At 66.4% G+C, this 230143-nt stretch carries 182 protein-coding genes, 1 tRNA gene, 2 pseudogenes and 1 riboswitch; of the genes and pseudogenes, 104 read left to right on the plus strand and 81 right to left on the minus strand.

Annotation, left to right across the window (positions count from 1 at the left end; all coding sequences use genetic code 11):
- Positions 1–51: 51 nt before the first annotated feature.
- Together HNP46_RS06625 and HNP46_RS06630 are read right to left on the minus strand one after the other, a co-directional pair.
- Positions 52–327, minus strand: a pseudogene (locus tag HNP46_RS06625) (response regulator); the annotation flags it as partial.
- 151 nt (positions 328–478) lie between these two features.
- On the minus strand, positions 479–955 hold the full coding sequence (locus HNP46_RS06630) for an A24 family peptidase (RefSeq protein ID WP_184587022.1): 477 nt from the start codon (positions 953–955) through the stop codon (positions 479–481).
- Positions 956–1229: 274 nt separating this feature from the next.
- Here HNP46_RS06630 and HNP46_RS06635 point away from each other — a divergent pair, with 274 nt between their 5' ends.
- Both HNP46_RS06635 and HNP46_RS06640 read left to right on the plus strand, forming a co-directional pair.
- Positions 1230–1697: a TadE/TadG family type IV pilus assembly protein gene (locus HNP46_RS06635; protein ID WP_184587024.1), complete on the plus strand. Its 468-nt coding sequence runs from the start codon at positions 1230–1232 to the stop codon at positions 1695–1697.
- A gap of 8 nt (positions 1698–1705) precedes the next feature.
- A complete protein-coding gene (locus HNP46_RS06640; RefSeq protein WP_184587026.1) occupies positions 1706–4495 on the plus strand; it encodes a PAS domain-containing sensor histidine kinase in 2790 nt (929 codons plus the stop codon).
- 64 nt (positions 4496–4559) lie between these two features.
- Here HNP46_RS06640 and HNP46_RS06645 read toward each other — a convergent pair whose 3' ends face one another.
- The 3 genes from HNP46_RS06645 to HNP46_RS06655 form a co-directional block, all read right to left on the minus strand.
- Complete coding sequence (locus HNP46_RS06645; RefSeq protein ID WP_184587028.1) at positions 4560–6032, minus strand: inorganic phosphate transporter; 1473 nt, start codon at positions 6030–6032, stop codon at positions 4560–4562.
- A gap of 283 nt (positions 6033–6315) precedes the next feature.
- Positions 6316–6531, minus strand: coding sequence for a hypothetical protein (locus HNP46_RS06650; protein ID WP_184587030.1), 216 nt, complete (start codon positions 6529–6531; stop codon positions 6316–6318).
- Between the two features lie 203 nt (positions 6532–6734).
- A complete protein-coding gene (locus HNP46_RS06655; RefSeq protein WP_184587032.1) occupies positions 6735–7805 on the minus strand; it encodes a sigma-54 interaction domain-containing protein in 1071 nt (356 codons plus the stop codon).
- 224 nt (positions 7806–8029) lie between these two features.
- Here HNP46_RS06655 and HNP46_RS06660 point away from each other — a divergent pair, with 224 nt between their 5' ends.
- Positions 8030–8338, plus strand: a complete 309-nt coding sequence (locus tag HNP46_RS06660) for a PsiF family protein (RefSeq protein WP_184587040.1) — start codon at positions 8030–8032, stop codon at positions 8336–8338.
- 181 nt (positions 8339–8519) lie between these two features.
- On the opposite strand, the gene HNP46_RS35780 is transcribed toward HNP46_RS06660, so the two are convergent.
- The 3 genes from HNP46_RS35780 to dmeF form a co-directional block, all read right to left on the minus strand.
- On the minus strand, positions 8520–8654 hold the full coding sequence (locus tag HNP46_RS35780) for a hypothetical protein (protein WP_017519380.1): 135 nt from the start codon (positions 8652–8654) through the stop codon (positions 8520–8522).
- 78 nt (positions 8655–8732) lie between these two features.
- The gene (locus tag HNP46_RS06665; protein ID WP_184587042.1) at positions 8733–9662 is read right to left on the minus strand and encodes a pseudouridine synthase; all 930 of its coding nucleotides are present in this window, start codon (positions 9660–9662) and stop codon (positions 8733–8735) included.
- Between the two features lie 98 nt (positions 9663–9760).
- On the minus strand, positions 9761–10714 hold the full coding sequence (gene dmeF, locus HNP46_RS06670; RefSeq protein ID WP_184587050.1) for a CDF family Co(II)/Ni(II) efflux transporter DmeF: 954 nt from the start codon (positions 10712–10714) through the stop codon (positions 9761–9763).
- Between the two features lie 60 nt (positions 10715–10774).
- Here dmeF and HNP46_RS06675 point away from each other — a divergent pair, with 60 nt between their 5' ends.
- Complete coding sequence (locus HNP46_RS06675; protein ID WP_184587051.1) at positions 10775–11050, plus strand: metal/formaldehyde-sensitive transcriptional repressor; 276 nt, start codon at positions 10775–10777, stop codon at positions 11048–11050.
- Positions 11051–11119: 69 nt separating this feature from the next.
- Here HNP46_RS06675 and HNP46_RS06680 read toward each other — a convergent pair whose 3' ends face one another.
- Positions 11120–11350 (minus strand): DUF2789 domain-containing protein, encoded by a 231-nt coding sequence (locus HNP46_RS06680; protein ID WP_184587053.1) that lies wholly within the window; start codon positions 11348–11350, stop codon positions 11120–11122.
- A gap of 167 nt (positions 11351–11517) precedes the next feature.
- Here HNP46_RS06680 and HNP46_RS06685 point away from each other — a divergent pair, with 167 nt between their 5' ends.
- Positions 11518–12720 (plus strand): MFS transporter, encoded by a 1203-nt coding sequence (locus HNP46_RS06685; protein ID WP_184587055.1) that lies wholly within the window; start codon positions 11518–11520, stop codon positions 12718–12720.
- A 94-nt stretch (positions 12721–12814) separates the two neighbouring features.
- Here the strand turns inward: HNP46_RS06685 and HNP46_RS06690 are convergent, their stop codons facing one another.
- Positions 12815–13432 carry a glutathione S-transferase family protein gene (locus HNP46_RS06690; RefSeq protein WP_184587057.1) on the minus strand — a complete coding sequence of 206 codons (618 nt, stop codon included), beginning with the start codon at positions 13430–13432 and terminating at the stop codon, positions 12815–12817.
- Positions 13433–13559: 127 nt separating this feature from the next.
- Between HNP46_RS06690 and HNP46_RS06695 the strand changes: the two genes are divergently transcribed.
- Positions 13560–14450 carry a LysR substrate-binding domain-containing protein gene (locus tag HNP46_RS06695; RefSeq protein ID WP_184587060.1) on the plus strand — a complete coding sequence of 297 codons (891 nt, stop codon included), beginning with the start codon at positions 13560–13562 and terminating at the stop codon, positions 14448–14450.
- A gap of 117 nt (positions 14451–14567) precedes the next feature.
- On the opposite strand, the gene ppk2 is transcribed toward HNP46_RS06695, so the two are convergent.
- The gene (ppk2, locus tag HNP46_RS06700; protein WP_184587062.1) at positions 14568–15386 is read right to left on the minus strand and encodes a polyphosphate kinase 2; all 819 of its coding nucleotides are present in this window, start codon (positions 15384–15386) and stop codon (positions 14568–14570) included.
- Positions 15387–15617: 231 nt separating this feature from the next.
- Between ppk2 and HNP46_RS06705 the strand changes: the two genes are divergently transcribed.
- The 10 genes from HNP46_RS06705 (at position 15618) to HNP46_RS06750 (ending at position 34648) form a co-directional block, all read left to right on the plus strand.
- Positions 15618–16472, plus strand: a complete 855-nt coding sequence (locus HNP46_RS06705) for a VirK/YbjX family protein (protein WP_184587065.1) — start codon at positions 15618–15620, stop codon at positions 16470–16472.
- 88 nt (positions 16473–16560) lie between these two features.
- Positions 16561–20028 carry an exodeoxyribonuclease V subunit gamma gene (gene recC, locus HNP46_RS06710; RefSeq protein ID WP_184587067.1) on the plus strand — a complete coding sequence of 1156 codons (3468 nt, stop codon included), beginning with the start codon at positions 16561–16563 and terminating at the stop codon, positions 20026–20028.
- Positions 20025–23726, plus strand: a complete 3702-nt coding sequence (gene recB, locus HNP46_RS06715; RefSeq protein ID WP_184587069.1) for an exodeoxyribonuclease V subunit beta — start codon at positions 20025–20027, stop codon at positions 23724–23726. Before recC ends, recB begins: the two co-directional genes overlap by 4 nt.
- Positions 23723–25750 carry an exodeoxyribonuclease V subunit alpha gene (gene recD / locus HNP46_RS06720; RefSeq protein ID WP_184587071.1) on the plus strand — a complete coding sequence of 676 codons (2028 nt, stop codon included), beginning with the start codon at positions 23723–23725 and terminating at the stop codon, positions 25748–25750. Before recB ends, recD begins: the two co-directional genes overlap by 4 nt.
- 71 nt (positions 25751–25821) lie before the next feature.
- Complete coding sequence (locus HNP46_RS06725) at positions 25822–26079, plus strand: type II toxin-antitoxin system Phd/YefM family antitoxin (RefSeq protein WP_184587073.1); 258 nt, start codon at positions 25822–25824, stop codon at positions 26077–26079.
- 1 nt (position 26080) lies between these two features.
- Positions 26081–26362, plus strand: coding sequence for a type II toxin-antitoxin system RelE family toxin (locus HNP46_RS06730; protein WP_184587580.1), 282 nt, complete (start codon positions 26081–26083; stop codon positions 26360–26362).
- A gap of 111 nt (positions 26363–26473) precedes the next feature.
- Positions 26474–29320, plus strand: coding sequence for an ATP-binding protein (locus tag HNP46_RS06735; RefSeq protein WP_184587075.1), 2847 nt, complete (start codon positions 26474–26476; stop codon positions 29318–29320).
- Entirely contained in the window at positions 29299–30495 is a 1197-nt protein-coding gene (locus HNP46_RS06740) for an EAL domain-containing response regulator (protein ID WP_184587077.1), read from the plus strand. The genes HNP46_RS06735 and HNP46_RS06740 overlap by 22 nt, the downstream gene beginning before the upstream one ends.
- A gap of 163 nt (positions 30496–30658) precedes the next feature.
- Positions 30659–33904 carry a hybrid sensor histidine kinase/response regulator gene (locus HNP46_RS06745; RefSeq protein WP_184587080.1) on the plus strand — a complete coding sequence of 1082 codons (3246 nt, stop codon included), beginning with the start codon at positions 30659–30661 and terminating at the stop codon, positions 33902–33904.
- A gap of 93 nt (positions 33905–33997) precedes the next feature.
- Positions 33998–34648 (plus strand): response regulator, encoded by a 651-nt coding sequence (locus HNP46_RS06750; protein ID WP_184587081.1) that lies wholly within the window; start codon positions 33998–34000, stop codon positions 34646–34648.
- Between the two features lie 1599 nt (positions 34649–36247).
- On the opposite strand, the gene HNP46_RS06755 is transcribed toward HNP46_RS06750, so the two are convergent.
- The 5 genes from HNP46_RS06755 to HNP46_RS06775 all read right to left on the minus strand — a co-directional run bounded on the left by HNP46_RS06755 (position 36248) and on the right by HNP46_RS06775 (position 42253).
- Positions 36248–36967 (minus strand): fimbrial biogenesis chaperone, encoded by a 720-nt coding sequence (locus HNP46_RS06755; protein WP_184587083.1) that lies wholly within the window; start codon positions 36965–36967, stop codon positions 36248–36250.
- Positions 36957–38303 (minus strand): fimbrial protein, encoded by a 1347-nt coding sequence (locus HNP46_RS06760; protein WP_184587085.1) that lies wholly within the window; start codon positions 38301–38303, stop codon positions 36957–36959. The genes HNP46_RS06755 and HNP46_RS06760 overlap by 11 nt, the downstream gene beginning before the upstream one ends.
- Entirely contained in the window at positions 38300–40897 is a 2598-nt protein-coding gene (locus HNP46_RS06765) for a fimbria/pilus outer membrane usher protein (RefSeq protein WP_184587087.1), read from the minus strand. The genes HNP46_RS06760 and HNP46_RS06765 overlap by 4 nt, the downstream gene beginning before the upstream one ends.
- Complete coding sequence (locus HNP46_RS06770; protein WP_184587089.1) at positions 40881–41633, minus strand: fimbrial biogenesis chaperone; 753 nt, start codon at positions 41631–41633, stop codon at positions 40881–40883. Before HNP46_RS06770 ends, HNP46_RS06765 begins: the two co-directional genes overlap by 17 nt.
- A gap of 95 nt (positions 41634–41728) precedes the next feature.
- Positions 41729–42253, minus strand: coding sequence for a fimbrial protein (locus tag HNP46_RS06775; RefSeq protein ID WP_260403103.1), 525 nt, complete (start codon positions 42251–42253; stop codon positions 41729–41731).
- Positions 42254–42570: 317 nt separating this feature from the next.
- Between HNP46_RS06775 and HNP46_RS06780 the strand changes: the two genes are divergently transcribed.
- The 14 genes from HNP46_RS06780 (at position 42571) to HNP46_RS06845 (ending at position 63908) form a co-directional block, all read left to right on the plus strand.
- The gene (locus HNP46_RS06780; protein ID WP_184587093.1) at positions 42571–43116 is read left to right on the plus strand and encodes a fimbrial protein; all 546 of its coding nucleotides are present in this window, start codon (positions 42571–42573) and stop codon (positions 43114–43116) included.
- A gap of 47 nt (positions 43117–43163) precedes the next feature.
- A complete protein-coding gene (locus HNP46_RS06785; RefSeq protein WP_184587095.1) occupies positions 43164–43901 on the plus strand; it encodes a fimbrial biogenesis chaperone in 738 nt (245 codons plus the stop codon).
- A gap of 58 nt (positions 43902–43959) precedes the next feature.
- A complete protein-coding gene (locus HNP46_RS06790; RefSeq protein ID WP_184587097.1) occupies positions 43960–46560 on the plus strand; it encodes a fimbria/pilus outer membrane usher protein in 2601 nt (866 codons plus the stop codon).
- A 16-nt stretch (positions 46561–46576) separates the two neighbouring features.
- A complete protein-coding gene (locus tag HNP46_RS06795) occupies positions 46577–47590 on the plus strand; it encodes a fimbrial protein (RefSeq protein WP_184587099.1) in 1014 nt (337 codons plus the stop codon).
- A 192-nt stretch (positions 47591–47782) separates the two neighbouring features.
- Entirely contained in the window at positions 47783–48151 is a 369-nt protein-coding gene (locus tag HNP46_RS06800; RefSeq protein ID WP_184587101.1) for a YciI family protein, read from the plus strand.
- A 27-nt stretch (positions 48152–48178) separates the two neighbouring features.
- On the plus strand, positions 48179–48709 hold the full coding sequence (locus HNP46_RS06805) for an SRPBCC family protein (protein WP_184587103.1): 531 nt from the start codon (positions 48179–48181) through the stop codon (positions 48707–48709).
- Positions 48710–48922: 213 nt separating this feature from the next.
- Positions 48923–49684 (plus strand): DUF899 domain-containing protein, encoded by a 762-nt coding sequence (locus HNP46_RS06810; protein ID WP_409372412.1) that lies wholly within the window; start codon positions 48923–48925, stop codon positions 49682–49684.
- A gap of 32 nt (positions 49685–49716) precedes the next feature.
- The gene (locus tag HNP46_RS06815) at positions 49717–50157 is read left to right on the plus strand and encodes a YybH family protein (protein WP_184587107.1); all 441 of its coding nucleotides are present in this window, start codon (positions 49717–49719) and stop codon (positions 50155–50157) included.
- Between the two features lie 395 nt (positions 50158–50552).
- Positions 50553–51818, plus strand: a complete 1266-nt coding sequence (locus HNP46_RS06820; protein ID WP_184587110.1) for an RNA polymerase sigma factor — start codon at positions 50553–50555, stop codon at positions 51816–51818.
- A 242-nt stretch (positions 51819–52060) separates the two neighbouring features.
- Positions 52061–58153, plus strand: coding sequence for a type I polyketide synthase (locus HNP46_RS36040; protein WP_184587112.1), 6093 nt, complete (start codon positions 52061–52063; stop codon positions 58151–58153).
- 24 nt (positions 58154–58177) lie between these two features.
- On the plus strand, positions 58178–59467 hold the full coding sequence (locus tag HNP46_RS06830) for an aminotransferase class I/II-fold pyridoxal phosphate-dependent enzyme (RefSeq protein WP_184587114.1): 1290 nt from the start codon (positions 58178–58180) through the stop codon (positions 59465–59467).
- Positions 59468–59501: 34 nt separating this feature from the next.
- A complete protein-coding gene (locus tag HNP46_RS06835; protein WP_184587116.1) occupies positions 59502–60302 on the plus strand; it encodes an outer membrane lipoprotein-sorting protein in 801 nt (266 codons plus the stop codon).
- Positions 60299–61507 (plus strand): hypothetical protein, encoded by a 1209-nt coding sequence (locus tag HNP46_RS06840; protein WP_184587118.1) that lies wholly within the window; start codon positions 60299–60301, stop codon positions 61505–61507. Before HNP46_RS06835 ends, HNP46_RS06840 begins: the two co-directional genes overlap by 4 nt.
- Positions 61508–61523: 16 nt before the next feature.
- Positions 61524–63908: an efflux RND transporter permease subunit gene (locus tag HNP46_RS06845; protein ID WP_184587120.1), complete on the plus strand. Its 2385-nt coding sequence runs from the start codon at positions 61524–61526 to the stop codon at positions 63906–63908.
- A 66-nt stretch (positions 63909–63974) separates the two neighbouring features.
- Here HNP46_RS06845 and HNP46_RS06850 read toward each other — a convergent pair whose 3' ends face one another.
- The 5 genes from HNP46_RS06850 to HNP46_RS06870 all read right to left on the minus strand — a co-directional run bounded on the left by HNP46_RS06850 (position 63975) and on the right by HNP46_RS06870 (position 70167).
- Entirely contained in the window at positions 63975–64748 is a 774-nt protein-coding gene (locus HNP46_RS06850; protein ID WP_184587122.1) for an SDR family NAD(P)-dependent oxidoreductase, read from the minus strand.
- A 318-nt stretch (positions 64749–65066) separates the two neighbouring features.
- The gene (locus tag HNP46_RS06855) at positions 65067–65870 is read right to left on the minus strand and encodes a gamma-glutamyl-gamma-aminobutyrate hydrolase family protein (RefSeq protein ID WP_184587124.1); all 804 of its coding nucleotides are present in this window, start codon (positions 65868–65870) and stop codon (positions 65067–65069) included.
- Between the two features lie 385 nt (positions 65871–66255).
- On the minus strand, positions 66256–67926 hold the full coding sequence (locus HNP46_RS06860) for a sensor domain-containing diguanylate cyclase (protein WP_184587126.1): 1671 nt from the start codon (positions 67924–67926) through the stop codon (positions 66256–66258).
- Positions 67927–68115: 189 nt separating this feature from the next.
- Positions 68116–68460, minus strand: a complete 345-nt coding sequence (locus HNP46_RS06865; protein WP_184587128.1) for a hypothetical protein — start codon at positions 68458–68460, stop codon at positions 68116–68118.
- 378 nt (positions 68461–68838) lie between these two features.
- A complete protein-coding gene (locus HNP46_RS06870; RefSeq protein WP_184587130.1) occupies positions 68839–70167 on the minus strand; it encodes an OprD family porin in 1329 nt (442 codons plus the stop codon).
- 451 nt (positions 70168–70618) lie between these two features.
- Here HNP46_RS06870 and HNP46_RS06875 point away from each other — a divergent pair, with 451 nt between their 5' ends.
- The 5 genes from HNP46_RS06875 (at position 70619) to HNP46_RS06895 (ending at position 74225) form a co-directional block, all read left to right on the plus strand.
- Positions 70619–70996 carry a RidA family protein gene (locus tag HNP46_RS06875; RefSeq protein WP_184587132.1) on the plus strand — a complete coding sequence of 126 codons (378 nt, stop codon included), beginning with the start codon at positions 70619–70621 and terminating at the stop codon, positions 70994–70996.
- A 521-nt stretch (positions 70997–71517) separates the two neighbouring features.
- Positions 71518–72117: a hypothetical protein gene (locus tag HNP46_RS06880; protein WP_184587134.1), complete on the plus strand. Its 600-nt coding sequence runs from the start codon at positions 71518–71520 to the stop codon at positions 72115–72117.
- 61 nt (positions 72118–72178) lie between these two features.
- Complete coding sequence (locus HNP46_RS06885; RefSeq protein ID WP_184587136.1) at positions 72179–73024, plus strand: DUF692 domain-containing protein; 846 nt, start codon at positions 72179–72181, stop codon at positions 73022–73024.
- Complete coding sequence (locus HNP46_RS06890) at positions 73017–73790, plus strand: DNA-binding domain-containing protein (protein ID WP_184587138.1); 774 nt, start codon at positions 73017–73019, stop codon at positions 73788–73790. The genes HNP46_RS06885 and HNP46_RS06890 overlap by 8 nt, the downstream gene beginning before the upstream one ends.
- Before the next feature lie 12 nt (positions 73791–73802).
- Entirely contained in the window at positions 73803–74225 is a 423-nt protein-coding gene (locus HNP46_RS06895; protein ID WP_184587140.1) for an organic hydroperoxide resistance protein, read from the plus strand.
- Between the two features lie 98 nt (positions 74226–74323).
- On the opposite strand, the gene HNP46_RS06900 is transcribed toward HNP46_RS06895, so the two are convergent.
- Positions 74324–75745, minus strand: coding sequence for a PLP-dependent aminotransferase family protein (locus HNP46_RS06900; RefSeq protein ID WP_184587142.1), 1422 nt, complete (start codon positions 75743–75745; stop codon positions 74324–74326).
- Positions 75746–75827: 82 nt separating this feature from the next.
- On the opposite strand from HNP46_RS06900, the gene HNP46_RS06905 reads away from it, so the two are divergent.
- The 4 genes and pseudogenes from HNP46_RS06905 (at position 75828) to HNP46_RS06920 (ending at position 80617) form a co-directional block, all read left to right on the plus strand.
- Positions 75828–76772: a DMT family transporter gene (locus tag HNP46_RS06905; RefSeq protein WP_184587144.1), complete on the plus strand. Its 945-nt coding sequence runs from the start codon at positions 75828–75830 to the stop codon at positions 76770–76772.
- Positions 76773–76776: 4 nt separating this feature from the next.
- A pseudogene (gene moeB, locus HNP46_RS06910) lies at positions 76777–78666 on the plus strand (molybdopterin-synthase adenylyltransferase MoeB).
- 9 nt (positions 78667–78675) lie between these two features.
- Positions 78676–79590 carry a PLP-dependent cysteine synthase family protein gene (locus HNP46_RS06915; RefSeq protein ID WP_184587146.1) on the plus strand — a complete coding sequence of 305 codons (915 nt, stop codon included), beginning with the start codon at positions 78676–78678 and terminating at the stop codon, positions 79588–79590.
- A 19-nt stretch (positions 79591–79609) separates the two neighbouring features.
- Positions 79610–80617, plus strand: coding sequence for a serine O-acetyltransferase (locus HNP46_RS06920; protein ID WP_184587148.1), 1008 nt, complete (start codon positions 79610–79612; stop codon positions 80615–80617).
- Between the two features lie 12 nt (positions 80618–80629).
- Here the strand turns inward: HNP46_RS06920 and HNP46_RS06925 are convergent, their stop codons facing one another.
- From HNP46_RS06925 to HNP46_RS06940, 4 genes are all read right to left on the minus strand, one after another.
- On the minus strand, positions 80630–81121 hold the full coding sequence (locus tag HNP46_RS06925; protein ID WP_409372413.1) for a DoxX family protein: 492 nt from the start codon (positions 81119–81121) through the stop codon (positions 80630–80632).
- 90 nt (positions 81122–81211) lie between these two features.
- Positions 81212–81850, minus strand: coding sequence for a ferric reductase-like transmembrane domain-containing protein (locus HNP46_RS06930; protein ID WP_184587152.1), 639 nt, complete (start codon positions 81848–81850; stop codon positions 81212–81214).
- Between the two features lie 136 nt (positions 81851–81986).
- Positions 81987–83297 carry an ATP-binding protein gene (locus HNP46_RS06935; RefSeq protein ID WP_184587154.1) on the minus strand — a complete coding sequence of 437 codons (1311 nt, stop codon included), beginning with the start codon at positions 83295–83297 and terminating at the stop codon, positions 81987–81989.
- On the minus strand, positions 83294–84034 hold the full coding sequence (locus tag HNP46_RS06940) for a response regulator (protein WP_184587156.1): 741 nt from the start codon (positions 84032–84034) through the stop codon (positions 83294–83296). Before HNP46_RS06940 ends, HNP46_RS06935 begins: the two co-directional genes overlap by 4 nt.
- Before the next feature lie 225 nt (positions 84035–84259).
- Between HNP46_RS06940 and HNP46_RS06945 the strand changes: the two genes are divergently transcribed.
- Positions 84260–84532: a DUF2790 domain-containing protein gene (locus HNP46_RS06945; RefSeq protein ID WP_184587158.1), complete on the plus strand. Its 273-nt coding sequence runs from the start codon at positions 84260–84262 to the stop codon at positions 84530–84532.
- A gap of 83 nt (positions 84533–84615) precedes the next feature.
- Positions 84616–85833 carry a cytochrome c biogenesis protein DipZ gene (locus HNP46_RS06950; protein WP_184587160.1) on the plus strand — a complete coding sequence of 406 codons (1218 nt, stop codon included), beginning with the start codon at positions 84616–84618 and terminating at the stop codon, positions 85831–85833.
- A gap of 44 nt (positions 85834–85877) precedes the next feature.
- On the opposite strand, the gene HNP46_RS06955 is transcribed toward HNP46_RS06950, so the two are convergent.
- From HNP46_RS06955 to HNP46_RS06975, 5 genes are all read right to left on the minus strand, one after another.
- Positions 85878–86279 carry a helix-turn-helix domain-containing protein gene (locus tag HNP46_RS06955; protein ID WP_184587162.1) on the minus strand — a complete coding sequence of 134 codons (402 nt, stop codon included), beginning with the start codon at positions 86277–86279 and terminating at the stop codon, positions 85878–85880.
- Positions 86280–86286: 7 nt separating this feature from the next.
- The gene (locus HNP46_RS06960) at positions 86287–86571 is read right to left on the minus strand and encodes a type II toxin-antitoxin system HigB family toxin (protein WP_184587164.1); all 285 of its coding nucleotides are present in this window, start codon (positions 86569–86571) and stop codon (positions 86287–86289) included.
- A 274-nt stretch (positions 86572–86845) separates the two neighbouring features.
- The gene (locus tag HNP46_RS06965) at positions 86846–88696 is read right to left on the minus strand and encodes a sensor domain-containing diguanylate cyclase (protein ID WP_184587166.1); all 1851 of its coding nucleotides are present in this window, start codon (positions 88694–88696) and stop codon (positions 86846–86848) included.
- Positions 88697–88811: 115 nt separating this feature from the next.
- Positions 88812–88885, minus strand: a tRNA-Gly gene (locus HNP46_RS06970).
- 151 nt (positions 88886–89036) lie between these two features.
- Positions 89037–89930, minus strand: a complete 894-nt coding sequence (locus HNP46_RS06975; protein ID WP_184587582.1) for an alpha/beta fold hydrolase — start codon at positions 89928–89930, stop codon at positions 89037–89039.
- Between the two features lie 499 nt (positions 89931–90429).
- Between HNP46_RS06975 and HNP46_RS06980 the strand changes: the two genes are divergently transcribed.
- Both HNP46_RS06980 and HNP46_RS06985 read left to right on the plus strand, forming a co-directional pair.
- A complete protein-coding gene (locus tag HNP46_RS06980; protein ID WP_184587168.1) occupies positions 90430–91266 on the plus strand; it encodes a substrate-binding periplasmic protein in 837 nt (278 codons plus the stop codon).
- Between the two features lie 2 nt (positions 91267–91268).
- A complete protein-coding gene (locus HNP46_RS06985; protein WP_184587170.1) occupies positions 91269–94142 on the plus strand; it encodes an HD domain-containing phosphohydrolase in 2874 nt (957 codons plus the stop codon).
- 77 nt (positions 94143–94219) lie between these two features.
- Here the strand turns inward: HNP46_RS06985 and HNP46_RS06990 are convergent, their stop codons facing one another.
- The 6 genes from HNP46_RS06990 to HNP46_RS07015 form a co-directional block, all read right to left on the minus strand.
- On the minus strand, positions 94220–94966 hold the full coding sequence (locus HNP46_RS06990) for a murein L,D-transpeptidase catalytic domain family protein (RefSeq protein WP_184587172.1): 747 nt from the start codon (positions 94964–94966) through the stop codon (positions 94220–94222).
- A 374-nt stretch (positions 94967–95340) separates the two neighbouring features.
- Positions 95341–96393 carry a L,D-transpeptidase gene (locus HNP46_RS06995; protein WP_184587174.1) on the minus strand — a complete coding sequence of 351 codons (1053 nt, stop codon included), beginning with the start codon at positions 96391–96393 and terminating at the stop codon, positions 95341–95343.
- A gap of 250 nt (positions 96394–96643) precedes the next feature.
- The gene (locus HNP46_RS07000; RefSeq protein WP_184587175.1) at positions 96644–97342 is read right to left on the minus strand and encodes a pseudouridine synthase; all 699 of its coding nucleotides are present in this window, start codon (positions 97340–97342) and stop codon (positions 96644–96646) included.
- A complete protein-coding gene (locus tag HNP46_RS07005; RefSeq protein ID WP_184587177.1) occupies positions 97342–97569 on the minus strand; it encodes a cysteine-rich CWC family protein in 228 nt (75 codons plus the stop codon). Before HNP46_RS07005 ends, HNP46_RS07000 begins: the two co-directional genes overlap by 1 nt.
- 96 nt (positions 97570–97665) lie before the next feature.
- Positions 97666–98502 (minus strand): DUF4824 family protein, encoded by an 837-nt coding sequence (locus tag HNP46_RS07010; protein WP_184587179.1) that lies wholly within the window; start codon positions 98500–98502, stop codon positions 97666–97668.
- Positions 98499–99575 (minus strand): DUF2157 domain-containing protein, encoded by a 1077-nt coding sequence (locus HNP46_RS07015; protein WP_184587181.1) that lies wholly within the window; start codon positions 99573–99575, stop codon positions 98499–98501. The genes HNP46_RS07010 and HNP46_RS07015 overlap by 4 nt, the downstream gene beginning before the upstream one ends.
- Before the next feature lie 233 nt (positions 99576–99808).
- On the opposite strand from HNP46_RS07015, the gene HNP46_RS07020 reads away from it, so the two are divergent.
- Both HNP46_RS07020 and HNP46_RS07025 read left to right on the plus strand, forming a co-directional pair.
- Positions 99809–100066 (plus strand): DUF1145 domain-containing protein, encoded by a 258-nt coding sequence (locus HNP46_RS07020; RefSeq protein ID WP_184587183.1) that lies wholly within the window; start codon positions 99809–99811, stop codon positions 100064–100066.
- Positions 100067–100189: 123 nt separating this feature from the next.
- Positions 100190–100351, plus strand: a complete 162-nt coding sequence (locus HNP46_RS07025; RefSeq protein WP_184587185.1) for a hypothetical protein — start codon at positions 100190–100192, stop codon at positions 100349–100351.
- Positions 100352–100521: 170 nt separating this feature from the next.
- On the opposite strand, the gene HNP46_RS07030 is transcribed toward HNP46_RS07025, so the two are convergent.
- Positions 100522–101442, minus strand: coding sequence for a LysR family transcriptional regulator (locus HNP46_RS07030; protein WP_184587187.1), 921 nt, complete (start codon positions 101440–101442; stop codon positions 100522–100524).
- Positions 101443–101539: 97 nt separating this feature from the next.
- Between HNP46_RS07030 and HNP46_RS07035 the strand changes: the two genes are divergently transcribed.
- The 3 genes from HNP46_RS07035 to lapD all read left to right on the plus strand — a co-directional run bounded on the left by HNP46_RS07035 (position 101540) and on the right by lapD (position 106391).
- On the plus strand, positions 101540–103513 hold the full coding sequence (locus HNP46_RS07035; protein WP_184587189.1) for an alkyl/aryl-sulfatase: 1974 nt from the start codon (positions 101540–101542) through the stop codon (positions 103511–103513).
- A gap of 190 nt (positions 103514–103703) precedes the next feature.
- Positions 103704–104387: a cysteine protease LapG gene (gene lapG, locus HNP46_RS07040; RefSeq protein WP_184587190.1), complete on the plus strand. Its 684-nt coding sequence runs from the start codon at positions 103704–103706 to the stop codon at positions 104385–104387.
- 60 nt (positions 104388–104447) lie between these two features.
- A complete protein-coding gene (gene lapD / locus HNP46_RS07045) occupies positions 104448–106391 on the plus strand; it encodes a cyclic di-GMP receptor LapD (protein ID WP_184587192.1) in 1944 nt (647 codons plus the stop codon).
- 1698 nt (positions 106392–108089) lie between these two features.
- Here lapD and HNP46_RS07050 read toward each other — a convergent pair.
- Positions 108090–108419 carry a tryptophan synthase subunit beta gene (locus tag HNP46_RS07050; protein WP_184587194.1) on the minus strand — a complete coding sequence of 110 codons (330 nt, stop codon included), beginning with the start codon at positions 108417–108419 and terminating at the stop codon, positions 108090–108092.
- Positions 108420–108535: 116 nt separating this feature from the next.
- Positions 108536–124426, minus strand: a complete 15891-nt coding sequence (locus HNP46_RS07055; protein WP_184587197.1) for a retention module-containing protein — start codon at positions 124424–124426, stop codon at positions 108536–108538.
- A gap of 337 nt (positions 124427–124763) precedes the next feature.
- On the opposite strand from HNP46_RS07055, the gene HNP46_RS07060 reads away from it, so the two are divergent.
- The 4 genes from HNP46_RS07060 (at position 124764) to HNP46_RS07075 (ending at position 130484) form a co-directional block, all read left to right on the plus strand.
- Positions 124764–126116, plus strand: coding sequence for a TolC family outer membrane protein (locus tag HNP46_RS07060; protein ID WP_184587199.1), 1353 nt, complete (start codon positions 124764–124766; stop codon positions 126114–126116).
- A gap of 33 nt (positions 126117–126149) precedes the next feature.
- Positions 126150–128306 (plus strand): type I secretion system permease/ATPase, encoded by a 2157-nt coding sequence (locus HNP46_RS07065; protein ID WP_184587201.1) that lies wholly within the window; start codon positions 126150–126152, stop codon positions 128304–128306.
- On the plus strand, positions 128296–129666 hold the full coding sequence (locus HNP46_RS07070; protein ID WP_409372407.1) for an HlyD family type I secretion periplasmic adaptor subunit: 1371 nt from the start codon (positions 128296–128298) through the stop codon (positions 129664–129666). Before HNP46_RS07065 ends, HNP46_RS07070 begins: the two co-directional genes overlap by 11 nt.
- A gap of 272 nt (positions 129667–129938) precedes the next feature.
- Positions 129939–130484, plus strand: a complete 546-nt coding sequence (locus HNP46_RS07075) for a hypothetical protein (protein ID WP_184587203.1) — start codon at positions 129939–129941, stop codon at positions 130482–130484.
- Between the two features lie 39 nt (positions 130485–130523).
- On the opposite strand, the gene HNP46_RS07080 is transcribed toward HNP46_RS07075, so the two are convergent.
- The 5 genes from HNP46_RS07080 to HNP46_RS07100 form a co-directional block, all read right to left on the minus strand.
- Positions 130524–131165, minus strand: a complete 642-nt coding sequence (locus HNP46_RS07080; RefSeq protein ID WP_184587205.1) for an NAD(P)-dependent oxidoreductase — start codon at positions 131163–131165, stop codon at positions 130524–130526.
- Between the two features lie 125 nt (positions 131166–131290).
- Positions 131291–132175, minus strand: a complete 885-nt coding sequence (gene mmsB, locus HNP46_RS07085; protein WP_184587207.1) for a 3-hydroxyisobutyrate dehydrogenase — start codon at positions 132173–132175, stop codon at positions 131291–131293.
- A 136-nt stretch (positions 132176–132311) separates the two neighbouring features.
- Positions 132312–133415 carry an enoyl-CoA hydratase/isomerase family protein gene (locus HNP46_RS07090; RefSeq protein ID WP_184587210.1) on the minus strand — a complete coding sequence of 368 codons (1104 nt, stop codon included), beginning with the start codon at positions 133413–133415 and terminating at the stop codon, positions 132312–132314.
- 10 nt (positions 133416–133425) lie between these two features.
- Entirely contained in the window at positions 133426–134244 is an 819-nt protein-coding gene (locus HNP46_RS07095) for an enoyl-CoA hydratase (RefSeq protein WP_184587212.1), read from the minus strand.
- A gap of 289 nt (positions 134245–134533) precedes the next feature.
- Positions 134534–135697, minus strand: coding sequence for an isobutyryl-CoA dehydrogenase (locus tag HNP46_RS07100; RefSeq protein WP_184587214.1), 1164 nt, complete (start codon positions 135695–135697; stop codon positions 134534–134536).
- 150 nt (positions 135698–135847) lie between these two features.
- Between HNP46_RS07100 and HNP46_RS07105 the strand changes: the two genes are divergently transcribed.
- From HNP46_RS07105 to HNP46_RS07120, 4 genes are all read left to right on the plus strand, one after another.
- Positions 135848–136726 carry an AraC family transcriptional regulator gene (locus HNP46_RS07105; RefSeq protein ID WP_184587216.1) on the plus strand — a complete coding sequence of 293 codons (879 nt, stop codon included), beginning with the start codon at positions 135848–135850 and terminating at the stop codon, positions 136724–136726.
- Positions 136727–136828: 102 nt separating this feature from the next.
- Positions 136829–137395, plus strand: a complete 567-nt coding sequence (locus HNP46_RS07110) for a hypothetical protein (protein ID WP_184587218.1) — start codon at positions 136829–136831, stop codon at positions 137393–137395.
- 54 nt (positions 137396–137449) lie between these two features.
- Positions 137450–138142, plus strand: a complete 693-nt coding sequence (gene ung / locus HNP46_RS07115; protein WP_184587220.1) for a uracil-DNA glycosylase — start codon at positions 137450–137452, stop codon at positions 138140–138142.
- Between the two features lie 5 nt (positions 138143–138147).
- On the plus strand, positions 138148–138519 hold the full coding sequence (locus tag HNP46_RS07120; RefSeq protein ID WP_184587222.1) for a hypothetical protein: 372 nt from the start codon (positions 138148–138150) through the stop codon (positions 138517–138519).
- Positions 138520–138596: 77 nt separating this feature from the next.
- On the opposite strand, the gene HNP46_RS07125 is transcribed toward HNP46_RS07120, so the two are convergent.
- Genes HNP46_RS07125 through HNP46_RS07140 form a run of 4 tightly spaced genes read right to left on the minus strand, consistent with a single transcriptional unit; the run spans position 138597 to position 142941 of the window.
- Entirely contained in the window at positions 138597–140117 is a 1521-nt protein-coding gene (locus HNP46_RS07125; protein ID WP_184587224.1) for a tripartite tricarboxylate transporter permease, read from the minus strand.
- A gap of 10 nt (positions 140118–140127) precedes the next feature.
- Positions 140128–140595: a tripartite tricarboxylate transporter TctB family protein gene (locus HNP46_RS07130; RefSeq protein WP_184587226.1), complete on the minus strand. Its 468-nt coding sequence runs from the start codon at positions 140593–140595 to the stop codon at positions 140128–140130.
- 49 nt (positions 140596–140644) lie between these two features.
- The gene (locus HNP46_RS07135) at positions 140645–141622 is read right to left on the minus strand and encodes a Bug family tripartite tricarboxylate transporter substrate binding protein (protein ID WP_184587229.1); all 978 of its coding nucleotides are present in this window, start codon (positions 141620–141622) and stop codon (positions 140645–140647) included.
- 29 nt (positions 141623–141651) lie between these two features.
- Positions 141652–142941 carry an OprD family porin gene (locus HNP46_RS07140; RefSeq protein WP_184587230.1) on the minus strand — a complete coding sequence of 430 codons (1290 nt, stop codon included), beginning with the start codon at positions 142939–142941 and terminating at the stop codon, positions 141652–141654.
- 287 nt (positions 142942–143228) lie between these two features.
- Between HNP46_RS07140 and HNP46_RS07145 the strand changes: the two genes are divergently transcribed.
- A complete protein-coding gene (locus tag HNP46_RS07145; RefSeq protein WP_184587232.1) occupies positions 143229–143900 on the plus strand; it encodes a response regulator in 672 nt (223 codons plus the stop codon).
- The gene (locus HNP46_RS07150; RefSeq protein ID WP_184587234.1) at positions 143893–145299 is read left to right on the plus strand and encodes a sensor histidine kinase; all 1407 of its coding nucleotides are present in this window, start codon (positions 143893–143895) and stop codon (positions 145297–145299) included. Before HNP46_RS07145 ends, HNP46_RS07150 begins: the two co-directional genes overlap by 8 nt.
- Positions 145300–145557: 258 nt before the next feature.
- Here HNP46_RS07150 and HNP46_RS07155 read toward each other — a convergent pair whose 3' ends face one another.
- Positions 145558–146394 (minus strand): HDOD domain-containing protein, encoded by an 837-nt coding sequence (locus HNP46_RS07155; protein ID WP_184587236.1) that lies wholly within the window; start codon positions 146392–146394, stop codon positions 145558–145560.
- Between the two features lie 46 nt (positions 146395–146440).
- On the minus strand, positions 146441–147376 hold the full coding sequence (locus tag HNP46_RS07160) for a YgfZ/GcvT domain-containing protein (protein WP_184587238.1): 936 nt from the start codon (positions 147374–147376) through the stop codon (positions 146441–146443).
- Between the two features lie 156 nt (positions 147377–147532).
- Between HNP46_RS07160 and HNP46_RS07165 the strand changes: the two genes are divergently transcribed.
- Both HNP46_RS07165 and HNP46_RS07170 read left to right on the plus strand, forming a co-directional pair.
- Positions 147533–147787, plus strand: a complete 255-nt coding sequence (locus tag HNP46_RS07165; protein WP_017516651.1) for a succinate dehydrogenase assembly factor 2 — start codon at positions 147533–147535, stop codon at positions 147785–147787.
- Positions 147771–148223, plus strand: a complete 453-nt coding sequence (locus tag HNP46_RS07170; RefSeq protein ID WP_184587240.1) for a protein YgfX — start codon at positions 147771–147773, stop codon at positions 148221–148223. The genes HNP46_RS07165 and HNP46_RS07170 overlap by 17 nt, the downstream gene beginning before the upstream one ends.
- On the opposite strand, the gene nadB is transcribed toward HNP46_RS07170, so the two are convergent.
- The gene (nadB, locus tag HNP46_RS07175) at positions 148192–149808 is read right to left on the minus strand and encodes an L-aspartate oxidase (RefSeq protein WP_184587242.1); all 1617 of its coding nucleotides are present in this window, start codon (positions 149806–149808) and stop codon (positions 148192–148194) included. The two genes, HNP46_RS07170 and nadB, sit on opposite strands and share 32 nt — an antisense overlap.
- A gap of 460 nt (positions 149809–150268) precedes the next feature.
- On the opposite strand from nadB, the gene rpoE reads away from it, so the two are divergent.
- The 12 genes from rpoE (at position 150269) to pdxJ (ending at position 160867) form a co-directional block, all read left to right on the plus strand.
- Positions 150269–150853: an RNA polymerase sigma factor RpoE gene (gene rpoE, locus HNP46_RS07180; protein ID WP_184587244.1), complete on the plus strand. Its 585-nt coding sequence runs from the start codon at positions 150269–150271 to the stop codon at positions 150851–150853.
- A 31-nt stretch (positions 150854–150884) separates the two neighbouring features.
- Entirely contained in the window at positions 150885–151469 is a 585-nt protein-coding gene (locus HNP46_RS07185; protein ID WP_184587246.1) for a sigma-E factor negative regulatory protein, read from the plus strand.
- Positions 151470–151490: 21 nt separating this feature from the next.
- Positions 151491–152435: a MucB/RseB C-terminal domain-containing protein gene (locus HNP46_RS07190; RefSeq protein ID WP_184587249.1), complete on the plus strand. Its 945-nt coding sequence runs from the start codon at positions 151491–151493 to the stop codon at positions 152433–152435.
- Positions 152436–152525: 90 nt separating this feature from the next.
- A complete protein-coding gene (locus HNP46_RS07195; RefSeq protein ID WP_260403104.1) occupies positions 152526–152918 on the plus strand; it encodes a SoxR reducing system RseC family protein in 393 nt (130 codons plus the stop codon).
- Positions 152919–152954: 36 nt separating this feature from the next.
- The gene (locus HNP46_RS07200; protein WP_184587251.1) at positions 152955–154385 is read left to right on the plus strand and encodes a DegQ family serine endoprotease; all 1431 of its coding nucleotides are present in this window, start codon (positions 152955–152957) and stop codon (positions 154383–154385) included.
- Positions 154386–154532: 147 nt separating this feature from the next.
- Positions 154533–156332, plus strand: coding sequence for a translation elongation factor 4 (gene lepA, locus HNP46_RS07205; RefSeq protein WP_045210230.1), 1800 nt, complete (start codon positions 154533–154535; stop codon positions 156330–156332).
- A gap of 5 nt (positions 156333–156337) precedes the next feature.
- A complete protein-coding gene (lepB, locus tag HNP46_RS07210; protein WP_184587253.1) occupies positions 156338–157192 on the plus strand; it encodes a signal peptidase I in 855 nt (284 codons plus the stop codon).
- Positions 157193–157337: 145 nt separating this feature from the next.
- A complete protein-coding gene (locus HNP46_RS07215; RefSeq protein ID WP_184587255.1) occupies positions 157338–157715 on the plus strand; it encodes a DUF4845 domain-containing protein in 378 nt (125 codons plus the stop codon).
- Complete coding sequence (gene rnc / locus HNP46_RS07220) at positions 157712–158404, plus strand: ribonuclease III (protein WP_024765542.1); 693 nt, start codon at positions 157712–157714, stop codon at positions 158402–158404. The genes HNP46_RS07215 and rnc overlap by 4 nt, the downstream gene beginning before the upstream one ends.
- Complete coding sequence (gene era, locus HNP46_RS07225; protein WP_138212455.1) at positions 158397–159338, plus strand: GTPase Era; 942 nt, start codon at positions 158397–158399, stop codon at positions 159336–159338. The genes rnc and era overlap by 8 nt, the downstream gene beginning before the upstream one ends.
- Before the next feature lie 88 nt (positions 159339–159426).
- Positions 159427–160131, plus strand: coding sequence for a DNA repair protein RecO (gene recO / locus HNP46_RS07230; protein WP_184587257.1), 705 nt, complete (start codon positions 159427–159429; stop codon positions 160129–160131).
- Entirely contained in the window at positions 160124–160867 is a 744-nt protein-coding gene (pdxJ, locus tag HNP46_RS07235) for a pyridoxine 5'-phosphate synthase (protein ID WP_184587260.1), read from the plus strand. The genes recO and pdxJ overlap by 8 nt, the downstream gene beginning before the upstream one ends.
- Before the next feature lie 241 nt (positions 160868–161108).
- Here pdxJ and cmoB read toward each other — a convergent pair whose 3' ends face one another.
- The 9 genes from cmoB to HNP46_RS07280 all read right to left on the minus strand — a co-directional run bounded on the left by cmoB (position 161109) and on the right by HNP46_RS07280 (position 170165).
- Positions 161109–162077: a tRNA 5-methoxyuridine(34)/uridine 5-oxyacetic acid(34) synthase CmoB gene (gene cmoB / locus HNP46_RS07240; RefSeq protein ID WP_184587262.1), complete on the minus strand. Its 969-nt coding sequence runs from the start codon at positions 162075–162077 to the stop codon at positions 161109–161111.
- Positions 162074–162814 (minus strand): carboxy-S-adenosyl-L-methionine synthase CmoA, encoded by a 741-nt coding sequence (gene cmoA / locus HNP46_RS07245; RefSeq protein WP_184587264.1) that lies wholly within the window; start codon positions 162812–162814, stop codon positions 162074–162076. The genes cmoB and cmoA overlap by 4 nt, the downstream gene beginning before the upstream one ends.
- 113 nt (positions 162815–162927) lie before the next feature.
- Entirely contained in the window at positions 162928–163500 is a 573-nt protein-coding gene (locus tag HNP46_RS07250) for a hypothetical protein (RefSeq protein ID WP_184587266.1), read from the minus strand.
- 87 nt (positions 163501–163587) lie between these two features.
- The gene (locus HNP46_RS07255) at positions 163588–164334 is read right to left on the minus strand and encodes a substrate-binding periplasmic protein (protein WP_184587268.1); all 747 of its coding nucleotides are present in this window, start codon (positions 164332–164334) and stop codon (positions 163588–163590) included.
- Position 164335: 1 nt separating this feature from the next.
- Positions 164336–165010 (minus strand): lysoplasmalogenase, encoded by a 675-nt coding sequence (locus HNP46_RS07260; protein ID WP_184587270.1) that lies wholly within the window; start codon positions 165008–165010, stop codon positions 164336–164338.
- A 108-nt stretch (positions 165011–165118) separates the two neighbouring features.
- A complete protein-coding gene (locus tag HNP46_RS07265) occupies positions 165119–165514 on the minus strand; it encodes a protease inhibitor I42 family protein (protein ID WP_184587272.1) in 396 nt (131 codons plus the stop codon).
- Between the two features lie 663 nt (positions 165515–166177).
- Positions 166178–166330: a hypothetical protein gene (locus HNP46_RS07270; RefSeq protein ID WP_184587274.1), complete on the minus strand. Its 153-nt coding sequence runs from the start codon at positions 166328–166330 to the stop codon at positions 166178–166180.
- Between the two features lie 507 nt (positions 166331–166837).
- Positions 166838–169237, minus strand: a complete 2400-nt coding sequence (lon, locus tag HNP46_RS07275; RefSeq protein WP_184587276.1) for an endopeptidase La — start codon at positions 169235–169237, stop codon at positions 166838–166840.
- Between the two features lie 133 nt (positions 169238–169370).
- Positions 169371–170165, minus strand: coding sequence for an AraC family transcriptional regulator (locus HNP46_RS07280; protein WP_184587278.1), 795 nt, complete (start codon positions 170163–170165; stop codon positions 169371–169373).
- 84 nt (positions 170166–170249) lie between these two features.
- On the opposite strand from HNP46_RS07280, the gene HNP46_RS07285 reads away from it, so the two are divergent.
- On the plus strand, positions 170250–171113 hold the full coding sequence (locus tag HNP46_RS07285; RefSeq protein WP_184587281.1) for an ATP-binding protein: 864 nt from the start codon (positions 170250–170252) through the stop codon (positions 171111–171113).
- A 19-nt stretch (positions 171114–171132) separates the two neighbouring features.
- Here the strand turns inward: HNP46_RS07285 and HNP46_RS07290 are convergent, their stop codons facing one another.
- Complete coding sequence (locus HNP46_RS07290) at positions 171133–173175, minus strand: TonB-dependent receptor (protein WP_184587283.1); 2043 nt, start codon at positions 173173–173175, stop codon at positions 171133–171135.
- 249 nt (positions 173176–173424) lie between these two features.
- Between HNP46_RS07290 and HNP46_RS07295 the strand changes: the two genes are divergently transcribed.
- Positions 173425–174174, plus strand: a complete 750-nt coding sequence (locus HNP46_RS07295; RefSeq protein WP_184587285.1) for an AraC family transcriptional regulator — start codon at positions 173425–173427, stop codon at positions 174172–174174.
- Between the two features lie 787 nt (positions 174175–174961).
- Positions 174962–176479: a sodium/proline symporter PutP gene (gene putP / locus HNP46_RS07300; RefSeq protein WP_184587287.1), complete on the plus strand. Its 1518-nt coding sequence runs from the start codon at positions 174962–174964 to the stop codon at positions 176477–176479.
- Positions 176480–176798: 319 nt separating this feature from the next.
- Here putP and HNP46_RS07305 read toward each other — a convergent pair whose 3' ends face one another.
- Entirely contained in the window at positions 176799–178001 is a 1203-nt protein-coding gene (locus tag HNP46_RS07305; RefSeq protein WP_184587289.1) for a sugar transporter, read from the minus strand.
- Positions 178002–178161: 160 nt separating this feature from the next.
- Complete coding sequence (locus tag HNP46_RS07310; RefSeq protein ID WP_184587291.1) at positions 178162–179076, minus strand: LysR substrate-binding domain-containing protein; 915 nt, start codon at positions 179074–179076, stop codon at positions 178162–178164.
- Positions 179077–179215: 139 nt separating this feature from the next.
- Here HNP46_RS07310 and HNP46_RS07315 point away from each other — a divergent pair, with 139 nt between their 5' ends.
- Genes HNP46_RS07315 through HNP46_RS07325 form a run of 3 tightly spaced genes read left to right on the plus strand, consistent with a single transcriptional unit; the run spans position 179216 to position 180424 of the window.
- The gene (locus HNP46_RS07315; RefSeq protein ID WP_184587292.1) at positions 179216–179854 is read left to right on the plus strand and encodes an FMN-dependent NADH-azoreductase; all 639 of its coding nucleotides are present in this window, start codon (positions 179216–179218) and stop codon (positions 179852–179854) included.
- Positions 179854–180162, plus strand: a complete 309-nt coding sequence (locus tag HNP46_RS07320) for a DMT family transporter (RefSeq protein ID WP_184587294.1) — start codon at positions 179854–179856, stop codon at positions 180160–180162. Before HNP46_RS07315 ends, HNP46_RS07320 begins: the two co-directional genes overlap by 1 nt.
- Before the next feature lie 40 nt (positions 180163–180202).
- A complete protein-coding gene (locus tag HNP46_RS07325) occupies positions 180203–180424 on the plus strand; it encodes a VF530 family DNA-binding protein (RefSeq protein ID WP_184587296.1) in 222 nt (73 codons plus the stop codon).
- A 615-nt stretch (positions 180425–181039) separates the two neighbouring features.
- Here HNP46_RS07325 and HNP46_RS07330 read toward each other — a convergent pair.
- Positions 181040–184156, minus strand: coding sequence for a transglycosylase domain-containing protein (locus HNP46_RS07330; protein WP_184587298.1), 3117 nt, complete (start codon positions 184154–184156; stop codon positions 181040–181042).
- Between the two features lie 231 nt (positions 184157–184387).
- On the opposite strand from HNP46_RS07330, the gene HNP46_RS07335 reads away from it, so the two are divergent.
- The 3 genes from HNP46_RS07335 (at position 184388) to HNP46_RS07345 (ending at position 187267) form a co-directional block, all read left to right on the plus strand.
- A complete protein-coding gene (locus tag HNP46_RS07335) occupies positions 184388–184633 on the plus strand; it encodes a hypothetical protein (protein WP_184587300.1) in 246 nt (81 codons plus the stop codon).
- A gap of 250 nt (positions 184634–184883) precedes the next feature.
- Positions 184884–185561 (plus strand): class I SAM-dependent methyltransferase, encoded by a 678-nt coding sequence (locus tag HNP46_RS07340; protein WP_184587302.1) that lies wholly within the window; start codon positions 184884–184886, stop codon positions 185559–185561.
- A gap of 326 nt (positions 185562–185887) precedes the next feature.
- Entirely contained in the window at positions 185888–187267 is a 1380-nt protein-coding gene (locus tag HNP46_RS07345) for an amino acid permease (protein WP_184587304.1), read from the plus strand.
- A 61-nt stretch (positions 187268–187328) separates the two neighbouring features.
- Here HNP46_RS07345 and HNP46_RS07350 read toward each other — a convergent pair whose 3' ends face one another.
- The 4 genes from HNP46_RS07350 to HNP46_RS07365 form a co-directional block, all read right to left on the minus strand.
- On the minus strand, positions 187329–187703 hold the full coding sequence (locus tag HNP46_RS07350; protein ID WP_184587306.1) for a 5-carboxymethyl-2-hydroxymuconate Delta-isomerase: 375 nt from the start codon (positions 187701–187703) through the stop codon (positions 187329–187331).
- Between the two features lie 711 nt (positions 187704–188414).
- Positions 188415–190325, minus strand: coding sequence for a M48 family metallopeptidase (locus HNP46_RS07355; RefSeq protein ID WP_184587308.1), 1911 nt, complete (start codon positions 190323–190325; stop codon positions 188415–188417).
- Positions 190326–190346: 21 nt separating this feature from the next.
- On the minus strand, positions 190347–190943 hold the full coding sequence (locus tag HNP46_RS07360; RefSeq protein ID WP_184587310.1) for a LemA family protein: 597 nt from the start codon (positions 190941–190943) through the stop codon (positions 190347–190349).
- Between the two features lie 190 nt (positions 190944–191133).
- A complete protein-coding gene (locus tag HNP46_RS07365) occupies positions 191134–191682 on the minus strand; it encodes a cysteine hydrolase family protein (RefSeq protein WP_184587312.1) in 549 nt (182 codons plus the stop codon).
- A gap of 111 nt (positions 191683–191793) precedes the next feature.
- Between HNP46_RS07365 and HNP46_RS07370 the strand changes: the two genes are divergently transcribed.
- A complete protein-coding gene (locus tag HNP46_RS07370) occupies positions 191794–192792 on the plus strand; it encodes a GlxA family transcriptional regulator (RefSeq protein WP_184587314.1) in 999 nt (332 codons plus the stop codon).
- Here the strand turns inward: HNP46_RS07370 and HNP46_RS07375 are convergent, their stop codons facing one another.
- Positions 192793–193161 (minus strand): cupin domain-containing protein, encoded by a 369-nt coding sequence (locus tag HNP46_RS07375; RefSeq protein WP_184587317.1) that lies wholly within the window; start codon positions 193159–193161, stop codon positions 192793–192795.
- Between the two features lie 172 nt (positions 193162–193333).
- On the opposite strand from HNP46_RS07375, the gene HNP46_RS07380 reads away from it, so the two are divergent.
- The 11 genes from HNP46_RS07380 (at position 193334) to HNP46_RS07430 (ending at position 202617) form a co-directional block, all read left to right on the plus strand.
- A complete protein-coding gene (locus tag HNP46_RS07380) occupies positions 193334–193762 on the plus strand; it encodes a VOC family protein (RefSeq protein WP_184587319.1) in 429 nt (142 codons plus the stop codon).
- A gap of 72 nt (positions 193763–193834) precedes the next feature.
- Positions 193835–194041: riboswitch (cobalamin riboswitch) on the plus strand.
- Between the two features lie 172 nt (positions 194042–194213).
- Entirely contained in the window at positions 194214–196091 is a 1878-nt protein-coding gene (locus tag HNP46_RS07385; protein WP_260403110.1) for a TonB-dependent receptor plug domain-containing protein, read from the plus strand.
- Positions 196091–196792 carry a (2Fe-2S) ferredoxin domain-containing protein gene (locus HNP46_RS07390; RefSeq protein ID WP_184587323.1) on the plus strand — a complete coding sequence of 234 codons (702 nt, stop codon included), beginning with the start codon at positions 196091–196093 and terminating at the stop codon, positions 196790–196792. Before HNP46_RS07385 ends, HNP46_RS07390 begins: the two co-directional genes overlap by 1 nt.
- A gap of 91 nt (positions 196793–196883) precedes the next feature.
- A complete protein-coding gene (locus HNP46_RS07395; protein WP_260403105.1) occupies positions 196884–197819 on the plus strand; it encodes an ABC transporter substrate-binding protein in 936 nt (311 codons plus the stop codon).
- 92 nt (positions 197820–197911) lie between these two features.
- Positions 197912–199006, plus strand: coding sequence for a D-alanine--D-alanine ligase (ddlA, locus tag HNP46_RS07400; RefSeq protein WP_184587324.1), 1095 nt, complete (start codon positions 197912–197914; stop codon positions 199004–199006).
- Between the two features lie 102 nt (positions 199007–199108).
- The gene (locus tag HNP46_RS07405; protein WP_184587326.1) at positions 199109–199933 is read left to right on the plus strand and encodes an aldo/keto reductase; all 825 of its coding nucleotides are present in this window, start codon (positions 199109–199111) and stop codon (positions 199931–199933) included.
- A gap of 91 nt (positions 199934–200024) precedes the next feature.
- Entirely contained in the window at positions 200025–200396 is a 372-nt protein-coding gene (locus HNP46_RS07410) for a nuclear transport factor 2 family protein (RefSeq protein WP_184587328.1), read from the plus strand.
- Between the two features lies 1 nt (position 200397).
- A complete protein-coding gene (locus tag HNP46_RS07415; RefSeq protein ID WP_184587330.1) occupies positions 200398–201213 on the plus strand; it encodes a class I SAM-dependent methyltransferase in 816 nt (271 codons plus the stop codon).
- A gap of 65 nt (positions 201214–201278) precedes the next feature.
- Entirely contained in the window at positions 201279–201734 is a 456-nt protein-coding gene (locus HNP46_RS07420; RefSeq protein ID WP_184587332.1) for a DUF3237 domain-containing protein, read from the plus strand.
- 69 nt (positions 201735–201803) lie between these two features.
- Positions 201804–202232 (plus strand): thiol-disulfide oxidoreductase DCC family protein, encoded by a 429-nt coding sequence (locus HNP46_RS07425; protein ID WP_184587334.1) that lies wholly within the window; start codon positions 201804–201806, stop codon positions 202230–202232.
- Entirely contained in the window at positions 202225–202617 is a 393-nt protein-coding gene (locus HNP46_RS07430) for a DoxX-like family protein (RefSeq protein WP_184587336.1), read from the plus strand. The genes HNP46_RS07425 and HNP46_RS07430 overlap by 8 nt, the downstream gene beginning before the upstream one ends.
- Here HNP46_RS07430 and HNP46_RS07435 read toward each other — a convergent pair.
- Both HNP46_RS07435 and HNP46_RS07440 read right to left on the minus strand, forming a co-directional pair.
- Positions 202614–203357, minus strand: a complete 744-nt coding sequence (locus HNP46_RS07435; protein ID WP_184587338.1) for a TorF family putative porin — start codon at positions 203355–203357, stop codon at positions 202614–202616. The genes HNP46_RS07430 and HNP46_RS07435 overlap by 4 nt on opposite strands.
- Positions 203358–203509: 152 nt before the next feature.
- Complete coding sequence (locus HNP46_RS07440; RefSeq protein ID WP_184587340.1) at positions 203510–205267, minus strand: amidohydrolase; 1758 nt, start codon at positions 205265–205267, stop codon at positions 203510–203512.
- A gap of 118 nt (positions 205268–205385) precedes the next feature.
- On the opposite strand from HNP46_RS07440, the gene HNP46_RS07445 reads away from it, so the two are divergent.
- A complete protein-coding gene (locus HNP46_RS07445; RefSeq protein WP_184587588.1) occupies positions 205386–206294 on the plus strand; it encodes a LysR family transcriptional regulator in 909 nt (302 codons plus the stop codon).
- Positions 206295–206298: 4 nt separating this feature from the next.
- Here the strand turns inward: HNP46_RS07445 and HNP46_RS07450 are convergent, their stop codons facing one another.
- The 3 genes from HNP46_RS07450 to HNP46_RS07460 form a co-directional block, all read right to left on the minus strand.
- On the minus strand, positions 206299–207837 hold the full coding sequence (locus HNP46_RS07450; protein ID WP_184587342.1) for a GGDEF domain-containing protein: 1539 nt from the start codon (positions 207835–207837) through the stop codon (positions 206299–206301).
- A gap of 67 nt (positions 207838–207904) precedes the next feature.
- Positions 207905–208537, minus strand: coding sequence for a LysE family translocator (locus HNP46_RS07455; protein ID WP_184587344.1), 633 nt, complete (start codon positions 208535–208537; stop codon positions 207905–207907).
- A gap of 52 nt (positions 208538–208589) precedes the next feature.
- A complete protein-coding gene (locus tag HNP46_RS07460; RefSeq protein ID WP_184587345.1) occupies positions 208590–209426 on the minus strand; it encodes an AraC family transcriptional regulator in 837 nt (278 codons plus the stop codon).
- A 202-nt stretch (positions 209427–209628) separates the two neighbouring features.
- On the opposite strand from HNP46_RS07460, the gene hemN reads away from it, so the two are divergent.
- On the plus strand, positions 209629–211026 hold the full coding sequence (gene hemN, locus HNP46_RS07465; RefSeq protein ID WP_184587590.1) for an oxygen-independent coproporphyrinogen III oxidase: 1398 nt from the start codon (positions 209629–209631) through the stop codon (positions 211024–211026).
- A gap of 51 nt (positions 211027–211077) precedes the next feature.
- Here the strand turns inward: hemN and HNP46_RS07470 are convergent, their stop codons facing one another.
- Together HNP46_RS07470 and HNP46_RS07475 are read right to left on the minus strand one after the other, a co-directional pair.
- On the minus strand, positions 211078–212688 hold the full coding sequence (locus tag HNP46_RS07470; protein ID WP_184587347.1) for an FMN-binding glutamate synthase family protein: 1611 nt from the start codon (positions 212686–212688) through the stop codon (positions 211078–211080).
- A gap of 611 nt (positions 212689–213299) precedes the next feature.
- Entirely contained in the window at positions 213300–214679 is a 1380-nt protein-coding gene (locus HNP46_RS07475; RefSeq protein ID WP_184587349.1) for an L-serine ammonia-lyase, read from the minus strand.
- Positions 214680–214879: 200 nt separating this feature from the next.
- Here HNP46_RS07475 and HNP46_RS07480 point away from each other — a divergent pair, with 200 nt between their 5' ends.
- Entirely contained in the window at positions 214880–216106 is a 1227-nt protein-coding gene (locus HNP46_RS07480) for an acyltransferase family protein (RefSeq protein WP_184587352.1), read from the plus strand.
- Positions 216107–216129: 23 nt separating this feature from the next.
- On the opposite strand, the gene HNP46_RS07485 is transcribed toward HNP46_RS07480, so the two are convergent.
- Complete coding sequence (locus tag HNP46_RS07485; protein ID WP_184587354.1) at positions 216130–216912, minus strand: helix-turn-helix transcriptional regulator; 783 nt, start codon at positions 216910–216912, stop codon at positions 216130–216132.
- Between the two features lie 151 nt (positions 216913–217063).
- Between HNP46_RS07485 and HNP46_RS07490 the strand changes: the two genes are divergently transcribed.
- The 3 genes from HNP46_RS07490 (at position 217064) to HNP46_RS07500 (ending at position 220089) form a co-directional block, all read left to right on the plus strand.
- Positions 217064–217882, plus strand: a complete 819-nt coding sequence (locus tag HNP46_RS07490) for a carbon-nitrogen hydrolase family protein (RefSeq protein WP_184587356.1) — start codon at positions 217064–217066, stop codon at positions 217880–217882.
- 174 nt (positions 217883–218056) lie between these two features.
- Positions 218057–219379, plus strand: a complete 1323-nt coding sequence (locus HNP46_RS07495; RefSeq protein ID WP_184587358.1) for an APC family permease — start codon at positions 218057–218059, stop codon at positions 219377–219379.
- Positions 219380–219435: 56 nt separating this feature from the next.
- A complete protein-coding gene (locus HNP46_RS07500; RefSeq protein WP_184587360.1) occupies positions 219436–220089 on the plus strand; it encodes a glutathione S-transferase family protein in 654 nt (217 codons plus the stop codon).
- 540 nt (positions 220090–220629) lie between these two features.
- On the opposite strand, the gene metR is transcribed toward HNP46_RS07500, so the two are convergent.
- Together metR and HNP46_RS07510 are read right to left on the minus strand one after the other, a co-directional pair.
- Entirely contained in the window at positions 220630–221550 is a 921-nt protein-coding gene (gene metR / locus HNP46_RS07505) for a transcriptional regulator MetR (protein ID WP_184587362.1), read from the minus strand.
- 109 nt (positions 221551–221659) lie between these two features.
- Complete coding sequence (locus HNP46_RS07510) at positions 221660–222103, minus strand: CopD family copper resistance protein (protein ID WP_184587364.1); 444 nt, start codon at positions 222101–222103, stop codon at positions 221660–221662.
- Positions 222104–222297: 194 nt separating this feature from the next.
- On the opposite strand from HNP46_RS07510, the gene HNP46_RS07515 reads away from it, so the two are divergent.
- On the plus strand, positions 222298–223293 hold the full coding sequence (locus HNP46_RS07515) for an alpha/beta fold hydrolase (protein ID WP_184587366.1): 996 nt from the start codon (positions 222298–222300) through the stop codon (positions 223291–223293).
- Positions 223294–223496: 203 nt separating this feature from the next.
- Here the strand turns inward: HNP46_RS07515 and HNP46_RS07520 are convergent, their stop codons facing one another.
- Positions 223497–224411, minus strand: a complete 915-nt coding sequence (locus HNP46_RS07520; protein WP_184587368.1) for a LysR substrate-binding domain-containing protein — start codon at positions 224409–224411, stop codon at positions 223497–223499.
- 99 nt (positions 224412–224510) lie between these two features.
- On the opposite strand from HNP46_RS07520, the gene HNP46_RS07525 reads away from it, so the two are divergent.
- The 4 genes from HNP46_RS07525 (at position 224511) to HNP46_RS07540 (ending at position 229866) form a co-directional block, all read left to right on the plus strand.
- Positions 224511–225596, plus strand: a complete 1086-nt coding sequence (locus HNP46_RS07525; protein ID WP_184587370.1) for a tartrate dehydrogenase — start codon at positions 224511–224513, stop codon at positions 225594–225596.
- Positions 225597–225839: 243 nt separating this feature from the next.
- Positions 225840–227477, plus strand: a complete 1638-nt coding sequence (locus HNP46_RS07530) for a BCCT family transporter (RefSeq protein ID WP_311771798.1) — start codon at positions 225840–225842, stop codon at positions 227475–227477.
- Between the two features lie 156 nt (positions 227478–227633).
- On the plus strand, positions 227634–228755 hold the full coding sequence (locus HNP46_RS07535; protein ID WP_184587372.1) for an aromatic ring-hydroxylating oxygenase subunit alpha: 1122 nt from the start codon (positions 227634–227636) through the stop codon (positions 228753–228755).
- 151 nt (positions 228756–228906) lie between these two features.
- Positions 228907–229866 carry a PDR/VanB family oxidoreductase gene (locus HNP46_RS07540; RefSeq protein WP_184587374.1) on the plus strand — a complete coding sequence of 320 codons (960 nt, stop codon included), beginning with the start codon at positions 228907–228909 and terminating at the stop codon, positions 229864–229866.
- The last annotated feature ends 277 nt before the right edge of the window (positions 229867–230143 follow it).

Genomic DNA, 230143 nt, shown 5'->3' on the forward strand with positions numbered 1-230143 from the left:
TCGAGGACTATGAAGCCCTGCTGCCCTGGATCCTCAACGCGACTGAGTAACTGCGCCTACTCGCATCGCAAGGACGTCGTCAATCAAGCGCTTACCCTCCTTCAGCGCCTCGACCACGCGGATGCCGTTGTCTCGGCCCAGGCCGAGGTCGCAGACCACCAGGCCGATCGAGGTGTCGTCGCGAAACTTCTGCAGGGCACTGTCCTTGCTGTCGCTCACCAGGCAGCGATAGCCGCTGTTCTCCAGCAGCTCGGCAAGCTCGGCGGTGACCTGGGGCTCGTCGTCGATGACCAGCACGCTGAAACGACGATTGGCCGTTTTGTCCATGACTGTACGCTCCTTAAGAATTACTTTTATCCATTGTTTTTATCGGCCGGGCATTCAATTACCGAATACCGGCGCATCCTCCCTGTGACGGGTGGTATTAACCCTTAGCATATAGTCGTTAAGTCTGGATGATGCCAATGGTCACTGTCATTTACTGGATAAACGACATATACGTCAGAAGACCGGCGAATAGTGCAAAGATAAACGGAAATGACTTGAATTTTGACGGTTGCAGTTTCGCTAATTGCGAATTGCAATTAGCCGGTAACTTGTCCGAATCAATCAAAAGTTTGCTAGCGAGCATCAGTGCCAGGCAGACGAAGCTGCCCAGGGCCAGGGTGTACAGCAGCGTCTGCGGATCGCTGGCCAGCCCCAGTGCCGCCAGTGCCTTGACATCGGCTGCGCCGAGCTTGCCAAGGCCGTAACCCGGCACGCTGAGTAACAGTCCCAATACAAAGGCGCCCAGGGCCAGGGCGGGATCGGCGCCGCTCAGGCTGTGGCCCTGGACGATCAGGTAGAGGGCGGCGGCCAGGGCGCCGCCGAGGGTCACCCAGTTGCTTACGCGCAGGCGGGTCAGATCCTGGTAGGCGCCGATGGCGAACCAGCCGAGCAGGCAGAAACTGATCACTGAGAAAGTCCTTATTCCGTCGCCGCTGCAATCCAGTATGCCAGCTTAATTGCGGGTGTTTTCCCGCTTCGATTGGGTAGTTGCAATTCGGGTCAATAGTCTTTGGTGGTGGCGCGAAGTGTTATTCCGAGTGGCCATGCGACGAATTTAAAAGAAGCGCCTAGTATTGCTCAACAGCGGTATTCAGCCGACGGCGGACATCTTCATTTATCCCGCGCGGCGCCGATAAGTTGAACGATCATTCAAGTGGGAAGTGGGTCGAGGAGTATTACGCATGGAAGGAATCGGAGGACTTGGCAGGCAGCGCGGTGCGGTCGCGATCGAGTTCGCTGGCGTCTTCGTGCTGTTCTTCGCGGTGCTCTATGGGTTGCTCGGCTACTGCGTGCCGCTGCTGATGCTGCAGGCGTTCAACGATGCCGCTGCCGCCGGGGCGCGGGTCGCCGTGTCGGTGAACCCCAGTGCCGGCAACTATTCCGCGGCCTTGAGCAGCGCGGTCACCACCGCCGTCAACCAGCGCCTGAGCTGGATGCCCGCTGCCTGGCGCAACGGCTGCTACAGCGGCCAGTACCTGGGCACGCCCACCACGGAGACGGTCAACAACCGCACTTACACGCGGGTGAACGTGTGCGTGAACTATCCCTACTCGACGTCACCCATCGTGCCGCTGCTGACGCTGCCGGGCATAGGCACGGTTCCCCAGCTGCCCGCGGTCCTCACGGGCCAGGCCAGCGTGCTGCTCTGAGGCGCACGATGTTCGACTTCCTGCGCTCGCGTCCTGCACTGCACGAGGCTCCCGCGGATGCCGCGGCGCCTTCCCGTCCGCTGGCCGCCCGCCGCCGGCCGGCGCTGCCGCCGGAGGCTGCGCCGGCGGTCGATGTCACCGCTCATTGGGATCTGTGGCTGGAACTGGATAGCCGCGACCGGGTGATCGCTCGCGGCGGGCACCTGGTGCATCGCCTGCTGGTGCCGATGACCGGTTCCGGCGAGTTGCCGCAGCTGGCGGACTATCTCGACCGCCGCGCCCCCGGTGGCACGCCGCTGACCGTCCTGCGCGGTGGCGAGCGGCTCGACCTGGTGCTGCGCAGCACCGGCGACCTGCCGCTGGTGTGCCGCTTCCAGGCGCTGTTGCAGGCCGAGGAGCACTGCCTGCTGCTGGGCACCGATATCTCCGACCTCAACTGGCAGGCCGACAGCCAGCAGCACAAGCTGCAGTGCCTGAACCTCAGCAAGCTGTTGCTCGGGCGCCTGCGCCACAGCTCGCAGCGCCGCCTCGGCGAAGCGGTGGGGGAGGTGCTGGAGGCCTTCTGCAGCAATTTCCACATGCGCAGCATGGCGCTGCTGCTGGAAGGTCCCGACTCGCAACTGCGGGTTTTCGCCTGCCATGTGCCGCCGGGCTGCGACAGTCTGCTGCGCGAAGGCCTGGTGTTGCCCGACGGCGAACTGCGAGGGGCCAGCGGCGCGTGCCTGCTGAACGTCGACGAGGGCCGCTCGGAACTGCTCGAAGCGCTCTGCAGCGACCGTCTCTACCTGGTTCCCGCCCCCGTGCGCGGCGGGCGCCTGGCCGGCCTGCTGGCGGAGCCCGCGGAGCAAGCGCCGCCCTGGCCGGGGCCGTCGCCCAGCGACTGGCAGTACCTGGCGGAAATCCTCGCCAACCTGGTGCATGAGCGCGCCGAGCTGTACAGCCTGCGCGACAGCAGCCGGCGTCTGAGCCTGCTGCAGGACATGGTTGGTGGCGGCTGGTGGCGCCTGCAGGTAGACGCGGGGGTATTCGAGTTGTCGCCGGCAGTGGCTGTCAGCCTGGGCTTGCCGGAGGGGCAGTTGCAGCTGGCGCTGGCCGATCTGCTGGCGCGGCTGCACCCGGCCGATGCCGACGAACTGAGCCTGCGCCTGCGCAACGTGCAGCCGGGTGGGCGATTGGTCCAGGACATGCGTCTGCGCGTCGCCGACACCACACAGACCCGCCGTTGGCTGCGCTTGCAGGGGCGCATGCAGGCGCGGGCCGGCGACCATCTGATGGACGGCGTGCTGCTCGACATCAGCGAGGGCAAGCAGCAGGAAGAGCAGGCCCTGGCCGCCCACGCGCGGCTGCGCAACCTGATCGACAGCGCCCCGGTAGTCATCTACGTGCAGCGGGTGGAGGAGGGCCGGCTGATTCCGGAGTTCTACAGCGAAAGCGCCGGCAACCTGCTCGGCCTCGACCTGCAGGGCCAGAGTTGGCAGGCGCTGGCCGAACGGGTCCACCCGGAAGACCTGGAAGCCTTCCTCGACCGTGGCCGCGAGTTGCTGCGCGAAGGGCGCGTACGCACGGAATACCGCCTGCGCGACAGCGCCGGCGAGTGGCACTGGCTGTACGACGAAGCCAAGCTGCTGCGCGATATCCAGGGCATTCCGCAGGAGGCCGTCGGGCTCTGGCTGGACGTCACCGAGCAGCGCCTGGCCGCGCAGCAGATCGCCGAGAGCGAGGAGCGCTACCGGGTGCTGGTGGAGGATTCGCCGGCGCTGATCTGCCGCTATGACCCCAGCCTGCAGCTGACCTTCATCAACCACACCTTCGCCCAGGTGCTGGGCGAGCCGGTGGAGGCGCTGCTTGGCCGACGCCTCGACGAATGGCTGTCGGAACAGGACTGCAGCGCCCTGCGCGCGCGCCTCGCCGGGGGCGCGCGGAGTCGGGTGGACGACTCCTGGGAACTGCGCTTCTGCCTGTCCGGCCAGCGCAACCTCTGGCTGATCTGGTCGGACCGCGCGGTGCTCGACGCCGATGGCCGCCTGCTGGAGATCCAGGCGGTGGGCCGTGACAACACCGCGGTGCGCCACGCCCAGCAGCAACTGGCCCAGGGCGCCAAGATGGCCAGCCTGGGCGAGATGGTCAGCGGCATGGCCCACGAGATGAAGCAGCCGCTGCACGTCATGCGCATGTCGCTGTACAACGCGCGGCAGAAGCTCGGCGAGCCGGAGTACCTGAAGGAGAAGCTCGACCGCGCCGACGCGCAGATCGACCGGCTGTCGCGGGTCATCAGCCACATGGGGGTGTTCAGCCGCAAGTCGGAACTGGAGCCGTCGCCCTTCGATCCCTACGACGCCTGCGAGGGCGCCCTGGCCCTGCTCGGCGAGAGCCTGACCCAGCAGGGCATCACCCTGGAAACCGCTGCGCCACTGCAGCGCGTGGTGGTGCGCGGCTACGCCGACCAGCTTGAGCAGGTACTGATCAACCTGCTGGCCAATGCCCGCGACGCGCTGCTCGGACGGGATAACGAAGGCGCCCGCTGGGTCGGTGTGTCGCAGGAGGATTGCATCGAGTCGGAGTGGGTGGAGCTGCACGTGCGCGACAACGCCGGTGGTATCGACCGCGAGCTGATGGAACGCATCTTCGAGCCGTTCTTCACCACCAAGCCCATCGGCAAGGGTACCGGGCTGGGCCTGTCGGTGAGCCACGACCTGATCCGCAACATGGGTGGCAGCCTGTCGGTGGACAACTTCAAGGGCGGCGCGCGCTTCGTCATCCGCCTGCCGCGCCAGGTAGTCCTCGTCGAAGAAGACTGATGGCGGAGGCCGGAAAAGAAAAACGCCTGCGGATGCAGGCGTTTTTCGTGGTGCGGGCTGGCGGTCAGCCGACGAAGCGCGAGGACAGCCAGAACAGCCCGGCGGCCAGGGCGATCGACACCGGCAGGGTCAGGATCCAGGCCATGATGATGTTGCGCACCGTGCTGCCCTGCAGGCCGCTGCGGTTGGCCACCATGGTGCCCGCCACACCCGAGGACAGGACGTGTGTCGTGGACACAGGCAGGCTGTAGATGTTGGCCATGCCGATGGCGGCGGTGGCGGTGAGCTGGGCGGCAATGCCCTGGGCGTAGGTCATGCCCTGCTTGCCGATCTTCTCGCCGACGGTGAGCACCACGCGCTTCCAGCCGACCATGGTGCCGATGCCCAGGGCCAGGGCCACCGCGATGATTACCCAGAAGGGCGCGTATTCGGTGGTGCTGGTGAGGTCCTTGCGCAGCTTCTCCAGGTCCGCCTTCTCGCGCGACGGCAGGTCGGAGAGCTTGCCGACCTTCTTCGCGGTGTCGTCCAGGCACAGCAGGTAGCGACGCACCTGCACGCGTTCGTCGTCGTTCAGGTCGTTGTAGCTGGAGACGCCATGCAGGTCCTTGAGCAGGCCCTTAAGGGTCGCTTCGGTCTGCTTCGGCTCGCAGCGGTACAGGTCCGGCATGTCCGCGTCATCGGCCTTGCCCAGGGCGAGCATTTCGCCGAGGGAGTCGGAATGGCGGTTGTAGAACTGCTGCAGGTGGATGGCGGCGTCGCGGGTGCGCTCGATCTGGTAGGTGGTGCTGTTCAGGTCGAGGACGAACTTGGCCGGGACGATACCGATCAGCACCAGCATGATCAGGCCGATGCCCTTCTGGCCGTCGTTGGAGCCGTGCACGAAGCTCACGGTCATGGCCGAGATCACCAGCACCAGGCGGTTCCAGAACGGCGGGTGCTTCTTCTCGTCGACGTCGCGGCGGGTCTCCGGGGTCTTGTGCATCTTCGACAGCGGGTACAGCCACTTCAGGCCGATCAGCAGGGCGCCGGCGATGATGAAGCCGGCCAGCGGCGAGAAGATCAGCGACAGGCCGATATCGATGGCCTTGCCCCAGTTGATCCCGTCGGCCAGCGGCACGTCGTTGATCAGCGCATTGGCCAGGCCCACGCCGAGGATCGAACCGATCAGGGTGTGCGAGCTGGAAGCGGGAATACCGAAGTACCAGGTGCCCAGGTTCCAGGTGATGGCCGCGGCGAGCAGCGAGAACACCATCGCCAGGCCGTGGCCGGTGTTCACGTTGATCAGCAGTTCCACCGGCAGCAGGTGGACGATCGCATAGGCGACGCCAACGCCCCCCAGCAGCACGCCGAGGAAGTTGAAGATGCCGGAGAGGATCACCGCGCGGTACGGCGACATGGCCTTGGTGTAGATCACCGTGGCCACCGCGTTGGCAGTGTCGTGGAAGCCGTTGATGAACTCGAACGCGAGGACGAACGCGAGTGCCAGCACCAGGCTGATACCCACCCAGAGATCGAGTCCGCTGAAGAGATCGAACATGAAGATTCTATGACCGGTCGGAGACGGGGCGGCGATTATGCCAGAAGCTTGGAGCACCGTATTCAGCCTGAAACGGTTTCTCCAAAATGCGCGACGCCTCGTCGCACGGCGCTTTCAGGCAGGGTGGAAAAAGTTTGCAATGCTTCCACGCCGGGCTGCCGGCCCGTCGGATGAGTGTTTGCAGGCGCTCCGGCTGGCTCCCCCACGGAACCTCGCCTGCCGCGTCCTCCTGGCTGCCCGGATGCTTTGGGCAACGATGTGTCGGACGGGGCCGTACCTGCGTTTATAGGGAAGCGGTGTCCTGATCCTTTTTCAGTCGTTCTTCTTCGATTCTTGCCAGTTCCCGGTCGAAGGCCTTGTCCTGCACGCTGGGGCGCTTGCGCCAGGGCTTCTTCTCGGGTTCGGGCTGGGCGGCGTAAAGGGTCACTTCGCCGCCCTGTTCATCCTTGTAGCGTTGCTCCTGGCGCTCCAGTTCCGCGCGCAGTTCGTCTTTGGTCACGATCTGTCCTGATGACTTGAGGCAATGGGCTGTTCGTTGGCGTGCGACGTCCCGCCTGGACGTCACCCTGGCAGTGTAGACGCTGAGCCTTGCAACGCCGGGGCAGCCGGAAAACGGCGCGGATTATAACCTTTGCCGGGGGGGAATCGCGCGAGGACTGCCGACGGACGGCGCCAGCCCAGCAGCGGCGCGGGGGGAAGACCTCAGCCGGTGCGGCCGAGGTTGAGTTCGCCGATCTTCTCCAGGCGCGCACGCACGATATTGCGGCTGATGCCCAGCAGACGGCCGGTCTGCAGCTGGTTGCCATGGCAGAAGTGATAGGCGGTGCGGAACAGCACTTCCTCGATGTGCTCGTAGAGGTCCGGCCGGTTGCTTTCGAACAGTTCCAGCAGCGCCTGCTCCAGGGTCGCCTCGACGCGCGGCGCGAGGGCGTGGCCTTCGTGGCGCAGCGAGTCGTGGCGCGGCGCTGATGGCAGCTCGGCCAGCTGCAGGTCGCCCGGCTGCACCTGCTGGTTGCGGCACACCAGCAGGGCGTGGTGGATGGCGTTCTCCAGCTCGCGGATATTGCCCGGCCAACTGTGGCCCAGCAGCTTGCGCTCGGCTTCGGCGGAGAGCGATGCGCGGTTGTAGCCCAGGCGCTGGCAGTGCTCCTCGAGGAAGAACTCGGCCAGCGGCAGGATATCGCCGGGGCGTTCGCGCAGCGGCGGCAGGCGGATGGTGGCGACGTGCAGGCGGTAGAACAGGTCTTCGCGGAAGTGCCCGGCCACCACGGCATCGGCCAGGTTGACGTTGGTCGCGGCGACCACCCGCACGTTGATCGGTACCGGCGTGCGCGAGCCCAGGCGCACCACTTCGCGTTCCTGCAGCACGCGCAGCAGTTTCACCTGCATGTTCAACGGCAGGTCGCCGATCTCGTCGAGGAACAGGGTGCCGCCGTTGGCCGACTCGAACCAGCCGGCCTTGCTGCTGGTGGCGCCGGTGTAGGCGCCTTTCTCGTGGCCGAACAGCTCGCTTTCCACCAGCGTCTCGGAGAACGCACCGCAGTTCACCGCGACGAAGGGGGCGCTGCTGCGCCGGCTGAGCTTGTGGATATGTCGCGCCACCAGCTCCTTGCCGGTGCCGGTCTCGCCGATGATCAGCGCATTGGCTTCGCTGGGCGCGAGGCGTTCGATGCGGTTGAGCAGTTCCTGCGAGCGCGGGTCCTTGAACACCAGCACCGTGGCGCGGACCGACTTGGTTTGCTCGCGGGCATTGGGGAGGGTCAACAGCGACATGGCAGGTTCCTGGCGTACCGAATGGGTGGCAGCGCCATACTGCGGCATTTTTGTTATTTCAAAAAATTATCAATTAGAATTTGTATATAACTTTTAATCTTTCATTCGCCGCGATGACGCTCACGGCGGGCGCTGGAAGTATTGGTGCGTCACAGCAAAGCCCTCGCCAACAGCGGGCTGCGAGCTACGCTCAGAGTGGCAATTCCATCCTGGGAGACCACTCCATGACCATCGTTAGGATTCCGCTGCTGGCTCTGGCCCTGCTGTTCTCGGTACAGGGCTTCGCCGCCACCGCCGCGCAGACCGCGCAGCAGGAAAAGATGAAGAGCTGCAACGCCGACGCCACCACCAAGGCGCTCAAGGGTGACGAACGCAAGGCGTACATGAGCACCTGCCTGAAGGCTGGCGGCGGCGACAGCAAGGCGATGACGCCACAGCAGGCGAAGATGAAGAGCTGCAACGCCGACGCCACCACCAAGGCGCTCAAGGGCGATGAACGCAAGGCGTTCATGAGCACCTGTCTGAAGAAGTGACGCTGGGCGCGGCAGGGCCGCGCGGGACACGAAAAAGGGCAGCCGAGGCTGCCCTTTTTCATGGAGTCTGTTTCACCGGCCCGGCATCACAGGCCAGAGAACACCAGCCAGGCCGTGGCCAGGGCGTAGAGGACGATCACCGCATCCATGCGTAGAGCAGGCGGGAGTCGCCGCACCAGGTTCATTTCTTGGCCACCGCGGACCAGAAGCCCTGGGCATTGCGGAAGGGCTGGCGGGCCATCTGTTCGGGGCGGGTGATGCCATCGGCGCGCAGCGCATTGACGAGGGCGGAAAAGGACTTGGCGCTGTAGCTCATGGTCGGCTCCGGGTGCTTTCTCTCCTTGGGGTGGAGCTATGAAAACACCCGGGCCACTATCGACGGAAATGGATCGGCTTAAGGGTGACCATCGATGAAATTGATGGAAGGCCAGGTCAGTTCCAGCTGGCTTTCGAAGCGCCGTGCTTCACCGGTGATCGGGTCGCGGAACTCCAGGCGGCGCGCCAGCAGCTTCAGCGGCCGGGCGTAATCCTCCGGCGGGCGCTGGTCCCGGGGCGGCAGGATCGGGTAGAGCGGATCGAAGCATAGCGCCGCGCCCAGGCCCGACATGTGCACGCGCAACTGGTGGCGCTTGCCGCTGACTGGATGCAGCCCATAGCGCCAGAGATCGCCACGCCGCTCCAGCACCTCGATGTGCGTTTCGCTGTTGGGCGTACCGTCCACTTCCTGCATGCGGATGAACGGATCGCCCTCGACCATCCGCGAGCGATGGACCCGCGGGAATTCCAGTTGCGGCAGCGCCGGGGCGATCGCCTCGTACAGTTTGTCGATGCGCCGCTCGCGGAACAGCGCCTGGTAGGCGTCGCGGTTGCTCGGGTTGGCGGAGAACAGCACCAGCCCGGCAGTGAGCCGGTCGATGCGGTGCAGCGGCACCAGCAGCGGATTGTCCAGGCGCCTGGCGAGGCGGGCGAGCAGGGTTTCCTCGACGTACTGGCCGGCGGGCATCACAGGCAGGAAATGCGGCTTGTCGGCCACCACCAGGTGTTCGTCGGCATACAGGATGCTTTCCTGGAAGGGGATCGGCGTTTCCTGCGGCACCTCGCGGAAGTAGTGGATGCGCAGCGCTTCGCGGTAGGGATGTTCGGGGCCGATGGGCTGGCCGTCGCTGTCCAGCACCTTGCCGCGCGCCATGCGGTCCAGCCAGGTGTCACGGCTGATCGCCGGAAAACGTGCACACAGGCAGTCCAGCACGGTCGCCCAGGGGCCGGCTGGCAGGTGCAGGGTGCTGGCGCGTTGCTGGGCGGCGGAGAAGCGGGAGCTGGACATGCGGGCGGGCAATCGGTTTCGACGGGCTGTGCATTAGGCCGCAGCGGCGCGGCGGCCGTCAAAGCCGCCACGACTTCGGGTCGCGCCGCCGGCAGGATTCAGGCGGGGGCCTGGTTGATCTCCACCGTGATGTGCGCCAGTTCCTCGTGCACCTGCAGGCGCTGGCGCACCAGGTCGGGCGTCAGGCCGCCATCGCTGGCCAGGCTGAGGATGCAGGCGTAGCGCGATTTGCCCACGCGCCACAGGTGCAGGTCAGTGATGCGTGCAGGGACCGGCAGTTCGGCGACCACTTCGCGAATCTCCTCGACCACCGGGTCGTTCATCTCCGCGTCGAGCAGCACCCGGCCGCTCTGCCTGAGCAGGCCGACCGACCAGACGGCCACCAGCACGGCGCCGACGATGCCCATCAACGGATCGAGCCAGGCGGCGCCCCAGATCAGGCCGCCGATCAGGGCGATGATCGCGGCGACCGAGGTGGCGGCATCGGCGAGCACGTGCAGGTAGGCGGCGCGCAGGTTCAGGTCATGGCCGTGGTCGTGGTGATGGTCATGTCCGTGGTGATGATCGTGGCCGTGCCCATGGTCGTGATGGTGGTGTTCGCCGCGCAGCAGCCAGGCGCAGGCGAGGTTCACCAGTAGGCCGAGGACGGCGATGGCAATCGCCTGCTGGTAGTGGATGGGCGATGGAGCGAGCAGCCGCGCCACGGACTCGAACAGCATCAGCGCCGCCACGCCCAGCAGCAGGATGGCGCTGGTGTAACTGGCCAGTACCTCGATCTTGAAAGTGCCGAAGGCGAAGCGCGCGTCGCCCTTGAAGCGCCGCGCCGCCACGTAGGCGAAGAACGCCAGGCCCAGTGCCAGGGCGTGGGAGCTCATGTGCCAGCCATCGGCGAGCAGCGCCATGGAGTTGAAGATCCAGCCGCCGGCGATCTCCACCAGCATCATCACCACGGTCAGCAGCGCGGCGCGCAGGGTGTTGCGTTCGGCCAGGGGGTTGCCTTCGTGGAACTGGTGGTCGTGGCGGCCGTCTTGCGGGTGGGTGGCGTGCTGCATGATGATGGTCCACAGAGTCGATATAGATACTATACCCCAGTATACCTTTGGAGTTTTGCCGTGGGACATACCATCAAGGACCAGAAGAAGCTGCTGACCCGGGTGCGGCGCATCAAGGGCCAGAGCGAGGCGCTGGAACGGGCGCTGGAGGCCGGCAGCGAATGCGCGGCGATCCTGCAGCAGATCGCCGCCATCCGCGGGGCGGTGAATGGCCTGATGGCCGAGGTGCTCGAAGGCCATCTGCGCGACCACCTGGGCGCCGAGGACCGTACCGCTGTGCAGCGCCACGAGGACCTGGAGCAGGTCATGGGCGTGCTGCGCTCTTATCTGAAATAGAACGGCAGCGGGCGCCTTGAAGTAGGGCAACTGCAGGCGCTTTGAAGTGGAGCAGCTGCTGGAACTCGATCAGTTGGACAGGCGCACTGCCAGCTCGTCGGCTTCCTCGGTCCAGTCCGAATCCTGCTGCAGCGCCTCGCGCAGGAACTGCGCCTGGGCCTTGTTCCAGAATGGCGCCTCCGGCAGCTTCTGGCCCTCGACGAGGCGATGGCTGCCGAGGAAGGCGTCGATGTCCTTGCGCCCGTCGGGCAGGCCGAGTTGCTTGAACAGGGCGCTCAGGCTGTGCTGGCTGGTATCCATGACGATCTCCTGGGTTGACTGGGAATGTGCCGCCGCGGCGCGGCCTGGGAACAACTATAGGAGCCCCTGGCGGCGCGCAAGGTTCGGATTGGCAAGTCGGGCGGAAATCGATAGCCTGCTTTCAATCTACCTGCCCTTCGTGCTGCCACCCACCGTCAGGCCCGTCCATGAGCTCGTCCGAGCAGCGAACCGCCGCCGTCACCCTGCGCATCCTCGCCACCGTCCTCTTCACCTTCGTCCTGTTCCTGAGCATCGGCCTGCTGCTGCCGGTGCTGCCCGGTTTCGTCCACGAGGGGCTGGGCTACTCCACCGTGGTCGCCGGCGGGGTGATCGGCCTGCAATACATCGCCACCCTCGTCTCGCGTCCGCTGGCCGGCTACCTGACCGATACCCATGGCGCCAAGCGCGCGGTGCTGCAGGGCCTGGCCGTGCTGGGCGGCGGTGGCGTACTGGTGCTGGCCTCCACCAGCCTGGAAGCGCTGCCCTGGATGAGCCTGATCCTGCTGCTCGCCAGCCGCTTGCTGTTCGGCCTGGCCCAGGGGTTGCTGGGGATCGGCACGGCGAGTTGGGGCATTGCCCTGGTCGGCACGCAGAACACCGCGAAGGTGATTTCCTGGAATGGCATCGTCAGCTACGGCGGTATCGCCATCGGTGCGCCGCTGGGCGTCATGATGTCGGCGTCGATCGGCCTGTGGAGCCTGGGCGTGAGCATCCTCGCACTGACTCTGCTGGGCTGGCTGGCCGCCCGTGGACGAGACGAGGTGCCGACCATCGCCGGCACGCGCATGGCTTTCCACGCGGTGCTCGGCCGCGTGCTGCCTTACGGCCTGTGCGTGATGCTCGGCTCCATCGGCTTCGGCACCTTGGCGACTTTCATCACCCTCTATTACGGCAGCCAGGGCTGGGCCAATCCGGCCTGGTGCCTGACTGCCTTCGGCGTCTGCTTCGTCGGTGCACGACTGATCTTCTCCGGCATGGTCAACCGCTTCGGCGGCTTTGCCGTGGCGGTGGTCTGCCTGGGCGTGGAGGTGTTCGGCCTGCTGCTGCTGTGGCAGGCACCGGGACCGGGCTTCGCCCTGCTGGGCGCGGCGTTGACCGGTTGCGGCCTGTCGCTGGTCTATCCCTCGCTGGGCGTCGAGGCGGTGCTGCGCATCCCGGCCAGCAGCCGCAGCGCCGGGCTGGGGGCCTACGCGCTGTTCTTCGACCTGGCGATGGGCATTGCCGGCCCGCTCATGGGCCTGGTCGCCGCGCGTAATGGCTATGCGTCGATCTTCCTGGTGGCAGCGGGGCTGGCCCTGTGCGGCTTCCTTATCTGCTTCGGCCTGCTGCGCTTCACCCGCCAGCAGCACGAGGAGCTGCCCAAGGACTGAACCCCAAGGGTGCGTGGGAGCGGACTCCGTCCGCGACAGGTCTCGGGCGCGCCGGGAATCCATCGCGGACGCAGTCCGCTCCTACGCCAGGGTCTTACACGGGCGGGAAAGCCTGGAACGCTTCCAGCGCCTCGGCCTGTTCCGCCCAATCACGCACCGCCGGATAGCTGTCCGCCGGGATGTCTTCCGAGTGCAGCAACTGCACGAAGGTCCAGGCCACGGCGATGCTCAGGCCGGCCTGGTCCAGCGGCGCGCCGGGGTCCAGCGACATCCCGCGCAGCTCGCTTTCCAGCTGTGCGAGGGCGGCGTGCAGTTGCTGGTCGACGCGTTCCTGCCAACTGGCGAGCTGCCTGTCCTGCGGCCGCTGCTGCTCGTAGTAGCGCTGCACCGCCTTTTCCATCACCGCCAGGGCCAGGCCCAGCAGGCGCGTGGCATGCAGCCGCGCGGCGGGCTCGGTGGGCATCAGGCTGCGCCCGGCCAGGTGTTCCAGGCAATCGATGATCAATGTGGAATCCATCAGCACCTGGCCGTCGCCCATGACCAGCGTTGGCGCCTTCACCACCGGATTGATGCCGCGGAATTCCTCGTAGGTGCGGAATACCGACAGCGACTGGTGGCTGAACTCGATGCCGAGCAGGCGCAGGGTGATGGCGACGCGGCGCACGTAGGGCGAGTCGAGCATGCCGATCAGGTGCGGAAGCTTCTGTTGCATGGGCACATCCTGTTAGTGGAAATTGCAGCCTGGTTGCGCGACTGTGCGCGCGTTGGCCATGAATCTAGCGGCTTTGGTCGCTGGGAAATAGCGACGATTAATGACCGTTCCGGTTAGGAAAACTTACATGAGCGCAGTGCCGCCGCTTTCCGCCCTGCGCAGTTTCGAAGCCGTTGCCCGGCTTGGCAGCGTGACCCTCGCTGCCAGCGAACTGCATGTCACCCACTCGGCCGTCAGCCAGCAGATACGCCAGCTGGAAAGCCTGCTCGGAGTCACCTTGCTGCAGCGCGAGGGCCGCGGCCTGCGTCTGAGCGAGGAAGGGCGGCTCTACGCCCTGCAGGTACGCGGCGCCCTGCGCGACATCGCCGAGGCGACCCGCCTGGCCAAGGCGCGTCCGGGCGAGGACGAACTGGTGGTGGCGGTTACCCCGGCCTTCGGCCAGAAGTGGCTGCTGCCGCGCCTGCCGGGCTTTCGCGCGACTTATCCACAGTACCGCCTGCGCCTGCTGGCCAGCCTGGAGGTGATGGACCTGCGCCAGGGGCTGGCGGACGTCGCGGTGCGCATCGGCCAGGGCCACTGGGAAGGGCTGGCCCAGGAGCGTCTGTTCGAGGACGAGGTGGTGGTCGTTGCCGCGCCGGATTTCAATGGCGGCCAGCTGCCCCGCAGCCCGGCGGAGATCCTTCGCTGCCCGCGCATCACCGGCTTCGAATCCTGGCTGGACTGGTGCCAGGCCGCTGGCGTGGCGGTGCCGCAGGAGCCGGCGGAGTTCGTGGTCAACGATTCCAACCTGAGCATCGAAGCGGTGCGCCTGGGACAGGGCATCGGCCTGGAACGCCGCAGCCTGGTGGCGGGTGCGCTGGCAAGCGGGGAACTGGTGGCGCTAAGCGACCTGCGCGTGCCCTACGGCTTCCCCTACTGGCTGGTGTGGCCCGAGCGCGAGGCGACCCAGGCCAAGGTCGCGGCGTTCGCCGGATGGCTGGCAGGCGAGGTCGAAAGCTACCTGCGAACTATCGTCTGAGGCGGGCAACACGTAGGAGCGGACTCCGTCCGCGATAGCTCCGCGTCGCACCGGAAACCATCGCGGACACAGTCCGCTCCTACACAGCAGGCCGGCAGAACGAGGGCCCTTGCGGCCTCAGAAAGGCTCGTCGACGTAGTGGAACGGATAGTCCGGGCTCTTGTACTTGCCGATCCTGCCGCGCTTGGGCAGCTTCACTTCCTCGCGCGGCAGCGACTTGTACGGCACGTGCTTGAGGATGTGGCTGATGACGTTCAGGCGCACGCGCTTCTTGTCCTCCGAGCGCGCGACGAACCAGGGCGCCCAGGGCGAGTCGGTGGCTGCGAACATCAGGTCGCGGGCGCGGGTGTAGTCATCCCAGCGGGTGTAGGACTTCACGTCCATGGGCGACAGCTTCCAGATCTTCCGGCCGTCAGTGATGCGGTCCTCCAGGCGGCGCGCCTGCTCCTGCGGGCTGACTTCCAGCCAGTACTTGAGCAGGACGATCCCCGACTCGGTGAGCATGCGCTCGAACAGCGGGGTGACGGCGAGGAACTTGTCCGCCTGCTCCTCGGTGCAGAAGCCCATGACCCGCTCGACGCCGGCGCGGTTGTACCAGCTGCGGTCGAAGATCACCACTTCGCCGGCCGAGGGCAGGTGCTTGACGTAGCGCTGGGCGTAGAGCTGGGATTTCTCCCGCTCGGTGGGCGCGGGCAGCGCCACCACGCGAAATACCCGCGGGCTGACCCGCTCGGTGATGGCCTTGATGGTGCCGCCCTTGCCGGCCCCATCGCGGCCCTCGAAGATGATGCAGACCTTCAGACCCTTGTGCACCACCCACTCCTGCAGCTTGACCAGCTCCACCGAGAGCTGGCGCAGGTGCTCCTCGTAGTCCTTGTTCTTCATCTTCACGGCCTGTTCGGGGGCCGGGTTCTTTGCCTTGCTCTTCTTGCCCATCACGTCCTCCTTGGGACACGCATCGTGGCATTGAGCATAGCGGCTGGCGGCGATCGAGCCGGTTCGAACATCCCGCGCGAAGGCGAGATCAGATTGTTCGCCTTGCCGCTTCTTGGCATTCCTACATCCTCGCCGTGAAAACCGCAGCAAAGTCGCTGAGCTCGACGTTCCTTAAGCCAGCCGCAAGGCACTCCGAGCACTCTACCGCCGTCATTTCGCCGCGAGCTCGCCATGCACCTGCGCTCCCTTCGCAACTCCATCCAGAAGGTGGTGGCACTGGCCACTGCTCCCCATCTGCACTGGCAATGGGCGCGCCAACGCCAGCGGCATCCGTTGCTGGATGTCTCCTACAAGGGCCAGACGATCTCTGCTCGGCGACACCGCAAGACCTATCTCTGTCGGCACTGGAACATCGCTCGCCGCCTGCGTGCGCTGCACGAGCACTATCAGCGGCTGGAGCAGTTGCCTCCGGCCTGGGCGGAGCGCCTGTTCGGCCTGCGGAGCATCGCCTTGTGCGATGTGGAGCTGAAGGGCGGCGGGCAGTTGCACCTGTCCCTGGAACCCTCGGAGTTCGCCAAGGAGGGCGAGTTGGGCGTGTTCCTGCGCGATGCGCTGGGAGAGCGCCTGTACTCGCTGAGCTTCTGCCTGGGCAAGGATTGCATCCTGATCGGCGGCCTGCAGGGGCCACGCCCCAGCGTGGCGGAAGGCACGGTCAAATGGCTGGGCAAGGAGATGCATGGCCTGCGTCCGAAGAACCTGCTGATCTCCGCGCTCTACGAGTTGTCCCGCTGCCTGGGTGGTGCTTCGATCCTGGGCATCAGCGACGCGGCACACAGTTGCTCGGACAAGCTGCGCTCCAGCTACGACAGTTTCTGGCTGGAACTGCACGGCGTGCCCTACGAGCACTGCTGGTATCGCCTGCCCGAGCTCGAGGCCGAACGCGACATCGCCGAGGTGAAGAGCCAGCGGCGCAGCGAGTTCCGACGTCGCGAGGCGCTGCGTGACCACGCCGTGGCCGAAATCCGCCGGGCCTGGGGCCTGGCGCTGGCTGCCGAGGTTCCGGCGAGCGGGCTGGCCCTGGCGTAAAAAGCTATCCCGTTCGGTCCTGTTTTGGTGAAATGCCCGTCATCCCCGGCGGGCGCTTCCAGTTGCCCGCTCCGCACCAGGAGACACGATGAGCGAGCAGCGACTGACCCCCGGCCTGATGGTGATCCACGGCAACCATCCGGAAGCGCTGCGCGACCTGCTGGTGCAATGGATGAGCCTGCACCCGCTGGCGCCGCTGGAAAATGAGGTCATCCTGGTGCAGAGCAACGGCATCGCCCAGTGGCTGAAGCTGGCGCTGGGGCGCGATGTGGAGGAGGGCGGCTGCGGCGTCACCGCAGCGCTGGACGTGCAACTGCCGGCGCAATTCCTCTGGCGCGCCTATCGCGGCGCGCTGGGCCGCGATGAAATCCCCGAGGTCTCGGTGCTCGACAAGGGCCCGCTGACCTGGCGCCTGATGCGCCTGCTGCCGAGCCTGCTGGAGCAGGACGAATTCGCCACCCTGCAACGCTTCCTCGCCGATGACGCCGACCTGCGCAAGCGCCACCAGCTGGCCGAGCGCCTGGCCGACCTGTTCGACCAGTACCAGGTCTACCGCGCCGACTGGCTGGAGGACTGGAGTCGTGGTGTCGACCAGTTGCGCCTGGCCAACGGCAGCGTGAAGGCACTGGATGCCGACAACCGCTGGCAGGCCGCGCTGTGGCGCGCGCTGCTTGAGGATGTCGGCGCCGAAGGCCTGGCCACCAGCCGTGCCGGCGTGCACGGGCGCTTCATCCAGAAGCTGAAGACGGCCGAGCAGCCCCTGCCGGGATTGCCGCGCCGGGTCGTGGTGTTCGGCATCTCCGCCATGCCGGCGCAGACGGTGGAGGCCCTCGCGGTGCTGGCGCGCCACGCCCAGGTGCTGCTCTGCGTGCACAACCCCTGTCGCCACCACTGGGCCGACATCGTTGCCGACAAGGACCTGCTGCGCCACGAGTACCGCCGCCAGCGCCGCCGCGCCGGCACCCCGGAACTGCTCAGCGACGACCAGCAGCACCAGTACGCCCAGCCGCTGCTGGCCGCCTGGGGCAAGCAGGGGCGCGACTACATCAACCTGCTCGACCAGTACGACGACCCGGAAAGCTACCGCGCGCGCCTGGGCGCAGTGGCCAACGGACGCATCGACCTGTTCAGCGAGGTGACGCCCAGCAGCCTGCTCGGCCAGCTGCAGGACGATATCCTCGAACTGCGGCCGATCAACGAGACCCGCGAACACTGGCCGGCAGTCGACCCGCAGACCGATGACTCGCTGCGCTTCCATGTCGCCCACAGCGCCCAGCGCGAAGTGGAAATCCTCCACGACCAGCTGCTGGCGCGCTTCGACGCCGACCCGACGCTGCGCCCGCGCGACGTCATCGTCATGGTCCCGGACATCAACCCCTACGCGCCGCACATCGAGGCCGTGTTCGGCCAGTTGCCGCGCGACGACAAGCGCTTCATCCCCTACACCCTGGCCGACCAGGGCCAGCGCGGCCGCGAGCCGCTGCTGGTGGCGCTGGAGCACCTGCTGCGGCTGCCCGACAGTCGCTTCGCGGTGAGCGAAATCCTCGACTTGCTGGACGTCGCCGCCGTGCGGAAGCGTTTCGGCCTGGCCGACGCCGACCTGCCGCTGCTGCGCCGCTGGATCGACGGCGCCGGCGTGCGCTGGGGCCTCGACGGCCAGCAGCGCGAACGCCTCGGCCTGCCCGCCGCCGCTGAAGCCAACAGCTGGCGCTTCGGCCTGCGGCGCATGCTGCTGGGCTTCGCGGTGGGCGAGGGCGACGCCTTCCAGGGCATCCAGCCCTACGCGGAAATCGGCGGACTCGACGCCGCCGCCCTCGGCCCGCTGGCCGGGCTGCTCGGCGCGTTGGAAAAGGCCTGCGAGCTGCTCGCCGAGGACGCCGATCCGGCGACCTGGGTGCAGCGCCTGCGCACCTTATTGGAGGACTTCTTCCAGGTCACCGACGACCACGACGAACTGCTCCGCCAGCAACTGCTGAACCTGCTCGAAGGCTGGCTGGAAACCTGTGGCCACGCCGGCTTCAGCGATCCGTTGCCGCTCTCGGTGGTACGCGAGGCCTGGCTCAGCGGCCTGGATGCCGGTGGCCTGAACCAGCGCTTCCTGGCCGGCGCGGTGAGCTTCTGCACGTTGATGCCGATGCGCGCGATTCCCTTCCAGCTGGTCTGCCTGCTGGGCATGAACGACGGCGACTACCCGCGTCCGCAATCGCCGCTGGACTTCGACCTGATGCGCAACGACTACCGCCCTGGCGACCGTTCGCGCCGCGAGGACGACCGCTACCTGCTGCTCGAAGCGCTGCTCTCGGCGCGGCGCCAGCTCTATGTCAGCTGGGTCGGGCGGAGCATCCGCGACAACAGCGAGCGTCCGCCGTCGGTGCTGGTCGGCCAATTGCGCGACCACCTCGCCGCCGGCTGGCATAGCGCCGACGGTGGCGACCTGTTGCACGGCCTGACCCTGGAGCACCCGCTGCAGCCCTTCAGCCGTGCCTACTTCGAAACGCCTGGCGACCAGGGGATCGACGGCCTCTACACCTATGCCCGCGAGTGGCGTGACGTGCACCGCGAGCAGGACGGCGAGACCAACGAAGCAGCGTTGCCGCCACCGGTGCTCGATGCGCCCATCGGCCTGCGCGTGCTCTCGGACTTCCTCGCCAACCCGGTCGGCGCCTTCTTCCTGCAGCGCCTCAAGGTGCGTTTCGGCGAAGAACAACTGATCGGCCAGGACGAGGAACCGTTCGAGCTGAACGGCCTGGACGTCTGGCAATTGCAGTTCGAACTCTGCGAGCGCCTGCGCCCCTGGGTTGAACAGCATTGGCAGGACGAGCAACTGGCCGCGCAACTGAGCGCCCAGGTCGAGCGCCTGCGCCGCGAAGGCCGGCTGCCGCTGGCGGCCTTCGGCGACTTCTCCGCCCAGGCGCTGGTGGCGCCGTTGCACGATCTGCTGGCGCGCTACCGCGAACAGCTGGAGCACTGGGCTCAGGTGGAAGACGAACAGCGCGAACTCAACCATGAGCACGCCGGCATCGAACTGGCCGATTGGCTCGGCGGCCTGCGCCGCAACGCCGACGGCCAGCTCGCCAGCCTGCAGCTGGTCAGCGGCAAGCTGCACGAAGGCAAGGGCTACAAATGGCATGGACTGGTGCGCCCGTGGGTGCGCCACCTCGCGCTGCAACTGTGCGGCGAGCCGGTGACCAGCGTGCTGGTCGGCCTCACCGGCACGCTCGAATTCCCGCCATTGCCGGCGCAGGAAGCCCGCGCGGAACTGAATGCATTGCTGGAGGCGTGGTTCCAGGGCATGAGTCGCCCGCTGCCGGTGGCCTGCAAGGCGGCGTTCGCCTGGCTGGCCGCCGGTGAGGACGAAGACCGCGCCGCCCGCGAAGCTGCCAAGCGCTATGACGGCGGCTTCAACCTGAGCGGCGAGGCGGCGTCGTCGGCGGCGCTGGCGCGGGTCTATCCGGACTTCGCCACGCTCAATGCCAGCGAGGAATTCGCTGCCTGGGCGGAAAAGCTCTACGGGCCATTGTTCGCGATCCTGCAGCGCAAGGAGGCCGAACAATGAGCGCCGCCGCCTTTACTTCACAAGAGCTCAATCCACTCGACTTCCCCCTGTACGGCAGCCGGCTGATCGAGGCCAGCGCGGGCACCGGAAAGACCTTCACCATCGCCTTGCTCTACGTTCGCCTGGTGCTCGATCACGGCGGCGAGCAGGCCGCATTCGGCCGACCGCTGAGCCCGCCGGAAATCCTCGTGGTGACCTTCACCGAAGCCGCGACCCAGGAGCTGCGCGAGCGTATCCGCGCGCGCCTGGGCGAGGCTGCGCGCTGCTTCGCCGAGCCCGAGCAGAAGCACGACGGCCTGCTGGTCAGGCTGCGCGACAGCTATGCGCCCGAGCGCTGGCCCGGCTGCGCGCGCCTGCTGCGCCTGGCCGCCGAATGGATGGACGAGGCCGCCGTCTCGACCATCCACAGCTGGTGCTACCGCATGCTGCGCGAGCACGCCTTCGACAGCGGCAGCCTGTTCACCCAGGACCTCGCCGCCGACCAGAGCGAGCTGCTCGCCGAAGCCGTGCGCGATTACTGGCGGCGCAATTTCTACCCGCTGGGTGTGGCGGCGGCCAACGCCGTGCGCCATTGCTACGCCGGCCCCGAAGCGCTGGCCCGCGCCCTGCAACCGCTGCTGGCGGCGCAGGAGGCCGGCTTCCGCTACGCCGACCAGCCGCTGACGGCTCCGGCCTCGCTGGCCGATCTGCTGGAAGCCACCGGCCAGTTCTACGACGAGCTCGCCGCCACCGAAAGCCGTGCCCGCGAAGCCTGGGCAGCGGACCGCGAGGGCGTCGCTGAACTGCTGCGAAACCTGCGCGGCGACCTCAATGGCAACAGCTACCGCGGCAAGGATGACGACGCGGTGTTCGCCGGCTGGATCGAAGCGCTGGATGCCTGGAGCGAAGGCGCCGATGCACCGGACAACCTCGCCAGGTTCGGCCAGACGCGGATCAAGGTGAAGGCCAAGGCCGTGGTGCCTGAGCACCCCGCCTTGCAGGCCATCGACGCCTGGGTCGAGCGCGCCGAAGGGCGCCCGGACATCGCCCCGCAACTGTTGCTGCACGCCCTGGGCGAAGTGCGGCACAACCTCGAAGTCGAGAAACAGAAGCGCGCCGAACTGGGCTTCGACGACCTGCTGGTGCGCCTCGACCGCGCCCTCGCTGGCAGCGGCGGCGAGCGCCTGGCCGAGCGCATCCGTGAGCAGTTCCCGATTGCGCTGATCGACGAATTCCAGGACACCGACCCGCTGCAGTACCGCATCTTCGAGCGCGTCTACCGGATCGGCGAGAACCCACGCAGCCTCGGTCTGTTCATGATCGGCGACCCCAAGCAGGCGATCTACGCCTTCCGTGGCGCCGACATCCACACCTACCTGCGCGCCCGTGCCGCCACCGCCGGGCGGCACTACACCCTGGGCACCAACTACCGCTCGACGCTGGCGATGGTCAACGCGGCCAACCGCTGCTTCCTCTTCGCCGAAAGCCATCCGCGGGCGGCGTTCCGCTTCGCCGTGGAGGGCCAGGACAACCCGGTGCCGTTCCTCGAAGTCGGGGCGCGCGGCCGTGATGAAAGGCTGCTGCTGGAAGGCGCCGAAGCGCCGGCCATGACCTTCTGGCAACTGGACAACGACGGTCAGGTCTGCGGCTCCACCTTGTATCGCCAGGAGATGGCCGCGCGCAGCGCCACGGCCATCCAGCGCTGGCTGAGCTCCGCGCAGAGCGGCTTCCGTGATGCCGATGGTGAATGGCGCGCGTTGCGTCCGGCTGACATCGCCATCCTCGTCCGTGGCCGCAGCGAAGCCGAGGCGATTCGCGGCGAGCTGGCCAGGCGTCGGTTGGCCAGCGTCTACCTCTCCGACCGCGATTCGGTGTTCGACAGCCCCGAAGCGGTCGACCTGCTGCACTGGCTGCGCGCCTGCGCCGACCCCGGTGACGATGGCGCGCTGCGCATCGCCCTGGCCACCCGCAGCCTGGCGCTGGACTGGGCAACCCTGGAACGGCTGAACCAGGACGAGCGCTTCTGGGAAGCCATGCTGCTGCGCTTCCGCGACTACCGCGTGCTCTGGCAGCAGCAGGGCGTGCTGCCGATGCTGCGCCGCCTGCTTGCCGACTTCGCGCTGCCGGCGCGCCTGCTGCGCGAGACCGACGGCGAACGCAGCCTGACCAACCTGCTGCACCTGGCCGAATGGCTGCAGCGCGAGGCCGTGGAAGTGGACGGCGAGCACGCGCTGCTGCGGGTGCTGGCCGAACAGCTGGAGAGCCCGTCCAGCGAGGAAATCCTCCGCCTGGAAAGCGACGCCGACCTGATCAAGGTGGTGACCATCCACAAATCCAAGGGCCTGGAATACCCGCTGGTATTGCTGCCGTTCATCTGCACCTGGCGCGAGCTCGACGGCAAGAGCGGCACGCCGCCGAGCTTCCAGTCCGGCGAGGCGCGAGTGGTGGAATTGTCCCGCGACAAGGAGCTGGCCAAGGCGGCTTTCCAGCTGGCCAACGACGAGCGCCTGAGCGAGGACATGCGTTTGCTCTACGTGGCCCTGACCCGCGCGCGCCATGCCGTGTGGCTGGGCGTGGCGCCGCTGGTGATGAGCAACAGCAAGAACCCCGAGCTGCACAAGGGCGCCATGGGCTACCTGCTCGGTGGCGGTAACGCACTGAGCGTTGAAGATGTCAGCGCCCGACTGGGTGAGTTGCAGGCCGGCCAGGCGGAAATCGCCCTGGAGCCGGCGCCGGAAGTCGGCACGGAAGTCTTCGTCGGCGTACCGGCCGGCGAGCTGGGCGCCGCCCGCGAGCCGCGCCGCCGGGTGGCGGAAAAATGGTGGATCGCCAGTTACTCCGCGCTGGCCAGTCTGGCGTCTGCGGGGGCCAGCGAAGACGACAGCGTAGTCGCCCCGGCGCCGGCTGCCGACGAACCCATCAGTGCCGGCGAAGACCTGCTGCGTGAAAGCAGCCTGGAGGAGCATCGCGAGCTGGATGTCGTTCCTGCACCCTTCAGCCTGCACGCCTTCCCCCGTGGCGCGAACCCCGGCAGCTTCCTCCATGGCTTGCTGGAGTGGGCCGCCGACGAAGGCTTCAACGCCGACGAAGAAGCGTTGCGCGACCAGATCGCCCGGCGCTGCGCCGTGCGCGGCTGGGAAGAGTGGATCGAGCCGCTCACCGGCTGGCTCGGCCAGTACCAGCGCACGCCGTTCCGCGTGCCCGGTGGCGCGCCGGTCAGCCTCGCCGGGCTGACGACTTTCCAGAAGGAAATGGAATTCTGGTTCTCCACCCGCCAGGTCGACACCCAGCGCCTCGACGCCGCGGTGATCCGCCATACCCTCGGTGGCTTGGCGCGACCGACGCTGCAGGCGAACCTGCTCAACGGCATGCTCAAGGGCTTCATCGACCTGGTGTTCGAACACGAAGGCCGCTACTACGTGGCCGACTACAAGTCCAACTGGCTGGGCGCCGACGACGAGGCCTACACCGAGGCCGCGCTGCGCGAGGCGCTGCTGGAGCACCGCTACGACCTGCAGTACGCGCTCTACCTGTTCGCCCTGCACCGTTTGCTGCAGGCGCGCCTGCCCGACTATGACTACGACCGCCACATCGGAGGCGCGATGTACCTGTTCCTGCGCGGCAGTTCCTCGGCGACCCAGGGCATGTACCTGGAGCGCCCGCCGAAAGCGCTGATGGATGAGCTGGACCGCCTGTTCCGCGCGGAGGTGCCGGCATGAACAGCGCCGCGCAAATGCTCGAACTGCTCGGTCGCTGGGCCGAGCGCGGCTGGCTGCGCGAGCTGGATCGCGCCTTTGCGATCTTCCTCGTCGAACGCGCGGCGGATGCGCATCCGCTGCTGATCCTCGCCGCCGCCCTGGCCAGTCACCAGCTCGGGCGCGGGCATGTCTGCCTCGATCTGCAAGCGACCCTGGCCGACAGCCGTTTTGCCCTGTCCCTGCCGCCCGAAGGCGACTCGGCCAAGGACGCGCCGGAGCTGCCCGGCGTGCTGCTGGACGGCTTCGATCTCGATGCCTGGCGCGCTGTGCTGGACGATCCGCGCCTGGTCGGCGACGGCCCTGGTGATACGCCGCTGGTGCTGTCCGGCCGCCGTCTCTATCTGCGTCGTTACTGGCAGTACGAGCGGGAAGTACGGGCCGGTATCGACCAGCGTCTGCAACAGGGCGACGCCCTGCGGGCGGCGTTGCCGGCTGCGCAACTGCGCCAGGCGCTGGACGCGCTGTTCCCCAAGCAGCCTGGCGCACCAGCGGACTGGCAGAAGCTCGCCTGCGCGCTGGTCGCCGGCAACGCGTTCGGCATCGTCACCGGCGGGCCGGGCACCGGCAAGACCACCACGGTGGTCAAGCTGCTGGCCCTGCTGCAGAGCCTGGCGCTGGGGGAGGGCGGCCGGCCGTTGCGCATCCGTCTCGCCGCACCCACCGGCAAGGCGGCCGCGCGTCTGAACGAGTCCATCGCTGGCGCCGTGCAGCGTCTGCAACTCGACGGCCTGCCCAATGGCGAAGCGGTGCGCAGCGAGATTCCCACCGAGGTCACCACGCTGCACCGCCTGCTCGGCAGCCGGCCGGACAGCCGCCAGTTCCGTCACCACGCCGGCAACCCGCTGGCGCTGGAGCTGCTGGTGGTGGACGAAGCCTCGATGGTCGACCTGGAAATGATGGCCGCGCTGCTTGCCGCGCTGCCGCCGCGCGCGCGGCTGATCCTGCTCGGCGACAAGGACCAGCTGGCCTCGGTGGAAGCCGGCGCCGTGCTCGGCGAGCTGTGCAGCCGTGCCCGCGAAGGCCATTACCGGCCGGCCACCCGCGACTGGCTGGAAGCCGTCACCGGCGAATCGATTGACGCCACGTTGCTGGACAACTCCGGCAGCGACCTCGACCAGGCCGTGGCCATGCTTCGTCACAGCCACCGCTTCAGCGCCGACAGCGGCATCGGCCAGTTGGCCGAGGCGGTCAACGCCGGGGATATCCCGGCCCTGCGCCAGGTGTGGAAGGCGCAGCACGAGGACCTCGCCCGCATCGCCGTGGATGCCCAGGAAACCCGCAGCCTGCGTGACCTGGTGATAGACGGTGGGCGCGGCGGCGACTTGTTCGGGCCGGTCGGTTACGCCCATTACCTGCGCGTGGTCAGCGGCTCGCGCCCGGCGGAAAACGCCGACCAGGCCGCGCTGGATGGCTGGGCGAGGAAGGTGCTCGAAGCCCACGGTCAGTTCCAGCTGCTCTGTGCCTTGCGTCGCGGGCCCTGGGGTGTGGAAGGGCTGAACACGCTGATCGGCGAACTGCTGCAGCGTGAAGGGCTGATTTCCACGGCGAGCGGCTGGTTCGCCGGCCGCCCGGTGCTGGTCACCCGCAACGACTATGGCCTGGGCCTGATGAACGGCGATATCGGCATCACCCTGGCGCTGCCGCAACAGGCCGACGACGGCTCGGTGCGCTGGGTGGCGCGCGTGGCCTTCCCGGCGGGCGATGGCAGCGACGCCATCCGCTGGATCCTGCCCAGCCGCCTGCAGGCGGTGGAAACGGTATTCGCCATGACTGTGCACAAGTCCCAGGGCTCGGAATTCACCCACGCCGCACTGCTGCTGCCCGACAGCCTCAACCCCATCCTCACCCGAGAGCTGGTCTACACCGGCATCACCCGCGCGCGGAAATGGTTCACTCTGGCCAGCGCCGGGCGCGGCTGGCAGGTGCTGGAAGCGGCGACGGAGCGAAGGGTGCAGCGGGCGAGCGGGTTGCTGGACCTTTCCTGATGTGACGAGAAATGCTTGATTAAGTGCTTTTAAAAGCACTTAATCAGGTGTCTTTGTGCTGGGAGAAGACTGTGCCCCATTCCATGCTGGCGGATGTCACCGCCTCCATCACCGAATTGAAGAAGGACCCCATGGGTACCGTTGCAGCCGGTATGGGGCACGCGGTGGCCATCCTCAATCGCAATGAGCCGGTGTTCTATGCCGTGCCGGCCGAGGAGTACGAGCGCATGCTGGATCTGCTCGACGACCTGCAGCTGGGCCGGATCGCCGAGCAGCGCAAGGATGAACCGACAGTGGAAGTCACCCTCGATGAGCTCCGCCACCTCTGATTTGCTGTACCGCCTGGCCTTCAATCAGTCTGCGCTCAAGGAATGGAAGAAGCTCAAGGGACCGGTGAAGGAGCAATTCATTCGTAAGCTGGATGAGCGCCTGCGCAATCCTCATGTGCCCTCGGCGCGGCTCCACGGTCCGATCAATCGCTACAAGATCAAGCTGGCTTCTGCCGGGTACCGGCTGGTCTACGAAGTGTTCGACGACAAGGTGGTGGTGCTGGTCATCGCTGTTGGCAAGCGTGAGGGCGGCGCGGTCTACGAATCAGCAAGGAAACGCTGAGGGGGCTCACCGGTTTTTGTGGGAGAAAATAGTACAAGTCTCCCATGTCCTTGCCGGCTTTTTAGATTTGTCTGATGTCCGCCTCGCCGGCTTTCCGCCAGGCTGGCGGCCATGAAATTGAAGCAGTTCCTCAGACCCCAGGACCCGTCCTTCTCGACTCCCAAGGCGGCCCGGAAGCTCCTGCGTCTGCTGGCCTGGGTGGTCATCGCGTGCCTGTTCTTCACCCTCAGCCTGTTCCTAGCCGCGAGCCTGAACAGCGAAGTGTCGCAACTGCGCCGGCAGATGAACGCGGCCATGTACGAAGCCCAGGATTACCTCGGCCAGCGCGAGTCGCTGCTCGAGCACATCAGCCGCGGCGTCACCTGGAAGGCCCGCGAGCCGGTAGTGCAGTGGCGCCAGCTGAACGTGCCGGTGCCGCCCCACGAGCAGGTCTACGTCACCCTTGGTGAGCCGGGGTCGAGCTGGAGCCTGGCGCTGTCCGGGCGTGATCTGGCGGAGATGGAAGCCAAGCGGCTGAACCTGATCTATGTCTCCACCGCGCCGGATCGCTCGGTCACCCGGCTGTACGGGGCGCCGGCGCTCAACGCCGTGGTGCCGCCCTCGGTGCTCGAGGCGCTGGGCAAGCCGGGCACCCCCAGGGAAAAGCAGCAGGTGCGCTGGCTGGCCGACCCCACCGACCCGCAGGCGCGGCAGTACCTGTTCACCCGCGTGACCCGCGAGCAGGACAACGGCTGGCTCGGCCTGGAGCTGTTCGGCGCCGATCTCTCCGCGGCCTTCGGCGTCCCCGAGGCCGGGCGCTTCCTGCTGCTGGACCGCGAGCACCGGGCGATCCTCGGCAGCGCGGTGACGCCCCAGCTCGGCCTGCAGTTCAGCGACCTGTGGGAGGGCGACAACTTCGCCTTCAGCGGCCCCGGCCTGCTGCCCAGCCACCTGGCCCTGCTCAAGCACCTGGGCAGTTCCGACTGGTCGCTGATCTATTACTTCAACCTCTCCGACCTGCTCCTGCCGATGTGGCCCAGGTTGCTCGCCTCGCTGGTCTTCCTGGTCGGCTGTTCGCTGCTGGTCTGGGCCATGTGCCGGCGCATCAACCGCCGCCTGATCGGCCCGGCGCAGCATCGCCTCGATGCCCTGGTGGAGAACGAGAGCTTCTCCCGCGCGATGATCCAGACCGCGCCGGTGGCGCTCTGCGTGCTGCGGCGCAACGACGCCGAGGTCGTGCTGGAAAACCGCCTCGCCCAGCAGTGGCTGGGCAGCGGTGACGAACGCCGCTACTGGAGTCACGGCTGGCTGGAGCGCGGCTTCAGCAGCGGTGAAGAGGGTGGTTCGGAGGAGGTGGAGACCCACACCGGCCGGCACCTGTACCTGAGCTACACGCCCACCCGCTACAAGGGCGAGGAAGTGCTCTGCTGCGCCTTCAGCGACATCAGCGCGCGCAAGCAGACCGAGGCTGCGCTGGCCGAGGCCAAGCGCCTGTCCGATACCGCCAACCAGGCCAAGACGCTGTTCCTGGCGACCATGAGCCATGAGATCCGCACGCCGCTCTACGGCGTCCTCGGGACCCTCGAACTGCTCGGCCGCACGGCGCTGGACCACCAGCAGTCGGGCTACCTGCGGGCCATCCAGCGCTCCTCCTCGACCCTGCTGCAACTGATCAGCGACGTGCTCGACGTGTCGAAGATCGAGGTCGGCCAGCTGGGCCTGGAACCGGTGGAGTTCTCGCCGCTGGAGCTGACCCTGGACACGGTGCAGGCCTACGCCGCTGCCGCCCGTGCCAAGGGCCTGCAGATCTACGCCTGCTGCGACTCCGACATTCCCGGACGGATGCTTGGCGATGCCACGCGCATCCAGCAGATTCTCAACAACCTGCTGAGCAACGCGGTGAAGTTCACCGACAGCGGGCGCATCGTCCTGCGCGTGCGGGTCGAGTCGGCCGAAGGCGCGCAGTACCGCCTGAACTGGCAGGTGACCGACACCGGCATCGGCATCCCGCTGGACCAGCAGGACCACCTGTTCGACGCCTTCTACCAGGTCGCGGGCAATGCCCGCGTCGCCGGCGGTACCGGCCTCGGGCTGTCGATCTGCCAGCGCCTGACCGAGCTGATGCACGGCCAGTTGCGGGTAGTCAGCGATGTCGGCCTGGGCAGCAGCTTCACCCTGAGCCTGCCGCTGCAATGCTCGGCAACACCGGAGCCGCCGCAGCCGCCGCTCGACGACGCGATGGTCTGGGTCCATGCACCGACCCGCGAGCTGGCCGAGAGCCTGTGCAGCTGGGTCAGCCGCTGGGGAGCCCAGGCCCAGGTGGCGACGGCCGGGCAGGCGTTCGACGACGAGGCCGAGGGCGTGCTGGTCGACCTGCGCTTCAACCCCAACGACCGCAAGCCGCTGCCGGCCTGGAAAGGCTGCCGGGTGCTGGTGTCCGACCTGGGCGGCGAGCAGCCGCGGCAGGAAGGCTGCGACTGGCACGTCGGCCGCTACAGCCTCGATGGCCTGCGCCGCGCCCTGGCGGCCGCGCAGGGCTGTACCGGCACGGAAACGTCACGCCAGGCCGAAGCCCCGTCCGACAAGGCGCTGGGCCTGCGCGTGCTGCTGGTGGAGGACAACCCGATCAACCAGCTGATCCTGCGCGACCAGCTCGAAGCCCTCGGCTGCCTGGTCGAACTGGCCGCTGACGGCAAGCAGGCGCTGGGGCGCTGGCAGGGCGAGACCTTCGACGTGGTGCTCACCGACGTCAACATGCCCCACCTCAATGGCTACGAACTCACCCGGGCGCTGCGCCAGCGCGGCTACCGGGGGCCGATCATCGGCGCCACCGCCAATGCCATGCACGAAGAGAACGAACGCTGCCTCGCCGCCGGCATGAACCTGTGCCTGCACAAGCCGGTGGACCTGCGCACCCTGCGCCAATGCCTGACCAGCCTGCCCATGGAGGCGCCGACATGCGACACCAGCGAATCCTGATCGTCGAGGACCAGCCGTTCCAGCGCGAGTACCTGCTCAACCTGTTCCGCGAGCAGGGCGTGCAGCACCTGCGCGCGGCCGAGGATGGTGCCGAGGCGCTGCGCTGGCTGGAGCTGGAGCCATTCGACCTGGTGGTCAGCGACCTGATGATGCCGGGGCTGGACGGCGTCCAGCTGATCCAGCGGCTGGCCACGCTGCGGCAGCCGCCGCTGCTGGCCATCATGACCTCGGCACCGCGCCGGCTGATGGGCAGCGCCTGCATGGTGGCGCGGGCGCACGGCATCACGGTGCTCGACCAGATCGCCAAGCCGGCCCGTGCGCCGGCCATCCGCCGCCTGCTGGAGAAGCTCGTCTCGCGCCTGGAGCGCGAGGAGCGTCGCAGCCAGCCGGCGCTTCCCGCGCCCACCCGCGAGGAGCTGCAGCAGGCGCTGGCGCAGGGGCAGCTGCGCGCCTGGTTCCAGCCCAAGGCGTCGCTCATCGATGGCCGCATCGTCGCCGCCGAGGCGCTGGTGCGCTGGGAACACCCGCAGCACGGCATCCTGCGACCGAACAGCTTCATGACCCAGTTGAGCGCGGCCGGGCTCGACGAGGCGCTGCTCTGGGCGATGCTCGGCCAGGCGCTGCAGGCCCAGGCGGAGTGGGTGCAGATGGGCTTGCGCCTGTCGGTGGCGGTGAACCTGCCCACCCACCTGCTCGACGACCCGGAACTGCCCGATCGCCTGGCGGCTTTCGTCGCCGCCCGTGGCGGAGTGCCGGCGCACATCGTCTTCGAACTGCTGGAGTGCAGCAGCACGGCGACTCCGGCCAACTACTACGCCGGCACGTGCCGCCTGCGGATGAAGGGCTTCGGCCTGGCGCAGGACGATTTCGGCCAGGGCTACAGCTCGCTGTACAATCTGGTCTCGACACCCTTCACGGAACTGAAGATCGATCGCGCGCTGGTCCATGGCTGCGTGGACGACGAAGGGCTGTCCGCGGCGCTGGAGAGCATCGTCAAGCTGGGCCGGCAACTGGGACTGGAAGTGATCGCCGAAGGGGTCGAGCATCCCGACGAGCTGGCGCTGCTGCGTCGCCTGCGCTGCGACTGCGCGCAGGGCTACCTGATTTCCGAGCCGGTGCCCGCGGCGGTTCTCACCCGTCTGCTGCAGCAGGAGCGTGCGGCCATTGCCCATTGATCTGAGGCAGGCACAGTGAAATTGCACGGGTGATCGTCGGCTCGCCGAGGGCCGATGGTTCGCCGAATGCCGTGCGCGCATCTACAGTCTGCTGGTATCGCCGGCCCGGCGCCCTGCGCGGGGCCCTGAGCCGCCCTTGCCGTGATTTCCGGATACCTTGTGCATGAATGAACCCGACAACGGTTCGATCCGCAAACTGGCCAGCACTTCGCTGCGCCTGAACGTCGTGCTGCTATGTGCCGTTTCCCTCGCCCTGCTGCTGGTGGGCGCCTGTTACTGGGCGCTCGGCCGGGTGGTGCAGGAGGAGCGCGACAAGATGCACTTCCATTTCAGCCGCTTGATCGGCGATATCCACGAGCACGAAGCCTTCCTCCACCGCATCGCCCAGCAGAGCGACGAGTCGACCCAGCGCCAGGACCAGGATGTCATCCCGCTGCAGCGGCGCCTGCTGGTACGCGAGCAGGGCATGGAGATCCACGAGGGGCGCGAGTTCTCCTTTGCCATGCCGTTCACCCTGGCGCAGCAGCAGGGCAGCCGGCAGGACAAGCCTGGGCCGTTCTCCTTCGGGGTGATGCTGGCGAACTTCTACAGCAGCTACTGGAGCACTTCGGCCTATCCCTCGCCGCAGGTGCTGGTGCTCGATCTGCGCGGCCCCACCAGCCTGGCGGTGCCCTCCATCGGCAACTTCCGCGGGCAGCGCCCGCTGACCCGCCAGAGCTACCTGCCGGTCGTCGAGCGGATACGCCTGGCGCTGGAAGTCTGCCAGCCCGAGCGCGGCGACCACCAGGTCCACTGGGCCCAGGCGCACGCCTACAGCGGTGGCCAGGGTCGCGAGCTGCTGGCGTATGTCGGCGCGCCCTTGCCGGACAAGCTGTGGTGGGACTCGGACCTGGATCGCCAGGTGGTCGCCGTGTCGCTGCTGGACCTGGAGCGGATCAACGATTTCGAGCAGATCCTCGAGCGTCCGGTGTTCGACGAACTGGAACTGATCTCGCCCCGCGGCGATGTACTGATCGACTCCGTCGGTACCGCCGGCGACTACGACGATGGCCTGAACATCGGCGCCCAGGGCCTGGTGTTCAAGGTGCGCAGCGCCGCCGACGGCGGCTGGGTGGCGCTCTACCGGCTGAGCTACCAGAGCTTCTTCCGCTACGCCAAGCTGCAGTTCCTCGGTGGCCTGGCGCTGCTGTTGGGTAGCCTGGCCGGCGGCTGGTTCGCCATCCGCTGGTACTCGCGGCGGGTGATCCGCCCGGCCCGTCAGGCCCACCTGGAGATCGTCGAAAGCGACGCCTTCAGCCGCGCGGTGATCCAGACCGCCCCCGTGGCGCTCTGCGTCCTGCGCCACCAGAGCCATCAGGTAGTGATGATGAACCGCCTGGCGGAGCTCTGGCTGGGCGATGCCGAGGCGATCGCGCGCCTGAGCCGCGACTGGGAGCCCCTGTTGCGCGAAGGTGAAGGCGCTGGCCAGGGCAGTTCGGAGGTGGTCTTCGAAGTCGAGGGGCGGGTGCTGCACGCCGGCTTCGCGCCGACCCGCTACCACGGCGAGAACGTCGTGCTGTGCGCCTTCAACGACATCAGCGCGCACCGCCAGGCCCAGCAGATGCTGGCCGAGGCGAAGCTGTCGGCCGACGCCGCCAGCGAAGCCAAGTCGGTGTTCCTCGCCACCATGAGCCACGAAATCCGCACGCCGCTGTACGGCGTGCTGGGGACCCTGGAACTGCTCGGCCTGACCGACCTGAGCCGGCAGCAGCGCGATTACCTCGACACCATCCAGCGCTCTTCCTCAACCCTGCTGCAACTGATCAGCGACATCCTCGACGTGTCGAAGATCGAGGCCGGGCAGATGGCCCTGGAGGCGGTGGCGTTCAATCCCCTGGAGCTGGCCGAGGACGCCGTCGCCAGCTACGCCGGGGTGGCCGAAGGCAAGGAGCTGCAGCTCTACACCTGCATCGATGCGGACGTTCCCGGCCTGGTGCGCGGCGACGCCGCGCGCATCCGGCAGATTCTCAACAACCTGCTGAGCAATGCACTGAAGTTCACCGACCTGGGCCGGGTAGTCCTGCGCCTGCGCAGGGTCGCCACCGAGTCGGGCGCGATGGCCCTGCAGTGGCAGGTGACCGATACCGGCATCGGCATGTCCGACGCCCAGCAGAAGCGCCTGTTCGAGCCGTTCTACCAGGCCCATGGCCATGAACACACGGTCAGCGGCACCGGGCTGGGGCTGTCGATCTGCGCGCGCCTGAGCGAACTGATGGGCGGGCAGCTGCGGGTGGTGAGCGAGACCGGGCTGGGCAGCAGCTTCACCTTCACCCTGGCGCTGCCGGTCCTCGACGCGGCGCAACCGCCGGTGGACGGCCTGCGCCTGCGCCACGATCCGATCTACGTCCGCGCGCCGGTCCGGGAACTGGCGCAGAGCCTGGCTGCCTGGGTCGAAACCTGGGGCGGCGAGGCCATCGTGCAGGACGACCTGCCGGCGTCGACGCCGCCCGGCGCGGTGCTGCTCGACCTGCTCGGCGACGGCCACGGCGAGCCGCTGTGGAGCGGCCCGCAGGTCTGCGCCCTGGCCAGGTCCGGCCTGCCGCCGCAGGCGATGCCGCGGGGCTGGCAGGCCAGCCTCTATCACCTGGCCGGAATCGCCCAGGCGCTGCAGCTGGCGCAGCAGGGCGGCAGTGGCGAGCAGCACCAGCCGCCGCGCGCGGCGCGGCTGGGCAAGCTGGGGCTGCGGGTGCTGGTGGCTGAGGACAATCCGATCAACCAGGCGCTGCTCAAGGAACAGCTGGAAGAGCTGGGCTGCCGCGTCACCCTCACCGGCAACGGCCGGGAGGCGCTGCAACGCTGGGCGCCCGGCGCCTTCGATGCGCTGCTCACCGACGTCAACATGCCGGTGATGAATGGCTACGAGCTGGTCGGCGAGCTGCGCCGCCACGACAGCTGGCTGCCGATCATCGGCGTCACCGCCAACGCCCTGCGCGAGGAAGGCGAGCGCTGCATGGCGGTGGGCATGAATGCCTGGCTGGTCAAGCCGATGAGCCTGCGCACCCTGCACGACGGGCTGCTCAGGGTCTGCGGCCACCTGGCCGCGGCGACTGCGGAAAGCGAAGGGCAAGGCGCCGTCGCGGCGACGGACGACACTATCCAGGTATCGCCGAAGATGCGCGAGCTGTTCATCCGCACCATGCACCAGGACATGCAGGGGGTGCGCGATGCGCTGCAGGAAGATGATCTCGCCACCGTCCGCCAGCAGGTGCATCGTCTGCGTGGCGCACTGGCGGTGGTGCAGGCCCATGGCCTGAGCGATGCTTGTGGCGCCGTCGAGGAAGCCCTGATCGCCCAGCCTTCGGGGCCGGAACTCAGTGCGGCGGTGAACGCCCTGCTTGGACGGATCGAGGCGGCGCTGAGCGGCCTCTGAGCGCCGGCCCGGCAACAGCAGCTACTCTAGATGAGTGGCCGAGCCCTGGTGGCCGGCCAATGATCGCAAACGTTGGGACTCAAGAAAGAACTCATGGAAAAAGTCAGAGTGGTACTAGCGGACGACCATCCCATCGTCCTGATGGGCGTACGCGAGGTGATCGATCGGGATGATCGCTTCGAAGTGGTGGGCGAGGCGCACAATTCCAGCGAGCTGGTGGCGCTGTATCGCGAGCAGCGCCCGGCCATCGTCATCACCGATTACAACATGCCCGGCGACCAGACCTATGGCGACGGGCTGAAGCTGATCGAGTACCTGCTGCGCAACTTCCCCGACACGCGCATCCTGATCCTCACCATGCTCTCCAATCCGCTGATCCTTTCCAGTCTCTACGACCTGGGCGTGTCCGGGGTGATCCTCAAGCATGGCGACCTCAACGAGATCCTGGTGGCGCTCAAGGCGCTGTCCCAGGACCGCATCTACCGCGGGCCGGGGATGCAGTCCAGCAGCAGTGTGCTGGCCAGCGGGGATGATGTGGAGGGGCGTATCGCCAGCCTGTCGGTGAAGGAGTACGAGGTGCTGCGCCACTTCGTTTCGGGGATGAGCGTGAGGGATATAGCGCTGCTGCTCAATCGCAGCGTGAAGACGGTCAGCGCGCAGAAGATTTCTGCCATGCGCAAGCTGGATGTGGAGACCGACCAGGCGTTGCTGACGTTCTGTGTGAAGGCCAATCTGTTTCAGTAGCCCAATCCTGTTGGTGCGGGCTTTGCCTGTGAGTCGACTGCAAGGCTGGCGTGTGTCCTTGCTCGAATGTTGATTTTTGGCTCGTTGCATTCTGGTCTGCTTGGGAAGAGGTTTTCCTGCGTCGCTTCGGTGTGCGCCCTGGCTTCTTGTTTCGCCCCTCGGCGAGTCACTTCTTCCAAACGCCGAAGAAGTAACCAAGAAGGCTTGCCCCTCCATCCGGTTTTTCGCCTAGGCGAAAAATTCCCTCGTTGAAGCGAAGTTTCAGGGGCACGCCGCGAAGGGCCATCCCTGGCCCATCGCGGCTCTCGCGGCATCCATGCCGCTCAACCCCTGAAACTCCGCTTCAACGAGGCCTCCTGAAAGGGGCGCTCCGGAGTGCTTTGGTGTTTCTCTGGAAGTCTCCAGGTGCCAAAACCAAAACCAAAACCAAAACCAAAACCAAAGCCAGAGCCGGGACCCCAATCGACACAGGGCGGCGGTGTTGCTCCCGTAGGAGCGGACCTTGTCCGCGAAATCCGGCGCGGAGGAATTCGTCCTCACCGGGAAATACCCAAGCCTTGCGCCCCGCGTAGGAGCGGACTCCGTCCGCGATGGTTCCGCCGCCGTAATGTCGGTGGGCATACCGGTAGGAGCGAGCTTGCTCGCGAACCCGCCCAGCGCTGGATTCCCCATGCGCCGGCCTTGCCGGCAGATCGCGGGCAGAGTCCGCTCCTACGGGTCGGCTCCGATGCATCCGGCGGCGTAGGAGCGGACTCCGTCCGCGATGGTTCCGCCGTCGTAACGGCGGTGGGCATACCGGTAGGAGCGAGCTTGCTCGCGAACCCGCCCAGCTCCGCATTCCCCTGCATGCACCGGCCTTGCCGGCAGATCGCGGACAGAGTCCGCTCCTACGGGTCGGCTCCGATGCATCCGGCGGCGTAGGAGCGGACTCCGTCCGCGATGGTTCCGCCGCCGTAACGGCGGTGGCATATCGGTAGGAGCGAGCTTGCTCGCGAACCCGCCCAGCGCCGGATTCCCCATGCGCCGGCCTTGCCGGCAGATCGCGGACAGAGTCCGCTCCTACGGGTCGGCTCCGATGCATCCGGCGGCGTAGGAGCGGACTCCGTCCGCGATGGTTCCGCCGTCGTAACGGCGGTGGGCATACCGGTAGGAGCGAGCTTGCTCGCGAACCCGCCCAGCTCCGCATTCCCCTGCATGCACCGGCCTTGCCGGCAGATCGCGGACAGAGTCCGCTCCTACGTAAAGTTCTTCGCGGGGACTGCCCTCTCCCTAACCCTCTCCCTGAAGGGAGAGGGGACTGGTTCGGTGCCGGCTGAAGCCACGACGTCAGCCGGCACGGATAGCTCCCTCTCCCTTCGGAGCGGGGCGCGCAGCCAGGGCGGGGGAGAGGGAAAATCCGAGGTACGAACGATCAGAAGAAGACAGTTGCCCCTACAGGTCGTCTCCGACGCATCCGGCAGCGTAGGAGCGGACCTTGTCCGCGAAATCCCGCGCGGAGGAATTCGTGCTCACCGGGAAATCTCCAGGCCCTGCGCCCCGCGTAGGAGCGGACTCCGTCCGCGATGGGCATCGTGGCCTTCGGTCCTGCCGGCAGGCGCCTCAGCGCAAAGGCGCCTCGCCCTGCTGGCTGTTGCCGCCGTCATCGATCCACAGGTAACGAACCTGGCTCGCGGCAGCGGGCAGGGGCTGGGAGGGCGTCAGCAGGCGCTGTGAAAAAGGCGCCAGCAGTTCGGCCGGCAACGGCGTGCCGGCTTCACCCTGGCGTACCTCGCCACCGGCGAGGGTGATGAAATAGGGCGTGGGATTCTCCACCTGCACCGCGTTGCCCTGGCGGCGGAACACCAGCTTGCGCGGCGCCTCTTCCGCGGCCTTGTTCAGCGCGCGAGGACGGTAGATGACCTTCATCTGCGTACGCAGGGTCACGGTCAGCCGCGACTGCCCTTCGGCCAGTGCATCACCGGGCTGCGGCGGGATTTCGTAGAGGTTCAGCCAGTACAGCGACTCGCGGTCGCCAGGGAGCTTTTCCCCGGTGTAGAGCAGGCGCAGGCTGCGCTGCTGGCCGGGGTTCAGGCGGAACACCGGGGGCAGCGGCATGATCGGCGCCTGGGCGCTCTGCGGGGCGGACTCCAGGTCGCCGTCGTCGATCCAGGTCTGCACGATCACCGGGTAGGTGTTCTGGTTCACCAGCTCCAGGGAGGCTTCGCGCTGGCCTTCGTCGAAGATCACCCGGGTGCGCTCGGCGGTGACGCCGGCGTGGGCAGTGGCGCCGGCCAGCAGCGCCAGGCCCAGCAGGGCTGAACGCAGGAGGTTACTGGACACGGATCACCACCTGCGCAGTGGCTTCCACGCGGCCCGGAGTGACGGTGGGCATGCTGCCCAGGCTGAGCTTCTCCAGGCGCGCGCGGAAGGTCTCGGTGTATTGCGCGATGCCGCTGACTTCGCTGGTCTTGTTCGAGGCGTTGCCGATGGCCGGGTACCAGCCGCGTGCCTCGGCATTGCTGCCCTTGGCTGAGTCCTCGTTGGCCAACAGGTTCATCGGGCTGTCGTTGCGCAGCAGGCGGATGCCTACGCCCTGGGCGATGCCGGGCTGGCCGTAGCGGTCCGAGACGAGATAGGACAGGCCGCCATTGGCGTTCACCAGTCCCAGACCCGAGGAGGCCGCCAGCGCGCCGGCGGAGACCTTGATGCCCAGCGCCGTGCCGTTGGCGGCGGTGCTGTTGATGACGCCGGTCTGGCATTTGAAATCGACCTGGAAGGGCATCTCGCGGCTCTGTCCGGCGTTGATCTCGCCAATGGAGATCGACGGGAACACCACGTGCGGCGTGACGTTGGTCACCGCGCAGGTGGGGTAGCGCTTGAGCGTGACATCGCCATACAGGCCGATAGCGCCCGGCCAGTTGTAGTGCCAGCCGTCGTAGTTGGCGTAGTGCACTTCGCCCACCCGCGGGTAGGCCAGGCCCGGCCCCTTGATGGCGATGTAGGCCGCCGGCTGGGTGTACAGATAGGCCTGCGAGGCGATGGTCGCGGAGTAGTAGCGCTGGCTTTCCAGCGGCGCGCGGAACAGTTCCGAGCGCACCGCGCTGAGGTTCTTCGCCTTGACCAGCTGGAAGCCACGCGAGTCCACGTCCAGCCCGGTGAGCACGCGCTCCTGCCAGATCGGCGTGAAGTACTGGCCGGTCTCCACGTGCGCCAGGCGCAGCAGCACGTTGGGCCAGGCCGTGCGGTAGGCGGCGGACAGGCCGATGCTGTTGCCCACCGTGTCGCCGCCGTTGTACCAGCCGCTGTAGAGGTCGTCGGCGTTGGTGGAGAACATCTCGTACACCGCATCGCTGGCGGCGCAACGGAAGAACACCCGCTCCGGGTCATAGCCGGCAGCGGCGCCGTACTGGGTGAGCGGCGCCACGGAGCTGGCGATCAGGGTGCCGTCGGGCTGGAAGCTGGCGTCGCTGACGTTGATCACGCTGGGCAGCCCCAGCGGGCCGTTGCAGGTGTCGCAGGCACCGGCCCAGTCGGCAGCGGTGCCTTCGCCGGGGCGGATCTGGTAGGTCAGGGTGGTGCTGGCGCTGCCGACGCTGGTGACCTTGTAGCAGGTAGCCCAGGCGCTCGGCGCCAGCAGCAGAGCCGCTACGGGAAGCAGTCGCAGGAGAGGGTTCATGTGGCCTCCGGGAGTGGCGTGCAGGTCCCTTGCAGGCGGATCAGGACCTGATCGCGTTCGGCGCCCTTGAGGTCGTATGGCAATTGGCAGGTGTCTTCGGCGCGCTCGCCCCACTGCACGCGCAGCTGACCTTGCTCGCCTTCGGCGCGGGCGTAGACCTGCCCGCCCTGGCCGACCATGCCGATGTTCACGCCCTGGCTGTCGAGCACGTCGGCGCCCAGCGGCAGCGGTTCGCCATCGGGCAGTTTCGCCTGGATCAGCAGCGGGTGGCCGGTGAGGGTCTTGAACTCGACGCGTACGGCGGCGCCGGCGTAGGGCGCGATCTTGCGTTCGGTCTCCACCAGCTCGGCGTTCTCGTCGATGCCTTGCGGGTCGAGGCTGATGGGGTTGTAGCGATACGGCGAGAGCGACGGCACCACGGCATAGCCGTTGCTGTCCACCCGCGCGCCCTGGCCGCCGCGCACGCCGGCGCCGCTGGCGCCCTTGGCTTCCACCAGGGCGAAGGTGTCGCCGACGTAAGGACCCAGGGTCACGCCGCCGCTGTGCAGCACCGCCGCGCCGCGCACGCCGCCGTTGACCTGGCGGTAGCTGGAGCTTTCGGCGTAGCCGGCGTTGAGCGTGGCGATGGCGGTCTGCTTCTGCAGGCTGCCGTTGAGGTCGGTGCCCTGGCCTTCGCTGTCGCGGCCGGCGGAGACCGCGTAGCTCAGCGTGCGGTCTTCGCCCAGAGTGCCGTTGAGGCCGGTCTGGTAGGTGCTGCCGCTGGTGTCGCCGGAGCGGCGGGTGGCCATGGCGCTGAGGTTCGGCGCACGGCTGCTGGAGCCCAGCGGCATGGAGAGGCTCAGGGTCAGGGTGTTGTTGCGGTTGCTGCCGTTCTGCAGGTTCTGCTGCGGCGGCAGCGACGGGTCGTAGTTGTCGTTGACGTCGCGGTACCAGGTGGTCTGCTGGCGCGAGTACGCCAGGTTGTAGCTGAGCTGGCGCCAGGTGTTGGAGTAGCCGACCTGCAGCTGGGTGTCGCGGCTCTTGCCGTCGTAGTAGTCGCTGGTGGAGCCGGACAGGTAGAGGTTGCCGTACTCGCCCAGGCCTTGGTTGACCAGCAGGGTGAACTGGTTGCGCTGCTTGTAGCTGCTCGAATCCCAGCTCTCGCCGTGGTCGCGGGCATCGCGGGCGGACAGGGCATCGCCGAGGTCGCGGTAGCCCTCGGTGGAGTAGCGGTAGCCGGCCAGGGTCAGGGTGGTCTGGGTCGGCTGGAAGGTGCGGCTGTAGTTCAGGCCGACGCGCCAGCCCTGCTTGCGCTGGTCGTTCTCCACGGTGGCGCTGGAGAAGGTGGTGTTCATCCCGAACGCGCCGTAGGGCGTGGCCAGCACGCCGCCGCCCAGCACCGCGAGGTAGTCCTCGGCGACGCGGGCGCCGAGGTTGGCCGTCAGCGCGTTGGTCAGGCCGCGCTGGTAGGTGAAGTCGCCGAACAGGTCGTCGCCGTTGCCGTACTGGCGCGCCTGGCCGACCGTGGCGCTGTAGCGCGACAGGCCCGGGCGCATGGATTCGGGTACGGCGGAGAAGGGCACGGAGAAGCGCGAGACGCTGCCGTCGGCCTCGATCACCTGCACGTCCAGGTCGCCGTCGTAGGCGGTGCCGTAGAGGTCGTCGATGACGAAGGGGCCGGGCGCCACGGTGCTCTCGTGGATCTTCTTGCCGTTCTGGCTGATCACCACGCGGGCGTTGGTGTTCGCGGTACCGCGCACCTGCGGCGCGTACTGGCGCTGCGAGTCGGGCAGCATGCGGTCGTCGGTGGCCAGGCGCACGCCACGGTAGCCCATGCTGCCGAACAGGTTGCCCTCGGTGTAGCTCTCGCCCAGGGTCAGCTCGCTGCGCAGGTCGGGGACTGCGCGCTGGGCGTAGGTGCGGATGCTGTTCCAGTCGCTGCGGGTGTTCCCGGCGTAGCTGGAATAGGTGTAGTTGGACTGGTGACGCAGGCGCCACAGGCCCAGGTTGACGCCGCCGTTGAGGCCCAGGTAGCCGTAGTCGGAATGGCCGCCGCTACCGGAACCCTCGAAAGTCGAGCGGTACAGGTTGGCGTCGTAGTTGACGAAGCCCATGGTCGTGCCGGCGTCCCACTCGTCGGGGCTGACGTAGCCGCGCGGCTTGATGTCCAGCAGCGCCTGGGGCACGCCGAGGTCCAGGCGCAGGCGCGCGGTGTCGAAGGTCCAGGTGGCGTTGGGCAGGCGGTCGCCGAGGAAGTGGCAGATGCCCTGGTCGTCCTTGCCGGCCAGCGGGTCGGGGCGTGCGCCCAGGCTCTGGCGCAGGAAGCGTTCGCTGAAGCAGGGCTCGGCGCGCTCGCCGCGCTGGCGGAATTCCACCTCGGCACGGGTGGCGTACTGGCCGTTGAGGTACAGGTCGACGTGGTAGCTGCCGGCATCCACCTGGTCGGCGCGGTTGAAGCGCTCCAGGCTGCCGCCAGCCAGGCCCGAGCCCATCAGCAGGCTGTCGTCGAAGCGATAGTCCGCGTCACCGTTGGCCAGCCCGGCCATGATCAGCGCGAGGCTGCCAAGGGCGAGGGGGGCCAGCGGTCCACGGCGGAACTCAACGCGACAGATCATGGCGAATGTCCATTCGCGCGCCGTAGTCGTTGATCAGCTGGGCGGACAGTGCCGCCGTGCCGGCCGGCAGCGCCGAAGGCGACTGGGCGCGCCACTGCACCTGGCCCATGGGCGGCACCATGTCCGCCTGCAGCTTCCACTGGCGCTGGCCGACGCTGAGCGTCGCGCCGCCGAAGGAGGCGTGGTAGCCGGTGGGGTTTTCCACCTTCACGCTCCAGTTGCTGCCGTTCTGTACCAGCGAGAAGCGCAGTTTCTCCGACAGTTGTTCCGGGCTGCCGGCGATGCCGGCCGGGCGATAGAACAGCTTCAGGCGATTGCGCAGCATCAGCAGCATCTGGTTCTGGTCCGCCTTGGCGGCGTTGCGCGGCGGAATCTGCAGCACGTTGAGGTGGAACAGCGATTCGCGGTCCTGGGGCAGGCCGGAGCCGGTGTAGAGGATGCGCAGGGTCTGGCCGCTGCCGGGCGCCATGCGCGACACGGCCGGGTTGACCAGGAAGGGCGCCTTGGCGGTGTCCGGCGTCGAGGCCGGATCGTTGACGTCGATCCAGGCCTGGACCACGTTGGGGAAGGTGTCCTTGTTGGTCAGCTGCACGGTCTTCTCCCGCGACTCACCCGGATAGATGACACGGGTGCCGGTGATCACCACGCTGGCCTGGGTGAGCGGGGTGGCGAGAGTGGCCAGCAGGGCGAGCGCGAGCGTCGCCGCGCGAAGCGGGCGCAGTGGGAGTGCAGTCATCGGAATCACCTTCGCTGCCGGACCGCGCGGGGCGTGGGTACCCCAGGGCAGTGCGACGAAGTTCAAAGGCGGCACCTTGCGGTGCCGCGGGGGCATTACTCGTAACGCAGCGTGTAGGTCACCGAACCCAGTACCGGACCGGGGGGCACGGTGGCGTCTTCGGAGACGTACTGCACGGCGTAGTCATAGCTGGTGCTGGTCTGACCATCGGCGAGGACGATGTCGCCGGCCTCTACCGCTGCACCGCCGGCCAGGTTCACCGGAGTGCCGGCCGGAGCGTCGAGCAGCTGCAGCGCAACACCGGTGGCGCCGCTGGCGGCGGTGTTGGTCAGGTTGCCGGCGGAGGTGGCGTTGGTGGCCTGGAACAGCGTGGTGAAGTGCTCGTCACCCGACGGCGCAGCGCAGCCGGTGAGATGCAGGGTGAAACTGGTTTCACCGGCGGTCTGGCCGACGGTGCCGTTCAGGGCGCTGACCGGGACGCTGTCGAGGATCACGGTCGGGTCGGTATTGCCATCGACCACCGCCGAGCAGGTCTGGTCAGTGACTTCCCCGCTGAAGTTGATGGTGTTGGCAGCGAAAGCAAGGCCCGGCACAGCGAAGGCGGCTGCGCGAAGTTTCATTTCCATAGCTCCTCAGGTTGGCGATTAGTCGCTGTGCATAGAGTGCTATGGCGAGAGTGGTGAGTATTTGAGACGAATCCTAAAGAGTTCTGACTTGTACGAAATTACAAGGGGCTGATTCTTGGATTTTGTCTGGATTCTTCTGGTTTGACTGTTGATTGATACTCGTCAGATTCCCTCCCGGACGATCGGGCGGCAAGGTCCGCCCTGCTTGAGCAGTCCCCGGCGTCATCGAGGCGCCAGGAGTTGGGCAAATGGACAGCGGCCGGCCCCACGGCCGTACCCAATTGATCGTTTCGCAAAAGGAAGAGCAATCCATGAAATCCAGACTGCACGCCACGCTGATCGGCCTGGCCACTGCCGGCCTGTGTGCCCAGGCCTTTGCCGCGGCTCCGCAGACCGGTGTGATCAACATCACCGGCAAGGTCACCGAAACCAGCTGCGTGCTCGACTCCAGCAACCCCAACATCAACGTGAAGCTGCCGACCGTCGACAAGGACCTGCTGGCCGCTGCACAGAGCAGCACCGGCCGCACCGGTTTCGCCATCAAGGTGAGCGGCTGCGCCGACGGCGTGAAGGTCTCCGCCGCCTTCGTCCCGGACAGCCACGTCGATGCCTACGGCAACCTGCGGAACTCCGCTGCCAGTGGCGCCACCGGCGTGCAGGTGCAACTGCTCGACAAGAACCACGCGACGATCAACATCAACACCGACGACGCTACCTCGCAGCTGGCTCGTGCGGTCACCGTCAACGGTTCGAACCCGGTCACCCTGCAGTACTTCGCCCAGTACTACTCCCAGGCCGGCAGCGCCGGCGCCGGTAACGTCGCCGCAATGGCGAACTACCAGCTGACCTACGAGTGATCCACCAGGCCCGGGGCATCTGCCCCGGGCCGCAAGAGGACTATGTGATGTCGGCTGTTCCCTCTCACTGGCTGTTGTCCGCGTTCGCTGGCGTGTTGCTGGGCGCGTTCAGCCTGGCCGGCGCCCAGGCGGGCGTCATGATCGACGGGACCCGCATTGTCTACCCCGCGAAGGAACGCGAAGTCACCGTGAAACTCACCAACAAGGGTCCGACCCCTGTGCTGATGCAGGTCTGGGTCGACCGTGGCAATGCCCAGGGCAAACCGCAGGAGGCCGACGCGCCATTCCTGCTCACACCACCGATCTTCCGTCTCGATCCGCAGAAAGGGCAGAGCGTGCGCCTGGCCTTCACCGGCGAGAGCCTGCCGCAGGATCGCGAGAGCCTGTTCTGGTTCAACGCCCTGGAAATCCCGCCGATGCCCCAGGACGCCAGCGCCAACCTGATGCAGATCGCCGTGCGCTCGCGGCTGAAGCTGTTCTACCGTCCCAGCGGGCTTTCCGGCGACCTGCCCAGCGCCATCGAACAGGTGCGCTGGAGCGTGCAGAAGCAGGGCACGGGCTATGTGCTACGCGGAGACAACGCCAGCCCCTACCACCTGTCCTTCAGTGCGCTGACGCTGCAGCAGGGTGGCCGCAGCCACGACACCGGCGGCGGCATGATCGCGCCGCAGAGCCACCACGAGTTTCCCCTGCCCGGTTTCGCCGGCGGCAGCGGTGGAAAGCTGCGCTATCGCTGGATGAGCGATTTCGGCGCCTCGGCCGAGCAGGAAGCCGCTCTGCGCTGAGCTTCGACGCAGCGTGCCCCGGCGCACGCCTCCCCCGATCCGGCTGTAGGGATAGACCATGCCCCCAACGAATCGCACGCCGCGGATATCCGCCGGCGGATCGCCGCCTGTCCAGCGTCTGCTGCTGGTGGCCGTAGGTACTGGTTTCATCGGTACCGGCCTGGCTGCTGCCGCCCAGGCCGCGGCCGAGAGTAACCTGCAAGCCTCGTTCAACCCGGAGTTCCTGCAAGGCCCGGCGGGCCGGCAGGTGGACGTCAGCCGCTTCGAACACGGCAACCCGGTGGCGCCGGGCAGCTACCGGCTGGATGTCTACGTCAACCAGAACTGGATCGGTCGCCAGGAAGTGCGCGTGCGCGATGGCCAGCCGCCGAGCTACTGCTTCGCCCGCAAGCAGCTCGCCAGCCTGGGGGTGGACAGCCTACAGCTGCCGGCCGCGCCGGCCGGCAGCGAGGTCGATGAGGACTGCATCGACCTCGTGCAGCGCATCCCCAATGCCCGTGCCGACCTGGACCTGGCCGGCCTGCGCCTGGACCTGAGCATTCCCCAGGCCTACCTGAGCCGCGTGGTCCGAGGCTACGTCGACCCGCAGGATTGGGATCGCGGCGTCACCGCGGCCTTCGTCGACTACAACGCCAACGCCTACCGCAACCAGGGCGGCGGCCAGGACAACAGCCAGTTCTACACCGGCCTCAACGCCGGGGCCAACCTGGGCGACTGGCGCCTGCGCCACAACGGCAGCTACAGCCGCAGCAGCGGCAACGGCCCGAGCAGCAGCCACTACGACGCCGTGAGCAGCTATGCCCAGCGCGACCTCACCGGGCTGAAGTCGCAGCTGACCCTGGGCGAGTACTTCACGCCTTCGGAGCTGTTCGACAGCGTGCCCTTCACCGGCGCCCAGCTGGCTTCCGACGAGCGCATGCTGCCCGACTCCCAGCGCGGCTTTGCCCCGGCCATCCGCGGCACCGCCGAAAGCAACGCGCGGGTCACCGTGCGCCAAGGCGGCAACGTGCTCTACGAAACCAGCGTGGCGCCGGGGCCCTTCGTCATCGACGATCTGTACAACACCGGCTACTCGGGCGACCTGGACGTGACGGTGACCGAGGCCGACGGCCGTACGCGCCGCTTCACCGTGCCCTTCGCCTCGGTGGCGCAACTGCTGCGCCCCGGCACCTCGCGCTACAGCGTCAGCGCCGGCCGGTACCGCGACGAGCGTCTCGCCGACGAGCCGCACTTCGTCCAGGGCACCTACCAGCGCGGCATCTCCAACAGCTGGACCGGCTACACCGGCGGCATCATCGCCGACCGCTACCTGGCGCTGCAGGGCGGCCTGGCCCTGAGCACGCCGGTGGGCGCCGTCGCTTTCGACGCCACCCATTCGCGGGCCTCCGGCCTGGACGCGCGCGACGGCCTGGACAGCAACTCCAGCGGCCAGAGTTACCGGCTCAGCTACAGCAAGCTGCTGGAAAGCACCCGCACCAACTTCGTGGTGGCCGCGTATCGCTTCTCCAGCGAGGGCTACCTGAGCTTCGGCGACTACGCCCAGGCCCAGGATGCCAGCGCAACCGCGCCGTACCGCCAGCGCAACCGCGTGCAGGTCAACATCAACCAGCCGCTGGCCGACGGCTACGGCGGCCTGTTCCTCAGCGGCTCATCGCAGAACTACTGGCAGAACGGCAAGTCCAGCGACACCAGCTACCAGGCCGGATACTCCAACAGCTACCGCTGGGGCAGCCTGAGCCTGTCGGCCAGCCGCACGCGCACGGACCGCGGCGAGGCCGATACCCAGTACCTGCTCAGCCTGTCGCTGCCGCTGGGCCGTTCCAGCCACGCGCCGTACCTGAGCAGCTCCACCAGCTGGTCGGACAAGGGCGATGCGAGCAGCCAGCTGGGGGTTTCCGGCTCCCTGGGCGAATTCAACGAATTCAGCTACGGCGTCTACGGTTCGCGCTCGCGAACCGATGGCGACAGCAGCAGCGCTGGCGGCGCCAATGCGCAATATCGCGCGGCGGCCAGCAACCTCTCCGCCAGCTACAGCGAAGGTGATGGCTTCCGTCAGGTCGGCCTGGGGTTGTCGGGCAGCGTGGTCGCGCATCCGGGCGGCGTCACCTTCAGCCAGGCCCAGGGCGAGACCCGCGCCATCGTCGAAGCCAAGGGCGCCGAGGGGGCGCGGCTGCTCAACAGCAGCGGCGCGAAGGTGGATGGCAGTGGCTACGGCGTGGTGTCGAGCCTGATGCCGTACCGGCAGAACGAAGTGGCGCTGGACCCCAAGGGCACCGCCGAGGACATCGAGCTGCAGCTCACCTCGCAGAACGTCGCGCCGCGCTTCGGCGCCGTGGTGATGCTCGAGTACCCCACGCTCACCGGCGAGCCGGTGCTGCTGACCCTGCGCGACGAGCGTGGCGAGGCGCTGCCGGTGGGCGCCGAAGTACTCGATGCCCAGGGCAACACGCTGACGCTGGTGGGGCAGGGCAGTCGCGTGTTCATCCGTGCCGCCGAACGCGCGGGCGAGCTGACCGTGCGCTGGGGTGAGGGCGCGGACCGCCAGTGCCGCGTCCGCTACCAGCTGCCGCCAGTGGCCGAGAAGACCCCGTCCGCGTTCACCAGGGCCGAGGCGCTGTGCTCACGCAGCAGCGGCCCGACGCAGATCGCCGCCCGCTGACCGAGAGAGGCTACCCATGCGAATCCTGATCCTGCTCCTTGCCCTGTGCGGCGCGCCCTCGGCGCTGGCGGCGGTGTGCACCTTCCAGTCGGGCAGCGCCAGCGTGATGGCCTCCCTGGCGTTGCCGGCCACCCTGAGCGTGCCGCGCAATGCCGGCAACGGCACGGTCCTCTGGGACAGTGGCTGGAGGGCCTATGCCTCCACCAGCATCACCTGCAACTCCTCCGGCAACGTCAGGGGCAGCCATGCCGGCGGCATCGGCGCGGCGGTGCCCGGCTTCACCAGCAACGGCTTCCCCTCGGTGTTCCAGACCAGCGTTCCGGGCATCGGCATCTCGGTGTTCTGGTGCAACATGGGCACCGCCAGCTGCAACCCCGATCCGACCCGGATCACCCCCTTGCCCAGCCTCGCCTGGAACGTCTCGGCTACGCGGTACCCGCTGTCCAACAACTGGCGCGTACGGCTGATCAAGACCGCCGACATCGATGCCAGCGCCGGCCGGGTCAGCGTGGCCGGGCTGTCTTCCATCGCCTATGTCGACCTGGGCGTCGCCACCCTGACGCTCACCGGTGCCTCGCAGATCACTGGCCTGGGCTGCGAGGTGAATGCCGACAGCCGCAACATCGATGTGCGTCTGCCGGCCATCGACAAGGGTGATTTCGCCGACTCGCCCATCCCGCGGAACAACGACAAGGCCAGGGTGTTCCAGATCAACCTGCAGTGTGACAGCGGGGTGAAGGTCAGCTATCAGATCGATGCCGCGCGGGCCACCGGCGACGGCAACGTCCTGGCCAACGCCGGCGGTAGCGGGATGGCGACCGGGGTCGGCGTGGCCCTGTTCAAGGGCGGCCTGAGCAGCACCGCGCGCCTGCCGCTGGCGACCCGCGTCCTGCAGCTCAATACCGCTTCGGACCATCTGCCGGTGAGCATCCCGCTGACCGCCCGCTACTACCGCACCGCCGGCAGCGCGGCGGCGATGGGCGCAGGACTGGTGTCCACCACCGCGACCTTCACGCTCTTCTACGAATGAAAGTCGGGGCCGTCCGGCCCCGCCGTAGTTGCCGCCCGACGAGCGGCCCGCAGCCGCTTTCCAGAGCGGCCGGTGACCCTTGCGCAGGGTCGCCGCGCACCTTCCCGAAAGATTTTCGTCCCACCCTGTCGATTTCCCCGCGCGCGCTTCGACTATGAGGTAACTGCAGGCGCACCTTCCGGGGAGACGACCATGAAGTACCTCTGCCTGATCTACGTGGATGAACAGCGGCTCGCCAGCCTCTCCGCGGTCGAGTACCGCCGGCTGATGGACGAGTGCTTCGCCAACGACGAGCACCAGCGCCGCGCCGGCCGGGTGCTCGCCTCCGAAGCGCTGGAGACGGTGGAGACTGCCACCACCCTGCGCCATGGCGCAGCGGGGCTGGCGATCACCGACGGGCCCTTCGCCGAGACCCGCGAGTACCTGGGCGGCTTCGTGCTGATCGACGCCCGCGACCTCAACGAGGCGCTGCAGATCGCCGAGCGGATTCCCAGCGGTCGTTTGGGCGCTGTCGAGGTCCGTCCGGTGCGCGACTGGGATCGATACTTCGCCGGGCGCTGAGCCGGGCATCAACACAGGGAGATTGCGATGTTCAAGTGGATTGCATTGGTGGTGGTACTGGCCGTGGCGGTGGTCCTGGTGCTGGCGGCGAATCGGCCGGGCACCTTCCGCGTGGAGCGCACGCTGCGCATCCAGGCGCCGCCGGAAAAAATCCAGGGCTACATCGAGGATTTCCATCAGTGGCGGCAGTGGTCGCCCTTCGAGAAGCTCGACCCGGACATGCAGCGCACCTTCTCCGGCGCGCAGCAGGGTCGTGGCGCGGTGTACGCCTGGTCCGGCAACGGCAAGGCGGGCGCCGGGCGCATGGAAATCCTCGAGAGCGATCCAGGCAGCCGCACCACCATCGCCCTGGATTTCCTCAAGCCGTTCAAGGCCAGCAACACTGCCGAGTTCACCCTGGTGCCGCGCGACGGTGGCACCGAGGTGACCTGGGCGATGTTCGGCCCGGTGCCCTTCGTGGCGAAGATCATGCACCTGTTCTTCGACGTGGACCGCATGGTCGGCAAGGACTTCGAGGCGGGCCTGGCCAGCCTCAAGGTGCTCGCCGAGAAGGGCTGATCCCGCCGCAACCCGATGGAGGTGAGCCATGTGCCCTCTGTGCGTATCGACCTTGACGCTGGCAGTCACCAGCGTCCTTTCCGCCGGCGGCCTCAGCGCCTTTGCCGTCACCCGCCTGCGCGGCAAACGCCGCGTCCGGCCCCACGAGCAACGGGAAGCTTCCCGGGAGCGTGCGACATGAAACTGGCTGATAAAGATTCTTCATTTCCGCAGATGCCCCGTGTGGTCTCCCAGGCCGCCTGGCGGCAGGCGCGCATCCGCCTGCTGGAACAGGAGAAAGCCGCCACCCACGCCCGCGACGCGCTCAACGCCCAGCGCCGCGAGTTGCCGGTGGTGCGCATCGACAAGGATTACCGCTTCGAAGGCCCGCACGGCCCGCTGCGCCTGCTCGACCTGTTCGAAGGGCGGCCGCAGCTGATCGTCTACCACTTCATGTTCCACCGCGACACGGGCCTGGGCTGCGAAGGCTGCTCCTACCTGATTGACAACCTCGGCCGCCTGGAGCACCTGCACGCCCGTGGCACCACCTTCGCCATGGTGTCCCGCGCGCCGCTGGAAGAGATCGCCCCGTTCCGTGCGCGCATGGGCTGGCAGTTCCCCTGGTACTCCTCGTTCGGCAGCGACTTCAACTACGACTTCCACGTCAGCGTCGACGAATCCATCGCCCCGGTGGAATACAACTATCGTGACCAGGCGGAGCTGGAGCGCCTCGGCCAGGACTACCACGTGCGCGGCGAGCAGCCGGGCCTGAGCGTGTTCCTGCGCGACGGCGAGCAGATCTTCCACAGCTACTCGACCTATGGCCGCGGGCTGGAGGCGCCGCTGTTCACCTACCACCTGCTCGACCTCACCCCGCTGGGGCGCGGCGAAGGCTGGGGTGGCATGCCCGACTACCAGGGCAAGGGCATGAACTGGACGCGCTTCCATGACGAGTACGAGCAAACCCAGCCGCCGCATGGCTGCTGCGGCTCCTGATCCGACCCGATCTCCACGAGGAGGAAACCCTGATGACCGCTGCCGAAAACAACGCCGCCCACCGTGAACTGCATGCGCTGCTGGAGAGCTGGCTGAAATCCGTGCGCGCCTCCGACGTGGAGGGCATTACTCGCCACTACACCCGCGACATCCTCGCCTTCGATGCGGTGAAACAACTGCAGTTCAAGGGCGTCGAGGCCTATGCCAGCCATTGGCGCGACTGCACGCAGATGTGCAGGGAACCGACCTTCGAGATGCATCAGCTGAGTTTCGAAGCCGGCGCCGACACGGCCTTCGGACACTACCTGGCCTATTGCGGCGGCACCGACGACAAGGGCCAGCACAACGCCTCCTGGGTCCGCGTCACCGTCGGCCTGCGCCGCGAGGCGGGGCAGTGGAAGATCGCCCACGAGCACTTCTCCATCCCCTTCGATCCGGCGACCGGGCAGTTGCTGTTCGATGCCAAGCCTTGAAGCCTGGAGCCACGGCCTCCCCTCACCCTGACCCTCTCCCAGAGGGAGAGGGGACTGCTTGGGCGCAGGCTGGAACAATCCTTTCCGCCGGCTCGGACGGCCCCCTCTCCCTTTGGGAGAGGGCTGGGGTGAGGGCCACGCCCAACACCTGTCCCCCCCTCTTGCACGGAGCTTTCCTGTAGGAGCTGCACAACAGGTCAATCTTCGTCGGTGAGTGCGGATTCCGCCGCAATGGATTTCGCGGACAAGGTCCGCTCCTACGGGGAAAATTCGCGACACGACTTCGCGGCAACACCCCGCAACCATCCCGGCGTCTCGCCCGTCCGGTCACTTCCCGCCCCGGCAGAAATCCGGGCAGGATAGGCAGACCTCTCCACGCCAAGGACCTTCGGCCCATGCACGATTACGCCGCCCTGCCGCTGCGCGATGTGGTCGACGACATCTACCGCCGCGAATCGCGCCGGGTACTGGCCACGCTGATCCGTCTGCTGGGCGATTTCGACCTGGCCGAAGAAGCCCTGCATGAAGCCTTCGCCGCTGCCGTCGAGCAGTGGCGGCGCGACGGCCTGCCGGCCAATCCGCGTGCCTGGCTGGTGTCCGCCGGACGCTTCAAGGCCATCGACGGCCTGCGCCGGCGTTCGCGTTTCGACGCCTCCCTCACGCAGATCGCCCAGCAACTGGAAATCGACGCGCAATCCGTGGAAGAACAGGCCGACGAAAGCGTGGTGGACGACCGCCTGCGGCTGATCTTCACCTGCTGCCACCCGGCGTTGCCGGCGGATTCCCAGGTGCCGCTGACCCTGCGCGAAGTCTGCGACCTGAAGACCGAGGAAATCGCCCGCGCCTACCTCGCCACGCCCTCGACCATCGCCCAGCGCATCGTCCGCGCCAAGGCGAAGATCCGCGACGCACAGATTCCCTACCAGGTGCCGGCAGCCGCCGAGCTGCCCGAGCGTCTGGCCAGCGTGCTGCGGGTCATCTACCTGGTGTTCAACGAAGGCTATTCGGCGTCCGCCGGGGATTCGCTGACCCGCACCGACCTGTCCGCCGAAGCCATCCGCCTGGGCCGGCAACTGCTCGAACTGCTGCCTGAGGCCGAGGTGATGGGCCTGCTGGCGCTGATGCTGCTGCACGAGTCGCGGCGCGAGGCGCGCACCGCTGAGGATGGCGAGCTGGTGCTGCTGGAAGACCAGGACCGCTCGCGCTGGAACCGCCCGCTGATCGAGGAAGGCCGGCAACTGATCGATGCCGCGCTGGCGACCCGTCGCGTCGGCCCCTACACCCTGCAGGCGGCGATTTCCGCCGTGCATGCCGCCGCCCCGGACATGGCCAGCACCGACTGGACCGAGATCGTCGGCCTCTACGACCTGCTGCTGGCCCTGCAGCCATCGCCGGTCATCGAACTCAACCGCGCCGTCGCCCTGGCCATGCGCGACGGCCCGCAAGCGGGGCTGGCACAGGTGGAAGCGATCCTCGCGCGTGGCGAGCTGCTCGACTACCACCTGGCCCACGCCGCCCGAGCCGACTTCCATCGTCGCCTCGGGCAGCACCAGGCCGCTCGCGCGGCCTACGAGCGCGCCCTGGAACTGGCCCGGCTGGAGCCGGAGCGGCGCTTCCTGGAAGGGCGCCTGCAGAGCCTGGGTAGCGCTGATAAAGGCTGACGCCCGTTACGGTTCACCGCCGAGCTGAACGCGCGCCAGGACTTCTTTTTAGGTGATTTCGTACCGCGGCCGGCGAAATTTCCGGTGAACCTCCTCGCTACCATTCCGTGCTGCCTGCCGCGTGACTAGCACCGCTGTGGAAAGTGCCTTCGTGCAATCCGCAAAGTGCTCCTGCGTTCGCTTCACTCTTCCCGCAAGAAGGGAGAGAGAGCCTATCCCGTTACTCCATTCAGAGATTTCCCATGTACAAGGATGTTCAGCGCCTTTCCTGCTTACCAGGAGGCAAAGTCGCGATCATTGGCTCGGCCTGCCGTTTCCCCGGTCAGTCCGACTCCCCCGAGTTGTTCTTCGAGCAGTTGCTGGCCGGCCGCACCTGCGTCGGTCCGATTCCCGAAGCTCGCTGGGCCGTCGAGAAGTTCAGCAACACCCGCGAAGCCGCCGGCAAGTCCTACGTCACCCAGGGCCATTTCCTCGAAGGCTATGACTTCCGCACCTTCGATGCGGACTTCTTCCGTCTTTCCCCCCGTGAGGTCGAGTTCCTCGACCCGCAGCAGCGCCTGCTGCTGGAGCTGGCGTGGGAAGCCATGGAAAGCGCCGGGCTGGATGTCGAGGCCCTGGCCGGTTCGCGCACCGGAGTATTCGTCGGCGGCTTCACCGTCGACCACCTGCTGAACCAGTTCGGCGTCGGCGCGCGCGACGAGATCGGTTCGCACAGTGCCGCCGGCGCGACCCTGACCATGCTCTCGAACCGCATCTCCTACGCCTTCGACTTCTGCGGCCCGAGCCTGTCCATCGATACCGCGTGTTCCTCGTCGCTGGTGGCGCTGGCCCAGGGCGTAACCGCGATCGCTGCCGGGCAGTGCGAGATGGCGCTGATCGGCGGCGCCAACTTCATGCTGCGTCCCGAATACAGCATCGCCATGTCCAAGGGCCGCTTCCTGGCCAAGGACGGGCGCTCCAAGAGCTTCGACGCCCGCGCCGACGGTTATGGCCGTGGCGAAGGCGGCGGCATCGTGATCCTCAAGGACTACGCGGCGGCCCTGCGCGATGGCGATGACATCCTCGCCATCATCGAGGGTGCCGGCGTCAACCAGGACGGCCGCACCAGCGGCATCACCGTGCCCAACCCGCAGGCGCAGCGCGCGCTGATGGAAGACGTGCTGGCCGCCAGCGGTTGCTCGGCGGACGACGTCGACTACATCGAGGCCCACGGCACCGGCACCCCGGTCGGCGATCCCCGCGAAACCAGCGCCATCGCGCAGGTGTATGGGCGCGACGGGCACTGTGTGGTCGGCTCGGTGAAAGCCAACATCGGCCACCTCGAAGCGGCCGCTGGCGTGGCCAGCGTGATCAAGTCGCTGATGATGCTGCGGCATAACCAGGTGCCGCCGGTGGCAGCCCTGGAGCAGGTCAACCCGAACATTCCCGCCGAGGTCAGCCTACCCCGCGAGGTCCTGCCCCTGGGCGACCCGCAGCAGGTCCGGCGCATCGCCATCAACTCCTTCGGCTACGGCGGCACCAACGCCCACGCGATCCTCGCCTCGGCTCCAGCTGCAGCGACTCCGGCCGCCGCCGCGCAGGCCTCCGAGGGCGAGTGCTGGCTGCCGCTGTCGGCCCGCGACGGGCAGGCGCTGCGCGAGCGCGCCGGCCAGTTGGCGCAGTTCCTGGAAGGCGACTCCAGCGCCTGCCTGAACGATGTCCTGTTCACCCTGGGCCATCGCCGCACCCATCTGGATCACCGCCTGCTGGTTCGCGGGCACACCCGTTCCGAGCTGGCCCAGGCCCTGCGCCAGGCGGCCCAGGGCGAGGACAGCCCGGCGCTGGTGCAGGGACGTCGACCGTTCAACAGTGATGGCCGGGTGGCCTTCGTCTATACCGGCATGGGCCCGCAGTGGTGGGCCATGGGGCGCGAACTGCTGCGCGACAGCGCGGTGTTCCGCCAGACCCTGGAGCAGGCCGATGCAGCCTTCACCCGCATCGCCGGCTGGTCGATCCTGGAAGAAATGCAACGCGACGAGATGCACTCGCAGATCAAGCGTACCGAGTTCGCCCAGCCCGCCAACCTGATGATCCAGATGGGTCTGACGGCGATGCTCAAGGCCGAAGGTCTGGTCGCCGATGCGGTGATCGGCCACTCGGTGGGCGAAGTGGCTTCCGGCTGGGCGTCGGGCATGCTGTCGCTGGAAGACGCGCTGCTGGTCAGCCGCGAGCGCAGCCGCATCCAGGCCCTGACGGCCGGGACCGGCGGCATGCTGGCGCTCGGCCTTGCCGTGGAGGAAGCCGCCGAGCTGCTCGCGCCCTACGCTGAGCAGGTGTCGTTCGCCGCGATCAACTCGCCGGCGGCGGTCACCCTGGCGGGGGATCGTCCGGCGCTCGAACGCATCCGCCTGGAAGCCGAGGCCCGCGGCGTCTTCGCCCGCGCTCTCGACGTCGAAGTGCCCTACCACAGCCCGCTGATGGAGCCGCTCAAGCCGTTGCTGCGTGAAGCGCTGGCCACGCTGCAGCCGCAAGCGCCGCAGCTGGACCTGTACTCCACGGTCAGCGGCGGCAGGCTCGGCCAGGAAGCGGGTGCACGTCGCTTCGACGCCGAGTATTGGTGCGACAACGTGCGCAACCCGGTGTTCTTCGCCGATGCCATCGGCGCGATGGTCGACGACGGCTACTCGCTGTTCGTCGAAATCGGCCCGCACCCGGTGCTGCGCCGTTCGCTGGAAGAGATCGGCACGGCGCGCGGCGTCGAGCTGCGCACGGTCGCCACCCTGTGGATGAACAAGCCGGAGAGCCCGGCGATCGCCCGCGCCTGCGCCGACATCTACACCCAGGGCGGCCTCGTCGACTGGGCGCTGCGTACGCCGCAGGGCCGCCAGGTGGACCTGCCCGCCTACCCGTGGCAGCGCCAGCTGCTCTGGCGCGAGAGCCATGATCAGCTGCGTGACCGTCTGCAGGTGCAGAGCGCGCCGCTCAATGCCGATGGCGAGCCGGCCGATCTCAACCTGCAGCGCCTCAACTACCTGTTCGACCACGTGGTCGACGGCACGCCGCTGATGCCGGCGGCCGGCTTCCTCGAAGCACTGTGCGAGGAAGGCCGCCGCCTGTGGCCGACCAGCCAGGGCCTGAGCCTGCGTGAGGTACGCATCCACCAGCCGCTGATCCTCGACCACGCCCGCGCCCTGCGCCTGGGGGTGGAAGTCGACGCGATGAGCCAGCGCGCCCGCCTGTTCTCGCGCAGCAACAACGAGAGTGGCGCGCCGCTGCTGCATGCCGAGGCTTCGCTGTTCCCGGCGGCAGGCCTGGCGCTGGCGCCGCGACTGCCTGTGGTGGAGGGGGAGGCGGTCGATGTGCTCGATCTCTACGCCGGCCTGAGCCGCCGCTCGCTGCAATACGGGCCGGCGTTCCAGCCGATCCACGCGCTGCGCCGTGACCGTGGCGCCGGCCTGGCCGAAGCCCACCTGCAGCGCCCACGCACAGCCGGGGAGGCAGCTGGCGCTTATGTGCTGCACCCGTCGCTGCTCGACGGTTGCTTCCAGGTCGCCCTGACCCTGCTGTCCGAAACCGACGGCGCCTACCTGCCGGTCTCGATGCAGGCGCTGGACGTACAGGCATCCCTACCCGAAACCATCGTTTGCCGTGCGTCGCTGGCCAGCCGCAGCAGCGCGCAGATCGTCTGCGATTTCGAACTGCTCGATACCCAGGGCAACCTGCTGGTGCGCATCGACGGACTGCTGTGCCTCGCCTTGAACGGCGGCGTTCGCGGTGATACCTACCCGGCCGGCGATTACCAGCGCCAATGGCAGCCGCTGCCCGCCGAGCAGGCGCTGGCGGCACGGCCGCAACAGCTTCTGCTGGTCGCCGACCGCGCGGATGCGCTGGCCGAAACGCTGGTGGGCCTGGCGCGCAACCAGGGCCTGGCCGTGGAATTCTGCCAGTGGTCGCAGGTGGCGGAACACCCGTGCCTGGGCCAGGTGGACCGGGTCATCGGTCTGTCGCTTGCCGGCTGTGGCGGTGATGAAGACGTGACGGCCGAGCAGACGCTCGCGCACATGCTCGTCGCCGTCCAGGCGCTGGCAGCGCAAGGCCGTGCCATTCCCCTGCGCATGCTGACGCGGCATGCCCATGCCTTGCATGACAACGAGCCGGTAGTGCCGGCACAGACGGCCATCGCCGGCTTCATGCGGGTGGTGCGCAACGAGTGCGCCAACCTGCAGCAGACCTCCATCGATATTGCCGAGATGGGCGAGGCGGTGATCATCCCGGCGCTGGTTGCTGCGGTGTTCGACGAAGCCATGGCCGAGCGCTGGGTGGATGAGATCGCCCTGCGCGACGGCCAGCGCTACGGCGCACGGCTGATCGAAAGCGGCACGCTGCAATCCGCCGGGCAGGTCCAGGCGATGGCGAGCCTGCCGCTGGAGCTGCTGCGGCGCGGTAATGCCTACGAAGCGCGGATGATCGGTTCGGCGGCGCTGGCGGAGGATGCCTACGAAATCGAGGTCGAGCGCCTGGCCCTGGACATGGGCGGCGACGAGCAGCACCCGGTCGGGCTGGTGGGCACCGTCCTGCGTGCCGGGCGCCTGGCCAGTCGCTTTGCCGTGGGTGAGCGGGTCGTCGGCCTGGCGCCGCAGCGAATCGCCAGCGTGCTGCAGCTCAGCGAGCGCGAGGCGCTGCTGGAGCCGGCACCGAGCGGGCGGATTTCTCCGCTGGGGGTGACGGTCGAGGCACGGGTTGCCCAGCTGGCGCGCCACTGCGTCGCGCTACCCGGCTCACGCGCCATGGTCGTCCGTGGTCTGCTGGGCGATGCCCTGAGCCGCCGGCTGGAAGCGGCCGGTATGCAGGTTGAACGAGTCAGCGCCGACCTGGCGGACTGGTCGCGCGCAGCCGGCGACGGTGGCTTCCAGCTGATGGCCGGCCCTCTGCCGCAGTGGAGTCGCCTGACCGGCTTCTTCCCGCTGGCGGCGGGTGGCCAGTTGATCGACCTGGGCCGCGATCCGGCGCCGCTGGTGGTGCCGACCCGCTGCAAGGGTCTGCTACGACTATGCAGCAACCTGGACGAACTGCTTGGCGATGCGCAGTACCGGCAGGCGCTGTGGGAAACCCTCGCGCCGCTGCCCCAGGCACCTGTCTTCGGCTTTGCCGACCTGCTGGGCGAGGAAGGCCCGGCACTGGGCATGGCGGATTGGGTCGAGCTGGAAGTGCAGGGCGACCCGCGCCTGTTCCCGGCCATCGCGGCCGATCGGCCGTCGCTGCGCCATGACGGCGTCTACCTGCTCAGTGGCGGTTTCGGTGGCCTGGGTGGCGCCGTGGCGCGCTGGCTGGCAGAACACGGTGCCGGGCATATCGCCCTGATCGGCCGCCGCGGCGAAGCCACGCCGGGAGCCCGTGAACTGCTGGCCGAGCTGCACGACCTGGGCGCCGAGGCGACAGCCCTGGCGGTGGACGTGGCCGATGCCGGCGCGGTATCCGCGCTGGTCGCCGGGCTCCATCGGCCCGAGCGTCCGCTGTGTGGCATCTATCACGCCGCCGGCGTGCTCGAAGACCATCTGCTGGCGCAGATGACGCCGCAGCAGCTGCGCCAGGTGATGCAGCCCAAGGCGCAGGGCGCCTGGGCACTGCATCGCGCGGTGGAAGAGCAGGGCATCGAGCTGGAGCAGTTCGTGCTCTTCTCGTCGATCGCCAGCCTGGTGGGCAACAGCCGCCAGGGCAACTACTGCGCGGCCAACGGCTTCCTCGAAGGCCTGGCCGACGAGCGTCGGCGCCAGGGCAAGGCGGCCCTGTCCGTCAACTTCGGCGCCATCGCCGGGGTCGGCATGCTGGAAAGCGATGTGCGCATCGGCCAGCACCTGACCCAGATCGGCCTGCCGCCCCTGGCGGTGCCGATGGCCCTGCGCGGCCTGGGCCGTGCGCTGGTGCGTGGCCTGCGCCATGTGGCGATCTCCGAAGCGGCGGCCTGGGACCGCTGGGCTGCCTACGAAAGCGTCGGCGGCACCTGCGCCACCTTCGCCGAGCTGGTGGCGGCCTGCCGGGCCGCCCAGGGCCGTGACGGCTCGCTGGTGGAGCAGTTGCACGCGGCGTTGCGCGAGCTGCCGGAGAGCGAAGCACTGCCGATCCTGCGCGAGCTGATCAGCGCCGTGGTGGCCAGTGCGCTGAAGACCTCGCCGGAACGCCTGAGCAGTGACCAGACCTTCGATTCCCTGGGCATGGATTCGCTCATGTCCACCGAGATCAAGCTGCAGCTGGAACAGAAGCTGGGGGTGGTCTTCTCGGTGATGGAACTGATGGGCATCACCACCATTGCCAAGCTTGCCGAGCGCGCCTTGCTGCTCATCCAGACCTCCGCCTGAGCGTGAACCGATATGCCTAATTCAATGAAGAAACTCGAAGAGCTGCTCGGACGCGTGCGTTCGAGCGTCACCTGCTCGCGCCATGAGGCGGCTGCGGTCGCACAGAGCGCGCCGACGCTTGCCGACTACCCCGAGCATGCCCTGCTGCAGAGCATGCAGAGCCTGTATCGGCACGACGGCGAGCTGACCAATCCGTACTTCCAGGCGCGCAGCGGCGAGCTGAGCGGGTCGCTGGAAATCGGCGGCAGCCAGTACACCAGCTTCTCCCACTACAACTACCTGGGCCTGGCCCAGGACCCGCGCGTCAAGCAGGCGGTGCACGACGCCGTCGAATGCTACGGCACCCATGCCGGTGCGGCGCGCATGGTCGGTGGCGAGATCGAGCTGCATGCCCGCCTGGAAGCCGAGCTTGCCGAATTCACCGGTTTCGAGGCGACGGCGGTGTCCGTCGGCGGCTACAGCACCAACGTGGCCGCCATCGGCTACCTGCTCGATCAGCGCGACCTGATCATCCACGACGAGTACATGCACAACAGCGGCATCATGGGGGCGGTGTTGTCCGGGGCGCGTCGCCTGGCCTTCCCGCACAACGACATGGCGGCGCTGGAGCGCCTGCTGCGCGAGCATCGTTCCCACTACCGCCGCGCGCTGATCGTGGTGGAGGGGGCGTACAGCATGGACGGCGACCTGGTCGACCTGCCGCGCGTGGTGCAGCTCAAGCAGGCCCACGGTTGCTGGCTGATGGTCGACGAGGCGCATTCCTGCGGCACCGTCGGCGCCACCGGGCGCGGGGTCTGCGAGTACTTCGGCGTGGCCCCGGCGCAGATCGACCTGATGATGGGCACGCTGTCCAAGAGCTTTGCCAGCTGTGGTGGTTTCCTGGCCGGACGCCGCGAGCTGATCGACCTGCTGCGGCATTTCTGCCCCGGCCTGCTGCTCTACAGCACCGGCATCAGTCCGGCGAACACCGCCGCGGCCCTGGCCGCGCTGCGCCTGATGCGTGCCGAGCCGGAACGCGTCGCGCGCCTGCAGGCCAACGCGCGCTACTTCCGTGACCAGGCCATCGCCCGTGGCCTGGATTGCCGCACCGCAGTGCCGGGCGTCCCCATCGTGCCGCTGATGATCGACAACGACGGCGCGCTGAAGCTGATGTCGCGCCTCTACGAGAACGGCGTCATCGCCCACGCGGTGATGCACCCGGTGGTGCCGCGGGATGCCGCGCGCCTGCGTTGCTTCATCAGCGCGGACCACGACGAAAGCATGATCCGCCGGACCCTCGACCTGATCGTCGAGCAGCTCGCTGCCGGCCATTGAATCCCTCCCATTTTTCGCTGACCAGGAATTCCCCATGATCTTCACTCCCTGCTCCCGTGCGCTCGCCGCGGCTCTGCTCGGCTGCCTGAGTTTCGCCAGCCAGGCGGACGACAACCACCAGCGTGGCGAGGAAATCGCCCGCACCGTGGACAGCCATGACGCCGGCTTCGTCGACTATGTGGTCGACGGCAAGATGACCCTCAAGCGCCCCGGCGGCGCCACCGCCGAGCGCGTGTTCCAGATGAACACCCTGGAAGTCCGCAACGGCGGCGACAAGCGCATCGTGACCTTTTCCCAGCCGCGCGATCTGGCCGGCTTCGTCTCCCTGACCTTCGCCAACACCGCCGCTGCCGACGACCAGTGGATCTACCTGCCGGCCACCAAGCGCGTGAAGCGCCTGGCGGCCCGTGACAAGAGCGGTTCCTTCGCCGGCTCCGAGTTCTCCTACGAGGACATCTCCACCTGGGAGCTGGGCAACTACAGCTACGAATTCATCCAGGAAGAGTCCTGCGGTTCGCCCGCCACTACCTGCTACACCCTGGCCAACCTGCCCAGGTACGAGTACTCGGGCTATTCGAAGCTGGTCGAAACCATCGACCCGCGCATCTGGCAACCGGTGCGCATCGTCTACTCCGACAAGAGCGGCCGCGAGCTGAAGAAGCTGGAGTTCTTCGACTACCAGCAGTACGGCAGGCACTGGCGCCCCTCGCGCATCCTGATGACCAACCTGCGTGATGGCGCCGAGTCCGAGATTGTCTGGAGCAACTATCGCTTCGGCACGGGCCTGAAGGCCGCGGACATGACCGACAGCCGCCTGAGTTCCTGGTCGCGATGATCGGTCCCTCGAAACGGCCCTTCGTGCTGGGCTGTTCCGCGTTGCTGATGCTGCTCGTCCACGACACCGCGTACGCCGATGTACGCGCCGTCGTTGGCGCGCAGCTGAGCTTCTACCGGAAGTCACCGCAGTATCCGCAGCAGAGCGACAAGCGTCTGCAGGGGGCCTACAACGCCAAGCTCAGCGCCGGCGGCAAGACCGCGCAGGACCTGTTCTACGACCTGGAACTGTACGGCCGGCACAAGCCGCAGGCGGCCCACGCGAACACCGGCGACATCCGCCAGGCGACCCTGAGCCACAACGGCGAGCGGGTCGAAGTGACGGCCGGTGTACTGGCCGAGACCTGGGGAACCCTGGAGGCCTACAACCCGGTCGACGTGATCAACCAGCGCGACCAGGAAGAGGACTTCCGCGGCAAGGTCAAGCTCGGGCAGCCGGGCGCCAAGGCCACGGTGCGGCTGGATGACGACACCCAGCTGACCCTCTACGGCACCACCTATGCCCGCGAGCGACGCTATGCCGAAGGCGGCGAGCGCAACCAGCTGCTGCCGGTGGAAGTGCGCCACAGCAAGTTCGAGAACGGGCGCATGGCGCCCGAGCTGGCGGCGCGGCTGCAACATCGGGCCACGGAGAACCTCGACGTCGCTGCTTCCTACTTCGTCGGTCACTCCCGCGAACCGCTGCTGACGCCGGTGATCGGCGCCAGAGGGCTGGAAGGCCTGGATGCCTACTACGAGAAGATGCAGCAGGCCGCCTTCGAGGCGCAGTACGTGATCGGTGACAGCGTCCTCAAGGCCGAGGCGGCCCACCGCGCCGCCGAGTCCGATCAGTCCTGGGGCGGCGGCGTGGGCATGGAAACCACCTTCAGCAAGCTGCTGGGCAGCGTCGGCGACCTGACCACCTACCTGGAGCTGTATGGCGACAACCGATCCGACAAGGCGCCGCTCACCCCCCTGGATCATGACCTCTACGCCGGCCTGCGCTATGCGCTCAACGACCCGCGCGGAACCGTGATCGAGCTGCAGTTCACCCATGACCTGCGCTGGAAGTCCGAGCTGATCCAGCTCAACGCTTCCCAGCGAATCTTCGACGACTTCGTGATGACCTCGACCCTGCTGCTGCCGCAGCGCACCCAGGACGACCCGGCGCTCACCGGGCTGGCCCGCGATGCGCAACTGACCTTCGGCCTGAGCTGGTACCGTTGAGGCGAGAAACCGACCTATGACCATTTCCACTTCCGACCGCGCCGGCCATGGCCCGCGCAATCGGCGCGAAGCGCTGATGCGCGCCTACGCCGACTGGGTGACCGGAAACCCGTGGCGCACCGTGCTGCTGTCGCTGCTGCTGATGGCGGCACTGGCCTCGGGCCTGATGCACCTGACCTTCCGCAGCGACAACCGGGTCTTCTTCGGCGAAGACAACCCGGAGCTACAGACGCTCGACCATTTCGATGCGACCTATGGGCGCGATGACACCCTGCTGTTCGTGGTGACCGCGCGCGATGGCGACCTGTTCACCTCCGACCGGCTGAAGGCGATCAACGAACTGACCGATGCCGCCTGGAACCTGCCCGAAACCAAGCGGGTGGACTCGCCGACCAACTTCCAGCGCGCCCTGGCAGTGGGCGACGACATCAGCATCGACCAGCTGGCCCGCTCCGGCGATGTGCTCAGCGACGCCGACGCCCGTCGGCTGAAGGCAGAGACCGCGCTGGAACCGATGCTGATCGGCCGCCTGCTGTCTGCCGATGCGCGCACCGGCATGGTCGCGGTCAGCTTCCTCTTCGACCCCGCCCGCGTCTCCGACCAGACGCTGGACGCCATGGCCGCCGGCAAGGCGCTCAGCGAGAAGTTCAGCCGCGAACACCCTGACCTGCAGGTCGGGCTCTCCGGCTCGGTGGCCCTCGATGATGCCTTCGTCGAAGCCAGCACCTATGACTCCGTTGTGCTGCTGCCGGTGATGGTGGTCGTCCTGCTGGGCATCATCGCCATCTCGATCCGCTCCTTCGCCGGCGCGCTGGCGACCTTCTGCGTGGTGATCCTGGGCACCCTCAGCGCCCTGGGGACCTCGGCGCTGATGGGGATTCCGCTGTCCTCGCCGAGCGTGGCGGCGCCCAACATCATCCTCACCATCGCCTGCTGCGACTGCATCCACCTGTGCTCGGGCATGATGCGCCTGCGCCGCGAAGGACTGAGCCGCCGCGAGGCGGTGTCGGAGATCCTCATCGAGTGCGGCTGGCCGGTGACGCTGACCATGATCACCACCGCCATCGGCTTCCTGTCCATGGTCTTCAGCGCGGTACCGCCGTTCGCGCACCTGGGCGTCATCGTCGCCCTGGGCTCGGTGCTGGCCTGGTTCCTGACCATGACCTTCCTCCCGGCCCTGCTGTGCATCCTGCCCTGGAAGGGCCCGAAGAGCTCGATGCCGGCCGAGATGCTCAGCCTGCGTATCGCCGAGCTGGTCATGAAACGGCCGGGCAAGGTACTGGCCGCTGTCGTGGTGGTTGCCGTGGTGCTCTGCTCGCTGGCTTTCTCCAACACCCTCGACGATCGCTACGTGCGCTACTTCGACCAGAGCTTCGAGTTCCGCCAGGCGACCGACCGCCTCAACCAGGACCTGGGCGGTTTCTACACCCTGGAGTTCTCGCTGGACTCCGGCGAGGCCGACGGCATCACCCAGCCCGAATACCTGAGCGAGGTGAGTCACTTCGCCGACTGGTTGCGCCAGCAGCCGGGCGTGACCCACGTGCACGGCCTGCCGGACGTGATGATGACGGTGAACCGGGCGATGAACGGCGGTGGCCAGGACCAGTACCGCCTGCCGGATTCGCGCGACGTCACCGCGCAGTACCTGGCGCTCTACGAGATGTCGCTGCCCTTCGGCATGGACCTGAAGAACCAGCTGACCGCCGACAAGCGCTTCACCCGCCTGAGCGTCAGCCTGGGCGACGTTTCCACCGCGTCGATGGCCGATCTGCAGGTGCGTGCCGAGGATTGGGCGCGGCACAACGCGCCATTGCTCGCTTCCTCGGCGCAGGCCACCGGGACTTCGCTGCTGTTCGCCCATATCGGCAACCGCAATATCCAGGAGATGTACACCGGCATCTTCAGCGGCATCCTGGTGGTCTGGGTGATCTTCGCCCTGGCCTTCCGCTCGATCTCCCTGAGCTTCATCGGCACCATCGCCAATACCGTGCCGTCCCTGGCGACGCTGGGCGCCTGGGCACTGGTCAACGGCGAAGTGGGAATGGCGGTGGCGACCGTGGCTTCGGTCACCTTCGGGGTGATCGTCGACGACACCATCCACATGCTGTCGACCTACGCACGCCTGCGCCGGCACGAGAAGCTCTCACCGGAGGATGCCGTGCGCGGCGCCTTCCGCACGGTGGGGCCGGGGATGATCGCGATGACCCTGGCGCTCTCCTCGGGCTTCGCCTGCCTGACCTTCTCCGGGTTCCAGATCAACTCCTGGATGGGGCTGATGGCGTCGATGACCATCCTCATCGCGGTGCTCTTCGACCTGCTGTTCATTCCCGCCGTGCTGCTGGTGTTCGCCAACTGGCAGCGCGCGCGGGGCAAGGCCGACTGGGTCGAGGCGGCCCGCTGAGCGCCACGCCCACAGCAGGAACCCGCGTGTCCCTGGAGGAGCACGCGGGTTCATGCGTTGTGCGGCCTACAGGCTGCTCACCAGGTGCCCGCCGTCCACGGCGAGCACCGCGCCGGTCATGAAGGCGCCGGCTGCGCTGGCCAGCAGCAGGAAGGGGCCTTCCAGTTCTTGCAGCTGACCCAGGCGGCGCATCGGCACCGTGTCGCGGATGTAGGCCTGGCCCTTGTCGCTGTCGAAATAGGCGTCGTTCATTTCGGTCTTGAAATAGCCCGGGGCGATGGCGTTGACCCGCACGTCGAAGCGCGCCAGTTCCAGCGCCAGCGACTTGCTCAGCTGCACCACGCCGGCCTTGGCCGCGCAGTAATGGCTGTAGCCGGCGCCCACGCGCAGTCCGAGGATCGAGGCGATATTGATGATGCTGCCGCCGCGCCCGGCCTTGGCCAGACGCTGCGCGGCGCACTGGGCGACGCGCCAGACGCCATCGAGGTTGGTGGCGAGCATGCTGCGCCAGTCTTCCTCGCTGATCTCCAGGGCGCGCTGGCCGTTGCCGATGCCGGCGTTGTTGAGCACCACGTCGACCACGCCGAACTGCGCCTCGGCACTGTCGAAGGCGGCTTCGACGCTGGCGCGGTCGGTCACGTCCAGCGCCACGGCCAGGGCTTCGCCACCGTCGCCTCGAATGGCTTCGGCCAGCTGCGCCAGGCGCTCGGTACGCCTGGCCGCGAGCACCACGCGGGCGCCGGCACGGGCTGCCACGCGGGCCAGGTGCGCACCGATGCCGCTGGAAGCACCGGTGACCAGAACAGTCCTGCCGGAGAGGGAGAAGAGGTCGTTGCCCATGGCTGCACCTTGTTCGTCAGAGCGGAATCGCTGAGCGCCAAGGGTAGCCCGAGGCGCCCTCAGGGGCGTGCAGAGGACGCCATTCGCGTGGCTGATGACTGTGCCTGTACAGCATGGGTATCGCCCAGGCTCCAAACCATCCTGCGTTTGTGCTCCGACCTCACGGGGGAGTGAAACGTAGGATGGTGTGGAGCGAAGCGATACCCATCGATAAGCGCGACATGCCCGCGATTGCGTGCAATGTCGTCGAGACAGATGCAGGCCGGAAACGAAAAAGCCCGGCACAAGGCCGGGCTTTTTCATCACGCTCGAAGCGAATCAGGCAGCCAGTGCGCGGCTCTGCTTCTTCTTCACCTGGGCGCGGCAGGCATCGCCGAACGCCTGGAAGATCTTCACCGAGTCGGGGTTCTTCGCCGCCTGCCATTCCGGGTGCCACTGCACCGCGAAGAGGAAGGGCGAGAGGGTCGGGGCGTGGATGGCTTCGACCAGGCCGTCTTCGGCGTGGGCGATGGCTTCGATGCCCTTGCCCAGGTTCTTCAGGCCCTGGCCATGCAGCGAGTTGACGCGGATCTCGTCACCCAGCAGCTGCTGCAGCCAGCTGCCCGGAATCGGGCGAACGCCATGGACCTGGCTGTACTGCACCTCGACCGGGTCTTCGGGATTCTCGCGATGGTCATTGAAGCCGGGCTCGGCGTAGACCTTCTGGTAGATATCGCCGCCCAGGGCCACGTTGATTTCCTGCATGCCGCGGCACACGCCGAAGATCGGCAGGCCACGAGCGATGGCGGCCTTGATCAGCGGGATGTCGAAGTTGTCGCGGTCCTTGTCCTGGCCCTTGCCGGGAGTTTCGTTCTCCTGGCCATACAGGGTCGGATCGATGTTGCTGCCGGCGCCGGTGAGGTACACGCCGTCGGCCATGTCCAGGTACTGCTCGAGGTCTTCGATGCCGCAGCAGGTGGGAACCAGTACCGGCACGCAATCGGACTGTTCGACCAGGGGCACGATGTATTTGTGGGTCATTACCTGATAGTCGTGGCCTTTGCGCTCTTGGCTGCCCATGGACATCAGGACGACAGGTTTGCGGAGAGTCTGTTTCTTGTTGCCAATGTTGCTGTTGGACATATGTCACCTTTGGACGGGCTGCAGCCCATCGTTTTTGTGCAGGCGCGCAGCGGGAAAGGCGCGCTACCTGAGGTTCCGAGCACTGCCGGGAGCGCACAGAAGGCGATGATTCCCGGTCGAAACCTGTCTCACAGCCTGCCAGAGCCGTTAAATATGTCAAACGAAATCGCTGCGGGGCGTCAAAAATAATGGCCGAAAGACTGTCGGACAATATTTTCAATTCATTGATTTAAAAGTATTTTTCCTAATAGCTTGGACTGCTTAAAAGTCCATTATTTAAAACGATTGGCGTTTTTAGTGAAAAATTCTGCACATTTTTTCACGGATGCCGTGCAGGATTCACCACAAGCCCACCCGCGGCGCGCTCTGCTCCGCGGGTTTGCCCTCAATGGCACTCGATGCGGTTGCGGCCGTTCTGCTTGGCCCGGTACAGCGCGCTGTCGCTGCGCGACAGGGCGGCACCGGCATTGCCGTCGGCCGGCTCCAGGGTCGCCACGCCGATGCTGATGGTCAGCGGGATGCGCTGGCCGGCCTGCATCAGCGGCTGGTCGGCCAGTTGCTGCTGCAGGCGCTGGGCGAAGGTCTGCGCACTGGCGATGTCGGCATCGCCGAGCACCACGGCGAACTCCTCGCCGCCCATGCGCCCGGCAAAGTCGATGCGGCGGATGGCGCGCGCGAGGATGCCGGCGAAGTGGCGTAGCGCTTCGTCGCCGACGGCATGGCCCCAGCGGTCGTTGATCGACTTGAAGTGGTCGATGTCGCACATCAGGATCGCCGCGCTACGTTCGACGCAGCGCTGCACGCGGCCCAGCTCGGCCTCGATCAGGTGCATGAAGTGGCCGCGGTTGGGCAGTTGGGTGAGGTAATCGGTGGTGGCCAGCAGCTGCAGTTCGGCTTCGATGCGCTTGCGCTCGGTGATGTCGGTGATGAAGCCGTGCCAGATCAGGCTGTCATCCTCCAGGCGCTTGGGGTGTGCATTGCCCTGGCGCCAGAACACTCCGCGCTCGGGAATCACCACGCGGTATTCGTGGCGCCAGGGCTGCATGCGCGCGGCGGAGTTCTCCAGGGAGGCCAGGCACGCCGCCAGGTCCTCGGGGTGAATCACCTGGCGCAGGAAGCTGGAGTCGCCGCGCACCTGTTCCGGCCGCACGCCATAGATGTCCAGCACACCGGCGCTGACGTAAGGGAAGGTGCCGGTGCCGTCGGGCAGGCGGCGGAACTGGAAGACCATCCCGGGGATTTCGTTGGTCAGGTCGGTGAGCAGCTGCACGCTCTCGCGCAGCTGTTCGGCGACTTCGCGCAGGGCGGTGATGTCGGTGGTGGTGCCGAGCATGCGCAGGGCGTTGCCGGCGGCGTCGCGCTCAACCACCTTGCCGCGGCTGCAGACCCAGATGTAGTGGCCGTCCTTGTGCTGCAGGCGGTGCTCCACCTCGTAGGACTCGCTGCGACCCTCGAAGTGGTCGCGCATGGTCGCCTGCACGTAACCCAGGTCATCCGGGTGGACGCGGGTGTAGGCGTCCTCGATGCGCCCGCCGATCTCGTCGTCGGCATAGCCGAGCAGGGATTTCCAGGCGCTGGAGTAGTGAATTTCGCCGCTGGGTACGTGGCGGTCCCAGATGCCGGTGCCGCTGCCGGCCACCGCCAGGGTCAGCCGGCGTTCGTTTTCCCGGCGCGGTGCGCGCAGATGTTCGAACAGCGCTTCGCCCAGCTTGAGGACATCACGCAGCAGCGCCTGCTGGGTTTCGTCGAGCTGGCGTTCGTCAGGGGCCAGCAACAGCAGCCGGGCCTGGGGGAATCCTTCCTCGTCGTGCAGGGTCTCGCTGGCCAGCAGGAACAGGCTACGGCCCTGATGGCACAGGGGGCTGGCGGCGGCAGGCAGGGAGAGCAGGGTGGCCAGCGACAGCGCGCCGGCAGCGTCGATGCCGCTCTGGCCCAGCAGTTGGCCACGCAGATCGATGAGCAGGGCGACGCAATCGCCACCGGCATGGCGGGCGAGACGCAGCAGGCTGTCGTAGTGCCCGTACTCCTTCACCCCAGGTTCACTGGAAGTTCGCATCCGATAGCAGCTTCTTCAACGGAGGATGGGCGTGTTTCTCTACCCTGGGTCCGCGCCGGCATGCGGCAGGCGGACGCAGGTGGCTTTATGAAATCACGGGCGGGCGAGCCGCCACAATCTCTCCCTGCATCGGCGGCGACGAGCGTGCACCGGCAGCCGCCGCCCGGAGCAGGCGGCGGGCAGGCGCCGTCAGTTGATCAGTTGGTCGATCAGCACGGCGTTGGTGTAGATCAGGCTGCCATCGCTGGCCCGATGCCCGACCAGGTGGAACTGGCCACGGTGTTCGACGCCGCCCAGGTATACGCGGAACATGCAGTCGGCCAGCGGGCCGTAGCCTTCGGGCATCTGCAGCTCGAGGGTGTTGAGGTCGGCGTCGACCATCATTTCCCTCTGGTCGTTTTCCTGCAGGTACACCTCGGCCTGTTCCAGGTGCAGGCGGTCTGCATCGGTGAGGTTGAAGCGGATGTCTTCCAGCGGGGTGGGTTTCTGCTCGGCGGTGGTCTTGCACCAGCCTTCCAGCGTCATGGCGCTCATCTGGGGTGCCTCCTTCGCTGCGGACGGAAATGCCGCGTCGTCGAAGGGTTGGACCGGCGCGTTCGGCCAATCGATCAGTTTTTGTGCAGATCGCCTGCACGGATGAAACCGGGAGCATAAAAAAAGCCGCTCCAGGGGAGCGGCTCGAAGGACGTCGAAGGAGCAATCACATATCAACGTCAGGAGTTGCCTTCCGCAGGGAAAGTGCGGAAGCGGGAAGATGGCGTAATTCTAGAAAGTTGCCGCGATGGGATATACCGCCATTCCGGGAAGAGACTATCTGCATGGGCGTAATAATCTCATCCGGAGGTGGGGCAAACTTTCAGACGAATCCGAAAGTTGCCCCATTCGATTATTCAGCCGGATATCCGCGCTGAATCAGAGGATCGACAGCGGGTATTCGACGATCAGGCGCAGTTCGTTGTTGTCGGCTTCGCCCTGGTCGGCGTTGGCGCGGTGGAAGGCCTGGCGCATGCGCAGGGTCAGGTCCTTGGCCGGGCCGCCCTGGACCACGTACTTGGCTTCCAGGTCGGTCTCGTGGTGGCTGCCGTCGTCGCCGTACATCCCGGCGTAGGCGCCGTCGGCGTCGGCATGGCTGCCGTCGATGCCGGTACCGTTGATGTAACGGGCCATGAAGCTCAGGCCCGGCACGCCGTAGGTGTCCATCGCCAAGTCGTAGCGGACCTGCCAGGAGCGCTCGCCCGGACCGTTGAAGTCGGAGTACTGCACGGAGTTGGCGAGGAACACCGAGTCACCGGTGGCGCCGTCGCCGTCGTCGCCGAAGCCGACATAGTCGAACGGGGTGTCGCCGTGAACCTTCTGGTAGGCCAGGGTGACGGTGTGCGCCTGCAGGAAGGAGTAGGCGGCTGCCAGCGACCAGGTGGTGTTGCTGATCTCGCCGGCCTTGGCCTGACCTTCATCGTTGGTGCGGTAGATGTTGAAGTCGAAGGCCAGCGACTGGTCGTCGGCCACCGGCAGCACCCAGTTCAGGTTGCCGTAGTACTGGCGCCAGATGTCCTTGAACTCCGAGCCGTACAGCGAAAGGCTGAGGTTGTCGTTGATCGCGTACTTGCCGCCGAGGAAGTCGACGTCGCTGGTTTCCACGCCAGCGTAGGCCGCCCACAGGCCGCCATCGCGAGCGGTGGTGACCGGGCTGGTGCCGGAGGTGAAGTGGCCGGCTTCCAGGTCCAGGCCGTCGATCTCGCTGCTCAGCAGGTTGAAGCCCGAAGCGGTCTGCGGGATCAGGCGGGTGCCGCCGGCGGCGAACACCGGAGCGGTCGGCTGCATGTCGCCGAATTTCAGCTCGGTCTTGGAGATGCGCACCTTCAGCGCGCCGCCGGCCTTGCCGTAGTCGTCGTCCGGCTTGCCGTCGTTGCCCACCGGCAGGTTGCCGGTGCCCGCGCGGCCACGGCCGGCGTCGAGCTTGATGCCCAGATAGCCGAAGGCATCCACGCCGAAGCCGACGGTGCCCTGGGTGTAGCCGGAGGAGAAGTTGGCCAGGAAGCCCTGGGTCCAGTCGCGGTTGTCGCCCGCGCCGTTCTTGCCGTCATGGTCGTAGTACTGGTTGCGCAGCAGGACGTCGAGCTTGGCGTCCTCGACGAAGCCCTTGGCATCGGCCTGATCGGTGACAAAGGCTTCGGCGCTGGCGAACTGGCTGGCGGCGGCGGAAACAGCGAGCACGATGGCGCTGCGTTTGAGGTGCTTCATGGATATTGCCCCTAGAGTCTTGGAGGACCGGCTCGATTGAGGTGCGTGAGAGCCGGACGTTTTTATAGGCAGGCACAATGAATCCGGACATGGTTTGACCACGGCGGAAAGTCGCAGGAAGTTGCGTTGGCATTGTTGCAGTTAACTGGCTTTGAATTCCCCCGCGAATTGCTCCAGACGCGGAAGAGCCGACGTCATAATGCCCAAAGAGTTCGCCGTTTAAATAACGGATTATGAAAAGGTCTATGTCCCATATTGTAATAATCCGGACTTTCGGCGAGCGGATGAAAGTCGTTCGGAAGTTCTACCGATCAATGGGATATCACTGTTTCCGTGGGCTGCGGGCACGGTGACATGGCGCTCGTCGGCGCGATGCGGCTAAGCTGCGCGACCTGGCCGCCGCGCCCCATGCGGCGACCTGCCCCATTCACCGACAGCAGAGATTTGTCCAATGACGCCTACCTTCATCCCCGACGCGGATCCCGAATCCATCTCCTCCGACGTTGCCGGTTTCGGCGGCCTGCTGGTATCCACGCAGATCCCCACCCTGGAAGACGGCAGCCTGGAGCTGGGCGACATCACCGCCCAGAGCGAAGCCACCCTGCGCAGCCTGCAGGTCGCCCTGGAAAAGGCCGGCAGCGGCCTGGACCACGTGCTGCACCTGACCATCTACCTCACCCGCATGGCCGACCGCGCGGCGTTCAACGAGGTGTACTGCCGCTTCTTTGCCAAGCCTTACCCGGTGCGTGCTGCCGTGGGCATTTCCGAGCTGGCGGTGGAAGGCATGAAGGTGGAAGTCACCGCGATTGCGGCCAAGCGCGCGAGCTGATCGTCCCGCTTTTGTAGGATCGGGCCGCTTTGCGGCCCTTTTCTTTTGCCGCCGCTGCGCTCTACTCGTCATCGCCTCATGAATCCGACCCGCTCCTATCGGCTATATCTGCGCAGGGATCAGCCCTCACCCTAGCCCTCTCCCAAAGGGAGAGGGGACCGTTTGGTGCAGGATGAAGCCACAGCGTCAGCCGGGACGATCTGCTCCCTCTCCCTCTGGGAGAGGGCTGGGGTGAGGGACAGCGCCGGCACAGGTATCCCGGAAGTTGCTCCTACTGGTCCGGTCCAGGCCTGCTAACTCCTACCCGCCGAATGTATTCCTTTGTATCCACCGCTCCCTGAGCGGACACACGCATACAAAAGCCTCCAGACGCCGATACGCCCGCGATACATCGCTGCGGCGAAATAGCCCTACCCGAACGACACGGCGCCTGGGCAGGGAAACCTCCAGCGCAGCGTTCCAGGGAATCGCCCTTGCGGCATGACCGGCGCACTGAACGCCACAGCATCTGGAGATTCAAAATGTCCCGTCTCGCGAAAAACAATCTGCGCTCCAAATCCCAACTGGGCCTGCTCGCTGTCGCCCTGGCGGGTGGATTGAACCTGGCGTCCTCCGCCTTCGCCGTCGAGGCCCTGCCGCAGGGCTACCAGCTGGCTTCCGCCGCCAAGGCCGGGGAGGGCAAGTGTGGCGAGGGCAAGTGCGGGGCCAACGAAGCCAGGACCAAGGCCCAACAGGGCGAAGGCAAGTGTGGTGAAGGCAAGTGCGGTGCCAGCCAGGCCAAGGCCAAGGCGACCCAGGGCGAAGGTAAATGTGGCGAAGGCAAGTGCGGTGCCGACGGTGCCCAGGCCAAGGCCAGCGGCGGCGAGGGCAAATGCGGTGAAGGCAAATGCGGCGATGCTTCCTTCGCCAGGACCGACACCGACCATGACGGCCGCGTCTCCCGTGCCGAACTGCTGGCCGTGGCACCCAAGGCCGGTGCCGAGTTCGACGCCATCGATGCCAACCATGACGGCTACCTCTCCGAAGCCGAGGTCTACCAGTTCCGCAAGCACCAGTTCGATGCCAACGGCAAACCCTTCCCGACCGATCTGTACAGCAAGCTGAGCCAGGCCAGGAACTGAGCCGCGCCGCCGCCTCCCCGCGCCGGTGGCCGGGGAGGAAATCTCGCCCAAGGAGACCGCCATGCACCCTGCCATCCCCCTGCAAGGAGCCGGCCTCGGCCTGCGCCGCGCCATGCTGACCGACCTGTTGAACATGGACGACCACGCCGTGGACTTCCTCGAAGTCGCCCCGGACAACTGGATCGGCGTCGGCGGCACCTACGGCCAGGGGCTGGCACGCCTGGCCGAGCGCTTGCCGCTGTCCTGCCACGGCCTGTCGCTGTCCCTGGGCGGCCCGGAACCGCTGGACCATGTGTTCCTCGGCCAGGTCCGCGAATTCCTCGACCAGCACCAGGTGCCGCTGTTCAGCGAACACCTGAGTTACTGCTCCGACGAAGGTCACCTCTATGACCTGATTCCCATGCCCTTCACTGACGAGGCCGTGCACCACATCGCCGGCCGCATCCGTGAAGTGCAGGACGTCCTCGGCCGCCGTATCGCCGTGGAAAACATCTCCTACTACGCCGCGCCCTACCAGGCGCTGAGCGAGATCGACTTCCTCCGTGCCGTGCTCGACGAGGCCGATTGCGACCTGCTGCTGGACGTCAACAATCTCTACGTGAACGCCCACAATCACGGCTACGACGCAGCCGCTTTCCTCGCCCGTGTACCGGCCGGGCGCGTCGCCTGTCTGCATGTCGCCGGCCACTACGACGAAGCGCCGGACCTGAAGATCGACACCCATGGCGCCGCCGTGAAGAACGACGTCTGGAACCTGCTGGCCAGCGCCTACCAGCACCTGGGCACGGTGCCGACACTGCTGGAGCGCGACTTCAATATCCCGCCGCTGACCGAACTGCTCGGCGAGGTGGACGCCATCCGCGTCCTGCAAGCCGCTGCGTGCGTGAAGGAGCTGCGCCATGGCTGAGTCCCTGCGCGAACAGCAGCTGTGCATGACCCGCTACATCCGCGATCCGCAGGCCAACCAGCCGCCGCCCGGTATCGAGGCGCGGCGCCTGGCGGTGTACCGGCAACTGTTCTTCGGCAACCTGCAGTCGCTGCTGGCCGGCAACTTCCCGGTGCTCCACGCCAGCCTGCCGCGCGCAGACTGGCAGGCGCTGACCGAGGACTTCTACGCCCGCTTCCGTTGCCAGACGCCGCTGTTCACTGAAGTTGCCGGCGAGTTCGTCGACTACCTGGAAGGGCGCAGCGAACAGCCCGGCTGGGTGGCCGAACTGGCCCACTACGAATTCATCGAGACCGCGCTGCTGCTCAGCGACAAGGCCGAGCCGGCACACGATCCCGACGGCGACCTGCTCGATGGCGTGCCGCTGCTCTCCAGTCTCGCTGTGCCGCTGGCCTATGCCTGGCCGGTCAGCCATATCGGTCCTGAGCACATTCCGCAGCAGGCGCCGGCCGAACCGACGCTGCTGCTGGCCCGACGGGGGAGCGACCTGAAGGTGTCTTTCTCGCGCCTGGCGCCGCTGGCCCATGCACTGCTGGTATCGCTGCAACAGTGGCAGCTCACCGGCCAACAGCACCTGAAGGCGCTGGCGGAAATCGCCGGCGTCGAACTGGCCGCCATCCAGGGGCAGGGCATCGCCCTGCTGCACAGTCTGAAAGAGCAGGGCGTGGTGCTCGGCACTCGGCCCAACTGCACCACCCCACGTCGTCCCCCACTGGTTCGTTCCTGAAGGAGAAGCGTCATGACCGACAAGCTGGCAACCCTGATCTACACCGCCCACACCCACACCACCGGCGGCCGCGATGGCCGCGGCCAGAGCACCGATGGCGAACTCGACCTGCCGCTGAGCCCGCCCGGCTCCGATCGCCCGGGCAGCAACCCGGAGCAGCTGTTCGCCATCGGCTGGTCCGCCTGCTTCATCGGCGCCCTGCGCCGCGCCGGGCAAAAGCTGAATGTGCGCCTGCCCGCCGATGTAGCGGTGGATGCGCAAGTTTCCCTGGGCAACACCGCCGACGGCGGCTTCGCCCTGGCTGCCCAGCTCACCGTGCACCTGCCGGGTCTGGCGACCGAGGACAAGGCCAGACTGGTGGACGAAGCGCACCTGATCTGCCCGTATTCCAGGGCGACCCGCGGCAATATCGAGGTCGGATTCGTCATTCCCTGACCGCGCCTGCATCCACAACAGGATCCGCAACACGGCCCGCGCCGCTTCATCGGTGTGCGGGCTTTGCGCTTTGCCTGGACCGCGTCTGCTCTCTGTCGCTACCGCAGCGTCGCGGCTTCCTGGCCCAGCACGCCGGCCAGTACCTCGAAGCCCCTTTGCAGGCGCTGGTCGTCCTCGTGGGCGTTGCTGATGCTGGCGCGGATGCAGTGCGGCACGGCCGTGCGCCCCACGGCAAAGGCGTCCGCCGTGGAGATCAGGTAGTTCATCAGTTTCAGCTCGGCCTCGATGTCCGAGGCCCGCCACGGCTCGGGCACCTCGATCCAGAAATGCGGGCACTGCGGATGCGTGCGATAGCGCAGCCCACCCAGGCTGTGCGCCACCAGGGCCTTGCGCCGGTGGATCTCGGCGGCCTGCAGGCGCATCAGGTGGGTCGCCGTGCCGTCCTCGATCCAGCCGCTGGCCAGCTCCAGTGCCAGGGGCGTGGCCATCCAGCAGGAGGCACGGATGCCGGCGGCGATCTGCCCGACCATCCGTGCCGGAGCGTGGACGTAGCCGACCCGCAGGCCGGCGGACACACCCTTGCTCAGGCCGCCGATCAGCACACTGCGCTCCGGGGCGAAATAGCCGATGGGCAGCGGGCGCTGTTCCAGCAGCACGGCGTGGGTCTCATCCTCGAGGATCAGCAGGTTGTGCTCCCGGCAGACCTGCGCCACTGCGGCCCGGCGCGGTTCGGAGAGCAGCGAGGTGGTGGGGTTCTGCAGGGTCGGCGTGCAATACAGCGCAGCGATCCGGTGCTGCCGGCACAGCTCGTCCAACGCGTCGGGCAGTATCCCTTCCTCGTCCATGGGCGCGCCGAGCAGACGGATGCCCAGCAGGCGTGCGGCACTGATCAGTCCGGGGTAGGTCAGCTGTTCGGTGACCAGGGTATCGCCAGCACGCAGCAGGGAGGACAGTGCGCTCATCAGGCCATGTTGTCCGCCGTTGACGCACAACACCTGTTCGGCCTCGGCCCGAAAGGCTCCATTTGACAGCCATTGCGCACCGGCTCGTCTGAATCTTGGAAGTCCCACATCGGGTGTATAGAGCATAACTTCCCGAAGTTTCTCCTTGTCCTGGGATAGTTTCCTCAGACTTTCTTCCAATACTGGAATTTCCGCGCCCGGCATATGCATGTTCCGACTCATGTCGAATATGTCCGCCATATTGTCCTGGACATTGCGGAAGCCGGATTCACGTTTGTTTTCCAATCCCCGCTGGCGCACGAAAGTGCCGTCGCCGATTCGCGCCACCACCAGTCCCAGGCGCTCCAGCTCGGCATAGGCGCGGCTGACGGTACCGCTGGTGACGCCCAGCTGGTCGGCGAGAAGGCGGTGCGGCAGCAACTTTCGCCCAGCGGGAATCACGCCATCGACAATGTTCTTTTCCAATGCGCTCGCCAGTCTCTTGTATTTAACGCCGGACGAGTTTGCGAACGCATCTTTCAGAATTGACACCATGTCAATATACGGTTTGACAGCCATTTTATCCCTCAAATAGCCTCGAATTAACGGAGCCAATCAAAGATTGGTTCAAGACAATAACGCGTGATAGAGGCAATACACCATGTCGACGACTTCCGCCGCCGCCAGCCTCGGCAAAATCGGCAAACCCTGGCTGGGAGCCGTGCTGACCGGTGCACTGTTCCTCTGTGTCTGCCTGAGCTGGGGGACCACCTGGCTGGGCATCAAGGTCGCGGTGGAAAGCGTGCCTCCGCTCACCGCGTCGGGCCTGCGCTTCCTGATTGCCTTTCCGCTGTTCCTGTCGTTCGCGCTGATTCGGCGTGATCCGATCGTGTTTCCCCGCGGCACCCAGGGCTTCTTCCTGTTCGTCACGCTGTGCTATTTCAGCGTGCCGTACTACCTGCTCAATTACGGTGAAACCCACGTGTCCTCGGGGTTGACCGCACTCCTGTTCAGTTGCATGCCGGTCTTCATCCTGGCGTTCTCCGCGGTATTTCTCAGGGAGCGCATCTACCTGTCGCAGGTCATCGGCATCGCCATCGGCTTCGCCAGCCTCTACATGATCCTGCGGGCCCAGGGCGTGCGCTTCGACCATGCGGAATTCCTCGGCGTACTGGCGATTCTCGCCGCCGCCGTGATGCACGCCCTGTGCTACGTGGTCACCAAGAAGAGAGGCGCGCAGATCAGCGTCATCACCTACAACACGCTGCCGATCGGCATCGCCGGCCTGCTGCTGTTCGTCCTCGGGCTGGTCGTGGAAGAGCCGCAGTTCGCCGCCATCTCCGAGCGCTCTTGGTGGGCGCTGATCTACCTGGGCATCTGTGCTTCGGTGGGCGGCTTCCTTGCCTATTTCATCCTGCTCAAGCGCCTCAGTCCGGTGGTGCTGTCCTTCGTCTTCATCATCTTCCCGGTGTTCGCCGTGATCATCGGTTCCTGGTACGAGGGGCAGGCCGTTTCGCCGGAGCTGGCGCTGTATTCGGCGCTGCTGCTGGTGGGGTTCGCCATCACCAAGGTGCCGCTGGAGAAATGGCTGGCGCAGCGGGAGTGATGCCATGGGCAGCCAACAGGTCCTGACGGCCGCCGTGCTGCAGGAAATCTTCAGCCATGCCGAGACGCATTACCCCGGCGAATGCTGCGGCCTGGTGTTCGCCGACGCCACGGTGCACCGGGCCAGCAACATCCAGGATGCCCTGCACCGCCAGCAGCCGGAGGTTTTCCGCCGCACCGCCGGCAATGGATACACCTTCGCGATAGCCGACAGCCTGCTCCTCCAGCAAAGCCTGCGGGGCGGCAATCCGGCGCGGATCATCTACCACTCCCATCCGGACGTGGGCGCCTACTTCAGCCGCGAAGACCAGGACAAGGCGCTGTTCATGGGCGAGCCGATCTTTCCGGTCGCCTACCTGGTCGTCGATGTCCGCGCCGCGCGGGCATGGGGCGCCCGGCTCTTCGAGTGGAACGGCAGTGAATTTTCATGCAGTGGTGAGTTTGCCAACCGGCCAAGCCACGGGTAACAGGGAGTCGTCATGAGTGCAGTCATCTTTCCCGAGGTCCTGGCCCGCGTCGCCGGGCTGCCGTCCACTCGCCTGCCCAGCCAGGGCAACACGGTGCGGGAGCGGCTGGAGTACCTGTGCGAGCGCCATGCTGCGCTGCGCGCGCACCTGTTCCACGGCAATCGGCAGGTCAAGGACCATTTCCTCCTCACTGCCCATGGCCAGTTGCTGCTGGGTGACAGTCCGCTGGACGCGGATGCCGAACTGGAGATCCTGCTGGCGACCTCCGGCGGGCTGGACCTGGACGAGCTGAGCAATGACGAGGTGCGCCGCTATGTCCGCCACATCACCCTGCCCAATGTCGGGCGCCAGGGCCAGTTGCGGCTGAAACGGGCTCGCGTGCTGATCGTCGGCACCGGTGGGCTGGGCTCGCCGGTGAGTCTCTATCTGGCGGCTGCCGGGGTCGGCACTCTCGGCCTGGTGGATTTCGACCGGGTCGAACGCAGCAACCTGCAGCGCCAGGTGGTGCATGGCAGCGCCACGCTCGGCCTGCCGAAGGTGGAATCGGCGCGGCGCCGGCTGCTGGACCTGAACCCGGATATCGAAATCACCGCGTACGACACGCCGTTGAATGCCGACAACGTCCTGCAACTGGTCGGCAGCCATGACCTGGTGGTGGACGGCACCGATAATTTCGCCACGCGCTACCTGCTCAACGATGCCTGTGTCCTGCTGGGCCGGCCGTTGGTCTACGGTGCGCTGCAGCGCTTCGACGGCCAGGCCAGCGTGTTCAACCAGGGCGATGGTCCGTGCTACCGCTGCCTGTTTCCCCAGCCGCCACCGCCGGAGCTGTCGCCCAACTGCAGCGCCGCCGGGGTGATCGGGGTGCTGCCCGGGGTGATCGGACTGATCCAGGCCACCGAGGCGGTGAAGCTGGTGCTGGACATCGGCCAGTCGCTGTCCGGACGCTTGCTGCGCTTCGATGCCTTGGCCATGCGCTTTTCCGAGCTGAGCCATGGGCGTCGCGCGGATTGCCCTACCTGCTCGCCAGCGCGCCGCGATCGCTGCCTGCAGCCGCTGCCGGAAGCCTCCTGCGCCGCCAGCAGCGCGCCGGCCAGCGAGCTGCCGGATGATTTCTTCCTTGCTCCGCGGCAGGTGCACGAGCGGCTCGCGGGCCGCCGCGACCTGCATCTGCTGGATGTGCGCGAGCGCAATGAGCTGGAGGTCTGCCAGTTACCGGGCGCCGTGAGCATTCCCGCCGGTGAGGTGCCTGCACGGCTGGGTGAGCTGGACCCGCAGCACTCCTGGTGCGTGGTCTGCTATGCCGGTGCCCGCGCCGAGCGGGTCGCCGTGCAGCTGATGGCCCAGGGCTTCGGTTCGGTCTGCGTGTTGCGCGGCGGGTTGAAGGCCTGGGCGCGGGATATCGATCCCGACATGCCGCTGTACTGAGGCCGGGCCATGATCCATTCCTCCTTGCTCGATGTGATCGGCAACACCCCGGTGGTGCGCTTGCCGGCGTTCAGCGCCGAAACCGGCTTCGATGTCTACGCCAAGCTCGAGTCCCTCAATCTGGGCGGCAGCCACAAGGCGCGCATCGCCCTGGCGATGATCCGCGATGCCGAGGAACGCGGCATCCTGGTGCCCGGCAGCGGGCAGACCCTCATCGAACCCAGCGGCGGCAATACCGGCATCGGCCTGGCCATCGCGGCGAACATCCTCGGCTACCGCCTGGTGCTGGTGATCCCGGACAACTACAGCGCGGAGAAGCAGCAACTGCTGCGCCTGTATGGCGCGCAGGTGGTGCTGTCGGACAGTCGCCGGGGCAACAATTCCCACGGCGAGCGGGCCATGCAGCTGCAGTTGGAGAACCCCGGCTACGTGATGCTCAACCAGCAGCGCAACCCGGCCAACCCGGAGATTCACCGGCGCAGTACGGCCCAGGAGATTCTCCGTGACTTCGCCGCTGGCGCTCCGGATTGCCTGGTCGCCGGCATCGGTACCGGCGGCCATCTCACCGGGCTGGGGGAAAGTCTCAAGGCGCGCTGGCCGACGCTGGGTGTCTTCGGCGTCGAGCCGGAGGAGTGCGACCTGCTGCGCAACCGGCATGCGCCCCATGGCATCCAGGGACTGTCGATTGGGCTGGTTCCTGCCATTGTCAACCTGTCGGTCCTCGACGGGATGATCAAGGTATCGCGGCATGACTGCCTGGACCGGATACGCCGGACCATGCGCGAGGACGGCCTGAGCCTGGGGCTGTCCTCGGCGGCCAATCTGGTGGCGATTGCGCGGATGCGCGATGAGTGGATGAAAGGCACGCGGGTGCTGACGCTGGTCTACGACAGCGTGGATGGCTACCTGCCCGAGTTGGCGTGATCCTGGGGAGAATCCTTGCATGCATCGGCAAATCAAGCGGACAGCGCTCGAGGAGCGGCTGTTCGAACTGCTCGCCCAGGTGCTCAGTCCCACGGACTGGGTGCAGCTGATCCCCTGCCTGGACACCCTCTGGAGCGGCGCCCTTGAGCAGGTGCAGGAGGACCTGCAAGCCTACGCCGAGCGCGATCCGGCCTCGAATGGCCGGGCGGAGGTGATCCTGGATACCTACGCCTCGTTCAAGGCCATCCTGTTCCATCGCTTTGCCCACCCGATCTGGCACAACCCCGACATCGCCGACCACGAGAACATCGCCCAGCGGCTGGCCAACGCCGGCAAGCTGCAGTCCGGCGCCGAAATCCATCCGGCGGCGAGCATCGGCCGGCGTTTCGTGCTCGACCACGGCTATGGCACGGTGATCGGCGAAACCTGCGAAATCGGCGACGACTGCTACCTGCTCAGCGGGGTGACGCTGGGGGCTTCGGGCATTGCCGACAATGGCTCGGGCAAGCGCCATCCGACCCTGGGCAACCAGGTGGAGATCGGCGCGGGCGCGCGACTGCTGGGGCCGATCAGCATCGGCGATAGCGTCTTTATCAGCCCGGCCTGCGTGATCACCCGTGACGTGCCGGCCCATTGTCGGATCAGCGTGGCCAACCAGCTGCAACTGCAGCGCGACGGCAGCCTGCCGTCCCGCGGCTACCTGGGAGCCTTCGCCGCCGATGGGTACGTGCACCTGGTGGGCGAGCTGCCGCCCAGCTGTGCGCTGGAGCTGGTGGACGCCGACCATCGACCGCTGGACTGGCTGGAGCTGCGCCAGGATTCCGCCTGCCGCCATCACGCGCAGTTCAGCCTACGCCGCTCGAAAGGGACGGAGCTGGACTCCAGGCTTCCGATCAACCTGCATCTGGCGGGGGCGGGGCAGGATGTCACGCTGATCGACCCGCCGGGGCTGGCTCAGCTGATCTGCAAGCTGGCCCAGACCCAGGAGCCTTTACTGGAAGCGGCGCCGCTGCTGCTCCCTGGTTGAGCCGGTCAGGGCTTATGGCAGCCACCTGCTCAGCACTCGGTCGAGGCTGAAGCGGCCGGCGCCCTTGAGCAGCAGCGGCAGCAGCGCCACCAGGTAGATCAGCGGCAGCTTGTAGTTGCCGAAACCGTGGTCGGTGATCGAGTAACCCTGGGCCAGTTCCGCCAGGCTCGACCACTGCGCCGGCCAGTGCACGGCGGCGATGGCGACGACGGTCACGACGATCAGCGAGGCCGAGGCGAAGCGGGTCGCCAGGCCGAGCAGGAGCAGCACCGGCGCGATCAGCTCGGCCCACATCGACACCTGCCAGTCGAACCCGGCGGAGAAGTGGTTGAAGGGGAAGGGGAAGCTTTCGTGGATCTGTTCGAACCAGTTGTCGCCGTGCCATTTCTCCAGGCCCGACTCGAAGAATTCCCAGGCCAGGAACAGCCGCAGCGGGATGTCCCAGCCCCAGGCGGCGAGGCGGTCGAGTTGGTCGAAGGCAGATTTGATCGGGTTCAGCTTCATTGGGTTAAGGCCAAGCAGGGTCATGGTGCACCTCAAAGGCAAGAGTCGGGTGGCCGGGCGCGAAAGTCCCGGCCTTCAAGGAAGCAGGAATCAGATGTTCGGAAGCGCGGTGCGGGTGCTACGGCGCAGGCGCACGGCCAGCTTGGCGACGAGCTTGAAGGCGATGGCGCTGAAGATCAGGCCGAAGCCCAGCGGGTACCAGGAGCCCATTGGCAAGCGCTTGTAGAAGGACAGGAAGAACACCCCGGCGATCACCCAGGTCCCGGTGCTGTGCAGGCCCTTCCACAGGCGCGTGCCGAGCAGCTTCATCGCGTAGGGAAAAGAAGTGATCGCCAGCAGGAAGATGAAGACGTAACCAACCGAGCCGGGAATGTTCGCGGCGGCGCTGCGGCCGTGCCAGAAGGTCTCCGGGAAGAACTTCACGTAGAGGATGATCAGCACCGCGTGCACGGCGTGGGAGAAGGCGAACGCCAGGCCGAGGAAGCGTCGCTCGCGCAGCAGGCCGCGGGTGAAATCGCTGGGCACCAGCGCCGCCAGGGACGAAGCGAGGAAGGTGGCGAGAAACAGCGCGAAGGAGGTGCGGGCGGTGACGCGGATCGAGCTGCGCAGCGCCTCCACCCATTGCGGCTGGGACCACAGCGCCAGTGCGGCGGCAATCAGCACCAGCAGCGCGAGCAGGGAGAACAGGCGCCAGCCATGCAGGCGGGCGGCTTCGGTGGTACTTGTCATGGCAGGCTCCATTGGGGAACGCGGCGGGCGGGGTGCCACCGCGGTTCGTGGAGCCATCCTGAAGGCGGGCCTTATACCGGATGTGTCCGGCAAAGGCCGTCTTGTATCTCTGTGTACAACTCCCTCAAGAGCCGCCTCAGGTGGAAGGGCGCAGCTCCAGCTGTGCGCACAGGCCGCCGCTGGCGCGGTTGCTCAGGGTCAGGGTGCCACCCAGGGCCTGGCTCAGCTGCTGGGCGATCGCCAGCCCCAGGCCGGTGCCGCCGGTGCTGCGGTTGCGCGAGCTTTCCACCCGGTAGAAGGGCTTCACCACTTCGGCGAGCTCTTCCTCGGGAATGCCGGGGCCGTCGTCCAGTACACGAACACACACAATGCCCTGGGCGTCGCGTTCGATTTCCACCTGGGCGGCGCCGCCGAACTTCAGGGCGTTGTCCACCAGGTTGGTGAGCACCCGGCGCAGCGCATGCGGGCGGGTTTCCAGTACGACGTTGCTGGCGCCTTGCAGCTCCACGGCCTGGCCGCTGTCCTGGTAGTCCAGCACCAGGCTGTCGAGGAAGGAGTCGAGGTTGACCTTCACCGCCGCCTCGCTGGCGCCGTCCATGCTGCGCGCGTAGGCCACGCCTTCGCGGACCAGGTGCTGCATCTCTTCCAGGTCGCTCCACAGGCGCTCGCGTTCGGGCGAGTCGTCCATCTGCTCGACGCGCAGCTTCATCCGCGTGATGGGCGTCTGCAGGTCATGGGAGATGGCGGCCAGCAGTTGCATGCGCTCCTTCAGGTAGGAACCGATGCGGCCCTGCAGCGCATTGAAGGCGCGGGCGGCGTAGGCGACCTCGCTGGGGCCGCGCTCGTCCAGTTCCGGCGCCGGGGCGTCCGGGTCCAGATCGTCCACCGCGCGGGCCAGGCGGGTCAGCGGGCGGATCGCCAGGCGCACGGCGAGCCAGGTGCAGAACAGCAGCAGTGCCAGTTGCACCACCAGCACCCACGGCAGCCACTGCGCCACCGGCACGCCCTTGGGCGTCACGTCGATGGTCAGCGGCATGCCGTCGGCCAGCTTCAGGTGCGCCTGGAAATGCGGAATGGAACCGGGGATGTTCTCGAAACGCAGCGCATAGCGCTTGCCGACCACATCGGCGATGGACATCGCCGCCATCGGCGCCTGCGCCATGTTCATCGGCTCGCCCGGCGTACCTTCGCTGAGCAGGTAGCGGTAGTTGGGCCGCTGCACCATCGGCAGCCAGGCCTCGCGCTCGTCGCGGGGCAGGCGGTCGAGCAGGGCCACGGCGGTGCTGACGTCGGTTTCCAGGTTGCCCAGCATCATGTTGCGCGCGCTCTGGTAGCGCTCGTAGAACTGCGAGCAGAACGACAGGCTGTAGGCGAACACCAGCCCGGCGAGGAAGATCAGCGCCAGGCGCGCGGCCAGGGTGCGTGGCCAGTGCAGGAGGGATTTCATGCGTGGGGCTCGATCAGCTCGACGGCCAGGGCGAAGACGTAGCCTTCGCTGCGCACCGTCTTGATGTAGGCCGGCTCGCGAGCGTCATCCAGCAGGCGCTGGCGCAGGCGGCTGACCAGCAGGTCGATGGAACGGTCGAAGATGTCCGCCTCGCGGCCCTGGGTCAGGTTCAGCAGCTGCTCGCGGCTGAGTACGCGTTGCGGGTGATCGACGAATACGCGCAGCAAGCGGTATTCCGCACCGCTCAGGGCGACCAGGGTGCCGTCTTCGTCCAGCAGGTGGCGCGCGGTGGTGTCCAGCTTCCAGCGGCCGAAGCCGATCAGCCGGCTGGCCTCGCTGACCTGCAGGTTGGGCGGCAGCATGCGCGTGCGCCGCAGCACGGCGTTGATCCGCGCCAGCAGCTCGCGGGCGGAGAAGGGCTTGGTGAGGTAATCGTCGGCGCCCATTTCCAGGCCGATGATGCGGTCGGTCTCGTCGTTGCGCGCGGTGAGCATCAGCACCGGGGTGGACTTGTGCTTGCCCACGCGCAGCTCGCGGCACAGCTTCAGGCCGTCGTCGCCGGGCATCATGATGTCCAGCACGATCAGGTCCACGGCGTTGGCGTCGAGGAAGGCGCGCATCTGCCGACCGTCTCCGGCCAGGCTCACGCGCAGGCCGTTCTTCTTCAGGTAGTTGCCGACCAGCTCGCGGATCTCGCGGTCGTCGTCGACGATCAGTACGTGATCGACATGGTCCATGCCGGTGCCTCGTTGGTAGTGGGTTGAGGCGAGTTTATAGCGCAGCGTCGCGCTTGCCTGCCGTGCTTTGTATTCCACTGTATCTACAGTCGCCGCCGATACCCGGCGCGGCAAACCCGGGGCTTGCGCGACACAAGTCCGATACCTCCTGGACGTGAAATGGGCACCAACGGCGAGACACACAGCCTCTGCCGGCCAAACCCGACACAGGACAGGAGAACCACCATGAAAGCCATTCAGATCGCCAACGCTTGCCTCTTCGCCGCCATTGCCGGCTTCGCCAGTTTCGGCGCACAGGCCGCCGACTCGCAGCCCGTCGAGCAATACCACTACGGCCAGAAACTGGACGTGAAGCGCGTCCTGGCCATCCACGAAGAAAGTGCCTCGCCATTCGACTGCGGCATCGTCAATGCCCGCATGGACTACCTGGATTCCAGCGGCCAGCCGCACAGCCTGGCCTATCGCAAGTTCGCCACCGACTGCAACGAAGGCGGCTGATTCCCCTGGGCCGCGGCCACGGACGGCCGCGGCGTTTATTCCCTCAGCGTGAACCCACGGGCCGACGGCCCACCGAGGTGCCCATGTTGCTCATCGCCTTTCTCGGCGGGGCGCTGACCCTGCTCAGCCCCTGCATCCTTCCCGTGTTGCCCCTGTTGCTGCAGCGCGCCGGCGGACCGGCGTGGTCGCCCTGGGTCACGCTGCTGGGCCTGGCCAGCGGCTTCGCTGTGCTGGCGAGCCTGGCGAGCGTCTCCAGCAACTGGGTGATCGCCGCCAGCGAGTGGGGTCGTTACTTCGCCTTGGTGCTGCTGGCAGTTTCCGCCCTGGCGCTGCTCTGGCCGCGCTTCAGCGACGCTCTGGCCAAACCCTGGGCGTGGATCGGCAACCGCCTGCACGGTGAATCACGGCGCCTGCCGCCGGCGCTTTCCGCGTGGGTGCTGGGTTTTGCCGCCGGCCTGCTGTGGGCGCCCTGCGCCGGGCCGGTGCTGGGGCTGATCCTCTCCGGCGCCATGCTGCAAGGGCCCAGCGCGCAGACCAGCCTGCTGCTGTTCGCCTACGGCCTGGGCAGCGCCAGCGTCCTCGGCATCGTCCTCTTCGCCGGTCGCCGGCTGATGCAGCATCTGCGTCCGCGCATGGCCGTCATCGAAGGGCTGCGCCGCGCCACCGGCGTGCTCGCCCTGCTGGCGGTGGTGGGCATCGCCAGCGGTGCCAGCGCGCAACTGGCGGCGGGTAGCTCGTCCACCCTGGTCAACAGCCTGGAGCGCAAGGTTGTCGATGGCGTGCCGATGCTGATCAGCCAACTCATGCCCGGCGACGATGCCCACGGCGCCGAGCACCTGCCCGACCTCGGCCCCGCGCCAGAGCTGCAAGGCGCGGTGGAGTGGATCAACAGCCTCGAACTGAACCTGCGCGACCTGCGCGGCAAGGTGGTGCTGGTCGACTTCTGGACCTACGACTGCATCAACTGCCAGCACAGCCTGCCGTACGTGAACGCCTGGGCGAAGAAGTACGCCGACCAGGGCCTGGTGGTAATCGGCGTGCACACCCCGGAATACCCCTACGAGCGCATCCCGGCCAACGTCCGCGATGCGGTGAGTAAGCACGACATCCACTACCCCGTGGCGCTGGATAACCAGTACCGGATCTGGAACGCCTTCGCCAACCAGTACTGGCCGGCGCACTACTTCATCGACGCCCAGGGGCGTATTCGCCACCTGTCGATCGGGGAGGGCGGGTATGAGGAGCAGGAACAGGTGATTCAGGCGTTGTTGAAGGAGAGGGAGGGGGTGAAGGCCGGCTGATCCAGCCCTTGAATAAAAGGCCCCGCCATGGCGGGGCTATTTATTCAGAAGAACACGTCAGTCGGTACCTTGAACCGCTCGCTGAGCGCTCGAATCTGACGCACGTTGAGCTTGCGCTTGCCATTGAGAATTTCGGAGACAACCGATTGCGCACCAATCTCCGGCAGATCGCTCTGGGTCAACTGATGCTCGGTCATCAGGAAGCGCAGAACCTCATGGCCCGGTGCATCGGGGATCGCATAATGCTCGGCGTCGTAGGCCACGATCATGTCGCCTACCTGCGAAGCCAGTGAGCTGAGAGGGTGGCCTTCATCACCAGCGATTTCGTCGAGCAGCTCGTCCAGCGCTTCCACCAGAACATTGTATTCGGCTTCGGATTTCGGCGGAGTCAGCAGTGGGGCGATGAAGCGCCAGTGCTCGGCAGCCTGTTTCAGTAGCGCGTTCATGCGCACCTCACTTCCAGTGGTTACGGTCGTACTCTTTATGGTCGAGGACCGCCCGGATAAATACTTTCTTGAAGGTGTAATCCACAGTGGCGATCAACCTCAGCTTGTTGCCGCCAATGTCGAACACATGCTTGTCACCGACCTTGTCCACGCTCGGGAACAGCTGCTTCATGGCCGCGAAGTCCTTAGGCTCCAGTTTTCTGATCAGCCTGCACCAGGCATCCAGCGCGGTCGACGCATGTGGCCATCTTTCCTGTGCTTCCCGAATACGTTTCTGGGTGATGACATGCATATCGATGTCCGTATCGCAGATTGCTATGGGATGGTAAGGGTCGTGACGATCTATAGCAAGTTGCTATTGAGGCTCGGAGTTTTCAAGCTGTGGGGCGAGGTCGTCCTCGGGACGAATTTGACCAGTTCTTCGGTATCTTTTCTCCGGCCATCAATCACCAGCGGAGTTGTGGATAACAGTCCGCAAGCTGCTCCAACTCATCGAACGCAAAGCTCGCTCTGCTCCGCTTGATGCTCAGCCAACACAGGTAATGCCTGCTGTTGAGGTGGCAAATCTAGCCGCCCACCACCTGATTGCGCCCCTGCTTCTTCGCCTCGTACAACGCCGCATCCGCCCGCTGCACCAGCGCCTCGGCGGAAACCTCCTGACCCGGCACCGAAGCCGCGATGCCTATGCTCACGCTCACCCGCCCCAACGGCGAAAGCTCGTGGGGCAGGGCGAGGGCCTCCACCGCCTGCAGCAACTTGTTCGCCATGCCACGCACACCGGCGAGGTCGGTCATGGGCGCGAGGAAGACGAATTCCTCGCCGCCATAGCGCGCCACCAGGTCGGTGGAGCGGCTGACCGTGGCCGCCAGCGCCTGGGCGATCGCGCGCAGGCAGGCGTCGCCGGACGGGTGGCCATAGTGATCGTTGTAGCGCTTGAACCAGTCCACATCGACCACCGCCAGCGCCAGCAGCTCGCCCGAGCGGCGCGCGTGGCCCCATTCCTGTTGCAGCACCTGGTCGAAGCGGCGGCGGTTGGCGATGCCGGTCAGTGCGTCGGTCAGGCTCATGGCTTCCAGCTGGGTGTTCAACTCGCGCAGCTCATCGGTGCGTTCGGCCACGCGCAGCTCCAGTTCGTGCTCGGAGCTGCGCAGGTTATCCACCAGCTGCTGCTGCGCCTGGATCAGCTCCTCCTGCACCCGCGCCTTCTCCCGACGCATCACGTTGAAGCGGTCGGCGAGGGCGAAGGCCAGCACGATCATCTCCATCGCTGAACCCAGTTGCAGCCCGTCCACGGTGAACGCGTTGGTCGGCAGGATGCCCATGGCGCGCAGCGAGGTCATCGCCCCACCGAGCATCAGCAGCGCAAAGGCCGCCAGGAAGAAGAACGCACTGCGCTGGCGCTTGAACGCGCTGACGATGGCGGCTGCCAGCAGCACCACCGCCGTGGCGAAGTTCAGCAGGATGCCGGCGCGGGAGAAATACGGCAGCGCGACGGCGTAGGCGACGAGGCTGAGCAGGTACAGCACGATCATCCCGCGCAGCACCCAGTCCAGCCGCGGCAGGATGCGCTCGAGCTGCATCATCCGCCGCGCAAAAAGCAGCAGCGCGGCCAGCGCCAGCGACACACCCGAGTAATAGACGACATTGGAGTTGAGCGGCAGGCCGAAGATCGTCCAGTCCGGCGCCAGGCCATTCTTGATCGCCAGCGCCGCGGCCGTGCAACTGACGAAAATCACGTAGAGCAGGTAGATCGGATCACGCAGGGCGAGCAGCAGCATCAGGTTGAACAGGATCATCGCCATGGCGATGCCGAAGTACCACGCCTTGCCCGTGTAATCGTCGCGCTCGTAGGCGTGAAACGCCTTCACCGGCCACAGCTGCAGCGGCACCACCAGCCCGATGCTCGACTCCACCCGCAGGTACACCACCTGCTCCGAGTGCGCCGGCAGGTTCAGCGGAAAGACCACGTTGCGGTTCGGGTAGACCTTGTTCGACTGCGGCACATCGCTGCCGGTGTCGATGGTCCTGTACGACCCATCCGCCTGCGGGATGTTGGCCTGTACGTGGGAGACACGCGGGTTCTCCACCACCAGCAGGCGCTGCAGCGGCGCATCACTCGGGTTGCCCAGCTGCAACTTCAACCAGAACGCCGAACGGGTGAAGCCCATCGCCAGGGAACTCCCCGACCGCTGATCGCCCTTGAAGCGTGCCTGCTGCTCGGGCGCTTGCACGTCCGCCAGCGTCAGGCTGCGACTCGGGTCTTCGAGGACGGAAACGTAGCGGGTCAGCGTCAGCGGCTGGGTGGTGAGGCTGGCAGCGTCGACCACCGAATCGGCCCAGGCGGGGCGAATCAGCAGAACCAGAAGGCAGAGCTGGAGCCAGGACAGGAACTGCCGGTGCGGGGCGAGGGCGGGCATGCGGCGGGTCCGGGGATGTAAGTGTGCCAAGGAGTTTACAAGACCCGGTTTGGCGACGCCAAAAACACAAAAGCCCCCGGTAACTCGCGTTGCCGGGGGCTTTTGCTGGGGATTCTGGAGCGGGCGAAGGGAATCGAACCCTCGTCATGAGCTTGGGAAGCTCAGGTAATGCCATTATACGACGCCCGCTTGGGGGTGCCTTTTTACCAGAAGGGCGGGGCTTAGTGAAGCCTTGGGCGCCGAGGTGTGTGGTGTTGCGGGAGTCGTGAAGCCGTCTGCAGGGTGAAAAACCGGGGGCGGAAGGTCTGGGGCCGGCCCCCGGCTGTGTGCGCTGGCTGCATCAGCCCACCATGGCGGCGATGGGCACGCCCTGGCTGCTGGGCAGGTAGGGGTTGGCCAGGACCGGGTGGCGCTGGGGCTGGAGGAAGGCCAGGAGGGCGTCCTGGGTTTCCTGCCAGGCCTTCTTGTGTTCCACGTCGATGAAGTGACCGGCGTTGCGGATGGTGCGGAACTCGCAGTCCGGGATCAGTTGCTGGAACAGCCTGGCCTCGGCCGGGGTGGTGTAGATGTCCAGCTCGCCGTTCATGAACAGCAGCGGGATGTCGATGGCGGCGAACTTCTCCATGTAGCTTTCCGCGCTGAGCTTGAGCACCTGGCAGATGTGGAAATGCATCTGCTGGTATTCATGCTCGTGGAGGCCGCTGACGTGGCGGAAGTTGTAGCGCTTGAACAACTGCGGCAGGTAGCGGCCGATGGTGTCGTTCACCAGGTTGCCGATGTGGGTGCGATCGCACGCGCTGAGGTAGTCCAGGCCGCGATGCAGGTAGTCGAGCATCGAGGCGTTGAGCAGCGGCGAGAAGGAGTTGATCACCGCCTTCTGGATCCGCGCCGGGCGTTCGGCGAGGGCGAGCAGGGTGGCGACGCCGCCCCAGGAGAAGGACATCACCACGTCGGCGCGGTAGTGCTCGATCAGGTCGAGCAGCAGCTGCGCTTCGTACTCCTTGGTGATGAACTCGCGGCAGTCGTTGTGGGCCCTGGACTGGCCCGCGTACGGCTGGTCGTAGCAGACGACGTTGAAGTGCGGTTGCAGGTATTTCACCGTTTGCGCGAAGGAGGCGGTGGTCGCCAGCGAGCCGTTGACCAGGATGATGGTCTGGCGCGCTTCCCTGTTGGCATGGAACTCCGTGTGTACCCGATGTTGCTGAATCTCGACGACGGCGGTTTCCGGCCTCATGTCGTATTCCTCCAGACGCAGGTCATGGTGCGCATCCCAGGCGGATGCGAAGAAAGTACCCAGGCAGAGGAAAGCGTCTTGACGTGACAGCTTCATGTCACTCGACGAAAGTTAACAATCTCTTAATTTTCAATTGCTTGGAGCATCAATAGACGCGATTTCCGACGCCGGTTGAGGCGCGGATTCGGGCTTTTGATCAGGCAGGAAGGGGCGGCTTGGGGAACTGCGCGCCGCGAAAGCACTCTTGGATGCAGCGTGTGACTCATGGGTCACGCTTGGGCCAGAGTTAAGCAGCCGCGTTGCGCTGGCGCAACCGCCGCCGGGCGGCTGAGTCACATCGGTGGTGCGGATTCCGACGAAATGACATTTCTCTGCGCGATTGTCCGGCGCTTTGGAGAAGGCGGATTACACTCTGGTGATAGCTGTAATGCCCCCTGCCTAAGACGAGCGAATTCGCCGTGCTCCCCCTTCAGGCCGATACCGCGTGCGGAGCGGGTCCATGGCACTTTACCGACGTTTATTCTCACTGCTGGTCCTGGCTCCGGCCGCATGGCTGTGTGCGGAAGCCATGGCCGAGGATCGCCTGGGCTGTGATACGCCGATACGGCTGGCCTTCTACCGCAATCCGCTGGTCTTCCAGGATGGCCACGGCATCGATCCTGACGTCGTCGCCGAGCTTGCGCGGCGCACGGGCTGCCAGTTCCAGCTCTCGGTCATGCCGCGCACGGATATCTGGAAGGCCCTGCAGGACGGCGACCTGGACATGGCCACCAGCGGTATCTCCAGCCCCGAGCGGCGCACCATCGCCTTCTTCATCCCTTACCTGTACCTGCGCAACAAACTGATCCTGCCGCGCCAGCTGGGCGAGGACATGAACACCCTGGAAGACTTCCACGACATGCCGGGGGCGCGGATCGGGGTCATCGCCGGGTACCGCCACGGTGCCTATATCGACAGCATGCTGCGGATGCTGCGGGTGGAGGGACGGGTGCGGGAATACCCTGACGATGCGGCACGTTTCTCCGCGTTGCTCAACGGCGAGATCGAAGGAGTGATCGGCCATGAGATGAACCTGCGCCTGGCGGTGGTGGATCCACAGCAGCGCAGTCTGTTTCGGGTGATAGACGTAACGCCCGGCCCGGCGGTGGGGTTGGGGCTGGTGCTCGGTCGCAAGCGCTTCACGCCCGCGCAGGGAGCCCAGTGGCAGGGCGTGATCGATGCCCTGTGGGTCGATGGCGGGCTGCAGCGGATCATGAACCACAACGCTCCGGCGCCGCTGGCGGCGGAGTTCCTCGATAGTGGATATCGCTTCGGCTCGACGGACAGAGGCTGGTGAGGATGAAGGCATTCGAACGAGGTATTCCGCTGCAGCTGCTGGTGGCCGGGGCGATCATCGCGAGCATGCTGGTGCTCGCGGGCGCGCTGCTGATCCAGGGATATCGCGGTGTGGAAGGCGCTCTGGTAACGGCGGCCGGCGAGTCGGCCAGCCAGTTGGGCGCGACCATCAACGAGCGTATCCGCCGCCTGATCGATCCGGCGGAAAGCGCGCTGCGCCTGCTCACCCACGACCCGATCTCGCAGACCGACAACCTGCCGGCGCGGCTGGAACGGCTGCCGATGCTGGTGGAGAACCTGCGCGCCAACCGCACCCTGAGCGCCGTGTATATCGGCTACCCGAACGGTGAGTTCCTGCTGATCCGCGCGCTGCGGGTACCCGAGGTGCGCCAGAGCCTGCAGGCGCCGGATGCGGCCAAGTACCTGGTGCAGAGCCAGACGCTCAACGGCCAGGGCGGGCTGCTGGGCGAATGGCGCTTCTACGACAGCGAGCTGCGCCTGCTGCGCGTGCAGGAGCGGCCCGACTACAAGTACGACCCGCGGCAACGTCCCTGGTATCTCCAGTCACGCCTCACCAGCAAGACGGTGCTGACCCAGCCCTACGTGTTCTTCACCACCCGCGAGATCGGCCTGACCCTGGCGCACCGCAGTGTCGACGGCGCAGCGGTGATCGGCATGGACGCCTCGGTCAACGACCTGGGCGGCGAGATGGGCGACCTGCGCCAGACCGCCAATACCGAACTCGCCGTGGTGGATGGCAAGGGCACGGTGATCGCCTACCCGGACCTGTCCAGGCTGCTGGTGCACGAAGGCAAGGACCTGCGCCTGGCCACGCTCGCCGAGCTGAACGTGCCTGCCCTGAGCGAACTCAATGCCGAGGCGACTCCGGCCGGCACACCGCTTTCCTATCGCGTGAACGGACAGGACTGGTATGGCATCTGGGTGCCGCTGTCGAACTTCGCCAGCAACGAGGTGAAGGTATTGATCGCCATTCCCGCCGTGGAGCTGCTGGCCGGCGCGCGGCAACTGCTGTTCAACCAGGCGCTGTGGAGCGGCACCTTGCTGCTGGTGCTGCTGCTGATCGGCTGGTACATCGGCCGGCGTATCGCCCGTCCGTTGCGGGCCCTGGCTGACCAGGTGGGTGCCCTGGCGGCCTTCGACTTCGCCCGGCCGGTCGGTGTGGACTCGAAGATCGCCGAGGTCCGCGAGCTGAGCAGCGTGATGGGCAGCATGTCGCGCACCATTCACAACTTCCAGGCGATCACCCTGACCCTGAGCCGCGAAACGCGGCTGGAGAGCATGCTGGAGGGCGTGCTCTCGCGCCTGGTGGAAGCCACCGCCGTGATGGGCGGCGCTGTCTATCTGCTGGACGACGAGGAGTGCCGCCTGCGCCTGGCCTGTTCGGTGAACGGCGAGCAATACCCGCAATCCATGCTGATCGAAGGTTTCACCGAGGCCGAACTGGCCGAACGGGTGGACCTGGCCCTGGCCAATCGCGGGCAGTACCTGGAGGTCTCGCTGCGCAATCGCTCGGACGAGCTGCTGGGCATCCTCGTGCTGCAACTGGCCGAGGAGGGCGCCCACAGCCGCCAGCCGCGCAAGCCGTTCAAGCGCTTCGTCGAGGAGCTTTCCGGCGCCGCCGCGGTGGCCATCGAGACCCGCCAGTTGATCGAGGCCCAGCAGCGCCTGCTGGACGCCATCATCAAGCTGCTGGCCGACGCCATCGACGCCAAGAGTCCCTACACCGGCGGGCATTGCGAGCGGGTGCCGCAACTGGCCGACCTGTTGCTGCAGAAGGTCATCGACTCGCACGAGGGTGAATACGCCGACTTCCAGATGAGCGACGCCGAGCGCTACGAATTCCAGATCGCCGCCTGGCTGCATGACTGCGGCAAGATCACCAGCCCCGAGTACGTGGTGGACAAGGCTACCAAGCTGGAGACGTTGTACAACCGTCTGCACGAGGTGCGTACGCGCTTCGAGGTGATCTGGCGCGATATCGAGCTGGACTACTGGCGAGGCATCGCCGAAGGCAACGACATCGGTCTGCTGGCCGCGCGCCGTGATGCCATGCACGAAGCCCTGCGTGAGGATTACGCCTTCGTCGCCCAGGCCAACGTCGGTAGCGAGTTCATGAAGGACGAGGACGTCGAGCGCCTCAAGCAGATCGGCGAGCGTCGCTGGCTGCGCTATTTCGACGACCGCCTGGGGATTTCCCACGACGAGGCCGAGCGCCTGCAGGGCCGGCCCGAGCGGCCGTTGCCGGCCGAGGAGTTCCTGCTGGCCGACAAGCCCGAGCACCGCGTGATGTGGGGCGAGCGCAAGCCGCCGGTGACCAAGGACGACCCGCGCAATATCTGGGGCTTCGACATGCGCCTGCCGCCTTACGCGAGCAACTATGGCGAGCTCTACAACCTGGGCATCCGCCGCGGCACGCTGACCGAGGAGGAGCGCTTCAAGATCAACGAGCACATCGTCCACACCCTGATGATGCTCACCACCCTGCCGTTACCGCGGCACCTGCGCCGCGTCCCGACCATCGCCGCCAACCACCACGAGAAGATGGACGGCACCGGCTATCCGCGCCGGCTCAACCGCGAGCAGATGAGCATCCCCGAGCGGGTCATGGCGATCGCCGATATCTTCGAGGCGCTGACCGCCGCCGATCGCCCCTACAAGGCGCCCAAGACCCTCTCCGAGTCCCTGAAGATTCTCGCCTTCATGGCTCGCGACCAGCATATCGACGCCGACCTGTTCCGCCTGTTCATCACCCAGGGCGTGTACCGGGAATACGGCGAGCGCTTCCTCAACCCCGAGCAGATGGATGCCCTGGACGTGCGGGCGCTGCTGGAAATCCTCGATGGGGTGAAGGCCTGATCTTCCGCTCGCCACTGCCTGAAACGAAAACCGCCGGCATCAGCCGGCGGTTTTCGTTGTGCGGGAAGCGGTGGCGATCAGCGCTTGGCGAGGTTGGCCGCGTAACGGTTGATCTGCGGGTTCTTCGCCACGGTGCAGCTTTGCCCGGCGAGGAACTGCGAGGTCTTCAGGTAGCGCTGCTGCGGGTAGTAGGCGAATACGTAGCTGCCGTTCTTCACCGTGTCGATCAGCTTCTGCGCCACCTGCGGGCGCACCGCCGGGCAACCCAGGCTGCGGCCCAGGCGACCGAGGCCGGGGACGACCTTGGGATCGGCGTAGGCGGCGGCGTGCATGACGATGGCACGCTCTTCGCTGTTGTCGTTGAAGCCGGGCTCCAGGCCCAGCAGGCGCAGGGAGCGGCCGTGCTTGCCGCTGTAGGTCTGGCCGGTCTGGTAGAGGCCGATCGAAGACTGGTTGCTTTCGGGCAGGTTGGAGAACGAGGTGGCCATGTCGTCGCCACTCTTCTTGCCATGGGCGACCCACTCTTCGAACAGCAACTTGCGCTGCTTGAGGTCGAAGACCCACAGGCGCTTGTCGCGGGACGGCTTGGAGTAGTCGATCACCGTCAGCAGGCGGTTCTGCCCGCCCAGCTGGGTGCTCGCGCACTGCAGCGCGCTGAGCGCCAGGCGCAGGGTTTCGGTGTTGGCCGCAGGGGCGAGGCGGTGCAGTTCCTCGGCGCTGGGCAGGCGGGCGGCGGACGCGGTCTGCCAGCTACCGATCGCGAAGAGCGCGGCAGTGGCGAGCGAAATCCGGAAGATCCCCCGTAACTTCAAGAAAGTCAGCATGAATACAACATTCCCGTTGAATCGATATGGTTTTTTCTGGGAAACGCCGCATTGTGCGCGATTTTTGACCAGTGATGTGGTGGTTTTTTGATCAAGTATGGGTCCGCCTGTCGGTAATTACGAACTTTTCGCTGCTGAAAAATGCCGCGAAGTCCCGGTATTGCACGGTGGCGGACGCGAAGAACTCACCTCGGACAGGCGCCTGGACTCTTTGTGTTACGAGATTCTTCGGCTGCTTGCACGGCCAGCTTTAGGCCGTCTGTCCGGGTGAGGTGTGCAGTTTGAAGGAGGGGGCGGATGCGTCGTGCAGTGGAACGATGATGGCGCTGTAGGGGAATTCCGGAGCGCAGGATGGTCGCTCCGGATCATGGGCGTCATTCCACGCTCTGGTTCTTGACCGGCTTCTGTTCCGCCTTGCGGTCATTGGTGGTGATCACGGTGAAGTCCGGATTGCTGCGCATGTCGCGGGTGGACGGCAGGTCGGTGATCACCAGGGTGCTGCCCACGTCCATGCTGGTCAGCAGGTTGCGCAGGAACTCGCGGTCGAGGCTGAATTTGCCCAGTTGTTCAGCGGGCGTGAGGCCGCGCTGTGGATCGCTGACCTGCACGCTGGTCCAGCGCAGGTTCGGGTTCTCGCTGTCGATTTCGCTCTGCGATGGTTTCTCCATCAGCGAGAAGGCGGCGACCCCGGTTCGCTCCTCGGGGTGCTCGAAGGCCACTGGCGCGGTGCCGATCTGCAGGCCGCCGCGATAGACGTAGAGACGGCGGTCGGCACGGCTGACCAGCACCGAGACCGGGCCCTTTTCCGCGCCCGGATCGCTCCAGAACGGCACCACCATGCCGCTGTCGTCGTGCGGGCCGGCGGCCCGCCCGTCGCTGACGATGGGCGCCAGCAGGCCGGGGTGGTAGACCTCCACGGGCGAGCTCTTGGCGTCGGAGATGATCACGGTGGTGGAGGTGAAACCGGTGACTTCGTAGAGCTTCTTGGCGAACGCCATGGGCAGGCGGATGCAGCCGTGGGAGGCGGGGTAGCCGGGCAGGTTGCCGGCGTGCAGGGCGATGCCGTCCCAGGTCAGGCGCTGCATGTAGGGCATGGGCGCGCTGTTGTAGAGATCGGAGTGGTACTCGACCTTCTTCTGCAGGATGGAGAACACGCCGGTGGGGGTTTCCTTGCCCTTCTTGCCCGTGCTGACAGTCGCGACGCCGATGGCGATGCCGTTGCGGTACACGTAGGCGCGCTGCTCGGTGAGGCTGACCACCAGGGTCACCGGGCCGGCCGGGGAGATCTCCGGATACCAGAGATACTGGCCGGGCTTGAGCGTCTTCAGCGCCACCTGCAGGTTCGCGAGCGGCGAGGGCTTGCTCGGATTGGCACAGGCGACGCTGGCGCTCAGGGCGATCAGCAGGGCAACCGAGAGTCTCTTCATCACCTTTCCTTGGAACACGGGCATGGCTGGGAGCTTAGCCAAGCGGCGAGGAAGGCTGCAAACCGCCGGGCTGAACGGTGTGCGTAGGGATTTTCGGAGACTGACGAAGTGTTCGGTGCGGAGGGCTTTTCTGTAGGAGTGTCTGGGGAGCAGGCATGAGCGTAGGAGCGGACTTTGTCCGCGATTGGTCGCAATCCTGCTCCGGGTCAAATGTGATGCCGAACCCAGCCATCGCGCACGAAGTCCGCTCCTACGGGGCCAGTGCTGCGATTTCCTGGGTGGTCAACGCGCGGTATTCGCCCGGCTGCAATTGAGGGTCAAGGTGGAGGCTGCCCATGCTCTCGCGATGCAGGCGGGCCACCTTGTTCTGGAAGTAACCGAACATGCGCTTGACCTGGTGGTAGCGGCCTTCGTGCAGGGTCAGGCGGGCGGCGTGGGTGCCGAGGATTTCCAGCTGGGCGGGCAGGGTGGTGAGGTCTTCGAAGGCGAAGTACAGGCCCTGCTCGAAGGTCTGGATATAGCGCTCTTCGATCGGGTCTTCGGTCTCGACGTAGTAGACCTTGGGCAGCTTGCGTCCGGGCAGGGTCATGCGCCTCGACCATTGCCCGTCGTTGGTGATCAGCAGCAGGCCGGTGGTGTTGTAGTCCAGGCGTCCGCCGATGTGCAGTTCGTGCTTGTCCGGCTCGTCGAGCAGGTCGAGTACGGTGCGGTGTTCGGCATCGCGGGTGGCGCTGACGCAGCCGGCGGGCTTGTGCAGCATGAAGTAGCGCGCCGGCTTGCCGGCCTGCAGCAGGTCGTCGTCCAGCTCCACGCGGGAGAATTCGCGCACCTCGTGGCGGCCGTCACGGACCACCTCGCCATCCACGCGCAGTCGCCCTTCGGCGAGCAGCTGGCGGGCCTGCTGGCGGTTCAGGTGGGGCAGGTTGGCGATGAAACGATCCAGGCGCATCAGGCGTTCTCGCCGTCCTCGTCCTGCGGCGCAAGGCCGGTCGCGCAGCGCGGGCACAGGCAGGCGCGATCCACCAGTTCGGGCGGGATGCGCTCCAGCGCATTGCGGTCGATGCGCGTGCTGAAGCACCAGCAGGGCTGGCCTTCCAGCGCCGGATCGGCCTGGCTGCAGCGGTTGGACTGGCCGCAGAGCGGGCAGCGACTGGGATCGAGGGTAACGTCGTTCATGGCCGGTCAGGGCAGGCAATGGCGGTGGGGCGGGCGCACAGGGTGCAGCGCCGATCCGACTCGTGCAAGGGGAATCGGATCGGCGCGGTGGTGCCGTCAGGGCATGTCGATGCGCCGTATCCAGGGCTCCAGGCGACGGCCGAAGGCGACTTCGGCGACGTAGGGATGCGGCAGGCCATCGGCGGCACGGTGGGGCTGCGTGGTGAGCCGGTCCAGGCGTTCGCGCCACTGGTGCGGCACGTTGAGGCTGTCGGTGCCGACCGAGCTGGCGGTGCCGCCCAGCGTCCAGATGTGCTGGTAGTAGTTGGAAACGGGGCGGACCTGGCCGTGGACGATAAGGTAGCGCTGGCGGTCGGGGTAGCGCGCGCGCAGGGCCTGCAGGTCGAGGCCGACGTCCTTGAGCAGCAGGCGCGTGTCGGTCTTCTCCTCGCTGTCCAGCTCGCGGCGGATGAAGTCGCGCTCGTCCGCCAGGCGCGCATTCTGCGGCGCGGCGTCGGCGGCCTGGCGAGCCTCGTCGAGACGCTTGCGGGTCAGCTCCACTTCGCGCTGGTACAGCGGGCCATCGAGTTCCAGCACCAGCAGCGCCTCGCGAGCCTGCTGGCGGCCGAAGCGCCGGGCGCTGTCGTCGTCCACCTGCTCGGGCATGCGGAAGCCGAGTTCGGCCATCTTCCGGCTGTCCAGGGCCGGCTGCCAGCCGCGATTGTGTTGTCGCGCCAGGTCATCGCGGCTGGGTGTGCGCCAGCGCAGACGCAGGCTCAGGCCGCTGTTTTCCTTGTACCAGTCGCTGTTGCGCAGCAGTTCGCGCTGGCTGAGCGGCAGTACGCTGTCCGGCTCGCCGGAGCGGTTCCAGGCGACGCCGCCCAGGGCCACGGCATTGACCAGCAGGATCAGGCCGACGCCGCCGGCCAGGGCATGGGTGCGCGTCCAGTTCATGCGGTGGTCCCTCCCAGCAGGCCGTGGGCCCGGCGCAGACGGCGCAGCACCAGCAGGATCAGCACCGCGCAGAGGCCGAGCACGAGGAAGAACAGGTACTTGGGCATGATCTCCCACCACCAGTCGAAGAACTTGGTGTAGAGGAAGATGACGAAGAAGGTCAGGCCGGTGTTCACCACCTCCGGCCACTCGCGGCGTGCGCCCAGCCAGATGACCAGCGCCGAGGCGACGAAGCCCAGTACCTGGTAGAGGCTTTCCACCGTGGCGAAGCCCAGCGGCAGGTAGCTGCCGCCGCCCCAGTTGGCCAGCACCAGCATCGGCAGGAACAGCCCGAGCAGGCCGAATATCCGGTAGATCGCAGCGAAGCCGTCGAAGCGGTTCTGCGCGATGAACGAGGGCACGAGGAAGATCAGCAGCGCGGCGGGGAAGAAGTTTTCCGGGCGCTCGCCCACGTCCAGCCAGTACACGCCGCTCCAGGTGCCGACCCTTGCGGCGACGAAGCCCATCACGCAGATCAGCGCGGCGGCCAGCAGCAGGCGGGTGTTGCAGGTGTAGGCCAGCAGCAGGGCGTAGGCGGCCCAGGGCAGCAGGGCCTTGTCCGAGGGGGTGATGTTGAAGATCTGCCCGACCATGGTGAGGTTCAGCACCAGGCAGGCGAAGGCGAGCATGGCGCCGAGCTTGGCGAAGTAGCCGGAGGCGTCGCGGCGCTGCAGGACGAGGGTGAGCAGCAGGCTGACGAGGGAAGCGCCAATGAGGATGGCGACCTGCACGGTTTCGCTGAACAGCCCCCAGAACTGGTAGAACAGGAAGAACAGGCTGGCGGCCAGGGCCAGCGCGCCGAGGAAGGAGGCGATGCGCATGCCCAGGGAGAGGCGGTGGTCCTGGCTGTCGCGGTCGATGTCGAAACGCGCGCGGTAGTCGGCGAGCAGGCGTTGCTGGTGTGCGTGCAGGCGCTCGCGCTGAGGGGCGTCGAGGACGAGTGCACCTTCGTCCTGCAGGCGCACCAGTTCGCGGTCGAAGGCCAGGATGTCGTTGACGCGGAGCTGCGCCTGCTGATGGCTGAGGTCGGGCATGACCGGTCCTTGCGGAGGATGATGCTGGGACTCTAGCTGCTGGCGGGGCGTGGTTCCATGGGAGAGATGGGCGGGGGGAGGCGTGGCGTTTTACGCCATCAGGGATCGGTAGCGCCTCCATGATGAAGCAAGCCTGGGTCTGGATGCTGGTACGCGCCAGTCGAAAGGCAGGAGCGCGCGGCGCGCACCGGGCGGCAGACTGCGGTGACCTTCATCCTGAGGATTGCCTCGCCATGTCCGAATTGCTGAGTTTCGCCAAGGGCGCGCTGACCACTTTCTGGCTCGCCGCCGTGCTCAACCTGATCTACCCCTTCGGCGAGTTGCACCGCCCCCTGCTGTGGCTCTCCGCGATCCTGTTGGTGGTGCATGTGGGCGAGGTGCTGTTGCTGGCGCGGCGGCGTTCGGTCACGGAGAAAGTGCAGGTCCTGCTGTTCGGCGTGCTGCACCTGCAGAGCCGCAAGCTGCGCCGCCTGGAAACTGTAAACGGCTGATTTACCCAAGCTTTACCTTCGGCTGTGGCACCGCCTTCTGACAGACAGGTCTGATCTTCCGAGACCGGAAGAATGTACGCCCCGCACCCCGGCGGGGCGGCCGTCTCGCCTGATGGAGGCGCCATGCGTCGATTTTTCGCTGCTGTACTGATGATCCTTCCGTTGACCGGCTGTGTGGTCTACGAGCATGACCATGGAGGCTGGCGTGATCGACCGCACTACTACCGTCCGGCACCGCCGCCGCCGGCTTACTACGGTGGGCCTTACCAGAATTGGCGTCGGTGAGCTGCCAGCCTTGACCAAGGGCAGGAGCCCCTCACCCTGACCCTCTCCCAGGGGGTGAGGCCGGCCCAGGTGCGGGCTTGAATGAATGCATAACCGTAGGATGGGTGGAGCGCAGCGATACCCATCAGGCCCTCCCGGAATCGATGGGTATCGCTGCGCTCCACGCCATCCTATAAAGAGCTTTGCGTGGCGTTGAACGCCGCGTCCTCTTCCAGCAGCATCTCGACGAACTGGCCGGCCGCCGGCGAAAGGCTGCGGCTGGCATGGCGTACCAGGGCGTAGGCCGAGCCGCGTCCGGCGAACTCGCCGCTGTCCGGCCAGGGCAGCACCGCCAGGGTTCTGGCCTGGACATCGGCGGCCACCACATCCCAGGTCGCCAGGCAGAGCACGTCGCTGCCCTTCACCAGTTCCTTGAGCATCAGCACGTCATCGCATTGCACGCTCAGCGGCTGCTCACGGCCGAGGGTGCGCGCCAGGCCGTCGTGGGCATCGCGCGGCAGGCGCGGGCCGGCGAGCGGGTAGTCGAGTACGCGCTCGATCGCGGGTTGGCTGCCGAGCAGCGGGTGTCCCGGCCGGCAGAACAGCACGCCGCGGTGCACGCGCAGCGGCAGGATGTCCAGGCGGCTGTCGCCTTCGAGTTCGCGGTAGTCGGCGATGAACAGTTCGATTTCATCATCCAGCAGGCGCTGGTGCAGTTCGCCCCAGTTCTCGATGGAGAGCAGTATCGACACCTTCGGGTGCGCGCTGCTGTAGCGCGCCAGTACCTGCGGCATCAGCCGCGCACCGGGGAAGGGCCCGGCGCCCAGGCGCAGTTCACCGGTTTCCAGGTCGGCCAGTTGCAGCACGGCGTTGCGCAGCGCGCGGTCGCCGGCCAACAGGCGGCGGGCGTGTTCCAGCACCAGCCGGCCGTGGGCGGTGAGGGTGACGCCACGCGGGTTGCGGTCCACCAGCTGGCAATTCAACTGGCCTTCCAGCGCCTGGATGCTGCGCGACAGGGCGGGTTGACTAAGATTCACCGCATCGGCGGCGCGGGCGAAGTGACCGTGTTCGGCGAGGGCGACGAAGTGGCGTAGCTGGCGAAGATCGCTCATGCGCTTCCTGCATTGATCGGTAATTTGGAATGCATTGGAATTATTAGCGCGACGGCCGGCATAGTGCGAGCACAACAACAATTTCCGGAGCCTGCCGATGTCCCGTCTTTCCGCTGCCGTGCTGCTTGCCAGCCTCTGTCCCGGCCTGCTGCTCGCTGCCGAGCAGCCCAAACCGGCGTCCACCTTCACCGAGGCGGCGCAGGAGCAGGTGCGCCAGTCGCTGCCCTTCAGCGATCGCGCCGATTTCGAGCGGGTGGAGAAGGGCCTGATCAAGCGCCCCGAGAACCTGGTGATCAAGAACGATGACGGCTCCGTCGCCTGGGAACTGGGCGACTACGACTTCATCAAGGCCGCCAGGGACGTCGCCAGCGTCAACCCCAGCCTGATGCGCCAGGCCCAGCTGAACCTCAGCTACGGCCTGTTCAAGGTCACCGACGGCATCTACCAGGTGCGCGGCTTCGACCTCGCCAACACCACCTTCATTGAGGGCAAGACCGGCTGGATCGTCATCGATACCCTGACCACCCCCGCCACCGCGAAAGCCGCCTACGCCCTGGTCAGCCAGGAGCTGGGGCAGAAGCCGATCCGCGCGGTGATCTACAGCCACGCCCATATCGACCACTTCGGCGGGGTGAAGGGGCTGGTGTCCCAGGAGCAGGTGGATAAGGGCGAGGTGCAGATCATCGCGCCCAAGGGCTTCATGGAGGCGGCGATCAAGGAGAACGTGATGGCCGGCAACGCCATGCTGCGCCGCGCCACCTACCAGTACGGCACGTTGCTGCCCAAGGGCCCGAACGGCCAGGTCGACATGGCCATCGGCAAGGGCGTGGCCCACGGGCCGATGAGTATCATCGCGCCGACCAGGCTGATCGAGGGCAACCTGCAGGACCTGGAAATCGATGGCGTGCCCTTCACCTTCCAGAACACCCCGGGCACCGAATCGCCGGCGGAGATGAACGTCTGGCTGCCGCAGCAGAAGGCGCTGCTGATGGCCGAGAACGTCACCGCCACCCTGCACAACCTCTACACCCTGCGCGGCGCCGAGACCCGCGATCCGCTGGGCTGGAGCAAGTACATCAACGAGGCGTTGCACCGTTTCGGCGACCAGGCCGAGGTGATGTTCGCCGTGCACAACTGGCCGCGCTGGGGGCACGAGGACATCGTCCATACCCTGGAGAAACAGCGCGACATGTACGGCTACCTCAACGACCAGACCCTGCACCTGGCCAACAACGGTGTGACCATCAACCAGATCCACGAGCGCCTGAAAGTGCCGCCGGAGCTGGCCTACGAGTGGTTCAACCGCGGCTACCACGGCAGCGTCAGCCATAACGTGCGAGCGGTGGTGAACAAGTACCTGGGCTACTACGACAGCAACCCGGCGACCCTGAACCCGCTGGCGCCGGAAGATTCGGCGGTGAAGTACGTCGAGTTCATGGGCGGCGCCGACCACCTGCTGCAGATGGCCAGGGCCTCGTTCGACAAGGGCGAGTACCGCTGGGTGGTGGAGGTGGTCAACAAGCTGGTGTTCGCCGACCCGAGCAACCAGGCCGCGCGCAACCTGCAGGCCGACGCCCTGGAGCAGCTCGGCTACCAGGCGGAGAACGCCGGCTGGCGCAACAGCTACCTGGTCGCCGCCCAGGAGCTGCGCAATGGTGTGCCGCGTGACCTGCCGTCGCTGCGCGCGGGCAGTCCCGATGCCCTGGCGGCGATGGACACCGGCCTGCTGTTCGACTACCTGGGCGTGCGCCTGAACGCCGAGAAGGCCGAGGGCGAAGATTTCAGCATCAACCTGGTGTTGCCGGACAAGAACGAGAAATACCTGCTGGAGCTGAAGAACTCGCACCTGAACAACATCGCCGGTGTGCAGGACGAGAACGCCGGGCAGACCGTGACCATCGACCGCGCCGACCTCAACCGCCTGATGCTCAAGGAAGTCTCGCCGGTACGCCTGGTGTTCGAGGGCAAGCTCAAGAGCTCGGGCAATCCGCTGCTGCTGGCCAGGCTGTTCGGCCTGCTGGAGGACTTCAACTTCTGGTTCGACATCGTCACGCCGCCGCAGAAGAGCTGATCCATCCCTTTCCCTCTGGCGCCGCCGGCTCCCCTGCAGGCCGCGCCAGCACTCGATGGCACAATGCGATGATCGCATTGTGCCATTGTTTTTTTCGCGGCCAGTCTGCACCATGCGACGCTTGCGCCGGCAGCTGGTTGCCGGGGCTCGCAGTCGAGTAGTCGCGAACGTGTTCAGCCGTTTTCCCAGGATGTTGCGCCGGTACTGGCCGGGGTCGTTGGCCCTGGTGCTGGCCACGTCGCTCGGCGTGCTGGCGGGGGCGCAGCAGAGCGAGTGGGACTTCCAGCGGATCAGCGAGCAGTCCGCGCGCCTGTACGGGCCGCTGGGGGAAGGCCAGGTGCGCATCGATGCCTGGCAGAGGCTGCTGGCGCAGCAGGCGGCTGTCGGGGAACGCGAGCAGCTGCAGGCGGTCAATCGCTTCTTCAATGAGCAGCTGCGTTTCACCGACGACCTCAGCCTCTGGCACGAAGTGGATTACTGGGCCACGCCGGTGGAGGCGCTGTTCAAGGGCGCCGGCGACTGCGAGGACTTCGCCATCGCCAAGTACATCAGCCTGCGACACCTGGGCGTACCGGCGCAGAAGCTGCGCATTACCTACGTCAAGGCGCTGCGCCTGAACCAGGCGCATATGGTGCTCACGTATTACCCACGGCCCGACGCCGTGCCGCTGGTGCTGGACAACCTGATCGGCAGCATCCTGCCGGCCAGCCAGCGCAGCGACCTGCAGCCGGTCTACGCGTTCAACGGCGAAGGCCTGTGGCTGGCCGGCAGCGGCGCCGGCGGCGGCAGGCAGGTGGGCGACAGCAAGCGGCTGTCGCGCTGGCAGGACCTGTTGAAGAAGATGAAGGCCGAAGGCTTTCCCCTGGACGAATAGCCACTGAGCCCCCGGCTCCGGCCCGGACCAATTGCTCCAACGAGGGAGCCTGGAGACACGATGTCCCTGTTCAAACAGTTGTTGATCGCCATCTGCCTGTTCCTGGTGGTCGCTTTCACCGGTGGCTTCATGGTCAGCCTGGAAAGCTCGCGGGAGCAGTACGGCAACCAGCTGCGCTCCCATGCCCAGGACGCGGCCACCGCGCTGGGCCTGTCGCTGACGCCGAACATCGACGATCCGGCGATGGTCGAGCTGATGGTCAGCTCGATCTTCGACAGCGGCTACTTCGAGAGCATCCGGGTGATCGACCTGGCGACCAACAAGGTCATGGTCGAGCGCACCGGCGTGCCCGACGCGGTGGCGGCGAAGGTGCCGCAATGGTTCGTCGCGCTGATCGACCTGCACTCGGCCGGCGGCGATGCCATCGTCAGCCGCGGCTGGACCCAGGCGGCGCGGGTCGAGGTGCAGAGCCACCCGATGTTCGCCATCGCCAAGCTCTGGCAGGGCGCCCTGGGCAGCCTGCTCTGGCTGGTGCTGTGCGGCATCGCCAGCGGCGTGCTCGGCGCCATCCTGCTGCGCCGCCAACTGCGGCCGCTGGACTACATGGTGGAGCAGTCCTATGCCATCGCCCGCCGCGAATTCCTCAGCCTGCCGGAGCTGCCGCGTACCCCCGAACTGCGCCGGGTGGTGCAGGCGATGAACCAGATGGTGGAGAAGCTCAAGGCGCTGTTCCAGGAACAGGCCCAGCGCAGTGAACGCCTGCGCGACGAGGCCTATCAGGACAGCCTGACCGGGCTGGGCAACCGGCGCTTCTTCGACATGCAGCTGCACAATCGGCTGAGCGCCGAGGACCAGGTCAGCAGCGGCGTGCTGCTGGTGCTGCGGGTCAACGACCTGGCCGGGCTCAACCAGCGCCTGGGCGGCCAGCGCGTCGACCAGTTGCTCAAGGCCGTGGCCGACCAGCTGCGCCTGTGCGGACAGGGTCTGGGCAGTGGCCTGACCCTGGCGCGCAGCCGTGGCGGCGAGTTCGTGATGCTCGCGCCGGGGCTGATGCCCGAGGAGGCGCCGGCCCTGGCGATGCGCCTGGAGGGCATGCTGGCCGCGCTGGTCACCACCGGCGCCAGCGATGTCAGTCCGGCGGCGCACCTGGGCCTGGTGCCCTTCGTTTCCGGCGACTCCGCCCAGGCCCTGCTGCAACGGGCCGACGAGGCGCTGGTGCAGGCTGAGCGGCAGAACGACAGTTGCTGGGCGTTCCTCCAGGGCGGCGCCAAGCCGGTCGCCGAGGAGCGCCACAGCTGGCACCAACTGCTCGACGAGGCGCTGGTTCGCAAGCGTTTCCAGCTGCATTTCCAGGCTGTGGTGTCCTGCGACGATCCGCAGCTGGTACTGCACTACAAGGTGCTCTCGCGCCTGCCGGACGGGCAGGGCGGCAGCATCGCCGCCGGGCGCTTCCTGCCCTGGCTGGACCGCTTCGGCTGGACCGCGCGGCTGGACCTGCTGATGCTCGAAAGCGTGCTGGCCGACATGGCCAGGCACAACCGCCCGCTGGCGCTGAATCTCTCCGCTGCGTTGCTGCGCGATGAGTGGGCGACCACCCGCGTGTTCGACCTGCTCAAGCAGCACCCGCAATTCGCCGGGCGCCTGACCCTGGAGCTGGAGGAAGACCAGTTGCCGGCGCAACCGGTACTCGAAGCCCTGACCCGGCGCCTCGGCGAGCTGGGCTATCGGCTGAGCCTGCAGCACTTCGGCGGGCGCTTCAGCATGATCGGCAACCTGGCACGGCTGGGGCTGGCGTACCTGAAGGTCGATGGCAGCCATATCCGCCATATCGACCAGGAGAACGACAAGCGTCTGTTCATCGAGGCGATGCAGCGCGCGGCGCACAGCATCGACCTGCCGCTGATTGCCGAGCGCGTGGAGACGGCGGGGGAGTTCCGGGTGCTGAAGGAGATGGGGATTCAGGGCGTGCAGGGGCAGTTGTTTGGTGGGCCGGCGCCGTGGTGATCGGGTTTTCTGTCTGAGACGCCGGCCTTGCCGGCGAGTCGCGGATAGAGCTCGCTCCTGCAGGCGCTGCAAGCTGACTGCGGCATTTCCATTCACGTAGGAGCGGCGATATCGTTGCCTGTGGTTCGGTGTTTCTGCGCCGCTTCGGCATGCGCGCGGACTCTGTGTTTCGCCCCCTCGGGCGACCTACTTTGGCAAACGCCCCAAAGTAGGCAAAGGTCTTGCCCCGGACATCCGGTTTTTCGCTTAGGCGAAAAATTCCCTCGTTGAAGCGCAGTTTCAGGGGCCCGCGTCGAAGGGCCATCCCTGGCCCATCGCCGCTCTCGCGACATCCATGTCGCTCAACCCCTGAAACTGCGCTTCAACGAGGCCTCCTGAACGGGGCACTTCGGAGTGTGCGGGTGTTTTTCTGGAAGACTTTTGAGAGCCAGAGCCAGAGCCAGAGCCAGAGCCAGAGCCAGAGCCAGAGCTTGATCGGTGCCGCGTCTTCTTCGTAGGAGCGGACTCCGTCCGCGATCAGAGTTCCAATCCGCATCGATATCCTGCCGGAGCACGAACGTAGGATGGGTGGAGCTTGCGATACCCATGCTGTCCTCGCGCGGGAATCGATGGGTATCGCATGCCCCACGCCGCAAGGTCCAAGCGTTTGCCGGGAGTGCCGGCAGAGTGCGGTTCGCGAGCAAGCTCGCTCCTACAATCGGGCGCTGTACATCGGTGTTACCTGGGAAGAGTGAATTCCGCCGCGAGGGATTTCGCGGACAAGGTCCGCTCCTACGGAAGCACCGCACCATGCCGCACCACAGCGCGTGCCCTTGCTCTTGCCCCTAAGGTCTTCCAGCGAAACATCCGCACGCGCCGAAGTGCCCCTTTCAGGAGGCCGAAGGTGATCGGAGTTTCAGGGGTCGAGCGACATGGATGTCGCGAGAGCGTTGTCGGGCCAGGGATGGCCCGTCAACGCGGGCCCCTGGAACTCCGAGGAACCGAGGGTACTTTTCGCGAAGCGAAAAGCCGGATGGCAGGGGCAAGCCCTTTGGTTACTTTCTGGCGTTTGAGAAAGTAACTCGCCCGAGGGGGCGAAACACGGACTCTACGCACGTGCCGACGCGACGCTGGAACACCAACTACAAGCAAGAGCATAGTGGACAGAGTCCGCCCGCCCGAGGGGGCGAAACACAGAGTCTACGCGCGTGCCGAAGCGACGCTGGAACACCCAACTACAAGCAAGAGCATCGCGGACAAAGTCCGCTCGCCCGGAGGGCGAAACAAGAAGCCGTGCGCACGCCGAAGCGGCGCCGAAACACACAACCCGAGGCGAACACATCGCGGACGAAGTCCGCTCCTACGCAAGCGGATAAATCGGAGCTGATCGGTAGGTGCTGGCCCTGCCGGCGGATCTCTGCTCCTACTGGATCATGCCGCGGCATTCCCACTCGCGTAGGAGCGGACTCCGTCCGCGATCGGCCCGGATCGCGTCGAGGCTACGACGGAGCGCAAACGTAGGATGGCGTGGAGCGCAGCGATACCCATCGAACCCGACGCACTACCAGCATCGATATCGCAAGCTGGCGGAGCGCCGCCCCCCATCCTGCTCGGGCACTGCAGCATGGCGCAGTTCGCGAGCAATAACGATGGCGTCCCCCCTCGCTTCTACAGGGAGTGCCAGCCGGCTGCGGGAATGGGCACCAGGAAAAACGGGGCTCAGATCAGCCCCGTTTCCTCGTCGTCGTTGATCAGCCGGGTCAGCCCGCCCAGGGCTTCCCGTGCCTGGGTCCGGTTGAGCAGCTTGGAGCGTGCCGCCGGCGGCAGGTCGGTGATGCGGATCACGCCCTTGGTGATCAGCACCGAGATCAGGTCTTCCAGTACCCGGATCATGTCCAGGTCGCTCTGCTTGAGCTGCAGCAGGCTGCTCTCGGCGGCCCAGGCCTGGATGTCCGGGTGGTCAGCCGGCAGCTTGCCGGTGGCTCCGTCGAACTCGGCGTCTTCGACGCGCGCGATTTTTCCGTCGGCGTTGCGCTGGATGTACAGCATCGGCCCGTCCCCATTGCTTGTGATGTGAAGGAACGACAGCGGAGCCATCCCGAAGGATGGCCCCGCTGTCGCCGTATCAGAGCCTGACCTGTTGGGTGCCTTGCGGCAACCCTGGGTCAGTGATGCTCAGTCTTGACCACCGGATCGGAGCCCGCCACCAGCTTGTTGACGATTTCCGTGGAGGTCGAGCCGTAGGTGGAGAGATCCACGCCGCTCAGTTTGATGGTGACGTCCGCCGCGCCGCCGTTGTTGATCTGCCCGGTGGTGCTCACCTGCAGGGTCGACGTGGCGGTATCCACCTTCAGGTAGCTGAGGATGTCGTTATGCGCGGTATCGGGCAGCAGGTCGCTGATGTCGATGCGGTCGCCTTCGCCGGCCTTGAAGTCGGTGATGGTGTCGTTGCCGACGTCGCCCGCCTTCCAGATGAACAGGTCGGCACCCGCACCGCCGGTGAGGATGTCGTTGCCCTTGCCGCCGGTGAGCTGGTCGTCGCCGGTGCCGCCGATGAGGATGTCGTTGCCATTCTCGCCGAACAGGAAGTCGTTGCCGCCCTGGCCGTAGAGGATGTCGTTGCCATCGCCACCGTAGAGGTGATCGCTGCCGCCACGGGTATCGCCTTCGACGTTGAACAGCGCGTGGTTGGCCTTGATGTAGTCGTACATCTCGTCGCTGGTGGCGGCGTGACCGTTCTTCAGCTCCAGGAACGCCGACAGAGCGCTGACCCCCGAGCCGGCCGGCATGTCCGACGGTTTCGCAGGGTTGCCGTTGACGCCCCAGGGCAGGTTATCGGTGTTGATGGTGTCACCGAAGATGATGTCGTCGCCCGCGCCACCGTGGATGGTGTCGTTGCCCGAGGGCGCCAGTTCGTTGCTGGTCGAACCGCCATGCAGGGCGGCGGTGAGGTCGCTGGCCTGCTTGACGATGTCCACCTCGCCGGTCGGCGCGTAGGCGGTGGTGGTCTGCTTGAGGTTGTCGATGGTGGCCGACGCGGTGCTGCTGTTGTTGGTGGTATCGGTCAGCACATAGGTCAGGTGGTAGGTGCCTTCGCCCACGGCGCCCGTGGTGTAGGTGCCGTTGGTGGAGGTGGACGACAGGGTCTTGGTTTCGACCGTGCTCCAGGCGCCGTCGACGTACTTCTGCAGGGTGTAGGTGAAGGTATCGCCGCGGCTCATGCTTTCGGCGAAGTCGAAGCTGAAGGTCGACAGGGTGTTCTTGGCGACGGTCAGGTCCGAACTGATGGCGGTGCTGGCGCCATCGGCATGGGTGTCGGTCAGGGTCAGCTTGTTGCCGGAAATGCCGACCGAGCCGGTGGAGCTCTTGCTCAGGGTCCAGCCCGGTAGTGCGCTGTTGTTGTTGAAGGTGAACAGCGTGGTGGTCGACGCCGAGCCCAGGGCCATCGAGGTGTCCAGCCCGGTAACGCTGGTGTTGTCGAAGTGCTTGAGGATGTCCGAGTTGACGTTGGTGCCGATGCCGATGGCACGGACGTCGCTCAGACCGCTCAGGGTGACGAAGGCCTGGGCCGACTCCTTGACGATGCTGGTGCTGGTGCTGGTGCCGTCACCGTAGGACTTCGACTCGGTCGGGTCGCCATCGGTGAGGAACAGCGTCAGGTTGGTGTAGCCCTTGGTCTGGCCGTTGAACCAGCTGACTGCCTGTTCGAATGCCGCCTGGTAATCGGTGCCGCCGGTGGCGGACAGGCCGTTGATGGCGCTGACCAGCTTGTCGATGTTGGCGCTGGTCAGGTCGGAGATGCTGACCTTCAGGCTGGCGGTGCTCTGGAAGCCGATCAGGGCGATGTTGATGATCCCGTCATGGCCCTTGAGCTCGTTGGCCAGGCTGACCAGGGCGTCCTTGACCAGCTTCATCCGCGAGTCGGCGGTGCTGCCGGTCTGGCCGGCAAGGTTGTAGGCCATGCTGCCGGAGGTGTCGACAAGCAGGGCGATGTTGTAGTTGGTGCCGCCCTGGGTCAGCGTCTTGATGCCGCCCACGTCGCCGAGGATGACATCGTCGCCCGAACCGCCGGTGAGGTCGTTGTCGCCGTTTGGCGTGGTGTTGGGGATCTGCACCTGGCCGACGTGGAGGTCGAAGCCATAGGTCGGCGAGGTGTCGACGCCGCCGTTGGCGGTACCGCCGCTGTCCTGCACGGCGAAGCTGAAGTGCGCGTTGGCGCCCGAGGCATCCGGCACGAAGGTCAGCTTGCCGCTGGACACGTCGCTGACGCTGATGGCCTGGCCGGCCTTCACCGCAACGCCGTTGAGCAGCAGGCTGCCGGAGTCCGGCAGGGCCTTGATCAGCACGTTCTGCAGGCTGTGGTTCTGCCCGTTGGCGGAATCCGCGGTGTCGCTGAAGGCGAAGTCCTTGAGGCCGAAGGTGTAGGTCTTGCCGGCATAGAGGCTGGCCGAACCGTCCGCCGACAGCGGGGCGTCGTTCACCGGGTTGACGGTGAAGGTCAGGGTGTTGGACGAGCTGGAGAAGCTGTCGTGGCTGTCCTGCACCGAGAACTTCAGCGTCGCGTAGGCGGAGCCGGCGGCGTTGGCGATCGGGGTGTAGACCAGACTGGCGAGCAGGCTGACGGCGATCACCTGGCCGGCGGTCACCGACTGGCCGTTGAGGGTCAGGCTGCCGGCGGTGGGCAGGTTGTCGATGCGGATCGCCTTGAGCGCATCACCGGCGTCCTTGTCAGCGAAGCCGAAGTCGGCGGCGCTGAAGCTGCGGCTGCCGTCCTCGTTGAGGCTGACGGTCTTGTCGGCGCCGGTGGGGGCGTCGTTCTCGCCGTTGATGGTGATGGTCACGGTGGCCGGGGCGCTGACCGCGCCCTGGACGTCCTTGGCGGTGTAGGTGAAGGTCACCTGGCGCGATTCGCCGGCATTGAGCGAGTCGAACGCGGTGCCCGGGTTGTACACGTAGCTGCCGTTGGCGTTGAAGGTCAGGGTGCCGGCGCTCGGGCCGCAGACCAGGGCGTAGCCGTTGGCATCCACCGCGCTGTCGATATCGGTGGCGGCGGGTACCTGGCCGCTGATCGCAGTGTTCTCGCCGGTGGACTTGCTGTCGCTCTTCGCATCCGGCGCATCGTTGACCGCATTGACGCCAACGGTGACGGTCGCGGTGCTGGTGCCGCCGTGGCCGTCGCTGATGGTGTAGGTGAAGCTGCCGGTGCCGTTGAAGTCCTTGCTCGGCGAGAACACGACGTTGCCGTTTTCCAGCTTGACGCTGCCGTTGACCGCGCCCTGCACGCTGACGATCGACAGGCTATCGCCATCCACGTCGCTGTCATTGCCCAGCAGGGTCTGCGGGGCGATGGTCAGCGGGGTGTCCTCGTTGGTCACCAGTTCACCCACGGTGTGGGTCAGCCCGGTGCCGCCGAGGATGCTGTAGGTGCCGCCCTGCGGACGCATCTCGACCTCCAGCTGCGCCTGGCCGCCCTGATCCCAGTAGATGATCTCGATCTGGTGGTTGCCGCTCTCGGCGACGCTGAACACCGCCGATTCGCGACCGGTCGGGCTCTGGTTGCCGTCGTACTTGAAGACCTCCTTGCCGTCGATGCGGATGACGAAGCCGTCGTCCGCGTTGACGCGGAACTGGTAGCTGCCGGCGTTGAGGTTGACCAGGCCGGTGAGCTGGATGATGGCGTCGGAGGTGTTCGCCGGGTCGACGTTGAGGGTTGCTGCGTCGGTGGTGCCGAGGAACTTCTGCAGGTTGCCGTCGCCGCCCAGGTCACCGCCGCTGAGGTTGTAGTTCAGCGTGCTGGAGGTGAACGTGGCGCTGGGGTTGTGACCATTCATGAAGGTGGTCACCTGGCTCAGGCTGGTCAGGTTGCTGCCGTCCGGACCTTCGTTGTAGCCCCAGTAGTTGCCCTTCAGGCCGCTCAGGGAGAACGAGTCGTTCACCGCCACCGGGTTGTCGTTCACCGGGGTGACGTTGAAGGTCAGCTTGTTGGGCGTGGTGTCGAAGGCGCCGTTGCTGTCCTTCACCGAGAAGGTGAAGTTGGCGTAGTTGTTGCCATTGGCGTTGGCGGCCGGGGCGAACACCAGCTTGCCGAGGTCGGCGGCGTCGATCACCTGGCCGGCGGTCACGGCGCTGCCGTTGAGCTTCAGCGTGCCGTTGGTGGGCAGGCTGTCGATGCGCACGGCGCTCAGGGCGTCGTTGTGGTCGACATCGCTGAAGCCGAAGTCGGCGGCGCTGAAGCTGCGGCTGCTGTCCTCGTCCAGGGTGATGGTCTTGTCGGCGCCGTTGGGGGCGTCGTTGGCGCCGTTGACGGTGATGGTCACGGTGGCCGGGGCGCTGACCGCGCCTTCGGCGTCCTTGGCGGTATAGGTGAAGGTCACCTGGCGGCTCTCGCCCGGAGCGAGGGAGTCGAAGTCGGTGCCCGGGTTGAAGCTGTAGCTGCCGTTGGCGTTGAAGGTGAGCGTGCCGTTGCCGCTGCCCACGCCCTGTACCAGGGCGTAGCCATTGGGATTGACTGTGCTGTCGACGTCGGTTGCCGCTGGCACCTGGCCGTTGAAGGCGCTGTTCTCGCCAGTGGACTTGGCGTCGTTCTTGGCTTCGGGGGCGTCGTTGACCGGGGTGATGTTGAGGCTCACCACCGAGTCGACGGTGCCGCCATGACCGTCGCTGACGGTGATGGTGAAGCTGTCGCTGCCGTTGTAGTCCTTGGCCGGGGTGTAGGTGTAGTCACCGGTGGCGGGGTTGAGCGTGACGGTGCCGTGGGCGGGCGTGCTGCCGGCCTTCAGGGCGTAGCTCAGGGTGTCGCCGTCGACGTCGCTGGCGATGATCTTGCCGGTGACCGCGGTGTCTTCGGCGGTGGTCTTGGACTGGTTGCTGGTGGTCGGTGCGTCGTTGACCGGAGTGATGGTGAGGCTCACCACCGAGTCGACGGTGCCGCCATGGCCGTCGCTGACGGTGATGGTGAAGCTGTCGCTGCCGTTGTAGTCCTTGGCCGGGGTGTAGGTGTAGTCGCCGGTGGCCGGGTTGAGTACCAGGGTGCCGTGGGCGGGCGCGCCGTTGGCTTTCACCGCGTAGCTCAGGGTGTCGCCGTCGACATCGCTGGCGACGATCTTGCCGGTGAGCGGGGTGTCCTCGGCGGTGGTCTTGGCCTGGTCGCTGGTGGTCGGCGCGTCGTTGACCGGGGTGACGGTGATGTTCACCACCGAGTCGACGGTGCCGCCGTGGCCATCGCTGACACGGACGGTGAAGCTGTCTGCGCCGTTGTAGTCTTTCGCCGGCGTATAGGTGTACTCGCCGGTAGTCGGGTTGACCGTGACCGTGCCATGGCTCGGCGCGGAGCCGGTCTTCAGGGCGTAGCTCAGGGTGTCGCCGTCGACGTCGCTGGCGACGATCTTGCCGGTGAGAGGGGTGTCTTCGGCGGTGGTCTTGGCCTGGTCGCTGGTAGTCGGTGCATCGTTGACCGGGGTGATGGTGAGGCTCACCACCGAGTCGACGGTGCCGCCATGACCGTCGCTGACGGTGATGGTGAAGCTGTCGCTGCCGTTGTAGTCCTTGGCCGGGGTGTAGGTGTAGTCGCCGGTGGCCGTATTGAGCACCAGGGTGCCGTGGCTGACGCCGGTTTTCACCGCGTAGCTCAGGGTATCGCCATCGACATCGCTGGCGACGATCTTGCCGGTGAGTGGGGTGTCCTCGGCGGTGGTCTTGGCCTGGTCGCTGGTGGTCGGCGCGTCGTTGACCGGGGTGACGGTGATGTTCACCACCGAGTCGACGGTGCCGCCGTGACCATCGCTGACACGGACGGTGAAGCTGTCTGCGCCGTTGTAATCCTTGGCCGGGGTGTAGGTGTACTCGCCGGTGGTGGTGTTGAGCGCGACGGTGCCGTGGGCGGGCGTGCTGCCGGCCTTCAGGACGTAGCTCAGGGTGTCGCCGTCGACGTCGCTGGCGATGATCTTGCCGGTGAGCGGGGTGTCTTCCGCGGTGGTCTTGGCCTGGTCGCTGGTAGTCGGTGCATCGTTGACCGGGGTGATGGTGAGGCTCACCACCGAGTCGACGGTGCCGCCATGACCGTCGCTGACGGTGATGGTGAAGCTGTCGCTGCCGTTGTAGTCCTTGGCCGGGGTGTAGGTGTAGTCGCCGGTGGCCGTATTGAGCACCAGGGTGCCGTGGCTGACGCCGGTTTTCACCGCATAACTCAGGGTGTCGCCGTCGACATCGCTGGCGACGATCTTGCCGGTGAGCGGGGTGTCCTCGGCGGTGGTCTTGGCCTGGTCGCTGGTGGTCGGGGCGTCGTTGACCGGGGTAATGGTGATGTTCACCACCGAGTCGACGGTGCCGCCGTGACCATCGCTGACACGGACGGTGAAGCTGTCTGCGCCGTTGTAATCCTTGGCCGGGGTGTAGGTGTACTCGCCGGTAGTCGGGTTGACCGTGACTGAGCCATGGCTCGGCGCGGAGCCGGTCTTCAGGGCGTAGCTCAGGGTATCGCCGTCGACGTCGCTGGCGATGATCTTGCCGGTGAGCGGGGTGTCTTCCGCGGTGGTCTTGGCCTGGTTGCTGGTGGTCGGTGCGTCGTTCACCGGGGTGATGGTGAGGTTGACCACCTGGTCGACCACGCCGCCGTGGCCGTCGTTGACGGTGACGGTGAAGCTGTCGCCGCCGTTGTAGTCCTTGCTCGGCGTGTAGGTGTAGCTGCCATCGGCGTTGAGCACGATGGTGCCCTGGGTCGGCGCGGTCTTGAGCACGTAGGTGAGGCTGTCGCCATCGACGTCGGTGGCGCTGACGCGGCTGACCAGCGGGGTGTCTTCGGCGGTGGTGGTGTTCTTCGCCGGGTCGAACACCGGTGCGTCGTTCACCGGGGCGATGCCGACGGTGACGATCTGCTCGACGCTGCCGCCATGGCCGTCGCTGACCACCACGGTGAAGCTGTCGCTGCCGTTGTAGTCCTTGGCCGGGGTGTAGGTGTAGCTGCCGTCGCTGCCGAAGGTCACCGAGCCATGGGCCGGGCCGCTGCCGTTCTTCACGGCGTAGCCGAGGCTGTCGCCGTCGACGTCGCTGGCGTGGATCTGGCCGCTGACCGGGGTGTCCTCCTTGGTTTCCAGGTGCTGGGTGCCGGTGACGGTCGGCGCGTCGTTCACCGGGTAGACGGTGACGTTGAGGTCGAGGCTGTTGGTCGCCGAGTCGCTGTTGCTCTGTTCGGTCGCGGTGGCGCTGACTTCCAGCTTGATGGTGCCGTTGAAGTTCTCCGGCGGCGTCAGGGTCAGGGTGTCGAGGTTCCAGCCCTTGAGGTCGACGCTGTCGTGGGTGGCATCGGCAGTGAATTTGTTGGTGCCGTCGCTCAGGGTCGCACCAACGGGGATCTTGCCGATGGAGACGGAGAGGGTTTCCGAGCCGTCCTTGTCCACCAGCGAGGCCTTGATGTGCGACAGGTTGATCGCGCTGTCCTCGTTGCCCTCGTTGAGGCCGAACACCTTGTAGTGGCTCTGGCCGGAGTTGCCGGTCAGGTCGGACAGGCGCTCGCCGCCGGTGGTCAGCTCGCTGGTGTTGTGGAACACCTGGGCGCTGCCAGTGCCCAGCACCTGCGCGGCGCTGCCGTTGTCGGAGATGCTCAGGGTGTAGTTGCCCGGGCCGCTCTGGTTGTGCTGGTAGAGGGCGATCGGGTAGTAGCCGCTCTCGGTCGGCGTGTAGGTGCCGCTGAACTTGCCGCTGCTGCCGCCCCAGGTGGCTTCGGCGACGGTGCTGCCGCCGATCACCAGGCGCACGCTGTCGTCACCCGCGCCGGTGAAGGTGTAGGTATGCCCGGCTTCGAGGAAGATCAGGCCGCTGACCTTGGTCGCGGTACCGGCGGTGACGTCGGTGTTGCGCACGCTGTCGGTGGAGCCGTGGGTGGTCGGGGTGCCGGCTGCGTCGATCTTCTGCTGCAGGGTGGCAGGCGCTGCGCCATTGCCGCCGGTGCCCAGGTCCAGGCCGGTCCAGGTGTCCACGGTCAGGCCGGTGGCTTTCGGGTGGCTGGTGCTGCCGTCCAGGCTCAGGTTCGGCTTGTCCGCCACCGCCTCGATGCTCACCGCCACGGTGGAGGTGGCGGTGCCGCCCTTGCCGTCGCTGATGGTGTAGGTGATGGTGTCGGAGCCGCTGAAGTTTTCCTTCGGCGAGTAGGTGAGGGTGCCGTCCTGGTTGATCACCACGGTGCCATTGGTAGCGCTGGCGCCGGTGACGAGCAGGTGGTCGCCTTCGGCATCGGTATCGTTGCCCAGCACGTCGATGGTCACCGGCGTGTCTTCGCTGGTGTGCGCGGTGTCGGTGTTGGCCACCGGATCATCGTTGGTGCCGTTGACGGTGATGGTGATGGTCTGCGGATCGCTCAGCGCGCCGCTGTTGTCCTTCGCCTGGTAGGTGAAGGTGACGTTCTCCGACTGGCCGGTGGCCAGGTGGTCGAAGGCGGTACCCGGATTGAAGGTGTAGCTGCCATCGCTGTTGAACACGAGGCTGCCCTTGCCCTGGGCGACATCGGTGGCCAGCTGGTAGCCCACCACGCTGCCGTCGACGTCGGTGGCCACCGGGACCTGGCCGTGCAGGACAGTGTTCTCTCCGGTGCTCTGGTTGTCGGCGTAGGCGACCGGCTTGTCATTGGTGCCGGTGACGGTGATGGTGATGGTCTGCGGATCGCTCAGCGCGCCGTTGTTGTCCTTCGCCTGGTAGGTGAAGGTCACGCTCTCGCTCTGGCCGACGTTCAGGTGGTCGAACGCGCTGCCCGGATTGAAGCTGTAGCTGCCATCGGCATTGAAGGTCAGCGTGCCTTTGCCCTGGGCGATGCCGCTCGCCAACTGGTAGCTGGCGATGGTGCCGTCCACGTCAATGGCGACCGGCACCTGGCTCTGCAGCACGGTGTTCTCGCCGGTGGTCTTGCTGTCGGCGAAGGCGACCGGTGCGTCGTTGGTGCCATTGATGGTGACGGTGACCGTGGTGCTGGTGCCGTCGGCGGCCTTCACGGTGAAGGTGTCGGTGAGCTGGTCACCGACGTTCAGCTCGTTGTAGGCCGAGTTGGCGACATAGCTCCAGCTGCCGTTGGCGGTGATGCTGAACGTGCCGTGATCGCCGGCGGTGTTGGTCTGCGCCTGGAATATGGCGGGGCTGTCGACGTCGTTGACGATCAGCTGGCCGCCGATGGTGACCGGAGCATTGGTTTCATTGGCGCTGCCAGTGGTCTGGCCGCTGATCACTGCGGCGTCGTTGGTGCCGGTCACGGTGATGGTGATGGTCTGCGGATCGCTCAGTGCGCCGTTGTTGTCCTTCGCCTGGTAGGTGAAGGTGACGTCCTGGGTCTGGCCCTGCGCCAGGTAATCAAAGGCCGTGCCCGGATTGAAGACGTAGCTGCCATCGGCATTGAAGGTCAGCGTGCCTTTGCCGCCGCCGATGCCGGTGGCCAACTGGTAGCTGGCGATGGTGCCGTCCACATCGGTGGCGGCCGGCACCTGGCCCAGGAGAATGGTGTTCTCTTCGGTGGTCTGGCTGTCGGCCGAGGCGACCGGAGCATCGTTGGTGCCGTTGATGGTCACGGTGACGCTGGTGGTGGTGCCGTCAGCGGCCTTCACGGTGAAGCTGTCGGTGAGCTGGTCACCGACATTCAGCTCGTTGTAGGCCGAGTTGGCGACGTAGCTCCAGCTGCCATCGGCGCCAATGCTGAACTTGCCGTAGCTGCCGGCGGTGTCGGTCTGGGTCTGGAAGCTGGCCGGGCTGTCGACGTCAGTGATGTTCAGCTTGCCGTCAATAGTGACCGGGGCGTTGGTTTCATTGGCGCTGCCGCTGCTCTGGCCTGTGATCACCGCGGCATCGTTGCTGCCGGTAACGGTGATGGTGATGGTCTGCGGATCGCTCAGGGCGCCGCTGTTGTCCTTCGCCTGGTAGGTGAAGGTCACGGTTTCGGACTGGCCGACATTCAGGTGATCGAACGCAGTACCCGGATTGAAGCTGTAGCTGCCATCGGCATTGAAGGTCAGCGTGCCTTTGCCTTGGGCCACGTCGGTCGTCAGCTGGTAGCTGGCGACGGTGCCGTCGACGTCAGTGCCGGACGGAACCTGGGCGTTGAGCACGCCGTTCTCGTCGGTGGTCTGGGCGTCGGCGAAGGCTACCGGCTTGTCGTTGGTGCCGTTGATGGTCACGGTAACGGTGGTGCTGGTGCCATCGGCTGCCTGCACGGTGAAGCTGTCGGTGAGCTTGTCGCCGACGTTCAGCTCGTTGTAGGCGGAGTTGGCGACATAGCTCCAGCTGCCATCGGCGCCAATGCTGAACTTGCCGTAGTTGCCAGCGGTGTCGGTCTGGGCCTGGAAGCTGGCCGGGCTGTCGACATCGGTGATGTTCAGCTTGCCATCGATGGTAACCGGGGCATTGGTTTCGTCGGTGGCACCGGAACTCTGGCCGGTGATCACCGCCGCGTCGTTGGTACCGGTCACGGTGATGGTGATGGTCTGCGGGTCGCTCAGTGCGCCGTTGTTGTCCTTCGCCTGGTAGGTGAAGGTCACGGTCTCGCTCTGGCCGACGTTCAGGTGATCGAACGCAGTACCCGGATTGAAGCTGTAGCTGCCATCGGCATTGAAGGTCAGCGTGCCTTTGCCCTGAGCGACGTCGGTGGCCAGTTGGTAGCTGGCAACGGTGCCGTCCACGTCGGTGCCGGCCGGAACCTGGGCGTTGAGCACGCCGTTTTCGTCGGTGGTCTGGGTATCGGCAAAGGCGACCGGTGCGTCGTTGGTGCCGTTGATGGTCACGGTGACGGTGGTCGTGGTGCCGTCGGCTGCCTGCACGGTGAAGCTGTCGATGAGCTTGTCGCCGACGTTCAGCTCGTTGTAGGCGGAGTTGGCGACGAAGGTCCAGGTGCCGTCGCTGGTGATGCTGAACTTGCCGTAGTTGCCGGCGGTGTCGGTCTGGGCCTGGAAGCTGGCCGGGCTGTCGACGTCGGTGATGTTCAGCTTGCCATCGATGGTAACCGGGGCATTGGTTTCGTCGGTGGCACCGGAGCTCTGGCCGGTGATCACCGCCGCGTCGTTGGTACCGGTCACGGTGATGGTGATGGTCTGCGGGTCGCTCAGTGCGCCGTTGTTGTCCTTCGCCTGGTAGGTGAAGGTCACGGTCTCGCTCTGGCCGACGTTCAGGTGATCGAACGCGGTACCCGGATTGAAGCTGTAGCTGCCATCGGCGTTGAAGGTCAGCGTGCCTTTGCCCTGGGCGACGTCGGTGGCCAGTTGGTAGCCGACCACGGTGCCGTCCACGTCGGTGGCAGTCGGAACCTGGGCGTTGAGGACGCCATTCTCGTCGGTGGTCTGGGTGTCGGCGAAGGCCACCGGCTTGTCGTTGGTGCCGGTGACGGTGATGGTCAGCGTCTTGCTGTCGGTCGCGCCGTACTCGTCGGTGACGATGTACTTGACCTGCAGGGTCTGGACCTGGCCCTCGGCCAGGGACTGGTAGGCCGAGTTGTTGCCGTCGAAGGTCCAGCTGCCATCGGTCTTCAGGGTGAAGCCGGCCGGCGGGGTGCCGTCGACGCTGAAGCTGAGCTTGGCGCCGTCGTCGATGTCGGTGGCGGTGAACTGGCCCTTGCTGACCTGGTCTTCGGTGGCGGCGACCGGGGTGGCGGCATTGGCGACCGGCGCATCGTTGGTGCCGGTGACGGTGATCACCAGCAGGCTGGAGGACTTGGCGCCATGCTCGTCGGTGACGGTGAAGGGCACGCTGATGACCTGCACCGCCCCTTGTTTGAGGTGCTGGTAGGCGGCGTCGCCGGCGTTGAAGCTCCACTGGCCGTCGCTGCCGACGGTCAGGCCGGCCGGCAGCTTGCCGGTGCTGAAGGTCAGCTGGGCGCCGTTATCGACGTCGATGGCCTTGAGGGTACCGTTGATCTGCGCATCTTCCTTCACGCTGTTGAGCAGCGAGGGGATGGCGATCGGCGTGTCGTTGGTGCCGGTGACGGTGATGGTCAGGGTGTTGGTATCGGTAGCACCGTGCTCGTCGGTCACGGTGTAGTCGACCTTCAGCTCCTTGGTCTCGCCGGCGGCGAGGCTCTGGTAGGCCGGATCGAGGCCGTTGAACACCCAGGTGCCGTTCTTGGCCAGGACGAAGCCGGCCGGCGCCTTGTCGTTGAGGCTGAAGCTGAGCTTGGCGCCATCGTCGACGTCGCTGGCGGTGAGCTTGCCGTAGCTGATCTTGTCTTCGCTGGCGTTGGTGCTGATGGCGTCGGCCACCGGCGCGTCGTTGGTACCGGTGATGGTGATGGTCAGGGTGCTGGAGCTGAACCCGCCGTGCTCGTCGGTAACGGTGAACGGCACGTTGATGACCTGGGTCGCACCGGCTTTGAGGTGCTGGTACTCACTGACGCCGGCATCGAAGCTCCACTTGCCGTCGGCATCGACGCTGAAGCCGGCCGGGGCGGTCTTGTCCAGGCTGTAGGTGAGCTTGGCGCCGTCGTCGGCGTCGGTGGCGGCGAGCTGGCCGTTGATCTGGCTGTCTTCCTTCACCGCCTCGCTGGTGGCGCTGGCGACCGGCGCGTCGTTGCTGCCGGTGACGGTGATGGTGATGGTCTGCGGGTCGCTCAGCGCGCCGTCGTTGTCCTTCGCCTGGTAGGTGAAGGTGACGGTTTCGCTCTTGCCGACTGCCAGGTGATCGAAGGCGCTGCCCGGATTGAAGCTGTAGCTGCCATCGGCATTGAAGGTCAGCGTGCCTTTGCCCTGGGCGACGTCGGTGGTCAGCTGGTAGCCGACTACGCTGCCGTCCACGTCGGTGGCAGTCGGTACCTGGGCGTTGAGGACGCCATTCTCGTCGGTGGTCTGGCTGTCGGCGAAGGCCACCGGCTTGTCATTGCTGCCAGTCACCGTGATGGTGATGGTCTGCGGGTCGCTGAGGGTGCCGCTGTTGTCCTTCGCCTGGTAGGTGAAGGTCACGGTCTCGCTCTGGCCCACGTTCAGGTGATCGAACGCGTTGCCCGGGTTGAAGCTGTAGCTGCCATCGGCGTTGAAGGTCAGCGTGCCTTTGCCCTGGGCCACATCGGTCGTCAGCTGGTAGCTGGCAACGGTGCCGTCCACGTCAGTGCCGGCCGGAACCTGGGCGTTGAGCACGCCGTTCTCGTCGGTGGTCTGGGTGTCAGCGAAGGCTACCGGCTTGTCGTTGGTGCCGTTGATAGTCACGGTGACCGTGGTGCTGGTGCCGTCGGCAGCCTGCACGGTGAAGCTGTCGGTGAGCTTGTCGCCGACGTTCAGCTCGTTGTAGGCGGAGTTGGCAACGTAGCTCCAGGTGCCATCGGCGGCGATGCTGAACTTGCCGTAGCTGCCGGCGGTGTCGGTCTGCGCCTGGAAGCTGGCCGGGCTGTCGACATCGGTGATGTTCAGCTTGCCGTCGATAGTGACCGGGGCGTTGGTTTCATTGGCGCTGCCGCTGCTCTGGCCGGTGATCACCGCGGCGTCATTGCTGCCAGTGACGGTGATGGTGATGGTCTGCGGATCGCTCAGCGCACCGTTGTTGTCCTTCGCCTGGTAGGTGAAGGTCACGGTCTCGCTCTGGCCAACGTTCAGATGATCGAACGCGTTGCCCGGGTTGAAGCTGTAGCTGCCATCGGCGTTGAAGGTCAGGGTGCCTTTGCCCTGGGCCACGTCGGTCGTCAGCTGGTAGCCGACGACGGTGCCGTCCACATCGGTGGCAGTCGGTACCTGGGCGTTGAGGACGCCGTTCTCGTCGGTAGTCTGGGTGTCGGCGAAGGCGACCGGCGCATCGTTGGTGCCGTTGATGGTCACGGTGACCGTGGTCGTGGTGCCGTCGGCAGCCTGTACGGTGAAGCTGTCGATGAGCTTGTCGCCGACGTTCAGCTCGTTGTAGGCCGAGTTGGCGACGAAGGTCCAGGTGCCGTCGCTGGTGATGCTGAACTTGCCGTAGCTGCCGGCGGTGTCGGTCTGGGCCTGGAAGCTGGCCGGGCTGTCGACATCGGTGATGTTCAGCTTGCCGTCGATAGTGACCGGGGCGTTGGTTTCATTGGCGCTGCCACTGCTCTGGCCGGTGATCACCGCAGCGTCGTTGCTGCCAGTCACCGTGATGGTGATGGTCTGCGGAGCGCTCAGCGCACCGTTGTTGTCCTTCGCCTGGTAGGTGAAGGTCACGGTCTCGCTCTGGCCTACGTTCAGATGGTCGAACGCAGTGCCCGGATTGAAGCTGTAGCTGCCATCGGCGTTGAAGGTCAGGGTGCCTTTGCCCTGGGCCACATCGGTCGTCAGCTGGTAGCCGACGACGGTGCCGTCCACATCGGTGGCAGTCGGTACCTGGGCATTGAGGACGCCGTTTTCGTCGGTGGTCTGGGCGTCAGCGAAGGCCACCGGCGCATCGTTGGTGCCGGTGACGGTGATGGTGATGGTCTGCGGGTCGCTCAGCGCGCCATTGTTGTCCTTCGCCTGATAGGTGAAGGTGACGTCGCGGGTTTCGCCCTGGGCCAGGCTGTCGAAGTCCTTGCCCGGATTGAACACATAGCTGCCGTCGGCATTGAAGGTCAGCGAGCCGTTGCCGTTGCCCAGGTTGCTGGTGAGCTGATAGCCGACCACCGTGCCGTCGACGTCGGTCGCGGTCGGAACCTGCCCCTGCAGAACGGTGTTCTCTTCGGTGCTGGCGGAACCGGGGAGGGCCACCGGAGCGTCGTTGGTGCCGGTCAGGGTGATGGTCAGGGTCGCCGTGCTGGTGGCGCCGTGCTCGTCGGTGACGGTGTAGGGGACCTGCACCACCTGGGTTTCGCCTTCGGCCAGGTGCTGGTAGGCCGGGTCCTTCGCATCCAGGCTCCAACTGCCGTCCGGCTTGAGGGTGAAGCCGGCGGGCGGATTGCCGTTGGTGGAGAAGCTCAGGCTGCTGCCGGTGTCGCGGTCGGTGGCGACCAGTTGGCCGCCGATCACGCTGTCTTCGTTGCCGCTGGCCTGGCCATCCTGGGCCACCGGCGTGTCGTTGGCACCCTGGATGTTGATGGTGATGACGCGGGTATCGGTGGCGCCCGACGGGTCGGTGACGGTGACGGTGAAGCTTTCGCTGGGGTTCTGGCCCAGGGGCAGGGCGTTCACCGCGTTGGCGTCGACCACGTAGGTGTAGCTGCCGTCCGGGTTGACCGTCAGCGAACCGTAGGCGCCCTTGGCGCTGCCGCTCCAGATCAGGTTGGTGTCGTCGACGTCGGTGGCGCTCAGCTGGCCCTTGATGTCGGCGAAGCTGTCGTTGGCGGCGGTGTCGACCACGTTGCCGGTGTAGGTGCCCGAAGCGACCGGTGCGTCGTTCACCGGGGTGATGCCCAGGTTGACGGTCAGGGTGCTGGAGGCGCCGCGGCTGTCGGTGACGATCACGGTGAAGCTGTCGGCGCCGTTGTAGTCGCCGTTGGGCTGGTACTGCCAGGTGCCATTGGGGTTGAGCACCAGCTGGCCGTTGCTCGGGCCCTGGCCGACGCTGTAGCTGATGGTGTCGCCGTTCGGATCGCGGGCGGCGAAGGCGCCATTGAGCAGGGTGTCCTCGGGCGTGGTGAGGTTCAGTTCGCCATTGCTGCCTTCGGTGAATTCCGGGGCCAGGTTCGGCGGCAGTTCGCCCTGCCGTTCGTCGGATGCGTCGCGCCCGTTGTTCGGGCCGGCAGTGTCATAGCCGATGTTCGGGTCGACCCGGCCGGCGGTCTCGTTGAGCATCACGAAGCTGTGGCTGCCACCGGCCGCACCGGAGCCGCCCGCCGACGCGCCGGCGCTCGGGCCCGCCGCGGTGGGGGCCAGGGCCTGGGTCGGGTCGAGACCGGCGGCGATCGCCTTCTGCAGCTCCTCGGCGCTCGGCGCCTGGACCTCGGCCTGCTGCGCGCGGGCGTGCTCGGCCTGCGGCAGGTCGGCGGCGCTCCACTGGCTGTCGCGGCCCAGGTCGACCAGTTTGCCGTTGCCCACATCCAGGGTCACCGCGCCCGCGGCGCCGGTGAGCAGCTGGTCGCCCTGATAGATGCGATCACCTTCCACCAGGACGCGCTGAACGCCCTCGGCGGATACCGCAATCACTTGGCCGATGATGCTTTTTACGACCGCGACGACGCTGCTCATGCATTTCTCCTGGTGAGGCTTGCCTGGTTGCCGACCGGCCGCATGATGGTCGGCTCAGGTGGCATTCCCTTGTCTGTGAGAGCAAAAAATTTGGCGTCAAACTCTTGGCTTATCGCGATTCGAAATTACGTATATGCCAATGTATTGACCATTCGACTGCCATCCTAAACAATTGGCAAATCGATGTCACTTTGATATCGGGTGCTCGCGTAAAAAAATTTAGCGTGAAATTGATCACGCTTTTCGATGCTTCCTTGCAGCGCATTCGCCGGTCTTTTGACGCTTTTTGCGCCAATCGAATCGCTGCGGCTATCTCACTGATAAGGATGTTTTCCTCATGCGTCTGCGATTCGCTGCTGTTGTGCCCTTTGCCCTCTCATTCGTCGTTCCCGCCCATGCCGACAGCCTCACCCAGGCCATGCAGAAAGCGATGGACTACCACCCGGAAATCCAGGCCGGGGTGAACTCCCGCCTGGCCGCCGACAAGCAGCTGCGCGCTGCGAAGGGCGGCTACCTGCCGTCCGTCGACCTGACCGCCGGTTATGGTCGCGAAGGCTCCGACAACACCACCACCCGAGCGAACGGTGACCACGACTGGAAGACCCTGAACCGTGGCGAATCCAACCTCGCCCTGCGCCAGATGGTCTTCGATGGCTTCGCCACCTCCAGCGAAGTCGGCCGCCAGCAGGCCAACGTCAACTCCCGCGCCTATGCGCTGCTGGGCACCTCCGAGCGCACCGCGCTGGACGTCGCCCAGGTCTACATCGATGTGCTGCGCCGCCAGGAAATGGTCCGGCTGGCCGAGGAAAATCTGAAGAACCACCAGCGCGTCTACGACCAGATCAGCCTGCGCAGCTCGCGCGGCGTCGGCCGCCTGGCGGACCAGGACCAGGCCGAAGCACGCCTGGCCCAGGCGCAGAACAACCTGATGACCGAGCAGACCAACCTGGCCGATGCCCGCACCAACTACTACAGCGTGGTGGGCAGCGATCCGCTGGAACTGACCGATCCCAGCGGTCTTGTCGGCCAGTTGCCCGAAGACCTGCAGGCCGCCCGTCGGCAGCTGGTGGAGAACAGCCCGATCCTGCGCTCGGCGGAATCCGACGTGGCAGCGGCCGAGAAACAGTACGAAGCGGCGAAATCGACCTTCTATCCGAGATTCGATGCAGAACTTTCCCGCGGTGCCGATAACAACCTCGACGGAGAAGAAGGCCACAACAACGAATGGCAGGCCATGCTGCGCATGCGCTACAACCTGTTCGCCGGTGGCAGCAACAAGGCCGAGCTGGAAGCCAAGTCCTACGAGGCGAACCAGGCCCTGGATATCCGCAACAACGCCCTGCGCCAGTTGAACGAGGAACTCGGTTTGTCCTGGAACGCCCTGAACAACGCCCGCGACCAGCTGCCCATCGCCCGCCAGTACGTGGACTACAGCACCCGTGTGCGCGAGGCGTACCAGAAGCAATTCACCATCGGCGAGCGTACCCTGCTCGACCTGCTGGACAGCGAGAACGAACTGTTCAACGCTTCGCGCCGTCTGGTCGACCTGAAGTACACCGAGCTGTTCACCCAGTACCGCATCAAGGCGACCCTGGGCGAGCTGCTCAAGAGCCAGGGCGTGGTAGCGCCGCTGGCCTCGGTGGCGTCGGAAAACATCAAACCGAAAGTCCAGCTCCCCGGCCTGAACTGAGCCGGCCCATAGTCCAGCCAAGAGAACACCCGCGTGGATCAAGAAGTCAGTGCAGTTCCCTTAAGTCATGATCCGCGCGGTCTGCTGGACGACCCGCTGCTGGACAGCCTGCTGACGCTCTGTCAGCTGCACCAGAAGCCGGCCAGCCGCGCCATGCTCACCAACGGGCTGCCGCTGCCCGGCCAGCGCCTGTCCGCCGAACTGCTGCCGCGCGCCGCCGCGCGTGCCGGCCTGCAGGGGCGCCTGCTGCAGCGCAGGCTGGAGCAGATTCCCGCGCTGGCGATGCCGGCCATGCTGCTGCTGCGCGAAGGGCGCTGCGCGGTGCTGCTGGGCTGGGAAAGCAACGGCGATGCGCGCCTGCTGCTGTCGGAAAGCGACGGCGGCGAAGTGCGCGTCACCCGCGAGCTGCTGAGCGAGGACTACGCCGGCCAGGCCTTCTTCGCCCAGCCGCAGCACAAGTTCGACCTGCAGCACGGCGAGCTGATCCCGCGGGTCAAGAGCTGGTTCCGCGATACCTTGAAGCGCTCGCGCTGGCTGTACGTCGACGCCGTCGCCGCGAGCCTGCTGATCAACCTGATCGCCCTGGCCGCGCCGCTGTTCGTGATGAACGTCTACGACCGCGTGGTGCCCAACCAGGCCGCCGCCACCCTCTGGGTACTGGCCATCGGCATCAGCGGCGCCTACCTGTTCGACCTGCTGCTCAAGACCATGCGCGGCCTGTGCCTGGACCTGGCCGGCAAGAAGACCGACCTGATCATCTCGGCGACGCTGTTCGAACGCATCGTCGGCATGAGCATGAAGTACCGTCCGGCGCGGGTCGGCTCGTTCGCCCAGAACATCCACGAATTCCAGACCCTGCGCGACTTCCTCAACTCGCTGACGCTGACCACCCTGATCGACCTGCCGTTCACCCTGCTGATCCTGCTGGTGATCGGCATCATCGGCGGGCCGCTGGTGTTCGTCCCGCTGGTCGCCTTCCCGCTGGCCGCGGGCCTGGGCTGGCTGCTGCAGCGGCCGCTGGTGGAAACCATGAACCGCACCATGGCCCTGGCCGCCGAGCGCCAGTCGAGCCTGATCGAGACCCTCGCCAGCCTCGACGCGGTGAAGGTCAACAACGCCGAAAGCGAGCGCCAGTACCTGTGGGAACAGACCATCGGCACCCTCAGCCGCCTGGAGCTGCGGGTCAAGCTGCTGTCGACCCTGGCGATGAACCTCACCGTGCTGATCCAGGCCCTGGCCGGGGTCATCATGATCATCGGCGGCGTCTACCTGATCATCGCCGGCGACCTCTCCATGGGCGGCCTGATCGCCTGCTACATGCTCAACGGCCGCGCCCTCGGCCCGCTGACCCAGCTCTCCGGGCTGATCCAGCGCTACCAGCAGGCGCGCCTGTCCATGGCCACCACCAACCAGATGATGGAGCTGCCCCAGGAGCGCAACGCCGACGAACGTCCGCTGACCCGCTCGCAGCTGCGCGGCGCCATCGAGATGCGCGGTCTGGACTTCGCCTACCCGAACCAGCAGGTCGCGGCGCTGCACGGCATCAACCTGCAGATCCGCGCCGGCGAGAAAGTCGGCATCATCGGCCGCAGCGGCTCGGGCAAGAGCTCCCTGGCGAAACTCATCGTCGGCCTGCATCAGCCCGACAACGGCAACCTGCTGGTCGATGGCGCCGACGTGCGCCAGCTGGACATCAGCGAGCTGCGCCACAACATCGGCTACGTGCCGCAGGACATCAGCCTGTTCAGCGGCACCCTGCGCGACAACCTGGTGGCCGGCGCCCGCTACATCGACGACGAACGCGTGCTGGAAGTGGCCGAGCTGACCGGCGTCAACGAGTTCGCCCGCCTCCATCCGCAGGGCTACGAACTGCAGGTCGGCGAGCGCGGCCTGAGCCTGTCCGGCGGCCAGCGGCAGAACGTCTCGCTGGCTCGCGCGCTGTTGCTCGACCCGCCGATCCTGCTGCTCGACGAGCCCACCAGCGCCATGGACAACGCCGGCGAGGAACGCCTGAAGCAGCGCCTGCAGGCGATCATGGGCGAAAAGACGCTGCTGCTGGTCACCCACCGTGCCTCCATGCTCAGCCTGGTGGACCGCCTGGTGATCATCGACAAGGGACGCATCATCGCCGACGGTCCGAAGGACGTGGTGATGGATGCACTGAAGAAGGGGCAGATCAGTGTCGCTTAATCCCAAGGGCAATATCCGCCACGGCATCGGTGGCTATTTCAAGGGCAGCGACAGCCTCTCCGGCCAGCCGCTTCCGGAAGTCAGCAAGGCCCTGATCGAGGATGCGCCGCGCGTGGTGCGCCTGACCATCTGGGTGCTGATCGGCTTCGTCGCCTTCCTCCTGCTGTGGGCGCATTTCGCCAGGATCGACGAGGTGACCCGCGGCGAAGGCAAGGCGATTCCCTCGTCCAAGGTGCAGAAGATCCAGAACCTGGAAGGCGGCATCGTCTCGCAGATCTTCGTCCATGAAGGGCAGGTGGTGCAGGCCGGCGAGCAGCTGATGCGCCTGGACCCGACGCGCTTCCAGTCCAACGTCGGCGAGACCGAGGCCGATCGCCTGGCGATGTTCCTGCGCGTGGAGCGTCTCTCCGCCGAGGTGGAAGATCGCCCGCTGAACATCCCCGACGACGTGCGCGCCAAGGTGCCCGGCCAGGCCAGCAGTGAAGAGGCGCTGTTCCACAGCCGCCAGCAGCAGCTCACCGATGAAACCGACGGCCTGCAGCAGCAACTGGTGCAGAAGCAGCAGGAACTGCGCGAGTTCGTCTCCAAGCAGGCCCAGTACCGCAACAGCCTGAACCTGCTGCGCCAGGAAATCTCCATGTCCGAGCCGCTGGTGGCCCAGGGCGCCATGTCCCAGGTGGAGCTGCTGCGCCTCAAGCGTGGCGAGGTGGAGAACCGCGGCCAGCTGGATGCCACCACCCTGGCGATCCCGCGTGCCGAGGCGGCGATCAAGGAAGTCGAACGCAAGGTCGCCGAGACCCGCTCGCGCTTCCGCAGCGACGCCCTCAAGGAACTCAACGAGGCCCGCACCGAACTGAGCAAGGCCACCGCCACCGGCAAGGCGCTGGAAGACCGCGTCAGCCGCACCCTGGTCACCTCGCCGGTGCGCGGCATCGTCAAGCAGCTGCTGGTGAACACCATCGGCGGGGTGATCCAGCCAGGCAGCGACCTGATCGAGATCGTCCCGCTGGACGACACCCTGCTGGTGGAAGCGCGCATCCGTCCGCAGGACATTGCCTTCCTGCGTCCCGGCCAGCACGCCATGGTCAAGTTTACCGCCTACGACTACACCATCTACGGCGGCCTGCAGGCGGACCTGGAACAGATCGGCGCCGACACCGTCACCGACGAGGACGGCAACAGCTTCTACCTGATCAAGCTGCGCACCCGAAAAAGCCACCTGGGCACCGACGACAAGCCGCTGCTGATCATCCCCGGCATGGTGGCCAGCGTGGACATCATCACCGGCAAGAAGAGCATCCTCAGCTACCTGCTCAAGCCCATCCTGCGGGCCAAGGCCGAGGCGCTGCGCGAGCGCTGAGTTCGCCGAGCCACTGCAAACGGGCCGCCCCAAGGGTGGCCCGTTTCGTTTGCGCACCGAGTGCGGCGACGGGGTGGCCATTCGTAGGAGCGGACTCCGTCCGCGATTGGCCCCGCGTCCTGCCGGAGATGAGTTGTCCTGCGCAAGGCGAGCCTGTGATCCACAGAGACGACTGCAAGCGCGTCCCCACTTTCGTACTCTTCCTCTCGCTTTTTCCGCAGTGCGACGGCAACCTTGGGCTCTTCTCCATTCGCCGCAACGGAAGCTCGATCATGAACAGGATTTCACTGCTGACCCTGGCGCTGCTGGCCGCCCTGGGCACGTCCAGGGCCTTTGCCGAAGATGCAGCTGCTGGCTCCAGCGCCCTCAAGGACTCCGCCAAGGCGGCGGTATCCTCGGCCATTTCCGCGGGCAAGAACCTGCTCGGGGGCGTCTCGGATGGTGTCACCGAAGGCCGCGAGTCGGCCCAGGGCAGCGACGGCTCGATCGTGGTCTCCAGCCTCGCGCAGATGGAGGGCCAGGTCAGCGTGCAGCTGCTCAAGGTCGAAAGCTCCGAAGACGGCAACCTGACGGCTCTGCTGGGGTTCAAGAACGCTACCGACAAGCCGCTGCGGCTGATCAACCTGCGCCAGACCGGCGCCTTGCTGGCCATCGACGAGGAGGGCTACTCCAGCTCGCCTTTGTCGGGACCGATCAATCCGGACGACGTGACCATCCCGGCGAAGACGGGCGTGCGGCAGAAGTTCGTGTTCGAAGGGCCGACAGCGGCCGTGCAGTCGATTCGCCTCTGGGGGCGTGATTTCGAGGTCAAGCGCTGATCATGACGGCCCCGCCTGCGGGCGGGGCTGTCGACTTCATCAGTAGGCTACGGTGAACCGCTGCTGGTGATGGTTGGCCTGCTCGGCCTCGTCGATCATCGCTACCGCCAGGTCCGGCAGGGAGATGCGGCTTTCGCCGTTGCCATCGAACAGTACCTGGTCGCCGCCGAGGCGGAAGCTGCCGGTGCGGGTTTCGCCGTCGAGCAGCATGGCCGGGCTGAGGAAGGCCCAGTCCAGTTCCTTTTCGCCGCGCAGCTGGTCCAGCGCGTCGGCCGCGCCCAGTGCGCCCTGTTTCCATTGCTCGGGGAATTCCGGGCTGTCCACCAGGCGCTGGCCCGGAGCGATCTCCAGGCTGCCGGCGCCGCCGAGGACCAGCAGGCGCTTCACGCCGGAAGCTTTCACGCCATCAAGAATGGCGCGACTGCCCTTGGCGTGGCTGCCACGGATGTCCGGGTTGCCCCAGCCGGCATTGAAGGCGCTGACCACTGCATCCTGGCCGGCCACCGCGCGGGCAACCTGGGCCGGGTCGTAGACATCGGCCTGGACCACTTTGAGGTTGTCCCGCGCCGGCAGCTTCGCCGGATCGCGCACCAGCGCCGTCACCGTGTGGCCGCGACGCAGGGCCTCTTCGAGGAAGTAATGGCCGACGTGGCCGGTGGCGCCGATCAGGGCAAGTTTCATGGAATCACCTTTTTGTGGGAGAGGCTGCCGCACGCTGGCGGCCGGTGATCCATCTTCGACTCGGCGGGGCAGGGGATAAAGCCGTGCCGGCGCCATGCACTCGTAAGCCTGACTTCACAATGGCGTCATTGATCGAAGAGTTTCTGCACCACCGAGAAGTCCTGCTCACCGTGCCCCTGTTTCACCAGCAGCCGGTATATCGCCAGCGCCAGGCTGCCCATGGGCGTGCTGTTGCCGCTGACCTGGGCGGTCTCCAGGGCCAGGCCCAGGTCCTTGGTCATCAGCGAGGCCATGAAGCCGCCGCTGTAGCCGCGCGAGGCAGGGGCGTTCTCCATCACCCCGGGCCACGGGTTGTACACCTCCAGTGCCCAGTTGCCGCCGGAGCTGCGCCGCATGATCTCCGACAGCACCGCCGGGTCCAGGCCGTTGGCGGCGCCCAGGGCTAGGGATTCGGCGGTGCCGATCATCAGCACGGCGAGCAACTGGTTGTTGCACACCTTGGCGACCTGGCCGGCGCCGTCGCCGCCGGCGTGGAAGATGTTGCGGCCCATGGCGGCGAACACCGGCTGGGCACGTTCGAGCACCTCGGCGTCGCCGCCGACCATGAAGGTCAGGGTGCCGGCGATGGCGCCGCCGGTGCCGCCGGAGACCGGGGCGTCGAGCATCGGGATGCGTTTGTCCGCCGCGGCCTGGTGGACCTTGCGCGCCGAAGCGGGAGCGATGGTCGAGCACTCCAGCACCAGGGTGCCGGGGGCGATGTGTTCGAGCAGGCCTTCGTTGCCGAGGTAGAGCCCCTCGACGTGCTGGCTGGCCGGCAGCATGGTGACCACCACGTCGGCGCCGTCCACCGCGTCGTGGGCGCTGCGCGCAGCGCTGGCACCCTGGACGACCAGGCCGTCGACGGCACTCTGCACCAGATCGAACACACGCAGCAGGTAGCCGGCCTTGATCAGGTTGGCGGCCATGGGGGCGCCCATGTGGCCGAGGCCGATGAAGGCGATGGTTTGCATGCTGGTTTCCTCCTGTTCAACCACAGAAGCACTCCAGCGCTGCATGGATCATGTAGGAGCGAGCTTGCTCGCGAACCGGCCCCGCAGCGAAGCCGTTCGCGAGCGAGCTCGCTCCTACAGGGGACGACCGCCGCGGCTACAGGTCCGCCAGCGGATGCTCGCCCTCCCAGGTCGCGTCGAAGTGCGCATTCACCACAGCATCAGGTATGGCAGCGATATCCGGCCAGTGCCAGTGCGGCGCGTTGTCCTTGTCGATCAGCCGGGCGCGCACGCCTTCCGGGAACTCCGGGTGGCGGCAGCAGTTCAGGCTCATCGCGTACTCCATGCGGAAGACTTCGGCAGTCGACAGATGGCGTGCGCGACGGATCTGCTCCCAGACCAGACGGGCGGTCAGCGGGCAGCCCGAGGCGAGGGTCTTCGCGCCCCTGGCGATCAGCGCATCCGCGTCGTCGGTCAGCGCGGTCAGCGCGTTCCAGGCTTCGGCGACGTTGGCGCAGTCCAGCACCGCGTCCAGGCGCTCTCTGCGCGGCAGCAGCTGGGCTTCGGGCAACTCGCCGCGGGCCTCGTGCTCCAGCGCCTGGAGCAGGCTGTGCAGCTGCACGTCAGCCTGTTCGCGCCAGTTCAGCTGCACCAGGCCTTCGATCAGGTCTTCCTGCTGGGTATCGAGCAGGAAGCGGTCGGCGAGGTCCAGGTCCAGCGCGTCGCGGGCGTTCATCTGCGTCGCGGTCAGCCCGAGGAACAGGCCGAGGCGGCCCGGCAGGCGGGCGAGGAACCAGCTGGCACCGACGTCGGGATACAGGCCGATGTTGATTTCCGGCATGGCCAGGCGGCTGCTGGGGGTGACGATGCGCACGCCGGCGCCCTGCATCAGGCCCATGCCGCCGCCCATCACGTAGCCGTGGGCCCAGCAGATCAGCGGTTTGGAATAGGTGTGGATGAGGTGGTCCAGGCGGTATTCGTCGGCGAAGAAGCGCCGCGCCAGCTCCGGTACCTCGCCGGGCCGCTCGCGGCAGGCATCGACCAGCTTGCGTACGTCGCCGCCGGCGCAGAAGGCCTTGCCGCCGTTGCCGCGCAGCACCACGCAGGCGATCTGCGCGTCGTCCTGCCAGACGCGCAGCTGGTGGTTCATCGCCTCGATCATCGGCAGGCTCAGGGCGTTCAGGCTCTTCTCCGCGTCCAGCGTCACCACGCCGATGCGGAAGCCATGCAGGCCGGGGCGTTCTTCGAACATCACATTCATCGTCGGGCCCTTATTGGTTGCGCCAGTGCGGATCGCGTTTCTCGAGGAAGGCATTGACGCCTTCGCGGGTGTCGTCGGCGTCGAACAGGTCAACGAAGCGCTCGCGCTCCTCCGGCAGCCAGGTGCTCGGGCCGCGCTCGCGTGCGCCCTGGATCAGCGGCTTGATGGTGCGTACCGCCACCGGGCTCTGCCGGGCGACCTTGGCCGCCAGCAGCAGGGCGGTGCCGCGCGCTTCGCCGCTATCGACAACCTGCTCGACCAGGCCGATGCGCAGGGCGGTGTCGGCATCGATGCGTTCGCCGCAGAGGATCATGCGCTTGGCCCAGCCTTCGCCGACCAGCCAGGGCAGCGCCTGGGTGCCGCCGGCGCAGGGCAGCAGGCCCACGGTGGCTTCGGGCAGGGCCATCTGCGCCTGGCGTTCGGCGATGCGGATGTCGCAGGCCAGGGCGCACTCCAGGCCGCCGCCCATGGCGTAGCCGTTGATCGCGGCGATGGACACGCCGCGGAAGTCGCGCAGCGCCTCGAAGGCTTCGCCGAAGCGGCGGGCCATCTCGCGGGCGCGGGCCTTGTCGCCGTCGGCGAACATGTTCAGGTCGGCGCCGGCGGAGAAGAATTTCGGCCCCTGGCCGGTCACCACCAGGGCGTAGACGTCGTCGTCGCGATTCAGGTGTTCGATGACCTGGCGCAGGCCGATCAGCGAGTCGCGGTCCCAGGTGTTGGCCGGCGGATGGTTGATGGTGATCAGCGCGGTGTGGCCGTGCTTCTCCACCGTCAGCTTGTGGGTCAGGTCGAAGACTCCGGGCTTGTAGGGCTCCAGGGCGTTGCTCATTTGCCATCTCCTTGTCGGTGCCGCCGGCTGGCGGGCGTATGGGCATGGACTCTAGGCGCGCGCGGCGGGGTGCGTCCATGTCCGATCTGTTCAGTTGGCGCCCGTAATCCGGGCGATTTTTCCATTACGTGCCAGGGCTTCCCTCTCCCTAACCCTCTCCCTGAAGGGAGAGGGGACCGTTCGGTGCAGGATGAAATATTGGTGTCAGTCGGCACGATCTGCTCCCTCTCCCTTCAGGGAGAGGGCGGGGGAGAGGGTTGTATCCGCCCACTCCGAATTTGGCGGCGGATCACAGCAGGCGGTCCAGCATCCCACCCTGCTCCAGCAGCCGGCGGGCGACGATGACCCGCATGATCTCGTTGGTGCCTTCGAGAATCTGGTGCACGCGGCTGTCGCGCACCCAGCGCTCCAGCGGGTAGTCGTTGAGGTAGCCGTAGCCGCCGTGCAGTTGCAGCGCCTCGTTGCACAGGGCGAAGCAGCGGTCGGTGGCGAAGCGCTTGGCCATGGCGCAATACAGGGTCGCTTCGCCGTCCTTGTGGTCCAGCTTGTGCGCGGCCAGGCGCACCATCTGTCGGCTGGCGGTGAGGTCGGTGAGCATGTCGGCGAGCTTGAACTGCAGGGCCTGGAACTCGGCCAGCGCCTTGCCGAACTGCTTGCGCTCCTCGACGTAGCGCAGCGACTGCTCCAGCGCCGCCTGGGCCGCGCCGAGGGAGCAGCTGGCGATGTTCAGGCGGCCGCCGTCCAGGCCCTTCATGGCGTAGACGAAGCCCTGGCCTTCCGGGCCGATGCGGTTGCCGGCGGGGATGCGCACGCCTTCGAAGGTGATGGTGCGGGTCGGCTGCGCCTTCCAGCCCATCTTGTCCTCGTTGCGGCCGTAACGGATGCCCTCGGCGTTGGCCGGCACCAGGAAGCAGGAAATGCCCTTGGCGCCTTCCTCGCCGGTGCGCGCCATGACGATCAGCACGTCGGTGGAGCCGGCGCCGGAGATGAAGGTCTTGGCGCCATCCAGCACGTAGTCGTCACCGTCGCGTTTGGCGCGGGTGCGCAGGCGCGCGGCATCGGAGCCGGCGTCCGGTTCGGTGAGGCAGTAGGAGGCCAGCAGTTCTCCGCCGATCAGCCCCGGCAGCCACTGCTCCTTGAGCGCGGCGTCACCGAAGCTGGCAAGCATCCAGCTGGCCATGTTGTGGATGGTCATATAGGCGGTGGTGGCCACGCAGCCGGCGGCCAGTTGCTCGAAGATCAGCGAGGCGGACAGCCGCGACAGGCCCAGGCCGCCGTCTTCCTCGGCGATGTACAGGCCCAGATAACCCTGCTCGGCGGCGCGACGGATCACCTCCACCGGGAAGTGGTGCTGGCGGTCCCAGTCGGCGGCGTGGGGCGCCAGTTCGCGGCTGGCGAAGGCGCGGGCGCTGTCCACCAGCAGGCGTTGTTCTTCGGACAGATCGAAATGCATGCAGCTACCTCTGTTTGTTCTTGTCGGCTACAGCGGCGTGCGCGCGGCACGCTTTGACTGCGGTTATAGCGGTTGCGCTGGCGGCTGTGGATTGACGATCTTGTGTCGGGGATGGACGATCTTGGTATTGCCGCTCCCGGATTACCGCCCATGTCCCGTCCGCTGATCTCCACCTGGCCGCTGCCGCAGCAGGGCGTGCGCTTCATCACACCGCCGCGCCTGCGCCGCGCGCTGGATCGCCACCCGCTCGGCCAGGCCTGCTATCCGCTGGCCCTGGGCTACTACCCGGCGGCGGTGGGGCACCGCATGCAGCGCGAGACTCCGGACGACCACCTGCTGATCTACTGCAGCGCCGGGCACGGCTGGCTGGAAACGGCGGATGGACGATTCGAGGTCGCCGGTGGCGATCTGCTGGTGCTGCCAAAAGGCCGCGCCCACGCCTACGGGGCTGATCCGCAGCGGCCCTGGTCGATCTTCTGGGTCCATCTGGAAGGCCGGCTGGCCGAGGATTTCCTCCGCCCGCTGGGCAAGTCGCCGCGCCTGCGGGTGGGCGTGCAGCCGCGCCTCCTCGGCGAATTCGATGCGCTCCTGGCACTGCGTCGGCAGGGCCTGAGCCTGCCGCACTTCATCCACGCCGCGCACCTGCTGCAGAGCCTGCTGACCTCGCTGGCCCTGCGCCCGGCGCGGGCGCGGCTGAAGTCCGGGCGGGTGCTGGACGTGGAAGCGGTACAGGCGATGATGCGCGAGCACCTGCACGATGCGCTGAACCTCGACGAGCTGGCGGCGCAGTTTCGCCTGTCGCGCTTCCACTTCGCCAAGACCTACCGCGCACTCACCGGCCAGGCGCCGATCCAGGATTTCATCCGGCTGAAGATGACCCACGCCTGCCGCCTGCTCGACCAGGGCAACCTGGAAGTACGCCAGGTTGCCGAGCAACTGGGCTATGCCGATCCCTACTACTTCTCGCGGCTGTTCAAGAGCGTGGTGGGCATGGCGCCCAGTCATTACCGGGCGCTGCATACCGGCTGATGTCCGCTTGGCGCAGGGCGTCTGCCGGGCTGGCATGTGCCACCGTGCAGGCTGGCGCACGGCCCGCTAGTCTGCGGCGACGACAAGAACAAGGACGCCCCCATGCTGCCCGTGATCGCTGAACTGCTGTTGACCCTGGCCTGCGCCGTGGCCGCCTGGCTGGCCTTGCGCGAGCGATATGGCTGGCGGGCGCTGGGATTTCTGTCGATGGGCGTCGCGGCGCTGCTCGGTGCGCTGGAGTATGGCGGCGTCGAGGCGCTGGCCGAGCCGCATCATCTGGCGAGTGTCGTTTCCGGAGCCATCGGCTTGCCGCTGATCGCGCTGGGTCGTTTGGCCGGCTCGCCCGTGCAGCGCGCGCTGGTGCTGCTGGTGTGCATGGCGCTGGTGATGCTGCCGTCGCAGGTCACGCTGCTGACCAACCTTGTCGCGCTGCTGGTCATCGCCTGGCCAGGACGTTCGCGTCGGTACCCACTCGCGTTGATCGGTTCGCTGCTGTTCATCGGCAGCGGCCTGCTGATCGGTACCCGTGGTGAGCTGGCTGGCGTTCCGCGCCGCGAGCTGTTCCACCTGGGCCTGACGCTGGCCATCGGTGCCTGGGCATTCGCTGGGCTAAGCAGCGGCATACCGCGCCTGCCGTGGGCCAGGGCGGTGCGGCACAAGTCGCCTTGACTTGGCCGGGACGCTTGCTTAGCGTGCCGGTTCGTTTCACCAGGCAGACGCACCATGACCAACGAAGATCGCATCAAGCTGGAACCCAGCTGGAAGGAAGCCCTCCACGAGGAATTCGAGAAGCCCTACATGAAGCAGCTGGGCGAGTTCCTGCGTGCGGAGAAGGCCGCCGGCAAGGTGATCTTCCCGCCCGGCCCGCTGATCTTCAACGCGCTGAACACCACCCCGCTGGAACGCATCAAGGTCGTCATCATCGGCCAGGACCCGTACCACGGTCCCGGCCAGGCCCACGGCCTGTGCTTCTCGGTGCAGCCGGGCGTGCCGACGCCGCCCTCGCTGCAGAACATCTATAAAGAGCTGCAACGCGACCTCAACCTGCCGATTCCCAGCCACGGCTATCTGCAGCACTGGGCCGAGCAGGGCGTGCTGCTGCTCAACACCTCGCTCACCGTCGAGCAGGCCCGCGCCGGCTCCCACGCCCAGGCGGGCTGGGGCCCGTTCACCGACAAGGTGATCGAAGTGGTCAGCCAGCGCTGCGAGAACCTGGTGTTCCTGCTCTGGGGCTCCCACGCGCAGAGCAAGCAGAAGCTGATCGACGCGCAGAAGCACCTGGTGCTCAAGTCCGCGCATCCTTCGCCGCTGTCGGCCTACCGCGGCTTCCTCGGCAACGGTCACTTCAGCCGCACCAACAAGTTCCTCGAACAGCACGGCCTCGCGCCCATCGACTGGTCGCTGCCGCCGGTGTGATTGCGATGAATCGGCGTGCGTGGCTGGCGATTCTGCCCGGCCTGATGCTCGGCTTGAATTGCCTCGCCGCCGGTTCTCCTCTCGAAGACTTTCGCTCCAGCGAGTCGATTCACGGCCTGTACGAGATCGACCAGGCGGCCCGCGCTTTCGTGGCCGCCGAGAATACCCGCAACAACACCCACTGGACCGTCGCCGAACCCAACCTCAAGACCCTCGTCGCGCGCTGCAAGGCGCCGCTGGAGACCCGCTGGGGCGAGATTCGCCTGTCTGCGGCGGATGGCCAGGAGCTGCGGCGCAAGGTCGTCGAAGTTGTCTGCGCCAAGTCGGTCAGTGGCGAGGGCTGGACGGTGTCGCTGCGCGTTTCCCACGCTTCCTGATCGCCGCCAAAAAGAGGCCCGCACGAAGGCGGGCCTTGAAAATCGCCGCGCGTCTCGACGCGGCGAGCGTGGTTGCTTCAGGCGGCGTCAGCCACTGCCTCGCGGGTGCGGTTGGCGCGCTTGCGCCAGGCGCGGTAGAGCGGCAGGACCAGCATCAGCGCGACCAGCGTCCAGGTGCCGATGGCAATCGGGCTGGACCAGAGGATGCCCAGCTCGCCGTTGGAGATCGACAGCGCGCGGCGCAGGTTCTGCTCCATCAGCCCGCCGAGGATGAAGCCCAGCAGCAGCGGTGACAGCGGGAAGTCGAGCTTGCGCAGGAGGTAGCCGAGGATGCCGATGGCGACCATCAGGAACAGGTCGAAGGTGGTGGCGTGCACGGCGTAGACGCCGATGGCGGTGATGATCGCGATGCCCGGCACCAGCGCCCAGTTCGGCACCGAGAGGATGCGGGTGAATACCCGGACCATCGGCACGTTGAGGATGATCAGCATGACGTTGGCGATGAACAGCGAGGCGATCAGGCCCCAGACGATGTTCGGCTGTTCCTGGAACAGCAGCGGGCCGGGGGTGATGTTGTACAGGCTGAGCGCGCCGATCATCACCGCGGTGGTGCCCGAGCCGGGGACGCCGAGGGTCAGCATCGGCACCAGGGCGCCGCAGGCGGAAGCGCCGATGGCGGTTTCCGGTGCGGCCAGGCCGCGCATGTCGCCCTTGCCGAACTTGCCGGTTTCACCGGCCAGTTTCTTCTCGGTCATGTAGGCCACGGCGCTGGCCAGGGTGGCACCGGCGCCGGGCAGCACGCCCATGATGAAGCCGAGCAGGCCGCAGCGCAGGTTCACCACCGCCACGGCGCTGGCTTCCTTCAGGTTGAACAGCATGCGCCCGCTGGCCTCGACCATCTTGTGGCCGTGGTGGGTCTTCTCCAGCAGCAGGAGGATTTCGCTCACCGAGAACAGGCCCAGCACCAGCACGACGAACTGGATGCCGTCGGAGACGTGGATATTGTCGAAGGTGAAGCGGTACACGCCGCTGTTGGCGTCGATGCCGACACTGGACAGGAACAGCCCCAGCAGCGCCGCCAGCAGCGTCTTCAGTGGTCGGTCGCCAGCCAGCCCGCCGAGGGCGACGATGGCGAAGACCATCAGCACGAAGTACTCCGCCGGGCCGAAGGCGATCGCCCATTTCGCCAGCAGCGGGGCGAACAGCACCATGCCGCAGGTGGCGATGAAGGCGCCGATGAACGAGCTCCACGCCGACAGCGACAGGGCCACGCCAGCCAGGCCGTTGCGCGCCATGGGGTAGCCGTCGAGGGTGGTCATGACGGTGGAGGCTTCGCCGGGAATGTTCAGCAGGATCGAGGAAATCCGTCCGCCGTATTCGCAGCCCAGGTACACGGCGGCCAGCAGGATCAGCGCCGACTCCGGCGGCAGGCCGAGGGCGAAGGCCACCGGGATCAGCAGGGCCACGCCGTTGATCGGGCCCAGGCCCGGCAGCAGGCCGACGACGGTGCCGATCAGGGTGCCGATCAGCGCGGTAATCAGGTTGTAGGGTGAGAGGGCAACGCCGAAGCCCTGCCCGAGGTAGCTCAAGGTTTCCATGGTCTTTTCCTCAGAGCAAAGGGTCGAGGATGCCCAGCGGCAGCGGGACGTCCAGGGTGCGGTCGAACAGCACGTAGAGGCCGACGGCGAGCAGCGTGGCGGTGATTACGCTGGCCAGCGGGCGACCGCCGTAGATCAGCGCGATGAAGCTGCCGACCAGGGCGCTCGCCGGGATGAAGCCCAGCGGCTCGAACAGGCCGGCGTACACCACCAGCACGGCGATGCACAGCAGCACCTTGACCAGCAGCGCACCTTCCAGCGCGGGCTCGTCGTCCTCGCGCTTGATCGGCGTCGGTCGCGCGATCAGCCAGGCCAGGCCGATGGTCATCAGGGCCAGGCAGAGCAGCGGGTAGGCGCGCGGGCCGACCGGTTCGTAGGAGAAGGGCGCCTGCAAGTTCCAGGCGATCAGGGCGAAGGCGACGCAGGCGAACAGCCAGACGCCGGCGAACAGCCGCTGGAAGAGGCTGGTACGGGACATGGGGAGTCTCCTGGCGCCGCCTTCGCTGAAGGCGGCGCGGCACGGGGCGTTACTGGATGAGGCCGAACTCGCGGGCGAGCTGCTTGTACTGGGCGACCTGCTGCTTCACGTAGGCGTCCAGCTCCGGGCCGGTCATGGCGAAGGGGAACAGCTCGCGCTGGTCGCGCAGCCTGGCGAATTCTTCGCTGGCCAGCAGCTTGTCGAAGGAGGCTTTCCAGAACTGGTAGTCCTCGTCGCTGACCTTCGGCCCGACGTAGAAGCCGCGCACCACAGGCCAGACGATGTCGAAGCCCTGTTCCTTGGCGGTGGGGATGTCGGCCATACCTTCATCCTTCAGGCGTTCCTCGGCGAACACCGCGAGGATGCGCATCTTGCCGGCGCGGATGTGTGGCATGGAGTCGGAGATGTCCGTGCTACCCACCTGGATGTGCCCGCCCAGCAGCGCCGTGGCGATCTCGCCGCCGCCTTCCAGGGCGACGTAGCGCAGCTGCTTCGGATTGATGCCGGCGGCCTTGGCGAGCAGCGCGGTCTGCATCCAGTCCTGGCTGCCGACGGTGCCGCCGGAGCCGATCACCACCTTGCCCGGATCGGCCTTGAGCGCGGCGACCAGGTCGCCGAGGTTCTGGTAGGGCGAATCGCTGGGCACGGCGATGGCGCCGTAGCTGGTGCCCACGGCGGCCAGCCACTTCACGGCGTTCTCGTCGAAGCGGCCGAACTTGCCCTGGGCGAGGTTCAGCAGCGAGCCGCTGGAGAAGGCGGTGATGGTGTTGCCGTCGGCCGGGCGCTGGGCGACCACCGCGTTGTAGGCCACGGCGCCGACGCCGCCGGGCATGTAGGTGACGCGCATCGGCTTGGCCAGCAGCTTTTCGTCCACCAGGGCGCTCTGCGCCAGCTTGCAGGTGAGGTCGAAGCCGCCGCCGGGAGAGGCCGGGGCGATGCATTCCGGGCGCTTGGGCTCGGCCATCAGTTGGCTGGCGGCGAGCAGGGTGGCGCCGGCCAGGGTCAGGTTGCGCAGGACGGTGGACATGGGTCGATTCCTCTCTTGTTGTTGTCGGTTTACCAGAGCGCCAGGGAGTAGCTGAGGTAGATGCGTGTCTCGTCGGCATCGCGGGCGAAGCTGGAGCGGTAGGTGGCGTTGCGCACGCGCACTGCCACGTCCTTGAGCGGACCGCTCTGGACCACGTACTTGATGTCGGTGTTGCGCTCCCATTCCTGGCCGTGACCGTCCATGCCGTTGATTCTGGCATTGTCGCCGCTGATGTAGCGATTCATCAGGGTCAGGCCGGGGATGCCGAGCTTGGCGAAGTCGTAGTCGTGGCGGACCTGCCAGGAGCGTTCGTCGGTCTCGGCGAAGTCGCCGACCTGGACGAAGTTCACCAGATACGGGTTGCTGCCATCGATGTAGGGGAAGGCGCTGTCGCCGCTCATCTGTTGCCAGCCGAGGCTGAACTTGTTGGCGCCGATGGCGTAGCCGAGCAGGCCGTTGAAGGCGCGGTTGTCGATCTCGCCGCCGCGTGCCTCGCCCTGGTCATCGCTGATGGCCAGGCGTACATCCGCGCTGAACTTGCCGGGGCCGAGCGGGTAACTGGCGAGCAGGCCGACGAAGTGCTGGCGATAGACCTCGTCCAGCTGCGCGTAGTGGTAGCGGCCGGTGAGGTGGTCGGTGAATCTATAGTCGCCGCCGGCCAGGTCATAGTGCTTGCCCTCGGCGCTGCCGCCGGAGAAGCGGCGGTTCTTGTTGTTCAGCGCGAGGTCGGTGTAGTCGGTGGAGTCGCGGTCCTTGACCTTCTCCAGGCGCCCGCCGGTGAAGTTCAGGCCGGGCAGGTCGGTGGAGTTGAGCAGGCCGCCCTCGAAGGTCTGTGGGAACAGGCGGCTGTCGTTGGGCTGCAGGGTCGGCAGGTCGGGGATCAGGCTGCCGATCTTCAGCTCGGTCTCGGAGGCCTTGAACTTGGCAGTCAGGCCCAGCTTGCTGTACTCGTCGGCGGCGCGGCCGTCATCGTGGGTCGGCAGCAGGCCGGTGCCGGTGCGGTCGGGCGAGGAGTCGAGCTTCAGGCCGAGCATGCCCATGGCATCGAGGCCTACGCCGATGGTGCCGGGGGTGTAGCCGGACTGGAAATCGAGGATGAAACCCTGCGCCCATTCCTCGCGCTTGGACTGGCCGGCGCCGTCGCGGAAATCACGGTTGAAGTAGATGTTCTGGGTGCTGAGCTTGGCGCTGCTGTCTTCGATGAAGCCGGCGGCGTCGCACAGCGGAGCGAACCCGGCGAAAGCCAGCAGGGCGGGCGTCATACAGCGGGAACTGGGCTTGGCAAAAGCCGGTGCAGCCAAAGGCTGGGCGGTGGGCATCTGTGGTCTCCGTTCTTGTTGTTGTCGCGAAAGGGCACCACGCCGCCTTTCGCTCTGCTGACGGTCTTCGCCGTCGTCGAGTCCGCTTCTCCCACCGTTGCGCCAGGGCAGTCGGCGCGAAAAAAACCACGGGTTGGGAGGCGGCTCGTCAGCGATGCTAACGGGCTAAGCTTTCGCCAGGCTTTCAGTCTTCTTTCGCAGTGATTTCAGCGAATTTCCCCCATTCACAGCGGCGCGTGGATGGGTACACTGCCGGCTCGAACCTGTAGTCCGAGGGGTAGAAACCCGTGCGAATCCTCCTGGTCGAAGACCATCCGCAACTTGGCGAAAGCGTCGCCCAGGCGCTCAAGGGCGCCGGCTGGACCGTGGACCTGCTGCAGGATGGCGTGGCCGCCGACCTGGCCCTGGCCAGCGAGGACTACGCGCTGGCGATCCTCGATGTCGGCCTGCCGCGGCTGGACGGCTTCCAGGTGCTGGCGCGTCTGCGCGAACGCGGCAAGACGCTGCCGGTGCTGATGCTCACCGCCCGCGGCGAAGTGCGTGACCGCGTGCACGGGCTGAACCTGGGTGCCGACGACTACCTGGCCAAGCCCTTCGAACTGAGCGAACTGGAAGCGCGGGTGAAAGCCCTGCTGCGTCGCAGCGTGCTCGGCGGCGAACAGCAGCAGCGCTGCGGCGAGCTGGTCTACGACCTCGGCGCGCGACGCTTCACCCTGGCCGAGCAGGCGATGAACCTGACCTCCCGCGAGCAGGCCGTGCTGGAGGCGCTGATCGCTCGGCCGGGGCGGGTGATGAGCAAGGAGCAACTGGCGGCGCAGGTGTTCGGCCTGGATCAGGATGCCAGCGCCGATGCCATCGAGATCTACGTGCACCGCCTGCGCAAGAAGCTCGAAGGCAGTTCAGTGCGCATCGTCACCTTCCGTGGCCTGGGTTACCTGCTGGAAGCCCAGGATGGCTGAGCGGCGCTGGGGTTTCCTCGGTGTCGGCAGCTTGCGCGGGCGCCTGCTCTGGCGCCTGGGCGGGTTGCTGCTGGTGCTGTTGCTGATCGGCAGCGCGGCCACCTACTGGCGCGCCCGGCATGCCGCTGACATCGCCTACGACCGCACCCTGCTGGCCTCGGCGCGGGACATCGCCGACGGCCTCTACGCCAGCGACGGCAGCCTGCGCGCCAACGTGCCCTACGTGGCGCTGGACAGCTTCGAGTACGACAGCGCCGGGCGCATCTTCTACCAGGTGATCGACCCCCAGGGGCAGATGGTCTCCGGCTACGAGAACCTGCCGGCGCCGCCGCCCGGCACGCCGCGCACCGACGATTACCCGGCGCTGGCCAAGTTCTACGACGCCACCTACGAAGGGCAGGGCGTGCGGGTGGTCAGCCTGCTGCAGCCGGTGAGCCAGCCGACGGTCAACGGCATGGCGGAAATCCGCGTCGCCGAAACCATGGGCGCCCGTGAACGGCTGGCGCGCGACCTGCTTACCGATACCTTGCTCAACCTGGCGCTGTCGGCCATCGCCGCCCTGATGATGGTCTGGTACGCCGTGAGCGCCGGCCTGCGCCCGCTGGATCGCCTGCGCGAAGCGGTGGAGGAGCGCCAGCCGGATGACCTGCGGCCGCTGCCAGTGGTGCGCGTGCAGAAGGAGCTGCGTCCGCTGGTGGCGGCGCTCAACCACTTCACCGTGCGCCTGCGCGGGCTGTTCGACCGTCAGTCGCAGTTTATCGCCGAGGCGTCCCACGAGCTGCGCACCCCGCTGGCGGCGCTGAAGGCGCGGCTGGAACTGGGCCTGCGCGAACAGGACCCGCAGCAATGGCGCGCCACCCTGGCCGAAGCGGTGCAGAACACTGACCGGGTAACCGGGTTGGCCAACCAGCTGCTGTCCCTGGCGCGCGTGGAAAGCGGGGCGCGGGCGATTGCCGAAGGGGCGGGCGAGCGCATCGAGCTGAGCCAGTTGGCGCGCGAGCTGGGTCTGGCCCTGGCGCCGCTGGCCTATTCGCGTGGCGTCGCGCTGGCGCTGGAGGCGGAGGAGCCGGCCTGGGTGAAGGGCGACCCGACGCTGCTCAACGAGCTGCTCAGCAACCTGGTGGACAATGCCATCGCCCATGCGCCGGCCCAGGGCAACGTGATCATCCGCGTGCGCTCGCCGGCGGAGCTGGAGGTGGAGGACGACGGCCCCGGTATTCCGCCGGAGGAACGCGACAAGGTGTTCCGCCGCTTCTACCGCCGCCGCCAGCAGGGCACCGGCCTTGGCCTTGCCATCGTCGGCGAGATCTGCAGCGCGCACCGCGCGCGGATCGAGTTGGGCGAGGGCGAGCTGGGCGGCCTGCTGGTGCGGGTGACCTTCCCGGCGGAAAACGCCTGAGCCAGAAACGCGAAACCCGCCGATCAAGGCGGGTTTCAGCTCTGGGCAAGAGCAAAGGCCCCTCACCCTAACCCTCTCCCGCAAGCGGGAGAGGGAACCGTTCGGTGCAGGGGGAAGCTATAGCGTCAGCCGGTACGGACAGCTCCCTCTCCCTCTGGGAGAGGGTTGGGGTGAGGGGCGGTCACAGGCTCGGACATTCAGGAAGCGTAGGAGCGGACTCCGTCCGCGATCGGTTCCAATCTGCGCCGATCTGCAACCTTACTGCAGCATGCTCATCGCCGCTTCCATCGCGGCGGAGAGGTCTTCGTCTTCCTTCACGTCGGCATTCGGGTCCAGGCCGAGCTTCTTGAACGCCGGGATGGTCGCCCAGTCCAGCTCGGTGTACGGGTGCTGGCTGCCCAGGTAGCTCTGCAGGGTGGCGACCTGGACGATGTCCACGTAGTCGACCTTGGCCGAGTCGCGGCTGAAGTCCAGGTGCTGGCCCGGCACGGCGGCGATCGGCGCCGGGAAATCCCAGGCCTTGAGGATGCGGTCGCCGATGATCGGGTGGATGCGTTCGATCACGTGGTTGAGGCTGATGGAGTCGGCCAGCAGCTCGCTGTGCTCCTCGGCATAGGTGAGGATCGGCAGCACGCCGATCTGGTGCACCAGCCCGGCCAGCGTCGCCTGGTCCGGCGCCAGGCGGGTGTAGTGGCGGCACAGGGCGTGGCAGATGCCGGCGATCTCGGTGCTCTTGGTCCACACCTCGCGCATCTTGCGGTCGACCACGTCGGAGGTGGCCTGGAACATCTGCTCCATGGCCAGACCGGTGGCCAGGTTGCAGGTGTAGTTGATGCCCAGGCGGCTCACCGCCATCTGCAGGTCGGTGATTTCCTTGTTGGTGCGCAGCAGCGGGCTGTTCACCACCTTGATGATGCGCGCGGTGAGGGCTGCGTCGTTGCCGATCACCTTGCTCAGGTCCTGGATGCTGATATCCGGGTCTTCCGCCGCCTCGCGTACGCGCAGGGCGACTTCCGGCAGCGTCGGCAGCACCAGTTCGTCGTTGTCGATGGCCCGCAGCAGTTCCTGTTGTACTTTTTCGGCAAGCTTGCTCATGAAGTTTCCTTGAGGGGGTAACCGGGCTCCCCACCCGGCACGGAATTCAGCGCTGGATCTCGCGATCGCTGTTCAGGACGTAAGGCAGGTCCAGCAGGCGCAGGGGCTGGTCATCACCCAGGCGCACGTTGCCATCGGCGACGGCGTCGTCCTGCAGCACGGCCAGCAGCTCCACGCCATCGGCCGCGCGGGCGGCCAGTACCACCTCGCCGACGCTGGTGGAGTGCACCGGCGAGAACAGCTCGCGGCCGGGCTCCGGCACTTCCGTGCCGTCCAGCTGCAGGCGCTGCAGGCGACGCTTGAGGCGGCCCAGGTACTGCATGCGTGCAACGATTTCCTGGCCGGTGTAGCAGCCCTTCTTGAAGCTCACGCCGCCCACGGCCTGCAGGTTGATCATCTGCGGGATGAACAGCTCGCGGGTGGCGCCGAACACCTGGCCGACACCGGCGCGCACCTGGCCGAGCAGCCAGTCGTTGAGCTCGGCGTGGGGCAGGCGGGCCTGCAGCAGGTCGGCGATAGCGGCGGCGCGTGCGGCCGGCACCCAGAGTTCGACGCGGCCCTGGCCGAGGCCGATGGCGATCAGGCCGTCGGCGCGCGCCACCTGGTCGGCTTCGCCGGACAGGTTCAGGCCCAGGTCGGCCAGTACGGCATCGGCGCCATTCAGGCCATAACGCGCCCACTGGGCGCTGTCATCGGACAGGCTGGCCTTGGAAAACACCGCGTATTTCTTCAGGTCGGTCAGCTGGCTTTCCAGCAGGTCGTTGGCCATGGCCAGCAGGAAGCCTTCGTCTTCGGCGAGGATGCGGAAGCTGGAGGTCATGCGGCCCTTGGGCGTGCAGCGGGCGCCCAGGCTGGAATAGTCGGCGTTGAGGTAATTGAGGTTGCAGGTCAGCTGGCCCTGGAGGAATTTCGCGGCGTCCGCGCCACGGACGGCGAGAATCCCTTCGTGATTGAGTTCGGTGTAGAAAGCAGAGTCGGTCATCACGATTCGCTGGAAGAAAGTTAGGGGCCTCATGATAGAGCTCAGGCCCTGCCTTGTCAGCGGGTGCCGGGGCGCCCGCGCATGCGTATAATGCCGCTCGGCTCGCGCGGTGGCGTCAACTTCGCGGGCATCCGATGTAGACGAGAGGACCTGCAGATGACCGACGAAACCGAACTCAAGCGCCTTTTCTGGCACAGCCGCCGCGGCATGCTGGAACTGGACGTCCTGCTGGTGCCCTTTGTCCAGGAAGTCTATCCGGGCCTGCCGGCCGAGGATCAGGCGCGCTTCCGCAAGCTGCTGGAGTGCGAGGACCAGGACATGTTCGGCTGGTTCATGCAGCGCGGCGAGCCGGAAGATGCCGACCTGCGCATCATCGTTCGCATGATCCTGGACCGTGTCCAGCCGAAGTGACCCCTTCGAGTGCCGCTGGCAACCGTCCATCGGGTTGCTGGCGGCCTACCTCGCCGCCCAGTGCGGCGCCGTCCTGGCGTTGCTGCTGGCGGACATTCCCCTGCACTGGACAACCTTTGGCCTGAGCCTCTGCCTGCTGCATGCCTGCTGGGTCGTGCCTGGGCGGATTCTATTGCGCGCGGCGGATTCGGTGCGTGCGCTGCGCCACAACGCCGAGGGTTGGCAGTTGTGGAGCGAGCGCGAAGGATTTCAGCCGGTGCAACTGATGGCGGACAGCCTGGCGCTGCCTGCGTTGATCGTCCTGCGCTTCCGCCGTCCCGGCCAGTGGCTGTCACGCAGCGTCTGCGTTCCCGCCGATGCCCTGGCGCCGGAACTGCACCGGCGCCTGCGCGTACGGCTGCGCTTCAGCCGCAATAGGTGGACGGCGCCAGGATAGTGTCGCGGGCCTCGGGCAGCAGGTCCGGGTAGTCCAGCGTGTAATGCAGGCCGCGGCTCTCGTGGCGCTGCATGGCGGAGAGGATGATCAGCTCGGCCACCTGGGCCAGGTTGCGCAGCTCGATCAGGTCGCGGCTGACCTTGTAGTTCGAATAGAACTCGTCGATCTCGTCCAGCAGCAGGCGCACCCGGTGCTGGGCGCGCGCCAGGCGCTTGTTGGTGCGCACGATGCCCACGTAGTCCCACATGAAGCGCCGCAGCTCGTCCCAGTTGTGGGCGATGATCACGTCCTCGTCCGAGTCGGTCACCTGGCTGGCGTCCCAGCAGGGCAGTGCCACCAATGTCTGCGCCCTGGGCAGTTCGGCAAGGATGTCGGCGGCGGCGGAGCGGGCGTAGACGAAGCATTCCAGCAGCGAGTTGCTGGCCATGCGGTTGGCGCCGTGCAGGCCGGTGAAGGTGGTTTCGCCGATGGCGTAAAGATTGGGTACGTCGGTACGCCCCTGGGAATCCACCAGCACGCCACCACAGGTGTAGTGCGCCGCCGGCACCACCGGGATCGGCTCGCGGGTGATGTCGATGCCGAAGTCCAGGCAGCGTTCGTAGACCGTGGGGAAATGCTCGCGGATGAATTCGTCGGGCTTGTGGCTGATGTCCAGGTAGACGTAGTCGATGCCCAGGCGCTTCATCTCGTGGTCGATGGCACGGGCCACCACGTCGCGCGGGGCGAGTTCGCCCAGGGCATGGAAGCGCGGCATGAAGCGTTCGCCGTTGGGCAGGCGGAGCAGGGCGCCTTCACCGCGCAGCGCCTCGGTGATCAGGAAGCTCTTGGCCTGCGGGTGGTACAGGCAGGTCGGGTGGAACTGGTTGAACTCCAGGTTGCCGACCCGACAGCCGGCGCGCCAGGCCATGGCGATGCCATCGCCGGAGTTGCCATCCGGGTTGCTGGTATAGAGGTAGACCTTGCTGGCGCCGCCGGAGGCGAGCACGGTGAAGCGCGCGCTGAAGGTATCGACCTCGCCGGTGGCGCGGTCGAGGACGTAGGCGCCGAGGCAGCGTTGGCCGTTCATCCCCAATTTCTGCTCGGTGATCAGGTCGACGGCGACCCGTTGCGACAGCAGTTCGATGTTCGGGCGTTGCCGGGCCTGCTCCAGCAGCGCGTTGAATATGGCGGCGCCGGTGGCGTCGGCGGCGTGGATGATGCGCCGGTGGCTGTGGCCGCCCTCACGGGTCAGGTGGAATTCGAAGCTGCCGTCTTCGCGGCCCGGCTCATGGTCGCGGGTGAACGGCACGCCCTGCTCGATCAGCCACTGGATGGCCTCGCGGCTATGCTCGACGGTGAATTTCACCGCGTCCTCGCGGCACAGGCCGGCGCCGGCGACCAGGGTGTCCTCGACATGGGACTCGACGGTATCGGTGTCATCCAGCACGGCAGCGACGCCGCCCTGGGCCCAGAAGGTGGAGCCCTGGGACAGTTCACCCTTGCTCAGCACGGCGATCTTCAGGTGCGCGGGCAGCGTCAACGCCAACGTCAGGCCGGCGGCCCCGCTGCCGATCACTAGGACATCGTGCTGGAAATGCTGACTCATACCCGGCTCCACAAAATGGCGCCCTAGTATATAGAAGGGGGCCACGGCACAATACTGGCGAACCGATGACACCGCAGCCGCTCGCGGCGCGCAGGCAGTCGCAGGGCGGCCGGCCCCGAGCCCCGCTCAGCCGGCGCGCCAGGCGGAACAGAGGGTGCTTCGTCGGGGCAAAGATTGCAGCAATTAGCCGGAACTTTTTCAGGGGTTCCGGTTCGAACGCGGAATACCCAATCCACTTTTCGCGCAGATTGACCTTGCGCGGAAGGGGAGCGGGTGTTCCGCCCGGTACGGTTGAATTTGACGGGCTTCGGACACATGTCGAGGTCCGATTGCCGCCGATGTGAAAAAACTGTGCGGCGCATGCTTGGAGGGGAGAACTTTTGCAAAAGGCCCGAGTCTATCTTGGCAGGACGATTTACCAGGGTGCTCGAAGCTCCTCCAGGTTTTCAGAGGAGCATTCATGCTAACCCAGGAAACGGATCAGCAACTGGTTGAGCGGGTACAGCGAGGAGACAAACGGGCTTTCGACCTGCTGGTGCTGAAGTACCAGCACAAGATACTGGGATTGATCGTGCGGTTCGTGCACGACGCTCAGGAAGCCCAGGACGTTGCACAGGAAGCGTTCATCAAGGCGTATCGCGCCTTGGGTAACTTCCGCGGCGACAGTGCCTTTTATACCTGGCTGTACCGCATCGCCATCAACACCGCGAAGAACCACCTGGTGGCGCGCGGTCGGCGACCGCCAGACAGCGATGTCACGGCGGAAGACGCGGAGTTCTTCGACGGCGATCACGCCCTGAAGGACATCGAGTCGCCGGAAAGAGCAATGCTGCGGGATGAGATCGAGGAAACCGTCCATCGCACCATCCAGCAGCTGCCCGACGACTTGCGCACGGCTCTGACCCTGCGCGAGTTCGAAGGCCTGAGTTACGAAGATATCGCCACCGTGATGCAGTGTCCGGTGGGAACAGTCCGCTCACGGATCTTCCGTGCGCGGGAAGCGATCGACAAAGCTTTGCAGCCTTTGTTGCATGAAGAAGTCTGATACAGCGGCAGAAGCCAAGAGAGGTACCGCTATGAGTCGTGAAGCCCTGCAGGAGTCGCTGTCCGCGGTTATGGATAACGAAGCGGACGAGCTTGAGCTGCGGCGTGTGCTTGCAGCCTGCGGCGAGGACGCCGAATTGCGGGCCACCTGGTCCCGTTACCAGCTGGCCCGTGCAGTGATGCACCGTGAGCCGGCCATGCCCAAGCTGGACATCGCCGCCGCTGTGTCCGCCGCGCTGGCTGATGAAGCCACCCCGGCACCGCGCAGTCGCAATCCCTGGCGCAATGTCGGCCGCCTGGCCGTCGCCGCCTCGGTGACCCTGGCCGTGCTGGCCGGTGTGCGCATGTACCATCAGGATGACAGTGTTGCCAGCGGCCTTGCCCAGCAAGGCGCCACTCCGCAGATCGCCCTGCCTCAGGTGCAAGGCCCGGCGGTACTGGCAGGCTACACTCAGGACGAGGCGCCGCAGGTGATTACCAATGCCCAGGGCGGGCAGACCACCTGGCATGACCAGCGTCTTCCGGGTTACCTGCGTCAACACGCGCAGCAGTCCGCCGTCAGCGGCACCGACAGCGCCCTGCCTTATGCACGCGCCGCGAGCCTGGAAAGCCGCTGATTTGCGACCTTAAGGAGCGACATGCGCGCGACGACAGCACTGTTGTTCTTCCTCGGCGGTCTGCTGGCATTGCCAGTCCAGGCCGCCGATGCGTTGGACTGGATCAAGCGCCTCTCCGAGGCTGATCAGAAACAGAACTTCCAGGGTACCTTCATCTACGAACGCAGCGGAGCCTTCACCACCCACGATGTCTGGCATCGGGTGGAGACTGACGGCTCGGTACGCGAGCACCTGGTCCAGGTCGATGGGCCGCGCCAGGAAGTGGTGCGCGTCAATGGCGCCACCCAGTGCGTCGGTGGCGGCATGGCGGGGCAGGCGTCGACCGGCGAGATGTGGCCGGCACGCAAGCTCAATCCGGCTGATCTTTCTGCCTACTACGATGTTCGCGTCGCTGGCGAGTCGCGCATAGCCGACCGCCCGGCGGTGGTGCTCGCGGTGATCCCGCGTGACCAGCATCGCTACGGCTTCGAACTGCACCTGGACAAGGAAACCGGCCTGCCGCTCAAGTCGCTGCTGCTCAACGACAAGGGCCAGATCATCGAGCGCCTGCAGTTCACCCGCCTCGACCTGTCCGCCCCGGACGATGGCGAGTTGCAGCCCAGCGCTGCCTGCAAGCCGGTGAAGGAAAGCAAGGTTGCCGAGGTCAAGACGGGCTGGCATTCCGAGTGGGTGCCGCCGGGGTTCGCCCTGACCGGTACGACGCAGCAGCGCAGCCCGGTCTCCGATGATCAGGTCCTGTGCCTCGCCTATGGTGATGGCCTGGCGCGCTTCTCGGTGTTCCTCGAGCCCCTGCATGGCACCAAGGTCGACGATGCCCGCACCCAGCTGGGCCCGACCACCGTGGTGTCGAGACGCTTCGCCAGTGACGACGGCGGCACCATGGTGACCGTGGTCGGCGAGATTCCCAGTGGTACGGCCGAGCGCGTGGCGTTGTCCATGCGGCCGTCGGGAGCCCAGCCACAGTGATCAGCGGGCGGGGGAGAGTGGTTGCGGTCGGGTCTGGCTCTGTCCAGGTCGAAACGCTGCGCCGCTCCACCCGCTCGGGACTTTCGATCCATGCCGGTTGCGGCCAGGGACTACTGGCGCAGCCGGGGATCGAGTCGGGACGTGGCCAGGTGCGCGTCCCTTCTTCGTTGCGAGCGGTTTCATCGAAAGCGGCTTCGTTGCAGCTTGCGCCCGGCGACGAGAGCGTGCCGGGTATCGAGGCCAAACCTTCTGCTGAAAAGCCCCCCACTTTTCTTTCTGCTTCCCTTGCTCGGATCGTTCGCGCTCGCCTGGCTGGCGGCGCGCTCCGGCTTCGGGGAGTCCCTCATCATCGCGGTCGGTGGAGCAGGCTTTCTGCTTGCCCGGCTGCTGGTGCGCCGCCTGACGCGGCGGCAAACGGATGATCCGGCGATGCAACCGGTTGTGCTGCGTACGCTGGTCGGTGGGCCGCCCGGCCCTGTTTAGTGATCTTCCCAATCAACATCACGGGAGCTGTAGTCAATGCAAACCCTGAAACGCAGCATGGCTGCGCTGGTCACCCTGCTGGCGCTGAGCCTGTCGGTCACCGCGCGGGCCGAACTACCGGACTTCACCCCGCTGGTCGAGAAGGCCTCGCCGGCGGTGGTCAACATCAGCACCACTCAGAAGCTTCCCGATCGCTCCAACGCGCAGATGGGCATTCCGGACCTCGACGGCCTGCCGCCGGGTCTGCGCGAATTCTTCGAGCGCAGCATTCCCCGCGGTCAGGGTGGCCAGGGCCAGGCGCCCCGTGGCCAGCAGCGCGAAGCGCAATCCCTGGGCTCGGGCTTCATCATTTCCGAGGATGGCTACATCCTCACCAACAACCACGTGGTGGCTGACGCCGACGAGATCCTCGTGCGCCTGTCTGACCGCAGCGAGCACAAGGCCAAGCTGGTCGGTGCCGATCCGCGCAGCGACGTGGCCGTGCTGAAGGTCGACGCCAAGGGCCTGCCGACCCTCAAACTGGGAGATTCAGACAAGCTCAAGGTCGGTGAGTGGGTGCTGGCCATCGGTTCGCCGTTCGGCTTCGACCATTCGGTGACCGCCGGTATCGTTAGCGCAAAGGGCCGCAGCCTGCCGAACGAGAACTATGTGCCGTTCATCCAGACCGACGTGGCGATCAACCCGGGCAACTCCGGCGGCCCGCTGCTCAACCTGCAGGGTGAAGTGGTGGGTATCAACTCGCAGATCTACACCCGTTCCGGTGGCTTCATGGGGCTTTCCTTCGCGATCCCCATTGATGTGGCGCTGAACGTCGCCGATCAGCTGAAAGCTGGCGGCAAAGTCAATCGCGGCTGGCTGGGTGTGGTGATCCAGGAAGTGAACAAGGACCTCGCTGAGTCCTTCGGCCTCGACAAGCCGGCCGGCGCGCTGGTGGCGCAGCTGGTGGAAGACGGCCCCGCTGCCAAGGGCGGCCTGCAGGTAGGCGACGTGATCCTCAGCCTGAACGGCCAGACCATCAACGAATCCGCCGACCTGCCGCACCTGGTGGGCAACATGAAACCGGGCGACAAGGCGTCCCTGGAAGTCATCCGCGACAACAAGCGCCAGACCCTGACCATGACCATCGGCAGCCTGCCGGACGACGACGATGCCGTCGCTGCCGTCGAGGGCAAGGGCGCCGAGCGCAGCAGCAACCGCATGGGTGTGACCGTGGCCGAGCTGACTGCCGAGCAGCGCAAGTCCATGGACATCAAGGGCGGCGTGGTGATCAAGGAAGTCCAGGGCGGTCCGGCGGCTATGGTTGGCCTGCGTCCGGGTGACGTCATCACGCACCTGAACAACCGTGCCGTGGATTCCTCGAAGACCTTTACCGAAATCGCCAAGGCGTTGCCGAAGGATCGCTCCATCTCCATGCGCGTACTGCGCCAGGGACGTGCGAGCTTCATCACCTTCAAACTGTCCGAGTAAGGCCAGTGCACTGAAAAAGGGCGGTCTCGACCGCCCTTTTTCATGCCTGACTGTCCGGCGCGGCGTGACGCCCCTGGCTGTATTCAGGTAAACTCCCCCGCTATTTTTCGGCGGACCGCCGCCTTCAGCCTTCCGAGTGTGTTCGCCGTGAGTGACCTGAGTCATATCCGCAATTTCTCCATCATCGCCCACATCGACCATGGCAAGTCGACGCTGGCAGACCGCTTCATCCAGATGTGCGGCGGCCTGTCCGACCGCGAGATGGAGGCCCAGGTACTGGACTCCATGGACCTGGAGCGTGAGCGCGGGATCACCATCAAGGCGCACAGCGTCACCCTTCACTACAAGGCGAAGGACGGCAAGACCTACCAGCTGAACTTCATCGACACCCCCGGCCACGTCGACTTCACCTATGAAGTCAGCCGCTCGCTGGCCGCCTGCGAGGGCGCGCTGCTGGTGGTGGATGCCGGCCAGGGCGTGGAAGCGCAGTCGGTGGCCAACTGCTACACCGCCATCGAGCAGGGCCTGGAAGTCATGCCCGTGCTGAACAAGATGGACCTGCCGCAGGCCGATCCGGACCGCGTGAAGGACGAGATCGAAAGCATCATCGGCATCGACGCCACCGACGCCGTGGCCTGCTCGGCCAAGAGCGGCATGGGCGTGGAAGACGTGCTGGAGCGCCTGGTCACCGCCATTCCTGCTCCGGAAGGCGAGATCGACGCGCCGCTGCAGGCACTGATCATCGACTCCTGGTTCGATAACTACCTGGGCGTAGTCTCGCTGGTACGCGTGAAGCACGGTCGCGTCAAGAAAGGCGACAAGATCCTGGTGAAATCCACCGGCAAGGTCCACCAGGTGGACAGCGTCGGCGTCTTCACCCCCAAGCACACCGAGACACCGGACCTCAAGGCCGGCGAAGTGGGCTTCATCATCGCCGGCATCAAGGACATCCTGGGTGCGCCGGTGGGCGATACCCTGACCCTGAACAACACCCCCGACGTGGACGTGCTGCCGGGCTTCAAACGCATCAAGCCGCAGGTCTACGCCGGCCTGTTCCCGGTCAGCTCCGATGACTTCGAGGACTTCCGCGAAGCCCTGCAGAAGCTGACCCTCAACGACGCCGCGCTGCAGTACGAGCCGGAAAGCTCCGAGGCCCTGGGCTTCGGCTTCCGCATCGGCTTCCTCGGCATGCTGCACATGGAGATCATCCAGGAGCGCCTGGAGCGCGAATACGACCTGGACCTGATCACCACGGCACCGACGGTGATCTTCGAGATCGTGCAGAAGAACGGCGAGATCCTCTACGTCGACAACCCGTCCAAGCTGCCCGACCTGTCGTCCATCGACGAGATGCGCGAGCCGATCTGCCGCGCAACGATCCTTGTGCCTCAGGAGCACCTGGGCAACGTCATTACCCTGTGCATCGAGAAGCGTGGCGTACAGCGCGACATGCACTTCCTCAGCGGCCAGGTCCAGGTGATCTACGACCTGCCGATGAACGAGGTGGTACTGGACTTCTTCGATCGCCTGAAATCCACCAGCCGTGGCTATGCTTCGCTGGACTACAGCTTCGATCGCTTCGAGCCGGCCAACCTGGTCCGTCTCGACGTGCTGATCAACGGCGAGAAGGTCGACGCCCTCGCCCTGATCGTCCACCGCGACAACGCCCCGTACAAGGGCCGTCAGTTGGTGGAGAAGATGAAGGAACTGATCCCGCGGCAGATGTTCGACGTCGCGATTCAGGCGGCCATCGGTGGGCAGATCATTGCCCGTTCGACGGTCAAGGCACTCAGGAAGAACGTGCTGGCCAAGTGCTACGGTGGTGACGTGAGCCGTAAGCGCAAGCTGCTGGAAAAGCAGAAGGCCGGTAAGAAAAGGATGAAGCAGGTCGGTAGCGTGGAGATTCCGCAGGAAGCCTTCCTCGCTGTGCTCAAAGTGGACAGTTGAACCCTATGACCCTGAATTTCCCGCTGTTGCTGGTGATTGCCGTCGCGGTATGCGGCGTTCTCGCCCTGGTGGACCTGGTGCTGTTCGCGCCGCGCCGCCGGGCGGCCATTTCCGCCTACGAAGGCTCGGTCGGCGAGGCCGATCCGGAAGTGCTGGAGAAGCTCAACAAGGAGCCGGTGCTCGTCGAGTACGGCAAGTCGTTCTTCCCGGTGCTGTTCATCGTGCTGGTGCTGCGTTCGTTCCTGGTCGAGCCGTTCCAGATTCCGTCCGGCTCGATGAAGCCGACCCTGGAAGTGGGCGATTTCATCCTGGTGAACAAGTTCGCCTACGGCATCCGCCTGCCGGTGCTGGACACCAAGGTGATCCCGGTCGGCGACCCGCAGCGCGGCGATGTCATGGTGTTCCGCTATCCCAGCGACCCGAACATCAACTACATCAAGCGCGTGGTCGGTGTGCCGGGCGACACCATCCGCTACACCAGCGACAAGCGCCTGTACATCAACGACCAGCCGGTGGCCGAGTCCCTGGTGGGCGAGGAGCCGGGCACCCTGGGCAGCGTGACCCTGTACCAGGAGAAGCTGGGCGCCGCGGAGCACATGATCCGCAAGGAAATGACCCGCTTCCGCATCGAACCGGGCAAGCAGTGGAAAGTGCCGGCCGACCATTACTTCATGATGGGCGACAACCGCGACAACTCCAACGACAGCCGCTACTGGAACGACCCGAAGATCCCGAAGGATCTGCTGGGCATGGTTCCGGACCACAATATCGTCGGCAAGGCGTTCGCCGTGTGGATGAGCTGGCCGGACCCGAAGATGCGCAACCTGCCGAATTTCTCGCGAGTCGGCGTGATTCACTAGACTTGTGAGACGCGGCAAGCCTTGCGGCCTGCGGCGGTGATAGAAAAAAGGGCGGGGCTGCACGCGGGGAGCGAGGCAGCCCCGCTTCACTTGGACCTGCCGCGGTTGGCGGGGCAAACAAGAAAGATAACGACATGAGGTCGATATGACGTACGCACGTTCGCAGAAGGGGATGTCGCTGCTGGGTTGGCTGGTGGTGCTGGCCGTCGTGGCCTTCCTCGCCAGTACCGCGTTCAAGCTGATCCCGCACTACATGGACTTCTACGCCATCGAGAAGTCGATCCAGTCGGTGGAAACCGACAAGGCGGCGGAGGTGCGCACGGTGCCGGAGTTCTACGCTTACGTGAACAAGGCGCTGATGCTCAACAACATCCGCGACCTCAACCTGGACGACGCCCTGGACGTGAAGCTCGAGAACAACGAGTTCCGCGCCCACCTGAAGTACGAAAAACGCGAGCCACTGGTGCAGAACATCGACCTGGTGGTCAAATTTGACAAAGAATACCGTGTACGAATGCCGTGAGTAACAACAGTCTGGATCGACTCGAGCGCAAGCTTGGCTACACCTTCCGCGACCAGGACCTGATGGTCCTGGCGCTGACCCATCGCAGCTTCGCCGGGCGCAACAACGAGCGCCTGGAGTTCCTCGGTGACGCCATCCTCAACTTCGTCATCGGCGAAGCCCTGTTCACCCACTTCCCCCAGGCCCGCGAAGGCCAGCTGTCGCGCCTGCGCGCGCGACTGGTGAAGGGCGAGACCCTGGCCCTGCTGGCCCGCGGTTTTGAGATCGGGGACTACCTGCGCCTGGGCTCGGGCGAGCTCAAGAGTGGCGGCTACCGCCGCGAGTCGATCCTGGCTGACGCCATGGAGGCGCTGATCGGCGCCATCTACCTGGACACCGGCATGGATTCCGCCCGCGAGCGGATCATGGCCTGGCTCGGCCCGCAGCTGCGCGAGCTGACCCCGGTGGATACCAACAAGGACCCCAAGACCCGCCTGCAGGAGTTCCTGCAGTCGCGCGGGTGCGAATTGCCGCGTTACGACGTGGTGGATATCCAGGGCGAGCCGCATTGCCGCACCTTCTTCGTGGAGTGCGAGGTGGCCCTGCTGAACGACAAGACCCACGGTCACGGCGGCAGTCGCCGCATCGCCGAGCAGGTGGCCGCCGCCGCCGCGCTGGCAGCCCTGGGCGTGGAGAATGGCCATGAGTGAGCACGAGCAAGACCAGCACGACCCATCCGAGCACGATGAAGCAGGGACCGTCCGCTGCGGCTATGTCGCCATCGTCGGTCGCCCCAACGTGGGCAAATCGACCCTGCTCAACCACATCCTCGGGCAGAAGCTGGCGATCACCTCGCGCAAGCCGCAGACCACCCGCCACACCCTGCTGGGCATCAAGACCGAGGGGGACGTGCAGGCGGTCTACGTCGACACCCCCGGCCTGCACAAGGACAACGACAAGGCGCTCAACCGCTACATGAACCGTTCGGCCAGCGCCGCGCTGAAGGACGTCGACGTGGTGATCTTCGTCGTCGACCGCAATCGCTGGACCGACGAAGACCAGATGGTCTACGACAAGGTCAAGTACGTGAGCTGCCCGGTGCTGCTGGCGGTGAACAAGGTCGACCGCATGGAAGACAAGGGCGAGCTGCTGCCGCACCTGCAGTGGCTGGCCGAGCAGTTGCCCAACGCCGAAGTCGTGCCGATTTCCGCCCAGCACGGGCAGAACCTCGACGTGCTCGAAGGCCTGGTGGCCGAGCGCCTGCCGGAGAATGACCACTTCTTCCCGGAAGACCAGATCACCGATCGCAGCAGCCGCTTCCTCGCCGCCGAACTGGTGCGCGAGAAGATCATGCGCCAGCTGGGCGCCGAGCTGCCGTACCAGGTCGCCGTGGAGATCGAAGAGTTCAAGCAGGACGGTCCGATCCTGCACATCCACGCGCTGATCCTCGTAGAGCGCGACGGCCAGAAGAAGATCATCATCGGCGACAAGGGCGATCGCATCAAAAGCATCGGCCAGAACGCGCGCAAGGACATGGAGGTGCTGTTCGACTCCAAGGTCATGCTCAACCTCTGGGTGAAGGTGAAGGGCGGCTGGTCCGACGACGAGCGCGCACTGCGTTCGCTGGGCTACGGCGACCTTTGACCGATCTTGCCCCGCGAGCATTCGCGGGGCACACCCTTCGGGCGCCTGAGCGCGCCCGTCTCCCCACTCCGACTCCAGGCGCAGCGCCATGAGCCTCGCTTCCACCGCCCAAGCCGCCTTCGTCCTGCACAGCCGTCCCTACAAGGAAACCAGCGCGCTGGTGGATTTCTTCACCCCGCAGGGGCGTCTGCGCGCCGTGCTGCGTGGGGCGCGGGGCAAGGCTGGAGCGCTGGCGCGACCGTTCGTGCCGCTGGAGGGCGAGTTCCGCGGGCGCAGCGATCTGAAAAATGTCGTGCGCCTGGAGCCCAACGGCATCCCCAACCTGCTCAGCGGCGAAGCGCTGTTCAGTGGCCTGTACCTGAACGAGCTGATGGTCCGCCTGCTGCCGGTGGAAGACCCGCATCCCGCGCTGTTCGAGCACTACCGCGCGACCTTGCCGCTGCTGGCCGCCGGCAGTCCGCTGGAGCCGCTGCTGCGCTCCTTCGAATGGCGGCTGCTGGACGACCTGGGCTATGGTTTTGCCCTGGACACCGATATCGCCGGCCAGGACGTGGCGCCGGACGGCCTCTACCGCCTGCTGCCCGACTCGGGCCTGGAGCCGGTCGGCAGCCTGCAGCCGGGCCTGTTCCACGGCGCCGACCTGCTGGCCATGGCCCAGGCCGACTGGAGTGCCCCCGGCGCCCTGGCTGCGGCCAAGCGCCTGATGCGCCAGGCCCTGGCGCCCCATCTTGGCGGCCGACCGCTGGTCAGCCGCGAGCTCTTCATGAATCGCAAGGACAACTCCCGTGACTGAAGCCAACCGTATCCTGCTCGGCGTGAACATCGACCACGTCGCCACCCTGCGCCAGGCCCGCGGCACCCGTTATCCCGACCCGGTGAAGGCCGCGCTGGATGCCGAGGAAGCCGGCGCCGACGGCATCACCGTGCACCTGCGCGAAGACCGCCGGCACATACAGGACCGCGACGTGCGCGTGCTCGCCGAAGTGCTGCAGACCCGCATGAACTTCGAGATGGGCGTCACCGAGGAGATGATGAAGTTCGCCGAGATCATCCGCCCGGCCCACGTCTGCCTGGTCCCTGAGACCCGTCAGGAGCTGACTACCGAGGGTGGCCTGGACGTCGCCGGCCAGGAAGCGCGCATCCGCGAGGCGGTGCAACGCCTGGCTGCTGCCGGTTGCGAGGTGTCGCTGTTCATCGACCCGGACCAGCGCCAGATCGAAGCGTCCGCGCGCATCGGTGCGCCGGCTGTCGAGCTGCACACCGGTCGCTATGCCGATGCTCACAACCCGGCCGAAGCGGCCCATGAGCTGGCGTGCATCCGGGATGGCGTGGAGTTCGGCCTGTCCCACGGCCTGATCGTCAACGCCGGACACGGTCTGCATTACCACAACGCCGAGCCGGTGGCGGCCATCGCCGGGATCAACGAGCTGAACATCGGCCACGCCATCGTTGCCCACGCGCTGTTCGTGGGCTTCAAGCAGGCGGTGGCCGAGATGAAGGCTTTGATCGTGGCGGCGGCGAATCGCTGAATGGAGAAGGGAGTCATCTGGCCGTTCGTGCCAGAGCATCTCCCTCTCCCTAACCCTCTCCCTGAAGGGAGAGGGGACTGTCCAGTGTGCGCGGGTAGATGTGCGTTAGCCGGCTGGCTCCGCCTTTGTCGGAGGCGCCGAATAGCCCCCTCTCCCTTCAGGGAGAGGGCGGGGGGAGAGGGTAGGCAGTCGCGCAGGGCTTGATGTCGATGGCCGGTGCGCTTATCGCATTACCTGCCGGTCAGGGCTTGCGCGCCACCAGCGTGGCGCGCAGCGGCGCCGGCAGGCCTTCGAGGGTGCGGCTGTGGTCGTGCGGATCGAGGAAGTCCGGCAGCGACTGGTAGCGCATCCATTCGGTGGCGCGTTGTTCTTCCACCGAGGTGCGGCTGATGTCCACGCTGCGCACATCGGTGAAGCCCGCGCGGCGCAGCCACAGTTCCAGCGCCGGCACCGACGGCAGGAACCACACGTTGCGCATCTGCGCGTAGCGGTCCTCGGGCACCAGCACGGTGTTCACGTCGCCTTCCACCACCAGGGTTTCCAGCACCAGCTCGCCGCCACGGCGCAGGCAGTCCTTGAGCGCCAGCAGGTGGTCGATGGGCGAGCGGCGGTGGTAGAGCACGCCCATGGAAAACACCGTGTCGAAGCCTTCCAGGCTCGCCGGCAGGTCCTCCAGGGCGAAGGGCAGGTGCCAGGCCGGCAGGTCCGGCAGGTAGCGCTTCATGGCGAGGAACTGGCAGAAGAACAGCCAGTTCGGGTCAACGCCGACCACGCTGCGGGCGCCGGCGCCGAGCATGCGCCACTGGTAGTAGCCGTTGCCGCAGCCGACGTCGAGGACTCGTTTGCCCGTCAGGTCGATGTGCGGCGAGACGCGGTCCCACTTCCAGTCCGAGCGCCATTCGGTGTCGATGTGCACGCCGAACAGGTGGAACGGCCCCTTGCGCCACGGGATCAGCCCCTGCAGGGCGAGCTGGAGCTGCGCGCGGGTGTCTTCGTCGCAGGCGCCGTCGAGGTCGAAGCGTTCGCGAAGTTCGATGGCAGTGGCCTGCAGCTGTGGCAGGCGGTCGACTGCCGCGAGCCAGCGTTCGAGATCGCCGTGGCCGTCGTCGACCTTGGCGGCCAGTTTGGCGGGCAGCGAGTCGGACCAGGATTGCAGCGGCGTGCCGGCCAGTTCAAGGCGCAGGCGGCTCAGGTCGAAGCGTTCGATCATGGCAGGGCAATCAGGGAAGCGAAGTTGAGGCACTGGAACCAGGGCACGACCTTGGAGAAGCCGGCGGCCAGCAGGCGCTCGCGGTGGGTTTCCAGAGTATCGGGGCGCATGACGTTCTCGATGGCGGTGCGCTTCTGGGCGATTTCCAGTTCGCTGTAGCCATTGGCGCGCTTGAAGTCGATGTGCAGGTCGGTGAGCAGCTCGTGCTCCTGCTCGTCGGCGAAGCGCAGTTTTTCCGAGAGGATCAGCGCGCCGCCCGGCAGCAGCGCAGCGTGCAGGCGGGTGAGCAGGGCCAGGCGTTGTTCGGGGGCGATGAACTGCAGGGTGAAGTTCAGCGCGATCAGCGAGCAGGGCTTGAGGTCCAGCGTCAGGATGTCCGCCTCGATCAGTTCGACCGGCAGCAGCTCCTGGTGCATGGCGTCCTGGGCGCGCAGGTACTCGCCGCAGCGCTCGATCATCGGCGCCGAGTTGTCGACGCCGATGACGCGGCAGCCTTCGGTCTTCACGTGGCGGCGCAGCGCCTGGGTCACGGCGCCGAGCGAGCAGCCGAGGTCGTACAGCACGCTGTTCGGGGCGGCGAAGCGCGCGCCGAGCACACCGATGTTCTCGACGATGGTGGGGTAGCCCGGCACCGATCGCTTGATCATGTCCGGGAAGACTCGCACCACGTCCTCGTTGAAGGTGAAGTCGGGAACCTGGGTTTGCGGCTGGGCGAAGATGCGGTCGGATTCGCTCACGCTGGATGGGGCCTCGTTACGCTGGACGGGCAACAGGGCGCGGCGCGCCCCGATTGCCGGGGCGCGCATTGTAGCCGAGGCGCCGGGTGCGCCCAAGCTTCAGCCGATAAGGGTCACTTGAGCTGGTCGGAGAAGTATTCGCCGGCGCCCTGCAGCGGGCCGAGAGGGTTCTTCTTGTCTTCCATGCGGCGGATGTTCGGCTCGCCGTTGCTGGTCTTGTGCACCACCACGTCGTCGATCAGCACGAACACCGGGCGGAACGACCAGCCTTGCACCTGGCGGCGCTTGCGGAAGTTGAAGATGTCAGCCCAGAAGCTGCCCACGCGCTGGCTGTCGGTCTTGTTGAAGTCGAAGGCATAGCCGATGCAGCGGTCCTTGGCCTGCAGGCAGGTCACCAGGCCATCGGGGAGGTAATCGATGGGGATGTTGGGTTGCACGAAGAGCAGGCGCACGTCGATGAACGAGAGCATCTTCGCGTTGCCCTGGGACAGCGGATCGAAGCCCAGCGCGTAGAGCTGCGAGCGGGTGGTCTTGCCAGGATCGACCTGGTTGAAGCGGCTCTGTGCATCCTGGTAATCCAGGAAGGGTGATTGCACTTCCGCACGTTCGCTGGGCAACAAGCCGCCACAGGCAGAGAGCGTCAGGCACGCTCCCAGCAACAACATCGAGCGAACTACTGCACGCATGGAGCTCCCCTTTTTTGAAGACTCTTATGATTGATCTATAGCTGATGGCAGACGGCCCCGCAGGACTTTTCTCACGCCGCTGTCGGGCTAGTCAACGGCGATGCCGTAACCCTGCATCAGTGCCTTCCACTGATCGTTGCGGCGCAGTCCGCGCAGGCCTTCGTCGAGGTCGCTCAGGCGCTGCTCCACGTCTTCCAGATGAGGATTCAGGGCGACGTACATGGGGCGCTTTTCCAGCAACTCGCCGGCCGCCTGGATGCGTGCGGAAAGGCCGTGGCGGCGCAGGTAGTGCTCGACTATCCGGCTGTCTTCGAGCAGCACGGTGATGCGCCCGAGCAGCAGCTTCTGGATATTGCGTTCGAGGACCTTCTCGCCGCTGAGCACCTGCACCTGTTCGTGGTTGTCCAGGTTGTCGTCGCGCCAGCGGTCCAGTTCGCTGCCGTAGGAGTACCCCTGGGCCAGGCCGACGGCCTGGTTGCCCAGCGACGCGACACCGTTCCAGGTCCAGGGATTGTCCTCGCGCACGTAGAAACGCATGGTCACCCAGCCGATGGGCTCGCGGCCGGTGAGCAGGCCTGCGGACTCCTCGCCGTAGGCGCCGACCACGCCGTCCACCAGCCCCTCGCGGGCCATCTGCAGGGCGCGTGGCCAGGGCAACGGTTCGAACTGTGGCGGCTGCGGCAGCAACCGACCGAGGGCTTCGAGGAAGACGCCGGGTTTGTCCGGGTCGTCCGGGCAGAGGTAGGGGCACCAGTCATCGCCGGCCAGGCGCAGGGGCTCGGCGCTGGCCAGTGCGGAGCAGAGCAGCAGGGCCGGTGAAGCGAGTCGCAGCATGTCAGGCTCGGGTGGCGGGGCGTCCTTGCGAGTATGGCAGAGCGATATGACGGGATGTGACGGAAGCGGCGATGCCGAACTGACCCAGCCAGTAGGTCAGCATGATGGCGTAGGAGGAACCGTCGAAGGAGGCGACGAAGCGGCTGATGCCGATCATCGAATCGGAGCTGACGAACAGCAGTGCGCCCAGGGCGGCGAACAGCCGGCTGGCGCTGGCGATCGACGGCACGCCGAGGCGGGCGATGGCGCGCCAGAGCATGGCGCTGATGGTCAGGCTGTACAGCGCGATGGGCAGCAGTAGCGGGCCCAGGCCGCGGCTGAAGAGCAGGACGAACAGGCCGCCACCCAGCGCTGCGGCAACCAGCAGGCCGAGCGGGGCGACGCGCCGGGTGTCGCCCAGGTAGGCGACCAGGTAGGCCAGGTGCGCCAGGAGGAACGCGGCGAGTCCGGGCACGAAGGCATTGATCGGCCACTCCAGCAGGATGTCGCCGAGCATCGACAGGACCAGGCCGATGGCGACCCAGCGCCGGTAACCGTCGGCCGGCGTGCCGAGGATCCAGAACAGCATGGCCAGCACCGGCAGCGGCTTGCACAGCATGCGCAGGACAGGCAGGTCAAAGGTGACGGCGAACAGGTAGGCGGCACCGCCGATCAGTGCCAAGAGTGCCCAGCGCATGGGGTTCCCTCCCGAGGAAATGAACGCCCACTGTGCCGCAGCGCCGCGCCCGTCCCACAGGCCGAAAGCGTCAGTGCGAGCGGCTTATGGCGCCGGGCCGGGCGTGTCTTACTGGACCTTGATCGGGCAGACGAAGGTCTGCGCGGGGGCGACTTCCGCCTCCCAGGGGCGGCGGTAGGCCAGTTCCAGCTGGTCCTCGCCGGCGCCGGAAACGCGGAAGCGCCAGGTGGATTCCCCGGCACTGCCGACCAGGCCGGCATCCTCGGGATTGCTGTAGACCTCCGGGCCGAGGGCGCGCAGCAGGCCGTTGGCGGCGTTGCGCATTTCCCAGCGGAAGCCGGTGGTGGGGTTGCTCGGCAGGATCAGCACCAGCTCCTGGCCGGCGTGCAGTTTCAGCGGCTTGCAGTCGCTGGCGTGTTCCAGGGTGACCACGGGTTTGGTCTGCCCGGCACAGCCGGCGAGCAGGGCCAGGGCGAGGGGCAGCAGCGGGCGGTACGACGGCATGGGGGCTCCTGGGAGGGGACAGGTTGGGCCGCAGGATACCGCAATCGGGGTTGGCGTGAACTTCGTCCATTTTGTGTGTGCATCGGGCTGGATGTTTTGCGCCGCTTCGGCGTGCGCGCGGATTTCCTGTTTCGCCCCCTCGGGCGACCTCCTTTGGCAAACGCCCCAAAGGAGGCAAAGGTCTTGCCCCAATCATCCGGTTTTTCGCTTGGGGCGAAAAATACCCTCGTTGAAGCGCAGTTTCAGGGGCCCGCCGCGAAGGGCCATCCCTGGCCCATCGCGGCTCTCGCGACATCCATGTCGCTCAACCCCTGAAACTCCACTTCAACGAGGCCTCCTGAACGGGGCCATTCGGAGTGCGCTGACGTTTCTCTGGAAAACTTCAGAGCCAGAGCCAGAGCCAGAGCCAGAGCCGAGGCGCGCGTGGGGTTCTAAGGTTGGAGCAGTGGCGCTCTTTGTAGGAGCGGACTTGTCCGCGATCGGATTCCCATCCACTGCGAAATCACGGCGAAGCAGGAACGAAAGCTGGATGGCGCGTCGGCAGGGTCGGTTCGCGAGCAAGCTCGCTTCTACAATCGGGCGCTGCAGATCGGTGTACCTGGGAAGATCGAATCCCGCCGCGAGGGATTTCGCGGACAAGGTCCGCTCCTACGCAAACGCATCTCACGGTGCCACGCCAAATTCGTTGCCGTTGCCGTTGCCGTTGCCGTTGCCGTTGCCGTTGCTTTTCAGGGTTTCCAGCGAAACATCCGCACGCGCCGAAGTGCCCCTTTCAGGAGGCCGAAGGTGATCGGAGTTCCAGGGGTTGAGCGACATGGATGTCGCGAGAGCGTTGTCGGGCCAGGGATGGCCCGTCAACGCGGGCCCCTGGAACTCCGAGGAACCGAGGGTACTTTTCGCGAAGCGAAAAGCCGGATGGCAGGGGCGAGACTTTTTGGTTCCTTTTGTGGCGTTTGACAAAAGGGACTCGCCCGAGGGGGCGAAACACAGAGTTCGCGCGCACTCCGAAGCGGCGCCGAAACACACAACCTGAGGCGAATACATCGCGGACGAAGTCCGCTCCTACGTAACCGGTAAAACCGGAGCCAACCTGCAAGAGCCGGCCCTGCTGGCGAGTCGCGGACAGAGTCCGCTCCTGCCCGAAGGTCGATTGCTACCGTAGGGCGCATAACGCCTACGGCGTTATCCGCCGTCGTGGCGGATAACCCGTTCCGGGTTATGCGCCCTACAAAAAACAGGAGCTAGCAGCAAGTGAAGACAGTTTCTCCTGCAGGGGAACGCCGAGCCGGTCGGCGTGCCTGCAGGAGCGGAGCTGATCAGACATCAGGCCGGGAACAACACCTTCGCCACATCGCCGAAGCGCTTGGCGAAATGCACCGTCAGGCCTTCCTTCAGGTACTCCGGCAGCTCTTCGAAGTCGCCACGGTTGGGCTCGGGCAGGATCAGCTCGAAGATCTTCTGCCGCCGCGCTGCGATGACTTTCTCGCGCACCCCGCCGATGGGCAGCACCTGGCCGGTGAGGGTCAGCTCGCCAGTCATGGCCACGCCCTTCTTCGGCGCCTGGTTGCGTGCCAGGGACAGCAGCGCGCTGGCCATGGTCACGCCGGCACTGGGGCCGTCCTTGGGCGTGGCGCCCTCGGGTACGTGCAGGTGGACGAAGGCCTGGTCGAAGAAAGTCGACTCGCCGCCGTACTTCTTCAGGTTCGAGCTGATGTAGCTGTAGGCGATTTCCGCCGACTCCTTCATCACGTCGCCCAGTTGCCCGGTGAGCTTGAAGCCGCGGTTCAGCGTATGGATGCGCGTCGCCTCGATGGGCAGGGTCGCGCCGCCCATGCTGGTCCAGGCCAGGCCGGTGATCACGCCGATGCCGGAGAGCACCTGCTCGGTACGGAACACCGGCATGCCGAGGAATTGTTCCAGGTCCTTGGCGCCGATCTTCACCACCGATTCGGGGTCTTCCAGCAGCTTCATCACCGACTTGCGCACCAGCTTGCCGAGCACCTTCTCCAGCTGGCGCACGCCGGCCTCGCGGGCGTAGCCCTCGATCACCGCGCGCAGGGCGGCGTCGTTGATCGAGATGCGCTGCTTGGGCACGCCGGCCTTTTCCAGTTGCTTGGGCCACAGGTGGCGCTTGGCGATAGCCAGCTTCTCCTCGGCGATGTAGCCGGACAGGCGGATGACTTCCATCCGGTCCAGCAGAGGGCCGGGGATGGAATCCAGGGTGTTGGCGGTGCAGACGAACAGCACCTTGGACAGGTCCAGGCGCAGGTCCAGGTAGTGGTCGAGGAATTCGACGTTCTGTTCCGGGTCCAGCGTCTCCAGCAGCGCCGAGGCGGGGTCACCCTGGTAGCTGCTGCCGAGCTTGTCGATCTCGTCGAGCATGATCACCGGGTTCATCACCTCGACGTCCTTCAGCGCCTGCACCAGCTTGCCGGGCAGGGCGCCGATGTAGGTGCGGCGGTGGCCCTTGATCTCGGCCTCGTCGCGCATGCCGCCGACGCTGAAGCGATAGAACGGCCGCCCCAGGCTCTCGGCGATGGACTTGCCGATGCTGGTCTTGCCCACGCCCGGCGGGCCCACCAGCAGCACGATGGAACCGGCGATCTCACCCTTGAAGGTGCCCACCGCGAGGAATTCGAGGATGCGGTCCTTGACGTCTTCCAGCCCGGAATGATGGCGGTCGAGGACCTTGCGTGCGTGCTTGAGGTCGAGCTTGTCGACGCCCATCAGGCCCCAGGGCACGGAAGTCGCCCAGTCGAGGTAATTGCGCGTGACGGCGTATTCCGGCGAGCCGGTTTCCAGGATCGACAGCTTGTTCAGCTCTTCGTCGATGCGCTTCTTCGCCTGCTCGGGCAGGGTCTTGCCTTCCAGGCGGGCGCGGAACTCGTCGGAGTCTGCGCTCTTGTCGTCCTTGGTGATGCCCAGTTCCTGCTGGATGATCTTCAGCTGTTCCTGCAGGAAGAATTCGCGCTGGCGCTCGCCGATCTTGCGGTTGACCTCGGCGGACAGCTCCTTCTGCAGGCGTGCGACCTCCACTTCCTTGCGCAGCAGCGGCAGGACCTTCTCCATGCGCTTGAGCATCGGCACGGTATCGAGCACGCCCTGCAGCTCGGAGCCCGGCGCGGTGGTCAGCGCGGCGGCGAAGTCGGTCAGCGGCGACGGATCGTTGGGGTTGAAGCGGTTGAGGTAGTTCTTCAGCTCTTCGCTGTACAGCGGGTTGAGCGGCAGCAGCTCCTTGATCGCGTTGATCAGGGCCATGCCGTAGGCCTTCACCTCGTCGCTCGGGTCGCTGGGAGTGTGCGGGTATTCCACTTCCACCAGGAAGGGCGGGCGATGGCGCTTGATCCAGCCGCGGATGCGCACGCGCGACAGGCCCTGGGCGACGAACTGCAGCTTGCCGCCCTCGCGGCTGGCGTGGTGCACGCGCACCAGGGTGCCGTGCTCGGGCAGGCTGTCCGGGTCGAAATGGCGCGGGTCTTCCGGCGGGTTCTCCATGAAGAACAGCGCCAGGCTGTGGTGCTCGGTCTTGGCGACCAGTTCCAGCGTCTCGGCCCACGGTTCCTCGTTGACGATCACCGGCAGCACCTGCGCCGGGAAGAACGGGCGGTTGTGGATCGGGATGACGTAGACCGTGGTCGGCAGGTTCTGCCCCGGCAACACCAGCCCGGTGTTGCTGACCTCTTCGGCGCTGTGGATATCGTGAATCTCGTCGTGGTCGCTCATGAGGCACCTGACTGATTGAACATGACAGTCTAGATGGGGAAACCGGCGCGGGGTTTCAATCCCATTTCCGAAGGTTGTGCGCGGAGGATGTTGCGGGAAATTGCTTACGAGCGGATTAGCGCCCGTCGGCGGATCAGCGGCGTGGCCGTAGGAAATCGCTGGGCGGCCGGCCGAAGTGCCGGCTGAACATCGCGCTGAAGGCGCTGGGAGTGCTGTAGCCGACTTCCAGCGCCACGCTCAGCACGCTCTCGCCCAGGGCCAGGCGCTCCAGTGCGGCGAGCAGGCGCGCCTGTTGCCGCCATTGGCCGAAGGTCAGCCCGGTTTCGGCGAAGAACCAGCGTTGCACCGTCTTGCTGTCGACGTTCAGCCGCGCTGCCCAGTGGGCAAGGCTGGCGTTGTCGCCGGGCTGGGCCTGGATGGCCTGGCACAGCGCGCGCAGGCGCCGGTGGGCCGGCAGCGGCAGGTGCAGCGGCAGCATGGGGTCTTCGCGCAGTTCATCGAGCATCAGGCCGAGGACGCGGCCGTCGCGGGAGTCCGGGGTGACTTCGCCGCTGATCGACAGCGCCGCCAGGATCAGCTCGCGCAGCAACGGCGAGACCGCCAGCACGCAGCAGTCCGGTGGCAGGTGCGGGGCGCTGCCCGGCTCCACATAAAGGGTGCGCACCTGTACGTCGCCAACCATGCGTGTCCAGTGCTCCACGCCCGCGGGTATCCACAGGCCGCGGTTATCCGGCACCACCCACTGGCCGCTGGCGCTGCCTACGACCAGCACGCCGCGCACGGCGTAGAGCAGTTGCGCGCGGTGATGGCGGTGCGCTGGCACCTGGTGGCCGTCGGGAAAGTCCAGGGCGACGGCCGCCACCGGGCTGGCGGCCCGTTCGTCGCCATGATTTTCCGGGGGGCGTGCGGCAATGTCCTTCTGGCGCATGTGAATGCCTTTTTGTCGTTAGACGACCACTTTCCTTCATCGCTAGGCTGCTGAACAGTCCCCATCTGCTTCGATGATCCCGCCATGACCGACATCTCTGCTATTTCCGAACAACTGGCCCGAATCGCCCGGTTGCTCGAACAATCCCTGCCTGCGCGTCCACAGCTGGCACTGGAGGACGGCGCCATCGCCCACCTGTGGGAGTACCGCCAGGGCCAGCCGCGCCTGACGCCGGTGGTCGACCCGGCGCTGATCGCCTTCGATGATCTGCGCAACGTCGACCGGCAGAAGGCGCTGATCGAGCAGAACACCCGCCAGTTCGTCTCCGGCCGCCCGGCCAACAACGTGCTGCTGACCGGCGCCCGCGGCACCGGCAAGAGTTCGCTGGTGAAGGCCTGCCTGCACGCCTTCCATGCCGAGGGGCTGCGCCTGATCGAAGTGGACAAGGAGCACCTGGCCGACCTGCCGCAGATCATCGACCTGCTGCGCGATCGCCAGGAGCGCTTCGTGCTGTTCTGCGACGACCTGTCCTTCGAAGACGGCGAGACCGGCTACAAGGGCCTGAAGACGGTGCTGGACGGTTCGGTGGCCGGGCAGTCGGGCAACGTGCTGATCTACGCCACCTCCAACCGTCGCCACCTGCTGGCCGAGCGTGCCGAGGACAACCTGTCGTTCCAGCGCAGCGAGAGCGGCGAATTGCACCCCGGCGAGGCGGTGGAGGAGAAGATTTCGCTCTCCGAGCGCTTCGGCCTGTGGATATCTTTCTATGCCTTCAGCCAGGAGCAGTACCTGGGGGCGGTCGCGCGCTGGCTGGAGTCCCACGGCCTGGGCGGCGTGGCGCAGGAGGAGTGGGAGCAGGCGGCGATCCGCTGGGCGACCCATCGCGGGTCGCGGTCCGGGCGGATCGCCGCACAGTTCGCCCGGGATTACGCCGGGCGTCGGCTCTAGAACATCAGAAGGCCACTTTCTAGAAGGCCACTTTCACCCCCGCCTGGAGGCCGCGCCCGCCGGCCGGCACGCTGTCACGCAGGATGGAGCTGGCGTAGCGCACGGTCTGGTTGGTCAGGTTCTCGCCCTTGACGAAGGCCAGCCAGCGGCTGTCGCCCAGGTCGAAGCGGTAGCCGAGGCTGGCGCCCAGGGTGGTGTAGCCGTCGGTGCGCAGCTCGTTCTCCGGCACGCGGTTCTGGTCGGCGGCGTATTCCACGTCGACCCGCGCCTGCCACTGCTGCAGTTCCCAGAGCAGCGCGCTGTTCAGGCGCAGCGGAGCAATGCGTGGCAGGGCTTCGCCGGTGTCCTTGTTCTTGGCGCGGGTGTAGTCGCCGGAGAGCTCCAGGTCGAAGCGGCCGTAGGGGCTGTCCAGCAGGTGGATGCGGTCCTGTGCCTCGACGCCGTAGAAGTCCGCCTTCACGCCGCTATAGAGGTACTCGGGCAGCGCCTCGTCGTCGCCGGCATCCACCACCGCGCCTTCCTCGTCGCGGTAGCGTCCGCTGGCCAGCAGGCCGATGTAGTTGGAGAAGCGGCTGTAGAACACGCCGACGCTGCCCTTGTGGCGGCCGCCGTCAAAGCGCAGGGCGAGGTCGGTGGAGACGGCCTTTTCCTTGCTCGCGTCGGCGTCGCCCACTTCGAAGGTGCCGGTGGCGGCGTGGGCGCCGTTGGCGTACAGCTCGTAGAAGGTCGGCGCGCGCTCGGTGTAGGCCAGGGTGCCGGCCAGCGACCAGATCGACGTCAGCTGGTACACCGCGCCCGTGGACAGGCTGCCGGCGGTGAAGCTGCGCGAGCCGTCGTTCTCGGCGAAGCGTTCGTTGTCCTTGGCGTTGGGCTCGATGCGCGTGTGTTCGACGCGGCCACCCAGGTTCAGCGCCAGGCGCTCGCTGGCCTGCCAGTTCTCCAGGAAGAACAGCGCGGCGCTGTCGGTCTCGGTGTGCGGCACGAAGGCTTCTTCCCCCAGCGCGGAGAAGCGGCTGTTGGCGACCTGCGCACCGACCACGCCGTCCAGCGGACCGATGGGCTTGTGCCGGGCTTCGATGCGCGCCTCGTAGCCGTCGTTCTTGAAGGTGGTGCCGGTCTCGCCGTCCTCGATTTCCTTGTGCTGGTACTCGGTGTAGGCGGCGTCCAGCTTCACCGAGCTGAAGGGGCCGTCGAGGTCGCGGATTTCCGAGGCGAAGGCGTAGCGGTCCTGCTGCATCTTCAGGCGCACGTCGTCTTCGGCGGGGGAGCCGTAGTTGCTGTCGTAGCCGCTGTAGGACAGGCCGGCATAGCCGTGATCCCAGTGGTAGCTGCCACCGATGGCGCCGCTGTCCTGGCGGCCGTCGCTGTTGTTCACGCGGTGTTTCGCGTCATCGCCATCGATCTGGCGTTGCCGTGCGGAGTGGGCGTAGCCGGGGATGCGCAGGTCGTTGAACTCGCGGGAGCCGGCGTCCAGGTGCAGGGCGAAGGTGCCGTCGCCGGCTTCCAGCGCGCCAGCGCTGCTGCGGGTGGTGTCCGAGCCGCCGTAGCGCAGCTCGCCCTGGCCGTGGATGCCATCGACCGGTTCGCTGGGAATGCGGTTGTCGAAGCTGTTGACCACGCCGCCGATGGCGTTGCCGCCGTAGAGCAGGGCGGCCGGGCCACGGACCACTTCGATGCGTTCGACCACGTTGGGGTCTTCCGGCACGGCGTGGTCGTAGGACAGCGAGGAGGCGTCCAGCGCGCCGACGCCATTGCGCAGGAGGCGGATGCGGTCGCCGTCCATGCCGCGGATCACCGGGCGGCTGGCGCCGGGGCCGAACCAGGTGGAGGATACGCCCGGCGTGCCGTTGAGGGTTTCACCCAGGCTGCCCTTCTGCCGCAGGGTCAGCTCGTCGCCCTGCAGGACGCTGCTGGGGGCGGCGGGGGAAGCATCGCCCAGCGGGTTGGCGGTGATCACCTGGGGCGCCAGCTCGGTGGGGGCGGCAACGGCCAGCGCGGGTGCGGCAGCGCACAGGGCCAGACTCAGCGGGGCTAGGCGCCAGCGGGGGCGGGATGGGGACATGACGAACTCCTGGTTTTTCTTCTGGCAAAGCGAACCCCTCCCTGGTGATCAGGGATGCGCCAGGCGGCGGGGAAGGGCAAGGTGGGAATGTGTTATTTGTTATAACATAACATATCCGTAGGTTAGCAAGGTTTTCCGGCTTAGACGCTTTGGTGCTTTTCGTTTTTCGAGTTGCGCCCGGTTGCACCTGCTGGCTGGGCAGCTCTACGAAATTTCCGTACCATGCTCAAAATTTGATCACCCAGCGCCATGTTCGATACCCGTCTCGCCACGCTGTCCGACCAGACCGACCAGCACGCCCATGGCCATCACCAGTTGGTGCTGGCCCTGAGCGGCCGCGCGGAATTCGAGATCGGCGGAGCAGGCGGCGAGGTCTGCCGCATGCGCGCCTGCCTGGTGCCGGGGGAGGTCGATCACGAATTCGCCGGCCTGGGCGACAACCGCATGCTGATCGTCGACCTCGATGAAGCCGGCACCGGCGAGCAGGACCGCGAGCTGCTGGCGCGGCTGTTCGAGGTGCCGCGCTACCCGACCCTGGACGCGGATTTCCAGCACCTGCTCAGCTACGCCGGAGCGGAAATTGCCCGCTACGGCGACGATCCACTGCTGGCTCGCGCCCTGGGTGGCGTGCTGCTGCGCGCGCTGCACCTGCGCCTGTTCGGCGAGGACCGCCCGCCGCGCAATGGCCCGCTGGACCTGGAGCGGCTGGATGGCTACATCGCCGAACGCCTGTCCCGGCGCATCAGCGTGGCCGAGTTGGCGCAGGTCGCCTGCCTGAGCCCCAGTCACTTCCACGCGCAGTTCAAGGAGCGTGTCGGCCTCACGCCGCATCAGTACCTGCTGCGCCAGCGCCTGGATCGCGCTGCGCGCCTGCTGCGGGAATCCGACCTGCCGCTGGTGAACGTGGCCGGCGAATGCGGGTTTTCCAGCCAGAGTGCGCTGACCACGGCGATGCGCCGCTATCTCGGCTTGACCCCGGGCAACCTGCGCCGCAGCTGAAACCAATAGCCTGCGCGGCGTGGATTGCTGATCGAATGGTCAGCTGTCGACCTTCGGCTGTCGGAGTCTTCTGCAAGAACTCCAGAGCTTTCAGCAAGAAATCCGCTGGGTGCAACCCATAGAGTCCGCCCACCGCGTTGCTGGTGTTCCAAGGTGCAACCCGGTCAGACCAAGAACAACAGCCAGCTCGATACGCGGGAGGGGCAGCATGCCCATCACCGGTTCTGTCTTTGCCTGTGGCACGCCTGCACCTGGCGGCGCCACGCCCTCCACGGCTCGGCCCGCAGCGCCCGCCCGTGGCCTCGTGCGGTCCGCCCCCGGACCAGTGGCGCCATTCGCCCCGAGGCTTTCTGTACAATCCGCGCCCTCGCGCGCCGGCCACCCCCTGCCGCAACTCCCTGCGCGCGTGAACACAGTTTCGAATCGCTCCGGCCAGCCGCGCCGCCCGTTTATCAGGCGGCGTGCCCTGCATTGCCGGAGTGCTGGCGGCCGTTCCGGCGCCTGAAGGATCACCGGGCCCCGCCCGGGAAACGCCCCGCACCTCGCTCACCGGCGAACGCGGGACGGAGGTCGCCGTGGTGAGACGGTGGCTGCAGGAAGACGCCAGCAAGGACGAGGGCGTGCCTGCGTCGGGATGCGTAGCGGTTCGGTACCTGTTTGGCGCCACGCGCAACCCGGTTTGCCTGTGAGCAAGCGCTAACCGGCCGGCGTCAACCACGCCGGCTGCCAGTCAAGGGTCCGCGATACCCCGCGAGCCCGGATAAAAACAAGCTGTAGGGGAGTCCCCATGAGCGTCAATACGCCAACACTGATCACCTTCGTGATCTACATCGCAGCCATGGTCCTGATCGGCCTGGCCGCCTACCGTTCGACCAACAACTTCTCCGACTACATCCTCGGTGGCCGCAGCCTCGGCAGTTTCGTCACCGCGCTGTCGGCCGGTGCCTCGGACATGAGCGGCTGGCTGCTGATGGGCCTGCCGGGCGCCATCTACCTGTCGGGCATTTCGGAGAGCTGGATCGCCATCGGCCTGATCTGCGGCGCCTACCTGAACTGGCTGTTCGTCGCCGGCCGCCTGCGGGTGCACACCGAGCACAACGGCAACGCGCTGACCCTGCCGGACTACTTCAGCACCCGTTTCGAGGACAACAGCCGCCTGCTGCGGGTGATCTCCGCGCTGGTGATCCTGGTGTTCTTCACCATCTACTGCGCCTCCGGCATCGTCGCCGGCGCCCGCCTGTTCGAAAGCACCTTCGGCATGTCCTACGAGACCGCGCTGTGGGCCGGTGCCGCCGCGACCATCGCCTACACCTTCGTCGGTGGCTTCCTGGCCGTGAGCTGGACTGACACCGTGCAGGCCTCGCTGATGATCTTCGCGCTGATCCTCACCCCGGTGATCGTGCTGTTCGCCACCGGTGGCGTGGAGCCCACCTTCGCTGCCATCGAGCTGAAGGACGCGGCGAACTTCGACATGTTCAAGGGCGCTTCCTTCGTCGGCGTGCTGTCGCTGATGGCCTGGGGCCTGGGCTACTTCGGCCAGCCGCACATCCTGGCGCGCTTCATGGCCGCCGATTCGGTGAAGTCGATCCCGGCTGCCCGGCGCATCTCCATGACCTGGATGATCCTCTGCCTGGGCGGCGCCGTGGCCGTCGGCTTCTTCGGCATCGCCTACTTCCAGGCGCACCCGGAGCAGGCTGGCGCCGTGGGCGAGAACCACGAGCGCATCTTCATCGAACTGGCGAAGATCCTGTTCAACCCGTGGATCGCCGGCATCCTGCTGTCCGCCATCCTCGCCGCGGTGATGAGCACCCTGAGCTGCCAGCTGCTGGTGTGTTCCTCGGCGCTGACCGAAGACTTCTACAAGGCCTTCCTGCGCAAGAACGCCAGCCAGCTGGAGCTGGTGTGGGTCGGTCGTGCCATGGTGCTGCTGGTGGCGCTGGTGTCCATCGCCCTGGCCGCCAATCCGGACAACCGCGTCCTGGGCCTGGTGTCCTACGCCTGGGCCGGCTTCGGCGCCGCCTTCGGTCCGCTGGTGCTGTTCTCCGTGCTGTGGAAGGGCATGACCCGCAACGGCGCGCTGGCCGGCATCATCGTCGGTGCGGTCACCGTGATCGTCTGGAAGCAGTTCGGCTGGCTCGGCCTGTACGAGATCATCCCAGGCTTCATCCTCTCCAGCATTTCCATCGTGGTGTTCAGCCTGTTCGGCTCCGCCCCGTCGAAGGCGATGATCCAGCGTTTCGAGGCCGCCGAGGCCGAGTACGCCGAAGCTCATCTGCCCGAGGGCAGCGTGGCTGCCAGCCGCTGAGTCTTCGCTGAATGAAGAAGGCCGCGTCCCGAGAGGGGCGCGGCCTTTTTTGTTTGCGATTGGAAAATCGGCGGATGGGATCGGCCGATCGCGGACGGAGTCCGCTCCTACGCTCGGTCAGTCACCCGTAGGAGCAACTGTCTTTCCGGCGAGCTTGTGCCAGTGGCTTCCCTCACCCCAACCCTCTCCCAGAGGGAGAGGGAGCTATTTGTGCCGGCTGACACGATGGTTTCAACCTGCACCGAACGGTCCCCTCTCCCTCTGGGAGAGGGCTAGGGTGAGGGTAGGCCCGGGCGACTGACTTCCTGTAGGAGCGGATTTATCCGCGATGGCTTTGCGCGGGGCCACTCAACGCCGCCGCATACCGCCAGCAGGCGAATCCGCACAGCAGCAGGCCGGCCACCGCCAGCGCGCCGCCGACGTAGCCGATCCACTCCAGGCCCAGGCCCACCGCCACGCGGCTACCCAGCAGCGCGCCGCCGCCGATGCCGACGTTGTACAGACCGGAGAACATCGCCATGGCCACGTCAGTGGCGTCATGGGCCAGTTGCAGCACCTTGGCCTGCAGCGCCAGGCCGAAGCAGAGAATCGCCGCGCCCCAGAACAGGCTGAGCCCCAGCAGTGCGGTGGGCGAATGGGCCAGCGGCATCAGCAGCAGGAGCGAGCCGCCGAGCACGGCGATGGCCATACAGGGGAAGGCGCGGGGGAAGCGCTCGCTGTAGCGGCTGAAGAGGATCGAGCCGAATACCCCGGCGCCGCCGAACAGCAGCAGGAGCAGGGTGGTCTTCTGGCTGTCCAGCGCGGCGACCTCGCGGGCAAACGGCTCGATGTAGCTGTAGGCGGTGAACTGCGCGGTGATCACCAGCACGGTGAGCACGTACATCGATACCAGCGCCGGGCGGCGCAACAGCAGCGGCAGGCTGCGCAGCGAGCCGGAGTTCTGGCTCGGCAGCAGTGGCAGCGCGCGGGCCAGCCAGAGCACCACCATCACCGAGACGCCGGCGATGGTGAGGAAGGTCGTGCGCCAGCCCAGCGCCTCGCCGAGCATGCGCCCCAGTGGGATGCCCAGCACCATCGCCAGGATGGTCCCGGTGGCCAGCAGGCCGAGGGCTTTCGCCTGCTGCCCCGGCGGCGCCACGCGCACCGCGAGCGAGGCAGTGATCGACCAGAACACCGCGTGGGCGAAGGCGATGCCGAAGCGGCTGATCATCAGCACGGTGAAGTTCCAGGCGAAACCGGAGAGCACATGGCTGACGATGAACAGGCAGAAGATCACCACCAGCAGGCGCCGGCGCTCCATGTTGCGGGTCAGCTGCATCAGCGGCAGCGAGGCCAGCGACACGACCCAGGCATAGAGCGTGAGCATCAGCCCGGTCTGTTCCGGGCGCATGTCGAAGCTTGCGCCGATGTCGCTGAGCAGGCCCACCGGGACGAACTCGGTGGTGTTGAAGATGAAGGCGGCGATGGCCAGGGCGATGACGTTGAGCCAACTGCCGGAGCGGGTTTCTTGCACGGTGGTCATGGGAATCCTGAGGTGAAGTGGGGCTCAGGCCGTGCCGTGGAATCACGCATGGAACGTGTCCCTGGCAAAGAAGAATTGTTGTTGCGGCGGTGGGTAATTCTACGCACGCATCTCGCCGCGCGCACGGCAAAGGGACGCCTGCGCGGGCGCAGCGACAGGCTCAGGCGGCGCTGTCGAGCAGCGGGTCGGCGGCCTGCTCCGCTTCCTCGGCCAGCCAGTCGAGGAAGGCGCGCACCGGCGGATGACGCTCGCGGCCCGGCACGCAGAGCGCGGTGTAGCTGGCGCCAGGTACGTTGATATCCGGGCGGTAGGGCACCAGCAGGCCTTTCTCCACGCTCTCGGATACCAGCAGCGAACTGGCCAGGACCAGCCCTTGCCCGGCGATGGCCGCCTGCAGGGCGTAGAACTCCTCGTCGTACTCGCGCTGCACCGCGCCGGCCAGCAGGCACTCCTCGCCGGCCACCTGGCACCAGGCTTTCCAGCCGCGCTCGTAGAGTTCGGAGTTGTGCCAGCGCACGCTGATCATCTCCGGCACTTCCACATCGGCGGTGGCTACCAGCGCCGGTGCGCCGTACACGGCGAAACGTTCCGCCAGCAGGAACTGGCTGTGCATGCGCGGGTAGTCGCCGAAACCGTAGCGAATCGCCAGATCGACGCTGGCGTCCTGCTGCAGGTCGAGCAGTTCGCACTGGCTGTCCAGGCGCAGGCGGATGTGCGGGTGGCGCGCGTAGAAACGGCCCAGGCGCGGCACCAGCCACAGCGCGGCGAAGGCTGGCGTGGTGGAGATCGTCAGGCTGCTGGCGCTGCGCTGCGGGCGCAGGCTGTCCACCGACTGCGACACCTCCAGCAGCGCGCCATGCAGGCTGCGGAACAGCCGCTCGCCGGCTTCGGTCAGGCGCACCTGGCGCGGCAGGCGCTCGAACAGCGGCAGGCCCAGCCATTCCTCCAGCGCACGGACCTGGTGCGACACCGCCGTGGGCGTCACCGCCAGCTCCTGGGCAGCGGCCTTGAAGCTCAGCTGGCGCGCCGCGGATTCGAAGGTGCGCAGGGCGGGAAGCGGCAGGTTGGCGAACATGACGTGCTCCATGGGTGAGCTGAATTCATCTGGAGGGAAATCCCCTCAGTTGTCCGGTCAGTGCGCTGCCAATAGCTTAGGCGGTAACAGGAGGCCATTCAGGACCTTCGCAGTGTACACCTTGAACAAGGAAAGACAGATGAGCAGGATTCTTGCTATTCACGCCAGCCCCCGTGCCGACCGTTCGCATTCCCGTCGCCTGGCCGAGGGGTTTCTCGCCGCTCTGCCACAGGCCGGGATCACTCGCCGCGAAGTGGGTCGCGCCGACCTGCCCCACGTCAGCGAAGGCTTCATCGCCGCCGCCTTCCACCCGCAGCGTGAACATCGTCCCGCCGAGCTGCAGGCCGAGCTGAAGCTGAGCGAGGAATTGGTGGATGAGCTGCTCGCCCATGAACTGCTGGTGATCTCCACACCCATGTACAACTTCAGCGTGCCCAGCGGGTTGAAGGCCTGGGTCGACCAGATCGTCCGCATCGGCCGCACCTTCGATCTGCACCTGAAGGACGGCGAGGCGGAGTACGAGCCGTTGCTCAAGGGCCGCAAGGCATTGATCGTCACCAGCCGCGGCGGTGCCGGCATGGGGCCGGGCGGCGAGCTGGAGTGGATGAACCACGCCGACGCCTGGTTGCGCGTAGCGCTGGGTTTCCTTGGTATCGAGGACGTACAGGTGATCGCCGCCGAGGGTGAGGAGGGCAATCCCGACGCCTTCCGCACTTCCTATCAACAGGCTGAAAAAACCCTGGCCGACCTCGCCGAAAGCGAGTGGGTGCGTGCGTGATGGCCTGGGCGATGCTGATGGTGGCGGCGGTGTTCGAGGTGATGTTCGCGGTGTCGATGAAGTACGCCGAGGGTTTCACCCGGCCATTGCCGACGGTGGTGACGGTTGTCGCGGTGATCGGCGGGATCTTCTTCCTCACCCTGGCCATGCGCCAGTTGCCGGTGAGCATCGCCTACCCGATCTGGACCGCCATCGGCACGCTGGGCACGGTGTTCTTCGGCTTCCTGCTGCTGGGCGAGGCGCTGACGCTGACCAAGCTGGCCTCGGTCGCCCTGATCATCGCCGGCGTGGCTGGGCTCAAGGCCTGATGGTAAGGTGCCGCGCATTCCCCGCACGACGGCACCAAAGATGAACGACAAACCGAAGAACCCGCTGCATGGCGTGACCCTGGAAGCCATCCTTACCCAGCTGGTCGCCCAGTACGGCTGGGACGGCCTGGCCAAGCGCATCGACGTGCGCTGCTTCAAGAACGACCCGAGCATCAAGTCCAGCCTGACCTTCCTGCGCCGCACACCCTGGGCGCGGGAGCAGGTCGAGGCGTTGTATGTGAAGTCTGTCCAGGGCAAGTGAGGTTGGGATTCTGGTAGGAGCGAGCTGGCTCGCGAACCGCTTGATGCCTGGGGTGTTGGTAGGTTCGCGAGCAAGCTCGCTCCTACAGCACCCTGATGGCGTTGGTGCGGGATGGCTAGCCCGTAGGAGCGGACTTCGTCCGCGATAGGTTCGCAGCGCGCCGGAAGCCATCGCGGACGGAGTCCGCTCCTACGGTTCAAGGGATGTATCAGCGCCTGGGCTTCCCCCTCACCCCAGCCCTCTCCCCCGAGGAGAGGGGCGTTCGACACGGCGGCTATGAAAGAAGTCAGCCGTCGAGCGCAGAGCTCGCTCCTGCAAACCCTTGGAGGTGTTGGTGCTGGATGGCTAGCCCGTAGGAGCGGACTCTGTCCGCGATAGGTTCGCAGCGCGCCGATGATCATCGCGGACGAAGTCCGCTCCTACGGTTCAAGGGATGTATCGGCGCCTGGGCTTTCCCCTCACCCCAGCCCTCTCCCCGGGGAGAGGGAGCGGTTCGGTACGTTGGATACGAACCGAGTCAGCCGGCTAGCGCAGTAATGACAGCGCGCGCGGGACAGTCCCCTCTCCCTCCGGGAGAGGGCTAGGGTGAGGGGGCGAAGCCATTCGCCGTGGCGCTCAACGCCAACTCACCCGCAGATTATCCAGCCGCTCCTGGCAGCCGGTGCTGATCCCCGGTTCCAGGTAGCTCGACAGCATCGGCGCCATGCCCTTGAGCACCTGCACCGGCAGCGCCGAGGTGAACTTGAAGCCGTCCGACTCGCTGCCGGCCACGTAGGCGGTGAGCGTGCCGAAGTGGCGCGGGCCGATGTAGAAGACGAAGGTCGCGGTACGGTTCATCGCCTTGGAACTCTTCACCCAGCCGCTGCGCGTCACGCTCTCGATGCGGTTGTCGCCGGTGCCGGTCTTGCCGCCCATCACCAGCGCGCTGCCATCGGCGGTCTTGAAGGTGCCGGAGAGGCGCCGCGCGGTGCCGGCGTCCACCACCTGGGACAAGGCCGTGCGCAGCGCCTGGGCGACTTCCGAACGCATCACCTGGCGGCCCATCCCCGATTCCGGACCCAGCGTCACTTCATAGGGCGTGGCGGCGGCAAAGTGCAGGCTGTCGATGCGCAGGGTCGGCATGCGCACGCCGTCGTTGAGGATGATGCCCATCAGCTCCGCCAGCGCTGCCGGGCGGTCGCCCGAACTGCCCAGCGCGGTGGCCAGCGATGGCACCAGGTGATCGAACGGATAGCCCAGGCGCTTCCATTGCTCGTGCAGGTCGAGGAAGGCCTCCACCTCCAGCATGATGCGGATGCGCTTGTCGCGGGCGTACTTGTGCCGCGACTTGAACAGCCAGCCATAGACTTCCTTGCGCTCGGCGCCACTGGCGGCCACGGCGTCGGCGAAGGTCGCCGTCGGCTGGCGCTGCAGGTAGCCCAGCAGCCAGAGTTCCAGCGGGTGCACGCGGGCGACGTAGCCCTGGTCGTTGAGGTTGAAGGCGCCCGGACCGTAACGGGTGTAGAGGTCTTCGATGCGCTTGTCGGTGAGCTTGTCGCCGGCATAGTGGCCCTGCTTCAGGCGGTCCTGGAGGAACGCGGCGAAGGTCGGGACGTCCGCCTGCGGCTGCAGGTAGCGGTGGATCGCCGCCAGCCGCACCGGCCAGGCGCGCAGGCCGTCGAGGAAGGTGCTCAGGCGTTCGTCGTTGTCCTTGCCCTTGTACTTCTGCCAGAAGCGCAGCAGGTAGACCTGGCTTTCCTTGTCGACGAAGCGGTCGAGGTAGTCCTGCCGGCGTGGGTCCTTGTCGTCGGCCAGCACCGCGACCTTGCTGCCTTCGTTGGCGTAGATGTCGTGGCGCACCAGGTCGCGCAGCAGGCGCACGAAGGGCAGGTTGATCGACTCACGCAGGGCGTCCTGCAGGGTCGGGATGCGCCCATTGTCCTCCCTGCGGAAGTTGCTGAAGGTGTGCACGCCGCCACCGGTGAAGAAGCTTTCATAGGGGCTGGCGGAGTACTTGCGTTGCAGGGCGGCGGCAAGCATGTCCGGCAGGTCGCGGTCCTTGGCGGCGATCAGGTAGTCGATGGACCAGCGGCTGAGGATGTCCAGCGGCTCGATCTCGACCTTCTTCAGCTCGGCCACGCTCATCGGCGCGTACTGCTGGTGCAGGTCGGCGATGGTTTCCAGGTAGGTGGAAAGCACGCGCAGCTTGGCGGTGGAGCCCAGCTCCAGCTTGCTGCCTTCGTTGATGTCGAAGGGCTGCTCGGTGCTGTCGGTCTGCACGCGTACGCGGTTGCCACTGGGGGTGCGCTCGAACAGGGTGAAGCTGTAGCGCACGTCCCTGGTCTTGTCCTTGGCCAGCAGGTGCTCGCCGAACAAGCCGATCTGCTCGGCGAAGGCCGGGTCGGCTAACTGCCGCAGGTAACCGGTGACCTGCTCCTGCAGCTCATGCTGCAGGGTGGTGGTGAAGCTCATGTCGAAGCGGTCGAGGTCGTACAGCGGTACGTCGAGCATCCCGGCGAGCCGCGTGCGCGCCAGGCCAATGCCCTTGTTGTTCTCCAGCGGGGTGAAGCTGGGTTCGCTGCGCGGATCGCGGAATGCCAGTTTCTGCTGGAGCGCGGCGTCGCGCAGTTCCGGGGCGATCACGTTGTTCTGCGCCAGCAGGCGCAGGTAGCTGTCGGTGAGTACGGCCAACTGGTCGCGGCCGCGCGCCAGGTACCAGGACGGCCGGCGGTGGGCGATCATCAGCGAGACCACCTGGCGCAGCGCCTTGCCCTGGGCGGCGAGTTCCGCGCCGGAGGCGGGCGGCGCGTTGAGCAGCTTGTTGACCTGCTGGTAGTCGGCGCCGTACCAGATCCACAGGCCGTCCGGCAGGCCGCTGACTTCGCCGTAGCCCGGCTGCGCCGAGAGCGGCACGGAGTTCAGGTAGGTGAGGGCGACATTGCGCCGCGCGGCCATGTTCTCTGCGCCGTTCTGGTAGGTGCGCACGCTGGCCGAAGCCATCTGCCGCAGCTTGTCGGTGATGGAGTTGGTGCGGCCATCCTCGGAGTGGCGGTACTTCTCGATCTGCGTGGCCAGGGTGCTGCCGCCGGGCGCGTGGTTGCCCAGCCCCACCAGTTTGCCGACCTGCGCCACCGAGGCCTGGGTGAAGCGGCTCCAGTCGATGGCCGGGTTCAGGTAGGGGCGCTCGGGGTCGAGCAGGTCGCGGTTCTCGATGTACAGCAGGCTGTTGACGATGGTCGGCGAAACGCTCTCGAAGTTGGCGTAGAGCCGCTGTGGGTAACGGAAGTTGTAGATCGGCAGGCCACGGCAGTCGGCGATGTCGACGCCGGCCTGGGCCTTCTCCGGGTAGGGCGGGAACATGCCGTGACCGGTGTACTGCATCAGCGGATCGGAGAAGCGCGCCTGGCTCAGGGTGACGAAGTTGCGTTCGTGCAGGCGGCCGAGGAAGCTCGGCAATTGCTGGTAGCCCAGGCGCCGGTCGAAGGGGCCGCCCTGCGGGTAGACCACGCTATCGGTGCCGCCCTGTTCCAGGCTCCAGGTCAGCCCCGTGGCGTAGCGCGCCAGTTCGCGCGCCTGCAGTTTGGAGGTGTGCGCCTCGTAGAGCAGCGCCGCGCCCATCGCCGCTAATAACGGCAGAAGGAAAAGGAACAGGATCAGGAAGCGATGGTGATGGACTTTCTGCGGGGAAATACCGGGCTTCGAGCGACCCGGATGAGCTGCTGAGTTCGTCCCGGAATGCTTCGATCTGCCCATCTTCACGCCCCGCCCATGCTTGTACGACAGCCCAGGAAAGCGGACTCCGCCCACGTGATGGCCGACGCCCCTCCCGGCGTCGCGAAAGCCCGAAACCTGCGGCCTTCCTAAGTTCCAGCGTAGTCGGCGGCGAAAATTCTGCGCGCCGTCTGGCAGCGTTCCTGGCCGCGTGGATTGATTTGCCGACGGCCAGCAGGTGGAATGTGATTATTTGGACAGGAACCTTCCGACATGCGTTCGCATTTTCTGCCCCTGGTCGCCGTCCTGCTGGCCCCGATGGGCGCCACGGCGGCGCCCATGCCTTTCTACAAGTGGCAGAGCAAAGTCGATGGTGCCTTCACCTGCCAGCAGACCTCTCCGGGTCATGGCTGGACGAAGATCGGCGGACCGTTCCGCGATGCCGGCTGCCGCGAGGCGCTGCCGCAGACCCCGCCGCCCAAGGGGTTGGCGGTGCCCAAGGTGTTGAAGGGACAGTAGGTCCGGCGTTCTGAAGAAACTGTTTTACCGGAACGATGTGTGCAGCGTGTTTACCCTCACCCCAGCCCTGGCTGCGCGCCCCGCTCCTGAGGGAGAGGGGGTAGATAGTGCCGGCCGACGCTATGGTTTCATCCTGCACCGAACGGTCCCCTCTCCCTCCGGGAGAGGGTGAGGGCAGGCCCGGGCGCCGGACTATCACTGTAGGAGCGGATTCATCCGCGATCGCTTCACCCCAGGCACGGAGCAAACCATGACCGACCGCGTCGCCGAGATACTCCACAGCTGGCAAGCCAACGCCGAGGCCTGGACCCGCGCCGTGCGCGAGCAGCGCATCGAAAGCCGGCGGCTGGTGACCGACGCGGCAATCCTCAACGCCATTGCCGACGGCCCGGCGCAACGCGTGCTGGATATCGGCTGCGGCGAAGGCTGGCTGTGCCGGGCGCTGTCGGAGCGGGGCAGCGAGTGCGTCGGGGTCGACGCTTCCGCGCCGCTGATCGATATCGCACAGGCAGCTGGCGGCGGGCGCTTCGAGGTAATGGATTACCCCGCGCTGATCGAGTCGGGCGACAGCCTGGGCCGGTTCGATACGCTGGTGTGCAACTTCGCCCTGCTCGACGACTACATCGCGCCGCTGCTCGGTGCCCTGCGCGGGCGACTCAATTCCGGCGGACGGCTGCTGATCCAGACCGTGCATCCCTGGACCGCCTGCGGCGACGAGCCCTATGCGGACGGCTGGCGCCTGGAAACCTTTGCCAGCTTCGGTGGCGAGTTCAGCATGCCGATGCCCTGGTTCTTCCGCACCCTGGAGTCCTGGCTGGCGCTGCTCGCGGCCAGCGGCTGGCGTGTGCGGCAGCTGCGCGAACCGCGCCACCCGGATACCGGCAAGCCCTGTTCGCTGCTGCTGGAGTTGTTGCCGCTGACAGGGTGAGACCGCTCTAGGTCGGCCATTCGCGACTCGGAGGATGTGGCGAAAAGCCGCTATCCCTTTGGTCACATTGCACCTTGGTGGTGCAGACGTTTCCCACACACTTGTGTAACACTCGCCCGCGACCTCAGCCGTGGTCCTCCCGCAATGCCCACGTCCGCTTCACAAGAGCGGGCAGCCTCTTCCGGTGTGCCGTCCTGGAACTGCCAGACACTTCCCCCTCCGTGCCGCCCGGCGCGGTGGCGAAGCCTTTGCGCTGGTTCCGCACCCTGACTGCACTCAGAGTCCGCAGCTGATTACTCCCAAGAACAAAATGAGGTTGCATCACCATGTCGTCCCACGATCTCCAAAGGGATCTCAACGAGCGGCACATCCGTCTCATGGCCCTGGGCGCCTGCATCGGCGTCGGTCTGTTCCTCGGCTCCGCCAAGGCCATCCAGATGGCCGGCCCGGCCATCATGCTGTCCTACATCATCGGCGGTCTCGCCATCCTGGTGATCATGCGCGCCCTCGGCGAGATGGCCGTGCACAATCCCGTGGCCGGCTCCTTCGCCCGCTACGCCCAGGACTACCTCGGCCCGCTGGCCGGCTACCTGACCGGCTGGAACTACTGGTTCCTCTGGCTGGTGACCTGCGTCGCGGAAATCACTGCGGTGGCCATCTACATGGGCATCTGGTTCCCCGACGTGCCGCGCTGGATCTGGGCGCTGGCCGCACTGGCGAGCATGGGCACCATCAACCTCATCGCCGTGCGCGCCTTCGGCGAATTCGAGTTCTGGTTCGCGCTGATCAAGATCGTCACCATCGTCGCCATGATCCTGGCCGGCGCCGGCATGATCTTCTTCGGCCTGGGCAACGGCGGCATCGCGACCGGCATCTCCAACCTCTGGAGCAACGGCGGCTTCATGCCCCATGGCATCACCGGCGTGCTGATGTCGCTGCAGATGGTGATGTTCGCCTACCTGGGCGTGGAGATGATCGGTCTCACCGCCGGCGAGGCGAAGAACCCGCAGAAGACCATCCCCGGTGCGATCAACTCGGTGTTCTGGCGCATCCTGCTGTTCTATGTGGGCGCGCTGTTCGTGATCATGTCGATCTACCCGTGGAACGAGATCGGCACCCAGGGCAGCCCCTTCGTGATGACCTTCGAACGCATGGGCATCAAGACCGCCGCCGGCATCATCAACTTCGTGGTGATCACCGCCGCGCTGTCGTCCTGCAACGGCGGCATCTTCAGCACCGGCCGCATGCTCTACAGCCTCGCCCAGCATGGCCAGGCCCCGGCCGTGTTCGCCAGGACCTCCAAGGGCGGCGTGCCGCGCAATGCGCTGCTGCTGTCGATCTTCGCGCTGCTGCTGGGCGTGCTGCTGAACTACCTGGTGCCCGAGAAGGTGTTCACCTGGGTGACTTCCATCGCCACCTTCGGCGCGATCTGGACCTGGGCGATGATCCTGCTGGCGCAGCTGAAGTTCCGCCGCGGCCTCTCCGCCGCCGAGGCCGGCAAGCTGCAGTTCAGGATGTGGCTGTACCCGATCAGCTCCTACCTGGCCATGGCCTTCCTGATGCTGGTGGTGGTGCTGATGGCCTTCTTCGAGGATACCCGCATCGCGCTGTACATCGGCCCGGCCTTCCTGGTGCTGCTGACGGTGCTGTACTACACGCTGAATCTGGCTCCCAAGGAGCAGGGCAGTGTTGCCAGCCGTGCCTGATGTGCGGTTGAGCGAGTGAACAAAGGGCCTCTTCGGAGGCCCTTTTTCTTTTTGCGCCGGATCAGCCGGCGGGCAGGCTGCCGGCCATGCGGGTCAGGCGGCGGTCGAGTTCGGTGATTTCCAGTTGCAGGCCGAGCGGGCGCCGGTCGATGAGCGCCGCGAGGGTTTCTTCGGCAGCGGCGAACAGCGTGTCGACGATACGCTGGCGTAGTTCTTCTGGACGGCCGGGGGCAATGCGGATCTGGATATTGATGAAGGCTTCGTTGTGCGTGTTGGCGCCGACCTGGTAGTCCTCGATGGCGCGGGCGAAGGTGCGCAGGCCGTTCAACGGGAATACGCCAAGGCTCTGCGCGGTTTCGTGGAGCTTCTGTGCAAGGTTCAGCGGTGCGAGGTCGTCGATGAGGTTGGCGGTGTAGTCGATGGCTATATGGGGCATGGGGGCAGTCCGGCATCAGGGATGCCAGCCATCCTAGGGCGATGGACTTGCTGGGGATATGCGGGTGACTACGTATTTGATGGGGTCGGCCCTTGATCCGCCGGAAGGACCGGCAGCCGCCCTTGGCCGTGCTGCGTTGGCTTGGGTGTTTTTGCGCCGCTTCGGCGTGCGCGCGGACTCTGTGGTTTCGCCCCCTCGGGCGACCTATTTTGGCAAACGACGGATGGCCGCCCCACCCAAAGTAGGCAAAGGTCTTGCCCCGGACATCCGGTTTTTCGCTTAGGCGAAAAATTCCCTCGTTGAAGCGCAGTTTCAGGGGCCCGAACTAGGCGTCCCCCCACGAAGGGCCATCCCTGGCCCATCGCGGCTCTCGCGACATCCATGTCGCTCAACCCCTGAAACTGCGCTTCAACGAGGCCTCCTGAACGGGGCATTCGGCGTGCTCGGAGGTTTCTCTGGAAGTCTTCAGATCCAAAGCCAAAGCCGGATCGGTTGGGCTCTTCGTAGGAGCGAGCTTGCTCGCGAACCGCATGGCACGGTATTTCCCCGTAGGAGCGGACCTTGTCCGCGAAATCCATTGCGGACGACTCCATGGCGAGACGGGAGCGCCGATGCCATGCGCCTGCGTAGGAGCGGGCTCCGTCCGCAATTGGCACGGAGCCGCAAGGTTCGCGAGCAAGCTCGCTCCTACAAGTGGCCTGTTGGCCGCAGTCAGGCCGCCAGCAAAGGCGGCATCGGGCAATCGAGGATATCCGCCACTGCGCGCATCAATTCCGCTTCGCCCGCGGTGATACGCCCGTCGTGCTCGATGCAGCGCGCCAGTGCCTTGAGCAGTTGCGGTTTCTGTAGCGGCCGCAGTTGCTCCAGCTTCTTCAGGGCGCCTTCCAGATCGCGTAGGTTGCCTTCGGCCGGCAAGGGGCGAGGCGGGAAGGGCAGGCCGTTCCAGGCATCGGCAAATGCCTGCTGGGTATCGATGTCGCTGGCTTCGCCGACGCGGGCGAGGAAGGCCAGCAAGGTCGCGGACTCCTCGGCAAGTTCTGCCAGCGCCACGTTGCCGATCTTGCCGCTGCCCGGTCGCAGGTTGCGTTCGACGATGCGCAGCAGGGTCCATTCCAGCAGGTTCACCTTGCCGTCGAGCTTGATCAGCAGCGCCATGTTCTCGCGCAGGGCGAGGAAGGCCTTGGCGTCCAGCTGCTTGAGCGCCGGCATGGCCAAATCCAGCAGCGGCAGGCGCTGGCCGGGGTCGAGGCGCAGCAACGATTCTTCCAGCAGGTCCAGTTGCAGCGCGAGGCTCAGGTTCAGGCGCTGCTTGATGGCTTCCAGCTGGCGCGCACGCAGGGCGGGTTCACTGTCCAGCAGCAGGCCGTAGAGCAGCGCCTGTGCGCCTTCGCTGTCGTGGGCGGCGCGTTGCAGGCGTTCGTCCAGGCGCTGCAGGGTGCTGCGGGCCTCCTGCAGGTGAGCGACGGTCGGCGCGCCGACGGCGGCCACCGCCACTTCCACGGCGCTGGGCTGGTAGGGCTGGCCGGTGACGGCGGCGGTCCAGGCTTCCTTGTTCATCAGCGCCACGTCCAGGCGCGGCTCGAATTTCGGATAGCGGCCGTCCCAGCCCGGATCGACGCGGCGGATGCGATCCTTCAGCGGTGGGTGGGTGTCGAACCAGCTGCTGCCCACGCCATCGCCGAAGTACAGGTGGCTGAACTCGGCCGCGCGTGGTGCGCTGAGCAGGGCGCCCAGCGGGTTGCCGCCGATCTTCTTGAGCGCGCCGGCGATGGTCGACGGGTCGCGGGTGAACTGCACCGCCGAGGCGTCTGCCAGGTACTCGCGCTGGCGACTGACCGAGGCCTTGATCAACTGGCCGAAGAAGGTCCCGACATAGCCCAGCACATAGAGCACCACGCCGGCGCCGAGCACCAGCAGCACCACGCTGCCGCCGCCATTCTTGTCGTCACTGCTGCGCCGGCTGCTGATGCGGATGCCGCTGCTGGTCTCGTTCCAGCCGCGCAGCAACATGCCGCCGATCAGCCCGAGCAGCAGCATGCCGTGGAGCAGGGCGGTAAGACGGGTGTTGAGCCGCATGTCGCCGTGGTGGATGTGGCTGAACTCGTGGGCGATCACGCCCTGCAGTTCATTGCGGTCGAGTTGCTCGATGGCGCCACGGGTGATGCCGATCACCGCGTCGCGCGGCGTCAGGCCGGCGGCGAAGGCGTTGATCGAGCCGTCCTCCAGCACGTACACCGGCGGCACCGGCGAGCCGGAGGCCAGGGCCATCTCCTCGACCACGTTGAGCAGGCGGCGCTCGTCGGCGTTGCCGGCACTGAGGTTGAGCAGGCGGCCGCCGAGGCTTTCGGCCACCACCTTGCCGCCAGCGCTCAATTGCACCTGCTTGTACAGGGCGCCGAGCACGACCACGCCGATGATCACCGCGGCGACCGACAGGTACAGCTCCGGATCGGGCAGCGAAGCCCGCGAGGTCAGGTGCAGGGTCGGTTCGCCCAGGTGGCGCCAGAGCCAGCCCAGGGCGAGGCTGGTGATGCCGACCAGGCAGACCACCGCGACAGTCAGCAGCAGGACCAGGCGCCCGGTCTGCTTGCGGGCGCGGTCCTGGTGTTCGAAGAAGTTCATCGCGCGTCCTGCGCCAGAGCGTTAGAAGGCGACTTTCGGCGCGGCCTGGATGTCCTTGCTGTCCTCGAACTGCAGCAGGCTGGCGTCCTTGCTGTGGCCGTAGGTGGCGGCCAGGAAGTTGGCGGGGAACGACTGGCGGTAGGTGTTGTAGTCCATCACCGCGTCGTTGTAGGCCTGGCGGGCGAAGGCCACCTTGTTCTCGGTGCTCGACAGCTCCTCGCTGACTTGCTGCAGGTTCTGCGAGGCCTTGAGGTCCGGGTAGGCTTCCAGGGTCACGTTCAGGCGCCCCATGGCACCGCCCAGGGCATTCTCGGCGGCGGCCAGTTGCGCCATGCGGCCGGCCTCGCCGGGTTGCTCGGAGGCGGCTTTCAGGCCGGCAACTGCCGCATTACGCGCGGCGATCACCGCTTCCAGGGTCTCGCGCTCGTGCTTGAGGTAGGCCTTGGCGGTTTCCACCAGGTTGGGGATCAGGTCGTAGCGGCGCTTGAGCTGCACCTCGATCTGCGCAAAGGCGTTCTGGTAGCGGTTGCGCAGGGCGACCAGGCGGTTGAACACGCTGATCAGCAGGAAGATCACGCCAGCGATGATGGCGAGGGTGATGATCGAGGAGACGCTCATGGGATGTCCTTATCGGCAGGCGAATGTGGGCCGATAATAGCGGAAAGCCAGCGAAACCGATCCCGTCTTTTCCCCAATCTGCAGGACTGTCTGCAACTGCAGGAGCGAGCCTGCTCGCGAACCCGCCCAGCACCCGAGGTAGCAAGCGGTTCGCGAGCAAGCTCGCTCCTGCAAAAGCGTTACGGCGCCTTCAGCGATTCAGGTACTCGGCGGTGGACACCACTTCGGCGTAGGCGAACGCCAGGGCTGCCATGTAGGCCGCGTGCACCTGGGCTGCCGGAACCTTCACGCCGTTGAACTCCAGGTCCAGCGTGGCGCAGGCGTCGTGCAGCACGGTCACCGGGTAGCCGAAGTCGGCGGCGGCGCGGGTGGCGCCGTCCACGCACATGTGGCTCATGTGGCCGACGATCACCAGCGATTCGATGCCGTGCTGGTCGAGGATGGCCTTCAGGTCGGTGCCGCGGAAGGAGTTGACGAAGTGCTTGAGCACCACCGGCTCGCCGGGCAGATTGGCGACCTTGCCGTGGATCTTCGCGCCGTCGCTGCCGGGGGTGAAGAACGGCGCGTCGTTGCTTTCGAACTCATGGCGGATGTGCACCACCAGATCGCCGCGCTCGCGGAAGGCGGCCAGCACCTTGGCGGCCTGGTCGGCGGCGGCTTCGATGCCGACCAGCGGCCACTTGCCGGAAGGGAAGTAGTCGTTCTGGATATCCACTAGGATGAGCGCTTGCTTGGCCATTTCCGAGTTCCTTTTCTTGAGTGTCGAGTGGGGTGGAAGTGGGACCAGTATGGTTCGCCGCGCACCGGGCGGGGATCAGGCGGAACGACAATAAGCGGGGGAAAACTGACAATGGCTGTGGAACGAAGCGTCGTCGAGATCGGGTTGCTGCTCTATCCCGGCGTGCAGACGGCGGCGCTGCACGGGCTCACCGACCTGTTCGCGGTGGCCGAGCGGATCGCCGGCGAAGAGGCCGCGCAGCAGCTACCGGCGTTGCGCATCAGCCACTGGTCCGGCGAGGGTGGTGGTGAACCGCGGCGCGTCTTTGATTCGCATCCAGGTGCTGACAGCCGGCTGGTTGCCGTGCTCGTCCCGCCGTCGCTGTTCGGCCTGCCGGATGCCACGCCCTTGCGCAACCTCACAGACTGGCTCGCTGCACGCCATGGCGAGGGCGCCATCGTCGGCTCGGTGTGTATCGGCGGCCTGCTGGTGGCCGAGGCCGGGCTGCTCGACGGGCGCAGTGCCACGGCCCACTGGAGCGGCGCCGAAGCCTTCGCCCAACGCTTCCCACGGGTGCGCCTGGAGCCGCACAAGCCGATGGTGGACGACGGCGACCTGATCACCTCCGCCGGGCTGATGGCCTGGTCCGAGCTGGGCCTGCGCATCGTCGATCGCCTGCTCGGCCCGAGCATCGCCAGCCGCACCGCGCGTTTTCTCGTGGTGGAGCACAGCGACAGCGCCCAGCAATGCGGCAGCAACTTCGCGCCGCTGCTGGGCCACGGCGACGCCGCCATCCTCAAGGTGCAGCACTGGCTGCAGGGCAACGGCGCGGTGGATGTGAGCCTTGCCGCCATGGCCGCCCAGGCCGGGCTGGAGGAGCGCACCTTCCTGCGCCGCTTCCGCGCCGCCACCGGCCTCAAGCCCACCGAATACTGCCAGCACCTGCGGGTGGGCAAGGCGCGCGAGCTGCTGGAATTCACCAACGGCACGGTGGACCACATCGCCTACACGGTCGGCTACCTCGATCCGGGGTCGTTCCGCAGCACCTTCCGCAAGATCACCGGGATGGCGCCGAGCGATTACCGCAAGCGGTTCGGGGTGAAAGCGGCGGAAGTACCCGTCAAAAGCTGATCAAATCCAGCGATCATTCTCCGCCGTGCGCTCGCCACCCTCGTCGCCGGTATTCAGCACGCCGCGCGGTTCGATCAGCATCAGCTGCACCTCCCGCTCGGCGTAGGGCTTGTGCTCCACGCCGCGGGGCACCACGTACAGCTCGCCGGCGCGCAGGGTCAGCGGGCCGTCGCGGAAGTCGATGCGCAGCTCGCCGTCGAGCACGATGAAGGTCTCGTCGGTGTCGGCGTGGCTGTGCCAGACGAAGTCGCCGTACAGCTTCACTACCTTGAACTGGTAGTCGTTCATCTCGGCGATCACCCGTGGCTGCCAGGTCTCGGTGATGCGCGAAAGCTTGTCCTGCAGGTTGATCGGTTGGCGTTCGGTCACGGTGTTTATCTCTTCTGATGGAGGTTGCCAGAAGCTACGGTGGCGGCCGCGAACGGTCTTGCAGGAAATTGCGCTTCGATGTGCCCGCCACTGCTGGTCGCCCCAGCGACGAGGAGCGAAAGACGGGCGACTATGCTGGAAACATTGCGCCCGTTCCGTCCTGGAGATCGCCATGTCCACGCCCGCTCCCCTTGCCCGTCCCAGCGTTATTCCCTGCCTGCGCTACCGCGATGCGCCCCAGGCCATCGACTGGCTGTGTGCAACCTTCGGATTCCAGCGGCAACTGGTGGTCGCCGATGACCACGGCGGCATCGCCCACGCGCAGCTGGCGCTGGAAGACGGCAGCGGACTGGTGATGCTCGGCTCGCTGCACGACAACGAGTACGGCCGGCTGATGCGCCAGCCCGACGAGATCGGTGGCTGCACCCAGAGCATCTACGTGGTGGTGAAGGATGCCGAGGCGCTGTACCGCGCGGCGGTGGATGGCGGCGCGCAGATCGTCATCGACATCAAGGACGAGGACTACGGCGGCCAGGGCTTCACCTGTCGTGATCCGGAAGGGCATATCTGGAGCTTCGGCACCTACGATCCCTGGCACTGACCGCGCTCGCCAGGGCCATATCCGCAACATCCTGCCAACCCCCGCGCTTGACGCTGCCAACCGTCGAATGTTCAGATGCGCCCCGTTTCAGGTGCCCCCCGCCGCCGTGCGTGGGGTGAAACGGGAAGCCGGTGCGTCGCCTTCGTGCGATCAGTCCGGCGCTGCCCCCGCAACGGTAAGCGAGCGAAACATCCACTAGGCCACTGTGCTCAGGCATGGGAAGGCGGATGTTTCATGACCCTCGCAAGCCCGGAGACCGGCCTGGAACCTGTTTGGCAAACCCGCGGTGGGCGGGCGTGAGCCGGTTTCCGGGGCGCGCTCGTTCCGGGCCTCGCTGCGCCGCCTGCGAAATCCTGATTTCGAGGCGATCACCTTGCAACTTCCTCTGCTCCTGAACCGGCGCGTCCTGCGCTGGAGTCCCGTTCTACCTCTCTGTGTCTTCGGCTCGCACCTGGCGGCGGCACCGCTGGACCTGGCCGACGAAATCGTCAGCGCGCCCTCGGTGGAGTCCACCACCGTCTCCGACATGGCCCGCTTCGGCAGCAAGCTGGAGGTCATCGACCGCCAGCAGATCGAACGCGCCGGCCCCAGCGCCGACATCACCCGCGTCCTGCAGATGTACGTGCCCGGCCTGTTCGTCGCGCCGAAGAACGGCCCGTTCGACTACGGCACCTACTCGCTGCTGGGCGGCCGCAACGACGACACGCTGATCCTGCTGGACGGCGTACGGCTGAACAACCGCCTGTATGGCGGCATCTACATCGACACCCTGCCGACCACCGCGGTGGAGCGCATCGAGGTGCTCAAGGGTGGCCAGGGCCTGCTGTTCGGCACCCAGGCGGTGTCCGGGGTGATCAACATCGTCACCCGCAGCGCGCGCAGCCGTGAGGCCTCCGGCGAAGTGAACCTGGGCCTGGACACCTTCAAGGGCCGCAGCGGCGATGCCCGCGCCGAGAAGATCGTGCAGAACGGCCTGGGCGATCTCGGCCTGATGGCCTACGTCAGCCACAACCGCTCCGACGGTTACCAGCCGTTCCGCGACCGCGACATGACCGACACAGTGAGCGACAAGCGCCGCTCCTACGACGTCAACGTGTTCGGCGCCAAGGCCATCCAGGCCATCGGCGCCGCCTCGCGCCTGGAGCTGTTCTACCAGTACGCCGACGCCGAACTGGACTTCGCCCGGCCGACCTCCAACCACCACACCAGCAACAACCGCGTGCAGCAGATCGCCACGGCGACCTTCCAGCAGAGTGTCAGCGACGATTTCAGCTGGTTCGCCAAGACCCACATCAACGACTGGGACACCCGCTACGACCGCGTCTACAACCTGCAGGGCGGCGGCACCCAGGTGCTCAACCACAACGATTACTGGGGCTTCACCGACTGGGGCGCGCAGCTCGAAGGCAAGGCGCGTTTGGGTGGTGGCCACGAGCTGGTCTTCGGCAGCGACAACCAGTGGTACAAGGGCCAGGACGATGTGCTGATCATCGACAACGACAAGGCCGAATCCCACGCGCTGTACGCCCAGCTGCGACCGAACATCGAGGCACTGCCCGACTGGCACCCGAGCCTGGGTGTGCGCCGCGAGGAAATCTCCGGCGGCGAGGGCGCCACCGTGTGGATGCTCACTTCGCTCTACGACCTCACCGAGCAGCTCAAGCTGCGCGGCCAGTTCGGCACCGCCTTCAAGCTGCCCACCGCCGAGCAGCTGTTCGTCAACGAGCCGGGCGACGAAGTGGGCAACCGCGACCTCAAGCCCGAGCGCAGCCGCAACGCCGAGCTGGGCCTGGACTACACCGGCGCGCTGTTGGAGCAGCCGTGGAGCGGCAGCGTCACCCTGTTCCGCCGCAAGATCACCGACCTCATCAGCCTGGCCGGTGACCAGTGGGTGAACGGCAATGGCGAGATCGAGGTACGCGGCGTCGAAGCCAACGGCCAGTGGCAGTTCGGTCGGCACTGGCAGGTGTCCGCCGATGCCACGCGCAACCTGGTGGACAGCCGCGAGGGCGTGACGGTGAACAACATCCCGCACTTCTTCACCCGCGTGCGACTGGGCTATGACGACGACCTCTGGGGCGCCGGCCTGGCCACGCGTTATGTCGGCTCCATCGTCAGCGCCCAGGACGACGACTACGGCCATTACACCGTGCTCGACGGCGATGCCTACCGCTACCTCGACGTCGCCCATGCCCATCGCCTGAGCCTGCTGCTGGAGAACCTGCTGGACCGCGACTACGCCACCGGCCGCACCAGCAACGGCATCCGCCAGGTGGACAACCTCGGCCGGCCGCGCACCGCCGAGCTGCGCTACACCTTCAGCTTCTGATGCGCACCATCCTGCTGGTCGGCCCGCTGGCCGGCGCCCAGGGCGAGCGCCTGCACCGCGAGGTGTCGGCGCGTCACGCCGGTGTCGAGTCCGTCGACACCGGCGAGGGCTTCGAGACGCTCTGGGCGCGGCTGCGCGAGGTGTTGGCAGACGGCGCCGAGCTGCTGCTGGTTGATCTGGAGCCGACTGCCGACGGGGCCTATCTCGACTGGCTGCGCGCCGAGCTGGCCGCGCTGTGGGAAGAACATCCCCAGGCGCTGCCACCGAAGGTGACCGCCTCCGCGCTCGGCCGCCGCGGGCTGGACGCGATAGCAGTACTGGCGGCTATCGGTGATCCGGCGCAGCAGCTGGATTGCCAGGGCGTCGGCGCGGTGCCGTCGCAGCCGGACTGGTCGGCGCCGCCGCCGCATCGGCACCATCTGTTCCTCTGCACTGGGCCGCGCTGCGTGCGGCGCGGAGCATTGCCATTGTGGAAGACCTTGCGCCGCGAGCTGATCCGCCACGACCTCTACGAGAACGCCGAGGGCGCGTTGCTGACCCGCACCGGCTGCCAGTTTCCCTGCAATCGCGGGCCGCTGCTGACGGTGTATCCCGAGCGGGTCTGGTATGGCCTGCGCAACGATGAGCAGGTCTGCCGGGTGGTGGTGGAGCATCTGCGTGATGGTGTGCCGGTGGCAGAATTGCGGGTGGACGAGCCATGACGCGCACGTTTTTCGTAGGATCGAGGGGGACGCCCCAGTCCTTGCTCGCGAACCGCTTGATGCCTGGGGTGCCTGGGAGGGTTCGCGAGCAATGACTAGGCGTCCCCCTCGTTCCTACAGGCTAACCCTGGGGCTCACGGTGGCGCTGATGCTGAGCCTGGCGACGGCCTCTGCGCAGGACTACCGCAACTGCGCCCAGACCTGGAGCATCGACCATCCGCCGCAACGCATCCTCGCCCTCAACCAGCACGCGGCTGATCTGTTGCTGGCGCTGGGCGTAGGGAAGCGGCTGATCGGCGTCGCCTACATCGATGATGATCTGGACATTGCCGATGGCCGCTATCGCGGCGTGCCGTTGCTGTCACGCCAGTATCCATCGGCCGAAGCGGTCTACGCGCAGCGGCCGGACCTGGTGGTGGCCGGCTTCGCCTCGGCCTTCCGCCTGGGCAACCTGTCCCGCGAGGAACTGGGCGAGCATGGCGTCGCCAGCTACCTGCTGGATGCCGGCTGTGGGGTTTGGCAGAACGATCTGTTCGCAGGCGTCGAGACCGACCTGCAGACCCTGGGCGATATGCTCGGCGAGACGAAGCGGGCGCAGCAACTGATCCGCCGGCAACGCGCCGAACTGGCCGAAGCACGCCGCCTTTTCGTCGGGAGCAAGCCGCTGGAAGTCTTCTACCTCGACAGCGCCAGCAACGGACTGGAGAGCCAGGGGCGGCGCGGTGTGGTGACCCAACTGTTGCACGCTGCCGGCGCGCACAACCTGTTCGAGGACGTCGACCTGGGCGGCTTCACCGCCAGCACCGAACAACTGCTGGCGCGCGACCCGGACGTGATCCTGCTGGCCGATGCGCTGTGGTCCACGGCCGCGCAGAAAGTCCGCACGCTGCGCGCCGATCCAGTGCTCTCCCAGCTACGCGCAGTGCGCGAAGGGCGCTTCGTGGCGCTGCCGTTCACCCACCTGTTCCCCGGCGTACACAGTGGCGAGGCTGCCCGCGAACTGGCACAGGCGCTGGAAGGTTTCTGAAAGGGAAACGGCTCGTCTGTTCGCTCGCCACTGCTCCTACCCAAGCACCGGAGCCCGTGTTAGAAACGCCCATCGATTATTCGGAGGCTGTCATGGGCAAGTTGCGCGTTGGGGTGATTTTCGGTGGGCGTTCGGCGGAACACGAGGTGTCCCTGCAATCGGCGAAGAACATCGTCGATGCCCTGGACCGCGAGCGCTTCGAGCCGGTGCTGATCGGTATCGACAAGGACGGCCGCTGGCACCTCAACGATGCCTCCGACTACCTGCTCAACCAGGAAAACCCCGCGCTGATCGCCCTCAACCGCTCCAACCGCGAACTCGCCGTGGTGCCGGGCAAGGCCGAGCAGCAACTGGTGGAAACCGGCAGCCGCCAGCTGCTCGATCATGTCGACGTGATCTTCCCCATCGTCCACGGCACCCAGGGCGAGGACGGCTGTCTGCAGGGCCTGCTGCGCATGGCCGACATTCCTTTCGTCGGCTCCGACGTGCTCGGTTCGGCGATCTGCATGGACAAGGATGTGAGCAAGCGCCTGCTGCGCGACGCCGGTATCGCCATCACCCCGTTCATCAGCCTGAATCGCGCCAGCGCCGCGCGCACGCCGTTTGCCGAAGCGCAGCGCAAGCTCGGCCTGCCGCTGTTCATCAAGCCGGCGAACATGGGCTCCTCGGTGGGCGTGAGCAAGGTCGAGGACCAGGCCGCCTATGACGAAGCCGTGCGTCTGGCGCTGGCCTTCGACGACAAGGTGCTGGTGGAGGCCGCCGTGCAGGGCCGCGAGATCGAGTGCGCGGTGCTGGGCAACGAGCAACCGATCGCCAGCGGCTGCGGCGAGATCGTCGTCGGCAGCGGCTTCTACTCCTACGACAGCAAGTACATCGACGAGGACGCGGCCAAGGTCGTGGTGCCGGCGGATATTCCGGCCGAGGCCAGCGAGCGCATCCGCCAGCTCGCCGTGGACGCCTTCGTCGCCCTGGAGTGCTCCGGGCTGGCGCGGGTCGATGTGTTCCTCACCGAGACGGGCGAGGTGCTGATCAACGAGCTGAACTCGCTGCCCGGCTTCACCCGCATCAGCATGTACCCCAAGCTCTGGCAGGCCGCCGGGATGACCTACAGCGAGCTGGTCAGCCGCCTGATCGACCTGGCCATCGAGCGCCACGCCGCGCGGCGCAATCTGCAGACCAACCGCTGATCGACCACCCGGCTCCGGCTTCTGCGCTACCCTGTGTGCCCGTCGCCCGGTTTCGGGCGGCTGGCCCCGTGTCCCCAACACAAGCGCAAGAAGGAGCACGAGATGAACACTGTGGTATTCGCCGACGGCACCGCCGTTCCCGCCATCGGCCAGGGCACCTGGCGCATGGGCGAAGACAGCTTCCAGCGCAAGCGCGAGGTCGCCGCCCTGCGTGAAGGCGTCGAGCGCGGCCTGACCCTGATCGACACCGCCGAGATGTACGGCGAGGGCGGTTCGGAAGAGGTGGTCGGCGAGGCGCTGGTCGGCCTGCGCGACCAGGTCTTCCTGGTCAGCAAGGTCTACCCGCACAACGCCAGCCGCCGCGGCATCCCCGAAGCCTGCGAGCGCAGTCTGCGGCGCCTGGGCACCGACTGCCTGGACCTCTACCTGCTGCACTGGCGCGGCCAGTATCCGCTGGAGGAAACCGTCGACGCCTTCGAGCGCCTGCGCGAAGCCGGCAAGATCAAGCGCTGGGGTGTGTCCAATTTCGATCTCGACGACCTGCAGGAGCTGAACGAACCGGCCTGCGCCAGCAACCAGGTGCAATACAGCCTGGAGGAGCGCGGCATCGAGTGGGACCTGCTGCCCTGGTGCCAGGAGGAGCGCATGCCGCTCATGGCGTACTGCCCGGTAGGCCAAGGCGGCAAGCTGCTGCGCCACCGCGTGCTGGCCGATATTGCCGGCCGCCACGACGCCACCCCGGCGCGCGTGGCGTTGGCCTGGCTGATCCACCAGCCGGGCGTGATCGCCATCCCCAAGGCCGTCGAGCCGCTGCATGTGCGTGACAACGCCGCCGCACTGGAGCTGCGCCTGACACCCGAGGACCTCGAAGCCCTCGACGCCGCCTTCCCGCCGCCGACGCGCAAACGGCACCTGGCGGTGGTCTGAACCCGACACCCCGGTCGTCGCGCGCCAGGGCGCGACCGGGGTGCGGTGCTAGCCTTGCCCCATGGATCACCGACCGGGGAGGGCTGCAGCGATGGGCAACTACACGGCGGACAGCGCCGCCATCAACCGCGTGCTGACGGAGTACGTCGAGGGCATGACCTTCGGCGACGAGTCGCGCCTGCGCCAGGCCTTCCATCCGTCCTGCCGGATCATCGGCAACTACCACGGCGCGCTGGAGTGGGCGTCGCTGGACGAGTTCATCGCTGCGATCAAGGCCGAGTCGCCGCCCAGTGACGGCGCGCCACCGGTGTGGGAACTCAAATCGCTGGATGTCACCGGCGACAGTGCGATAGCCAAGGTCACCGACGAGTTCATGGGCCTGCACTTCACCGACTACCTGTCGCTGCTGCAGATCGGCAACGGCTGGCAGATCGTCAACAAGCTCTACTACCTGCACGACTGACGTGGAACGCATTGCCCTGCGTGGCACGCCGGAAACCCTGCTGATCACCCTCTACGCCAAGGCGAAGGAGAGCGAGCTGCCCGACAGCCTGCTGCGTGATCATTTCTCGCGGCAGGCCGTGGCGCAGATCGACTACGACTTCGCCCGCCTGCGCATCGGCCGTGCCGAACAGGTGGGCATCGCGCTGCGGGCCAAGCTGTTCGACGACTGGGTACGCGACTTCCTTGCCCGCCATCCTTCCTGCGTGGTGCTGCAACTGGGCTGCGGGCTGGATAGCCGGGTATTTCGCATCGATCCGCCCTCCGGCGTGCAGTGGTTCGAGGTGGACTTTCCCCAGGTGATCGCCCTGCGCGAAAAGCTGTATCCGCCGCGGGAGAACTGTCACCTGCTGGCGACTCCGCTGACCGCGCCGGACTGGTGGCGTGCGGTGCCGACCGGGAGACCGGTGCTGCTGGTGGCCGAGGGCGTGCTGCCCTATATCGAGACCGAGGAGGTGTTCTGGCTGCTGCGCTCGCTGACCGCCCACTTCGGCGGCGGCGAGCTGCTCTTCGACGGCTACAGCCGCCTGGGCATCCGCCTGCTGCAGTGGAACCCGATGATCCGCCGCACCGGCGCCGTGCTGCATTGGGGTATCGACGAGCCCTGGGAGCTGGAGCAGCAGGTGCCGGCCCTGCGCTTCAGCGAGGCCATCGCGGCCTACGACCGCGAGCAGATCGCCCGGCTTTCGCTGGGCATGCGCCTGCTCTACGAGATCACCCTGGCCATCCCGGCGCTGCGTCGCATGGGCCGTTTGCTGCGTTATCGCTTCGGCGCCTGATGGCTGCGCGCTGGTACGGCTGCTTTACTGAGGCATTCGTGAGAACCAGGCGCAGGAGTCGTGCGATGAAGCTCGAACCGCTGATGGAGATGAACGTGAAGGCCAGCGTACCGCTGGAGATCGGTCGCGTCCCGCAGGGGCAGCGACTGATCTCGGCAGCCGGCGGCGGCACCTTCAAGGGCCGGCGCCTGAGCGGCGAGGTGCTGCCCGGCGGCGGCGACTGGATCCTGGTGGACAGCGACGGCGGCTGGCACCTGGAAGTGCGCCTGGTGCTGCGCACCGACGACGGCGCGCGTATCCTGATGCAGCACAACGGGCTGCTGGTGGCCAATCCGAAGATCATCCACGCGGTCTCGCGGGGCGACAGCACCGAGTTCGGCGATACCTATTTCATGATCCAGCCACGCTTCGAAGTGGGCGATGAGCGCTACCGCTGGCTCAACCACCAGTTGGCGGTGGGCGAGGGGCGGCTGGGGCCGGGCTGGGTCGAATACCGTTTGTACTCACTCGCCAATGGATGAGCGATGAAGCACAGGACTTGTCACACAGCACGGGCACAGTTGGCGCATCAGGGAACTGGAGACGACGCCATGGCTCTGCCCCCTTTCATGCAGCCCGACGACAAGGTCGTGCTGTTCGACGGCACCTGCCGGCTGTGCAACGGCTGGAGCCGCTTTCTCCTGCGCCACGACCGCGAACGCCGGATCAAGCTGTGCAGCGTGCAGTCCGCCGAAGGCCAGGCGATCCTCGACTGGTTCGGCCTGCCCACCGAATACTTCGACACCATGCTCTACGTCGATGGCCGCCAGGGCTTCGAGCGCAGCGACGCCTTCCTGCGGGTGGTCGGTCAGTTGCCGGCACCGTGGCACTGGTTGCGGGTGCTCTGGCTGATCCCCCGGCCGCTGCGTGACTGGGGCTACGACCGCATTGCGCTCAACCGCTATCGCCTGTTCGGCCGCGAAGAGAGTTGCCTGGTGCCGTCGCCGCAGTACCGTGGGCGCTTCCTCGGCAATGACTAGCGCGGCCATTGCGCGCCTGGCGCTGGGCCTGGTGTTTCTCTACCACGGGCTGGTGCCCAAGCTGCTGTTCCTCAGCCCGGATGAAGTGCGGATGATCGAGGCCCACGACTGGCCGCTGTCGACCCTGCGCATCGCCCAGGTTGCCGGTGCCGTGGAGATCGTCCTGGCCTTGGCCATCCTGCTGCTGCGCCGCAGCCGCTGGCCGTTGTGGCTGGCCGCGGCCGCGCTGCTGGGGCTGCTGGTGGACGTGGCGCTGTTCGCTCCCGAACTGCTGCTGGGCGCCTTCAATCCGGTGTCCACCAACATCGCCGCCCTGGCCCTGTGCGCCATCGCCCTGCTGGGCGAACGAGGCGCGCACGCGTCGCGCCCCTTCTCCTCGCGTTAGAAGCTCTTCGACACGCTGGCCACCACCGTGGCCGTGCACACGTCGCCGAAGCCGTACTGCGTGCGGCATTCGTTCTGCGACAGGTCGGTATCGATGTAGCTCACCGCCCAGTCCAGGCCCACCAGTTCGTGGCTCAGCTTGGCCTCCCATTCGTGGTAGGTGTCGCGGGTACTGCCATCGCCGGAGAGGTAGAGCGGGTCCTTGGCGTCGTTGCGGCCATAGCGCACGCGCAGCTTGAACTCCGCCGGCAGCTCGGCGTTGTAGGCCAGGTAGGTGTAGAGGTTGGCCTGGTCCTCGCCGAAATAGGTGGGGTAGTCCTTGCCGTAGTACGCGCCCACCTCGAAGCCGTAGGCGTGCAGGATGGCGTAGGTGTCGCTCTGGTTGAACTGGCTCTCCTTGGGATAGGCGTACTTGATGTAGCCCAGGTCCAGGGCGATGCCGTCGTTGGCCTGCCAGTAGAAACCGCCGTAGTAGTCCACTTCCTGGCGGGTCTTGAAGTCGGCGCCGAAATCGACGTTGGAGGTCCAGACGCCCAGGTAGGCGCCCGAGGCGTGCTGCAGCGTGGCGCCGACCTGGGCGGTCGGGTCGCCCTGGGTCTGGGAGATGCCGCGGGTGCGGTAGTCGCTGGCCACGGTGGCGTCGATCTGCACGGCGAAGCCATGGCCCAGGTCGACGGCCAGGGCGGAGGAGAGCGGGGCGCAGGCGAGCAGCGCGCCGACCAGCCAGTTGGGGCGATTCATACGGGGAGTCCCTTTGTTGTGATTGTCTGTGGGCAGAAGAAAAATCCCGCGCAGCACCGGCCCTCCGGCTTTGCCGAGGAGCTTTCAGGGAGGGCTGGGCTGGCGGGCAGGGCGCCGGGGGTGTTCACGCCCCGGCGCAGGAGCCCGGCTCCTTACAGAGCCGGTTGATCGTCGGCGCGGTAGACTTCGCGGCCTTCGAACAGGGTGCGCAGTACGCGGGCCTCGTCCAGTTGCTGGTCGGGCACGCTGAACACGTCGCGGTCGAGCACCACCATGTCGGCCTGCTTGCCGGGAGCCAGGGTGCCGATCCTGTCGCCCAGGCCGATGGTCTGCGCGGCGTTGCGGGTGTAGGCGTAGAACATGGTCTGCCGGTCCACGCGCTCGGCGGCGTTGAGCACGCCTTCCTCGCCCTTGCGGGTGACCGCCTGGTAGATGGCCTTCAGCGGGTCGGGGGTGGACACTGGCCAGTCGCTGGCGCCGGCGATGGTGGCGCCGTTGTCCAGCAGCGACTTGGCCGGGTACATGTAGCGGTAGGCCTCGTCGGCGATGTAGGGCTTCACCAGCTCGACGGTGTAGGGCTCGGCGGCGGCCCAGTCGAGCTGCATCGAGGCGATCACGTTGAGCTGCTTGAAGCGCGCGAAGTCCTTGGGGTTGACCAGTTGCAGGTGGGTGATCGAGTGGGTCACGCCGCTCTGCCGGTCCTTGCGCGCCTGGGCGAAGCCGTTGAGCGATTCGCGCACCGCGCGGTCGCCGATGGCGTGGATGTGCACCAACCAGCCACGGGCATCGGCGGCGCTGACCAGCTCGCCGAAGTGCTTCGGATCGATCAGCAGCTCGCCCGGCTTGTGGCTGTTCTTGTACTCCTCCAGCAGCGCGGCGGACTGCGCCGGGAATTCGATCACGCCATCGGCGAAGACCTTGATCCCCGGCAGCGTCAGGTTGGGGATGCCCTGGAACTGCTGGCGCACCTTGTCGATCACGTCCAGGTCGGCCGGGCGGCTCTGCGGATTGACCACCAGCAGCGCGGCGACGTGGGCGGACAGCTCGCCGTTTTTCGCCAGGTCGCGGTACACCGGCAGTACGCCGACGGTCTTCTCGGTGGGCTTGATGTTGAAGATCGGCTCTCCCGGGTTGCCGTTGGCGGCCGGGTCCATCCAGGCGGTGATGCCCAGGCTGTTGTTGTACTTCACCGCGGCGCGGCCGGCGCGGTCCATGACTTCCGGGCTGGCGGCGGGCATGGCGGCGGCCACCAGGTCGAAGCCCGAATCCACCAGGAAGCCGGTGGGGTTGAAGTCCTTGTCGTGGGTGATGTTGCCCTGCTCCAGCGCGCTCAGGCCGCGGACCCGCGTTGCGTCGAGCTTGGCGCGTTCGAGCATGGCGCTGTTGGCCCAGGCGGTGTGGTGGTCGCTGCCGATCAGGATCACCGGCACCTTCGCCCATTCGCCGTGGTTCAGGCGCTGGGCCAGGCCGTCGGCCTGGGACCAGTAGGTGGAGTTCATGCCGTTCATCACCACGGTGTCGCCCACCTTCGCCTTGCCGCTGTCGCGGTCCTGCTTCAGGCGCTTCTCGAAGGCGTCGAGGTCCATCTGCTCGTCCTGCAGGCTGGCGGAGATCAGCTCCAGGCCGCCGAAGATGGAGTGCGAATGGCTGTCGATGAAACCGGGCATCAACACCTTGCCGCCCAGGTCGACCTGCTTGCTGGCGCTGCCGGCGAGCTTGCGGATGTCTTCGTTGGAGCCCACCTGCAGCACCTTGCCGCCGGCCACTGCCACGGCCTGCTGCAAGGGCTGGCCGGGCTCGGCGGTGAAGACCTTGGCGTTGTACAGGATCAGGTCCGCGTTCTGTGCCTGAGCTTCAAAAGTGCCGAGTGCGATGGCGAGCGCCAGCGCGCCCTTGAGCATGCCGTGCATGACTTCCCTCTGCTTTGCGATGGATTATTGTTGGTCTGCGGCGCAGGCTAATGGGGCGCAGGCGTCGGCGGAAGTCGCCAATGGGCATAACACTTGTGAAGGATTGGCACTAATGACGATGGACAGATTCAGCAGCCTGGCGATGTTCGTCGCCAGTGCCGAGACCGGCAGCTTCAGCCGCGCCGCCGAGCAGATGGGCAAGACGCCCTCGGCGGTGACCAAGGCGGTCGGCCAGCTGGAAAACGAAGTCGGCGCGCGCCTGTTCGAGCGCACCACGCGGAGCATGTCGCTCACCGAAGCCGGTCAGCTCTACCTGGATGGCGCCCGCGAGGTGCTGGCGCGGATGCGCGAGACCACCGAGGAAATCGCCCAGCTGCAACACAGCCTGCGCGGCGTGCTGCGCATCACCGGGCCGCTGATCGTCGGTCCGGTGTTCCTCGACCAGGCCTGCGCCGAATTCCTCGACCTGCACCCGGACGTGCGCCTGCAGGTGGACCTCTCCGACAGCTACGTCGACCTGCTCGACGGCCGCTACGACCTGGCCCTGCGCATGGGCAACAGCGACCTGCCGGGGCTGATCGCCCAACCCCTGGCCGAGAGCCGCCTGATCATGTGCGCCAGCCCGGCCTACCTGGCGCGGCGCGGCACTCCGCGGCATCCGAGCGAGATCGTCGACCACGATTGCCTGGTCTACCGCCATCCGGCGCTGGATGATCGCTGGTGGTTCGATGTCGAGGGCGAGCGCTTCTCCACCCCACGCAATGGCCGCCTGAACAGCGATAACCAGGCCGTGCTGCTCACCGCCTGCCTGGCCGGGCACGGCCTGCTGCCGTGCCCGCACTGGAGCGTGCTGGAACACCTGCGCAGCGGACGGCTGGAGACGGTGCTGGACGATTACTTCTTCGAGCCGGATACCTTCGGCGCGCAGATCCTCGCGGTGTACCCGAGCAACCGCCGGGCCACGCGCAAGATTCATGCGTTCATCGAACACCTGCGCGACTACCTGCGGCGCGACGGGATTCTCTGAACGCTCAGCTGTCCGCGCTTTCCAGGCGGTTGCGACCATTGGCCTTGGCCTGGTACAGGGCCTGGTCGGCGCGCTCGAGCAGTTGCGTGAGATCGCAGGTTGGTCCGGCCGAGACCAGCCCGATGCTGACACTGACCCTCAGCTCGCCACCTTCGATATCCAGGCGCAGGTCCTGCAGGCTTTCCCGCAGCCGGTCGAGGAAGTGCCAGGCGGCTTCGGCGTCGGTACTGGGCAACAGGAAAACGAACTCCTCGCCGCCGAAGCGGGCGAACAGATCGGTGCTGCGGGCCTGTCGCCGGCACAGCTCGCTGAACTGGCAGAGGACGCGATCTCCGGCGGCGTGGCCATACTGGTCGTTGATGCGCTTGAAGTGGTCGAGGTCGAGCACTGCCAGGCTCAAGGGCGAGCCGTAGCGCGCGCTGCGGGCCAGCTCGCGTTCGGCCTGGGCCTGGAAGGCCCGGCGGTTGAGCGCGCTGGTCAGCGGATCGAGCGTGGCCAGTTGGCGCAGCTGGTTCTCCAGCGCCTTGTGGTGGCTGACGTCGCGGATTTCCGCAACCCGTTGCCCTCCAGCCAGAGGCTCGATGCTCAGCTCGGCGGCGAAGGTGCTGCCGTCGTCGCGCATGGCGAGGATGTCGTGGGGCTGGCCGTCCGCAGCGGCGAGCAGCTGGTGCAGGTCTTCCTGCGCCTCACGGACGAAGAGTTCGCTGAAATCTTCACCGAGCAGTCGCTCACGGGGCCAGAGCAGCATGCGTTCGAGCATCGGGTTGGCATCCATCACCTTGCCATCGCGCAGCACCAGCATGCCGGCATTGGCGACCTGCATCAGGCGCTCGAAACGCTCGGCACTGGCGGAGGCCTCGCTGGCGTGGCGCTGGCTGTCGGCGAGGATGCGGCGCATGGTCATCAGCGCCATGCCGACCAGCGCGATGACCCACAGCGGCACGCCGAAGTTGTAGGGCAGCAGGTAGCTGAAGGAGCGCGTGACATCGGCGTGTTCGATACCCTGCAGGCCATCGTGCAGGCCGATTGCAGCGCGCGCCAGGGTGACCAGCGCATAGGCGCCCAGCGCCACGGCCACGAAGCGGCGCACCCCGCGCAGCTCGCTTTCACCGGGGGCGCGCAGCAGGACCAGGCTCGCCTGGATCGGCAACAGGCCGCCGATGGTGGCGTAGATGGCGATCAGGTATTCGGAGTTGATCGGCGCAACCCACCAGTGCCAACTGAGCGCCAGGCTCATGGTGGCGGCGCTGGCGGGTACCGTCCACCAGGGCGGCGGCAGGCCGAGGAAGCGGTAGATGCCCAGCATCAGCAGCGCTTCGCCGGCCAGCTGGATGGCGTTGCCGGAGATGTTCAGCAGCTTGTTGCCGCTGGCCATGAAGCCCATGAACAGCAGGATGCCGAGGATCAGCGTCCAGGCGCCGCCCATCCACAGGCCGGGGCCGCGATAGGGACGGGCGAAGTACCAGAGGCCGGTACAGGCGATGGCGCTGGCGAGCATCAGGTTGAGGCCGAGCAGCATCGGCGAGAAGTACAGGGATTCCACGGCCCCAGCCTCCTTGTGTGGTTGCCGCGGATTCTGCCAGCGCTGCCGGTCCTTTGTCAGCGCCCGCTCAGAGCAGCGCCCCGGCCCAGGCCGATACCAGCAGCAGGACTGCCATCAGCTGATTGAGCCGCTGCATCTGTGTCGGCGAAAGCAGGCGCTGGCTACCGATGCCCAGGCCGGCCCAGACCGCCATGCACGGGATCGACACGACAAAGAACAGCAGCGACAGCAGTTGCACGCGGTCAAGTCGATCGGCACCGTGGCCGGCGTACACGCTGATGACCGCCAGGGCCATCATCCAGGTCTTGGGGTTGACCAGTTGCAGCGCGGCGGCGCCGACCAATCCCAGGCGCGCAGCGTCGCGCTCGCTTTCCAGGTCTGCTGGCTGGCTGCGGAAGATCTGCCAGGCCAGCCAGCTCAGCCACAGCACGCCGACCGCACTCATCGCCTGCTGCACGCGCGGCAGGCTGGCCAGCGCTTCGCCCAGGCCGCTGCCCACCGCCAGCACCAGGCCGCTGCCCACCGCCAGCACCAGGGCGGCGGCGGCGCCGCAACCGCCGAGGATGATCGGCAGCGCCGCGCCCCAGCCGAAGCGCGCGCTGTTGCTGAACACCAGCAGGTTGGTCGGGCCCGGTGTGATCGAGGCGACGAAGGCGAAAAGGATGAAGGGCAGCCATTGGCCGAGCTGCGAGAGGTGCATGGCGGGAACTCCGGTGAATCCGTGGGAGTTCATCTTCGCCAGCGCGGCGGGCTCAGTCTGGAAGCTTTGAGCAGCGCTTGCGGTAGTACGCCGGGGTGACGCCATAGGCGCGGCGGAACCAGCGGCCGAGGTGGCTCTGGTCGGCGAAGCCGAGGTCGGCGGCGATATCCGCTGGCGCCAGGCCGCGGCCGAGCAACTGCCGCGCACGGGCCAGGCGCAGCTGGATCAGGTAGGCATGGGGCGGCAGGCCGAAGGCCTGCTTGAAGGCGCGGGTCAGGCGGAAACGGTCGCAACCGGTCGCTCGGGCGAGGTCGTCGAGGCCGATGTCGGCGGTCAGGTTGGCGTGCAGGAAGTCCCGCGCGCGCTGCGCGACCAGCGGCAGGTGCGCCTGCGTGGTGCCGCGCTGGCGCCAGTGCAGGTGCGCGGTCATGCCGTCGAGCAGGTCGTCGATGGCGGTCTGGCGGACGATCTTCAGGTCATTGCCATGCACGGCCTGGAAGGCGTTGTCGATGCGCCGCGCCAGGCGCGGGTCGTCGATCAGCAGCTGCGGTACGCTCAACTGGCAGTTGCCCGGCGCCTGCTCGAACAGCGTGCCGATCTCGCGCTCCAGCCAGGGCGCGTCGAGGTAGAGCATGCGGTAGGTGAAACCGCCTGCGGTGGGTGCGTCGCCATCGTGGATGTCGCCGGGTTCGAGGAAGAACACCTGGCCGGCGGTACTGACGTGGCGCTGGTTGCGGCTGTTGAACTGCTGCACGCCCGACTCGGTGAAGCCGATCAGGTAACTGTCGTGCCAGTGCGGATCGTAGGCGTGGCCCTTGAAGTGCGCGCGCAGGCTCTGGATGCCGGTGTCGGCATCCTGCAGCAGGTCGATCCAGTTGTCCTTGTGCATGGGCCGCCTCCCCATCGCTGCCGCTTGCCCGGTCGGCCAGCATAGCGCGCACAGGGGCGCTGTCTGGAAGATTCGTGCAGCCGCCGATCGGCCGCCTTCCTGGCGACTTCTTGATCCTGCGCAGGAGTGGCGTAGCGTGGCCCGTGTAGAGTTCGCCGGCGACTCGCAGCGCCAGACTGCCAGCGCCCAGGAGCCCCGTGTCATGCCCGAATCGATGAGTTTCAACCGCGCGCTGGTGGAAAAGTACGACCGTCCCGGCCCGCGCTATACCTCCTATCCCACCGCCCCGCAGTTCCACGGCGCGTTTGCCGCCGACGACTACCGCGCGGCGGCGCAGCGCAGCAACCTGAGCAGTGCCGGGCACGCGGCCAAGCCGCTCTCGGTGTACATCCATGTCCCGTTCTGCCAGAGCCTCTGTTACTACTGCGCCTGCAACAAGATCATCACCCGGAAGACCCATCGTGCCGCGCAATACCTGGACTACCTCAAGCGCGAGATCGCCCTGCAGGCGGCGTTGTTCGACGGCACCCGCAAACTCACCCAGCTGCACCTGGGCGGCGGCACGCCGACCTACCTGACCAGCGAGCAACTGGGCGAGGTGATGGACAGCCTGCGCCAGCACTTCAATCTCGACGAGAGTGATAACCACGAGTTCTCCATCGAGGTCGACCCGCGCACCATCAGCCGCGAGCGCATCGCCGAGCTGCGCGCCCAGGGCTTCAACCGCCTGAGCTTCGGCGTGCAGGATTTCGACGAGCAGGTGCAGGAAGCGGTCAACCGTGTGCAGAGCGAGCAGCAGGTGTTCGACCTGGTGGCCGCCGCCCGCGAGGCGAAGTTCAAGTCGGTCTCGGTGGACCTGATCTACGGCCTGCCGCTGCAGACCGTGGAGAGTTTCGATACCACGCTCGCGAAGATCATCGCCCTGCGCCCGGACCGCATCGCCGCCTACAGCTACGCCCACCTGCCAGAGCGGGTGCGCGCGCAGCGGCTGATCCGCCGCGAGGACATGCCGCCGCCCGAGCGCAAGCTGGAGCTTCTGGAGCTGACCATCCGCCGGCTGACCGCGGCGGGTTACGTCTACATCGGCATGGACCATTTCGCCCTGCCCGATGACGAGCTGACCGTGGCCCGCGCCAATGGCAGCCTGCAACGCAACTTCCAGGGCTACTCGACCCACGCCGACTGCGACCTGATCGCCCTGGGTGTGTCGTCCATCAGCAAGGTCGGCGACACCTACGGGCAGAACGTCAAGGAGCTGTCGCAGTACTACGCGCGGCTCGACGCGGGCCTGCTGCCGGTGCACAAGGGCTACCGCCTGAGCGACGACGACCGCCTGCGCCGCGAGGTGATCGGCGCGCTGATGTGCCATGGCCGCGTGGACTACGCACCGCTGGAAGAGGCCCACGGAATCCGCTTCACCGAGTATTTCGCCGATGCGCTGGGGCAACTGCGCGAGCAGGTCGGCGATGGCCTGGTGGAGCTGCATGACGATGCGCTGGTGCTGTTGCCCCAGGGCCAGCTGATGATGCGCAGCGTGGCGATGGCCTTCGACGCCTACCTGGGCGGCGCCCAGGCGGAGCGCTTCTCCCGCACCATCTGAGGCGCGGGCATGAAAAAAGGCGCCTGGGTGGCGCCTTTTTTCGTTGCCGGATCAGCCCGCGGCGGCTTCGAAGCTGTCGCTGCGCGCCATGCGCCAGATGCGCTCGTAGAACTCGCCCTCGATATTGCCCGAGAGCAGCTCGCCGGGTTTGAGGAAGTAGTGCAGGTGCGAGAACAGGCGGATCTCGGTGGCCGAGACGCGGCGCACCAGGTGCTTGGCTTCCAGCTCGGACGGGTGGCGGATGCCGGCGGCGGCGATCATCTCGGCCAGGCCCTTGAGGGTGTTGCGGTGGAAGCTGTAGACCCGCTCGGCCTTGTCCGGCACCACCAGCGCGCGCTGGCGCAACGGGTCCTGGGTGGCGACCCCGGTCGGGCACTTGTTGGTGTGGCAGGACTGCGACTGGATGCAGCCGATGGCGAACATGAAGCCGCGCGCCGAGTTGGCCCAGTCGGCGCCCATGGCCAGCACGCTGGCGATGTCGAAGGCGCTGACGATCTTGCCGCTGGCGCCGATGCGGATCTTGTCGCGCAGGCCCAGGCCGACCAGGGTGTTGTGGACGAACAGCAGGCCTTCGCGCATCGGCAGGCCCATGTGGTCGGTGAACTCCAGGGGCGCGGCGCCGGTGCCGCCTTCCTTGCCGTCGACGACGATGAAGTCGGGGAGGATGCCGGTCTCGTGCATGGCCTTGGCGATGCCCATGAATTCCCACGGGTGGCCGATGCACAGCTTGAAGCCGACCGGCTTGCCGCCGGACAGCTCACGCAGCTGGACGATGAAGTCGAGCAGGCCCTTGGGCGTGCTGAAGGCGCTGTGCGAGGACGGCGAGATGCAGTCCTGGCCCATGGGCACGCCACGGGTGGCGGCGATTTCCGGGGTCACCTTGTGCTTGGGCAGGATGCCGCCGTGGCCGGGCTTGGCGCCCTGGCTGAGCTTGATCTCGATCATCTTCACCTGCGGATCGACCGCCTGCTTGGCGAAGCGCTCGGTGCTGAAGCTGCCGTCGTCGTTGCGGCAGCCGAAGTAGCCGCTGCCCAGTTCCCAGGTCAGGTCGCCGCCGTATTCGCGGTGGTAGGGGCTGATGCTGCCCTCGCCGGTGTCATGGATGAAACCGCCGAGCTTGGCGCCCTTGTTCAGCGCGCGGATAGCGTTGGCGCTGAGCGAGCCGAAGCTCATCGCCGAGATGTTGAACACCGAGATCGAGTAGGGCTGCTGGCACTCCGGGCCGCCGACAGTGACGCGGAAGGTGCAGGGATCGGCCACCGGCGCCGGGCGGATGGAGTGGGCGATGAACTCGAAGCCGGCCTGGTAGACGTCGATCAGCGTGCCGAACGGCTTGTCGGCGGTCTCGTTCTTCGCCCGCGAGTACACCAGCGCGCGCTGGGCGCGGGAGAAGGGCAGGGCTTCCTGGTCGCCTTCGAGCAGGTACTGGCGGATTTCCGGGCGGATGGCTTCCACCAGGTAGCGGATGTTGCCCAGGATCGGGTAGTTGCGCCGCACGGCATGGCGCTCCTGCAGCAGGTCGAACACCCCGAGCACGCTCAGGGCCAGGGTCAGCAGGGTGAAGGGCCAGACCCAGTCATGCCCGAGGAAGGGCAGGCTGAGCAGGGTGAACAGGACGCACACGGCGAAAAAGGCATAGCGGCTGAGCAGCGACAGGTTCATGGAATCTCCAGTCGTCGGGCTTATCACGGTCAGGTTGGCCGAAAGGGCCGCCACAGAGGATGGCAGGCATTGCGCGAACGTGCCTGGGCAGAGGTCAAGGCGGCGGGCTTTCGGAAGTTTTTCTGGTTATGGGGGCTGTGACGGTAGCCCGATGGGATAATAAATGAAAGCTAGCTAACTATTTTCTTCGGGGTTGAGAATGCTTGTTTCGGGTGGTGCAAGAAATAGCCGCGCGATTCTCTGCGGCTACGAAGATATCTTTCTGCGACATGGTTGATTTCGGTGTCCTGCGCCGCTTCTGCATGTGCTGATGTCTTTTGTTTCGCCCCCTCGGGCGACCTACTTTGGCAAACGCCCCAAAGTAAGCAAAGGTCTTGCCCCTCCATCCGGTTTTTCGCCTAGGCGAAAAATACCCTCGTTGAATCGAAGTTTCAGGGGCACGCCACGACGGGCCATCCCTGGCCCATCGTGGCTCTCGCGACATCCATGTCGCTCAACCCCTGAAACTCCGATCCAACGAGGCCTCCTGAAAGGGGCGGTCCGGTGTGTGCGGATATTTTTCTGGAAAACCAAGGGCCAGAGCACAAGCAGCTCTAATAGGTACGCACCCATCAACAGGCAATCACATTCACCGCCAGCCCGCCCTTCGCCGTTTCCTTGTACTTGTCCATCATGTCGCGGCCGGTATCGCGCAGGGTGTCGATGGCCTTGTCCAGGCTGACCAGGTGCTGACCGTCGCCGCGCAGGGCGAGCTGGGCGGCGTTGATGGCCTTGAGCGAGGCCATGGCGTTGCGTTCGATGCAGGGCACCTGGACCAGCCCGGCCACCGGGTCGCAGGTCAGGCCGAGGTTGTGTTCCAGGCCGATCTCGGCGGCGTTCTCCACCTGTTCCAGGCTGCCGCCCAGCACTTCCGCCAGGCCGCCGGCGGCCATGGCGCAGGCCGAGCCGACCTCGCCCTGGCAACCGACTTCGGCGCCGGAGATGGAGGCGTTGAGCTTGCACAGGATGCCGATGGCGGCGGCGGTCAGCAGGTAGCGCTCGATACCTTCGGCGCTGGCGTTGCCGTCGTAGCGCGCGTAGTAGTGCAGTACCGCCGGGACGATGCCGGCCGCGCCGTTGGTGGGCGCGGTCACCACCCGGCCGCCAGCGGCATTCTCCTCGTTCACCGCCAGTGCCCAGAGGTCCACCCAGTCCAGGGCGCCCAGGGTGGTGGCGATCAGGTTGCCGCTGTCCGCCTCGTTGAGCCGACGGAACAGCATGGGCGCGCGGCGCCGTACCTTGAGGCCGCCGGGTAGCGTGCCTTCGGTTTCCAGGCCGCGGTTCACGCAGGCCTGCATTTCATCCCAGATATGCGCCAGTCCCGTATGGATCTCCTCGTCGCTGCGCAGCGCGCGTTCGTTCGCCCACATCAGGTCGCTGATACGCGGGAAGCCGTGTTCGTGGCACAGGCGCAGCAGCTCTTCGGCGCTGTGGAAGGGGTAGGGCATGGGATTGCCCTGCAGGGCACGGTCGGTGTTGAAGTCCTCCGCGTCCACCACGAAGCCGCCGCCGACCGAGTAGCAGATGCGTTCGGCCAGCAGCTCGCCGTTGTCATCCAGCGCCCGCAGGTGCAGGCCGTTGGGATGGGCGGGCAGGCTGTCGTCGTGGAAGACCAGCTGGCTCGCCGGGTCGAAGTCGATCTCCTGCACGCCGCCCAGGCGCAGGCGATGGCGCAACAGGATGTCATCCACCTGCGGGGCGAGGGCGGTGGGGTCGGCTTCGGCCGGGTCGATACCGAGCAGGCCGATCAGGCAGGCACGGTCGGTTGCGTGGCCCTTGCCGGTGGCGCTGAGGGAGCCGTAGAGGTGTACTTCCACGGCAGTGGTCCGGGAAAGCAGATCGGCGTCACGCAGGCGGTCGACGAACTCGCGGGTGGCGCGCATCGGCCCCACGGTGTGGGAACTGGACGGCCCGACGCCGGGCTTGAACATGTCGAAGACGCTGAGGCTCATGGGGGTTCCTCCTGTCCTCAAGCATGGACCTGTATTAGCAGGAGCGCCGCGCTGATCGACAATGGGCAGTAAGCGCAGGACCTGAAATTCAGGCCGCTTCGGATTTACGCTTCAAACTTTTCGTCCGCAGGTCTGTTGCTGGATAGAATGCCTGCTCTTTGCCCAGCGAGGTGACGCTGGAAATGGCAGATGGAAATCAGATGACCAGCCAAAAAGAACAATTCGAGTTCATCAACGGCACCCGCGGACTTGCAGCCCTGCAAGTTGTGCTCCTTCACTTCTGCGCCCTGTTCTATCCCGCATTTGCGCGCGTTTCCCAGGCGGGAAACTATCCGATCGAGGCTGTGCTCAGCCATACGCCGCTGTTTTTCCTGATCGATGGTTACACGGCGGTATTCATTTTCTTTCTGATGAGCGGCTTCGTCCTGGCTGGCGCTTTCGATAACAAGGTGCGTCAGGTTCCGTCTCAGGTAGCCAAGCGCTTCATTCGTCTTTTCGTCCCGGTCGCCGTCGCGGCTGTGGTTGCGCTGGCGCTGTTTCTCGGCTTCGCGGGCGCCGAGGAACATACGGCTGCCGTCACCGGTTCACCCTGGGCGCAATGGCTGTATCACGTCGATGTATCCATGTCGGCGCTCGTGCGCGAGGTTCTGCTGAGCTCGATGCTGCTGGGGTATGACGGAGTTTCGATCTTCTCGACCTGGGAGTGGGCAGGGTTGCCGCCGTTATCCGCGTCATCCAACGCGCCGCTCTGGACACTTCATATTGAGTTCTGGGGCTCCATGCTGCTGCTCGTCCTCGCGCTGGCGCGCAATCTGCTCCCCCGGTCGATCTTCAGGGGGCTTTTCGTCGGAACTCTGATCTTCACGGGGACAAGTCATTTCACATTGTTCCTGCTGGGTTTTGCCGCCTACCATTCGCGAGCGCTGCTGTTGTCGCAGCGCTTGACGCCAGCCATCGGTTCAGCGGTCTTGCTGGCGGGCGTGCTCATGGCGACGATGCTGGGGACCTGGGCATGCGGATTCCTGTTGCAGTTGCTGGCTCGAGTGACGTTCGCGCAGGCTGCGGACCCGGTACAGTTCCGTGACATGCTGTCCGCCATCGTGATCATGCTGGGTGTCTGCCTGTCACCGTCGTTGCGCCGATTGCTGTCCGCGCGACCGCTGCTGTGGCTTGGCAAGGTATCGTTCAGTCTCTATCTACTGCACTTCCCGATACTGTTCTCGGTAGGTTGCTGGCTCTTCAATAGGCTGTTCGAGCGCTTGCCGATGCCGGCTGCAACGACTCTCACGCTGCTGGCTATCCTGCCGCTGATGCTCGCGTTCGCAAGCTTGTTCGAACGCTTCGTCGACCGCCCGGCCATCAGCCTGTCCAGTCGCGTAGCACGCGCGTTTGGCAGGACAGAATCGCTTCTGCAACGCGCCAACTGAGGCGGTGGTACCGTTTTCTGGCCTCAGCCCTGCGCCTGCAGGAACAACGAGAACAGCTCCGACTGCGACTTGATCCCCAGCTTGGCGTACATGTGCTTGCGGTGGACCTTCACCGTCTCCGCGGAAATCGCCAGCTTGCGGGCGATTTCCTTGCTGGAGCAGCCGCTGAGCATCAGCCGGCCGACCTCCAGCTCGCGGGCGGTGAGCGGGGTTTCCACCTGCTGGGCGGTGGCTTCCAGGCGGTTCTGCCAGCGCGGTGGCGGGGGCACTTCCTCCGGCACTTCGCGCTCGAAGGCCATGCGCTGGCGCATCAGCCCGGCGACCCAGGGCTTCACCAGGGCGAGCAGGGCGATCTGCTCCGGAGTGAAGCGGCCCTTGCTGCCCACCGAGCAGCACAGGGTGCGTTCGCCATCGAGCTGTACGTTGATCTGCACTTCGTCGGCGACCACATTGAGGCTGAAGTAGCGCTGGTAGTAGTCGGTCTGCTCGAACATCTCCGGCGCCACGTCGTCCAGGCGGAACAGCCCGCTGCCGGGCGCCTCGCGGCTGGCGATGTAGAAGGGGTCGAGCAGGTAGAGGCCCTTGAGGTAGTCCTGGAACAGCGGATCGGGGCCGCCGTCCTCGCCCGGGCATTCGGCGAACACCTGTGGCCTACCATTGCTGAAGAGCAGCACGACCCAGCTGTCGAACGGCACATACTGGCCCAGCAGGCGCACCAGCGAGGTCCAGAAATTCGGCTTGTCCAGCGCCTCGATCAGTTGCCCGACCGAGCGGTGCCAGGCGATATCCTGAAGGGAAAGGCTCATGACTCTACCCCCGATGGGTTACCACGCGGGCGTAATTACCCGGTGATGGCACGCCCGGCATACTCGGTGGATGCCTTGAGCCGGCGCGGTGCGCATTCTGACCCTTTTGCGCATGCTGGTCACTGGAATACAAGAATCCGAGGAAGCCCCCATGAAAGTAGAACTCGTCCAACTCGCCGGCCGTGATGGCGACGTGGCCTGGAACCTGGCCCGCACCCTGGAAGCCATCCACGCCTGCGCCGACGACACCCAACTGGTGGTGTTCCCCGAGACCCAGCTGACCGGCTTCCCCACCGAGCAGAACATCGCCGCCATCGCCGAGCCGGTGGACGGCCCGACCGTGCAGGCCGTGCAGCGCGCCGCGCGGGAGAAGAACATCTCGGTCGCCGTGGGCTTCGCCGAAGCCGCGGACGGCCGCTTCTACAACACCACGCTGCTGATCACCCCCGAAGGCATCGCCATGAAGTACCGCAAGACGCACCTGTGGGCGTCGGATCGCGGCATCTTCACCCCCGGCGACCGCTACGCCACCTGCCTGTGGAACGGCATCCGAGTCGGCATCGTGATCTGCTTCGACATCGAATTCCCCGAGTCCGCCCGCGCCCTGGGCCAGCTCGGCGCCGAGCTGATCATCGTCACCAACGGCAACATGGACCCCTACGGCCCGACCCACCGCACCGCGATCATGGGCCGCGCCATGGAAAACCAGGCCTACGCGGTGATGGTCAACCGCGTCGGCGCAGGTGATGACGACCTGGTGTTTGCCGGCGGCAGCGCCGTGGTCGATCCCTACGGCCAACTGATCGTCGAAGCCGGCCGTGAAGAGTGCCGGCAGATCGTCGAGCTGGATTTCGAGCGCCTGGCGCAATCGCGCCGCGACTACAGCTACCTGGGCGAGCGGCGCTTCGTGCTGCCCGGCGAGATGCGCGAGCACGACAGCGGCCTGCGCGAGCTGATCATCCCCGCCTGAGTTTCCCTTCCGGCCCGCCTGTTCTTCAGGACAGGCGCCGCCGGGGCGCAGGGCCGCGCCAGCACAGCGTTACCAATGAATCGACGGGCGACCCGAGCGCCCGCGAGGCCTGCGGGTGAGCGCAGGCCAGCAACTTAGTACTGCCATAACAAACACAACGCGGAGTAAGCAGTAATGGCTCGACTCAAACGAACCCTGTCGCTGGGTTCGGTGGTGCTGTTCGGCATCGCCTACATGACCCCGATCATCGTCCTCGGCACCTTCGGCATCCTCGCCGACGTCACCCGCGGCGTAGTCCCCTCGGCCTACCTCGTCGCCTCCGTGGCCATGCTGTTCACCGCGCTGAGCTATGGGCGCATGGCCGCAGCCTTCCCGGTGGCCGGCTCGGCCTACACCTACGTCCGCAAGTCGATCAGCCCGAAACTGGGCTTCCTCGCCGGCTGGGCGGTGCTGCTGGACTACCTGTTCCTGCCCATGGCCATCTGGCTGATCGGCGCGGCCTACCTGCACTCGGCCTTCCCGGCGGTGCCCCAGGCCCTGTGGGTGCTGGCGTTCATCGGCGTGACCACCGCGATCAACGTGGTCGGCCTGCGCCTGGCGAAGAACATCAACGGCGTGCTGATGCTGGTGCAGTTCCTCGTGCTGATCGCCTTCGTCGGCCTGGCCATCCACTACATCCTGGGGGATGGCGGCCGTCCGCTATGGACCCTGGAACCCTTCCTCAAGGAAGGCACCCAGCTGCCGCTGATCATGGGCGGCGCGGCCATCGCCTGCTACTCCTTCCTGGGCTTCGATGCGGTCAGCACGCTGACGGAAGAAACCCACGAGCCGCGCAAGACCATTCCGCGCGCCATCCTGCTGATCACCCTGATCGGCGGCGGCATCTTCATCGCCGCCAGCTATTTCGTACAGCTGGCGCACCCGTCAGTGGAGTTCCAGAACGCCGATTCCGCCGCCTACGAAATCGCCCGCAACATCGGCGGCGACCTGTTCGTCAGCTTCTTCCTGATCGGCCTGATCGTCGGCCAGTTCACCTCCGGCCTGTCGGCCCAGGCCAGCGCCTCGCGCCTGCTGTTCGCCATGGGCCGTGACGGTGTGCTGCCGCGCCCGTTCTTCGGCCGTATCAGCAAGCGCTTCGAAACCCCGGTGAACAGCATCGTGCTGTGCGGCGTGGTGGCCCTGCTGGCGCTGCACATGGACGTCACCACCTCCACCTCGTTCATCAACTTCGGCGCCTTCCTGGCCTTCAGCCTGGTGAACCTGTCGGTGATCTTCCACTACTACCTCAAGGCGGAACGCCGCGGGCCGCGCGAGCTGGTGCTGTTCCTGCTGTTCCCGCTGATCGGCCTGCTCGCCGACCTGTGGCTGATGGTCAGCCTCGATCACCTGGCGATCTGGCTCGGCGCCACCTGGCTGGTGCTGGGCGTGATCTACCTCGCAGTGCTCACTGCCGGCTTCCGCGAGCAGCCGCCGGAAATGAGCTTCGACGAAGCCTGAGCCCTGCGCGGGGCTATGCTGGGAACTCCAGGCCGTGATGCCCGAGGAGACCCGCCATGCCCCGCCTGACGCTCTACCATTCGCCCCAGACACGCTCCAGCGGCACCCTGGTGCTGCTGGAGGAACTGGGCGCCGAGTACGACCTCGAACTGCTCAACATGAAGGCCGGCGAGCAGCGCCAGCCGGCCTACCTGGCGATCAATCCGCTGGGCAAGGTCCCGGCGATCCGCCTTGGCGAATCGCTGGTCACCGAGCAGGGCGCCATCTTCATCTATCTCGCCGACCTGTTTCCCCGCGCCAATCTCGCTCCTGCCCTCGATGACCCGCTGCGCGGCCCCTACCTGCGCTGGCTGGTGTTCTACGGCTCCAGCTTCGAGCCGGCCATCGTCGACCGTGCCCTGAAGCGCGACGCCGCGCCCCAGGCGATGAGCCCCTACGGTGATTACGACAGCGTGATGCGCGCCCTCGCCGAACAGCTGGAACCCGGCCCCTACCTGCTGGGCAGCCGGATGACCGCCGCCGACGTGCTGTGGGGCGCGGCATTGCGCTGGGGGATCGCCTTCGGCGTGGTGCCCAAGCTGCCGGTGTTCGAGCGTTATGTGGAGCGAGTCACTTCGCGGCCGGCTTTCCAGCGGGTAGCAGAGCGGGATGCGCAATGGGTGCAGACCCATGTCGAGGCGGCGCAGGTCGGGCCTGGCCGAGCGCCCTAGCGGACGGCTGGAAGGCTGGTGGAAAACGAGCGGAATTTGAGGAAATGATCTCGCTTTTAGTGGGAATTTTCCTTTTTCACTATCAGGTTATTTCCGCCCCCTCGGGCCTGATCAATGATCTCCCCAACGCCGCGCTCCCCATCGCGCGGCGTCGGCAACCATAACGATGACAAGCCGCTTACCGAGTTATGTCCCTGAGGCCCTCCGCCAGGAGGGCCTTTTTTTATCCTCGCTGCCGCGAGTTTGCGTCGGTGATCGGCAGATGCTGACGCTGTGGTGGCCTTCGCAAAAGCGCTGCGGACACTTCCTACAGCGGTCTCGGTGCTTGGCGAAATATCCGCTCTCCAGGATCATTCGCCTGTACTGCGTTCCTACGCAGTGCGGTAATGATTGATCGACTAGTCAATCGTTAACTTTGGGCCCGTCAGTCATGACGGGCCCTTTTTTATGGCCGTCCGTCCGACGCAAAGCCTTGAATAGCCGGGATCGAGCTGCTGACGAAGAATTCCTCAGTCAGCGGGTGGGGAAGGTAACTGGCTGTCAGCCCTTGGCCGCGCTGACCCCTTCCAGGGTGGCGAAGGAGGTGTCCTTGGCCGTCAGCAGGAAATCGCGCATGAACGGTGCATCCAGCATGTCCGCGCGGATGGCGGCGTACAGGGTGCAGTACAGGCCCTTCTCGCCCAGGCGCTTGGCGGTCACGTAGCCGCGCGAGCTGTACTCGTGCAGCGCCCAGTTGGGCAGGCTGCAGACGCCGCGCCCGGATGCCACCAGTTGCATCATCATCACCGTCAGTTCCGAGGTGCGCACCTGGGCCGGTTCCACGTCGGCGGGCTCGAGGAAGCGGGTGAAGATGTCCAGACGGTCGCGCTCGATGGGGTAGGTGATCAGCGTCAGGTTGGCCAGGTCTTCCGGGGTGATGAAGGACTTGCCGGCCAGTGCGTGGTGGTTGTCCACCGCCAGCAGCGCCTCGTAGGTGAACAGCGGCACGTAGGTGATGCCGGCGATCTCCACCGGGTCGGAGGTCACCACCAGGTCCAGGTCGCCGCGGGCCAGCGCCGGCAGCGGGGCGAAGGAGAAGCCGGAGGCGAGGTCCAGCTCCACTTCCGGCCAGGCGTCGCGGAACTGGTCGATGGTCGGCATCAGCCACTGGAAGCAGCTGTGGCATTCGATGGCCATGTGCAGGCGGCCGGCGGTGCCGCCGGCCAGGCGCGCCAGGTCGCGCTCGGCGCCGCGCAGCTGCGGCAGCACGGCGTCGGCCAGCTGCAGCAGGCGCAGACCGGCGCTGGTGAAGCGCACCGGCTTGGTCTTGCGGATGAACAGGGAAAGGCCGAGGCGTTCCTCCAGCTCCTTGAACTGGTGGGACAGGGCGGACTGGGTGAGGTGCAGGCGCTCGGCAGCTTCTACCAGGCTGTCGGCTTCGCGCAGGGCATGCAGGGTTTTCAGGTGTCGGAGTTCAAGCATGGCGCGGCCTCGCCTCACTATGAGGAAATCTTGATAAAACGGCGGATCAATTGAGTTGTACTCATGATAAGCCGGCGGCTGGCGCTTCACCAGCGCACTTTCGTCGGCCTCACCAGCTCAGGTAGAACATGCCCTTGGCCAGCAGGACGATCAGCACCACGTGGGCGAACACGCTGTAGTGGATGCGGCGGGAGCGTTGGCGGGTCATGCGTCCTGCGCGGAATGAATACATGGCGAAGAGGAAATGCCCGAGGACACTGCTGGCCAGCAGCAGCTTGAGGCTGAGCAGCGTGGCGAAGGGTGAGGCCAGCGGGTCAGCCAGCAGCGGCGCGTAGCGCAGGTGCAGCAGGCCCAGGCCGCTGCCGAACAGGGTCAGGATCACCCAGGGCATGACCCGGCGCAGGCGCCGGCCCAGCGCGCCCTCGACCATTTTCATCGCCCGCGCCGGGACGTGGCGGTGAATGCTGTCCAGGATCAGCACCTCGAAGAACACCGTGCCGACGAACAGGATCGCGGCGAACAGGTGCAGCACCAGCAGGATGGGGTAGGCCATGGCGAAACTTCCGAGCGGGGGTTTCCTATCTTCGCCAGTGCCTGGGGCGAGCGCCCTTGATCCGGATCATGGGAAGGGCCGTCGGTGACCGCTCGGCGCCTTTCATCAAACTGTCACCGAGCTGTGGCAGAGCGCGCGACGGAAATTCATCAGAATCGCGCTCCACTGGGGTTTTGCGTTCCGGATTTTCACTCATGCGTGCTTTGCTGCTGGCGGTCGCCCTTCTGTGCGGACTGCCCACTCTCTCTTTTGCCGCCGATCGTTGCGATGCGCGGGTGCCGACCGAGCTGGTCGACCTGGGCGACGTGCGCCTGGCCTACCAGAGCATCGGCCGTCCGCAGGACCCGACGCTGCTGCTGATCATGGGGCTGGGCGGCCAGTTGATCCACTGGCCGGACGAGGTGGTCGAAGCGCTCTGCCAGCAGGGCTTCCGGGTGATCCGCTACGACAACCGCGACGTCGGCCTGTCCGCCTGGCGGGTTCCTACGCCGACCGGGAACCTGACCTACGAAGTGATTCGTTATCGCCTTGGCCTGCCTGTCAGCGCGCCCTACAGCCTGACCGACATGGCCGGTGATGCCCTGCACCTGCTGGACGCCCTGCACGTCGAGCGCGCCCATGTGCTGGGCGCGAGCATGGGTGGGATGATTGCCCAGCACGTGGCTGACCTGGCTCCGCAGCGGGTGATCAGCCTGACCCTGGTAATGACCAGTTCCGGCGCCCAGGGCCTGCCGGCGCCCAGCGAGTCGCTGTTGCGCCTGCTGGCCCGGCGCGAAGCGGCCAGCCGCGAGCAGGCCATCGAGCAGCAGGCCGACCTGCTGGCCGCCCTCGGCAGCCCGGAAGTGCGTGACGACCGCCAGCAACTGCTGCAGCAGGCGGCGCGCTCCTACGATCGCGCCTTCAATCCCGAAGGCGTGCAGCGGCAGATCCTGGCGATCCTCGCCGAGCCCAGCCGGGTGGACCTGCTCAACCGCCTGAACGTGCCGACCCTGGTGGTCCACGGTACCGCCGACCCGCTGCTGCCGGTGATGCACGGCGTGCACGTGGCGGCGCATATCCGCGGCTCGGTGCTCAAGCTGATTCCCGGCATGGCCCACCGCTTCCAGGAGGATTTCAAGGAACCGCTGCTGGGCGCGGTGCTGCCCTACCTGCGCGAGCACCAGGGCGGCGGGCACGTCGCCCAGCTCTGAGCGGTGGGGCTTTTTGTAGGAGCGAGCTTGCTCGCGAACATTTCGCCGGCCAGGCCGGTGTCGGGATGGTTCGCGAGCAAGCTCGCTCCTATAGGTCTGCAAGGTCATTTCACTTGGGTAGGAGCGGACTCCGTCCGCGATAGGCTCGCAGCGCGCCGGAGGTCAATCGCGGACGGAGTCCGCTCCTACGCTGCCTGCAGGATTCAGTGATCCGGCAGGCTGTAGCGCTCGGCGAAGTACTGCCGGAGGAACTCCACCGCCACCCGCACCTTGGCCGAGCTGGCCAGCGGCGCGGCGTAGACCGCCCAGATGTCCGCCGGCTGCTGGTATTCCGGCAGCACCTGCACGAGGCGCCCGTCCGCCAGGCTGTCCTGCACGTCCCACCAGGAACGCAGCAGGATGCCGCGTCCATCCATGCACCACTGGTGCACCACCTCGCCATGGTTGGAGGACAGACGGCCGGTCACCTTCACGCCTTCCTCGCCATCGGGGCCAAGCAGTTGCCAGACGCCGAAGGGGTGGTCGCGCTCCTTGATCACCAGGCAGTCGTGCCCGGCCAGCTCGGCCAGGGTGCGCGGGGTGCCGCGCTGCTCCAGGTAGGCCGGCGCGGCGCAGAGCAGCCGGCGGTTGCGGGCCAGCGGCTTGGCGATGAGGTTCGGGTCGATCTCGTTGCCCACCCGTACGTCGAGGTCGAAGCCTTCGCCGATCAGGTCCACCAGGCGATCCTGCACATCCAGGCGGATGTCCAGCTGCGGGTGGCGCGTGGCGAGTTCCGACAGGGCAGGGGCGACGAAGCGCCGGCCCAGGCCCAGGCTGCTGGCGATGCGCAGCTGGCCGCTCGGTTCGCGGTGCAGTGCGGACACGTCGTCGCCCATGCGCTGCACCGAATCGAGAATGCGCAGCGCCCACTGGTAGACGCGCTCGCCATCCTCGCTCACCGAGACCCGACGGGTGGTGCGGTGCAGCAGGCGCACGCCGAGGTCTTCCTCCAGGAGGCGGATGCGCTTGCTGACGAACGCGGCGGACATGCCCAGCTCGCTGGCGGCCGCGGCGAAGCTGGAGCGGCGGGTGACATGGACGAAGACCCGCAGGTCTTCCAGGTTCGGCAGATTATTCACGGTTCGTGTTTCAAGAATCCACAGTCGTCTGGATTATGTTTGCTTTGACGACTTATAGCATGGCCCGCACCGCCACTCACCCGACCTGCGAGGTGCACCATGAGCAAGACCTACAGAATCGCCACCCTTCCCGGAGACGGCATCGGCCAGGAAGTCCTGCCCGAAGGCCTGCGCGTGGTCCAGGCCGCCGTCCGCAAGCATGGCCTGCAGCTGGAGTTCCAGGAGTTCGACTGGGCCAGCTGCGACTACTACCTGGAGCACGGCAAGATGATGCCGGACGACTGGTTCGAACAGCTGCAGGGCTTCGACGCGCTGTACTTCGGCGCCGTCGGCTGGCCGGACAAGGTGCCCGACCACATCTCCCTGTGGGGCTCGCTGCTGAAGTTCCGCCGCGAGTTCGACCAGTACGTGAACATCCGCCCGGTGCGCCTGTTCCCTGGCGTGCCCTGTCCGCTGGCCGGCAAGAAGCCCGGCGACATCGATTTCGTGGTGATCCGCGAAAACACCGAAGGTGAATATTCGTCCCTGGGCGGGCGCATGTTCGAAGGCACCGAGAACGAGTTCGTGCTGCAGGAATCGGTGTTCACCCGTCGCGGTGTCGATCGCATCCTCAAGTACGCCTTCGACCTGGCCCAGACCCGCGAGCGCAAGCGCCTGACCTCGGCCACCAAGTCCAACGGCATGGCGGTGAGCATGCCCTACTGGGATGAGCGGACCGCCGCCATGGCCGCCGGCTACCCGGACATCACCTGGGACAAGCAGCACATCGACATCCTCTGTGCGCGCTTCGTGCTGCAGCCGGAACGCTTCGACGTGGTGGTGGCCTCCAACCTGTTCGGCGACATCCTCTCCGACCTCGGCCCGGCCTGCGCCGGCACCATCGGCATCGCGCCGTCCGCCAACCTCAACCCGGAGCGCAGGTTCCCCTCGCTGTTCGAGCCGGTACACGGTTCGGCGCCGGACATCTTCGGCCAGAACATCGCCAACCCCATCGCCATGATCTGGTCCGGTGCACTGATGCTCGACTTCGTCGGCCAGGGCGATGCGCGCTACCGCGCCGCCCATGACGACATCCTCAAGGCCATCGAGCAGGTGATCGCCGAAGGCGCCGTCACCCGGGACATGGGCGGGAAACTGTCGACCCAGGCGGTCGGTGCAGCAATTGCCGAGATCGTGGGCGGATAATTCTTACATATTCGATAAACGTGCCGGAATGCCCGTGACAGAGCGGTTACGGGCATTTCCAGGCGCGCCGTCGGGGCGATAACTGCCTCTTGCGCCCTGCGGCGTTTCATCGCAGACTGTTAACCATTAGATATTTGTTAACCAATGGTTGATGAATCTGAATTCAACCTTGGTGACGCTGCACCATCCGCTGTCTGCGTCGGATGAGTGACAACAACAATAAAACGTCCCAGGAGACGCCTGATGTCCCGCCTGCTGTCCCAGAACAACAAGAAGGTCGATGTATTCCTGATATCCATGAGCCTGGTGGCGGTGCTGCTCACCGTGATCGGTCTCGCGGCCTTCCCGGCCCAGGCCGAACAGGCCGCCAATCAGCTGTTCGAACTGTCCACCCGCTCCTTCGGTACCGCCGTCCAGCTGATCATCTTCGGCAGCACCCTGGCGGTGCTGTACATCGCCTTCAGCAAGTACGGCAACATCCGCCTGGGCAGCGGCAAGCCCGAGTACGCCACCGCGACCTGGGTGTTCATGTTCATCTGCGCCGGCATGGGCTCCTCGACCCTCTACTGGGGCGTGATGGAGTGGGCCTACTACTACCAGTCGCCGGGCCTGAACATCGTCCCGCAGTCCCGTGAAGCCCTGGAGTACAGCGTCGGCTATTCGTTCTTCCACTGGGGCATCAGCGCCTGGTCGATCTACGCGCTGGCTTCGCTGGCCATGGCCTACCACTTCCATGTGCGCAAGAAGAGCGGCCTGAACCTGGCCTCCGTCGTCGAAGCCGTCACCGGCTTCAAGGCCACCGGCCCCGTGGGCCGCGTGGTCGACCTGATCTTCCTGCTGACCATGATGGGCGCGCTCACCGTGTCCCTGGCGCTCACCGCCTCGACCCTGACCCGCGGCCTTTCCGGGCTGGTCGGCACGCCGGACACCTTCACCGTGCAGGTGATGGTGATCGGCATGATCGCCGTGCTGTTCTCCCTGAGTTCCTACATCGGTATCGACGGCGGCCTGCAGAAGCTCAGCAAGGTCGTCTGCTACGGCGCCCTGGTGTTCGCTGCCGTGGTGCTGCTGGTCGGCCCGACCCAGTTCACCATCAACAACACCGCCAACGGCCTGGGCCTGATGATCCAGAACTACGTGCACATGAGCCTGTTCACCGACCCGGCGGGCGACGGTGCCTTCACCCGCAACTGGACGGTGTTCTACTGGCTCTGGTGGGTGTCCTATGCGCCGGGCGTGGCCATGTTCGTGACCCGAGTGTCCCGTGGCCGGCAGATCAAGGAAGTGGTGTTCGCCCTGCTGCTGGGCGGCAGTGTCGGCTGCTGGTTCTTCTTCGGTGCGCTGGAAAGCTACAGCATGCACCAGTTCATCACAGGCGCCATCGACGTGCCGAAGATCCTCACCGAGCAGGGCGGCGAGAGCGCGGTGGAAGCGCTGCTGCTGGGACTGCCGGTGGGCAAGCTGTTCCTCGCCGTGTACCTGTTCATCATGGCGGTGTTCTGCGCCTCGCACATGGACGCCGCCGCCTACGCCGTGGCCGCCACCAGCACCCGCAACCTGCAGGAAGGCGACGATCCGACGCCGACCCACCGCCTGTTCTGGGCCATCACCCTGACCCTGGTGCCGCTGGCCATGCTGTTCGCCAAGGCCTCGCTGTCGACCATGAAGACCGCCGTGGTGCTCACCGCGATCCCGTTCACCGTCATCCTGCTGGTGAAGGTCTACGGCTTCTTCAAGTGGATGCTGCAGGACTACGGCTCGATACCCGCCTACCGCATCGAGGAGGAAGCCGCCGCCATGGCGCTGGAAGGCCAGCCCGCGCAGGCTGCGGACGCCGAAGCGCTGCCGCCGGTTGCGAAAAAGGTGGCCCTCGCCCAGTGAATCCTGCGTGGCGCCGCCGTCCCGAGGGCGGCGCCACCGGCAGGCTTTTTTTTGCCTGCTTTGTTAACCATCGGGTTGCAGTTAACCAATGTTGCAATCAAACAAACAAACGATGGCCGCGCCCAGCGCGAGTCAACGAAAGCCTGGAGATATCTGATGACCGAGTTCGAACGCCTGCCCGCCGACTTCTGCAGCAATCATGAAAACGCCTACACGATTCCGGCCAGCTTCTACACCAGCGATGCCGTGTTCGAGCATGAGAAGGAAAAGATCTTCGCCCACAGCTGGATCTGCCTCGGCCATCGCAGCGAAGTTGCGCAGAAGAACGCCTACATCGTCCGCGAAGTGATCGGCGAGAGCATCATCGTCATCCGTGGCCGCGACGATGTGCTGCGCGCCTTCTACAACGTCTGCCCGCACCGCGGCCACCAGTTGCTGGAAGGCAGCGCAGGGATTGCCAAGAACGTCATCACCTGCCCGTACCACGCCTGGACCTTCAAGCTCGACGGCGAGCTGACCCACGTGCGCAACTGCGATCAGGTCGAGGCCTTCGACAAGGGCGACTTCAGCCTGGTACAGCTCAAGGTCGAGGAATACGCCGGCTTCATCTTCATCAACATGGACCCGAACTCGGGCAGCGTCGAAGACCAGCTGCCGGGCCTGCAGGCGAGCATGCGCAAGGCCTGCGCGGTGATCGACGACCTGCACCTGGCGGCGCGCTTCGTCAGCGAGACCCCGGCCAACTGGAAGTCCATCGTCGACAACTACATGGAGTGCTACCACTGCGGGCCGGCGCACCCCAGCTTCGCCGACTCGGTGGACGTCGGCCAGTACGGCCACACCCTGCACGGCAACTGGTCGCTGCAGTACGGCATCGCCAAGTCCTCGGAGCAGTCCTTCAAGGTCGACGAGTCGGTGACCGATCCGTCCTTCGCCGGCTACTGGGCCTGGCCCTGCACCATGTTCAACGTGCCGCCGGGCGCCAACTTCATGACCGTGATCTACGAGTTCCCGGTGGACGCCGAGACGACCCTGCAGCACTACGACATCTACTTCCTCAACAAGGACATCACCGAGGAGCAGCAGAAGCTCATCGACTGGTACCGCGAAGTGTTCCGTCCGGAGGACCTGCGCCTGGTGGAGAGCGTGCAGAAGGGCCTGAAGTCCCGCGGCTACCGTGGCCAGGGCCGGATCATGGTGGACAAGCAACGCACCGGCATCAGCGAGCACGGCATCGCCCACTTCCACAACCTGATCGCGGTCTCCCACCTGGACTGACCCGCCGATGCTGCCGGCCCGGCCGGCACTTGCGTGAAGACCGCCCCGAGCCGTTCGGGGCGGCATCCCTAACAACAGTTCCGCCGCGACCGCTGGCCGCCGGTGGAGGCGGGGGGCAGGACCTCCCGCAAGATGGCAGTCGAGGTGAACCATGGCCAATACCTACGAGATGTTCTGCGTGCGCGTGACCGCCGTGGAGCAGGCAACCCCGCAGATCAAGCGCTTTACCCTGGCGCGCGCCGACGGCCAGGCGCTGCCGGCCTTCACCGGTGGCAGCCATGTCATCGTGAAAATGGCCGACGGCCTGAGCAACGCCTACTCGCTGATGAGTGATCCGCGCGACCTGAGCTGCTACCAGATCGGCGTGCGTCTCGAAGAACAGTCCAAGGGCGGCTCCGCCTTCATGCACCAGCAGGTGGAGGTCGGCAGCGAACTGACCATCTCCACTCCGAACAACCTCTTCGCCCTCGACCCCAGGGCCGGGCGCCACGTGCTGATCGCCGGCGGTATCGGCATCACGCCGTTCCTGTCGCAGTTGCATGAGCTGCAAGGCGGCGCCGTGCCCTACGAACTGCATTACGCCTTCCGCAGCCCGGAGCATGGCGCGTTCCAGGGCGAGCTGGCCGACGGTCCGCATGCGGACAAGGTGCGTTTCTATGTGGACAGCGAAGACCGTCGCCTCGACCTGGCTGGACTGTTCGCCTCCCTGGCAGCGCAGGACCACGTCTACGTCTGCGGACCCAAGCCGCTGATCGATGCGGTGATCGAAGGCGCGAAGCAGGCCGGCATCGCCAGCGAGCGGGTGCACCTCGAACAGTTCGCCGCCGCTCCCGCCAGCGGTGGCGCCTTCACCCTGGTGCTGGGCCGCTCCGGCCGCGAGCTGCGGGTGGAGGAGGGCATGAGCATCATCCAGGCCATCGAGAACGTTAAGGCCGCGCAGGTCGACTGCCTGTGCCGCGAGGGTGTCTGCGGCACCTGCGAGACACGCATCCTCGAAGGCGAGGTGGAACACTTCGACCAGTACCTGTCGGACGAGGAGAAGGCATCGCAGCAGACCCTGATGCTCTGCGTCTCCCGCGCCCGTGGCGAGCGGCTGGTGATCGATCTCTGAGCTGAATGACCGACGGGCGTAGGAGCGGACTCCGTCCGCGATCTGTAGGCCGCGCTCCTTGGTAAATCGGAGGGGTGGCGAAAACAGCGCGGACAGAGTCCGCTCCTACAAGGGAAACTCCTTCGCGAATGGCGGCCCTCTCTCTCGCCCTCTCCCTGAAGGGAGAGGGAGCTATCCGTGCCGGCTGACGCCACCGTTTCAACCTGCACCGAACGGTCCCCTCTCCCTTCATGGGGGGGACGCCTAGTCAGAGGGTTAGGGAGAGGGGAATCCCAGG

This window comes from Pseudomonas nitroreducens (genome assembly GCF_014204515.1).
In the GTDB taxonomy this organism is placed as follows: domain Bacteria; phylum Pseudomonadota; class Gammaproteobacteria; order Pseudomonadales; family Pseudomonadaceae; genus Pseudomonas; species Pseudomonas nitritireducens_A.

Coding starts and splice junctions, on each gene's coding strand:
- HNP46_RS06635 (WP_184587024.1), top strand. CDS start 1,230: ATGGAAGGAATCGGAGGACTTGGCAGGCAGCGCGGTGCGGTCGCGATC.
- HNP46_RS06640 (WP_184587026.1), top strand. CDS start 1,706: ATGTTCGACTTCCTGCGCTCGCGTCCTGCACTGCACGAGGCTCCCGCG.
- HNP46_RS06645 (WP_184587028.1), bottom strand. CDS start 6,032: ATGTTCGATCTCTTCAGCGGACTCGATCTCTGGGTGGGTATCAGCCTG.
- HNP46_RS06655 (WP_184587032.1), bottom strand. CDS start 7,805: ATGTCGCTGTTGACCCTCCCCAATGCCCGCGAGCAAACCAAGTCGGTC.
- HNP46_RS06660 (WP_184587040.1), top strand. CDS start 8,030: ATGACCATCGTTAGGATTCCGCTGCTGGCTCTGGCCCTGCTGTTCTCG.
- HNP46_RS35780 (WP_017519380.1), bottom strand. CDS start 8,654: ATGAGCTACAGCGCCAAGTCCTTTTCCGCCCTCGTCAATGCGCTGCGC.
- HNP46_RS06665 (WP_184587042.1), bottom strand. CDS start 9,662: ATGTCCAGCTCCCGCTTCTCCGCCGCCCAGCAACGCGCCAGCACCCTG.
- dmeF (WP_184587050.1), bottom strand. CDS start 10,714: ATGCAGCACGCCACCCACCCGCAAGACGGCCGCCACGACCACCAGTTC.
- HNP46_RS06680 (WP_184587053.1), bottom strand. CDS start 11,350: ATGGATACCAGCCAGCACAGCCTGAGCGCCCTGTTCAAGCAACTCGGC.
- HNP46_RS06685 (WP_184587055.1), top strand. CDS start 11,518: ATGAGCTCGTCCGAGCAGCGAACCGCCGCCGTCACCCTGCGCATCCTC.
- HNP46_RS06690 (WP_184587057.1), bottom strand. CDS start 13,432: ATGCAACAGAAGCTTCCGCACCTGATCGGCATGCTCGACTCGCCCTAC.
- HNP46_RS06695 (WP_184587060.1), top strand. CDS start 13,560: ATGAGCGCAGTGCCGCCGCTTTCCGCCCTGCGCAGTTTCGAAGCCGTT.
- ppk2 (WP_184587062.1), bottom strand. CDS start 15,386: ATGGGCAAGAAGAGCAAGGCAAAGAACCCGGCCCCCGAACAGGCCGTG.
- HNP46_RS06705 (WP_184587065.1), top strand. CDS start 15,618: ATGCACCTGCGCTCCCTTCGCAACTCCATCCAGAAGGTGGTGGCACTG.
- recC (WP_184587067.1), top strand. CDS start 16,561: ATGAGCGAGCAGCGACTGACCCCCGGCCTGATGGTGATCCACGGCAAC.
- recB (WP_184587069.1), top strand. CDS start 20,025: ATGAGCGCCGCCGCCTTTACTTCACAAGAGCTCAATCCACTCGACTTC.
- recD (WP_184587071.1), top strand. CDS start 23,723: ATGAACAGCGCCGCGCAAATGCTCGAACTGCTCGGTCGCTGGGCCGAG.
- HNP46_RS06735 (WP_184587075.1), top strand. CDS start 26,474: ATGAAATTGAAGCAGTTCCTCAGACCCCAGGACCCGTCCTTCTCGACT.
- HNP46_RS06740 (WP_184587077.1), top strand. CDS start 29,299: ATGCGACACCAGCGAATCCTGATCGTCGAGGACCAGCCGTTCCAGCGC.
- HNP46_RS06745 (WP_184587080.1), top strand. CDS start 30,659: ATGAATGAACCCGACAACGGTTCGATCCGCAAACTGGCCAGCACTTCG.
- HNP46_RS06750 (WP_184587081.1), top strand. CDS start 33,998: ATGGAAAAAGTCAGAGTGGTACTAGCGGACGACCATCCCATCGTCCTG.
- HNP46_RS06760 (WP_184587085.1), bottom strand. CDS start 38,303: ATGAACCCTCTCCTGCGACTGCTTCCCGTAGCGGCTCTGCTGCTGGCG.
- HNP46_RS06765 (WP_184587087.1), bottom strand. CDS start 40,897: ATGATCTGTCGCGTTGAGTTCCGCCGTGGACCGCTGGCCCCCCTCGCC.
- HNP46_RS06770 (WP_184587089.1), bottom strand. CDS start 41,633: ATGACTGCACTCCCACTGCGCCCGCTTCGCGCGGCGACGCTCGCGCTC.
- HNP46_RS06775 (WP_260403103.1), bottom strand. CDS start 42,253: ATGAAACTTCGCGCAGCCGCCTTCGCTGTGCCGGGCCTTGCTTTCGCT.
- HNP46_RS06780 (WP_184587093.1), top strand. CDS start 42,571: ATGAAATCCAGACTGCACGCCACGCTGATCGGCCTGGCCACTGCCGGC.
- HNP46_RS06785 (WP_184587095.1), top strand. CDS start 43,164: ATGTCGGCTGTTCCCTCTCACTGGCTGTTGTCCGCGTTCGCTGGCGTG.
- HNP46_RS06790 (WP_184587097.1), top strand. CDS start 43,960: ATGCCCCCAACGAATCGCACGCCGCGGATATCCGCCGGCGGATCGCCG.
- HNP46_RS06795 (WP_184587099.1), top strand. CDS start 46,577: ATGCGAATCCTGATCCTGCTCCTTGCCCTGTGCGGCGCGCCCTCGGCG.
- HNP46_RS06800 (WP_184587101.1), top strand. CDS start 47,783: ATGAAGTACCTCTGCCTGATCTACGTGGATGAACAGCGGCTCGCCAGC.
- HNP46_RS06805 (WP_184587103.1), top strand. CDS start 48,179: ATGTTCAAGTGGATTGCATTGGTGGTGGTACTGGCCGTGGCGGTGGTC.
- HNP46_RS06810 (WP_409372412.1), top strand. CDS start 48,923: ATGCCCCGTGTGGTCTCCCAGGCCGCCTGGCGGCAGGCGCGCATCCGC.
- HNP46_RS06815 (WP_184587107.1), top strand. CDS start 49,717: ATGACCGCTGCCGAAAACAACGCCGCCCACCGTGAACTGCATGCGCTG.
- HNP46_RS06820 (WP_184587110.1), top strand. CDS start 50,553: ATGCACGATTACGCCGCCCTGCCGCTGCGCGATGTGGTCGACGACATC.
- HNP46_RS36040 (WP_184587112.1), top strand. CDS start 52,061: ATGTACAAGGATGTTCAGCGCCTTTCCTGCTTACCAGGAGGCAAAGTC.
- HNP46_RS06830 (WP_184587114.1), top strand. CDS start 58,178: ATGAAGAAACTCGAAGAGCTGCTCGGACGCGTGCGTTCGAGCGTCACC.
- HNP46_RS06835 (WP_184587116.1), top strand. CDS start 59,502: ATGATCTTCACTCCCTGCTCCCGTGCGCTCGCCGCGGCTCTGCTCGGC.
- HNP46_RS06840 (WP_184587118.1), top strand. CDS start 60,299: ATGATCGGTCCCTCGAAACGGCCCTTCGTGCTGGGCTGTTCCGCGTTG.
- HNP46_RS06845 (WP_184587120.1), top strand. CDS start 61,524: ATGACCATTTCCACTTCCGACCGCGCCGGCCATGGCCCGCGCAATCGG.
- HNP46_RS06850 (WP_184587122.1), bottom strand. CDS start 64,748: ATGGGCAACGACCTCTTCTCCCTCTCCGGCAGGACTGTTCTGGTCACC.
- HNP46_RS06855 (WP_184587124.1), bottom strand. CDS start 65,870: ATGTCCAACAGCAACATTGGCAACAAGAAACAGACTCTCCGCAAACCT.
- HNP46_RS06860 (WP_184587126.1), bottom strand. CDS start 67,926: ATGCGAACTTCCAGTGAACCTGGGGTGAAGGAGTACGGGCACTACGAC.
- HNP46_RS06865 (WP_184587128.1), bottom strand. CDS start 68,460: ATGAGCGCCATGACGCTGGAAGGCTGGTGCAAGACCACCGCCGAGCAG.
- HNP46_RS06870 (WP_184587130.1), bottom strand. CDS start 70,167: ATGAAGCACCTCAAACGCAGCGCCATCGTGCTCGCTGTTTCCGCCGCC.
- HNP46_RS06875 (WP_184587132.1), top strand. CDS start 70,619: ATGACGCCTACCTTCATCCCCGACGCGGATCCCGAATCCATCTCCTCC.
- HNP46_RS06880 (WP_184587134.1), top strand. CDS start 71,518: ATGTCCCGTCTCGCGAAAAACAATCTGCGCTCCAAATCCCAACTGGGC.
- HNP46_RS06885 (WP_184587136.1), top strand. CDS start 72,179: ATGCACCCTGCCATCCCCCTGCAAGGAGCCGGCCTCGGCCTGCGCCGC.
- HNP46_RS06890 (WP_184587138.1), top strand. CDS start 73,017: ATGGCTGAGTCCCTGCGCGAACAGCAGCTGTGCATGACCCGCTACATC.
- HNP46_RS06895 (WP_184587140.1), top strand. CDS start 73,803: ATGACCGACAAGCTGGCAACCCTGATCTACACCGCCCACACCCACACC.
- HNP46_RS06900 (WP_184587142.1), bottom strand. CDS start 75,745: ATGGCTGTCAAACCGTATATTGACATGGTGTCAATTCTGAAAGATGCG.
- HNP46_RS06905 (WP_184587144.1), top strand. CDS start 75,828: ATGTCGACGACTTCCGCCGCCGCCAGCCTCGGCAAAATCGGCAAACCC.
- HNP46_RS06915 (WP_184587146.1), top strand. CDS start 78,676: ATGATCCATTCCTCCTTGCTCGATGTGATCGGCAACACCCCGGTGGTG.
- HNP46_RS06920 (WP_184587148.1), top strand. CDS start 79,610: ATGCATCGGCAAATCAAGCGGACAGCGCTCGAGGAGCGGCTGTTCGAA.
- HNP46_RS06925 (WP_409372413.1), bottom strand. CDS start 81,121: ATGAAGCTGAACCCGATCAAATCTGCCTTCGACCAACTCGACCGCCTC.
- HNP46_RS06930 (WP_184587152.1), bottom strand. CDS start 81,850: ATGACAAGTACCACCGAAGCCGCCCGCCTGCATGGCTGGCGCCTGTTC.
- HNP46_RS06935 (WP_184587154.1), bottom strand. CDS start 83,297: ATGAAATCCCTCCTGCACTGGCCACGCACCCTGGCCGCGCGCCTGGCG.
- HNP46_RS06940 (WP_184587156.1), bottom strand. CDS start 84,034: ATGGACCATGTCGATCACGTACTGATCGTCGACGACGACCGCGAGATC.
- HNP46_RS06945 (WP_184587158.1), top strand. CDS start 84,260: ATGAAAGCCATTCAGATCGCCAACGCTTGCCTCTTCGCCGCCATTGCC.
- HNP46_RS06950 (WP_184587160.1), top strand. CDS start 84,616: ATGTTGCTCATCGCCTTTCTCGGCGGGGCGCTGACCCTGCTCAGCCCC.
- HNP46_RS06955 (WP_184587162.1), bottom strand. CDS start 86,279: ATGAACGCGCTACTGAAACAGGCTGCCGAGCACTGGCGCTTCATCGCC.
- HNP46_RS06960 (WP_184587164.1), bottom strand. CDS start 86,571: ATGCATGTCATCACCCAGAAACGTATTCGGGAAGCACAGGAAAGATGG.
- HNP46_RS06965 (WP_184587166.1), bottom strand. CDS start 88,696: ATGCCCGCCCTCGCCCCGCACCGGCAGTTCCTGTCCTGGCTCCAGCTC.
- HNP46_RS06975 (WP_184587582.1), bottom strand. CDS start 89,930: ATGAGGCCGGAAACCGCCGTCGTCGAGATTCAGCAACATCGGGTACAC.
- HNP46_RS06980 (WP_184587168.1), top strand. CDS start 90,430: ATGGCACTTTACCGACGTTTATTCTCACTGCTGGTCCTGGCTCCGGCC.
- HNP46_RS06985 (WP_184587170.1), top strand. CDS start 91,269: ATGAAGGCATTCGAACGAGGTATTCCGCTGCAGCTGCTGGTGGCCGGG.
- HNP46_RS06990 (WP_184587172.1), bottom strand. CDS start 94,966: ATGCTGACTTTCTTGAAGTTACGGGGGATCTTCCGGATTTCGCTCGCC.
- HNP46_RS06995 (WP_184587174.1), bottom strand. CDS start 96,393: ATGAAGAGACTCTCGGTTGCCCTGCTGATCGCCCTGAGCGCCAGCGTC.
- HNP46_RS07000 (WP_184587175.1), bottom strand. CDS start 97,342: ATGCGCCTGGATCGTTTCATCGCCAACCTGCCCCACCTGAACCGCCAG.
- HNP46_RS07005 (WP_184587177.1), bottom strand. CDS start 97,569: ATGAACGACGTTACCCTCGATCCCAGTCGCTGCCCGCTCTGCGGCCAG.
- HNP46_RS07010 (WP_184587179.1), bottom strand. CDS start 98,502: ATGAACTGGACGCGCACCCATGCCCTGGCCGGCGGCGTCGGCCTGATC.
- HNP46_RS07015 (WP_184587181.1), bottom strand. CDS start 99,575: ATGCCCGACCTCAGCCATCAGCAGGCGCAGCTCCGCGTCAACGACATC.
- HNP46_RS07020 (WP_184587183.1), top strand. CDS start 99,809: ATGTCCGAATTGCTGAGTTTCGCCAAGGGCGCGCTGACCACTTTCTGG.
- HNP46_RS07025 (WP_184587185.1), top strand. CDS start 100,190: ATGCGTCGATTTTTCGCTGCTGTACTGATGATCCTTCCGTTGACCGGC.
- HNP46_RS07030 (WP_184587187.1), bottom strand. CDS start 101,442: ATGAGCGATCTTCGCCAGCTACGCCACTTCGTCGCCCTCGCCGAACAC.
- HNP46_RS07035 (WP_184587189.1), top strand. CDS start 101,540: ATGTCCCGTCTTTCCGCTGCCGTGCTGCTTGCCAGCCTCTGTCCCGGC.
- lapG (WP_184587190.1), top strand. CDS start 103,704: ATGTTGCGCCGGTACTGGCCGGGGTCGTTGGCCCTGGTGCTGGCCACG.
- lapD (WP_184587192.1), top strand. CDS start 104,448: ATGTCCCTGTTCAAACAGTTGTTGATCGCCATCTGCCTGTTCCTGGTG.
- HNP46_RS07050 (WP_184587194.1), bottom strand. CDS start 108,419: ATGCTGTACATCCAGCGCAACGCCGACGGAAAAATCGCGCGCGTCGAA.
- HNP46_RS07055 (WP_184587197.1), bottom strand. CDS start 124,426: ATGAGCAGCGTCGTCGCGGTCGTAAAAAGCATCATCGGCCAAGTGATT.
- HNP46_RS07060 (WP_184587199.1), top strand. CDS start 124,764: ATGCGTCTGCGATTCGCTGCTGTTGTGCCCTTTGCCCTCTCATTCGTC.
- HNP46_RS07075 (WP_184587203.1), top strand. CDS start 129,939: ATGAACAGGATTTCACTGCTGACCCTGGCGCTGCTGGCCGCCCTGGGC.
- HNP46_RS07080 (WP_184587205.1), bottom strand. CDS start 131,165: ATGAAACTTGCCCTGATCGGCGCCACCGGCCACGTCGGCCATTACTTC.
- mmsB (WP_184587207.1), bottom strand. CDS start 132,175: ATGCAAACCATCGCCTTCATCGGCCTCGGCCACATGGGCGCCCCCATG.
- HNP46_RS07090 (WP_184587210.1), bottom strand. CDS start 133,415: ATGAATGTGATGTTCGAAGAACGCCCCGGCCTGCATGGCTTCCGCATC.
- HNP46_RS07095 (WP_184587212.1), bottom strand. CDS start 134,244: ATGAGCAACGCCCTGGAGCCCTACAAGCCCGGAGTCTTCGACCTGACC.
- HNP46_RS07100 (WP_184587214.1), bottom strand. CDS start 135,697: ATGCATTTCGATCTGTCCGAAGAACAACGCCTGCTGGTGGACAGCGCC.
- HNP46_RS07105 (WP_184587216.1), top strand. CDS start 135,848: ATGTCCCGTCCGCTGATCTCCACCTGGCCGCTGCCGCAGCAGGGCGTG.
- HNP46_RS07110 (WP_184587218.1), top strand. CDS start 136,829: ATGCTGCCCGTGATCGCTGAACTGCTGTTGACCCTGGCCTGCGCCGTG.
- ung (WP_184587220.1), top strand. CDS start 137,450: ATGACCAACGAAGATCGCATCAAGCTGGAACCCAGCTGGAAGGAAGCC.
- HNP46_RS07120 (WP_184587222.1), top strand. CDS start 138,148: ATGAATCGGCGTGCGTGGCTGGCGATTCTGCCCGGCCTGATGCTCGGC.
- HNP46_RS07125 (WP_184587224.1), bottom strand. CDS start 140,117: ATGGAAACCTTGAGCTACCTCGGGCAGGGCTTCGGCGTTGCCCTCTCA.
- HNP46_RS07130 (WP_184587226.1), bottom strand. CDS start 140,595: ATGTCCCGTACCAGCCTCTTCCAGCGGCTGTTCGCCGGCGTCTGGCTG.
- HNP46_RS07135 (WP_184587229.1), bottom strand. CDS start 141,622: ATGTCCACCGTCCTGCGCAACCTGACCCTGGCCGGCGCCACCCTGCTC.
- HNP46_RS07140 (WP_184587230.1), bottom strand. CDS start 142,941: ATGCCCACCGCCCAGCCTTTGGCTGCACCGGCTTTTGCCAAGCCCAGT.
- HNP46_RS07150 (WP_184587234.1), top strand. CDS start 143,893: ATGGCTGAGCGGCGCTGGGGTTTCCTCGGTGTCGGCAGCTTGCGCGGG.
- HNP46_RS07155 (WP_184587236.1), bottom strand. CDS start 146,394: ATGAGCAAGCTTGCCGAAAAAGTACAACAGGAACTGCTGCGGGCCATC.
- HNP46_RS07160 (WP_184587238.1), bottom strand. CDS start 147,376: ATGACCGACTCTGCTTTCTACACCGAACTCAATCACGAAGGGATTCTC.
- HNP46_RS07165 (WP_017516651.1), top strand. CDS start 147,533: ATGACCGACGAAACCGAACTCAAGCGCCTTTTCTGGCACAGCCGCCGC.
- nadB (WP_184587242.1), bottom strand. CDS start 149,808: ATGAGTCAGCATTTCCAGCACGATGTCCTAGTGATCGGCAGCGGGGCC.
- rpoE (WP_184587244.1), top strand. CDS start 150,269: ATGCTAACCCAGGAAACGGATCAGCAACTGGTTGAGCGGGTACAGCGA.
- HNP46_RS07185 (WP_184587246.1), top strand. CDS start 150,885: ATGAGTCGTGAAGCCCTGCAGGAGTCGCTGTCCGCGGTTATGGATAAC.
- HNP46_RS07190 (WP_184587249.1), top strand. CDS start 151,491: ATGCGCGCGACGACAGCACTGTTGTTCTTCCTCGGCGGTCTGCTGGCA.
- HNP46_RS07195 (WP_260403104.1), top strand. CDS start 152,526: ATGCCGGTTGCGGCCAGGGACTACTGGCGCAGCCGGGGATCGAGTCGG.
- HNP46_RS07200 (WP_184587251.1), top strand. CDS start 152,955: ATGCAAACCCTGAAACGCAGCATGGCTGCGCTGGTCACCCTGCTGGCG.
- lepB (WP_184587253.1), top strand. CDS start 156,338: ATGACCCTGAATTTCCCGCTGTTGCTGGTGATTGCCGTCGCGGTATGC.
- HNP46_RS07215 (WP_184587255.1), top strand. CDS start 157,338: ATGACGTACGCACGTTCGCAGAAGGGGATGTCGCTGCTGGGTTGGCTG.
- era (WP_138212455.1), top strand. CDS start 158,397: ATGAGTGAGCACGAGCAAGACCAGCACGACCCATCCGAGCACGATGAA.
- recO (WP_184587257.1), top strand. CDS start 159,427: ATGAGCCTCGCTTCCACCGCCCAAGCCGCCTTCGTCCTGCACAGCCGT.
- cmoB (WP_184587262.1), bottom strand. CDS start 162,077: ATGATCGAACGCTTCGACCTGAGCCGCCTGCGCCTTGAACTGGCCGGC.
- HNP46_RS07250 (WP_184587266.1), bottom strand. CDS start 163,500: ATGCGTGCAGTAGTTCGCTCGATGTTGTTGCTGGGAGCGTGCCTGACG.
- HNP46_RS07255 (WP_184587268.1), bottom strand. CDS start 164,334: ATGCTGCGACTCGCTTCACCGGCCCTGCTGCTCTGCTCCGCACTGGCC.
- HNP46_RS07260 (WP_184587270.1), bottom strand. CDS start 165,010: ATGCGCTGGGCACTCTTGGCACTGATCGGCGGTGCCGCCTACCTGTTC.
- HNP46_RS07265 (WP_184587272.1), bottom strand. CDS start 165,514: ATGCCGTCGTACCGCCCGCTGCTGCCCCTCGCCCTGGCCCTGCTCGCC.
- HNP46_RS07270 (WP_184587274.1), bottom strand. CDS start 166,330: ATGTCGCTCAACCCCTGGAACTCCGATCACCTTCGGCCTCCTGAAAGG.
- lon (WP_184587276.1), bottom strand. CDS start 169,237: ATGAGCGACCACGACGAGATTCACGATATCCACAGCGCCGAAGAGGTC.
- HNP46_RS07280 (WP_184587278.1), bottom strand. CDS start 170,165: ATGCGCCAGAAGGACATTGCCGCACGCCCCCCGGAAAATCATGGCGAC.
- HNP46_RS07285 (WP_184587281.1), top strand. CDS start 170,250: ATGACCGACATCTCTGCTATTTCCGAACAACTGGCCCGAATCGCCCGG.
- HNP46_RS07290 (WP_184587283.1), bottom strand. CDS start 173,175: ATGTCCCCATCCCGCCCCCGCTGGCGCCTAGCCCCGCTGAGTCTGGCC.
- HNP46_RS07295 (WP_184587285.1), top strand. CDS start 173,425: ATGTTCGATACCCGTCTCGCCACGCTGTCCGACCAGACCGACCAGCAC.
- putP (WP_184587287.1), top strand. CDS start 174,962: ATGAGCGTCAATACGCCAACACTGATCACCTTCGTGATCTACATCGCA.
- HNP46_RS07305 (WP_184587289.1), bottom strand. CDS start 178,001: ATGACCACCGTGCAAGAAACCCGCTCCGGCAGTTGGCTCAACGTCATC.
- HNP46_RS07310 (WP_184587291.1), bottom strand. CDS start 179,076: ATGTTCGCCAACCTGCCGCTTCCCGCCCTGCGCACCTTCGAATCCGCG.
- HNP46_RS07315 (WP_184587292.1), top strand. CDS start 179,216: ATGAGCAGGATTCTTGCTATTCACGCCAGCCCCCGTGCCGACCGTTCG.
- HNP46_RS07320 (WP_184587294.1), top strand. CDS start 179,854: ATGGCCTGGGCGATGCTGATGGTGGCGGCGGTGTTCGAGGTGATGTTC.
- HNP46_RS07325 (WP_184587296.1), top strand. CDS start 180,203: ATGAACGACAAACCGAAGAACCCGCTGCATGGCGTGACCCTGGAAGCC.
- HNP46_RS07330 (WP_184587298.1), bottom strand. CDS start 184,156: ATGGGCAGATCGAAGCATTCCGGGACGAACTCAGCAGCTCATCCGGGT.
- HNP46_RS07335 (WP_184587300.1), top strand. CDS start 184,388: ATGCGTTCGCATTTTCTGCCCCTGGTCGCCGTCCTGCTGGCCCCGATG.
- HNP46_RS07340 (WP_184587302.1), top strand. CDS start 184,884: ATGACCGACCGCGTCGCCGAGATACTCCACAGCTGGCAAGCCAACGCC.
- HNP46_RS07345 (WP_184587304.1), top strand. CDS start 185,888: ATGTCGTCCCACGATCTCCAAAGGGATCTCAACGAGCGGCACATCCGT.
- HNP46_RS07350 (WP_184587306.1), bottom strand. CDS start 187,703: ATGCCCCATATAGCCATCGACTACACCGCCAACCTCATCGACGACCTC.
- HNP46_RS07355 (WP_184587308.1), bottom strand. CDS start 190,325: ATGAACTTCTTCGAACACCAGGACCGCGCCCGCAAGCAGACCGGGCGC.
- HNP46_RS07360 (WP_184587310.1), bottom strand. CDS start 190,943: ATGAGCGTCTCCTCGATCATCACCCTCGCCATCATCGCTGGCGTGATC.
- HNP46_RS07365 (WP_184587312.1), bottom strand. CDS start 191,682: ATGGCCAAGCAAGCGCTCATCCTAGTGGATATCCAGAACGACTACTTC.
- HNP46_RS07370 (WP_184587314.1), top strand. CDS start 191,794: ATGGCTGTGGAACGAAGCGTCGTCGAGATCGGGTTGCTGCTCTATCCC.
- HNP46_RS07380 (WP_184587319.1), top strand. CDS start 193,334: ATGTCCACGCCCGCTCCCCTTGCCCGTCCCAGCGTTATTCCCTGCCTG.
- HNP46_RS07390 (WP_184587323.1), top strand. CDS start 196,091: ATGCGCACCATCCTGCTGGTCGGCCCGCTGGCCGGCGCCCAGGGCGAG.
- HNP46_RS07395 (WP_260403105.1), top strand. CDS start 196,884: ATGACTAGGCGTCCCCCTCGTTCCTACAGGCTAACCCTGGGGCTCACG.
- ddlA (WP_184587324.1), top strand. CDS start 197,912: ATGGGCAAGTTGCGCGTTGGGGTGATTTTCGGTGGGCGTTCGGCGGAA.
- HNP46_RS07405 (WP_184587326.1), top strand. CDS start 199,109: ATGAACACTGTGGTATTCGCCGACGGCACCGCCGTTCCCGCCATCGGC.
- HNP46_RS07410 (WP_184587328.1), top strand. CDS start 200,025: ATGGGCAACTACACGGCGGACAGCGCCGCCATCAACCGCGTGCTGACG.
- HNP46_RS07420 (WP_184587332.1), top strand. CDS start 201,279: ATGAAGCTCGAACCGCTGATGGAGATGAACGTGAAGGCCAGCGTACCG.
- HNP46_RS07425 (WP_184587334.1), top strand. CDS start 201,804: ATGGCTCTGCCCCCTTTCATGCAGCCCGACGACAAGGTCGTGCTGTTC.
- HNP46_RS07430 (WP_184587336.1), top strand. CDS start 202,225: ATGACTAGCGCGGCCATTGCGCGCCTGGCGCTGGGCCTGGTGTTTCTC.
- HNP46_RS07435 (WP_184587338.1), bottom strand. CDS start 203,357: ATGAATCGCCCCAACTGGCTGGTCGGCGCGCTGCTCGCCTGCGCCCCG.
- HNP46_RS07440 (WP_184587340.1), bottom strand. CDS start 205,267: ATGCACGGCATGCTCAAGGGCGCGCTGGCGCTCGCCATCGCACTCGGC.
- HNP46_RS07445 (WP_184587588.1), top strand. CDS start 205,386: ATGGACAGATTCAGCAGCCTGGCGATGTTCGTCGCCAGTGCCGAGACC.
- HNP46_RS07455 (WP_184587344.1), bottom strand. CDS start 208,537: ATGCACCTCTCGCAGCTCGGCCAATGGCTGCCCTTCATCCTTTTCGCC.
- HNP46_RS07460 (WP_184587345.1), bottom strand. CDS start 209,426: ATGCACAAGGACAACTGGATCGACCTGCTGCAGGATGCCGACACCGGC.
- hemN (WP_184587590.1), top strand. CDS start 209,629: ATGCCCGAATCGATGAGTTTCAACCGCGCGCTGGTGGAAAAGTACGAC.
- HNP46_RS07470 (WP_184587347.1), bottom strand. CDS start 212,688: ATGAACCTGTCGCTGCTCAGCCGCTATGCCTTTTTCGCCGTGTGCGTC.
- HNP46_RS07475 (WP_184587349.1), bottom strand. CDS start 214,679: ATGAGCCTCAGCGTCTTCGACATGTTCAAGCCCGGCGTCGGGCCGTCC.
- HNP46_RS07480 (WP_184587352.1), top strand. CDS start 214,880: ATGACCAGCCAAAAAGAACAATTCGAGTTCATCAACGGCACCCGCGGA.
- HNP46_RS07485 (WP_184587354.1), bottom strand. CDS start 216,912: ATGAGCCTTTCCCTTCAGGATATCGCCTGGCACCGCTCGGTCGGGCAA.
- HNP46_RS07490 (WP_184587356.1), top strand. CDS start 217,064: ATGAAAGTAGAACTCGTCCAACTCGCCGGCCGTGATGGCGACGTGGCC.
- HNP46_RS07495 (WP_184587358.1), top strand. CDS start 218,057: ATGGCTCGACTCAAACGAACCCTGTCGCTGGGTTCGGTGGTGCTGTTC.
- HNP46_RS07500 (WP_184587360.1), top strand. CDS start 219,436: ATGCCCCGCCTGACGCTCTACCATTCGCCCCAGACACGCTCCAGCGGC.
- metR (WP_184587362.1), bottom strand. CDS start 221,550: ATGCTTGAACTCCGACACCTGAAAACCCTGCATGCCCTGCGCGAAGCC.
- HNP46_RS07510 (WP_184587364.1), bottom strand. CDS start 222,103: ATGGCCTACCCCATCCTGCTGGTGCTGCACCTGTTCGCCGCGATCCTG.
- HNP46_RS07515 (WP_184587366.1), top strand. CDS start 222,298: ATGCGTGCTTTGCTGCTGGCGGTCGCCCTTCTGTGCGGACTGCCCACT.
- HNP46_RS07525 (WP_184587370.1), top strand. CDS start 224,511: ATGAGCAAGACCTACAGAATCGCCACCCTTCCCGGAGACGGCATCGGC.
- HNP46_RS07530 (WP_311771798.1), top strand. CDS start 225,840: ATGTCCCGCCTGCTGTCCCAGAACAACAAGAAGGTCGATGTATTCCTG.
- HNP46_RS07535 (WP_184587372.1), top strand. CDS start 227,634: ATGACCGAGTTCGAACGCCTGCCCGCCGACTTCTGCAGCAATCATGAA.
- HNP46_RS07540 (WP_184587374.1), top strand. CDS start 228,907: ATGGCCAATACCTACGAGATGTTCTGCGTGCGCGTGACCGCCGTGGAG.